This window comes from Legionella quinlivanii, assembly GCF_900461555.1.
GTDB lineage: Bacteria > Pseudomonadota > Gammaproteobacteria > Legionellales > Legionellaceae > Legionella_C > Legionella_C quinlivanii.
Genome location: NZ_UGOX01000001.1, coordinates 3100389 through 3331074, shown reverse-complemented (window position 1 = coordinate 3331074; position 230686 = coordinate 3100389). Strand labels below are relative to the sequence as shown.

Here is a 230686-nt window from a genome sequence, read left to right as displayed (position 1 = left end):
GATATCGAAAATACTGAGCTCTGATAATTCATTGATCATATCCTGGATGGCTTTAAGATGATTAACCTCTTCTTCGGGACTAATCTCTTCTTCCTGCCCTGCCAGCTCCAGATAGGCGTCGCGTAATTCGTCTGACAGTTCGGCATGCACGTCGTAAAAGGCATTCAAAATAGGCAACCAGAAACTCAGGGTGTGCGAGCCGGTTCTGATCGTACGAGCAAGATGCGACATCAGCTGATCAAGAATTTTAATCGCCGATTTACTGCCGCTTTCCAGTGCAGACTGGAGTTGAGCGACACAAATATCCAATGCATAAATGCAGGCTGAATAATAGGAGCGTGTCTCCTCCAGTTTCTCTTCAGACATATGATCGAGCAGATCAACCAGCTGAGAAGCCAAATGAGGTTCCTGCAGAAAAGAATTCACATAATGGGGTTCTGGATCGGCATTATTTTCAATTAACGCCGCCATCTGCTCAATCCATTGTTTTAGTTTCGTAAAGTCTTCAGTCATGGGGTGTCAGGTACCTGTCTTGGCGCTCCATGTTCGTCAATAGCTACAAAAACAAATATACCTTCGGTTACTTTATATTTTCCAGATACAGCGGCGCCAGGCTCCGCCCAAACCTCAACAGCGATGGTCATTGAGGTTTTACCTGTTTTGATTAACTCAACATGACAGCTGACTACATCACCCACATGAACGGGCTTTAGAAAAGTCATTGAGTTAATCGCCACGGTAACTGCGCGGCCATGAGATATCTTCTTTGCCAATACTCCGGCCGCCAGGTCCATTTGCGAAACAATCCAGCCGCCAAAAATATCGCCGTTGGCGTTAGTTGAGGCAGGCATGGCTAATGTTTGAATGGTAATTTCGCCGCGCGGAGTATCAGTCATATCAGGAACCACGTTTCAATTTGGATAGGGCATCGGCCATTGCCGTATTAAACACGCCTTTCTTAACCTGCTTTTCAGGTTGTTTCTTATCCTGGGCTGGCTTGGAGCTTTTTAATACTTTTTTGGACACCGAGTTTTTGCCTGAATCGCTGGGCTTACCGGGTTTTCGCGCTGGAATGTTTGACTTTTCCTCATCAAGAATCATGCTTAAGCCAATTCGTCGTCTTTCTTTATCGACTTCGACCACCTTCACTTTGACAATATCGCCGGCTTTTACAATGGTGTGCGGATCACTGATAAAGCGATTAGTCATTGCTGAAATATGAACTAAACCATCCTGATGAACACCGACGTCGACAAAGGCGCCAAAGTTGGTCACATTGCTGACGACGCCTTCGAGAATCATACCTGTTTCCAGCTGGCTAATATCTTCCACACCCTCTTTGAAAGAGGCGGTTTTGAACTCGGGACGTGGATCGCGTCCAGGTTTTTCCAGCTCTCGAAGCACATCACGAATGGTGGGTAAACCAAATTGCTCATCGGCAAACTCGGCGGCATTTACGCTGTTCAGCAGCTTATGGTTTCCAATGATTTGTCGGATTTCAATATTATGTTTGGCCAGTATTTTCTCAACCAGAGGATAGGCTTCCGGATGTACTGAAGAAGCGTCAAGTGGATTTGCGCCATTCATAATGCGCAGAAAACCGGCAGCCTGTTGGAAGGTTTTCTCTCCCATGCGCGGAACCTTTTTCAGTTCTTCACGGCTGCTAAATACACCATTTTCATCGCGATACTGCACCAGATTTTTCGCTAAGGTTTCATTTAAGCCCGAAACACGAGTCAGCAGAGAAACCGAGGCCGTATTGACATCAACACCAACGCTATTCACACAGTCTTCCACCACAGCGTCCAGACTACGCGCCAGACGCGTCTGATTTACATCATGCTGATATTGTCCTACACCAATTGACTTCGGCTCAATTTTAACCAGCTCTGCCAGAGGATCCTGAAGACGTCTGGCAATCGAAACAGCGCCGCGTAATGTCACGTCCAAATCAGGAAACTCATTGGCAGCCAATTCAGAAGCAGAATAGACAGAGGCACCTGCTTCATTCACGACGATTTTAGTCAATTTCAGGTCAGGGTACATTTTCATCAGATCAGCAACCAGGCGCTCGGTATCTCTGGAGCCAGTTCCGTTGCCGATACTGAGTAGATTGACATTATGGCGGGCTGCCAGTTTGGCCAGCTCAGCGATGGACTGATGCCATTCATTATGTGGTGCAAAAGGAAAAATCGTAGTGTAGTCCAGCAGTTTTCCGGTGATATCGACTACTACCACCTTCACGCCAGTGCGGATGCCGGGATCAAGGCCTATGGTAACTTTTTGTCCGGCTGGGGCACCGAGCAATAAGCCGCGTAAATTTCTGGCGAACACCTGGATAGCTTCTTCATCCGCTGCTTCTCGTAAACGGGCCAGCAATTCGAGCTCAAGCTTGGTGAATAATTTAATTTTCCAGGTCATGCGGACTGTTTCCTGAAGCCAGGCATCGGCCGCACGTTTTTGATCAACAATACCGAAATAGCGGGCAACATGCTCTTCACCGTAATTCTCATTTTCATTGAGCTGAAGCGATAATTGTAAGACGCTTTCGCGGCGCCCGCGGAATAATGCCAAGGCACGGTGAGAAGGAATTTTTCTTAGTGGTTCTTCATAGGCAAAATAATCCGAGAATTTGCTGGCATTATTTTTCTTGTCGCTGCTGGCGGCACTGCCTGTTGATTTTAAAACAGCATGCTGCCATAAATACTCGCGCAGCTCGTTAATCAGTTCGGCATTTTCGGCAAATTGCTCCATGAGGATCTGTCGTGCACCTTCCAGTGCTGCTTTTTCATCTTCAATGCCTGCTTCAACATTAATGAATTTGAGCGCTTCCTGCTCGGGAGATAAGTTAGGATCTGCCAACAGCGATGTGGCCAGCGGTTCAAGTCCTGCTTCACGGGCAATCTGTGCTTTGGTGCGGCGTTTGGGGCGGTACGGCAGATATAAATCCTCAAGCCTTGTTTTGGTGTCAGCGGCAAGAATGCTGGCTTCAAGCTCTGGTGTTAATTTTTCCTGCTCTTTAATCGACTGAAGAATGACATTACGGCGTTCATCCATTTCACGCAGATAATAGAGGCGCGATTCCAGGTGCCGCAATTGGTTGTCATCAAGTCCGCCCGTTACTTCTTTACGATAGCGGGAAATAAAAGGAACAGTGGCGCCCTCATCCAATAAGCGAATGCTGGTTTCTACCTGAGAAACATTCACTTTCAATTCCTGTGCAATGATGGTTGCAGCCGACAGCATTTTTTGTGACATTCACATCCCCGTAATACAAAACTGTTAAATCGCCAGCATTATATACTTATCAGTATTTAATTTGCGATATTTTCAGCGGTGATTATATACAATAAGCAGGTATTTGGGAGTACTCATTGATTTATCTTTTTACATAGCCCGATCGTAAACGCTCAGGCCAGATGAATTCAATCAATAAATATTTATGATCAATACCGCTTTTCAATTATTAATTATAGGCTCACTCGACCGTTACTGACTTGGCCAAATTGCGCGGCTGATCCACATCCGTGCCTTTTGCTACGGCTACATAGTAGGCAAGTAACTGCAAGGGAATGGTATAAACAATCGGTGCTATCCATGATCCGCAGGCGGGAACAGGAATGAGTCTGGCTCCATTAGGCTGCCATTTGTGAGAGTCGTCCGCAAAAACAATCAGCTGGCCGCCACGTGCACTGACTTCGTGAAGATTGGACTTCAATTTATCAAGTAATTCATCATTGGGAGCGACGGCAATGACTGGCATATTTTTGTCAACCAGCGCCAGAGGACCATGTTTAAGCTCACCGGCGGGATAGGCCTCCGCATGAATGTAGGAGATCTCTTTCAATTTGAGTGCGCCTTCCAGAGCGACGGGATATTGCGTTCCTCTTCCCAGAAACAGGGTGTGGGATTTTGAAACGAATAATGCCGATAAGCTCTCAATTTCATTACTCATTTGCAAAGCGCGCTCACAGCATGTGGGCAATTCCTGTAACTGCTGCAATACTGTATTCGTTCTCTCGTCTTTACATAATGCAGCGGCCAGCATTAAAAAGGAGGCCAATTGCGTAGTAAATGCCTTGGTGGATGCCACGCCAATCTCTAAACCGGCGCGGGTCAGGAAAACACAATCAGACTCTCTGACCAGAGTGCTGGTGGCAATATTGCAAATGGACAATGTGGCCAGATAGTTTGAGTTTTTTGCCTTGTAAAGAGCGGCCAGCGTATCGGCTGTTTCACCGGACTGAGAAACAGTGATAAATAGGGTGTTTTTTTCAACAACCACATCGCGGTATCGATATTCGCTGGCAATTTCTACCTGAGTGGGAATGCCTGTTAGAGACTCCAGCCAATAGCGGGCGACTAATCCGGCATGGTAGCTGGTGCCGCAGGCGACAATGTGAATTTGCCTGACTTGCGGAAAAATGTGATTCGCACGGTCCCCAAAACTGGCTTTGAGTATATCGATGCTTTGAATACGGCCCTCCAGCGTATCGGTCAAAACCTTGGTTTGTTCGTAAATTTCTTTCAGCATAAAATGGCGATAGGGACCTTTGCAGGCAGACTGGCCATCATCTTCAAGCGGATGATGGGGGCGTTTAACGGGCTTTAGCTGTCCATTGAACAGCTCTATCTGTCCTTTATGCAGCCGGGCGCTATCGCCTTCCTCCAGATAAATCACCGATTGCGCGAACGAGCGCAAGGCCAGCGGATCTGAGGCAATGAACATCTCATCGATTCCTATGCCAATCACAAGCGGGCTTCCCTTGCGTAGTGCGATGAGCTCATGAGGACGTTGCTGATGGATCACTCCAATTGCAAAAGCGCCATGCATGGCAGAGCCTGCTTCCTGAACAGCACGCAAAAGGTTTTCATGCTGCTGATAATAGTGATGAACTAAATGAGCGGCGACTTCTGTATCGGTCTCTGAGGTAAATTGATAGCCTTTAGTCTTTAGATCTTCGCGGAGTGCCTCATGGTTTTCAATGATACCGTTGTGGACTATGGCGATTTCATTATGTGATAAATGAGGGTGCGCATTAAGTTCGCAGGGTTTTCCGTGAGTTGCCCAGCGAGTGTGTGCAATTCCTGTCGTACCGGCAATGGCGGTTTCCTGCATGGCGTCTGCCAATGCCTGAACCTTGCCTTGCATGCGAACGCGTTTCAGACGGCTATGCGAATCGATAACTGCAATACCTGCTGAATCATATCCACGATATTCCAGACGGCGCAAACCCTCCAGCAAAATACGACTCACATCTCGTTGGGAGATTGCTCCGATGATTCCACACATAATAATGGCTCCTTCATATTTTAATTATTGCCTATATAACAAGACCTGGCTTTTTATTCATTGTAAAGAACCTGAAATTATGCCACAAAAACTCCCACAATCTAGAGATTTGTGGGGGTCTGGCATTGAGTTCGGTAACCATGCTCTTTCATTGCCTCGCAAATTTCATAGGCGAGATAGCGGTGAACACGGGTTGTAGGATGCAATTCGTCCCAGAATAAATAGGCGTCCGGATTATCGCAGACATGATAATTTTTATCACCTGCCGCAAAATTACTGTCGCGATAGTGAAGAACCTGCAAATACTCAAGAACGTAGTTTCCTGCGAATGGTGAACCGGCAAGCGTATGGAACATTGGCAGTTTAATATCAATGCAGGCATCCATGGTATTGTTTAAGCCAAACTGTTCCGGATTGTTTAAGGCTTTTTCAAAATAAGACTGAACGGGGATGAAGAGAAAGTCCGCCTGAGGCATGATCAGCCGCCATTCTTCAACTCGAAGAGCCAGGCGTTCATTATGCTGCTGAATAGCGTTATTAAGAACAGGGCGGTCATAGGTACGGTTGAATTTGGGAATATGACCAATTTCAGGCAAGCCAATGACCACGATATGGGTGGCTCCTGCGCTGACCAGTTTTTTTACCCCGGAACCCAGGCCGTCCAGCACATTGTCAATATAGCTGTTCATCACCGCCGGATTATAATTATCTTCGAATTTTAAAACGTTTACATAGTCATTAGCGCCGCTGAACACAAAATAAATGGTCTGGCTGTCCAGGCGTTCATGGACCAGCAGATAGGATTGAATTGTCAATCCAAGACTTGGGGGAATTAATTTTCCGACCACCAATGTTTTAAGCGTATTGATTGGATGACGGATTAAATTCCACACGGTAAGCTGATAATCATAGCTCACCGCCCAACTGCCGCCAAATGCCTGATCATCGAAAACGCGCAAATCCTCGCGATCAACATTAAGCATCGGCGCCAGGTATTCACTCCAGATACGGCCATTGGAGAAATGATGCTGCCAGTAGGGATCACCCGGCAATACAGGGACCTGTCTGACTTTACCGATTAAATTGGCTAATAAAGGGGCCAAATCCTCATCAAAAAAATGAGTGACCAACTCGATACCAGAATCCAGCACCATCTGCGGCACATAGTAATCATTGGCAAATTCAGTCATTTTGTTTATTACAAACACTTTGAGTGGTTTAACCAGAAAGGCGGGATGCTCATCTTGCCGCAATGCTTTGAGCAGGTGGGTTGTGTTGCCTGTGTCAGACAAACTGTCGCCAAAAATTACCATTGCTTTAACTGCTGGTGCAGCAGAAAGGCCAAAAGGCAGCCACAGCATAATAACGAACAAAAACCGGCACATCCTGGTGCAGTTTGGCATAGCTCTCTCCTTAGAGTCGGTAAAACCTGCTCTTGCTTAAAGAACAGGGGTGTAGCATGGGCTGCTGATCACGTCCATAAGTTAAGCATTAAACTTTCATGCCCGCGCAGTTGTTGCGTGAATAAAGATAGGTACGCAAAAAACTGTCTTTGCGGGCGTTAGCGAAGCAATCCAGCTCTTACTTTGTTCAAATTCCGATCTGCATTGCTCCACTTCGTTCGCAAAGACGACAGGTTAATTGCCTGGTTCTATTCACGCAACAACGCCCCCGCGCGGGAATGACAGTAGCACCAGCCCTCATCCATTTAGATTAGAACTCTCAATGATTTATTGTCAAATATATCCTGTCTTTAAAAGAAATTGGGGGTAAATTTCGCGTGCAGAATTGCATCTTGGTCCAAACCAAATCATCAACGCTTCTTCATCAGCCTCGCGCGCTCACGCTGCCAGTCACGTTCTTTGATACTATCCCGCTTGTCATGTGTTTTTTTACCTTTTGCCAAAGCCAGCTTCATTTTGACGCGATTTTTTTTCCAATACAGAGACAAGGGGATTAACGTATATCCCTGGCGCTCGACGCTGCCGATGAGTTGATTAAGCTCCTGGCGGTTTAATAGTAATTTACGGGTGCGAGTGGGATCTGGCTGTAAATGAGCGGCGGCAGTGGGCAAGGGTTGAATCTGGGCGCCCAGTAAAAAGGCTTCGCCATATTTTACAATCACATGCGCATCAGACAAATTAATTTTTCCTGCCCGCAGGCTTTTGACTTCCCATCCCTGCAGAACGATTCCCGCCTCGTATTCATTTTCAATGAAATAATCAAAGCGTGCTTTTTTATTAAGCGCAATGCTTGAGTTTTTAGAGTTGTCGTTTGACATAATGAATTCTTCGGATTACCAAATGTTGGAATTATACTCTGAGTACGTGATTTATAGTATGCAGATTAATAAAAAGAGAGGTTATTTCTTGCGAATTGTACTAGGATATTAACTTTAAATCAGGGAATTACTATGAAAACAGGTGAACTGGTTAAGGATTTTCAATTTGTTGCCACAAATGATCTTGAGCAGAAACTTAGTGATTATCGCGGCAAATGGCTTGTGCTTTATTTTTATCCAAAAGACGCGACGCCAGGCTGCACTCTGGAGAGCCAGAATTTTCGCGACGCCCATTCCAAATTTAAACATCTGAATGCTGAAATTCTGGGAATTTCCCGCGACAGCTTAAGCTCGCATGATAAATTCAAATGCAAGCAGGAATTGCCGTTTGAACTAATCAGCGATCAGGATGAGGCCATTTGTAATTTATTTGATGTCATTAAAATGAAAATGATGTACGGCAAACAGGTCAGAGGGATTGAGCGCAGTACATTCCTGATTGATCCTGAAGGGGTTTTACGCAAGGAATGGCGCAAGGTGAGCGTGGACAATCACGTGAAGGAAGTTCTGGATGAGTTGAAAGCACTTCAGGCATGATCTATGCAGGGAGTGAGTTGTGTTGATGACTACTATGATAAGGCGGTCTTATGGATACTAAAAAGTTATTTGTACTCGACACCAATATCCTGATGCATGATCCCACTGCTATTTATCGTTTTGACGAACACGATATTTACTTACCTATGGTTGTTCTCGAAGAGCTCGACAGTCACAAAACCGGTTTGTCGGAAGTGGCGCGGAACGTGCGTCAGGTAAACCGTATGCTGGTAGAGTTAATGGCGCATGCCACTCATCAGGAGGTGGTGGCCGGTTTGCCGTTAAATGGCGTTCTCAATAATCATGATCATAAAGGCAGCGGCCGTCTGTTTTTTCAAACCCATGAATTTGAAGGGGTGAGGCCGATTTCCCTCCCCGGACACAAAGCGGATAACACTATTCTTGCGACGGCATTGGGCCTGCAGAAGCAGTTTGCCCCACGCCAGGTGATAATTATTTCAAAAGATATCAACCTGCGTATAAAAGCCGGAATTCTCGGGATTTTAGCGGAAGATTATTACAATGATCTGGTAGTTGATGATGTTAATCTTTTACATAGCGGTCTCCATATTCTGGAAAATGACTTTTGGGATGCACATGGCAAAGATATGAATGCCTGGCAGGAAGGGGGACGATCATATTATAAAATCAGCGGTCCGCTGATTAAGCACTGGTATTATAATGACTGCATCAGTACCCGCGATAATCAATTCCAGGGTATTGTTAAGCAACTAACCCCTGAGCATGCGGTGGTTCAGGTTGCCAGAGACTATACGCAGGCCAAACATGGGGTCTGGGGAATTAATGCGCGTAATCGCGAGCAGAATTTCGCTTTAAATCTCTTGCTGGATCAGGATATTGATTTCGTCACTCTGCAAGGTTCTGCAGGTACCGGTAAGACGCTGCTGACTATCGCTGCCGGCCTGACGCAGGTATTGGATCAGAATCGTTATAATGAAATTCTGATGACTCGCATCACCATTCCAGTGGGTGAGGATATTGGATTTTTACCCGGCACTGAAGAAGAAAAAATGACCCCCTGGATGGGGGCGCTAATGGATAATCTTGAGGTGCTTCACAGTTCGCAGGAAGGGGGAAGTTTCGGGCGGGGCGCCACCCAGGATTTACTGCAGAATAAAATCAAAATCCGCTCCCTGAACTTCATGCGCGGCCGCACCTTCCTAAACCGCTATATCATTATCGATGAAGCGCAGAATCTGACCGCTAAACAGATTAAAACCCTGGTAACTCGCGCAGGTCCGGGAAGCAAGATCATTTGCCTTGGAGATATCAAGCAGATTGATACGCCTTATTTAACAGAAAGAACTTCAGGACTGACCTTTGCGGTGGATCGATTTAAGCATTGGCAACACAGTGCGCATATGACTTTAACGCGTGGAGAGCGATCAAGGCTTGCACATTATGCTGCAGACCATTTATAGTACGCGTTTTACAAAGGATAAACAATGCACACTCAAGCCATTACATTTGACGACGTCTTATTGGTGCCTGCTTACAATCACCATGAATCACGGCGTGTCGTTGATATCAGCATGCAAGACAGACTGGGTAAGCTTAAGCTGCAATTGCCGGTGATTAGCTCCAACATGGACACGATCACAGAAAGCAAGATGGCCAATTTCATGCACAGCAAAGGCGGCATGGGCGCTTTGCATCGCTTTTTAAGTATCGAGGAGAATATCAGCGAGTTCAAGCGATGTCTTGGACCCGTGTTCGTTTCGGTGGGGTGTTCTGATGCAGAATTGCAACGAGCTGAGGCGCTGCGTGATGCGGGTGCTGATTATTTCTGCGTGGATGTGGCGCACGGTCATGCCAAATATGTAGGCAAGATGCTTAAGGAGCTTCGCAGAATTGTCGGTGATCGCTGTATTATGGCAGGAAATGTGGCTACTTATGCCGGCGCTGATTATCTGGCTTCTTGCGGTGCTGATATCATTAAAGCCGGAGTGGGCGGCGGCTCGGTATGCAGCACGCGGATTAAAACCGGCTTCGGTATTCCGATGTTAACCTGTATTCAGGATTGTGCACGCACCGATCGTTCCATTGTCGCGGACGGCGGGATTAGAACCTCCGGAGATATCGTAAAAGCGCTCGCCTTTGGCGCTGATTTTGTAATGATCGGCGGTATGCTGGCGGGTTCTGAGCCCACCCCCGGAGAAGTCATTACCAAAGAAGATGGACGCAAGGTTAAGCGCTATCGCGGCATGGCTTCGCGTGAAGCTCAGGAAGATTTCCACGGACAAATGAATGAATGGAAGACAGCGGAAGGCGTGGCGACTGAAGTGCAATATCGTGATACACAGGATGCCACCATTGCTGACATTATCGGCGGTTTACGTTCCGGTTTAACCTATGCAGGTGCTGATAGCATCAGCGAATTACAACGCAAACTCGACTACGTTGTGGTTACTCAGGCTGGTCGTCTGGAAAGTTTGCCGCATAAGCTGATGGAGGGTTAAACATCAGGCTAGGCTCTACATTCCCGACCTAATGGATTCCCCGCATAAAGCTGGGAACGTAGGAGCCACGTCCCGATCTAAGCTCCTATATCCCAGCCCAGCCTCTACTCCCTAACCAAGGCTTTCGGCCCAATCCAAGCTCTCCGTCCCCCGACTTGTTCGGGGGATCCAGAAGTCACTGCCTTTAAGTTAGGCAAATATTGTAGATTAACTGGATCCCCCGCATAAAGCGGGGAATGTAGGGATAGGGGGTTTGACTTATTACCACCTGCGTGGAAACGAAATCGATGTGAAATTGTCAGGCGCCTGTCTACTCAGGATGGGCCATTCCATCTGCTTTTTAACTCACCCTGATTTAAGGCTTGCTCCTGTTTTTTATCAAGAACGGCAGTAATGCCAAGCAGCTGCTCCTCTCCTCCTTTTACAGCCGCCAGCTTTTCGGTTTTGGAATAGCCGAAAAAGTACCCGTGATAATGCTTGTATTCTGCTTGTCCTTTTCGCTGTTGCTTGTACTCATCCAGCTGCTGCAATTTACTGAGCAGACGATACTGGGAAGAGTCTTTTGGAATATTGCTTTGCTGCGCCTGTTCGTATAATTGTTTGAGAATGACGCTGTACTGCTCATAATCGTTCTGATGATATTGGGTTAAATACTTCTTCAATAAATCCGGGTCGTCTGCAAAGGTGTCTACCGTATAGTGTGTTACCTTGATTGCCCTGAAATCATTGGATTCCAGTTGATGGCCCAGCAAATTTTTTTTGATTAGAACAGACGTTTGGTTGTCGCCTGTAAAATCAGGTGCCTGCGTTTCCCGGTACAGTTCACCGAGGACTTGTCTGCACTGAGTGGCATCGCCCTGCCGTATTTTCGGCAGGTAGCTTTCCAGTGTTTTGGCATCATTAAAATCACTAAGTGTGTAATGGTCCTTACCCAGTCGATGCAATACGGCTGGTATATTTTCAAGTGAATGAGTAGCTGCCAGCAGTCTCATATTTTTCAGGAGTTTTGCCTGAGCTTCCTCACTTCTGGGCGTTTCTACAAAGCGGTTTAGCAATTCCGGGTTTTTATCAAAGGATAAAAGTTTTACGCTGATAAAGCGATCCTCAATGGCTGCCAATAATCTGTCTGCTTCGCGCGCATTCAATTGTTCAAATTTAAAAAACTGCCTAAGCTCAGGTTCGAGTTGCTGAAAATCGGTATTGATGAGGTATTCAGCAAGGGCTTTTGAGCCTAGAAGCGCATCCACAGGATCCAGTTGCTCAGACATGAAGGTTTTTAAGCCCTCTCGTAATAAGGGGAGCTCGGTATGACGGGCGCTAATAGTATCCAGGACATCTGGAGTGAGCAGAAGGCTTTTGAGCAAGATGGGAAAGAGTTTTTTCCGGGTTTCTATCTTTGTTGGTTCTGATTGTAGGTCCTTTTCATCCCTTTCCAATATGGGGAGCAAAGCGGCTAACAAATCACTGGGTATTGTATTCATTGAACCGTGTATACTACCTATTGTAGCTCCATACATTTTGGCCTTTAAGCGTTGCAGGCTTAAATCAAAATCAATATGTGCCGTTTCGTTGTTGTCATTAACGCCAAAATTAGCAGGATTCAAATCGCCTTCATTGAGCACAGACAGGGCCCACACCATTCCGGGATCGTTCATGATGTTGTCCTCGAACTCTTTCGGGCTGGCCGTTCTGTATCCCGCTGGATTGTGTTGCGATGCGACAGCCTCGACAGAGTCTGATTTTACTACGCGTGTTTTGGCCGCCCGTGAGAGACCGAGAATAAAACGGAATAAGTCACTGGCAATGGCCTCCAGTTCATAGGCATGCTGGTTCGGAAGTGTATTTTCCGGAGATCGGACATTATTTGGATGTTTGTAATACCATTGGGAACCTGGTTTTGCAGTTTTTTCTGCTTTAACCGTGGTCTTATTAAGCGCATTCCTCTTAAGAGTAAATTTTTGTGGATCGATATGTTTTCTTGGCATAGATACACCGCGATTGCCTTGGATGTATATATTATATCATATTTGTTCTTAAAATGATCTATCTGTACTTACGGTTTTATGATTGAATGCCCGAGCTATACTAAAAAGAATCGCGTTGCCTGGTGAGCTTCAATGAACTGTTACAAGCACATGAAAATGTATACCTCCTATCTCAAGGGTTGTTATCAGCACATTTTTGACAAAACAGTAATCTGCAATTGGGGCTATTTGTATTTTGATTTACAGGGACGCTATTTACAGATTATCTCCGACAATACCTTAATTGATGTATTTTTGGAGAATGAATTATACGCTGCACAAATTATCGATAATCTTTCCAATGATTACGGGAATTATTATTCCTGCGATGTCTTGCAGGACTCGCTCCTGCCTAATGCGATCAAAGAAGTGCTGGTGGATAATAAGTATCGATATTTTTTTGATATTGCTAATAAGCAGCCTGACTATACCGAGATATACACCTTTGCTGCACATTGCGATCCCTTGCAGGGCGGTAATTTTGCCCTGAATAACCTGGATATGTTAAAGCTAATCAGCCAGGATTTGGGCAAGCGTTGCCGAAAATTATTAACTAATGAGAACACCTTGATTTTGCCGGCCGATTTTATTGTGCAGATGAATGAAGTGTTCGAGCTGCATAAAAGAGCTCATACAAACTATTTACAGGATGCTATTTTAGAGCTTAAACAATCAGATAAACGATTCCAGTCGATGGTAAATGATGAGGCTTTTGATTTTAATATATTACCGTTTAATTTTATCGCCAATAAGGAATTAACCCATAAAGAAAGAGAGCTAATTTATCTTTATTATTTTGGTTTCAATTTCCAGAGAATGGCCGATATTCTCGACATTTCAAAACGCACGGTCGACAAGCATTTTGAAAACATCAAAAGAAAGCTTCATTGCGAAAGCACAGGTCATATTATTCCCCATTTGCTGAGAACCAATATGGCTATCAATGATTTTATACAAAAAGGGCATCCTTGATAGATTTTGTAATATGATGCTGTACCGGCTAATAAAATACATTTTGGTTAAAATATCGACAAATACGGTTGGGTTATGCGATAATAGGCCGATTCGATTGTCGTCAAAAATTTGGAGTCTTTTATGCCTTGGCTAATGCCTGAAGATATGAACCCGGAAGAGCAAACTTGTGTCCAGTTAATCACCGCTGCTATTACTAATTATAAAATTGGTGAAAATTTGGTAATCCCTTTGTTTGCAGAACACGAGTCAAAGGAAAACATGGACTCCTTGGAAAGAGGAAAACGGATAACAAAGGTAATGAGAAGGATTATTGCTCATGATCAACTTAATCAACTTACAATCCCCAGGATTCATTGTGAGGTAGATGGGGAAAATGGAACTTTTTCAATGGAGGGACAGACTGTAATTGCTTTGCTGCTGAGAGATGCTTTATTGGAGAGGCAGAAATTAATCGTTACTGCTGATAACTTCCTTTTGCATTTAGCGACAGCACTTAATCAATATCGCCAGCAAGGGCTGCTGGGCGATTTGGAAGTCAGCGCTATTTCTGATGAGCAAACGGCAGAACTGATCTCTATGTTTTCAGAAAACAAAGAGAAAAAATCCAGAATTGCTGAGGGTTTGGTCAGTATTGGCTACACGAATGCTTTGATCTTCACTAAGTTGCTAAATTTGACGATGACGTTGATGCGTCACGAAGAGGATATGCGATTCTATGATTCATTAGTTATTGTGCCTTCCCGTTATAAATTAAAAATCAGGGAGGAGCATATTCCGGTGCTCGAAAAAATTTTGGAAGATAATGATATTGAGTTTGTAAGGGCTGCAAATACTGCCGAATCCTCCCGGGTAGAGATACATATTCTATCGCCGCTTGCTCAGATTAAACAGCTGATTGCTGATTTGTCAGAGAATATTAAAGACAAAAAGAACGGCCGAAAGCAATGGTTTAACAGCGGTTCTGATGCCAAGGCAGCAGCCTTAAATCGAATCAATGAGTGGTTAGAAAGTAAAGATCAATTAAATAACGCTGAAATTAACGTCATTTTGTCCCTGGTTAAATCCGTCTGCGAAACAAAAAGAAATGCGGTGGGTTTCTATTCACCTCATAGCCTCAATGAGTTCAATCAGTATATAAGCGCGCGCGGCTGGAAAATGCCGGAGACCAGCTTCAATGCGAAAGAATTGGCAGCGATAACCAGTTCTGAAAAAGTCGGTGAGTTTGTACAAAGTCATACCGCTCGCGGTGTAGACTTGGGTTTTGATTAAAATTTTTCTGCTTTATCCTTCGTTCCCTACGTACCGCGCTTTAATGCGCGGCATCCAGGCGATGCGTCTGATTGGCAAAAGCATTTTAAAACTCACTACCATTGTTATGGATACCCCGCATAAAGCGGGGTACGTAGGCTCTTAGGGGTACGTAGGCTCTTAGGGGTAACGTAGGCTCTTATACGATGGTTAAATTTGTGACCCGGAAGGGGCATAGCTTGTATTAGGAATAGAATTGCCGGTGTGAGGGCTAGTACGCACATCTGCCTCTTTGTGCGCAAAAAGAGACAATGTCGGGAGAATGGCATTGGGCATCTGTTGGTTCTGCGCGCTTATTTCCTTTGCTGATTCTGCTGCGGCAATGACTTTTGTCAGCTCTTCTGAAGCGACATAGGAATCACGATTCAAAGCCGAGCCATTATATGAATAAACTGCAGCGAATTTCTTATTACCAATAACAGTGTCAATTACTTTAACCATAGAATCAACACTGTCCGCTACTGTAAGACGGGCATTTGAACCGCCCATATCTGTTTTCACCCAACCAGGATAAATTGCGAAGGCGCCTGGTGCTTGCGCCAGTTGTTCCGGCTCTTTACAGGCATCGGTCCACTTTTTAACCATCGCTTTGCAACGGCTATAAATCATACTCTGACCTCCAGCTTTTGACATAGCATGCGCATCAATGCCTACAGTTTTTGAACCAAGGCCATGAGGCGTGGTTAAATAGACGATGCAGGCATTTTTATTTTGCATTTTATTCTCTAAGCCCAGGATCAGCCGCAATGGTCCGTCCTCGTGCACCTTTCTGGAAAGTTCCAATTCTGGCCAGAATGTGGCTGGATCCAGCGGTTTTGGCTCTAACTTAAGTACATCATTATTTCCGGTTGTCCCGGCATTTAATATCAATAAATCTATTTTTTCTTCAGATTCATGAAGCTTTTTGGTGAACGCGTCAATTTGAGTTGTATCAGTTAAATCCAGTGGCAACATAATCAGCTTATCGCCATAACGTTCCTGTTGTTCTTTTAAATTAAGCAGGTTACTAGTCGCTCGGTATGTGGCAATTACTTTGCAGTCCAAAGCTAAAAACTTTTCTACGAAACCTAAACCAATGCCGCGGGTTGCACCTGCAACAACCACTGTTTCCGGTTTATTTTTCATTTTAACCCCCTATATTATTGTTATTTGTCATTAAATGGTTTAACCAGTTTTTTATTTCATCAGGTACTTTGTCATCATTTAAAAGCTGTTCATATACCCTTTGCTTATGCTCAAAATTATTCCCGCAGCGCTCATCGATTAATTCATTCCAGCGCGATAAAAATTCGTTGTCAGGAATTTCTCCAAAGGTTTTAATCAGTTCATAAAAAGTGGCCTGCCAGTAAGCGCTAATACTTTTTTGCATCCAGTTCACAATTTCAGAAGTCAGACCTCTTTCTTTAAGTCCTAATCCATTGGCAAATCCTTTTTCAAACTGTTTAGTTCGCAAATGAGCATATTTCTTTCCATATAACTGGTTGATATTCTTCATGCATTCTTCGCCCAAATGAATACCAATCTCGGAAGAAGGATCACAATGTAAATTTCTGCCCACTTCATGGATTAAATAAGATAGTTTTTTTTCAAAAAGAGCGCGTTGCTTTGATTCATCCGTTTCTTTTTTAAAAGCCGCATATTCTCTTAATTCTTCAGGGGTAAAAATATCTTTAACCCATGAATGCTCGAGTTTGACTGTCATCTGATATACCTCAATAAGCTCAATCAGCGTTTTCCAGGGGATTGCTTGGCTCTTATTCATCGCTGAGGTAATATTCCTCAAGGCTTTAGCACCTTCCAGCAACGCATGCGCCTTTTTTTCCAATACCTGTGCCTGGGTAGCAAAGTGTTGCAGGGCATCACCCTCATCCTCGACTAATTCTTTAATATGTGACAGCTCAAATCCGAAAAATTTCAAGGCAATGATTTGCTGAAGTTTTAATAAATCTTTTTCTGTATAAACACGATACCCATTAGCAAGACGTAACGACGGTTTTAACAGATCAATGCGATCATAATGATGCAATGTTTGCACAGAAACCCCCGTCAATTGACTTAAATTTTTAACCAGCCATTCAGCCATTGTTCTTATCTCCTGCCTGTTGATGAACAAGATAAAGCCTATAGTTACTATAGGGTCAAGCTTTTTCATTGAGAAAGAGATTTAATAGAAAGGTAGATTTTTTCTTAAATAAAGGATATGAATTTAAAACTTTCGCGGTGCATTGAAAACCGCCTATCTATCCACTCTAATCGTAATAGTTCATTAACGACTGATCAAAAGGAGCAATCATTTTTTCCTTTACGCCAACTCTGTAAGGGTGAGTTCACTATGAAGGAATTCATTGCAATAAGCGCTGTAGACATCATTTCTGCATCTAGCTAATAGATTTACATAACAATTTTCCTAAAGAAAACTTAACACTGTAATTCAGGGTTAATCTTTTGCCTTCGATGTGTTAAAATATAGGTCATTTTGTATTATAAAGGGCATGATATGCATCTAAGCGATATCATTATATCTGAATATGAACGACTAGACAGGGAGCGCCAATTAGAGATAAATCAAATAGATGAAGCCTATGTCAAAGCCAATCCAGATTTTGAGGATTTGCCTGACTATAGCGCTGTTAATGAAAAATATCGCCGTGAGTATCTTAAGCTTGTAAAGCGTATCGATACACCAGAAACGCTTGTCGCCATTGCTGAGAAGTCTTCTGCCGCTATGACTAACCTCCTGGAGTCAGATGGCCTACAAGAATTAAGGGATGTAGTTGAACTTTTAAAGTGTAAACAACTAGTAAAGCTATGTCAGGTTGACAAAAGCGCTTTATTGATGAAGCATATTTTTAGCCTGGTAATAGACGATGAACGCCAGGAATTATTTAAAATATCTCATTTATTACCGCTTGCGGCGATTAATCCAACCATAGTAGCCTTTCTCTTTCAATATAGTTTTTCAAAAGAAAAACTTCACACGCAGTTAGCAGCATCTTTTGCCACTATTACCCAGCTTCTTGATTTAATTGACTGTGGTATTTTAGCTAATAATCAGGAATTGATAGGACAAGTAGATTACTTTATCAGACAAAACCACAAACAATTTATTAGATTAATTTCGAGCTTTGAAGATATTATAGCCGTTGCAACTAAAAATTCACGTATCGCCATTTCTTTAGCAGAGACCGAAGGAGAGGTCGTAAGCGCTTATATTCGCTCACGAGAACACATTGAAGAAATTATTAAGGCCATCACTAAAAACAATTTAAGTAATCCTGTTATGCTCATCCGTATAAACCACTTTTTTCGAAATTTATCTCTGCATTTACAAAATCAAGCAACTCTAGTGCTAAGTGCATTAAAAGGTGAACCAAAAGAAAGTTTAGTAGAGGGACATTTTTTTTCTTATGGCTGGAAGAAAAATCAAAGCCAACATGTTTCATTAGAACAAAAGATTCACATGCTTTTTGAGCAAAACTGTAGACTTAACCACTCACCTTATTTAGGTATTTATATTGAGTTCACACCGGGAACACAGATAGCAGTAATTAATCAATGCGCCGATTTAATAAAAAGCGCTGGCATAGCAGTCGAAGTAACTCAGGAATCTAAAATGGCTGCTTTAATGCTTCCTGGCAAGCTTGCAATACGAGGAGAAACTATAGAGACGTTTGATGCCAAAATAACGGCGTTATTAGAGCGCTTCACGAACCAGAACAATATTAGCGCCCCCTGAATTTATTAAAGATATTTGTAAATGTCTTAGGCTCTCTTTAAAGCAGAAACAAGAAAGGCAATTCTGACACAATATTGTCACGGGTAGTAGGTTTTTGGGAAAAATCAAGCTAAGGACTTGATTTTATATGGTGGGCCGTATAGGGATCGAACCTATGACACAGAGGTTAAGAGCCTCCTGCTCTACCAGCTGAGCTAACGGCCCCACAATTACAAAGCATACCTTTTTAAACAAAAAATTCAAGCGCTTTTTAGTGAAAGGGCAGTCTTCCAGATCTTAACTTTTGCTCCCTTCTCCCGCAAACGGAAGAAAAGAGCATTAGTAATTAAAATGAAACAGCTCTGAGTGGAAGTGGAGCTGGAACTCTTATTTATAAAGTTGCTCAAAAGGCTTACAATACATCATGGTGTTCGATTAATTTTGCGAGTCGGTGAAGGCGCAGACATGTTAAATATGAATCTTTTTTTTAAGACTTTTTTGAGTGAAGACTACTATGTTCGCTCCAAAGGGTATCGAAACAATCGTAAAAATGTCTGGCTTATGCTGGAAGACTCACTTGAAAAAGAGCCTGAGGGCTTGCAATTGTTCACTTTAATGAACCATTGTGATGAGGCAATTTTAGATCTGCTGACTCACTATCCCGAATGGCTGAGCTTTTTTAAACCCTGGCAGTTAGAGTATTTATATCAGGGTTTGCAACGCTTTATCCTGAAAGCGAAAGAGTCTGACGACTATTCAAAAAAAATCCCGGGCGCGATAATAACGCTCATTCAATATAATGAAACCAGTTGTTTACTCATTTTTGACAAATATTTTCATTGGCTGCATCGATTGGAAATTAAAGCGCTTGAATCGATTCATTCTTTCATGGACAAAAACAATTTTTCAGACCAGTCGAAAAGAAAGGTTCAGCGTTATTTACAAGATCGAAAGGATATTCAGCAGGCGATAAGCGAGCTGCTGGATGGGAATCCGCAATCTCTGCCGCTTTTGAAAAAAAAATGGCAGGTGAGTTATTTATATCGCTCCCTGGAACAGGTAGCCAATAGCGAGGATCCTGACTGCGACTCAAAAATGAGTAAAGCAATTAATGGACTGGTACGCTATGATCGATCAGTGATGCTCACTATTCTGACTAAATATCCGCTGTGGCTTAATTTTTTAAACACAAATGCTCTCAGTGATGTACATCAATATCTGCTTGAGAATGATTTTCCAAAAGAAAGCGGCCGACAGTTTTCCCGCTATTTACTGAATAGGTGGAAAATGCATGAGCTGGTTCAAAAGCCTGAGCAAGTGGATGTGAAAGAATTTGAGGAACCAGAAACACTACCGGGTATAAGCCCATGCTAGAAAACATAGAAGTAATGCTGCAAGGTCTTAAATCCAGACTGCCTGAGCTAGCCTGGAATCTGAGCAAGCCGGGCGTCCAGATATCCTGGCAAAGCCTGCCGCCGGGCATTTTTCACTATCAGTTTGAGCCAAAAGCCGAGAATTTTATTGACGAAATTAAAAGGGATATTGAGCGGCTGGCCATACAAGTCAATTCACAGGCTGCCAATTATCTTGCAGAGCGTATCCATCAGAAAATTAATATTCTGGTCAGATTATGTCAGTGTAAGGCGTCTATTAAGAAGACAGAAGACACGGCCAGCTTTATGCTGCAGGCTCTGAGCACTCGCCAGCAATGGCTGGCGTCTCTTGAAGAGCAGATTCAATCATTCACGGAACAGCGAGATGCGCTGGCGGCAAGATTATCTGCGCTTGACGACAGAAAAGAGCAGCAACTGGTGCTGATGGCCGAATTGGGTGCAGCAGAAAAACGTTTAACCGAGGCGCAGGAAACCTACGCCAAGGCAATTAATCAGCATTTTTAATGTGAGGCGATTGCCTCAATCTGCATGGTTTCAGTATCGTCTATTTCCTGATGTGCTTGAAGCACATTGGGAAGGCAGGTTTTCAGTATGCAGGCCGCCCTTAGCTGCTGCTGGAAGCGACAATAGATATTGCATTTTTGAGCGTCATAGTTCTGATCAATTTTCTCTTTAATGATTACTCTTGCTTGATCATTGCTAAACACTAGTTGCATTAAGGTTCTAAAAGCTCCTTCATAGGCAGCCAATGTTCTCGGATACGTTTGGAGATTTTTAAATAAATCATCAATGAAGCGCGATAATTCATTTTGGTTCGCTGGTGTAGCAATGTCGGCTATTTTCTTTTGATGAGTTTGCTCCATAAGAGTATTCATAAAATTATGCAGATCATAGATCCTGTAATATTTCTCATTAATGGACCCTTGATGCTCAGGAGAGTTTCTTTTCACAAAGTCATCAGCGACCTGGTTTTTAATTTGAGCGACCAAATTATCGCTGGCTTGTGCCAGAAATCGGCTGAGGATTTCTTTTATAAAGGATAAGGGTTCGATTTGCACGCATTTTACAATCTGATTAAATGCTTTAAGGCGTTGTTCATCACTCATGCATTCAAGAAAAGCCAGGAGTGGAAAAAGCTGATCGTTAAGATCTAAAGTGGGTTGATTTTTTCTAAAATCTCCCAGGTACATGGGTAAAATTTCCTCTATATCCTCGACTTTAAGATGGGCTGTAGACACGAAATAGTAATTCGTAATCAACCCTGATGGATTCTCAGCCCTCACTCGCATAGCCTGTAAGAACTCTAACACTTTTCTAGTGGGGTAGAAATCTGCGAAACCTGGAATAAAAGAGTCCTGATCAATAGAAGCGACCGTGTTTTTGAATTCTTCAGGAAGTGTATTGGATAAAATAGCCATTAGCCATCCAGCACGCATTTTATAGCGAGGACTGATGGCCGAATTGCTTAGGGAATTGTTTAAAATCTCATAGAATTTACTGCAATTTGCATTGGTTAATCTTGAAGGATTTTGAATCCAGAGAAACAGTAATTTTTCCTGCAATGAACGAGCAATGGTATTGTTACGTGTAAATAAAGAATAAATGGCTTGTTCCTGGGGCGATTCGCTTTGTAATAATGTTGTATAAAGGCTCGTTGAATCTACATTGTCAAATGGATTTGAAGAAGGGAATTTAATAAGCCGAATGGCTTTTTTTACGAGAAACATTAACTAACCTTGTTATTTAAAAAGGATTCATTTTAGCCTATTTATTTTTAGTTGTAAAAAAACTAGAATTTATGATATGAAATCAGGCAAGTAGTTTTGCAATTTCTTCCGCTGAAAGCGCCTGATTAAAATAAAAACCCTGGCCTTCATCACAGCCCAAGTCTTTAAGAAATTGTAATTGCTCCAGGTTTTGTATTCCCTCTGCCAAAACCCGCATTTTTAAGCCGTGACTCATGGCAATAATCGCTTCCACAATGGAGTTATTGTTAGGATCGAAAGGACATTTTTCAATAAAGGATTGGTCAATTTTAATCTTTGCAACAGGGAAATCGCGCAAATAGCTTAGGCTGGAATAACCGGTTCCAAAATCGTCAATGCAAAGTTGAACCCCCCGGTTTTTAAGCACATTCAACAAATTAATATGTTGCTGTTGTTTGTCCATAATCACGCTTTCTGTTAATTCAATTTCAATATAATGGGGTGGAAGCGCGCTTTCTTCGAGGCAGCGATCGATGCAGGCGGCAAAGTCATCTCTTAATAATTGAATTCCGGAAACGTTAATGGCCATGCGAATGGGGTTTAATCCCTGATCTTGCCAGATTTTATTCTGGGTGCAGGCCGTTTTAAAAATCCATTCACCAAGCGGTATAATAATACCGGAGTCTTCTGCTATGGTGATAAATTCATGTGGTAAAATAATCCCTTTTGTGGGATGTTGCCAGCGCAGTAAGGCTTCAACTCCAACAATCCGGCCGCTGCTCAACTGAACAATCGGCTGATAAAGAAGGAAAAATTCTTTTTTAACAAGGGCAGTGCGCAATTCCATCTGTAATTGAAGACTTTGGCGGGCTTGATTGCGAATGGATTCGTCATATAACTGGTAGTTATTTCTGCCCATATTTTTGGCCTGATACATGGCCATTTCTGCATTGGTCAGTAAAGTGACAACCTCGGTGCCGTCCTTGGGATATATGCTTACACCAAGGCTCGCCGTGACGACAATTTCATGAGGATGAATATAAACCGATTTAGTCATTACCGACAGAATTCGTTTACAGAGCATGGCAGCATGTCGATAGTTTTTGATTGCATATAAAACAACGAATTTATCGCCGCCAAAACGTGCCAGGGTATCGCTTTCCCGAGTAGCTAGCTTAAGACGCTGGGTAATCTGCTGCAGCAGCTCATCGCCAATTTCATGGCCAAGATTGTCATTGATTAGTTTAAAATTATCGATATCCAAAAAAATAAGCAACAGTTTATTATGATTTCGTTTGGCAAAATGAATGCCATGAATAATACGATCATAGAGCAGTTTGCGATTGGGAAGGCCGGTCAGCTGATCATGATTAGCCTGAAAAGCAAGCTGCAATTCCATTTGCTTGCGCTGGCTGATGTCGCGAAAACTCCATACACGCCCTGCAATTGTATTCCCCAGCCGGTGCGGCTTTGAGTTCCATTCAAGAATATGGCCATTGCGCAAAGCAAATTCGTCAGCATATTCCCTTTCCGGATCAATGCTCAGTTTTTCTAATATCTTTCGAAACGCTTCCGGATTTTTAAGCTCGTGCAAAAGCGTTGGAAAAAACTCCTGAATGCTGATTCGGGGTTGGCTGGTGAAGGCTGCTTGCCACAGGTCGAGAAACCTCTGATTGTAGTAATCGAGTTTTCCTGCGCGATTTACTACGATGATGCCGTCAGCAGTGGACTCCAGTGTGGAGCGGGTCAGGGCAAGGGTCTGCTCCAGCTCGCTGGTTCTCAGAGCTACTTTTTTTTCAAGTAACTGATTGATGCTGTCAAGATTGATATTTTTATAAGCCAGAGAAAGTGCATTACTCAAATATTGATTGGCATAGAGACTACTCGCTAAAGCAACCAAAGCGTATATGATGGCGCAATAGGCAATCAGAACATGAATTTCACTTTGCATAAAAAGCCATATTATTAAAGGAAGAGCCGTGGGCAATAGAAACAAAGCGTAAATACTAATCACCGGAGAAAGAAATGGAACGGCTCCGGCAAGCAGACCGAAAATAAGGATAATGGCAAATGCCTGGTGCAGGATACTGTCTGCAGGTAAAAGCAGCACGCTGGCCAGACCCCAGCCTGTTCCTGACAGAAAACAAAACAAAGCAAATTGCAGTAACCATATCGGATAGGAAAATGCGCTCGGTTTAAATCGAAAGGCGAGGTATGAGGTTAACCATAACAGGGTTACGATAATCATATAAACCAGCCAGATTTTCAGGCTGAACAGATGCTGGCCGTAGGATGAGATGCCGGAGGCAAACACAATATACGCGAAGGTTTCAGCTAAAATAGCAACAGGGAGCTGCTTGTATAAAAGATGGATTTTATCTCTCAATATAGATTGGCTGACTCCCTGTTGATTACTTAAGTTAAACTCTTTCAGATGGGAGAGATCATTAATCATGGGAGTCATTTCCCCAAGTCAGAGGATAATGATGAGCCTGTTTTCTGTGATGCATTAATAATCCATGAGGTTTCAACATTTCCATATCCTTCCAGGGGAGTCCTAAAGCGAAACTGGTGACTCTTCTATTAAATTTAGGGTGTATTCACGCATAGATCAATCTTTTCTCTTGTTTCGCGGATACTGTTTATGATTTAGCTTTCCAGGTTGCTAACATTAAACCTGAAGCCGTAATCAACACGTTGCGCAGCTATCAGTTGTGAAACGAAACTTAGTGATAAAAAACAGACGCTTGTATTACCTGAAACAGGCAATTCAACTATACTTTTAACATTGACAATCAGGGAACGTAATCTATGAATAGGGAAATTGCGATAATCGGTCTGGGATATGTGGGCCTAAGTCTCGCGACGGCTTTAAGTAAAACATACAAGGTCTATGGTTATGATATTTCCGAAAGCCGAATTCAGGAACTAAAAAAAGGTTTTGACAAAAACAATCTGGTCAATGAGGCAGAGTTGCAAGACAGTCCAGTTTTTTTTACCAGCAATACGCATGAGATTCGTACCGCTAATTTCTTTATTGTTACCGTTCCTACCCCTGCCTTTTTTTATGAGCTGCCTAATCTCGAACCGGTGATTAATGCGACGAAAGCGGTAGGCAATATTTTGAAGAAAGGCGATATTGTTGTTTATGAATCGACTGTTTATCCCGGCACTACCGAAGAGGTATGTCAGCCGCTACTGGAGGAAATGAGCGGTTTACGTTGCCAAACTGATTTCAATATAGGTTACTCACCTGAACGGATTAGCCCTCATGATCCGCATTATAATTTAAAAAACATTATTAAGGTGATCTCTGCGCAGAATCAGGAAACCTTAAAACAGATAGAGGATGTTTATAAAAACTGCTGTGATACCTTATATCCTGTTTCCAGCATCAAAACCGGCGAAGCGGTGAAGATTCTGGAAAATACCCAGCGCGATATTAATATCGCCTGCATGAATGAATTTGCACAAATCATGCACGGACTTGATTTAAATGTTCATGAAATTTTACAGGCCGCTAAAACCAAATGGAGTTTTGTGCCTTTCAAACCTGGATTTGTCGGCGGCCATTGTATTGCCGTTGATCCCTTATATCTGGCATTCAAGGCAAAGCGGATAGGCGTTCCGCACGACTTAATTTTAACGGCGCGAAAAGTGAATGACGGGATGCCTTATTTTGTTATCAGCCAATTAGTACAGGCTTTGATCAAGTATGATATTCCGGTGAAACATTGCCCGGTGGGTGTTTTTGGGATTACCTATAAAGAAAATGCGGCGGATATCAGAAGCAGCCTGGCATTAAAATTTATCAAGGAATTAAAACTGGCAGGTTTCCAGTGTCAGGTGCACGATCCTTTTGCCGACAGGGACTACGTTGAGAAAAAATATGATATCCATCTGGTGGATTATGACGAAGTGAATACCCTCTCTGCAGCGATTGTGGTCGTAGGGCATGACTACTATCGGCAGAAAGGTTTGCAGTCCTTAGTGACGAAATGTCAGCGCCCGGCGGTTATTATGGATATTCCCAATTTGTTTGCTGAGGAAAAACTGGATGAACCCGGGGTGTTTTACTGGGGGCTTTAATTCGCTACACTGGTTGTGTAATCCAAATGCAGGGGATTGCTGCAATCAAGTGTATTCCTGCTGTTGTTAATAACAAGGACTAGTATGGCTATTCTAATTACTGGCGGCGCTGGATTCATCGGTTCAAATCTGGCTGAGTTATATTTGAATTTAAATGAGGAAGTGATTGTAGTAGATGATTTGAGTACTGGTAAACTACGCAATATAGAACCTTTTCTTTCCAATAAAAACTTCAAATTTCATCATTCCAATCTGCTGGAGATACCTCTGGATCCTATCGTGCAGAAGTGCGAAGTTATTTTTCATCTCGCTGCTATTGTGGGTATGTTTAATGTTCTGCAAAGACCGATTGCGACCCTTGAGGTCAATATGCAGTCCACAGAGCGCTTACTGATGGCGGTTTCACGTCTGCAGGAAAAACCGAGCGTACTATTAGCCTCAAGCTCTGAGGTTTATGGTTCAAAACCTACTGCTATGAAAGAAACAGATCCTTTACATGTTGAAGCCAGTGGAAAAGCCCATGCCAGCTATCCTGTTTCCAAGCTCTGTAATGAGGTGGCAGGAATGGCTTATTATCATGAAATGCAGGTGCCAGTCACTGTTATGAGGATTTTTAATACCGTAGGTCGTCGGCAATCATCCCGCTATGGAATGGTGTTGCCGCGTTTTATCAAGCAGGCGACGCATTGTGAGCCAATCACAGTGTTTGGAGATGGCAGTCAGACACGCTCTTTCTGCGATGTCAGAGATACCTGTCAGATTATGCGCGAATTAAGCCTTAGCAATAAAGCGGTGGGGGAAGTGGTCAATGTCGGCAGCGATCACAGTATCAGCATTATTGAACTTGCCAACCTGGTGAAGCATCTGGCCGAATCAAATTCTGAAATCCAGTTTCAAAGCCTGGAAGAAACCTACGGCGACGGTTACATCAATATCCAGAATCGCAAGCCTGAATTAAGCAAACTACGTTCTTTAATTAGCTATCGGCATCATTGGTCATTGGAAAAGACAATCACTGAAATGCTTGAACATGTGGTTTGCTGAAATTGAGCATGAATTTTGGCTGCGGGGAGTTAAAAGAAAATTTCCTCTCCCAAGCTGGAACAGTGCCATTAAGTTAAGGAAGCTATGTAAGCCGGGCCCCTGGGCAAATGGCACTTAAGATATTTACCTACGTCCCTCGTAAGAGCCTACGTACCCCGCTTTATGCGGGGTATCCATAACAATGGCAGTGAGTTTTAAAATGCTTTTGCCAATCAGACGCATTACTTGGATACCCCGCATAAAGCGGGGTACGTAGGCTCTAATAGGATGGTTAAATTTTGCGACCATCTCTCAGGGACAAACCGAGGCACGTAGGAGTAGGAGTGTTGATTTTAAACCCCTCTCTCTAACTCTCTCCCCTGAGGGGAGAGAGGATTTTTTTAGCGTACTTCCTTAATTTATCGCCTGTCAAAGCGGTTTTCCCAGAAGGCGGTTAACAAAATACCTTAAGGTTCCCCTTGCACAACAGGCGGCACGAAATTCCCTGAACCAGAGCATCTCCGCAAGAATCAACCAGATACTGCGAAATACATCTTTCATGCGATGGTATTTATTAAACGTAATCAGGTTCAGAAAAATCATCGCCACGGTAATATAGGCAAGATATCCCCAGGCCATCACCAGAAACCAGAAAATCACCTGATAGTCGATATCCCCAATAAAATAGGCAATGATAAAGGTGCAATAAGAGCAGAACTCGACAACTGGCCCTAAAATTTCAAAAAGCACAAAGGCTGGAAAGCTTATTAAACCTACAATTCCATAGCGAGGGTTGCCGAACATTGTGATAAATTTCATGGCACTTCGCCACATGCCGCGCTGCCATTTATCACGCTGATTCCAGAAGCTTTTGGCTGTTGAGGGAACTTCTGTCCAGCAAAAGGCATTGGGTGAATGATTCAGAGAATGAGGGAATCTGTTTTTGATCATATAACGATGCAGTTTGAGCGTAATCTCCGCATCATAGGAAAAGTTTTGCGAATCATAGCCGCCGACCTCGCGAAGGCTTTGTGTTTCAAATAACGTAAATGCGCCGGGATAGCACATGGCTCCGCCTAGCACATTGAGTCCGGCTCTTCCATAAAGAAAGGAGCGCAAGTATTCCAAACCCTGCACGGCAGGCACGAAGCGTTTGGGTAAATCGGTGGTTAGTAAACGTCCATTCTGGACTTTATTTTCATTCAGTACATACACAGACCCGCTAACGACAATACAATGGCCTTTTGATAAAAAACTGAACATCATGCGAGTCAAAGCCTCTGGCTCGAGAACTGTATCGGCGTCCACTGTGAGCATAATGGGGGTTTGACAGGCATTTAAGCCGACATTGACGGAGTCCGCCGCGCAATGATAGGGCGAATGCTCTTTATCAATGACCATCAGATTAGGAAAGCGAGCTGATTGAAAGCAGTGCCTGACTTTGCAAGTAGGTATGGTCTGCTTAATTACCGCAGGAATTTCATACAACTGGAATTCATCAATCAATATTTCCATCGTTTTATCGGTTGAACCATCATTCACTACAATAAAACGAACATTTTTATAATTGCTGTTTAAGCCGCTGTAAAGCATGGAAAGAATGCGATGCTGCTCATTAAAAGCGGGGGTGACAATGGTAATCGGTATCTGAGTCAGTTGATCAATAAACAGGCTGATATCACCCAGTGTCACTTCGCGAAACTTCTTGATAACCTCAGGAAAGGAAAGTATCAGCAGCAAGGAATACCAAAGCCCAAGGAACGTAAAATAGACCAGGATACAAATCGAGATAAAAAATAATACACCTGTCATTTTCTATTTCCCGAAAGAAGTATTCGTTGAGCGGTCTCGTAAGCGAATTTATCATTCTCTGGCGATTGTGCTTTCAATATGTCTATGCCGGCTTCTCCCTGTGCATATAACGAGGTGGCGGAATTCACGCGCACCCACCACTGCGGATCGGTTAATAAGATACTTAATATATCCATACTTCTGGGATTGTGAATCCTGGCCAGAGATTTTGCAACTGCTGCACGTACCTCCCATTGAGGAACAAAGGCTAAATCATAAAGAATCTGATTTTTCCGCTCATCCTGTACTTCTGTCAGATATTCAATGATGCCAATACGTAAATCGACCAGATCAAACAGTAAATCGTCAATGGCACAATCGAGAAGTCTGGTGTAAGGGATTTGTTTCAAGAGTCGATAGCAGAATAACTTGGTATAAGGCTCCATTTCAATCTGCAGCCTGGTAATGATAATGTCTGCCACATCATAATTGGACACTTCCGATATTTGGGCGAAGAAGGATTGCTGCAGATGACGGCCTTTGGCAAAACTGGTAATCAATTGATTAATAACTATTGGATTCTGATATCGGATACCGGTGCTTGCCGCATTAATTGATACTAATAACGTATTGTCACGAACTAATTGGCTAAGCCTGTCTTCATCACTCTTTTCAAAGCCATAACTGAGGCAAATCGCCGCATAATAACGTTTAAGCCAGTTACGGGAATTGTATAGATTTCGGGCTGCAGGTTGTAATAAGTTATGGGAGAGATAGATGGTGAACCGCTGAAAAGCAGCCTCATGCCGATGATGAGTTTCCATCGTCTTTAGTACCATGAGAACCACATCAATGGCTTTGATGTATTCGCGTAATTTTTTAGCAGGTAATTCCTGCTCTTCACTAAGACAAGCGCTCAGGCGTTGGGCAATTTCATCGGCCAGTTTTTTGGTTTTGCCTGCGCGGTAGTGAAAATAGCCACGGGTAAAATACATGGCTAAAACAAAAATAAATATGAGTGCAAACTGAAAAAGAACCAGAAGCTTGATGATTCCTAAAAATTGAGCCATAAAAAGCCTAAAAACGGTATCGTAAACCCAGGCTGCCGTCGTATAAACGGCGGACCAGGTCAGATGGGTATTGCCAACGCTGATACCCTGCGCTTAAATCTACTACAAGATGATGATTAAAAATTGGAAAAGTATAATTCACATTAATAAAACTGTTTTTGATAACCAGGAAATTAACAGTTAATAAATCCGCCAAATCGGGGCTATGGCCGCTACCCCCGCCCAAACCGATATAGTGGTCGTCAGTAGAAAAATATTTTCGCACCCTTCCTGTATATAAATAGGACTTGCTGTTTGAATCCCGCGGAACGAAATAAAAGGGGCGAAAGCTAAGCCACAAACTGCCGGGATATAGATTAAATGAGCCGGTATAAGTGCTCAGATAGGTGCTGGCTATTTGCGCGTATTTGGCTCCTGCAGATAATTCAAAGAATTTGGGTATATTGACATAACCTTCTGCAGCACCGGTAAAATCAGGGAACAAGGCCGGTTGATCGGACCAGGCAGCCATCAGATCGGCATAAATATTTCGGTTGAATCGGGGGGAGATGTCTATTTCATATTGGTTTGCATTGAGACTCTGTCGTGAAGCATAGTTAATTCTCCCTCCCAGTCGGCCCCAGTCCGTATCCCGGCTATAGTAAAGAGTCGACCAATCCCATATCGAGTGAAGATCATCGACATAGGCGTTATCGGAAGCGATGCCAATTTCATTCACACCATAAGTATATCTTGGACTGATGCTGCTAATCTCATTCAACATTCCCTTTGCGCCTTGATCGTCGGGGGAGAGTATCAGAACTTTCTGATAAATTCCTGCGGCGACCGCGTATTCGCGCAGGATAGTGTTAATTTCGCCCTTTTTCAGCAATAGATCAATATTCTTAGGCTGGGTACGCAGGCCTTTATTGATAAGAAGTAAAGCCTGCATATCATTATGTTGGTTAAGGTAAAGATCAGCGAGTGCAATGCGGTATCTGGCATTTTCCGGGTGGATTTCCAGCAATTGAATCAGGTAGATCTTTGCCTTTTCATATTTTTTCTGGTTAATCAGCTGGTTTACTTTGACTAACTCCGGATCGATGGGGTCGACAGTTGCCGGTCCAGGGGAAACTGGCTTTTTATTTTTGCTCACAGTTAAAGAGGCCAGATTTTTTGCGAGCTCTTTCAGATCGTGATTACCAGGATTGAGCTTTAAACCCGCTTGCAGCAACTCCCTGGCATCCTCATATTTCTTATTGATGAGCTGAATGCGAATAAGAGCTGCCCGCGCATCCACATAGGCAGGTGTTCTTTCCAGTACCATTTTTAAATAGGTGGAGGCTTGGGCAAATTGCTGCTGTTGATAATAGATAAGTCCTAATACCAGAGTCACATCACCATCATCAGGGTTTTTACTTAAGTAACTCATTGCTTTGGCTTTAGCCAGTTCCAGTTTTCCCTCTAGCCTGAGTTGTTGCAGCTCGGCCAGCAGTTTTTTTGAATCATCGATTTTGGCAGCGCTGGGGGCGGGTATTTTTAGTGCTATTCTGGAGGCAGGGGCAGGTATACTCGCTACTTTTTGCGGTGGGGGAACAGGCGTTTCTGCTTTCACCAGCTGATTCTGTAGTTTCAATAATTCAGCTTGTCCGGGCTGAAGTTTAAGCCCTTCTATCAATAGCCTATTCGCTTCAGCAAAGAGACTCTGCCGCAACTTAAGCCGGATTAAGGCGACTCGGGCATCGGTATAAGTTGGAGTATTGGACAAGACTTGTCGAAGATAGAATTCTGCCTCAGCAAGATTATTCTGCTGCATTTCAATCAATCCAAGCAGCAGCTGTACATCGCCATCCTTGGGAAATTGATGGAGGTAATTTTTAGCCGCCTCTTTGGCGTGCTCAAGCCTGCCTTGCTGACGAAGGGTCTGAATCGTTCTTAAAATATCAGCTTCTGCCGGGCTTTCCTTATTTTGAGTGGATGCGCCGGCTGGCAATGACGGGATGACTGATTCTGCTCCTTGAGCAATAACAGGCAAGCTGAAAAAAATAAGGATCATCCATTTCAAATTATATTTCATCAGCTTATTTCAATTTAATGAGTTTGGGTTGGCGTTATAATCACCATAGGTTGACATAGAAAAAGCCGGCAATCAAGCTTGCACACAGGCGTAATCGCCTCATGTTCTGGCAAAATTATCAATTAAGCGAATGTCGCCAATCAGGACCGCGGCATAACGGCGGTTCTGATAATCAAGCAAATACTCAACCTGTATACCCTTGGCTTCCAGCTCTGTAATAATCTCGGCGCAGGATTTATTCTGATGAAAAATTTGCGCAAACTGGTTGGCTAACTGTTTTTGTTCTGCGGTCAGTCGGTTGTTTCTCGAGCTATAGGCCAGTCCGCTTTCTTCCCTGATTGTGGGGCAGCCAATGACTTCGATGTCCATAAAAAAGGCGGAAACCATTCCCTTAATTAATTGATATTGCTGATAGTCCTTCTCTCCAAAATAGGCGCGGTCCGGTTTAATCAGATTAAATAATTTCATTACGATGGTCAGCACGCCATTAAAGTGCCCGGGACGATATTGCCCCTCCATCAATTTGCAAAACTCGTTTTCCTGAATCTGGTAGGTGTACCCATCATGATAAATAGCCTCCTTTTCTGGCAGCAGGCAAAAATCCACGCCGGCATTTTCCATTAACTGTAAATCGGCTTCGAGGCTGCGGGGATAATGATTAAAATCATCCTGACGGTTAAATTGAGTTGGATTGACAAAGAGACTGGTCGCAGTGAGTGCATTCTCTCGCTTGCTTCTTTCAAAAAGCGACAAATGACCGATGTGCAGATTACCCATCGTGGGCGCAAAACCAATATTTGCTTTTTCCGGCAATGAACGGCGAACGTTAATCCAGTCTTCAAGTCGATTAAAAATTTGCATAATTATGTAGCCTTCACTATTGAAAAGATAAACTGCCATTAAGCCTTAACCACTACTCCCTACGTCCCTCGGCTTGTCCGAGGGAACCAGGAATCTCATGCCAGGATTGGATCTCTGGGATCCCTCGGACAAGCCGAGGGACGTGGGTAAATATTTTAAGTAAGGGCCCAACCTGGAATAATTCAAAATTTCCGTAGCTTAAGGGCAGCGTCCGCTCTCCCAGCCTGGGAGAGACTTATTTTCTGTACTTAAAAAGCATGCTCCTCGGCAGGAAATTGTGAATGCCTGACTTCATCAATATAGTCATTAATCGCCTGTCGAAAATAAGCTTTACCTTCACAATATTGTTTCAGGAAATGCGGTTTGAAATCATTTAAGCCCAGCATATCATGCCAAACCAATACCTGCCCGTCTGTTCCCACACCAGCTCCTATACCAATTGTCGGGATAGAAAGATGGTTGGTAATGTGTTGCGCTACATTCTGAGGAACGCATTCCAGAACCAGAGCGCAGCAGCCGGCAGATTCCAGATCTTTGGCCTGATTAAGTAACTGCTCTGCCTGCTCTCGGGTTTTACCCTGTACCTTATACCCGCCCAGCTGATGAACCGATTGGGGAGTAAGCCCAATATGACCCACAACAGGTACGCCAGCGGCAACCAAATGGGCTATGGTTTTGCAGGTGTCCAAATCCCCGCCCTCAATTTTTACGGCCTGCGCCCCAGCCTGGAGCAACCGCCGTACATTGGCAACGGTTTCCTGCTGTGAGCCTTTATGCGCCAGAAAAGGCAAATCGCTTACCAGGAATTGTTTTTGTATACCACGAGCTACTGCGCGGGTATGAAATTCCATCATTTCAATGGTTGCCATTACCGTTGTCTCATAGCCGTGAACAGCCATGGCCACTGAATCACCCACCAGAACACAGTCCAGTTCAGTTTCTGCAATAATACAGGCGGATGGGTAGTCGTAGCAGGTCAGAAAGGATATTTTTTCACCTAATGCTTTTTTACGCTTGAAATCGGTGATTTTCATGATGCTCTCCCTGTCTGAGTAATAACAGGGAATAATTCAGGTACCTGTCTCATGGATCAAGTCCTCCATTTCATATGAGTGTTGTCAAAGTCACTGCCCATCGGGTCAGTGCTGGGGGAGCTTTATGAATAACTCCTTACTTAGATCATAAAGCACGCGCATCAAATTGCAAGATGAGTTATATACCCAAGTCGCCCAAAACGTAGCATTTTGAAGTTGCTTGGGTATAATTTACCACTAAACTTAAACTGGCTGGACCCCGTAATGATACCTGTCGATAAATTGAATATACCCGGCGAACATTCTTTCAGTTTTGAAGGCGATGCAGGTGTTCTGGAAGCGGTGCTTAACGTTCCCGCGCAATCAACGGCCTCTGCGATTGCCTTCCTCGGACATCCTCACTCTCTGCAAGGCGGCTCGATGAATAATAAAGTGGTGACCACTATGGCACGTGCTTTCAGAGAGCGGGGTATTCCCAGTATCCGCTTCAATTTTCGCGGTGTGGGAGAATCAAAGGGACAATATGACGAAGGCATTGGGGAAAGCGATGATATGCTGAAGCTGATTCAACTGTATCGGGAAGCTGTACCCAATGCTGAAGTGATTCTGGCGGGGTTTTCCTTCGGATCTTATGTCGCTTACCGGACAGCAGCGCATTGCCCGCATCGTTTATTAATCAGCATTGCGCCGCCGGTGCATCACTACGATTATTCATTGTTCAAGCCTCATGACTGGACTATCTATCAGGGCGATGAGGACGATGTGGTGCCATTGCCCCTCGTTTTGGATTTTGCCGCCAAAGAGCCGCAGATTGAATTAATACGGTTTGCGGATACCGGGCATTTTTTTCATGGGAAACTGCTGGAACTAAAGGCTGCCTTAAAGCAGCTGTTAATTGCAAGAGAAATAGGTTATGAACCTTCTTGAACAGTATGACCTGGCTATTCAGACTGGTGATATTGAAAATGATCCGCTGCAGCGGGACGTGTTACTCCTGCTTGAGAAATTAAGTACCGAGTTAGGCGCCCCCAAAAAATTTTCACTCTTTTCGCGCTGGAAAGCACCGCTTACCGGTTTGTATATGTATGGGTCAGTAGGAGTGGGTAAAACCTTTTTAATGGATATGTTTTACGAAAATCTATCTATTAAAGAAAAACTCCGTTTTCATTTTCATCATTTTATGCAGCAGGTCGATAAACGCCTGCGCGCTCTGCAAGGCATAAAAAATCCTTTGCAGCGGATCGCCAGCGATATTGCCCGCTCCACAAGAGTATTATGCTTCGATGAATTTATGGTGGACGATATCGCTTATGCGATGATCCTCGGCGAGTTATTGCAGGCTCTGTTTGAGCAGGGAATTATCCTGGTGGCGACCTCCAATAGCCCGCCGGACAAACTTTATTGGAAGGGCGTGCACAGAGCCCGCTTTTTACCGGCCATCGCGGCAATTAAAACCCATTGCCAGATTATTGAGCTCAGAGAACGCCGTGATTATCGCTTGGGCCGGCAAAAGCATGTAGAAACCTATCTCTACCCATTAACACCGGCCACTCAGTCATTAATGGAGAAGCAATTCGTTGAACTGGATCCGAATTTTCAAGGGGCGGGTGCTCTGCAAATTCAGAATCGTGATATTCCCTACCTCATGAAAGCAAAGGTGCAAATCTGGTTTGACTTCAGAGTGATCTGCAATTTACCGCGAAGCCAGCTGGATTATCTGGAAATTGCCGAACAGTTCGACACGGTTTTTGTGAGTTCAATACCCAGGTTCAGTGAACGGGATACTATTTATGCCATTTTATTCATCCATTTCATTGATGTGATGTATGACCGCGGTATCCGCCTCATCCTATCGGCTGAAGTGCCTCTAAGCGAACTTTACCGCAGCGGTGAAATGGCACAGCCCTTCAAGCGCACCTTGAGCCGGCTCGAAGAAATGCAGTCGGAAGATTATTTGCAGCGGCGAAAGGGGCGGTCAAGCCGACACTTATCCAGTTTGGGTTAAATAAGAAATTTCCTGGTTTATAATAAAAATTCAAATGAGAATGATTATCGATATCATTTATGTTAGAATTAATTTTATTGCTGTCAATTTGTTAACTTAGATGCGAATAGATGATTTGAAAAAAGGGGATTGTGTGCGTTTGCTTGATTTCGGCATCACTGAGCCCTCCTATCGGCGCAGGCTGCTTTCTTTAGGTATCACGCGCGGTGCGGAATTAAAAATTATTCGTGTGGCTCCTCTGGGTTGTCCTGTACAAGTTGAGGTTCGTGGCACATCGATTAGTTTGCGTCGGGAAGAAGCGCGTTATCTGCTTCTGGAGAAGGCATAATGCATATTTTATTGGTGGGTAATCCCAACTGCGGTAAAACAACGCTGTTCAATGGCTTAACGGGTGAAAATCAGCGCATTGGTAACTGGCCTGGCGTTACGGTTGAAAAGAAAACCGGCTCGTTTAAAGTGCGGGATGAGTCAATTGCCATCACCGATTTGCCGGGAATTTACAGCCTGTCAGCCACAGCGGGAGAAGCCAGCCAGGATGAGCAAATTGCATCGCGGGCGGTTATGGAATTGCCTGCTGATTTAATTGTGAATGTGATTGATGCCAGCCATCTTGAGCGTCATTTATATTTGACCAGCCAATTACTGGAGTTGGGCAAGCCGCTTGTAGTCGCTCTGAATATGACCGATATTGCAGAACAACAAGGGGTAAGCATCCAGATAGACCAGTTGTCAAAACGTCTGGGTTGTCCAGTCGTTCCCTTGCAATCCCATAAGAAAGTCGGCTTCAGGGCGCTCGAAGCGCAAATTATGGATCACAAAGAATCCTGTAAGCCGTTAACCTTGTCTCTGCCTGCGGACGCAGCAAAGGAATTACAAGATTTCACCCGGCATCTTATTGATGATAAGCAGCTGATGCCGCATCTGGCTCATTATCACGCATTAAGAAGTCTTGAGGGAGGAGTCTGTTTTGGCCCTCTGGCTGATTATGACATCAGCCTGGCGGATGCACGCTATCAGCTTATTCATGAAATTGTGAATAGCGTTCAGCAGAAAAAAAGTGATGCCAGCGAGCATTTCACCGCCCGGCTGGATCGCTTTGTATTAAACCGGTTCCTGGGGTTTCCCGTATTTCTGGCCGTCATGTATCTGATGTTTTTATTTGCTATCAATGTCGGCGGGGCATTTCAGGACTTTTTCGACATTACTACTGATACTATTTTTGTTCAGGGAAGTGCCTGGCTATTGGCGCAAATGCATACGCCACAATGGTTAATAGCCCTGATTGCTAACGGCATTGGGGTGGGAATTAATACCACACTGACCTTTATTCCGGTGATTGCCTCGATGTTCTTTTTTCTCTCGCTGCTGGAGGCTTCCGGCTATATGGCAAGAGCGGCATTTGTGGTCGATAAACTGATGCGTCTTTTGGGCTTGCCGGGTAAATCTTTTGTACCGATGATTGTTGGATTCGGCTGCAACGTGCCTGCTATTATGGCGGCAAGAACTCTCGACTCCGAGCGGGATCGCTTATTAACCGTATTAATGAGCCCTTTTATGTCCTGCAGCGCCCGTCTGGCCATTTATGCGGTGTTTGTCGCCGCGTTTTTTCCCAGCGGGGGACAAAATGTTGTTTTTGCCTTATATCTTATCGGTATTTTGATGGCGGTATTAACCGGGTTACTATTGCGTAAAACGACTTTGCAGGGACAGGCATCGCCTTTGGTTCTGGAGCTGCCTGTCTATCATAGGCCTTCATTACGCCGTCTGCTCAGAGAGACCGGTTTTCGCTTGAAACATTTTATTGTGCGCGCCGGGCGGGTCATTATACCTGTCTGCATTTTATTGGGCGGTTTAAATGCCCTGACAGTCAGTGGCGGTATTAGCAGTAATGAAGCCGATACGCATTCCGTTTTATCCTTGCTGGGTCAATGGCTGACGCCGCTGTTTACACCTATGGGGCTAACCCAGGAAAACTGGCCGGCTACAGTGGGGCTCTTGACAGGCATGCTGGCAAAAGAAGTGGTGGTCGGTTCTTTAAACTCTCTTTATGCACAGCTGGGTCACGTAGGACAATCGGCGCTTGACGGCTTTGATTTCCTGGGCTCACTGCAAGCGGCCTTTTGGTCAATTCCTGAAAATCTGGCTAATCTCGGTCAGGCCTTGATTAATCCTATTCTGGCCAGCGCGCCTGACAACGAGCTTTCTCATTCAATGTATGGCATGATGGCCGAGCGTTTTGATGGTAAAGCCGGTGCATTTGCCTATTTATTGTTTATCCTTTTATATATACCCTGTGTTTCCACAATGGCAGCTATTCGCCAGGAAGCCAATCGCCAGTTGATGTGGTTTTCAGTGGTTTGGTCTTTTGTAGTGGCTTACACAGCAGCGGTTATATTTTATCAATTGGCGCGCTTCGGTCAGCATCCGTATCAGACAATTAGCTGGATTACAGGTTTGGCGCTGTTCATGACTGGATTTATCAGTTACCTTCGCTGGCAGGGGGTTAGGAAGAATAAACATGCTTATGCAAATTCTTGAGTATTTTAAAAAAGAAAAAGTAGCCAGTAATCAGCAATTGGCAAGATTATTAGGCGTCGATATTGGCGCACTGCAGCCGATGCTTGATCTTTGGTTGCGAAAAGGTGTGATTGCCTGCTGTCAGGAAAAGTCGGCCTGTCAGAGCAGTTGTTTCAAGTGTAAAGCCACTCCACCCGTTTACTATCAGTACGTCGCTCCAAACTAATAGCTCCAATGGCCGTTGTTTGTTAACTGCTGCCCGGATTTACAAATTTTTTTCTATTTATCAGGGATACACCTATCCTTAAATTGAGCTAAGATAGTCTATAGATAGTGAACCGGTGTAAATTATGGCTGAAGCAAATAATTCTGATGGCTTTTTGATTGGGGATGATATTCGCCAGGAAATTAAAAATGCCCAGGATATGGACCCTATCGCATTGGTAGAGCAGGTCTATCAACTCTGGTGGCATTGGGCTAATTTTGAGTTGTATATTATTAGTCCAATTATTGATCCTGTAATACCTCCACTAGTTATCGAGCCTGAATTACTGCCTAACTCTCAAGAGCGTGAATTCGTCTACAATATTCATGACTTCGGCCATAAAATGACCACGTCAAAGGCAGAGGATATGTACGAGGCGGGCATGTCGATGTGCAAACTGTATTACACCATTGAAAAAATGATCTTTCTGCTAATCGAACGATTAAAGTCGGGCGGTATTGATCAGGAAACAGAAGTGCAAATTGCTTTTGGCGGTCACGAGCTGGGTCAACGAAAGGCGTTCGAGTCTGTGATTAATCTGAGTTACAACGTGGTTGTAACCAACTTCGACCCCGGTGCCTGGGGCGAGCGCTATTTGCAAAATGTCAAAGTATTGGCCTCCAAGGGCTATGGTTACCCTGAGGGCACTCCTCGTGACGTTTATCGAAAACACCCCCAGGCTGGCACTCCAGGTATGAAGAGATAAATTTTTAACGCCAAATGTCTACGTACCGCGCTTTATGCGCGGTATCCAGGCAATGCGTCTGATTGTCAAAAGCATTTTAAAACTCACTACCATGCTTTATGGATACCCCGCATAAAGCGGGGTACGTAGACTCTTACGGGGTACGTAGGCTCTTATAGGATGGTTAAATTTTGTGGCCATCTCTCAGGGACAAGCCGAGGCACGTAGGAGCCAGGAGGGGACTGTAACTCAAAGTTTAATCAGCCGCCATTGCTTTTCACCTTTCTTAATCAGGCGTAATTTCCAGCTTCGCATGCCAATAGTCTGCCCCCCGGAGCGCAGAGAAATGGCGTAATAAAAAAACAAAAGCAGCGATAAGGCGAGTTGTAGATAGTGATTGCCTGGCATAATCGCCTGGCCATGATTCAGAAATACAGCAATGCCTGTCAGGATAAAACAGAGGGCGGTCAGAATCAGGCAGTCATAAAGGCAGGCGGCAAGGCATCGGATCCACATGTATAATGACATTAAATGAAATTACCTGTTTTAGCAGGAGAATCCCTACCAAAGCAAGCAGTTTCCTGTGAAAATTATCGTTCTTTCACAAAGAGTGGAATTGCTTCAAAAAAACAGAGTGGTATACTTTGCGAGGTTTTGGCTTGAGTTTTGATAATTCAGCGTTGATTATTGTCTCTAATTTTAAGGATGGCTAATAAGTGAAACAAAAACGACCGATAAATCTTGATTTGGGGTCTTTAAAATATCCACCGATGGCAATCGCATCGATTTTACACCGTATTTCCGGAATACTATTATTTGTGCTGATGCCAGTCGCATTCTATTTTATAGATTTATCCCTCCAGAGCGAAGAGTCTTTTCACAAAGTGGGAGAGATGATGGCCCATCCATTTTCAAAACTGGTGTTCTGGGGCCTGGGCGCGGCATTAATTTATCATTTTCTTGCAGGCATACGGCATATGCTGATGGATCTGGGTTATGGAGAGCACTTGGAATCCGGGCGGCGCGGGGCGATTTTAGTCATTAGTGCGTCGGTCATCTTTTCACTTCTTCTGGGGATATGTATATGGTAACAAATGTCACCAGTTTGACCGGAAATGGTCTACGGGATTGGTTAATCCAAAGAGTCAGTGCAGTTTATTTTGCTGCCTATATGGTTTTTATTCTGGCATTTTTGCTCATCCATTCGCCGTTTAGCTATACCGAATGGCATACCTGGGCTCAAAGCAGCTGGTTTAAAGTGGCCAGTTTACTGGCACTGGTTGCATTCTCTCTGCATGCCTGGATAGGAATATGGACTGTTACTACTGATTACATAAAATGTACGGTTCTGCGACTCACTGTCCAACTATTGGTTGCAGGTTGGTTATCCGCCCAGTTTATCTGGGGCTTCATGATTTTCTGGGGACTATAAATGGCCTTAGCTCGTAACAAATTTGATGCGGTAATTATTGGCGCAGGCGGAGCAGGTATGCGCGCCGCCCTTCAGCTCGCCAATTCAGGATTGAAAGTGGCTTTATTATCAAAGGTCTTTCCAACCCGATCTCATACAGTATCGGCGCAGGGGGGAATTACCGCGGCACTCGGCAATGCGGATGAAGACGATTGGCGCTGGCATATGTATGATACCGTCAAGGGAGCGGACTATATCGGCGATCAGGACTGCATCGAATATTTGTGCAAGACCGGGCCTGAAGCAGTGTATGAATTAGAGCATATGGGGCTGCCATTTTCCCGTATGGACAATGGGCGTATTTATCAGCGCCAGTTTGGCGGTCAATCAAAAAACTTCGGCGGAGAACAGGCCGCTCGGACCTGCGCTGCCGCTGACCGGACAGGCCATGCGCTTTTACACACGCTGTATCAGCAAAACCTGCGTGCCAAAACACATGTATTCAGCGAATGGTATGCCCTGGATCTGGTAAAAGATGCGCAGGGCAGGATAGCCGGTGTCACCGCAATCTGCATTGAGACGGGTGAAGTTGTATTTTATCAGACCCGTATCTGTATTCTGGCAACCGGCGGTGCAGGCCGTATCTATCAATCAACCACAAATGCCTATATCAATACTGGCGATGGGTTTGGAATGGCGCTGCGCGCTGGAATCCCCCTGCAGGATATGGAAATGTGGCAATTTCATCCAACCGGTATTGCTGGCGCAGGAACATTGGTTACTGAAGGTTGCCGCGGTGAAGGCGGTTATCTGATCAATAAAGATGGCGAGCGCTTCATGGAGCGCTATGCGCCACGCGTCAAGGATCTTGCTTCCCGTGATGTGGTCGCCCGGGCGATGGCACTTGAAATTCGTGCCGGCAAGGGCTTTGATCCACAGGGTGTAGATTACGTAAAATTAAAGCTTGATCACCTTGGCGCCGATTTAATTAAAGCCCGCCTGCCAGGCATTCGCGAGCTGTCAATCAAGTTTGCAGGTGTAGATCCGATTGTAGAGCCAATTCCTGTTGTACCCACTTGCCATTACAGCATGGGAGGAATTCCAACCAACATTCATGGTCAGGTTCTGACACATCGCAACGGTATGGATCAAATCGTGGAAGGCTTGTACGCTGTGGGTGAATGTGCCTGTGTCTCCGTGCATGGCGCAAATCGTCTTGGCGGTAATTCACTGCTTGACCTGGTTGTTTTTGGCCGGGCTGCCGGATTGCATGTGGAAGAATTATGGCAATCGAATCAATTGCCGGATATGCCTTATGTAACTGATGATGATGTCGCCATGTCGCTGGCTCGCTATCAGCGCTGGCAAGATGCGAAAGAGGGCGATTCACCAGCGGTATTGCGCGCAGAAATGCAGCGGGTGATGCAGGAAGATTTTGGTGTGTTCAGAACCGGCCAGGTGATGGCTGAAGGGCTGCATCGTCTCGATGCACTGAAAGCACGTCTGGAAAATGCCTGTATCAAAGACAAGAGCAAAGTATTTAATACAGAACTGATTTCAGCTCTTGAGCTGGACAATTTGATGGCTACGGCCTATGCGACAGCGCAATCAGCACTCGCACGAACAGAAAGCCGCGGAGCGCATAGCCGTGAAGATTTTCCAAAGCGTGATGATGCGAACTGGATTAAACATACGCTATATTTTGGTGAAGAGAACCTCATTGATTATCGGCCGGTTAATGTGAAGCCGAAATATGTAGAGCCGTTTCAACCCAAAGAACGTGTTTATTAAGAGGATATATTATGTCGGCAAGCAGAACATTGAGCCTGCATCTCTATCGTTACAATCCTGAGGTTGATAGCAAGCCTTATATGCAGGAATTTAAAATGGAGATCCCCGCCAAGAGTGATCCCATGCTGTTAACTTTACTGGAAAGGCTTAAAGCGGAGCAAGACGAAACAATTACATATCGTCGTTCCTGCCGTGAAGGCGTTTGCGGATCAGACGGGATGAATATTAACGGCACGAATGGATTAGCCTGTATCACTTCTTTGTCACAATTAAAAACGGATAAAATTGTGGTCCGACCTCTGCCTGGTTTCCCGGTTATCCGTGACCTGGTTGTTGATATGTCGCAATTTTATCAGCAATATGAGCGTATCGAGCCTTATCTGCAAAATGATGAGGTGGCGCCAGCGCGTGAACGGCTGCAGACCCCGGAAGAGCGCTCCAAGCTGGATGGTTTGTATGAGTGCATTTTATGCGCTTGCTGCACCAGTTCCTGCCCGTCATTCTGGTGGAATCCAGATAAGTTTGTAGGCCCAGCCGGATTACTACAGGCGCGGCGTTTTCTGGCAGACAGTAGAGATACAGCTACTATTAAACGGTTGGATAAATTACAGGATCCATTTAGCGTTTTTCGTTGTCGTTCGATTATGAATTGCGCCAATGTGTGTCCGAAGGGACTCAATCCGACGCAAGCGATTTCTGATATTCGCAAGCAAATGTTAACAGAGGAAACTTGATAAGATTCTGATAGCCCTGCTTAATCAGAACAGGCGGCGCATGCAGCGAACGCTCGGATTGAGCAGAGCATTTCCCTTTGGAGAGTGAAAAATGAGTGCTAGTGATTTGCAAAATGAATGGGCTTTAGGCTATCTTTCAGGCGGCAGTATGGCCTATGTGGATGGGCTTTATGAAGATTATCTTCAGGATCCTGATTCCGTTCCTGCCGATTGGCGGGCTGTTTTTAATAAGATGGCTGCTGAAAACAGAGGCAATGGTCAGGATGTGGCGCACCGTGAAGTTCGAGATTACTTTTTGCAAAACGCTAGCCGAAAGAAAACAGCGGTTGTCAGCTCTGAAGACAGCAAGCAATATCAGATAGCTCATCTTGTCAATGCGTATCGTGCCTATGGACACCATGCAGCCCGGCTTGATCCGCTTGATATGGCTGAGCGTATCTCTGTACCGAGCCTTGAACTAGGTTATCATCATCTTACCGAGAGCGATCTGGACCGCAATTTTTATGTGGGTAATAATTTCAATGGCTCTGAAATGCCTCTGAAAGATCTCTACAAGGCATTACGTGATACCTACAGCGGCAGCATCGGTATTGAGTACATGCATATTTCGGATAATGAAGAAACTGAGTGGCTTCAGAAAAAAATGGAGTCCAGCCGCGGCCGTCCTCAATTCAATAATGAACAAAAGAAAAAAATCCTCAACGATTTAATTGCCGCAGATGGTCTGGAACGTTATCTGGGTACACGCTATGTCGGACAAAAGCGATTTTCGCTTGAAGGCGGGGATTCATTAATCCCGATGATGAAAGAAATCATCCACCAGGCTGGTGAGTTTAAAACTAATGAAGTTATCATTGGTATGGCACATCGCGGCCGTCTGAACGTGCTGGTGAATGTGCTTGGAAAAGCCCCTGATGCCTTATTTCAGGAGTTTGAAGGAAAGGTTAAATCAGAGCTGACTGGCGATGTAAAATATCACATGGGCTTTTCTTCTGATATCCGTACGGAAAGCGGCGCAATTGTTCATTTGGCTCTTGCATTTAATCCCTCGCATCTTGAAATCATTGGGCCAGTGGTAGAAGGTTCGGTTCGTGCCCGCTTAAGACGCCGAAATGATTTGGAGAAAAAAGACAAAGTGGTTCCTGTAGTCATACATGGCGACGCAGCCTTTGCCGGCCAGGGTGTCGTAATGGAAACCTTCAACTTCTCCCAGGCTCGCGGTTATTCGACTGGCGGTACAGTCCATATCGTCATTAATAACCAGATTGGGTTTACAACCAGCAATCCTCTTGATGCCCGTTCCACGCTTTATTGTACGGATGTGGCTAAAATGGTTCAGGCGCCGATCATTCATGTGAATGGCGACGATCCGGAAGCCGTGGTTTTTGCGACCCAGATAGCCTTTGATTTTCGTATGAAGTTTAAACGCGACGTGGTGATTGATTTGGTTTGTTATCGCCGTCATGGACATAATGAAGCTGATGAGCCGTCGGTTACGCAGCCGACGATGTATCAAAAAATAAAAAGCATGCGTCCTTTGAGAGAAATTTACGCCGACCAACTCATAAATGAGCAAATTATTTCCAGGGAGCAAGTCGACGAAGCCATGGAAAATTACCGTAATCGTCTCGATCAGGGCCTGCCGGTTGTTGAACTGGTGCACGGTGATTACGAAGGAAACATATCGATTGACTGGTCCCCTTATGTGAATGCCAAGTGGACTGATAAAGCCGATACAACAATAAGTCCTGCCGATATTAAAATGCTTTCCGATAAAATACAGCAATTACCGGAAGGGTTTGAATTGCACCCGGTAGTCAGCAAACTGATGGCTGAACGTCAGAAGATGACTGATAATGAAATCCCCATGAACTGGGGTTATGCGGAAACAATGGCCTACGCCAGTCTGCTTAATGATGGCTATAAAGTGCGTCTGTCCGGTCAGGATTGCGGTCGTGGTACTTTTGCTCATCGCCATGCGGTTTTGCATGATGTGAAAACAGGGAACTCCTATGTTCCTCTGGAAACCCTGTCGACCGATGCTGAACGAAACTTTGTAGTAATCGATTCGGTGCTGTCAGAGGAAGCCGTCCTTGCATTTGAGTATGGTTATGCCTCTTCCGAGCCAACCTCACTGGTATTGTGGGAAGCTCAGTTTGGTGATTTCGCCAATGGTGCACAGGTTGTAATTGATCAGTTCATCAGTTCTGGTGAGCAGAAATGGGGACGCTTGTGCGGTCTGGTGATGCTGTTACCGCATGGTTACGAAGGCCAGGGACCGGAGCATTCATCTGCCCGCCTTGAACGGTATATGCAGCTATGCGCTCAGCATAATATACAGGTCTGCACACCCACCACACCGGCACAAATGTTCCATTTGCTGCGCCGGCAAATGATTCGAAACTTCCGTAAGCCCTTAATCGTAATGACGCCCAAAAGTTTATTACGTCATAAGCTTGCAGTATCGCCGCTTTCTGATCTCTCGGAAGGAAAGTTCCACACGGTAATCCCCGAAGTGGATACAATGGATCCGGCCAAAGTTACAAAAATAGTATTATGTTGCGGAAAAGTTTATTATGATCTGTTGCAAAAACGCCGTGACGAGAAAATTGAGAGTGTTGCAATCATTCGAGTTGAACAACTCTATCCTTTCCCTAAAAAAGCGCTAGGAAACGAGCTTGCCAAATTCTCGAATGCAAAAGCAATTGTCTGGTGTCAGGAAGAACCTCAAAATCAAGGGGTCTGGTTCTCTTCTCAGCATAACATCATAGACTGTCTGAGCCCGGAGCAGACACTGACTTACGCCGGCAGAAGTTTTGCAGCTTCTCCAGCGGTAGGCAGCCCCTTGCTTCATGCCAAGCAACAACAAGAACTGGTACAAGCGGCATTAAGTATTTAAAAATGATAGGTCCAGCGGATAGCCGCTGGAGAAAATAACAATTAGTTAAGAAGGACACACCATGTCTATTGAAGTGAAAGTACCGACGCTGCCAGAATCGGTTGCTGATGCCACCATTGCAGCCTGGCATAAAAAAGCAGGCGACAGGGTCAGCCGCGATGAAAATCTTGTAGATTTGGAGACTGATAAGGTTGTTCTTGAAGTTCCGGCTCCAATAGATGGCATACTAACAGAAATCCTTTTTAAAGAAGGGGAGACGGTTACAGCCAGTCAAATCCTGGCTAAAATTGAGGCCGGGGAAGCCGCAGCACCAGCCCCTGCTGCACCAGCCAAAGCAGAGCCCGCAGAAAAGGCCGAGCCCCAGGAAGAAAAAGCCACAGGTCCCGCAGTAAGACGCATGTTGTCTGAGCATGACTTGCAGGCGCAGCAAGTCACCGGCAGCGGTAAAGACGGCCGTCTGACCAAGGAAGATGTGGTTTCATTTATTGAGTCCAATCGAGCCAAGTCAGCTCAACCTGCAAGCGCTGCTGCAAGTCAGCAACCAGCTGCTGCAATGGGAGCAAGAGAAGAACGCCGTGTGCCCATGACTCGCCTGCGCGCTAAAATTGCTGAACGTCTGGTTCAGGCACAGCATAATGCGGCCATGTTAACGACCTTCAACGAAGTTAACTTGAAAGGCGTCATGGATCTTCGCAACCAATACAAAGATCAGTTTGAGAAAAAACACGGTGTTAAATTGGGATTTATGTCCTTTTTTACCAAGGCAGTTGTAGAAGCATTAAAATTGTTCCCGGCGGTTAATGCCTCTATTGACGGTCAGGACATTGTTTATCATGGTTTCTATGATATTGGTATCGCGGTTTCCACCGATCGAGGATTAGTTGTTCCAGTAGTGCGCGATGCTGATCAGATGAGCATGGCCGAGATTGAAAAGGCAATTAATGATTCTGCTGGCAGAGCCAGACAGGGCAAGCTCAGCATGGAAGAAATGCAGGGCGGAACCTTCACCATCACAAACGGTGGTGTTTTTGGTTCACTGCTGGCTACACCCATTATTAACCCGCCACAAACTGCTATTTTGGGTATGCACAAGATTGAAGAGCGACCCATTGCCGAAAAGGGCCAGGTGGTTATTCGTCCAATGATGTATGTGGCTTTGTCCTATGATCATCGTTTAATTGATGGCAAGGAGTCGGTACAATTTTTGGTGACCGTCAAAGAGTTACTTGAAGATCCTGCACGCTTGCTGCTGAACGTATAGAGTCTACTCACAATCCATTAACCAGGCTGACCTGCGGTATGCAGGTCTGTTTTTTTATAAGGTGTTGCAATGAATTTACATGAATATCAGGCAAAGGAGCTATTTAACAGCTACGGTTTACCGGTTCCTCGGGGTCATGTCGTCTATACAGTCGATGAAGCGGTTCAGGCTCTGGATATGTTATCCACTCCGAAAGCAGTAGTGAAAGCGCAGGTTCATGCCGGCGGACGTGGTAAGGCTGGCGGTGTCAAGCTGGTTTCCAGCCGTGATGAATTGGCCAATGCGGCGAAAGCCTTGCTTGGCACGCGTTTGGTAACTTACCAGACTGATGCCAAAGGGCAGCCGGTTAATGCCCTGCTAATTGAAGAAACCTGTGATATTGGACGCGAACTCTACTTAGGCGCAGTAATTGATCGCTCCACACAGCGGGTAGTCTTCATGGCTTCTACAGAAGGCGGCGTGGAAATTGAAAAAGTAGCACATGAAACGCCTGAGAAAATTTTCAAGGTCATCATGGATCCTCTGGTCGGTATTATGCCTTATCAGGGCCGTGAAATCGGTTTTAAACTGGGACTGGATGATAATCAGATTAAGCAATTTACCCAATTAATGATTGGACTTGGGAAAATGTTTGTTGAGTGCGATTTAAGCTTGCTGGAAATCAATCCGCTGGTTGTGACCAAGTCAGGTAATTTATTATGTCTGGATGGAAAAATTAATCTTGATGGTAATGCCCTGTATCGCCAGCCAAGACTTAAGGCAATGCGCGACACTTCACAGGAAGATGAAAGAGAAAATCATGCGACCAACTGGGAGCTTAATTATATTCCGCTAGATGGTTCAATTGGCTGTATGGTTAACGGGGCGGGTCTTGCGATGGCTACCATGGACGTTATCAAACTGCACGGCGGTGAGCCCGCAAACTTCCTTGATGTCGGCGGTGGCGCCACTAAGGAAAGAGTGAGCGAAGCATTTAAAATTATTCTTTCTGATGAACAGGTCAAAGGGATTCTGGTCAACATTTTCGGCGGTATTGTACGCTGTGATTTGATTGCTGAGGGGATTATTGCCGCAGTAAAAGAAGTGGATGTTAAAGTGCCCGTTGTTGTGCGCCTTGAAGGTAATAATGCGCAGTTAGGTGCAGAAATCCTGAACAAAAGTGATCTGAATGTGATTGCAGCGGACAGTTTAACCGACGCCGCTAAAAAAATCGTAGCCGCAGTGGCATGATTTACGAAATCTGTAACCTTGATAAGCCTGGCGCATCAGGGTTTCAGTTCATATGAATTCAGAAGAAAAATTATTAGAACCAGTTTGAGGTTAGCATGAGCGTATTAGTTAATAAAGAAACCAAAGTAATTTGCCAGGGTTTCACTGGCAAGCAAGGAACCTTTCACTCGGAGCAGGCAATTGCCTATGGAACTAGAATGGTGGGTGGAGTAACCCCTGGAAAAGGCGGCCAGAGCCATTTGGGTTTACCAGTATTTAATACCGTCAGGGAAGCCATGGAGGCCACACAGGCCGATGCGAGTGTGATCTATGTTCCGGCTCCATTCTGCAAAGATTCCATTCTCGAAGCTGCCGATGCGGGCGTTAAATTGATCGTCTGTATCACCGAAGGAGTTCCTGTGCTGGATATGTTGGACGTGAAAGTGTATCTGCAAAACAATACCCAATCCCGCTTAATCGGACCAAACTGTCCAGGAATTATTACCCCTGGCCAATGTAAAATCGGTATTATGCCTGGTTCAATTCATTTACCGGGAAGAGTCGGCATCGTTTCCCGCTCTGGTACACTGACTTATGAAGCAGTAAAACAAACAACAGACAAGGGATTCGGTCAGAGCACCTGTATTGGCATTGGCGGCGATCCAATTCCTGGAACCAGCTTTATCGATGCCTTGAATCTGTTCGAGCATGATGAGCAAACCGAAGCAATTATTATGGTCGGTGAAATTGGTGGTTCTGCAGAAGAGGAAGCAGCAGAGTTTATTAAATCCAATGTCAGCAAACCGGTTGTTTCCTATATTGCCGGGGTTACTGCACCTGCTGGAAAGCGTATGGGACATGCCGGCGCTATCATTTCTGGTGGAAAAGGAACTGCTGCTGAAAAATTTGCAGCACTGGAAGCTGCAGGAGTAAAAACCGTTCGCTCACCTGCTGAACTCGGGGATGCGATTGCGGAAGTGACTGGCTGGTAATTGGAAGTTAAGCTGTCTCGATGTCGGCGGATGGATAGGAGATATGTCGTCTTTGCGAACGAAGTGAAGCAATCCAGAAGTGCGTCTTGAACACACAGTTAGGAGCATTGGATTGCTTCGCTGACGCTCGCAAAGACGATTTTTAGTACACTTGACCACAGCATCCAGGAATGCTTGTAAAAGGTCTGCCGCGGTTCGTAGCGGTTTAGAGCTCGAACCGTCCTGGAAACAAGAATAAGGGAATGAAAATGCTCAACTGGATGATTTATGGGGCGAATGGATACAGCGGGAAGCTGATAGCAAGAGAAGCCAAATCAAGAGGTTTAAATCCCATTGTTGCAGGGCGAGACCCACAATCAATCACAGAGCTTGCAGAAGAATTGGGGCTTCAGAGCCGGGTTTTTGATTTAAGCGATCAACACAATCTCTGTACACAATTGGCTGATGTAAAATTGGTTTTAAATTGCGCGGGTCCCTTTTCCTCCACAAGTCAGGCAATGATCAAGGCCTGTATTCAATCCAAAGTCCACTATTTAGACATTACCGGTGAAATTTCCGTCTTTGAATATGCGCAAAGACAGGATAGTTTAGCAAAAGAATCGAATATCATACTTTGCCCAGGCGTTGGTTTTGATGTGATACCAACAGACTGTCTCGCCGCACAATTAAAGCAACAGCTTGCCGATGCTGATTATTTAGCCCTTGGGTTTGACTCAAAATCGGACCTGTCTCCGGGAACCGCAAAAACTGCGGTTGAAGGATTGGCATTAGGGGGCAGGGCGCGGGTGAATGGATTAATACAAGCCGTTCCTCTAGCCTGGAAATCGCGCATGATTGATTTTGGCCGAGGAGAGAAACTGGCAACTACGATTCCCTGGGGGGATGTGAGTACTGCTTTTCATACCACCAAAATACCCAATATCGAAGTCTATATCCCAATGAGTCCAAAGCGGGTGTCGATGCTAAAGAGGCTCAATTATATACGATGGTTGTTAGGCTTTCAGTGGGTTCAGAATTTTCTAAAATCCAGGGCTGCTGTGCAAAAGGGACCTGATAAAGAGCAACTGCAAAAGCAACTCACTTATATATGGGGTGAGGTAAGGAATGCCAGGGGTGAGATTAAAACGATTAGATTTGTAACGGCAAACGGATACGCCCTAACCGTCACCGGCAGCCTGGCTATTGTTGAGCACTTACTGGAAACTAAGATAAACTCAGGCTATAAAACACCATCGCAAATAATGGGAGCAGACTTTATCACTAAATTGCCTGGCTATAGCGAAAGGATAAATGATGAAGCAGCCTGAACGTATTGATGGCAATGGTAAGCTGAACTTTGTTTTGATTCACAACGCCGGTGGGAGTCATCATTTTTTTAGCCATCAGATAGAGTTACTGAAGCAATTTGGTAATATTGTTTGCCTTGATCTGCCTGGCCATAATGGCGGTGAGGGGATTGCCAGTTATAAAATGGCTGATTTATCCTCTTCGATAAATAAAACCTGCAGAGAATTATCGCTCGATAATATCTGCTTGATTGGCCTTAATAATGGGGCAGATATAGTGATTGATACCGTGCTTAATCATGAGCTACCCATTAAACACATTATACTTATCGACCCGCCAATTTTTATGGATGATAAATTTATCACAGAAATTGAGGAATTTATCAGCGCATTGGATACGACAAATTATGGAGAATTTGTTGATGAGCTGGTCAATGCTTTGTTTATTGATACCAATCAGTTGACTAAGAAAATAGCGGCAGATGCCTTTAATCAGGTTGAAAGAAAAGCACTGCAGGAAATGTTTAAAGGCTTAATTGAATGGGATACCCAATCTGAAGGGAAACTAGGCAGTATTTCTTGTCCCGTATTATGTATTATCACCGATGAGCATCACTGCAGTTATCAAAAATTACGGCAGGAAGCGCCTCAATTTGAGATTGGTAAAGTGATAGGATCCAAATGCTGGGCAACCCTTGAAGTGCCAGAGCAGGTTAATGCAATGATTGCGAGATTTCTACAACTTCACAAAGGGTAAAAGCCGATATAGCATTTATCCTTCCCCTGATAAAATCCCAAGCCGCTCCTTCAATCCTTAAGCTTCCGTTAAGTTTTGGATCGTATACTTTAAAGGAATGGAGAAAGGGAGTTATCATGCAAGTGATAATTGTTGAAGATCATGCCTTTAACGCATATTGCTTAACGCGCTTACTGCAGGAAGTTAATCCGCAGGTTAGCATAACCGTCTGTGCAAGCAGTTCTGATCTTAATCATTATTTGTCTCAATCAACACCCGATTTGATTATTCTGGACGGTGATTTAGGGGCAGGCGATGGCCTGGCTTGCAATGGTCCTGCCGTGGCTGATAGTCTGCTGCAGGCAAATAAAGCCGTGCCTTTGGTTGTCTGGACTAATTCACCTGCGATGCGCGCTGCGTTTTCAGGGGTATTTGCCCAGTATCGATTAAAACTGTCAGAAGTGAACTGCTGGCCTAAGATGGTTTCAACAGAGCGTATTAGTCACACCCTGAAAACCTATTCTGCCAACTGCCAATCCAGGACAGACATGTCTCTGCCTCTGAGGCGCAAGGTCTCAAGACTTGATTTGCCTCGCGCCCAGTAAGCGAGCGTGGCAGCTTAAAACCTCATGCCAGACTTTGGTAAGAGACAGTTTATCAATGGCATTTCACTGAGAGCTATCTGGTCTTTTCCAGCTATGATCTGCTGCAATCGAGTAATTTGCTCTTGTGCCAAATAGTCCGGGTCATTACCATCTTTAGCGCTTGCCTGCATTGCCTCTACGCATTTGTTTAAAGCTTGAATCACATGATTCTCTTTATTTGCAGAAAGAGTTTCTTGAAGAGGAAACAGGCGAATCAGAAAATTCTCCTTGGGTGTTGCCTCGATGTTTTTGGAAAGATAATGGGCAGTATGGTAACGAACCTGATTAAGCGGATCGCTATTACAGGGGACATCCAACAAGTTTGCAAACTTCAATTTGTCATAAAATTTCTTTACTAATGATCTGGCTGCATCCATATTTTGTTCAAAACTGCCCTTACGACGATTAACATCGCTATTATCTGCTTCTGACATAGCCTGATATTTTGTCAGCAGGTTATTCAGGATTTCCAGATGCACTTTATCATTACCTGTGCTAGTCAAATGCTTAAGCTCGTGTATTAAATCAACCGCCAATTCCAGTTTAGTTTCTGATAGTTTGTGATTAGGCATTAAAAAGAATTTATTCGATAGACTGACATTCGCCGCCTGATGCTTGTCTCTATACTGTTTTATATGATTTAGGAGTAAGTCCCGGGTTATTTTAAAAAATAGGGTTGTTGAATTGTAAATCTGCTCAAAATCAGCCGCCGCAGCAGGTAGATCTAATGAATGTTTATATCCTCTTTTCGTTAATGTCTGGGCTAATTGCAGGAAATGTTGTCGATCTCTGATGTGCTCCGCGCCGTCTCCCTCTTTAATCCAGATTAACAAATAATCTGCACTATTCATCAGCGGCTGATTATTCTCTGCTAGCCAGCGCTCAAACGAGTCAGCAATTTTTCTGTTTGCAAAATCTTCTTCGGAAATCGGCACATCTATAGCCGTTGAATAACCCAATGCGGCGACTTCCTGTGCCAGGGCTAAAAAATCGCTGTGTCTTTTTACTAATTTGGGATGTTCATGGCTATCCATCCATTTGAACAATAAATCGATATGCGACTTGTTGGAGTGACGGTTACCATCCATCCAGGCATCGAATTCCTTCGCAAAGGCTGCTATTGTCGAATGGGGCAATTTGTTTTTAGTAGAAAATAGACTCATTGGGCAACTCAAAAGGCAGGTAATTGCAAAAATTATACACCTGCGCTTTTAACTTGTCATTACAGGCGGCTAATGCGCCTCGCCCCAATTTTTCCCCACACCAGCGGAAACTTTTAAAGGAACAGATAAGGAGACCACATTTTCCATCAGGGTACAGATAGTTTCCCTGGCGGATTCGACGCATTCCTGCTTGACCTCAAAGACCAGCTCGTCATGGACCTGCATGATCATCTGGAAGTCAGTATTGGAGGTCTCATTTTGCCATTGAATAATAGCCAGCATTGCTTTTTTAATAATATCCGCCGCAGTTCCCTGCATCGGAGCATTAATGGCGATACGTTCCGCTGCCCGCTGGCGGGTCAGATTTCTGGAGTTAATTTCCTGAAGATGAAGCCGGCGGCCAAAAAGAGTTTCAACATAGCCCTGCTGGTGCGCCAGACGACGGGTTCTTTCCATGTATTCGAGAACACCGGGATACCGTTTGAAATAGCAATCCATATAATATTGCGCATCCTGCCGATCAATGCCTAATTGTTTGGCGAGACCGAATGACGACATGCCATAAATCAAGCCAAAATTGACCGCCTTGGTACGGCGGCGCTGTTCCGGGGTCACTTCATCCAGCGGCACCTGGAAAATTTCACTGGCAGTGGCATTATGAATATCCCAATTATTGGCAAAGGCGGTTAACAGGCTATCATCCTGAGATAAATGCGCCATGATTCTCAATTCAATTTGCGAATAATCGGCAGCGAGGATCACATGTTCAGGCGGCGCAATGAAGGCAGTTCGGATAAGCCGGCCTTCTTCATTACGGATAGGAATATTCTGTAAATTAGGATCACTTGACGATAGGCGGCCGGTTGCAGCCACGGCCTGATTATAAGAAGTATGCACGCGTCCGCTGTCTGGATTAATCCATTTAGGCAGGGCATCGATATAAGTGGATACCAGTTTACTTAAACCGCGGTATTCAAGAATAATGGCTGGCAGGCGATAATCGAAAGCCAATTCCTGTAAAACGGCTTCTGCTGTTGAGGGTTGCCCAGTGGGTGTTTTACTGATGGCAGGCAGTTTCAACTGATCAAATAATATTTCCTGCAATTGCTTGGGCGAGTTAAGATTAAAAGGGCTTCCTGCAATGGCAATAGCCTCGGTCTCCAATTCAAGAATACGTGCTTTTAAACGTAAGCCATGTTCAGCCAAGGCATGGGTGTCAATTAAAACGCCTTTTCTCTCGATATCTGCCAGCACGCTGAGCAAGGGGATTTCAATTTCGCTGAAAACGCTTCTAAGCGGCTGATCCATCATTCCGTAAAGGATTTCATGGAGTTTCAAATTCAAGCTGGCATTTTCCGCGGCATAATAAGCTGCTTTTTCAATTGGAATTAAATCAAAACTCAATTGCCGGGCGCCTTTTCCAGCAATCGCTTCAAGACCAAGCGGCTTGTGGCCAAGAAATTTAAGAGACAGCGAATCCAGATCATGAGTTCCGGCTGAGCTGTTTAATATATAGGATTCAAGCATGATATCAAAGGCAATGCCTTGCAGTGTAATACCATAGTGCTTAAAAATCGTATAATCCTCTTTCAGATTATGTCCAAGTTTGGCAATCAGCGGATTTTCCAAAATGGGTTTCAAACCTGCAAGAACGTTTTGCAGCGATAATTGTGTACTGCTTTCCTGGTGAGCAATCGGTATATAAACCGCATCCGATGCCTCGATAGCAATGGAAATACCCGTAATTTCTGCATTAATGAATTGATTGGTTTTTGTTTCAGTATTAATACAAAATCGTTTGCAATTAGCCAGTTGGCCTAATAATGCCTTGAGTTTTTCTTCAGAGGTAATAATCTCAAAATTCGGTTTGGCGCTTTCTTCACCACTCTCCTTTGCATTGGCTTCGCTTTGTTGCAGGAGCTCCTTGAGCCAGCCTTTGAATTCCATTTCCCGTACTAACTCGATAAGGCGGCTGTCATTTGCTTTGACGATGCGCAAATCGCTTAACAGCACCGGTAATTCAACATCGGTTTTGATAGTGACCAGGCGCTTGGACAAAGGCAGATGAGCGAGGCTCTCTCTTAAATTATCGCCAATTTTGCCGCTTATGCTGTCAGCCTGAGCGATAAGGTTATCCAGAGTCTTAAATTGCTCAAGCCATTTTACCGCCGTCTTGGGTCCGCATTTATTCACCCCTGGAACATTATCAATGCTATCGCCAATCAGGGTAAGGTAATCAATGATTTGCTCAGGAGTCACTCCAAATTTGGCCTTAACTCCCTCGATATCCAGGATCTGTCCAGTCATCGTGTTAACCAGGGTTACATTGGCATTGACTAATTGCGCCATGTCTTTATCGCTGGTCGAAACAATAACGGAAATATTCTGCTCGGTGGCCAATCGTGCCAGAGTGCCAATCACATCATCCGCTTCAACCCCCTCAATTGTCAGCATCGGGATGCCCATCGCTTCAAGAAGGCTGCACAGCGGATCAAACTGGCAATACAGATCATTGGGCATCGGGGCCCGGTGTGCCTTATATTCCGGATACCACTCATCGCGAAATGTTTTGCCTTTGGCGTCAAAAACTACAGCAAATTGCGAACTGGGGTAGTCTTTTAACAAACGCTTAATCATATTAGCCACACCGTAAACCGCACCGGTAGGCATGCCTTTGGAATTTGTCAAAGGCGGAAGGGCATGGAACGCGCGAAAAAAATAGGAAGATCCATCGACAAGAATTAAAGGATCATTCATCGTTGTTCTCATATTGGTTAAGCCGCTCATCTAATGCGTTTACTTTTTCACTAAGCGCCCTAAGATTTTTACGCATGATCGGTATTCGAGTCACCGACAGTTCCTGCTCGATAGCTTTATCCTTGGGACGGGCAGGATTGCCAAGATAAATATTGCCCTGCTTTAAATGTTTTCGTGGTGGTACGCCTGCTCTGGCGGCAAGGATTACCCCATCGTCAATGCGCACGTGATCGCTAACGCCGACGTTAGCCGCAAAAATTACATTATTTCCACTGGTAGTGCTGCCGGCAATGCCAGTAAAGGCACAAAGGATATTGTTTTTTCCAAGTTTAACTGAATGGGCAACCTGAACCAGATTATCAATTTTGCTTCCTTTGCCCACGACAGTCGAGCCAAGTGTTGCTCTGTCAACCACCGAGTTAGCGCCAATTTCCACATCGTCTTCAATGATTGCATTGCCGACATGCGGAATCTTAAGGTGCTCACCATCTGTAAAAGTATAGCCGAAACCATCAGACCCAATCACTGTTGAGGCATGGATGCTTACTCGATTCCCCACTATGGAGTGATCGTAAATAGTGACTTGTGGATGAATCACGGTATCAGTGCCTATTTTTACCGATTGCCCCACATGAACATGGCTTTTAAGGATAGAGCGATCGCCAATCACTGATCCGGCGCCTACTACCACAAACGGCCCAATCACCACATCTTTCCCGATAATCGCTGTTTTATCAATGACAGCGCTTGAGTGAATACTGGCTTGCAATCTGGGCGCAGGATAAAACAGATGGATTAGTTCAATAAAGGCTTTTAACGGATTATCGACCTGCAGCAATGTTTTGGATGCACTGCTGGTCTGGCGGTTAACTAAAACGGCAGCAGCTTCCGATTGCTCGGCAAGATAGAGGTTGTCTTTTCCTTCAGCAAAAACCAGAGCGCCAGGGATGATATTATCAATAGGTGATAACTGAGATATTGGAATAGTCATATCACCCAAAACAGTACCATTCAGCTTTTGAGCTAACTCTGACAACGTAACATTCATTGATTATTCTACCAATCACGCAAAATGTTTGGAATTATAACGCTATTGCAGAGTTTTGTCGTGGTTTAGATTCCAAGTTCTGCAGCCTTCTCATTTTTTGGCTGTAGAACTGGCTAGTCTGCACAAATTTTAATTAATTGAACAGGAGATATGGAGCAAGCAGAACTATTAAGATTGCATTATCGAAACATATTTGCTAATTGAAACAGAGCGGGTTTATTTTGACCCTGCATCTTAACACACATGTTACACAGGGAGATTTTTTATGAAGAACACAGTGTCCTTATTTGCCGGGTTGACTTTAATGGCAGGTATGCTATCAGCACATGCAGAAACTGCGATTATTAAAACCTCTCAGGGAACCATTACCTGCGAATTATTTTCAGAACAGGCACCCAACACAGTCGCTAATTTTGTAGGTTTGGCAACCGGTACAAAAGAATTTAAAGATCCAAAAACCGGTGAAATGGTCAAACGTCCTTTTTATGATGGCTTAACCTTCCATCGCGTGATTGCCGGTTTTATGATCCAGGGTGGCGATCCCCTTGGCAACGGCACCGGTGGACCTGGCTATCAGTTTGATAATGAAAACACCAATGCCAGTTTTGACAAGCCAGGTGTGCTGGCAATGGCTAATGCCGGCCCAAACACCAATGGCAGCCAATTTTTTATTACCGTTGCACCCACTCCTGCTCTGCAAGGCAGTTACAATGTGTTCGGCCAGGTCACTGCAGGACAAGACGTCGCTGACAAGATTAGTCAGACGGCCACCGACTCACAGGATAAACCGGTAACCCCTGTGGTAATTGAAAGTATTACTATTCAAAAATAGCCAGGCAGAAGGGGGTTTATAATCAACCCTCATCCTGACCCTCTCCCAACTTGGGAGAGGGATTTTCTCTTAAAAGGAGTCTTCCTTAATAAGTCCTCTCTCCCCTTGGGAGAGAGTTAGAGAGAGGGGTTTATCTACTGAACAGGCCGGAAATTCAAAGATCTTGCTTAAATTATCTTATAAGCTCTATATCTTGGAAAAAAAAATGTTTAGGATCTTAGGTTTAGCTTCTTTTCTGTCTTCCAGGAATTATTATGAGATGTGCTGTGACTCAATGGGTCAGTTTATTTTTATTTTTACACGGGAGCTGTGCGATTAGTCAGGAAAACCCATTCTCGATGTTGTATTCGTTTGACTATTACCTGGGCAGCGCCCCGCAAAATGCCTTAATCATTAGCAAGGATCAAACCTTGTATGGCCATACAGATTCCTTTATCTATCAATTCAAACTGAAGTCTGCCAAGGATGAACTGGGGATATTGCAGGAAGCAGGTAAACAGCGCGACGGGGCGCGTTTGAACTTCACCGGAGAATTAACGCTGGATAAGGAACAGCAATTTCTTTATGGAGTACGCAATGGCTTTCTGCAGGGCGATGTTTTTAAAATGAGCATTGATGGGCGTTTCTTTCAAGTACTCCATGAGGCCGACATCGAAACACGCTATGCAGATGGTTATGATTTGAAAGGCGGGTTAGTCTTAAGCCCTGATGAGCACTTTCTTTACGGTGCCGCCGAATCTGGGGGGCTTGGAAATGAACCGCGCTCTACTTCCGGTGTTATTTATCGAATTAGTCTGGATAATTCCTTGCAGCCTGCTTATGAAGTCATTCATGCCTTCAAAGGTCAGGAAGATGAAAACGGTTCGGCACCGGCTGCAAGCATGGCACTGAGCCGGGATGGTCATGACTTATATGGGATTACCAGCTTGGGCGGCAGTAAAAAATGCGGCAGCCTGTTTAAGATAGAGAATGCGGATTCAAGTGAACCCCATTTTAAGCATTTACATTCATTTGATTGCAACAATGAAGCAGACTCCCGAAATGGCGGCATTCCTGAAAAAATTATCTTAAATGAAAAAACGCAGGCTATTTATGGGATTGCTTATAAGACCAGCCACTGGAATAACTCCGGAATCATTTTCAAGATTGATTTATCCGATGAATCCTGTTCGTCTACTGTATTGCATGAGTTTAGCGTTCATGACGGCATCCATCCGCAAGCTCTAGTTCTTAGCCCAAATGGTAAAACACTTTTTGGCGCGACCAATTATTTTGGTTCGACAAAGTCCAATTATGGAACCATCTTCAAATTAGACCTGGAAGAGCCCAAATCAGGGTTTGAAGTACTGCATGTTTTTACAGGGGCAAATGGACAACCAATGAATCCCGGTTCAGGATTATGCCTGGCCGCCGACACGCTTTATGGAGTGACCGAATTTGGCGGCAAACATGGCTCTGGTGGATTGTTTGAGATTAGCCTCTAAGCTATAGAGGCTAAGGGATCAATAGACTCTTCTTAACAAGAGAGCGGCATTGGCTCCACCAAACGCAAAATGGTTCGAGAGAGCGATATCAATGCGTTTGGAACGTGCCTGGTTTGCCACATAATCCAAATCACAGGCTGGGTCTGGATTGTGAAGATTTATAGTTGGCAAAAGAATGTCCTGCTGCAGGCTTAAGGTGGTTGCTATAATTTCCATTGCTCCGGCTGCACCGATGGCGTGTCCCGTCATCGCCTTTTGGGCAGTGATAGGGATTTCATAGGCGCGTTCCCCAAAAACTGCTTTGATGGTTTCGGTTTCAGTCAGGTCATTTAACTGGGTTCCTGTGCCATGTGCATTGATATATTGCACATCACCTACTGATAATCTGGCATCGGCAAGTGCTGTTTCAATCGCCCTGGTTTGCCCTTTCGTATGCGGGGCAGTTACATGGTAGGCATCACAACTGGCGCCAAAACCAATAATTTCCGCATAGATGGTGGCGCCTCGTGCTTTGGCGTGTTGCAATTCTTCTAGAACCAGAATGCCGGCGCCATCGGCCATCACCATGCCATCCCGTTCTTTATCAAAAGGCCGGCAGGATAATTGAGGTTGTTCATTTTGGGTTGACATGACTCGCAGCTTGCACCAGGCTGCCATAATCGATTCCCATAACAGCGATTCGGTTCCGCCGCACAAAGCAAGCGCAAGCCTGCCATGCGCAATATGCTGATAAGCAGTGCCAATGGCTTCCGCCGAGGACACACAGGCATTGGAAATAGTGGAATTTGGGCCGCCAAGACCAAAGGCGATTGCCACAAAATTGGCAATGGAATTGGGCATGCCGCGAATAACGCTTAATGCAGGTATCTTTCTCCAGCTTTGCTTATAAAAGGATTCATAAGCGCTTTCCAATTCTGGCGTACCGCCTACACTGGTGCCTATAAATGTACCGGCAAGAGATAATTCCTCAGGCGTAAGTCCTGCGCGCTCAATAGCATGGTGCGCGCAATATAGTGCATACTGCGCTGCGCGTGGGTAACGTTTGCTTTTGTCAAACTCGGGCAGATGATCCAGTGACAAATCAGTCACTTCTCCCCCAATCTGGGTGGGATAGGGGCTGGGATCGTAATGCTGAATCCGCCGAATCCCGCAGCGGCCTGCCACTGCAGCTTCCCAAAAAGCGTCTAAACCACAACCTATAGAGGAGACAAGATCCATCCCCGTAATAACAACACGTTTTTTCATGCCACACCCTTAGGCGCTATCCATAAGCGTAAAAGGCAATACTAAAGTGGCCGTTGAAAATCTGTCAAGCTGAATTCTTGAAATCAGCAGGAATCGTCGCTGAAATGACTTCTTTCCAGTAAAGTCTGTATTTTTTCTATATTGATGACCCAATAATCATAAACGCTGGCGATTTTAAAATCATGCCGCAGATAGAGATTTAATGCGTTTTGATTAGTGGTTTCAACGTCAAGCGTTAATTTATATACTTCCTGCATCAACGCCTTGTTAATGCAATAAGCCAAAAGGGTGCTTCCGAAGCCCTGTCCCTGGAATTCAGGTAAAATGGCGATATCTGAAAAAGTGGCCTTATCATTTTGCCAGTGAATATGTGCTTTGCCGATTGGCTGCTCGCCCTTTATTGCCAGATAGATGCTGTAATCCGGATCATTCATTATCTGGATGAAGCGCTCAATATTACTGGGAACATCCATTTTAAAAGCAGAGTTATCAATTTCGCACAATAATCCGGCGTCATCAAAAACCGCTTTCCTAAAAGAAAGCGCGGAATGATTGACAAGGATGGGCTCATAACTTTGCCTTTGCATGTGATAATCGCTCTGCTGATAGTTAAATCCCAGAGGGCCAAGCCAGGACTCATTGAATTTATGGCCCATTGAAAAAATAAGACGCTTCATTTTTTTTGACTGGAGAAGCGGCAAGATATTAAAAAGCAGTTTGCTGGCCAGGCCCTGGCGGCGAGAACCGGGTTCTACCAGTATACTCACTTCGCAAGCGTCCTCATAAAAGAAGTAGACGCTTAAAAAAGCAACCAGCCTGTTATCAACATAATATAGAATATTATTGGCTGTTTCTCGTTTCTGTCTCAGAATATGCGGGTAGAAACTTGGCAGTCCGCCATCAATGGCCTTGCATCTGTTTTTGAGGTCAGTCAATGCATCCATTTGCATTTCGGTTAACTGATAGGTTCTGAGAAGCATACGGTACTCCGTGTTCAGATTCTAATTAGTAAATTATAAACATTGCCGCTGAAAAGTGTGTATCTAAAGCGACAATTTTCCTGGTAATTGTTTAAAGCATCATTCAGTTTTTGAACAGGGGATATCATTCATCGGAGGCATGACCAGCAGGATGAATAACACTCGCAAGCTGTCGAGGATGCTGTTAGCAGGGAGTTTGCTTCGTCCCTTTGCTCTGTCAATGAAGGCGATAGGATACTCCATGATTCTGGCCTGTGTTTTATGCAGTGACCAGAATAATTCCAGCTTATAGGCAAAATCATTGGAAATAAATTGTTCGGGCAAAGCCCTGTTTAATACCTGCGAATGGCAGGCTCTAAAGCCGCTGGTAAAATCTTTGTATTGGCTGGTTAATATGGTCTGGCATAACCAGTTCCCCGCTTTGGATAACAGTCGCCTATACCAGCCCCAGTTTGAAGGAATACTTCCACCCGCAATATAGCGGCTTCCTACAACCACATCATAATTAGCTAACTGCTCTACCATTGGCAGCAAATAATGAGGTTGGTGCGACAAATCGGCATCAAATTCAATAATTATGTCGGCCTTTAGGTCGCTCAGGGCATAACGCATCGCTTGCATATAGGCTGAACCTAGTCCTGTTTTGCAAGGTTCTGTTTTCAAATAAAGGCGGGGATACATGCTTTGCAGGCGCAGCACGATTTCCCGGGTCTGGTCTATCGACCCACTGTCAAAAACCAGGACATAAAAAACCAGCGCAGAGCTGGAGACTGACTGGAATACCTGATGGAGTGTTTTTTCAATGGTTGCTGATTCATTAAACGTTGGAATGATGATTACCGCCGATCGAATGCTCATAGTTATTGTGTAGCTTTAAATGGTTTCTGCAAAACAGTATTTATACTATATTAACTGCGCCTTTCTCCATACCTGACCATCAAAATGCTTAATGGCCTGCTTTTTCTCGAATATGCTGTTCAAGTGCTGATTATCGGCGGTCTAAGCACGCTTTTTTTTGATTTTATCCATGTAGCCTTTCATTTATGCCTGAAATCTACTAATAGCCGATTGAGGCGTATAGGCCGATGGCATCTCAGGCATCATCAGTTTTTGAATACCCGGCTTAAAATCAACGCCGATTTATGGTCTGACAATTTAATCTATCATGCAATCCCCGAGTTTCTCATTCAGATAATAGGTTGCTTATTTTGTCTCTTCTTTTTTTCAGCAGGGGCTGTTTTGAGCACAATTGTGATTGAAACATGGTTTTTCCTTATATCCGTTTACAGGAAAGGAGTGGACAGGAATCATTCGCCCGCAAAGCCTATGCCTGCCTGTCCAGGCGGTTTGCTGGTTACACCGGAGTATCATGCTTTGCATCATATTTTTCCTGATCGCTACTTCGGTTCAATATGCCGGCTAATTGATTATTTTCTGGGAACTGGTTGTCAGATCGCCAGAAAAAAAATTATGTTAACCGGGGCAGGCGGTGCTTTGGGGGGGGCTTTTAAACTGCAGCTTGAAAAAGAGGGAGCTTTCGTGAGCACGCCGTGTTTTGGAGTCGACTATCACTATGATGATTATGAAAAAATGATTCCGCTGTTAAAGCATACTGATATTCTGGTGCTTTGTCATGGGTCCAAATATCAGTTTGCCCAGCAAGCAAACTGTGATTCATTTATTGCAATAATTGAACTGTATAAACAGGTAAAAGCGAAGGCTCTTTATCCGGCGGAAGTATGGGCGGTTGGTTCAGAGATTGAAATACAGCCTTGCTTCGGAAGAGAAAAGATAAAAGACTATGCGCAGTCTAAGCGAAATTTCGCCAAAGCAGCACGCGTCTATTTCCATGAGCGGGATATTCTGTATCGGCATATGATCTATTCCCGCTTTACTTCGTCTATGGGAAGAGGTTTCATGAGCGCTGATTTTGCCGCCTGGGCCAGCCTCTTTTTAATTAAGCGAGGATTCAAATATATTCCGGTGACGTATACTGGTTTAGCATTTCTGAATTATTTTCGTTTTTTATTAAAGCCATCCTGTTTTATTCTGAACAGGAAAAAGAATTAATGTCATTCTCTTCATTATTGAATATTGCTTTGATATATTGCTGTTTCGCGGAGGATAGGGAGATCATTAATGGCTGTAAAAAATAGTTTTCATTGCTTGTTAAGCGCTTGCCTGATGAGCTCCTTTCATGCGGCAACCGCCGGCAATATGGGTACTTCAGTACCTCCATCTTTCTACCATCCCCGGATAATAGTTCAGGCTGGCGGTTTCTGGCCTTCATTCGGGCGCGCCCAGGATATTAACATTGTCGATTTGGCAGGAGATCATTTTTCGGTAAGCGATCATTCACGTTTTAAAGGGCTTGCTGGTCTTGGTATCTACTTCAATGCGCTTGAGCGCGAACAGTTCAATGTTTCTTTGGGTGTGAATACTGTTTCCTTCGCACGGACCTCAGTAAGCGGGATTGTCACTCAGGAGCAATTATTTACAAATCTTGCCTATCGTTATTCAGTCAGCAATTGGCCTGTCTATCTGGCCGCCAAAGCGGATGTTACAGGTTTTAGCGACAACTATGCACTAACACTTGATGCCGGAATAGGGCCCAATTTCAGCAAAACCAGCCGTTTTGACGAAAGCTCCATTGATGGCGGTATCACCTTGCCTGACTATGCTTTTTCCGGACGAACCAGCACGGTGTTGAGCGCTATGGCGGGAGTCGGTATCAAGTGGAATAATGTGTTCGGTCAACTGCCCCTGGAGTGCGGTTATCGGTATTTTTATCTGGGGCAGGGACGATTTAACCGGTTAAGCGATCAATTATTGAATACCTTAAATACGGGTCATGGCCATGCCAATGCGATCGTTTGTGCAGTGACCATTTAATCTCATCAGGACTATGAAATGAAGAAAGTATTGACGCTGATTGGCTTTTTAATAGCAGGTTTGTATAGCCAGAGCTGCCTGGCTATTCCCGGATTATTTTTTAATATAGCGGCCAGCGGCGAGGCAGCCACTGTCAATATTACCCTTTGTCTTAATGGCGTCGCTCCGCTGTCATGTCAGAATTACAATGTTTCGGCATTGAGTCTGAGTATTGCCACAACTATTCCTAATCATCTCTATCCCTCTGCCGGTATTAAAATTAATACACCCGGTTTTAGCCTTGCCAATCTGGGCATTGAGTGTCGCCTCATAGCGAATGGCTATTGTATTTTTTCCGTCAGCAACCTGAATCCGGTTAAAATTACCCTGAAAAATAATAACACACCGCCTCCACCACCACCTCCTCCTCCACCGCAAGCGTTTACTGTGGGTGGGAGTGTCAATGGTTTGGCTAGCGGCAGCTCGCTGGTATTGCAGAACAATGGCAGCGATTCATTGCTGATTAATGCCAATGGTTTATTTACCTTCTCAACGGTCCTGCCGCCGGGAACTAACTATGCGGTCACAGTGCGGGCGCAGCCTTCGACACAAATTTGTACGGTCAGTAACGGCACAGGTACGATTGGCAACACGGCTGTCACTAATGTCGTGGTAAGCTGCAGCAGTTTTGTAAAAACCTTCAGAGCCGTTGGACGACGGCTGGTGGGCGGCATAGCTGCACCAGTTGCTTACAGTTCCTCCGATAATGGAAATACATGGACAGGCGGAGGGCTGATTCCGGTGAATGATTCAATTTTGCTGCTCACTTCTCTGGAGGATGTCGCCTGTGATCTGTCTGGCCAGACTTGTGTCGCCGTAGGTCAAATAGGTAATTCGATGAATACTGGCAGCACTTCGATGGGTTACTATGTTTCCTCATCCACTGCCGGTATATGGCAACCCTCTGCATTTAATACCGCACCCCCGGGCACCGATTACATTCTTTCAAGCCCGGCCTGCGATGGTCAGATTATTGATTGTCTTACTGTAGGCAAATACGCCCCCCAGATTAACCCATTGACAACAGCGCCTTTGAGTTTAAGCTCGGGCAATGGGGGAGCAGACTGGAATCAAACCGCGACTCAGGCGGCTCCAAGCAATAATCTGGATGGCTTAAATGGGGTGTCCTGCGATGCGGCGACTGGTCTGCACTGCATTGCAGTGGGCAGCTCTCAGGCGGTGACTCCCAGCAATACAGTAAGTCCTGTAAGTTATGTTACTCTGGATGGTGGTGCAACATGGAGTAGCGCTAATATCTTCTCCTCGAATGGCCAGCTTAACAGTATTGCCTGTGATGCGGGTGCTTTACGTTGCATTGCTGCAGGGTTTCGTATTGTGCCTTCCGGAATGGGAGCTGATAATTTTCCAATGGCATTCCTGACCGTTGACGGTGGAAACTCCTGGAGCAGTCTGACTCTTCCTTTAACAGCAGGCATTATATTGAATGGGATATCCTGTGATGTAACAGGCCAATTGTGCAGTGTCGTCGGCACACAGACAATCTCCGTATCATCCTCTGTTCCCGTGGGATATACCACCACGAATGGCGGTATAAGCTGGACAGCCTCCAGCTTTTTTGGAGGAACTGTCGTTTCATTAGCGGTATTGAATGATGTAGCCTGTTATGCCGATGGAATCCATTGCGTTGCGCTCGGAACCAATGGCAACAATACGGCTTTGGCTTATCATACAGTGGATGGAGGAATTAGCTGGATTGCAGCGGCCACTCCTCCTCAAATCCCGGCTGGTAATACTGGAGTCAATATTTTGGGCGCGGCTTAATGGCAGTGACGGGACCACAGGGTTCTGCGGAATAAACCCGCAAAACCCTGGATGCGCACCAGGCTGGGCTAAAGGCTATTCTGTGCAGGAAAGTAGTTGATGAGTTGTTCACCGGATTTGATTGCAGAACCATTGAGGTCGTTTGAGAAGCATGTGGATAGTGCCTTGCTACAAGAATCAGGACTGACAGGATTTAGCGTTCTGTATTTTTTTATTGTCCTGCTTTACTTCCTGCCCTTTTCCTATCATCCCAATATGCGCTCCCCCAATGAATTATGCCGGCTCTGGCAAACGATTGCGATTGTGGATAATCACAAGCTAAGTGTTAATGAAGTCCTTGAAACGCACGGGATGCTTGGCGATTTGTCTTTTTATAAGGGACTTTATTATCCGAGTAAGGCGCCATTCTTATCACTGGCAGCGGTTCCTGTTTACGGGGCTCTCAAAGTCATTAGCCCCGGCGATGATGAAGTGACACTGGTATACTGGGCCCGAGTTTTTGTAACACTTTTACCTACCTTAGGATTGATACTGCTGCTGAGACGTTTTCTATTGCATTATGTATCGGCTGCTATCGCAGACGGAGTAGTCACTACGTATGCCTTGGGTTCTCTCGCATTTAGTTATTCCCTGTTGTTTATGAGCCATCAATTGGCTGCGACGTTTCTTTTTCTGGCGTTCTACAGCGTCTGGTATCATTTGCGCTCGGGCTCAATGAAGGCTTTACTGTGGGGTGGCGGCGCTTGCGGTGCGGCGCTGATGACCGAATATACAAGCGTGTTGGGTATTTTGGGAATCGCTGCTTTTTTAACATTCGCCCGCCACAAGGCAACTGATTTCTGCTGGAGGGACGTATTAAAAAGGCTTGGCTTTATAGCGATTGGCTCCTTACCATTCCTGGCGGGCCTAATGAGCTATCACGCGATATGTTTTGCCGGCCCGCTTGACTCTGGATATCAGCATCTTATTGATATCGCATCTCGAGAATTTCACAGGGGCGGTTTTTTGGGAATCAAATTGCCCGACTTGACCGCCTTTGCAGGATCATTTTTTTCGCCTCTTTGTGGATTGTTCACTCTATCGCCTTTTCTTTTGCTGGCAATTCCGGGAATCCAGGTTTTAAGACGGCAAGTGAATGGTACAAAAGAGCAGGCTTTATTAGGATTTACTGTCCTGTTATTAGGTTTGTATACCTATTTCACCTCCTCTTTTTCTTATGAATCCTGGCAAATGGCTACAGGGCCGCGTCATCTAACGCCACTGGTTGTATTTCTAGTATTGCCGGTTGCGCTCTGTTTAGAGCATTTACGGCAGGAAAGCTCTCTATCATTCACAATAGCCATTGCGTTATGCGCTCTGTCGATTCTGAATGTCGGAATGCTAAGTTTTGTCAATTACATCCCTTTAGTTGGAGATAACGCTTTATTTGGCTTGGTTATTCCCTTGTTTACCAGCGGCTATCTGCCGCCCAATGTGCTTGACTGGACCGGAATTTTACCCAATCCCTTATCTGGTGTTTTATTGTTTTTCTTACTGGCTCTCGCCGCCTGCCTGGTTGTTCGCCGCTTTTTGAGCGGATCTGCGATTAATTTTAAAAAGGCAATAATGAGCATTAGCTTGCTTGGATTACTATATTTTTCAGGACTCTGGCTATTCCAGTTTAATAAGGAGGAAAACCAAAAAATGGTATATTATATCAGCACCTTGTGGGCTAAATAGTTAGCAGAACCTAAGCATTATCAGGAAGAATGAATGTCGTTACCAATTCGGATGTTGTTTGTTTTTGTTTGCGGGCTGTATCTCTTTGCATTTCCTTATTTACCCAAATGGGCTCCGCCTAATGAGATTTCCCGTCTCGCCGAAACCATTGCCATTGTGGATCATCATCAGTTGAGCATCAACGAAGTGATTAAGCAATATGGAACGATAGGGGATTTGTCTTTTCATAATGGCCATTATTATTCAACCAAGGCGCCTTTGTTAGGACTCGCTGCGGTTCCTGTCTATGAAGTGTTGAAAAAAACCTGTTTTGCAGAGCAGGAGATGGATTTCTCGGTGCTCGTTTATTGGGCTCGTTTGTTTGTTACTATTTTGCCAACCCTTGGTATCCTGATTTTACTTAACCGCTTTCTTAGAGCATATGTGTCTGCGTCTGTGGCCAGCGCGGTGGTGGCGACTTATGCCTTGGGAACACTGGCCTTTAGTTACTCCTTACAATTCATGAGCCATCAAACGGCAGCTAATCTGCTTTTCCTGGCTTTTTACGTGTTATGGCGTCATTTGCGCAATGACTGGTCACTTAAAGGGGTTCTGATTGCAGGGATGGCTGGCGGGGCGGCGCTGATGGCGGAGTATCCTGCCGGCTTTGGTCTGGTGGCGATTTTGTTTTATGCAGCGCTCAGTTGTCTGACGAGTATGGATACAGTAAAGGAAGGTTTCTATAAATTGTTTCACATCGCAGTGCGGGTAAGTTTTGGGGCTGCTCCATTCTTGGCGATGTTAATGACTTATCACTGGTTGTGCTTTGGCAGTCCATTCGAGAGCGGCTATAGCCACATTGTCGAGCCGGCTTATCGCTCGGTGCATGGCAGCGGTGTGGGCGGCGTTTTCCTCCCGAATGGCGAGGCTCTCCTGAATTCTTTCTTTTCGCCTCTGCGCGGATTATTTGTTTTGGCACCGTTTCTTCTTCTGGCATTCCCGGGTCTTTATCTTCAATGGAAAAAAATCAAGTTAGTATCTGCTAATGACCGTGCTGTTTTTTGGTTCACCATCATTACATTCCTTAGCTATAGCTACTTTACGGCGTCTTTTTCTTACGAGGGCTGGGGATGGTCTACGGGACCGCGTCATATCACCCCGCTGGTGATCTTTATGCTATTGCCGATTGCCCAGTTGCTGCAATATGTAAGAGACAGACAAAGATGGTTCTCTCTGGGGGTTGCCAGCGGCTTGTGCGTCATCTCCATGTTCGTTACTGGTTTACTGAGTTTTATTGATTATATTCCTGATTTTATCAATAACGCTCTGTTTGATCTGGTATTTCCAATGTTCAGGGAAGGGTATTTTCCTCTGTCGGTATTCTCATTTTTTCATTGGCTGCCCCAGAGCATTTCAGGCGTTGTTTTGATGGCTGCATTATTAATCGCCATGATGTTGGTTTTATTTCTTTTAGTCCGTCCTGAAAAAAAGGCGGAAAACCATCATCCTGTTCTTTTTTCCGGGGCTGTGGCCAGCCTTGTTTGCTTTGTCTATCTTGGAGTATTATGGCAAACACAAGGGGATGAGGCGCAATCACAAATTGCGCTGACCATCATAAAGTCACTCTGGGTTGATTTGGCATAGAGTCAACGGCTGTTAGTACTATGATTTTTCATAACAAAATTTCTGTGATTGCCCCCATGTACAATGAAGAAGCAATCATTGAGAGTTTCCTTAAAAAAACGCTGGCCGTGCTGCAATGCCATTTTACAGATTATGAAGTCATTCTGGTGGACGATGGGTCTACTGATCGCAGTTTGGCCTGCTGCACCCCCTTTATCAAAAGCAATAAAAATATACGTCTTCTGGCTTTTTCGCGTAATTATGGGCATGAAATTGCTTCTACAGCCGGCCTGGATCATGCCAGTGGCGATTATGTAATTTTAATGGATACGGATCTCCAGCATCCACCTGAGCTGATACCGGAGATGATGGCGAAAGCAGCTGAAGGTTACGATGTCGTCTGTGCCCGGCGCGTCAATCGGGCGCATGAGCCTCGGTTAAAGCGTTTTCTGGCGAAAATATTTTATCGGCTCACCAGCAAAATGACCGGTTTTGATATGCAGGAGGACACCGGAAATTTTCGCCTGCTAAGCCGTAAAGTGGTCGACTCGCTAAAAAAAATGAAGGAAAGTAATCGCCACTTACTCATGCTGTTTGCCTATGTCGGATTTAAAACAGCAACGATTCCTTTCCACTGTCCACCGCGACAGGGAGGAAGCAGTAAATACAACTTAAAGAAATTAATCAATTTGTCCTTAGACTCTATTATTTCCTTCTCTGCTCGCCCCTTGCGTGCCATGTCGGTTTTATCTTTTCTGATTAGTCTGGCCATGATGAGTTATGCCGGATTCACATTAATAGGCAAATTATTCAACCCTTCCGGCAGCGAAGGGCTTGTTTCTATTCTTTTCTTTATATCGATTTTGTTTTCCGTATTATTCCTGTTTCTGGCAATAATTTCCGAATACATCAGCCGCATTTTGGTGGAAACTAAAAATCGGCCGCTTTATTACATCAAACAGGAAATAACCCAGGAGACCATCGAGCATGGGTTTTAGGGAAATACTCTTATGTGCAGATGATTATGGACAAAATGCGGCTATTTCCGAAGGGATTAGACAATTAGCTGCAGGCGGAAGAATCAACGTCATTAGTTGTCTGGTGAATTCCCGGCACTGGCGGGATTCTGCGGTTTCTTTAACGCAGAACTGCAATGAAATGTATCTGGGTCTGCATTTGAATCTTAGCTTTGGTTACGCCTTAAGTCAGGCATGGCGCCGTCGATATGGCCTTGATTTTAAGGGCTTGGGCTGGCTTCTTATCCAGAGCTATACGAGAACGCTTGATATTAACAGCGTGCAGGCTGAAATCAATGCCCAGTTAGATTGCTTTATTGAAACCGTAGGAAGGTTGCCCGATTTTATTGATGGTCATCAGCACTGTCAGCAATTGCCGCAAGTGAGGGATCCCCTGTTTGCAGTCTATAGCAAAAGAAAACTATCCAGTTATTGCCGTCACAGCAATGTGAACTGGCAGAATGCGTTCACTAGCCCACGGTTTATTAAACAGCAATTGATTGCTTTATTAGGCGGACGGTATTTTTACAGGCAATTACAAATTCAAAACATTGCGACTCATACCAGTTTTTCGGGCAGTTATAACTTTTCCAAAGCCGCACATTACCGACATTATTTCCAACAGTTTTTACGTCAAAGCGCTTGTCAGGGCCTAATTATGTGTCATCCGGGAATGGTTTCTACTGATCCAGAAGATCCTTTGCATCTATCACGTATTCATGAATTCAATTATTTGATGAGTAATGAGTTTCTAAACGATTTGCAGGCAGCGCAGTGCAGCCTGAAAAGAAGACAAGCCCCTCGCTAAAAGTGCTCGGGAAAGGAGGAGCTCTGCCTTAGTTTGTCAACCGAGGATTAGACCTTCATTACGCGTCTCTTCAATCCTCAGCTGTTCAGAAAATATCACTGAATATTTTTTTGCCAACTTCTCCATGTCATTCGCGGTCGTCAACGCATTCCTTGCCGCGTCTGGTATTAAACACTTATTGGTTTCAATGTTTTTTCGCCACAAAGGAATTTCCTGCAAAAGGAAATCAGCAAAGTCCTTTGCGTCATCCAGATTGCACACTTCTTTTTCAAAAGAACGGGTTGAACACAATCGGGGAAAGCATCGATCGCCATATTCCTGGAAGCGAACTGCCTCTTCCTTTGAGAGTGCCCTTGAGAGTGTAAAGACCATATTGTCAGCCTGCAGGCAGCAATAGGCCACCACAAACGTTTTGATTTCATCGGAAAGTACACTGTCTTTCTCTAGCTGATGACTTACTGAAAAGTCATAAAATGCCTTGATATGAGAATTAAACTGTTCAAAATGATCACCATAATCCAGTTCTGCGTTAAGTCCACTGTCTAATGCTTCCAAAGTCAGCCTGATTAATTCCGGATACTGCTGGCTGTTCAGCGTTTTATTGATTAAGTTACTTGAGATATTAAGACTAAAAGTGTATTTGTCAGTTGCATTTGCGGACTCTTTGACAATTTTCTTTTTTGCCAGCTCGACCCTGTCATTAGCGCGTGATAATTTGTTAACTAAAGAAGTACAATTCTCTCTTGTGCAAGGTACATTATTGACGAGGAAAAATTCCACATCATGTTCATATTGCTTATCGATGAACCGGCTTTTCCAAAAAGAATACATCTCTGACCTCCTGTCAATTGCAGTGTTTTATAGTATTACGATGTCATTCCTTGATCATGATTCTGTATGATGTGGTATTAGTCCATAACTCGTCAAGTTACGAAACCCCATGAATGAACCAGCGTGTCGAAACAGTGAAGGGCCAATTTCCGCGAAGGTGAAAAAAAGGTGCCTCGTTCACTCTGCGAATACCTGGCAGTTAAATAATCCTGTTAACAGAATTTTGACAATCTGTTTCCTGTATAAGAAAATCCATTCAAATTGATACAACGTCATCTCAAGTTTGACTATCTATTGCGAAAGGACAACTAATGAAAGCGAAAATGGAACACTCTGTGCTAACGGAATTTAAAAAAGCAGTTTCTGAAGGCGATTTAAAACAATGCCAGAATCTATTGGCAAATTATGCCAGTTATGAAAAAGAATTAATTACTGCTCTCAAGTCCTCGGAAATATTAAAATTAAAAGAATTAACGCGTTATGATAGTCAATTTGATGGCGTGACCTCGGTGCCTTATCCACCAGAAACTGCGAAAGATTACTTCAAAGAAACGGAGGAGTATTACTATGTTGTCGATGAAAAATACGCCGAACGTTTTAGAAAAATCCCTCCGAAAGCGTCTTTTGTTGAGTGCTTTAATTTAATTAATAGTTTACGAGTTAAATATGGCTTTCCTTCTTATGAAAAAAAATCTGAAGACAGGATAATCCCTGAAGCATGGCCTTGTCCTCAGAAAATGGATTTGGATATGGTTAACTATTCTTATGCCTGTATCCTTAAAGGAACCCGCGGTTCAGTACCCGCCAGGACATTGCCCGCCAGCCTCGTTGCGCATGACATCGAAAAACAATTCCTTAATTCCAGAACTCATTGGCCTGTACAAAGGTCCGAACAAGAAACCCGTGCTCTTGCTTTTTTTAATGAATTTGTCCTTAAAATGCTATCACCCGATCGCAAAATAGAGGAAAAAAAGGATGATTTATCTCCTGATCAAACTGGCAATCAGCTCAATTAGTAGGGTAAATGAACAAGTTTTTAAACTGCTTGCTCTGTACATTTGGAGTGCTATGGGTTTAAATGCATGCCATTTGGATAGTTAATTTTTCATCTATGTTTTTTGATGACACGTATTTGAATTACAAGGCAAGAGTGAGTTACTCTTTGTTTCGCATTGAAGATTTTAATGAAACAGCTGCTTTCATCAAGGCTAATCGAATTTTAATAACTGGCAGAGACTTGGCCGATTATGTGTTAGAACCAGAGAATTACAAATATGCGATCATCGCCAGAATAAAAAATAGCATTGTGGGCATTGCCTTATTTACAGATTTTGAATCGGAAGTATTCATAAATTGCCTGTTTGTAAATCCTGTACATCGATTTAAGGGGATTGGCTCAAATTTATTGAAAGAATTAAAAGCGTTTATGGGGCAAAGAGCAGTTACTTATTTAGATACAAGTAATAACTACATGCCCTGGATGGATGCTTTGGATGTTTCTAATAAAGCAGCAATGATAAATCAATTGGGCTCATTTTATAAACCAGGGAGGTGATAGCCAGAGTAATTTTAAGATCCTTACAAAAAGACAATTCCCCTAGCCTCCTGGTACACAGCGTGTTGATAAAGCCTGCTCCTGCTCCTGCTTCTGCTTATGCTCCTGCTGATGCCTGGCGACCTCTTCGCGGCATGCCCTGATTTTATCCTCTTTCCTGTAATCGCCGAATCCTTTCAGATCTGCAGCGGTCTGGCCCAGATGGTTCTCGATGCTGCTATCAACTCTAGAGTCTTGCAGCAGGCGTTTAACACATTCGAGATGGCCGCGTTCCACTGCATCATGAAGAGCGGTGTATCCCATATTGTCCTGTTGATTGGGATTCAGTTTCTTCTCTTTAAGAAAGAGTTCAAGAACATTCAGATCATTGATAGAGGTCGCCCAAAACAAATGCGGCTCCGTAGAGGAAGTGGTTTTATTCATATCAATTCCTGACGTGTTCAACAGGAGTTGCACAAGTTCAAATCTTTTAGCGTAATCCTGGCCTTCTGTTCCAGCCAGGTTGTGTATAGCTTCCATCAGGGGGCTTGTACAAAAAAGATTGCTCGAGTGAAATACGTTTATCTTATCAAAAGTAAGCAAAGCGCCGCGGATAGCAGGCAAGTCATTCTTTCGAATTGCAATAATCAGATAGTCGATATCTTCTTTAGCACTCTCTTTATACTGGCTTTGAAATTGCTTGAAATATGCACAATCGGTGTTGCTTTGTGTGCTCCCAGCCTTAATTTTCTGTCGTAAAGGCTCATCCTCTTTCACCATTTTAGTCAGTGAATCGCCGCGATAGGGTTTACAGAACAGGGTGCCTGGATAGTTCATTAACAATTCGGCTGTGTCTTTACGGGCTTTTTTAAGCGCCAGATACAAGGGAGTTATGCCATTAACATCTCTTGCAGCAGGATGTGCGCCACCATAATAGATTAGAGAACGCAGGTTTTCGTTATGGCCCCCATTTGCAGCCGCATGAACAGCCGAGCGGCCACTGTGGGTGTGTTTTTTTACAGCCTCAGGATGATACTCCATTATCGCTTCCAGAATCTTCGGATCTTTTGTAGCGGCATAATATGCCGTGTGTTTACTGGCCTTTGCCCCTTGGTTGAGCAAGGCAAGAACCAGATCCAGCCGATTCTTTCTTACTGCATTGTCCAGGGCATTGTCAGGCTTTACTCCATCCACACTTGCTCCAGCACTTACCAGAAGATTAATCATCTTCACAGATTTCACCAGGCAAAGAGGTTCATCGTCAAACCAGTTTTTTAAATTCACGGCTTTCGGGAATAGCCCAAGCAAAGAGGAGGCAAGGGATATATTGTCATTCAGTACAGCAATATGTAACAGATGATAGCCCTGAAACGTTTGTTCCTCAGAAGACCATGATTTTATTTCATCCAAATCATCTGCAGTGATCTGATTTTTAAGAAAGCGATCCAGAATTTGTCGGCGCCGGTTTGAACCAGGGTCAAGAATAATAGAAAGGGCCTGCAGTTGTTCGTCGAATTTTTGGGTCGATTCGCCATTGATAATCAATAGCCATCGTTTAATCATGAATTCAGTTTGCAGGATATCCTGACTGCTTGCAGAAGTAAAATGCTCTTTTATCAGTGTGCCTATCAGTTCCAGCTTATTCTCAACCAATAGTTTTTGATTGATTAAACGCATTAAAATATGCGGCAGGGCTGCATTTTTAGCATGACATGAAAGATATTCTTTAAGAAAAAACTGTTCAAAAAACTCGATACTGTCTTCATAAATACGATTGGCAATCTCCGGGGGTAAAAACAGGCGATATTTGGTTTTCAGAGCAATTAATTGGCTGTAGAGTCCACAATTACCAACCGTTTGAAAATCTTCACCATGACCTTGATTGAACTCCAAACCGAGGATTTCATGTAAATTCTGTTGAATATAAGTTTTATTTTCTTTTCTGTTATTCTGCTGATAAAGCCTTCTGAATACCGTGTCCGTTAATTGATCAGGCCTGGTTATTTTGTATGCTTCTGTGGTGGCATCAGTACTGCAGCCTCCTGCGTTATTGCGGTACAGGTCATCTTGCTTAATGATAAGGTTTATTGCATGCCCCGACCACCCCGTGACTATTTCGACCCCTCCACTCTGGATATCTGATAAAATCGAGTCTGTAAAATTGTCTGCTTTTGGCGAATAGCCTAAAAAGGGGGTAGCGGCAAAGAAATAACGCATCGCTTTGACGGTCATGTTTCTTACCTGCCGAATTGCTTCTAACTGCTCATGATGTGCTCCACTGCTCTCACAATGCGACACATAGGCATTCATTAAATGTACCATGAAGGGAGTCGTCTCATGGCTGAAGGAACCAGTTAGTTTTTTAAGTTTATTATTCGCGGGTATAGAACCATTCAGTGAAAATAAATGACCAAACATGGTTGTATCGGTTTCAAATGTGTCTGCTCGTTTACTACGAAGGAATTGCTCTTCCCAGGCCAGAGCGGTCGAGTCAAAACAATCAATTGGTATGCCGAGCAGTTCAAATATCTGTAATCCTCGTTGCCTTTCTATTGAGCCTTCTTTTGTCAGTCTCTCTATATAGCGAAAAATTTGATTAAAATCGAAATCTGCTCTTATTTTTTTAAGATAATTTGCGATATCCTGCTTGCGGATGTCTGAGGAAACAATCGTTGTCATTACGAGTAAATATTCAATGTCAATATCAATTTTAGCGCGCAGGAGTCCATCAAATAAAATATCCATTTCATCAGTCGATATCCGAAAATTCTGGAAGTCATTAATGCAGTCTATGATTAGTTTTTTAATAAATTCACTACTGTCTGGTAGACCCTTGCATAGCTCAAGCAAAACGGGAAATTCTGCTCTGACGACATTATTACGCTTTCTGAGAAGCCTTCCTAATATTGATTCACCATTATGATATTCTGCATGCAGTGCAGAAGGCTGCAGCTTAAGAATTTCGATTATGAATTCTGTACGTCTGACTTTAAGTTTAATCAAATCAAATACTGTCTTGCCCTCAGAATTTTTATGCGCAAGATCAATCCCTTTTTGAATCAATTGCCTTGCAGCATCCTGGGGATTATTATGGTAACGGACCACCAGTTGCAGATAATTATTCCCCTCACTATCCAGGGTTTTTATATTAAATGCCGGTAGGTTAATGCAGAGCTCTAACAAAGTATTCAACTCAGATTGAACGCTGTAATTCCGGCTTTTAATTAGCTCCGCTAATATTGTTTTACCGTTTCTATAGCTTTCGAGTAAGGAGGAGGGATGAAGTTTAAGGATTTCAAGCAACAATAGAGTATTAGCATACTCTGAGCGCCCGGCTTTGTTTTCAATAATCAGATCAAATACTGAGTTTCCCTCGTTATTTCTATGTGTGACATTAATTCCGCTCTGAACCAGTAATTTTGCAATGGCATCAGCCTTCATATTGCAGTGAAGAATGGTGAGCTGGAGATAATTATTTCCTTCATTATCCAGCATGTTGATATTAAATGTGGGGTGCTTAATAAATTGGTTTATCAGATCGACATTCTTGTAGGAGTCATCCGATAAAATGCAGGCGAGGGCTGTTTTTCCCTCTGGATTTTGAACATTAATATCAGTTTTTGTGTTAGTTACTATAGCTTCCAACTGCTGCACATTAGATAATTTCAGTTCACAAATCAGATGGAGCAATACAGAGTTATGCTTAGAGGTTCTTTGGTTAGGATCAAACTTTGGATGTCTTAATAAAACCTTATATAAATCGCGTACTGAGTAAGAGCTTGAATTACAAACAAGCTCAAAAAGACTATAGCCGTCACTGCCCACTTTTTGCTGAATATCAAGGCATTCAGATTCAAGCAAATGTTTCAAGGTATCATCAGAAAAAGTCGAGCCAATTTCCAAATAACAAGTTAGAAAAGATCGCCCTTTCTGATCAACAATATTTGGATTTCCACCTGCTGAAATCAGTTGCTCAAGAAATTGGTAAAAATTATATTCTTTTACATGTCTTGAGAGCAGCAATAGATGAAAAATAGAATCGCCTTCCTCTGTACGTTCATTAACAGAGAAATTTTCCTGAGAAAGAACAGTTAAAATTTCAAAAGGGTTTTGTACTTTATTGAGAATCTCCAGGAGCTTTTCTGATTTCATGTTGCTTTCCATTCAGCTTCAATTTTCGACTGAATGATACCAGAGCAATATTAAGCTAATGTTAAGTCAATATCTCGCATGTCATTGGTGGACTCAAGCAATTAATAGTTCTTATAAACGAGGCTTGATTTCTGCTTCTTCCAATGCGCTAAATTTCAAACCGAATTCTATATTTACCAGGCCCGTTTGGCCGCAAGAGGGCATATATCGTTTCATCTCAATCGCAGGATAATAAGGACGCTTTTTATTCCAGGGGTCGATAACGATTACTGTAGCTGGAAGGCTTGCACAATAGGATATTAATTCTTCTGCGGTTTTGGGAAATAAGCCGGCATGCTCAAGATTCATTAACAGGAGGGTATGTCCGCCGCGATCATTTTTAATGTCAATACGATAAAGGCTATGCACTGGCGAAACGACATGACTACTGGCTGCTTCCCGCGCCAGACTATACAGGAAAACAAAAGCGCAGTTTGCCTGTTCAGAACAATTCCCAAAGACAGGGCTTCGGCTATGAGCATGGTAATACCACATGCTCATGTTATAGCCAGTTCCCTTTCTAAATGCCGTTTGCTCAAACTCAGGATATTCTATTTGTTCGCGTCGTTCTTTCAAGCGGTTAAATACTTGCCTTAACTGCGTATCATTCATTTTTGTACGAAAGTCCTCAAGGATACGCATGCCAGCAGGAGACAAGGGCTTGTTTGCAGCCCTCATTTTGCGGTTTACATAGTCACATGCTTCTTTAGCGATGCAGAGATTATTTGTTAACTGTTCAATTTCCTGCAAACGTTGTTCCAGGCCTTCACGGTGAAACTCAGGACTGGCAAGTTGATTCTGAAAAATAGATATCTGTGCTAATAGTGAGGGTTCATCAAGTTTTAGACAGTTAATGCGCTCGAGAAGAACCCCAAGGCGTTGTAGACAAATTTCTCGCATGTTTTTTCAATACAAAATGACAATGAATGATACATCATTGCATACTAAAGATCACATAGTAATCTCTTAGTGGTGTGATGGTTAATCCAATTAATAACTTGTTGCATCCAGAAATGATTTATATAATTGCCCGCCATAAAGTCTAAGCGTGTTTTCAGGATCGATGAGTTAAGGAAAGTTATGGTTGTTATCTTTCTCCACGGCTGGAGTGTTACCCATACCAATACCTATGGAGAGCTCCCTCAATGGCTTGAACGTCAGAGTAAAGACGGAAAACTGGGCCTTCAGGTTGGGAATATTTATCTGGGACAGTATATTAGTTTTGATGATACGGTGACCGTTGACGATATTGCGCGTGCATTTGATCAGGCAGTGCGTGATGAAGTGGCTGAGAAGCTCTGCAATGGAGGGCGCTTTGCCTGTATCACCCACTCAACAGGCGGTCCTGTGCTTCGTAAATGGATGGACTTATACTATAAAAATAATCTTTCCAAATGCCCGCTAAGTCATCTTATCATGCTGGCGCCCGCGAACCATGGCTCTGCACTGGCGCAATTGGGTAAATCGCGTCTGGGCCGTATAAAAAGCTTTTTTGAGGGAATTGAACCGGGACGGCATATACTGGATTGGCTTGAACTTGGAAGCGAGATGAGCTGGCAGCTTAATGAAAGCTGGCTTGATTATGATTGCACTGCAAACGGCATCTACTCCTTTGTGCTCACTGGACAAACAATTGACCGCCAGCTCTATGATGCAGTTAATTCTTATACAGGAGAAGCCGGATCGGATGGCATTATTCGCGTCGCTGCGGCAAACATGAATTATAGTCTGTTAAAAGTTCATCAGGAGGGAAATAATGGTGAGAATCTTGTCGTCGCCAAAATGAGACGCACACAGCCAATGGCAATGGGAATACTCCCAGGATGTTCGCATTCCGGTAAAAAAATGGGCATCATTCGCAGTATTACGATGGCCAATGCGGCCACGCATCCTACCGCTGTTTGGGTTTTACGATGCCTTCAGGTGAAAAGTCGTGAATCCTATAATGCCTTGGCAAAAGAGCTTGATAAATTAACTAAAGAAACTCAGGAAAGTGAACATAGGGAAGTAGTAAGTACGCCCCTTTATAAGCGTGAGTATATCACCAATCGCCATTCTATGATTATATTTCGATTGATTGACGACCGCGGCAATCATCTTGACGATTATGATCTTTATCTGACTGCCGGCCCCCAGTATTGCGAAAATGCACTTCCTGTGGGCTTTTTCGCGGACCGCCAGCGAAACCAGTATACCCGTGGAAAATTAACCTATTTTCTTGATTACGATATCATGGATGCCGGTATTAATACGCCAAAAATGCAAGGTAAGCTCGGCTTTCGGATCAAGGCTCATCCGGAGGCCAGTAATCAGGCGCTTGCCTATTACAGGCTGCTGGATTTTCATTCCTCGCTTGCCGACATTCACAGAATTCTTCACCCCAATGAAACGGTAATGGTTGAAATCATGCTGCAACGACGGGTTGATAGAATTGTCTCTCGAATTACCAATAACCTTAACCCCGCTAAAATTAGCAGAAAACCAACTGGGAATAAGGCAGACTGAAGATATTTATTTATTCTAAACTCTGCTATACTACAAATGTAGCAAAACATTACGATTGTAGGTGATTTATGGGAATTCCGATAAGAATTGATGAAAGCATTTATTATGAGGCAAAGAAAGTTGCGGCTGCGGAATTTCGTTCAATTCCGAATCAAATAGAATATTGGGCCAAGTTAGGAAAATGTGCATTGGACAATCCTGATTTACCCATTGAGTTTATAAAAGATATTTTGCTTTCTAAACTGCAGGATAAGTCTTTAGCTGAACCTTTCCAATTCGAGGGTGACGGTGAGTGATATTGAAATAAGGCAAATGCCTGCGTTTAAGAGGGTCTATAAAAAATTGCCCGACTCGCATCAATGTATCGTTAATGAGGCTGTGCGTAAAATTGTCAATAACCCTAAGATTGGAGAAGAGAAAAAAGGAGATTTAGCTGGCGTATATGTTTACAAATTTAAAATCAGTCATCAACAGTTTCTTTTAGCCTATGAATGGGATCCAGCATCAAGGATTTTATTAGCACTGGGCATCCATGAAAATTTCTATCGCGATCTCAAGGGAAAGCAATTATAAATTAAAGAACTCCAGATAAAGCAATAATAAAGCGGCTGCCGACATCAGTAAAAACGCCACAATGCCAATCAGATTGGATAACCAGCCATTGGTAAATTTCCCCATTATTTTCTTGTTGTTAGCGATATGCAGAATAATCAGTATGAGTACCGGAGCCGTTAAACCATAAAGAATGGCGGTCATTAATAAAGCCTTGATGGGGTTAAAGCCTGTAAAATTGATAAGCAATGCGATGATTAGCGAAACGATTATAATCAGATAGAATTCTTTTGCCGAGGAAAAGGAGCTATCCAGTCCGTTTTTGAGATCGAAAAGGGTCGTCAGCATATAAGACAAACAACCGCTTAATACCGGAATCGCTAAAAGCCCCGTTCCAATAATGCCGAGCGCAAAAAGAAAATAGGATAACTCACCCGCCAGGGGTTCCAGCGCCTTGGCTGCCTGCTCTACGGTCTGTATGTCATTAATACCTGCTTTGTAGAGCACAGTACCGGTGGTTAGAATTATAAAATACATCACCAGATTGGAGCTTAACATCCCAAAGCTGACATCCCCGGTCATAGCCGTTAGCGATGAACGTGTTATCAATGAAGACTGTTTTTTACTGCTCTCCTCCGCTTCCATCGTGGCTTGCCAAAAAAATAAATAAGGTGAAATAGTAGTTCCTAATATAGCCACCAGTATGCCCAGATATTGCTTGTTAAACTGGATATGAGGAATCAGGGTATGCTTTATTACCTGCCAGGCATTGGGATTGACCAGAAAAGGAATTATTAAATAAAGGAAAAGCGATAGGCACAAGTATTTTAAAACTGCGACAATCTTTTGATAGGAACAAAAAACCATTCCTATGGCCAGAAGAATAGTAAACAATATTGAAAAAATGGCAGCGGGGACTTGAGGTATAACCAGATGGCTGACTGCCCCCATACCCGCGATATCAGCACTTATATTTAAAATAATTGCCGGCACAGTGAGCAGAGCAATAAAATATAAAAGCGGCCGAGGATACTGTTCTTTAATGTTACTTGCCAAGCCTTTGCAGGTGACTTTACCAATGCGGGCGCACATTTCCTGAATGACGGTCATCAGGGGGAAGGTAAATAAGGCCGTCCATAAAGTGCTTAAACCAAACTGGGCTCCCGCCTGAGAATAGGTCGCGATGCCGGAGGGGTCATCGTCGCTGGCGCCAGTAATCAGGCCAGGCCCGAGCTTTTTAAAAAAATTACGTATTTTGGAACTGGTTTTGTGTGTTGTCATACATCTCCATTGCATAGATCTCTGCGCGCTTAATTCGTTAAGCTATGATAAAAATTAACGCTTGCCCCAAAGCTCTTCCAGCCGGCTATCCCGGCCGCAGCGGTAGCGATAGTAGCGGTATCGCAGCGGATTTTTCTGAGAATAATTCTGGTGATAATCCTCTGCGGCATAGAAGGTTGTTGAAGGCAGTATCTCAGTGTAAATTTTTGGGAATTTTTTTTCCAACTCCTTTTTACTTTGCAGGGCTATTCGCTTTTGATTGTCATTCAGGTAAAAAATAGCCGCTCGGTATTGACGGCCGCGTTCACAGAATTGCGCGTCTTTTGTTGTTGGATCAATATGGCGCCAGAAATAATCCAGCAGCTGCCTATAGCTTATCTGATCAGGATTATAAATGATACGCACTGCCTCAGTATAATTAGTTCGTCCTGCGGCGACATCGTCATAGGTCGGCTCTGGTGTGGTGCCGCCATCAAAACCAGTGACAGTGGCAAGGACTCCTTTCTGTTGATAAAAATCCGCCTCCATAAACCAAAAACAGCCGCCCGCAAAAATTGCTTCAGCCGGTTTTGCAAAAACAGACATACTGCTACCTATCAAGAAAACAAAGCAAATTAATTTGTTCATTGTATTCCCTTGAGCCAGCACTGATGTGTAGATACTATTTATTCCAAGGACCGAAATGCTATTTATAAGGCCAGGCAGAAAAATAATGCTATTAAAAACATCACTATTACAAAGCGTAGGGCAATACCGGTAAAATATCCAGCAATAATGAACAAGGAAAATTATGACAACTGCTATCATGTGGTTTCGTGCTGATTTACGCTGTGAAGACAATCCTGCCTTCGCTGCTGCCTGTGAAAATGCGCGCTTGATTCCACTATATATCCGGGATGAAAAAACGTCTGTCGTTTTGGGTAGCGCGCAAAACTGGTGGCTGCATCATAGCTTGCTGGCACATCAGAAAGAGCTGGAAAAAAGGAATTTGAAATTATGTCTCAAAACCGGCGCCTCATTAGCTATTTTATTACAATTGATTGAGGAACATCAGGTGGAGGCAGTATACTGGAGTCGTTGCTATGAGCCCGCCACTATTGAGCGCGATCGGAAAATAAAAGCCATTCTGAAAGACAGGGGCATTAAGGTTCATTCCTGTAATGGCAGTTTATTAGCTGAGCCCTGGACTTTGCAAACTGCGCAAGGAGGGTATTTCAAGGTATTCACCGCGTATTGGAAGCATGCTCAAAAGCAGCTTGATTTACCCGCTAGCATTCCCATTACTCAATTCCCATCTTGTCCAGAAGTCGATTCTGAAACTCTTGATGATTGGAATTTACTTCCTGAAAAACCCAATTGGGCTGCCGGCTTTTCCAATTATTGGCAACCTGGCGAGACGGGCGCGCGGGCGCGTTTAGACGCCTTTCTTGATGAGGGGCTTTCAACGTACAAAGAGCAAAGAGATTGCCCGGCGCGCCTTGGAACCTCGCGCTTGTCACCACACTTACATTTTGGCGAGATTAGCCCGACCATGATTTACAGACAAGTGCTGCAGATGCAGGAATATCAGACGTTCGCCTCTGCTTCAGTAAATCAGTTTTTAGCCGAGATTGGCTGGCGGGAATTTTCCTATTACCTGCTTTATCATTTCCCAAACCTCCCGGCACAAAACTTTCAGCCGGCATTTGATGAATTTCCCTGGCAGGATGATCTCTCTTTATTGCACGCCTGGCAGAAAGGGCAGACTGGATATCCTTTAGTGGATGCCGGCATGCGAGAGCTCTGGCACACCGGCTACATGCATAACCGCGTGCGAATGGTCGTGGCTTCCTTTCTGGTCAAGGATTTGCTGATTGACTGGCGAAAGGGTGCTGACTGGTTTCAGGATACTTTGTTAGATGCTGATTTAGCCAGCAATTCAGCAAGCTGGCAATGGGTGGCCGGCAGCGGGGCGGATGCCGCTCCTTATTTCCGTATTTTTAATCCAATATTGCAGAGTGAAAAATTTGATCCCCAAGGTGAATATATCAAAACCTGGGTGCCGGAATTGAAGAAGCTGCCTGCGGCATTAATCCACAAACCCTGGCAGGCAACAAAGGAGAAAGGATTTCGTATTGGGGAGGATTATCCCTTGCCGATTGTGGATCACAGCGAAGCACGAACTCTGAGTCTGCATTTTTATGACTTGATTAGAAAGAAAAAATAAACCTGTTCGCCTTTGCGAGCGTCAGCGAAGCAATCCAGATCGAAACTAAACAAAGTCAGGTCGTGGATTGCTTCGCTGACGCTCGCAAAGACGGTTGTATGCACCTTTATTCCGCTTATTCATGCATTTAAGCGCCCTGACAATGGGACAAACTGTTGTTTGCCTCTTTATTAAAGGTGGTTGATGCAAAATCCTTTTTTAAATCAACGACAAAGGTCTGAGCGCTAGTTTCCGTATTTTTTCGATCAGTCGAGAAGAAAAAGTTTCTATGTTGCGCCATAATGTCTGATGCCGTTAAGTTTTTAAATTGGTTTCCGGCGATCGGTAGCGAGTGTTCCCAATTTTCGATAAGGTCTCCCACTATGGCTTCGGTATTTCCATTGAAAGCTTTTATTAATTCACTACGCAAATTTTGGAACGCTTTTATCTTCAATTCCGGGTTTCTTAAGAAAATACTGGACTGCTCAAGTGCATCTATCTGCGCGGAAATCCTTGTTAGAAGCACGATTGCCGCCAATGCATCATCGTATTCTTCCGCGGATTGATCCGGGTATAAATCCCGATTGTTTATTTTATTTGTTACAAGTAAGGCGGCAATGGCCAAATCAGGTGATTGCTGCTCCCTGTATTCCTTAATGGATTCAATCACTGCGGTTAAATCATCGGCAATAAAAATGTCGCTAACCCAGTCAGGTTTATATTTTAAAAATAAGTCCAGCATTAATGCTTTGGTGTGCTTATAGTTCATTCGGTTAGCGAGACGGTCAGCAAATCCCTTGGCAAATGTACTTCTTTCCAGTAGTCCGTTAGGCATGGGAACTGAACCATCTTTGGCAGTTAATTCTTCAAAATCTTTTCTTGCCGCCTGAAACGCCCCCCCTGGAATATTTTTATCTGGCTGGTATTCCAATAAGTTGTCAAGGAAAGGATTCTCTTCTCGCAGCTGGTTGATAAAATCGTCAAATCCATTATCAGTATAAAGATATTCTTTTTCACCAGCCTCCCGGGCTTTAACCAGCAGCTGATCAAATCGATGAGCATTTTCCCTTGTCATTTGATTCCAGACCAGATCACAGGGTGTAATAATGCCATGTACTGTAAACCCTTTCGCTTCCAGTTTTTTTATTAATTCAATTCGCTCCTCGGTTTCCAAGACACGAAACCTCATATCCGAGAATAAATAAATGTCTTTAATACCGTTTCGACTCAAAGCGTTCAGCAGGTTTTCGTTTAAATCATTTGCATTAAACAGCAGTGTTTTATCGATATCGAGAAGTGCGACAGGTCTGTTCATGATAGTCCGTTATGAGGTTTGTCCTTGTATATAACTATATAGCAGAATTATTAAGACACTCTTAATACCTTCTACTCCTACGTCACACCTCCTATCCCTACGTCCCCCGCTTTATGCGGGGGACCCAGAGATCTTAGTGAACTACCTACGGATAACCATAAAGCATCTCAGTGAGCAGTTCTACCTAACTCAGGAGAAAAAACACCATAAAAGTGAGACTTAAAACGATTAGAAAAGGTTTCACAGCTTGTCGGGAAAGCAGTTTTAACAGGGTATATAAAATAATCCCCGCGCCAATTCCGTCTGCAATTGACGAAGTCAGAGGAATCATAATAATGGTGAGCATGCAGGGAGCAATTTCCGTCATATCGGTCAGTTTCAGATCCACCATATGCTTCATCATGCAGCAGGCTACATAAAGTAAAGCCGGCCCTACCGCATAGACAGGGATCATCTTTGCCAGCGGAAAGAAAAAAAGCATTAGTAAAAAACCGACGGCAATGACGGCAGCTGTCCATCCGGTGCGCCCGCCTGCCTCAATCCCCGCGGCAGATTCGATAAACGGAGAGGTGCTGGCTGAGCCTAATAATCCAGCCAGCATCGAACCTGCAGCATCGGCTGACAAACTATTGGCAATGCGTTGCTGATGATCCCTCTGATCTTTAAACAGGGATTGATTTAAAAGACCAATTAAGGTGCCTGTTGCATCAAACAGAGCAATTAAGAAAAACGTAAAGGTTGCCTTTAATGTGGTTGTCGAGCTGAAAGAAGAAAAATCAAGCTTCATAAAAGTAGGTGCTAAAGAAGGAGGAAGCGCAAAAAGTCCTTGCCAGGGCACCATCCCAGTCAGCAATGAAATGAGGCTAATCGAGAGAATACTCAAAATGATAGCGCCAGAAATTTTGAAATAGTCAAAGATTAAGATAAGAATAAAGCCGAGAAAGAACAGTCCGGCTTCTGGTCTTGCCAGATTCCCCATTTGTAACAAAGTATGCGCATTACTGATAATAATCTGATTGGATTGCAATGCAATAAGCGCTATTAGAAAACTAATTCCAATAAGAATAGCCAGTTGCAGATTATCCGGAATGGAATCCACCAGTATTTTTCTTAATGGGGTGAGACTTAGTAACAGAAACAAAAGCCCGGATACGAAAACCATGGCCAGCGCCTGTTGCCAGGGGATCCCCATGCCCAGAACGACACTGTAGGAAAAATAAATATTCAGTGCCATACCGGGTGCGACCCCGATAGGCGCGTTGGCTAGCAGACCGGTTAGCAAGGTGGTAATTGCGGTGACTAAACAGGTGGCTGTAAACACTGCGCCCTGATCCATTCCCGCATCATGTAAAACAACGGGGTTTACAAATACGATATACACCATTGTTAAAAAGCTGGTAATCCCCGCGAGGACTTCGGTGGAAAATCGGACCCGATTGTTTTGGGCGGTTTGAATAGTATTCATGATGCTGGAATCAAGGGAGGGCATTGAAAGCACAATGCTATCCAATCCATAAAAATTTGCAATGAGTAATTTAGAAATGAATATTTAAAACGCCGAAAATAATTTCTATCGCGATTAGGAAAATGATAATTATCTCCAGACTGTGCGAATGACGGTTTTCGAGATAGCCATTAAACATATCAAAGATTTCGTTTATTGTATCGAGACGATGATTTAAGGCATTCACCCGGCGTGGGATGTGTAAATATCGCTCCAGCATCGTGTAATACTCCTCAAGTGTCGGGTGTTGCCAGAAATATTTAGGGTGATAAAGAAAATTACTGATTAAATTCATTTCACTTTTTGCGCCTAAAATTTCACCTATGACCTGGCGGATCTGATTACGGCTGATTGGCATTTGCCCTTTATGCGACAGGCTTTGAATCAGAGGGTTGTACTTTTCAATGAGTGCATCTATTTTAGTTTCAAAATATTGCAGCTTAACTGATTGTGAAAAGCCGTAGGACAAGCTTAATTTCAAGTCGTCACTGTCGTCATCGATGCTGATGCAGTCAACATCAAAATAATCATGCGGTTCGATGGCGATTTTGTCGCTGATCCGATAGCTGAACTCGTCACGGACCAAAAACGAGACAGGTTTATCGGCGTATAATTTGAACAATTCAATATAATTGTCAATCTGATGCCGTTTAATCCCCCAGGAAACTACGGTTCCATTTTTAAATATGAAAATCACATACTGTTCACCTGTGAAGGGCGTCAGTTTGAGCACATCACGTGATTTAACCGCCGAGTAGCCTTTCACGCTTGCTTTAAAATAATGATCAAGACGTGTTAAATCAATACTATTGGCTACACAATAACTAAGGCATTCCATCGATGAAACCTGTTTTAAAACCCGTTGCTAACGGCATCAGTCAACTAATAATTGAATTATATACGATTTGCTTTTTTTATGCAGTCTCAGTTTCTTTCCTGACTGGATAAGGTTTCTTTCTATCGGTTGCCCCACTTAACCACTGAGGACAAATTTCAAGAATTTGCGCAATTTTATCCAACTGCTCACTGGAAGGAAGCAGATGACCGAAAATCATCGCATTGGCTAAATGGCGGGTAACGCCAAACACTTTTGAAACTGCTTTTATTTTTTCAGCGAGTTCTTCGGGAAACCCTAAAACCGATAACTCCGAATTAAAACGCTGTGAAAATACCTTACTATTCATTTTTCACTCCATGAAATTTCTAATTACTCAGGGCTATTTCTATTAGTTAATAGGTCCCCATATACAAACATGTCCTGCCAATCCCTGTTACAGAACATAAGGTAGTCTAAATCCATTGTTCGCTTCCATTAAGGAAGATGAGCTTTGGAGATTCTATCCGGGAATATCCAGCTTTGGAATTAATACCACCCATTCTGTTATAACTCATTTTGTCGAAGTCGAAAAGTATTTTCTTTTGTTTTTAAAAACAGTGAGTTAAGCGGTAATTGTTTTAAGACTAATCTCAATACAGAGTGGTACCAAGGCCTAATGGCGCTTACTTAAGATATTTGCCTTCGTCCCTCGGTTTGTCCCTGCGAGATGGTCACAAAATTTAACCATTCTCCTATAAAAGCCACATACCCGTAAGAGTCTACGTACTCCGTAAGAGTCTACGTACTCCGTAAGAGTCTACGTACTCCGTAAGAGTCTACGTACTCCGTAAGAGTCTACGTACTCCGTAAGAGTCTACGTACTCCGTAAGAGTCTACGTACTCCGTAAGAGTCTACGTACTCCGTAAAAGTCTACGTACTCCGTAAGAGTCTACGTACTCCGTAAAAGTCTACGTACCCCGTAAAAGTCTACCTACCCCGCTTTATGCGGGGTATCCATAAAAATGATAGTGAGTTTTAAATGCTTTTGCCAATTAGACGCATTGCCTAGCTCCCTCGGACAAGCCGAGGGACCTGGGAGTAAGGGTTAAAGCCTTAAGTGAGTGCCATTAGGCATCAAGACCAATAAGGAACTGGTATTATGGCTGCCCCATTATTCATTGTCCTGATGATATTTGAAATAATTCAAATCAAGTTCGCGGGCCGCCCGCACATCATCCAAACGTTTGACCGGTAAATTGTGAGGCGCTCCTTTCAGTAATTCCGGATTTTTCTGAGCTTCGTCGCGTATAGCATGCATGGCAGCTGCCAGACTGTCCAAATCTTCCTTGGATTCTGTTTCGGTGGGCTCAATCAATAAACATTCAGGAATTAATAAGGGAAAATAGGTTGTCGGTGCATGAAAACCATAGTCGAGCAGACGTTTTGCCAAATCCATTGCCGTGACGCCGAAGTTTTTCTTTTCCTGACTTAGCGTCAGAATAAACTCATGGCTTGCCCGACGTTCTGGATAAGCGGCTGTAAACCCTGCTTTACTTAACACGCTCAACAGGTAGTTGGCATTAAGACTCGCAAACTCTGAAACACGTAAAAGACCTTCTTTACCCAGAACACAAATATAGAAATAAGCTCGCAGAAGAATGCCGGCATTGCCCATGAAACAGGACAGGCGGCCAATGCTCTGAGGATAGTCTTCCCGGGTTGCCCAGCGATACATACCATCGGATTTTACAACCACTGGAATAGGCATATAGGGCAGAAGCCTTTTGTTCACTGCAATGGGACCAGAGCCCGGGCCGCCGCCGCCATGGGGTGTGGCAAAAGTTTTATGCAGGTTTAAGTGCATGACGTCAAATCCCATATCGCCCGGTCTGACACGACCCAGAATGGCATTTAAATTCGCGCCATCATAATAGAGTAACCCCCCTGCCTGATGAACAATGGCTGCGATTTCCTTAATTTGCTTCATGAACAGGCCGAGTGTGGAGGGATTGGTCAGCATAATGCCGGCTGTTTTTGGACCTACTTTGCTGCGAAGCTCCTCCAAATCGATGTCTCCATCCTTAGCCGTGCTAATCTCGATGACTTTAAACCCGCACATGACTGCTGAGGCTGGATTAGTGCCGTGTGCCGCATCCGGAATAAGCATTTCGGTTCGCGCACTGTCTCCTCTGGACTGATGATAGGCTTTAATCATGGCAACACCGGCAAATTCGCCTTGTGAACCGGCCATTGGGGTCAGCGAAACACCTGCCATACCAGTAATTTCTGCCAGGTAGGATTGCAGCTCATACATTGTTTGGAGATAGCCCTGGCTATGCTCTGCACCAGATAAAGGGTGTCTGTTAAGAAAGCCATTGATTGACGCCGCCTTGTGAACTCCTCTTGGATTATATTTCATTGTGCAGGAGCCAAGGGGATATACATTGGTGTCAATCGAAAAATTCTTTTGTGAGAGACGGGTATAGTGACGAATGACTTGTAGCTCAGAGCATGCCGGCAAGCGGGCGGGTTTCTGGCGCAAAAACTTTTCCGGTATTCCTGTACTTTTCGTGCAGGATGAGGGGATCTGAGCTGCTGCACGACGTTTGGCTTGTGAGCGTTCAAAAATCAACATAATTTGCCCTCCGTATCCTGGATTAAATTTTTTAGTGCAGCGCAGTGTTTCACTGGTGTAAATTCGATGTAGTTATAATCTGCAATTTCCGCCATGTAATAAGGATCCTTTTCCATTACTGACTCGAGAAACTTACGGTCAGTTGTCGCGGCAATAATGATCCCGCCAGTACGTGGTTTCATAGGTCCTGAAGCCACCAGAAGGCCCTGTTTATAGTAATAATCGAGAAATTCCCGATGCGCCTGAAGGTATTTATCCACCTCGCTCAGCGGGGTCTTATAGGTTAATTGAATGATGATCATTACTTCCTCACTTAGCCATAATGCATTTCATCGTATTAATGAAGTGATCAATTTCTTCTGCCGAGCGCATTTCGGTTGCACAGACCAGCAGGCTGTTTTTCAGGGTCGGATAATGCGATTCAACCGCATAGCCTCCAGCTATCCCTGCCTGATGCAGCCGTTTAAGAACTTCTTCCACCGGATTATCCAGTTGCAGCAGACACTCATGAAAAACAGGTGCTTTGAAAGCAATGCGGACTCCCGCTATTGCGCTTAAACCCTGAACGAGATTTTGCGTATTGGCATGGCAATGAGCCGCTACCTGCTCAAGCCCATCAGCGCCCAGTAAACTTAGATGGATGGTTGCGGCGGTTACCAGCAGGCCCTGATTGGTACAAATATTGGACGTCGCTTTTGCCCGGCGAATATGCTGCTCTCTGGCTTGCAAAGTCAGCGTAAACCCGGTTTTACCTTCTTTATCGAGCGTTCGCCCGATAATGCGGCCTGGCATTTGACGAACATGCTCCATCCGCGTGCTGAAAAAACCAAAATACGGACCTCCGGAAGCCATGGGACAGCCTAAAGGCTGGCCCTCGCCGCAAGCGATATCCACACCGCTTTCTCCCCATTGTCCTGGTGGTTTGAGTATGCCCAGAGAAATGGGATTTACACAGGCAATGCTAATAACCTGATTAGCTTTTGCCCAGTTTGTCATGGCATCCACTTCTTCGAGGCAGCCAAAAAAGTTAGGCTGGGATACCACCAGTGCCGTGATATCCTGGCCGCTATATTGTTCAAGAACGGAAAGGGCGGTAATACCCTGTTCCATATCCACAGGGAGCGTGATCACTTCAATATGCTGATTACAAACAATGGTTTCCAGTGTCTGTCGATAAAATGGATGAACGCTTCCCGCGATCAATACGCGGCTGGTTTGTTTGTGCTTTTTAATGCGCACGGCCATAAGCACGGCTTCGGCCAAGGCGGTAGCCCCATCGTACATGGAGGCATTGGCGACTTCCATGCCGGTGAGTTCGGCAATCATTGTCTGAAATTCATAGAGCAGCTGCAGGGTGCCCTGACTGGCTTCCGCCTGGTAAGGCGTATACGCTGTTAAAAACTCACCACGTGAGGCAACATCCCATACTGCGGCTGGAATATGATGCTCATAGCTGCCCGCCCCGATGAAACAAATGCCATTATCATTCAAATTGGCAATATGCTGCGCTTTTTTAAGCATCGCCATTTCACTGATGCCCGATGGCATATTTTTAAGTTCGTTATACAGCAACTCCTTGGGAATTTCGTCGAATAACTGCTGCGTCTGGCTTACGCCAATCTCGGCAAGCATAGCTTGTATATCATCTTCTGTATGGGGAATGTAAGGCATAATTAATGGTCCTCAGCAATCTCTTGCTCATATTCGGCTTGATTCAGGAGCCCGTTTAATTCATCTGGATTACTGGCCTTAATCCGCACCAGCCAACCAGCCCCAAAAGGATCGGCATTCACAATCGCGGGATTTTCGCTGACTTGATGGTTGACAGCTACAACAACACCACTGATCGGAGCATAAAAATCAGAAGCGGCTTTCACTGATTCAACCACACCGATCTCATCTCCTGCTGAGACTTCATCTCCCTCTTCAGGCAACTCAACAAAAACCATATCGCCCAATAGCTGCTGTGCGTGATCAGTAATACCCACAACGCATTCATCTTCTTCTAATTGTAGCCATTCATGTGTGGGAGTAAATTTCATAACCATCATGATATCCTTTTATTAATGTTGAAAGACTTCAGTTAAACTTTTCTGACTTAAACAATGCGTATTAAAGAGGCGCTCCATTTTTAACAAATCGGGGCTTAACCACTTTTGCATTTAACAACTTACCCCTGATCTCTACCTGCACCTCGTCACCTGTACCTGCAGGTACTCTGGCCAGAGCGACTGATTTTTCAAGTGTGGGGGAATAGGTTCCGCTGGTGATGATACCGTCATTTTCACCTTGTACAGCAACCCGTTGTCCGCTGCGCATGATGCCTTTGTCCTCGAGAATCAGGCCGACCAGTTTTCGTTTAACACCATGTTGTTTTTGAGATATTAAGGCCCCCATGCCAATAAAATCGCGATCCTCGGGTTGCCATTTAACTGTCCAGCCCAGTCCTGATTCAAGAGGTGTCGTGGTCTCATCCATATCTTGACCATAGAGCAACATGCCGGCTTCAAGTCTTAAAGTATCCCGGGCTGCAAGGCCGCAAGGTTTAACCCCTGCCTGTATTAATGATGTCCATAATGCCTTGGCGTTTTCAGGAGGAAGAATGATCTCCAGGCCTTCTTCGCCGGTATAACCGGTGCGGGCAAAAAAGTATTCATTGACATCGACACATTCAAAATAAGTCAGTGTGGAAATAGCATCTGCTTGTGCCGGTGTGAGAACAGACAGGGTTTTGGCCAGTGCTTGTGGACCTTGCACTGCCAGCATGGATAATTCAGTTCTTTCCTGTAATCCAATGGAAAAGCCTGCGCTTTTTTCGCGTATCCAGGCCAGATCCCTGTCGCGGGTAGCGGAATTGAGAACGATACGGTAATTATCTGAAGCGCGCTGATAAACAATCAAATCATCGATGATACCGCCATGCTCGTTGCACATACAGCTATATAAGGCTCGACCGGTATGAGCTAACTGATCCACATCATTGGTCAGCAATTTGCGCAGAAACTGACGGCCTCCTGCTCCCAGAATATCGACAACCGTCATATGCGAAACATCAAAAATCCCCGCGGCCTTACGCACGATATGGTGTTCTTCCAACTGTGAACCATAATGCAAAGGCATATCCCAGTCATGAAAGTTGACCATTTTTGCACCCAGTTCCAGATGCAAGGAGTGCAGGGGTGTTTTAGCTACCATTTCTAATCCTTTAATTCGCAGGTGTGGGTCTGATTATACTCGGTTAAGTCATGAGGACAAGTCTAATTAACTCTTTCTATCTGCTGCTTGTTTGTACACAAGGGGCTGTCTTATTAAGAATATAGCACTGATACTTGCTGCGGTTTCAATCACATGCCAACATTAAAGGAAGAAATAAAAAGGAGCGTTAAGAATGGTTCAGGATTTGCCTCCTCACTCCTGGGGAAGCCGGCTGAAAGACACGTTAGTAGGGCTAATTTGCGGATTGCTGTGTATTGGATTAGCCAGCTACCTGATTTTCTGGAACGAGAGAACAGGTTATCGTTACGACTACTCGCTCGATGAGACGCAATCGCTGGTTACTTCAATCCCTAATCGTCCTGTGAACAATGACAACAATCAAAACGTCGTCTATGTTCAAGGGGATGCGACAACCAATCGAACACTTAGTGATTTGCAATTGAACATTACAGTCGATGGTCTGGCTTTAAAACGTCAGGTATTTATTTATCAATGGCAGGAAGAAATTGATACAGATCATGAACAACCCCGCTATCGATATTTTACCGGTTGGGCTGAAAAATTAATTCTTAGCAGCAGTTTTCAGGAGGCGAATTCACATCCTAACCCGACTACCTTGCCAATTGAGTCTTTGTATCAGTATGCTGAAGATGCTGCCTTGGGAGATTTTGTGCTGCCGAGCACCGTTATCGACGCCATACCCGATGTATCCAATGTCGATTTAACCAAAGTGGATCTGCTCGCACTGCAGCAAAAAGTCAATAAGCCCGCACATCTGATTAATAATGAGATCTATCTGGGAGCTGATCCTAAAGAACCGCAGGTAGGGGATATGCGGATAAAAGTGACCGCAGTTTTCCCACAGAAAATAAGCGTAGTCGCACAGCAGAATGGCAATACCTTGCAGGCTTATCAGACTGCGGCCGGCGATTCAATTCTGTTGGTTGCTTCAGGTGATGTGTCTGAAGAACGTATGTTTGATGAAGCACGGGAAAGAAGCCCCGGGGTCGTTTGGTTTTTGCGCTTTTTCTGTTTATTGCTTTGTGTGACCGGTGTTTCTCTGCTATTAAAAATCATGATGGTTTTTGCTGATAAAGCAAGTTTTGCCAGAAAAATAATTCACCCTGGCGCTACCTTAGTCTCGGCTATTGCTGGTGGAAGTTTATGGAGCTTTATCACTGCTATCGCTATTGCCCCATTACAAATAGAGATAACCCTCGTACTATTGGCCATTACAGTGGCTGGTGTTTATCTGTTAACCCGCATTCATCCCAAAGGATAGTAATGTGAGCAATGCGGCGAATGAGGAGTTGATACGGTGACCTGGCAGGGTATTATTGCGTTTATCTGGATGCTCATCTTGTTATTCATGCTGGGTTATTTTTGGCGGTATCGCTCTAAATTTAAAACATCGCAGGCTTGGCCCGTAGCAAAAGGACAGATTACCGAGCTGATTTGGGTTAAAAAAGATCATTTTCTTTGGGCTGATATTCAATACAGCTATGTCGTTAATGGGGTGAGTTATGCAAATAACAGTCTCTTTATAGAACAGCGATTTCGCTCTCCGAAATCCGCTTATGCGCGACAGGTTGCCTATCAGGCGGCATTGGCTTATGAAAAAGGAGAGGACATTAGGGTTTTTTATAATCCATCGAACCCTCAGGAAGCTGCTTTGGATACCCGAGTGCCCTTAAAGCTGACGATTATCCTCGTTTTACTGGGGGCGTTCCTGCTCTTTCATGTCTCAAGCTTTATATTTGGCAATATTTGGTGGCAAGGTTGAACCGTTCCGTTCATCTTGAAGCTCTGCTGTCATTCCCGCGCAGGCATTGTTGCGTGGATGAAAATAGGTGTGCAAAAGTTCGTCTTTGCGAGCATCAGCGAAGCAATCCACCCATAACCCTGTTCAAAGCTTGATCTGGATTGCTTCACTCTGTTCGCAAAGACAAGAGTATGGTTGGATGGTTCTTTTCACGCACAACCCCTGTGCGGGGACGACACAGTTAAATCCGGGTGGAATGACTAATCGTCAGATCTCAATGGATTAGCAAACCGGCGGACTTACTTATTTTCCCGGCTCATGGTGTTCAGTTTTACTCTGACATTCACAGGGCGGTTCAATAGTCTTCGAGGTCAGGCTGGTGATCGCAAGCCCTCTCACTCCTTGCCCTGACGGAGCCTGTTCAAAGGTAATGGTCACACTTAAATTCTGTTTCTGCTGGTATTGTGGGTTTTTATAAAGCACCAGAACAGGCATGGTGGCCTGCCAGTGGCCATTTCCTGAAGAACTGACGGTCGGTGGAAGTGTTGCCACTGCGCTAACATAATAGGCATTGGTTTTTACCGCATCGGGCAGCTTCGATTCATTAAGCGCGGTGCTGTAGGCTATCCATCCATTGGAACTGAAATATTTGGCAATCTGTTTTTGACGGTCAATAAAGTTCTGATAATTGAAAGTATAGGTTGCAATAATTGCCTCGTTCGCCCAGACTGCCTGCTCTGTGAAATCTTCATCTGCTGCAAGACAGGAGGCAGAACAGAATAATGAAACTGAAAGGAAACAGACTTTAGCTCTCATGATAATCCCTTAAATTAGTACCGCTTGGCCGCTATAACCGGGAAACCAATAGTTTAACGCAATGTCTGCTGGCATCAAGTATTTTCATTTCCCCTTAAATGGCATAAAAAAACCCGGCCTTAGGCCGGGCTAAATAGCATCATGTCACTGCCTGTATCAGGAGTTACCAGGATGCACGCTCCATCCAAGAGGGAAGATGAAGCGAAGCAATTACATTGCTTATTTGGTTAGACGTAACAAATTTGAAAAAGTTCATTTCTTTTTTTAAAATTCAGATTTTTTTCCGGTATCGAACAATCAGTATTTATGATACTCTAGGCCCTTACGCTTGTTTGCAGCGTTCGCTGTGCAAAAAGTGTAAAGAACCTGGTGTTGAATTTAACCTGATTCATTCAATAAAATTAAATCTTTATTCAGATTTGAATGTATAGCCTGAAAAAACTCAAGCTTGTACAAAATTGCATTTTCAATGCGGACAGGATAAAAAAATCCTGACTCGTCATTCTTATGATGGCTTGACCATCAAATGGATTTGCCTGTGCGGAACATAGGTTGAAGTGGAGTTCGCTAAGACCATGAACGAGATCCGTATAAGATAAAACTGATGAGAGGGGTGGCTTGGTGCGCAATAACCGATTCTACTTTGCCAACCGCGAAAATGTTGGTCGCTTTGTTAATCGCTGGGATTTATTGTTATTAATCCTGACCTTTTCGCTGTTATTTTTCTTAGGCTGGGCAGGCCAGCAAATGGCGGTCCCCTATCAATTAGGTGATCCCTTACCGATTTCCCTCGCTCCTTCTCATTTGCCTTTTTATGCGCTGCGTACCGTATTGCGTATGTTTATCGCACTTGCCTTATCCATCCTGTTTACTTTTGTGGTGGGTGCTGCCGCTGCAAAAAACAGAAGGGCGGAGCAAGTGATTGTGCCGGCGATTGATATTCTGCAATCTGTTCCGGTATTGAGCTTTCTTTCTATCACAGTAACCGGATTTATCCATTTATTTCCCAATAGTTTACTGGGTCCTGAATGTGCGTCGATTTTTGTAATTTTTACCGCTCAGGTCTGGAATATCACTTTTGGATTTTATCAATCATTGAAAACAGTGCCCCATGATTTGAAGGAAGCGGCGGCCATGTTTCAATTATCGTCCTGGCAAAGATTCTGGAAAGTCGAAGTGCCATTTTCCATGTCTGGCCTGCTCTGGAATATGATGATATCGATGTCGGCCAGCTGGTTTTTTGTGGTGCTATCGGAGGCTATTTCGGTCGCGCATCAGGATATTCTTCTCCCTGGGGTCGGGTCATATATTGCCTTGGCCATTGAACAGCAGAATTTAGCCGCAGTGGGCTATGCGATATTAACGATGGTGATTGTGATCTTTCTCTACGATCAAATTTTATTCCGACCCTTAATTGCCTGGTCTGAAAAATTTAAAGTGGAACAATCGCCGGATGAAGAGGAATATCAATCCTGGCTGATTGATTTGATTCGCAGCAGCCAGCTAATCAAACGGATGGCGAAGCCGCTTTCTGCTGTAAAAGAGCGTTTTGTCAATGCGCGCAGGTTAAAGACCCGCGGGCCATCAGTGATAAGAGAAATTGATTCGCGGCGACAAAAAAAACTGGACTGGTTATGGAATGGGTCGGTGCTGCTGATTATTGTTGCCTGCAGCTGGATGCTGCTTGAATTTATTCTGACCAAACTGCGGCTGCATGATATTACGCATGCCTTTCTGTTGGGAGCGGCCACCGGAGCGCGGGTGATTATTCTTATTCTGCTAAGCTCTGTGATTTGGATTCCAGTCGGTGTCTGGGTCGGTCTAAGGCCTCGTATTGCACAAAAAATTCAGCCAATTATTCAGTTTGCAGCTGCCTTTCCCGCCAATTTATTTTATCCCTTATTTGTGATAGCCATTGTCCGCTTTCAGCTGAATGTAGAAGTCTGGGTCACTCCGCTCATGATTTTAGGTACCCAGTGGTATATTCTGTTTAATGTGATTGCGGGTGCTTCAACCATACCTCGGGATTTATATCTGGCCGCCGACAATTTCGGTTTGAAGGGCTGGATTTGGTGGAAGCGTCTGGCCTTGCCAGGTATTTTCCCTTTCTATATCACCGGTGCGATTACCGCAGCCGGCGGCGCATGGAACGCCAGTATTGTGGCTGAGTGGGTCAGCTGGGGCAGCACTACCTTAAAGGCGACGGGTCTGGGTGAATATATTCATGCCAGTACAATTGCCGGGGATTTTCCTCGGATTGCCCTGGGAACTTCAATGATGTGCCTTTATGTGCTGGCCTTTAATCATTTGATATGGCGTCCTCTGTATCGGCTTGCAGAGAATCGTTTTAATTTTAACTGAGACTGTTTAATGTCAAAAACTATAATTAGTCTGGAAAATTGTCGTAAATCGTTTAAAAAAGCGTCAGACCAGGACTTACTGGTTCTGGAGGATGTCAATTTTGAATTGCATGAAGGTGAAATTGTCGCCTTGCTGGGAAAATCAGGCTCTGGTAAATCAACCCTGTTGCGGATTATCGCGGGTCTGGTTCCACCCAGTGCGGGCAAGGTCAGTTACCGTGGCCAGCCCGTCACCAAACCTGTGGCCGGCATTGCGATGGTATTCCAGTCTTTCGCCTTGATGCCCTGGTTAACCGTTCTCGAAAATGTGGAACTCGGGTTGGAAGCGCAGGGTGTTGGCCGGGAGGAACGTCGCCGCCGCGCCATTGAAGCGATTGACATTATCGGGCTGGACGGATTTGAGTCGGCTTTCCCGAAAGAATTGTCAGGGGGGATGCGGCAGCGGGTGGGCTTCGCACGCGCACTGGTGATCAACCCTGACGTACTGCTGATGGATGAGCCTTTTTCTGCTCTGGACGTGCTCACCGCGGAAAATCTGAAGTCTGACTTGCTGGAGTTATGGCAGGAAAAGAAAACCAATACCAATGGGATTTTACTGGTCACTCATAATATTGAAGAGGCGGCCATGCTTGCTGATCGCATCATTATTTTTGGCAGCGATCCTGGTTATATTCGTGCTGAATTACAGGTAGAGCTGCAGCAGCCTCGTGATCCGGAAACGCCTGAGTTTGGCGCGCTGGTGGATAAAATCTATCGTCTGATGACTTCAGGGCCGAAAGAGCGAGCCAAGCGGGCGCAGCGTGAACGCCAGATTGGCCTGGGTTATCGTTTGCCTGATGTGGAGCCCTCTGAACTTTCAGGTCTGATTGATACCCTGCAAACCTATGAAGAGCGAATTGATCTACCTGAGCTGGCCGATGAGCTCATGATGAATATTGATGATTTGTTCCCCTTGCTGGAAACATTGGAAATCCTTGGCTTTGCCAAAGTGTCCGATGGCGATATCCAATTGACTGAGCTTGGCAAACAGTACTCGGAAGCAGATTTACAGGAAAGGAAAAAGATATTTGCCCGCCGTCTCCTGGATAAAGTGCCTCTGGCGCGTTACATCCGGCGTATTCTTGACGAAAAATTCGGACATCGGGTTTCTGAAGAGCGGTTCCTCAGCAAATTGGAAGATTATCTGAGTGAGAAAGAAGCGGAGCGCGTCTTAAAAACAATGATTGACTGGGGACGCTATGCCGAGATTTTTGCCTATGATTTCAATACCGGTATTTTGAGTCTGGAGAATCCTGGTATTTCTGATCAAATGGCTGAGGAATAGTGCTATGTCATTTCCGCGCAGGCGGAAATCCATCGATGATTTGACACGGCGTAAGATCCTGCGTACCCCGCTTTATGCGGGGTATCCATAAAAATGGTAGTGAGTTTAAAATGCGTTTGCCAACCAGACGCATTGCCTGGATTCCCCGCATGAAGCGGGGAACGTAGGTGCTGTGAGTTTGGTCAGATCATTACTACCTGCTAAGCCATGCTCTTAGTCACCAGCTCCTTCAAATCATTCGACAATTTATGCCTGGCAAGCTCATGCAGCTGATTTTGCATCATCGATTGCCGTGGCAGATTGTATTGCTGCCAGCGGGTAAATGGCGTAGCCAGTCGGGCTGCGATTTGCGGATTAATTTGATCCATTTGCAGCAGCATTTCAGTAAGAAATTCATAGCCGCGACCATCCATAGCATGGAAATTCCTCGGATTCGCCTGACAGAAGCTGCCGATTAAAGCTCTTACCTTGTTTGGATTTTTGATAGAAAACGCTGGATGTTTCAGTAACTTGCGTACATGCTGCAAGGTATCTCTGTCTTCGCAACTGGCCTGGATAGCAAACCATTTATCAAGGACCAGCTCATTGTTCGCCCATTGCTCATAAAAGCGTGAAATGGCCTGCTGTTTTGCTTCATGATTATGCGAGTTAACCAATAAGGCGAAACTTGAAATCTGATCGCTCATTGTTCTGGCGCCGGCATATTGTTGCTGGCAAAGCGTGAGGCTGGTTTCTTCTTCTGCTTTCATCATAAACCAGAGCACGGTATTACGGAGCCTGCGGCGGCTGTAAGAGCTCGCATTCATCGTATGATTTTCTTTTTGCCATAAGCTTAAGTATTCAGATACCAGTGATTCAAACAGGGCTTTACCTAGCTGACTGCGATAGGCATCGCGCGCGGCTTCCAGTAAATCAACGTCAACGTCATGAAAATTAGTGATAATTTCCTCAAACCCAGGGGGGGTAAGCAGCTCCGCTTTAAGCGCTCGGTCAAGCGATTTATCGTGCAGGACATGCTGACAGGCATTGACCAAATCGTTGGGTATTTGCCATTGAGAGGGGTCCTGTTTCAAAAACTGGCCAATACAATCTGTAGTAAGACATTGTGCCGCATCCCATTTGGCTACGCCGTCGGTTTCAAAACGAAGTAACGACAAGAGTTCACGGCGATTGATTTCGCGTTTTAATTTCACTGGTGCTGAGAAATCCCGCAATAAAGAGACAACAGGTTTCTCTGGAAGATTGGGAATACGGAAAGTTTGTTCCTCTTCTTTTAATTCCAAAACGTCCTGTTCAATCTCCAGTTCCTTTCCATGTGTATCAAACAGGGCAATGCGAATGGGAATATGAAAGGCTTGCTTTTGCTCACATTCAGGGGTTGGCGGGCAGTGCTGTTTCATATGCAGGCTAAGCTCACCATCCTTATAAGCGCTTTTAATTTCGATCTCGGGTGTTCCCGCCTGACTGTACCACAGTTTGAATTGGGTCAAATCAACCCCATTGGCATCTTCCATTGCGGCGACAAAATCATCAATGGTTACCGCCTGACCGTCATGGCGTTCAAAATACAAATCCATACCGCGGCGAAATCCTTCTTTGCCGAGAATAGTGTGCTGCATCCGGATGACTTCTGCCCCTTTATTGTAAATAGTCGCGGTGTAGAAATTATTAATTTCCTGATAGGAGTTGGGGCGGACAGGATGCGCCATGCTGCCGGCATCCTCCGGAAACTGAGTGGTTCGCAGCATCTTCACATCAAGGATGCGGTTAACGTCTCTTGAGTTCATATCACGGGAAAATTCCTGATCGCGAAAAACAGTTAGTCCTTCTTTTAAACTCAATTGAAACCAGTCGCGGCAGGTGACGCGATTACCAGTCCAGTTATGGAAATACTCATGGCCGACAACCCCTTCCACATCGGCAAAATCCTGATCGGTCGCAGTTTCCGGGCGGGCAAGAATGTATTTGGAATTAAAAATATTTAATCCTTTATTTTCCATAGCCCCCATGTTGAAATCACTGACGGCCACAATCATAAAAATCGATAAGTCATATTCCCGTCCATAGACTTCTTCATCCCAGGTCATGGCATTTTTCAGGGAGTTCATCGCGTGCTGGCATTTGTCTTCATTTCCTGGCTCAACATAAATGCGGCAATCCACTTTATTACCGGAGCGCGTAATAAATTCATCCTGGATATGCACCAGACGTCCGGCAACCAGTGCAAAGAGGTATGACGGTTTCTTAAAAGGATCCTGCCATACCGCCCAGTGACGCCCGCCAGGCAATTCGCCAGAGTCAACGAGATTTCCATTGGATAGCAAAACCGGATATTTTTCCTTGTCCGCTTTTATGCGTGTGGTGAAGACGGTTAACACATCAGGTCTGTCAGGAAAAAAGGTAATGCGGCGAAAACCTTCAGCTTCACATTGGGTACAGAAGAGATGATTGGAGCGATATAGACCGGATAACTGAGTGTTATCCTGGGGGCGAATGCGGGTTACTATCGTAAGCTCAAACTCATCAGGACAATCCGGTAAAACAAGATCATTGTCTTTGCGATAATAAGCCCCCTCATTCAAGGGAATATTATTGAGTTTTATACTGACTAACTCGAGTTCATCGCCGTTTAAATGCAGTGCTCCGAGCCCCTGACGCTTCAGCCGCATGTGATTTTCAACCATTGCATGATCATCGTACAAATCAAAATCAAGATCGATTTTCTCGATAGAAAATACGGGAGGCTGATAGTTTTTACGGTAAATGGTTGTGCTGGACATAAACTTTTCTCCCTTTAAGAAATAATTTTCATTTCAATAACAAGTCAGTAAGGTCAGTCGCTTGATTCTTTGGGAATTTTTTATCGAAAGTACCTAGTCGGCAAGCCTTATTTGATCCTATACTAAATTTAGGAAGATAGTGTCTCGCTTTTACCAGCGAAATGCAAAATTAGAATGAGAAAGACTCGCGGATTTCCCGGTAGGGATCTGTAAAAGGGGATAAGTGATGAATACGCACGATTTTTTAGCTGGTTACACCAAACGCTATGTGGATAACAAAGAAGAGGAATTCACACTCGACGAATATCTTGAGATATGCCGTCAGGATCCCTCTGCCTATGCGAACCCGGCAGAGCGTCTGTTAATGGCTATCGGGGAACCCGAAGTGATTGACACCCGACATGATCCGGTACTGTCACGCATATTCTCTAACAAAATTATCCACCAGTATCCTGTGTTCAAAGAATTTTTTGGCATGGAAGACTCGATTGAGCTTATCGTTGGATTTTTAAAGCATGCCGCTCAAGGCCTGGAAGAAACCAAACAGGTACTCTATCTTTTGGGTCCTGTGGGAGGCGGGAAATCCTCGCTGGCTGAAAAACTGAAAGATTTAATGCAGAAGGTGCCAATATACGCTATCAAAGGTTCTCCAGTTTATGAGTCACCGCTTTCCTTATTTGATCCTCAGGAAGATGCGGAACTGCTCTATGAGAAATTTGGCATCCCGGCCCGTTATCTGCGCTATGTGATGTCTCCCTGGGCTGTCAAGCGTCTCCATGAGTTCAATGGCGACATCAGTAAATTCAAGGTTATTAAAGTCAAGCCATCGCGTCTAAAGCAGATTGCCATCGCCAAAACCGAGCCGGGTGATGAAAATAATCAGGATATTTCTTCTCTGGTCGGTAAGGTTGATATTCGCAAGCTGGAGGAGTTTTCTCAGGATGATCCGGACGCTTACAGTTTCTCTGGCGGTCTGTGCCGGGCTCACCGTGGTTTGCTCGAGTTTGTGGAAATGTTCAAAGCACCCATTAAAGTGCTGCACCCCTTGCTGACTGCGACTCAGGAAGGTAACTATAATGCGACCGAAGGCCTTTCCGCGATTCCTTTTGAAGGCATAATTCTCGCTCACTCCAATGAGTCAGAGTGGCAGACTTTCCGTAACAACAAAAACAATGAAGCCTTCATCGACCGGATTAACATTGTCAAAGTCCCTTATTGCTTAAGGGTCTCTGAGGAAAAACGCATTTACCAGAAACTGCTTGATCATAGCTCTTTAACCGATGCACCTTGCGCACCAGGAACTCTGGATATGCTGGCCCAATTTTCCGTCCTGACTCGCCTGAAGGAACCGCAAAACTCCAGCATTTACTCCAAGATGCGCGTTTATAACGGCGAAAGTCTTAAAGATACCGATCCTAAAGCCAAGTCCTATCAGGAATATCGGGATTTTGCCGGTGTTGATGAGGGTATGAGTGGAATTTCAACCCGGTTTGCATTCAAAATTCTGTCTAAAGTATTTAATTTTGATCACAGCGAAGTGGCTGCCAACCCGGTTCACCTCTTGTACATTCTGGAGAGACAAATTGAGCAGGAGCAATTTCCCCAGGAGCAACATGAGAAGTATCTAACGTTTATCAAAGAGCATTTAACCCCGAAATATGTTGAGTTTATTGGCAAGGAAATTCAAACAGCCTATCTTGAATCCTATTCAGAATACGGACAAAACATCTTCGATCGTTATATTACCTATGCTGATTTCTGGATCCAGGATCAGGATTATCGTGATCCGGATACGGGTGAAATCTTTGATCGCAGTTCTTTGAATATGGAACTGGAAAAAATTGAAAAGCCAGCAGGCATTTCCAATCCCAAGGATTTCCGTAATGAAGTCGTTAATTTCGTATTAAGGGCCAGAGCGAATAATCATGGAAAAAATCCAATCTGGAACAGCTATGAGAAACTGAAAACAGTAATCGAAAAGAAAATGTTTACCAATACGGAAGATTTACTGCCGGTTATTTCCTTCAATGCCAAGGCATCGGAAGATGACAAGAAGAAGCATGAGGAGTTTATCGCGCGTATGGTTGATAAAGGATACACCCGAAAACAGGTTCGCTTGTTATGCGAATGGTATTTAAGAGTGAGGAAATCGCAATAGCGCGTGCATTTACCAGCACGCATGGCGCTAACTTTATAGAAAATCCCCTCTCCCAAGGTGGGAGAGGGCCAGGGTGAGGGTTGTTTTTAAATCCCTCTCTCTAACTCTCTCCCTGAAGGAGAGAGGATTTTTGCTTAGCTAATGCTTGGAAACTGGTATTTTGAATAGGATGAGCGTATGTCGCAATTAATTGATCGACGACAGAATGCCGGCAAAAAGAGCACAGTCAATCGCCAGCGCTTTCTGAGACGTTATAAAAACCAAATAAAACGTGCCGTTTCTGATGCTGTAGGAAAACGCAGTATCACCGAGATTGATCAGGGCGAGATGATAAGCATCCCGGCAAAAGATATTTCTGAGCCGCAATTTCACCGTGGCAGAGGCGGGCGAGTGGAACGAGTTTTGCCTGGCAATGATCAGTTTATTGCCGGTGATCGAATTCGAAGACCCGATGGCGGCGGCAGCGGCGGCAGCGGTAGTCAGGCCAGTGACAGCGGTGAAGGCGAAGATGAGTTTGTATTTCAGTTATCTCGTGAAGAGTTCCTGGATCTCTATTTTGAAGATCTGGAGCTTCCTGATTTAATCAAAAAAGAACTGGCGCAGTTAACGACCTATAAAACGATTCGAGCAGGTGTGACCAGCAGCGGTATTCCCACCAATATCAATGTTGTCCGTTCAATGCGGCAAGCTACCGGCCGGCGTATGGCCTTGGGCGGCTCTTATAAAAAACGTTTGCGGCAGGCGGAAGAAGAGATGGAGCGCCTGCAGGCAAATCCTGATGCCGAAAAGTTTCAGATATTAGAATTGCAGCATGAAATTGAATTTCTAAAGAAAAAACTCAAAGCGGTTCCATTTATCGACACCATCGATTTGCGCTATAACAATCGGGTAAAGGTTCCAGCCCCTTCAACGCAGGCGGTTATGTTTTGTGTAATGGATGTTTCCGGATCAATGGATGAAGCAAAAAAAGATATAGCCAAACGATTCTTCATTCTACTGTATCTGTTTCTGACCAAGAATTATGAAAAAATTGAACTGGTGTTTATACGTCACCATACTTCCGCCAAGGAAGTTAATGAAGAGGAGTTCTTTTACTCGCGAGAGACAGGAGGCACAGTAGTCTCCAGTGCACTGGAGTTACTCAGTACTATTATTGAGGCGCGCTATCCGGTATCTGCCTGGAATATTTATGTGGCCCAGGCCTCTGACGGCGATAACTGGAACGCCGATTCACCATACTGTCAGGAATTGTTGCAGGAAAAAATTATGCCTTTACTGCAATATTTCGCCTATATTGAAATTATGCCCCGACACCATCAGAGCCTCTGGGAGGTTTATCAGAAAGTGCATGAGCTATATCCTAATTTCGCTATGGAAAATATCGATAATGTCGCTGATATTTATCCAGTATTTCGTGAATTGTTTAAAAGGAAGACCGCATGAAAAAAGAGCCGCTGTCAAAAGGGGCCGAGTGGACCTTCGACTTAATCCAGAGCTATGATCGCGAAATAGGCCGGCTGGCCAAAGATTTCAAACTGGAAACCTATCCCAATCAGATTGAGGTCATTACCGCCGAGCAAATGATGGATGCCTATGCTTCGGTGGGCATGCCGATTGGTTATCACCACTGGTCGTTTGGAAAACATTTTGTCGGTGTTGAAAAAAGTTACAAGCGAGGTCAAATGGGATTGGCCTATGAGTTAGTTATCAATTCCAACCCCTGTATTGCCTATCTGATGGAAGAAAATACAATGGCGATGCAGGCCCTGGTTATCGCCCATGCCTGCTATGGCCACAATTCTTTTTTTAAAAGCAATTACCTTTTCAAGATGTGGACTTCGGCCGACGCGATTATCGATTATCTGGTATTCGCCCGTAATTATATCAGTGAATGTGAAGAGCGTTATGGAATTGATGAAGTCGAATCGATTCTTGATGCCTGTCATTCATTAATGAATTATGGTGTTGACCGTTACAAGCATCCCGCTATCCTGTCGGTACAGGAAGAAAAAATTCGCCAGCAGAATCGCGAAATGTACTTGCAATCACAGGTCAATGAATTATGGCGAACCATCCCGCAAAGCAAGCGGGTGGACAGTAATGGTCAAAAGAAACGCTTTCCCGAAGATCCACAGGAAAATATTCTGTATTTTATTGAGAAAAATGCGCCCCTTTTGAAATCCTGGCAGCGGGAAATTGTGCGGATAGTACGCAAAATCGCTCAATATTTTTACCCGCAGGGACAAACCAAGGTAATGAATGAAGGTTGGGCCTGTTTTTGGCATTACACCCTGATTAATGCGCTCTATGATGAAAATCTGGTGACTGATGAATTTATGCTGGAAATTTTGCAAAGCCATACCAATGTGATTATGCAGCCCTCCTTTAACAGTCCCTATTTTAGCGGTATTAACCCCTATACTCTGGGTTATAACATGATGCAGGATATCAAACGGATTTGTGAGAATCCTACTGCGGAAGACAAGCAATGGTTTCCATATCTCGCTAATACGGATTGGCTAAGCAGTCTCGATACCGCCATGCGTAACTACAAGGATGAAAGTTTTATTGCCCAATACCTTTCACCGCAGTTAATACGGGATCTCAAACTGTTCCATATCGTGGACGATGACCGCCAGCCCGATTTGATGGTTGGAGCAATCCATGATGAGCAGGGTTATCAGTTAATCCGGGAGGCTCTATCTCGCCAGTATAATCTCGGTTTTCAGGAGCCTGATATTCAGGTCTACTCCGTGGATGTCGAAGGGAACAGAAGCCTGACATTGCGCTATATCCAGCAAAACCGCTCGCCCTTGGGGGATAACACCCAGGAAGTATTGAAGCATCTGTATACTCTTTGGAAGTTTCCAGTTCTTTTGCAAACGGTAGATGCCCAGGGTGAGGTCATTGCAGAATATCATTGTCCGCCTGTAAACAAGGGAAATAAACCTCCTCACTGATAGGGCTGAATAGCACTTTTGGTTCAAAAAATAACTGGCAATGCGTTATTTAGCGATAGGTATTGTCAGTAGAGGGTGTGGCATTTTGAGAGACAAAAAAATATGCCTGTACATTATTCGAGTCTTGTGTTTAAATGTTGTGCTTAGGCGAGCTTTAACCTGCAGATTATCTCGTTGTATGTTGTTTCATCTGTACGCAAATAAAACAGGAAACTATTATGCAATTCATTTTATATTTAGGTTTAATGCTGCTTACAGTGGCTTATATTTATCGAAGAATAACTCACTCCCTCCTAACCTTCCCTCATCCTGTCTCTTACTTAAAATTAACGGCCACACTTTTTAATGAAAAATTACAGTCCATGGAAAAACGTGAATTAAGTAAAGAAAAAATACAGGAAACCTTTATGCAATTCGTGGTTGATTTGGGCAAAAAATCATTACAGCCCAACCATAAAGGCATCAGTCTGTTTCTCTTACCCAATCTCTCACGGGTGTATGTCATCACAAAACCTGCTCTGATTCATCAGATTTATAATAATAGAGCCTTGCAGGGCAAATATGGCCAAACTCCTTTGTTTAACCGTCTTGATTACATTTTGGGTCCGAATAATCTGATGTCTTCAAAAAACGGTACGCCTGGTCATGATAATTTGCGCGGAGCAATCTTACGACGGAATGAAGACTTGCTTCATCGAAAAAATCAGGAAAATCGCTATGAGCTTGAGGCTTTGATTGAAGAGTTTTTTGAATTGCAAAGTGCTGATGTGAATCCAAATAAAAAAACACTTGGCCAGGTCATGGACGCGCTGTCAAGGCGTGTGCTGCTGTACAATTATTTTAGTAAAAAAAGTATTGATGTGTTTGAAACACTTTATCACCCCAGTTTAACTCAGGAACTGATGGGATGCTTGTTTGACATTGAGCCCGTCTCCGATACTGAGAAAATGCAGCTATGGAGCCTGCGGGAAAAGATTTTTAATTTTGGTTGTCTACTTCTGCAGCAGGGAGAACTTAAGGAGGAACTCTGCGCAACGGATAGCTGGCTAAATCGTTTAATGACCGCCCATGTTCTCGATAAGAAAGCGTTGGAGGAGGAGCTGCTAAGTCGAGGGATTGATCCGAAACGTCCTTTAACTGAGAGGGATTGCTCAAACTTAATCGAATTCGCAAAATGCCAGGGGGATACATGTGCTTTATCTTCCGCGGTCATTGATGCGCTTAATGAAAGTCTGTTTATCCCGCTGCTGGGTTTTGATGCAACTGCGACCCTGCTAATCACAACGCTTAGAATTATGCTGCAGGATCCAAGGATTTTAAAAATGGTTCGCCATGAATTAGCCGCCGCTGATTTTGACCATTCCAAACTTTCCACATGGGGAGGTGAAGAAAAACTGTCTTATACCGAGGCCGTCATATTGGAGGCGTTGCGTATACTCCCTCCTGCCCCAGCGATCCCTGAAGTGGTGCAAGAGCCTCTTGAGCTTAAGCAGTATGGTCAGTCAATCACCCTTCCACAAGGTGCTCTTTTGCTAATGCCCCTTGAAGCAATCCATCAGGATAGCAGTAATTTTCCCGATATTTATTTGTCCGAAGAAGCTGAAGCCTTGCTTGGAAAAAAAGTAGTGACCGCCAAAGATATCTTTCCTGAGCGCTGGCTGCCAGTAGACCATCAGGGAAATCATTACAACGCTCACTTGTTCACCGACACGCCACAATCCATACACCCTGCTCAGAAGGAAAAAGAAGGCAGCTTTCTCTCGTTTAAAACAGGCCGGCGACGTTGCCCCGGTCTTCGGCTTGCCCTTGGCGAAGCGCTTTCGGTGGTCAAGATGCTGACCAAATTTGATTTTGAAATTAAAGGTGAAGATGCGCTGAATTTTCCCTTTGTCTATAAAACCCCTTTACAAAGGCAGGGAGGAAAGGGACATTTGACGGTAAGGAAACAGCAGGAATACAAAAAAACTGGTGAGAATGCTCTTGTTCAGAAGCCCTTGCCGAAAATAGTGCGTTTTAATAATTTTACTGATAGAAACATTAATGTTCCAGAGGACGATTTATCACAGCAGTTTTGTAAAGCTTAGAATCTCGCTCCACCCACCACTCCTGCTAAGGAGTGATGGATGTAGCGAAGTGGAAAGGTTTAACAATCCCACTGAGTTTAATCACTTGCCAGTTCAATAGCAAAAGCCAAGCCTAATTTGGCAAAGTTAACCATATGTTCAGGAGTCAGACGATCCATTGTATCACCAGAGGTGTGAATTTTCTGATTATGGTGCTCAAAATCAGTTTCGCAAGGGAATGCTGCGGGAACCCCGGCCGCTGTCCATGAAGCATGATCGCTGCAGCCATATCCACATTCTGATTCAGCCACAGGAACACCAATATACGTCTTGATTAACTCAGACAGATAATCCGTTAACATATCATTGGTGTAATCGCGGAAAACCCACATGGTAGGATCATTTCGATCATTACGGAAACCGGTCATATCAAATTGAACTGCGGCAAGCACAGGAATATGTTCCTGCTCAAAATGCTCGACTACATACTGAGAGCCGACCAGACCGCGCTCTTCCGCAGCATACCAGATGATATAGATCGGACGGTTAAACTCCTGATGCGAGTTCAACAACACCCGGGCAATTTCCATGACGCTTGACGATCCGCTGCCGTCATCGCCGGCTCCGGGCATACGGCCATCAAGAGTATCCATATGCGCACCAATCACTATTCCGGGTGAACGGCTGTCTTTATTTATTACCGTAACCAGAGAAGGCTGCTTATACCAAACGCCCGTTTTGACAAAATAGGCATCCACATCGGTGCGCCCGGCGTCTTTTGCCATTTGCAGAAATTCTGACTTAAGCCATTTGGCAGCCTGCACTCCGGTGTTTTTGGTCGCGGAACGATTCTCATAATCAGTCAGGTGCTTGAGAGTTTTTAAAATATTCTCGGATTTAACCTGCTCAAGCGCTTCAATGACCGCTGAACGATGCTTGATTTTAAACTCGCTTTTTAAGAGAGTGTTCTGCTTCAAGGCAGGTTTTGTCAGCAGTTGATGAGCAGCCTCTGCTTTTGGGTTGCCGGACTTGTCTGCCAGCTGTCCGCTCACATTGACAAATCGACCACAACTCAATTGGTCAGCCAGTAAGCTGATACTTTGAAGTTCGTCAGAAGGCAGATTGATAATCTTAAACTCGTTGTTCTCCGCAAGGATTTCAAATTGCGAAGGCATTTTTGCTGCAAGACATTGCGGCACTTGTATTTGTTCCATGTGAGCCTGGCCTTGCGCTGCCAGAGGATTGGTCATCAGCATTAACCCAGTGGAAAGAAAAGTCATCCATTGATTCAAACGCATCATTACTCCTTAATTGATAAATGGCTTAATTCGTCATAAAGCATGTCTTAACTGAAGGTACAACAACAGGCTGTTTGAGAAATGCTTTACGATGTCTACAGATAGTACATGATGACTTCAAGATTGTAATCCAAAATTTTTCCTAAGGATTCATCTAGGCGGCCAAACTCGCTTGCATGCTAGATTAATCAACAGCTTGCCTTATAAATTCAATCCATCAAAGTCGCTTATAAAGAACAATATGTGTCATAATTGCCCGTTTCCTTATTGATAATCATTTTCATTTGTTATAAAGTTGCAAATTCTTTTGGATGGTAAACACGGGCTAAAAATGAAATCAAAAAAAATACCCTATTATCTGCTTCTCCTTCTGTTGACTGTTGGAGCCAGCCTTATTCTCGGCTTCCTGAGTTTTGGCGGAATGTTTGTTCTCTGGCCCGTGCTTCCTCTGGCTTTCGGCGCCTTCTTTCTCTCTGTTGCTTATGAATACGAAATATACATGCAGAATATCACCGGCGCGCTTGGTAAGCTGGGTTTTAAACGTGATTATCTGGAACGCCATCTGGCCAGGGAATTTTTACTTAATAACTTTCCTAAAGAAGGAGCGGAGCTTGAGGGCGGGCCGGAATTTTTCAGAGATTATAAAAAAATGCTGCAGCGTCTTCATGCCTTGGGCGAGGATCCTTTAGACGAAGCAGGTCGTCTCAAAAAGAAAAAGATTGAGAAAAAGCTCAGTGATATGGAAAAATGGTTTGCTGAGCAACTCTTTGCCAAGAATGATGAGGAAGAGGACCTCACTCCCTATCAGCAGGAGCTTCGCCAATGGTTGAAGACCAGAGGTCAGGATGAAGTGCAGGAGTTGTTTACACGACGTCGTCTGTATTACCGTCTTGCTGGCGCATTCAGTATTCTTGCCGGTCTTTTCATGGGAGCGGGCACCACGTATCTTCTGGTAGGTGAGTTTGCGGCTATCCCTTTGTTGGCGGCGATCCCTTTCTCCATGCTGCCGGCCTTTATTATCCCCATGGCTGTCATTGCCGGTGCTGCTTACGGTTTCCTCACCTATAATGCCATCACCGATATGATCAATAATGATACCTTGCGCCAATGGTATATCAAAATCCGTGACAATTTAGTCAAGGAAGTCAATTTGCGCAGTCTGTTTCTGGCAGTGACTTCCGTGCTCCTGGTCGGTCTAGCCATTGCTTTAACGATTTGTACAGCGGGTACCTGGTGGACAGTGGTTAAAAACTCGCGTCCTTTGTTTGCATGGATGGGTAAAATCCCCGTATTCGTAATGGGAATCATAAATCCCATTATCACTGGTCTTTCTGCAGTGTTTTTTAATCTGGAAAATACCAGCAATACCTTTGAAATTATCGACGGCGCTCTGAAAAGTAAGAAATCCTGGTTTAGAGAATTTATAAACGATGTCAAGCAAGGCTGGGCTGAACTGCGTCAGAAAGAAAACTGGCTACAGATCATCAATCCCTTTCGTCTGGTCATTAATATTTTATTGGCCCCTCTTCGCCTGATTTTATTTTTGGGGCATTTGATTAGCATTGGCGTCACTTCAGATCGCGTGCCCGGGATTCCGGAAACCGTGTCTGCAGGTTTGGGTACAATAAGTGAATTGGGTGAGGACTGGCATTATTTCTTCCCCGGCAGCCATGAGCATAAGCATGATGATTTCAAATTAAAACACGCTTTAAAAGATCGTCTGAGTGCAAAAGGAGGACATAGCCATGATAATGACGATGCGCCTACCGTCATATTGAAATTTTTACTTTCTCCTGTATTTCTGCTGGCAACGCTTTATGCCTGGGGGGCAAGCCAGTTTAATAATCCGAATGATCAGACGAATCCCCGCGAGGTGTTAACTTTCAAACAGGCCTGGTATCAGCAAACAGGGCGAAAAGCTGAGCAATCTGAAAAACCCCTTCAAGAGCCTATTGAGGCGATTTCCGAAGAATGGGAAATTGAGCATACGCTCTATAAAGTGGATAACTTCCAGAAAAAACATTTCAGCTCCGCCTTTAATTCCAAAATAGTTAAGGAAAAAACAGAAGGTCTTGATGCCTTTCAAAAGGAACTGCGTCAACTGGCTAAACAAAGAAAGGAATTCAGCGAAGAGTGTGCTCCAAAGTTGAATTTGAAGGGCAAAATCGAAGAAGAAGCCGAAAAGTCTCTCTACAATAAGCATCGCTTCTTTGAGAAAGGTGACGCCACGACCAAAACATTCCTGCAGGAGTTGCCGCAGTCGGTTTGCGCCGCCTGATCTCCTGCTTGCTTCCATCCTGCGAGAATGGTAGAAGGTAGTTTTAGAATTTAGAATCGAGGCAATTATGTCAATTAAATCAGATCAATGGATTACCAGAATGGCACTGGAACACGGGATGATTTCCCCGTTCCAGTCGGAGCAGGTACGCGATACCGGCAATGGCCGAATCATTTCCTTTGGTGTTTCCAGCTATGGCTATGACGTGCGTTGTGCGGACGAGTTTAAAATTTTTACAAACATTAACTCAGCAATCGTTGATCCCAAATCATTTGACGCCAACAGTTTTGTTGATGTCAAATCCGATGTTTGTATTATCCCCCCCAATTCCTTTGCTTTAGCCAGGACTGTGGAGTATTTCCGTATTCCACGCAATGTTCTAACGATCTGCCTTGGTAAATCGACTTATGCCCGCTGTGGCATTATCGTGAACGTCACTCCGCTTGAGCCGGAATGGGAAGGGCATGTCACTCTGGAGTTTTCCAATACGACCCCTCTACCCGCCAAAATTTATGCCAATGAAGGGGTGGCGCAAATGATATTCCTTGAGTCTGATGAGGTCTGTTCCGTTTCCTATCGCGATCGTCACGGCAAGTATCAGGGGCAAACAGGGGTTACTTTGCCGCGAACCTGACATTGTCCTGGTAAGCGAAGCCTATCCAGGTTCACGAGCGGTTAATGCCCAATAGCCGTTCCCTGGCGTGCTTTCCTTACCGAGGCTACGGCTGCATTAATCCTTATTCGTCGTCTTCCTCACCTTGCAACGGGATGGTTTCCCTGGAGCTGTCTACCCGTTCACGTAACTCTTTTCCTGGCTTAAAGTGGGGACTATATTTAGCCTCAGTGATAACTTTTTCACCTGTTTTAGGATTGTGGGCATTTCTGGGTGGACGATAATGCAATGAAAAACTGCCAAAGCCACGAATTTCAATCCGTTGACCGCTAATAAGTGCTTCACTCATTAATTCCAGAATACGATTGATACCATCACTGACTTGCTTTTCGGGCAAGTGAGTCATTTTTGCAGCTAGGTTTGCTATGAGTTGCGATTTAATCATACCTACCTCGGTTGGCCGCGTTTCAGAAGGCTCTTGCCCAAAAGGCTTCAGCTAAGAGCTTAAAGTACTACTCTATTAATCAGTATAGACTCGCAAAAAAATTATTCAATCTTATCAATTAACTGTAACAAGATTTTATGAGTCTGCAAATAGTAAATAGGCTGATCTTTTTATTACTGTCTTTGCTGGATAAAAACATCGACTTCTCCCCAGTTCATTTGCACTCTGGCAGTGCGTATCAGAGTAAACAAAGAGGATTGCAGTGCTTTGCTGGTGCTGAGCACCAGGCTGCCGGCGGCAATGCCTTCCAGTACATGACTTAAGTGCTGCCAGCGCTCGCCAAAAAAGGCGGTGGCATTAATATAGACTATGTTTGCATCGGAAAAGTCAGCAGAAAAGATATCATTATTTTCAAAATCAATATGATGATAATTCTCTTCATAAGCGGGCAATGCTTTTAGTTTTTCCCGCTGCCGTAAGGCGCTGCAATGGAGACTTTCAAACAGCTCTATTCCCGCGCTTTTTTTAACTGGAAACACCATGGCACAGGCAAGTACTGTTTTGCCGGTTCCGCTGCCTAAATCATAGAAAATAGTGGCCGGCCCTGGCTTGCATAAAGACAGCAAAGCAATAAATGATTGAAATTCAATTTCTCCATACACATATTCCGGCGAATCATTGTGAGCACGGGCCTCTTTGGAAAGATGAAATCCGCTGACCGATTGATACAATTGATTGAATACCTTTTCATGTTCATCAAGGTTAAGGCCATCGCGCCATTGCTTCAGCCGCCATCCTTTGCGCCATTTTTTAATATGCATCATCAACAAAGGAATGGCCGCTATACCAAGAAGAGTCCACATTTCAGCTCTTATTCATTGAGGCAGTATTCAGAATCTTGTTTTTTTCCTGATGGGACAGGTTAGGCCAGGCCTTTAACAAGACTTTACCCGCCTCACGCTCATTTCGGGCATGCTGATGCATTTCCCAAGGCAATTCATTACTGATATAAAGCCCAATAAACAAGCTGGTAATAAAGGTGACAATCAAGGCCAGACTCACTGAACGCCATTGAAATGAGCGTAAAAGGCCTGTGCTTTTCTGAATGGCGCGAGTCGCTACTTTTTCAACCTGTATGCAGCTCTCATTGGCAATCCGTTTGAAATAGTGTGCATCATAATCCGCCAATTGCTGATCAATCTTTGCGATAGCCTGCTGGGTATGCTGTTCAATTAAATGAAGTTGTTTGTGAAAACTTTTATTAAACTCCCGCAGCTGACTGGCAATTTCAACGAGCATTTGCTGACTGGCTTTTTCCAGCATGGCAAGATGTTTTTCTCCCTGTACTAAAGTTTGCTCAGCACTGAGCCTTAAACGCGCCAGCCCGGCCTGGGTGAGGACTTCATGCAAGGATTCCAGCTCCTGATGCAGATTTTGTAATTTCTGCTCAATTTTTTGATGCTGATTCTGCGCCTGTTCTTCAATGTCTTGCCGCCAGGCAATCATTTTAGTCTCTGCCAGTTCAAAATAAGCAATAAATTCACCAGTATGCCGTAATAGCTCTTTCAGTTTAGCTATTTCCTGGTCTCGCATTAGTTCCATAGACCCTCCTGGTTGTCAGAACTGGCACGCCTGTTAATATTAGGGTTCCGCTGCTATTTTTCATTGTAAAAGGTTATTCATGTTAAAAAATTTTGCTCTCTTTAGCATTTTATTTATTGTGCTCGGAACGCTATTCATCTTTTTTTATCAAAGAAAACTAATCTATTTTCCAGCAAAACTGATGCCAAGTCCTGCGAGTTTCCACGCTCAGGATATGCAGGTCGTGTCATTGCGGACAAGCGATGGACTGACATTGCAATCCTGGTACAAACCGGCTAAATCCGGGCAAGCTACGGTTCTTTTCCTGCATGGTAATGGAGGCCATATTGGGATGCGCATGCCGATGGCAAGGCAATGGATCAATCACGGCTTTGGGGTCTTTCTTTTAGAGTACCGAGGGTATTCGGGTAATCCCGGGTTTCCTTCAGAGGAGGGTTTTTATCAGGACGCCGAAGCGGCAATAGCCTTTTTAAGGCAGCAGGGTGTGACCGATGAACATCTGGTGATTTACGGTGAATCGCTCGGCACCGGGGTGGCTACCTATTTGTCAGCAACCCATGGCGCATGTGCTTTAATTTTGCAAAGCCCATTTACCTCGTTAAGTGCTATTGCCAGATACCATTATCCGCTGATATTGATTTCCCCCTGGGATAAATATGATTCCCTGTCGCGTATTCAGGACATCAAGAGCCCGTTGCTGATTCTTCATGGAGATCAGGACAGTATAGTGCCCTATACTCAGGGTGTTGAACTCTTTGAGGCCGCTAATCAACCCAAAAAGTTTATCCGGATTCAAGACCGAGGACATAATGATCTATGGGGCAGGGAGTTTTATCAGGAGGTCATTCAATTTATTCAGCGAAGCTGCAGCTAATAGACCGGTGTGTTGCACAAGAACTGTCTTTGCGAGCGTCAGCGAAGCAATTCCTGACTTTGTTCAAGCTCCGATCTGGATTGCTTCACTCCGTTCGCAACGACAAGAGGTTTTTCTGTACAAATTAATATTTCCTTAATCTATATTGATTAGAATGGAATCATACAGGTAAGAGGAGAGGTGTCATGGCCATAGCGACATCGACATTTTTTAGACAGGCCCCAAGTATCACTCCACTTGTCCGGCCTGTCATCCAATCCGCTGACAAGCAGCAGGCGGGATATATTTATGTTGGTGAAGAGAACGATTGTTTTTTTCGTTCTGCAGCGGCCGCAATTATCAGCAAAGCTTTGGACAATCCGGCAAAGCATGAGGGACTGATTCAGCAGATCCTTGAATACCATAAAACCCTTTTTCCGAAGCCCCAGCAGCTTGAACGTGCTGATTCTTATGTGAAACGTTTAAGACAGCTAATGGTACAACAGCCCATTACTCAATTTGTGAGAGATTTGGGATTTACCCTTCGCCAGATCACTGTCGATGAGTTGGTTTCTGACCCGGTTGCTTATCAGGATGCGTTTTCTGATCAGCTTTCATCGGTGGCAAAAATGAGGCAGTCAGACACCAGGATCAATGATCATGTGGTGAGAGATGCTTTGGCAAAACGTTTGAGTTTATCCATAAAGATACTTGAAGTGGAGCCAGGTAAAGAATTTCATGCTACTCATCATTCTTCACCCCCAGAAGGCGTGACGCCTGCTGCCAAACTTAAACTGCAAGTCGAGGACAAGATTTATCGCCCGCATGTAGCCAACAGTGCTGTCTTTGAAAAATATAATGCAGCGATGGCCTTGCCAGAGTTGCCTGAAGTAAACCGAGCCAGTGATCCCGGCATGGAAGAACTGAAGGCCCAGATCAAAGAAAGCAGACAATTGTTGCGCCAGGATTACTTACGTCGTGTTAAAAATCTGGAAGTCAAGTATAAAGCAAAGGATTTTGATAAGACGGGACTTAGAGAAACATTACTAGAGGAATGGAAACATAGCTTTAATTATCATTTGCGTGTTCCCTATGCGGGTATTGAACATGGCATTCAGAAGTTTTTCCGCAGGAATATCGGGCTTGCCAACAAGCATGAAGCAACCAATATTAAGCCACAGAGAGATTACCAGGACCATACAGCTCTGGATTTCATCCATACGATTGCCCAGGGATTATCCCTTGGAATCTTTAATGAAGACAGAGTGTTTGCTAATCTAAAGAAGTACTCTTCAGAAAATAAGAAGCAAGAGCCCTCCGCAGGAATGAGAATGCGTTAATAATGTCTAAAAGAGAAATCCCCTCTCCCAAGCTGGGAGAGGGCTAGGGTGAGGGTTGATTTTAAACCCCTCTCTCTAACTATCTCCCCTGAGGGGCGAGAGGATCCCTATGGATTCAAATATCCCTGCTGCCTCATCCAATCGTCACTCGCAAATTTGCTCATGTAATTGCGGATCGAATCAGGGAGGATGACCAGGCATTTGTCACCCTGTTTTAAGGATCTTGCTGCTTGCAGTGCTGCCCAGGCGGCGCCTCCGCTGGAGCCTCCTACCAATAAGCCCTCTTCGCGAATCAGACGTCTTGCAGTGTTAAAAGAGTCTGCATCATTGATTTTGACATAACGGTCGATGAGCTGGTTATTCAGAACATCGGGAAAGAAATCATAGCCGATGCCTTCAACGTCATAGGGTTTAATTTCATCTCCTCCGCCCAGAATAGAGCCAATCGGGTCAACGCCGACTATCTGGATTTCAGGATTATATTCTTTAAGACGTCTGGCAATACCGCTAATCGTACCGCCTGTACCAACACCTGCCACGACCATCGTCAGGCTTTTGCCAAAATCCTCAATGATTTCTTCGGCTGTGCCATGGTAATGAGCGTTAGGGTTATTGGGATTGGCGTATTGATCGAGAATATGCGAGTTGGGTATTTCTTTCTGCAGCCGGATGGCCAGCGAAATATGGCTTTCAGGCGCGTTCCAGGCGGCTTCAGTCGGGGTTCTGTAAATTACAGCGCCCAAGCGCTCCAGAGCCACTTGTTTTTCCTGGCTCATTTTATCGGGCATGGTAATAATCACTTTATATCCCAGCACCGCACCTGCCAGGGCAATGCCAATCCCTGTATTCCCTGAGGTGGGTTCTATCAATGTGTCACCTGGTTTGATGCGGCCTTCCTCCTCTGCTTTTTTTACCATTTCATAGCCAATACGGTCCTTAACGGAACCTCCTGGATTGAAAAATTCGCATTTGGCATACAGCTCACAATCGAGTTCTTTTCCCAGTTTATTTAAACGTACAACGGGAGTATGTCCTATCGTTTCCAGAATATTTGAATAAATCATGAATAGCTCAAGATTAAAGAAGGAGGGTGCTCTACTTTAACAAGGAATTTTATCAGGAACAATTGATAAAATGATTATCCCAATCTCTAAATTCAAGCGTATTGATTTTACAAGTTAAAACACAAGAGCTAGAATTTCAACTTGTATGGAATTAACTAACCGCAAGGAAGAATAACCATGAAAAGAAAAATCGCTTGGGTTATATTGGCCGCCCCTTTGGTATTAACTGGCTGTGAGCAAATGGACTCCTTATTTGGAGGATCGGATCACAATGAGCCTTACTATCATGGTAAACGCTCTTCTTCTGTCAGCACAGAAAAGAAAAATACCAGCTCTCACCAATCGAACTCATCCAACACCAGTTCCTATAGCAGCAGCTCCTCCTCGTCCTCTTCATCTTCTGGACAGTCAGGGAATGCTGCACAAAGCGTCACTTCAGTGAATGATAGCCCTGCTGACATCAGTAATGCGGCAACCACTCCCAAACCTGCTCCAAGCGGCGCTGTACCAAATACCAGTCCAATGGTAGGTCAATAATCTGTTAACAAGGAAAATGCCATGACGACTGTTGCTGATGTGTTTATTGATACCCTGGAGGAAGCCGGCGTTAAACGTATTTATGGTATAGTAGGCGATTCCCTGAATGGTTTGACGAATGCTTTGCAAAAAAGAAAAACCATTTCCTGGGTTCATACAAGGCATGAAGAGGTCGCTGCTTTTGCAGCGGGGGCCGAGGCTCAGCTAACCGGCGAATTAAGCGTTTGTGCCGGAAGCTGCGGTCCTGGCAACGTTCATCTTATCAATGGCCTGTATGACTGTCAGCGCAGTAACGCGCCGGTATTGGCAATCGCGGCGCATATTCCCTCACCTGAAATTGGAGGGGATTATTTTCAGGAAACGCATCCTGCGATCCTGTTCAAAGAATGCAGTGTGTATTGCGAAATCATTTCTTCTCTGGAGCAGATGCCGCGCATTTTGAAAATTGCCATGCAAACAGCAATTGCTAAACGCGGGGTTGCGGTGATTGTCATTTCCGGGGATTTTGCTATGCAGGAAATTCGTGCCAGGCACTCGCCAGCCTGGATTCCAGCACCAAAACCCGTGGTTTTACCGGATAATGCCCTGCTTAAGCAATTGGCCAAAGAATTAAATGATGCCCAGCGGGTCACCATTTTTTGCGGGATTGGAGCAGCAGGCGCCCATCAGCCATTGATGGCTTTATGCGACAAGTTAAAAGCCCCGGTGGTCCATACGCTGCGCGGTAAAACCTTCATTGAGTATGATAATCCCTATGATGTCGGCATGACCGGTTTAATAGGATTTTCCTCTGGCTATTATGCAATGGAGTCCTGCGATGTCCTGTTGTTGTTGGGTACCAGTTTTCCTTACCGACAGTTCTATCCTGAAAATGCCAGAATTATTCAGATTGATATAGAAGGCGGTCAGTTAGGAAAACGAGCCGACATTGATTTAGGCGTGGTGGGGGATGTGAATGCCACACTGCAAGCATTGCTGCCATTAATAAAGCCTAAAACGGATAGCAGCCATCTTGACAAGGCGGTGGAGCATTATCGGCATGCTCGCAGAGAGTTGGATGACCTGGCGAGTGCTAAACCAGGTAAGAAACTGATTCATCCCCAGTATCTGGCAAAACTTATCAATGAAGAAAGCAGCGATGATGCGATCTTCACCTGTGATGTGGGAACTCCAACGGTTTGGGCTGCCCGTTATCTCATGATGAATGGCAAGCGGCGTCTGCTGGGCTCATTCAATCATGGCTCGATGGCGAATGCCTTGGCCCAGGCTATTGGCGCGCAGGCCTGTTATCCTAATCGTCAGGTCGTTGCCCTGTGCGGCGATGGCGGCTTTAGCATGCTGATGGGCGACATTCTGACGCTTGTTCAGCAGCAATTACCGGTTAAAATGGTTATCTTTAATAATGGTACCTTGGGCTTTGTGGAAATGGAGATGCATGTCGGTGGAATGCTCGAGTATGGCACCGAACTGGATAATCCCAATTTTGCACAAATGGTTGATGGGGTGGGAATTCTTGGTCTGCGTGTTGAAGACCCCGCTGATTTGCGTGATGCATTGGCTGCTGCATTCAAGCATCAGGGGCCGGCACTGGTGGATGTGCGGGTTAACCGCAATGAACTGGTTATGCCGCCTTCAATCAATATTGCCCAGGTTAAAGGATTTAGCCTCTATATGATGAAGGCCATTATTAATGGTCAGGGTACGGAAATTTTAAATCTGGTAAAGAATAATTTGTGGCGGTAGGATTTTATGGATTCATTAAAGCAACAGTCTGCGAAAGCAGCCCTGGATTTCATCGACGATGATATGATTGTCGGTGTGGGAACTGGCTCAACGGTTAATTTGTTTATTGAGCAGCTTGCTGTCATTAAACATCGTATTGATGCCTGTGTGGCCAGCTCTCTGGGCACACAGCAACGTCTTCGGGCATTGGGAATTCCAGTAGTCGATCTCAATGTGGCGGGAGAGGTGGCTATCTATATTGATGGCGCTGATGAGGTCACGGCCGCTCACCAGATGATTAAAGGGGGCGGGGGTGCTTTAACCCGAGAAAAAATTCTGGCGGCCGCATCCAGACAATTTATTTGTATTGTAGATGAGTCCAAGCTGGTGAACCGGCTGGGGGCATTTCCTGTAGCGGTGGAAGTGATTCCAATGGCCCGAAGCATGGTTGCACGCGAGCTGGTGAAATTAGGCGGCGATCCGGAGTACCGGGAGGGTTTTGTCACTGATAACGGAAATATTATTCTGGATGTTTATAACTTTGAAATTGAAGATGCGATGGCACTGGAACAAGCCATCAAATTGTTACCCGGGGTGGTGGAAAATGGTCTTTTCGCAAGGCAGCTGGCTGACAAGGTCATTGTAGCTGGAAAGCAGGGGATTCGAGTGGTGTAATGAATGAGTCTTGGTATCAATTGGAAGAGGGAAAGCTGATTCTTTCTCTTTATATTCAACCCGGGGCTAAAAAAAGTGAAATCTGCGGTCTGCATGGCCAAAGTCTAAAAATTAAACTCGCCGCCCCACCTGTTGAGGGCAAGGCGAATAAAGCTCTAATAAAGTTTTTGGCCCAGTCCCTGAACGTTCCGCTCGCGGCGATTTCAATTCGTCATGGGGAAAAATCCAGGATGAAGACAGTGATAATTCAGGGGGGCAGGAAAGAACTGGTATCCGCTTTGGTTCCTCATCTCCATTCAAGCTGAAGTCGTTGCACCTAACCTGTCATTCCCTCGCAGGCCTGCGCGGAAAGGCCTTGTTAGGTAATATAGACCCGGCAACCAAGTTGTCGTCTTTGCGAACGAAGTGAAGCAATCCAGGCCAACCTTGAGTTGGATTGCTTCGCTGATGCTCGCAAAGATAGTCTTTTGCATACCCTGTTTTCATTTTACGCAACAATACCTGCGCGAAATGACAGATCTGCACCGAGTGGAGCTTTAATGATTTCATCTTTTACACCATTCCCCGGAATCAACAATTTAAAAAATTCTCATCTATAGAATCAACCTGAAAATCTGCTACACTGAAAACTTCCTCTATTGATAATGGATTATCATGAGACTATTTAATTTTCTGTGTTGTTTATTAATTTCTTCAAGCTGTATTGCAGAAACCAAAGAGGTGGCAATTACCATTGATGATTTGCCGCTGGTCGGTTCCAGTATGAATACCCCGGGCAATCAGCAGCGATCTACCGAGCGGTTCCATCGAATTGTTCAGGCATTGGTGGATAATAAGGTACCTGCAACCGGATTTATTATCGCAGGTGCTATCGCCAAGGGGCAATGGGAGTTTCTGGAAGAGTTTCGCAATGCCGGTTTTATGTTAGGAAATCACACCTATTCGCATTACAACTTAAATAGCATGAACGCGGACAAGTATATTGCCGATCTGGACAAGGCGGACAAAAAGCTTGAGCCGATTATGACCGAGCCCAAATATTTCCGCTATCCTTACCTGGCAATGGGAAATAAGAACTCAAAGCCAAAAGTATTAGCCTATCTTCAGGAACATCATTACACCATTGCCCCAGTCACCATCGATAGCAAAGACTTTCAGTTTAATGAGCAGCTTTATAGAGTGCCTTATCGTATGCGGGAAAGCTATGTGAATAAACTAAAGCCGCGCTATCTTGCCTATATTTGGAAACAAACCCTGAGAGCAGAAAAGCAGGCAGAGGGTAAACCGGTTAAACAAATTCTGTTGATACATGCCAATCTGCTTAACAGTTATGCCTTGCCCGATATCATTAAGATGTATCGGGATAATGGGTATCAGTTTATCAGTTTGACAGACGCACTTAAAAACCCGGCGAACCAGTTAAATTATGGCACAGAAGAGAAAGATAACAGCGATGATGAATTGGAAAAAGAGCTTATGCCCTTTTCTTTGGATTGATTCAAAGAAACAGATTCGGATTGTGGCATCAATCCGAATCTGTTTCTTGAGAATTGTGTGGCTGCTTTTTCTGTTCCAGCAAGGCATCAAATAGTTTCTGCTTTTCAGGCGATAAGGATGCGCGTCTTAGTTGCATCATCTCGGCGTAAGTTCCCTGCACGCAATCAGGCGTCAGACGATCAATAATTAAAATACCATTTAAATGATCAATTTCATGCTGGAGCACTCTGGCATAAAAGCCCTCAGCCATTTGCTGATGCTGTTTGCCCTGTTCGTCAAAATAAGTGACCAGAATTTTATTAAAACGAGGAACCTTACCTGCCTTGCTGTTTACTGAATAACAGGCTTCAAAATCAGCGGTTTTCTCATTACCCACTGCCTGATAGTCAGGATTAATCATAATATGCATGGGATAAGTGACGACATTGTCACGCAAAAGAGCAGCACTTTCAGGAATATACAGAGCGATAATCTGTCGCGCCTGATTAACCTGCGGTGCCGCTAAACCAACCCCCCCAAGGCTGTAAAGCTTCGATTTCATCGCAGCTATCAGATTAATATCCTCATCAGATAAGGGAAAACTAACCGCTTTGGCGCGAGTGCCCAGTACGGGCTTATAAGCCTCGTCCTCAACGTGAACAATGGTTAAGGCCTGGGTGGAATGGCTGGTCATAAGGGCTCCAAAGAAAAAGATGGCTTGAATCAATAAGGACATGACTGGGTTTTGTTCCGTTTTAGACTCATTATCATAGCATTGTTTTTTCTTTGTATGCATACCAAAGTTCCTGTCTTTGGCATGCATTTAAAAGCTGCGCAGCGGATATTTATGTCAGCGGGTTGGTGAGCGGCGGTGCGATTACTGCATCATCAACAGCAGGGATTGGCTGCTGCTTTTTGTTGAATAAGCCATGAGGATTCTGACCATAACCATTGGGATTGTCCATTTTGGAAAATGGAGTATGGGTCGCGGAATGCAGTTGATCATACTTTCTCAGATGTCCCGGTTTATAAAGATGCAGGGCTTCAAGCAGGTCGAAAAAGCATCGTTTCACCCAAGCCAGGCTAAACATATCCAAATGCTGTCTGGCTGTAATGATGGTTTTAAAGACAGGACTTTCTACGTCTGATTTTAAATTCTCCAAGCGTTCGGAGATAGATTTTGATGTGTCATCGGCAATGGTCTCCAGCTTTTTGATTTCAATCTGCTTGGCAGTCAGGGTTTTCTGACTTTCATATAAAGATTTCTGTTTTTGCAATGCGTCACTGGCATGATCAAAATACAGTTTAAATGCATTAATTGCAGCTTTTACCTTGTCCAGTTGCTGATATTCAGCAAAATGTTCGGTTTGAAATTGACGGGCTTTATTCATTAACTCTTTACGGATTTTTCTTTTAATATCCTGTTCATTCAGAGCCCGCTCAACAAAATCATTTTTGAACGACATCAGGTACTCTTTCAGCTTCGCTTTATATTCCTGATCAACCATATGCAGGCCAACTTGCCTGTTAATGATCAGTTCCACCCGCTTATCAAAGGTATTTTCCGTATATTGTCGTCTGAAATTGTTGTTCTCCTGAACCTGGGCAGTTTGGAGCTGCTCAAGATAGGCTATTTTTTCTTCTGCAGACTTGATTGCTAATTCTGCTGTGGAGAGATTTCCAAGGTAATAACTGTAGGTGCTGCGCACTCTGTCCCTGATATTCGCGAGTTTTACTGCGGTTTTAAGTTCAGAGTTATGAATTAACTGATCAATCAATTTGTTTTCAGCACTGATTTCTTTAGGTAAGGGCAACTGCTTATGATGTTCTTCCAGTAAAGGATAAGCCTCTGCATAGGCCTGCAAGACACTTGTTTTTGCTTTCTCAATTCCTTTATTAATTTTATCCAGTGCCGGATTTTCTTCAGGCTCATCTTTCGCGTCTTTATTCTGGGATTGGATGAAGTTCAACTGATTGATCAGATTCAGGTAATGATCCATAGCGCCCATCAGCGTAGTGAGCGGTTTCATCTTGCTTTTGATTGGCTCTATCTGGTTTTCAGCTTCATCCAGTCTTATGTACGCCGCGTCTTTTCGTTGAACAATGGGCGAAAAATTGTGGACCAGACGCATGTGTTTTTCTGACACAAGATCTAATGGCTCAAGCATCCCCTTGTAGAGCTCATCGAGAATCACTTTCATTGGGCCTGTCAGCGTGCCCGGGGCCAGGTTGAGCTTGTCTTCCCATTTATCTGTTTCCAGAAGAATTTTGGCGAAGATGACCGTATTGATTTCTTCCAGATGGTCGATAGTAAAATTATTTGTAGTCTGAGTAAATTCGGCAAGTCTGACACGCAGCTCCTGGAAGAGTCGGTACATAACCGGTGTTTCCAGCAGTAGCCTGAAATAGGAGTCGGAGTTGGCAATAATTCGCTCAATATGGATAACGACTTTCTTAGTGTTGGTTTGTATGGCTAAAAGCTGGTCCTCTGAAAGATTCGGTTGACCTTCCAGTGCCGATTTAATTTGCGCAGGTACCATGAAAAACGCCTGCAGTGTGTACCAGATCGCGTTGTAACGTACTTCTCCAGGAACTTCCTCTGGGTCGACTTTACTGGCATCTGACAGGTAAGGTTCGCTTTGCTCCATCACCACGCGTTTCATGTCCTCTGCTTTGGCGAGTAATTCATTGGCCAGTATGGAAAGATGAGGATCTGTCGCCAAGGCCTTGCACAACTCTAAAAGTTCGGAGACATGTCCGTAAGCCTGTAAAAGATAGAAAACATACAATAACTTTGTGCTGCTGTTATCCAGTTTTTGCAATTGCTTAATAATTTGTTCGACATGATATAATGCATTAAACAATTGTTTGATATGACGGACCTGATGGCTTTGCGCCAGTACTTTGTGTGGGTCCTCCAACTCAGGAAAGGGCAGTTTATTACGCTCCTGAGTACCGAGATGCAATTCTGTTTTTACAGAAGTATTTAAAAATTGCGTCATATTCATTAGCGATTCGCGGAAATCACCAATTTTTTGCGCATAGTAGTCATGCTTAAACACATAGCTCGACCGGCTGCCATAATTCAGATTAGGCAGCACTTTAGCGGGCGCATGGCCACGGCTGGCGATAACCGCCATGATTTTTGAAGAAAGAGTTCTTAACTCGTCATGGAGAAAAGGACTGGCTAAAGCGTCTGCTAAATCGGAACGTACCTCAGTCTTAACGTCTTTACTGAGTTTTAGTTCAGCAATCGGAGCGCCCGCCGGATAGCTGATTTTGGCATCCAGACGTTCCTCAAGCTTTGCATTGCCCAATTGCTGGTATTGCAGCAATTTGCGATCGCAGATTTTATCCATACTTGCGAGCACTTCTTTGAACCAGTCTGCGTTTTTTGAAAAGTCGTTTGTCCTTACCTTTATGCGGAACTCATGCTCTGATTCAGGATTCAGATTCTCAATAATTGCCGCATCCAGTTTTTTCATATTTTCCACACTGGATTTTGCTGCTGTGGCTGCTAGGAAATAAGGGCGGAATTGATAATAATAGCGGCGAGCCTTAAGTTTTTCTTCTGCGGACATATCGCAGACAAACTCTGTTTTTGCCCCTTGCAGGATATTGGTGAACTGTTCGAAATACAGCTCGGCTTTCTGCAAATCATCTTTTCTAAGTGCGTAATAAGCGTGCAAGGCCTCTGCTTGCTCGAAGGATAAATTGTCCAGTTTGCCAATCTGGGTACCATAATCCATCGCCTGGATATCTGCCTCGCGGCTTTCCTGAGGTGATAAATGAATCGCCTTCGCTTCATTAAACAGGACCAAATCCTGTTCAATACTGGCAGGATGCAGGAAGATTTCAGCTTTAGCAACGAGCTCTTCCTCCAGGGCCCGGTTTTGATCCATCATATGCTGCTGCGAGGCATTGTCTCGGGCGATGCCTTTACCAATGATCTCTTTGTTACTCCGTACATTGGCAATCCAATCCATATTCTGATAATTATGAACATAGCGATCGTAAAGGGCTTTGATACCATACAAGGCAGCGCGGCCTTCGCCATTAAGTCCATTAACGATCGCGTCTTCCAGTTCGGGGGCTGCTTCGAGTACATAGCTTCGGAAGTATACGAAATGCTTTTTTAATGTCAGTTTGGTCGATGCGGGCAGGTCAATCAAGCGCTTACCTTGCAAATCTTCATCTTCAATAATCTGATAAAAGGCTTCGAATGCGGCTTGTGCACGCTCTATCTTGTTCAAGTTTTGCTGAGCTATTTGCTGACGCTCTCTAGGACCTTGAGTTCGCTTATCAAAGGCAGCTGCGGACCCCTCAAGTAGTTCAGGGCTGTCAGCAACCACTGGGAAGAACTTCTCGGTTTCTTTAACAAGCCCGAGGTACAGGGATTGTAAACTTTCTTCCAGTCGATTGCCTAATTTGCCATGAACCAATTGGGCTTTAAGCTCAATCTGATCGGCAATACCCAGCAACTGAGGAATAATCTGCTCTTTTATTACCAACAGTTTATGACGAATAAACTGAGGGTTTGAAGCCTCATTTTGCAATAACTCTCGAAGAGTATAAAAAGCCTGGCGAGTTAACTTATAAGCCAGTTGAGATGCCGCATCTTTAAGTTCTCTGGGAACTGGGTAGCTATCCCATTCCTGTTTAGCTTTTTGAAGAATTGAAAAAGCCTGTTCAAATTGTATGAGTGTGGATGGGGTCACTGCCAGGGTTTTGATGTTTTCAAAATCCAGGAAAGGAATATACTCGGAAACCGGGCTGCTTAAATCAGGTAAATCATTTTCGCTGAGAATATCGCTAATCGATTCGCCCGCAGCGGTAACAACCGAATAAGCAAGACCTTTATCAGTGACTTCGTAATAGATAGCCTGGCTTCCTGCATGACCATAATTTAAAGGCTCAGCTGGAATAGCGGCCAAAGCATTGGGTAGCGTTTGGTCAAGTGGTTTAAGCGTTAACTCGGGAGCAGAAAGACCGGCGCCTAAGTCAAGGTTTGCCGCTAAAGCGTCTGCCAGTTTATTAAAGCCTAGATTACGGTAAGTCAGTTGCTGTTGCAGACAAAGGGTCTCAATTTTTCGCAAAGTCTGCTGAAATGCGGTGCTTGAGTCTTTGAAAAAGTCTTTACTAATGCTGTTTGGAGCAGGTTTGTGATTCAATAAGCCCGCATTTAAATTATCTACAATATCCTGGTCCAGACGTTCAAACAGTTGTCTTGGTAAGGCCTCTGCCATAAACACCATAAAATAGGGCTGGAATTGGTTATAGTATTGTCTGGCGAGTTGTTTATCTGCTTCAGACAGCTCATGCAGAGAAGCGGCTGGAGAGGCCTCCAGAAGCTGGATAAAATTTTCAAAGGCCGTAGCCGCCCGTTCTACACGGGTGTGTTCGCTTAAATAATAGGCATAGAGTTGCTGAGCCTGGGTTGACTTAAGCCGGCGAGGGGCCGTAATTTGTCGACAGTATTCCTCTTTTTTAGGTTTGTAAGCCTGGTATTTGTCTTCCGGAATTCCCAATACTTCCAAGTCATTAAAGAGAATAAGATCATTGTTAACTTTTGCTGCAGGATTTAATAAAGTTGTTGTTTGTTTCTCAATGCTCTCAATGAGGTTCAAACCTGCATTGTAATGCTCTGTCTGCCTGTTGGACGCGTCTTGCAATGCCTTGGCAAGGTTTTCTTTATTGGCTAATACATGAACAACCCAATCATTGGTCTGATTGCCATACACATGATAATCCCAGTGCTTCATCACGCCATAAAAAACAGAGCGGCCTTGTGAGTTAAGTCCATTGACAATGCTGGCTTCCAGAGCGGGATTCATCGCTAAAAGAAACGGGCGGAAATAAGCAAATTGTTTTTTCAATAACTCTTTGGTTTCGGCAGACAAATCGATAATTCGTTTGTCTTTAAATTCTTCATCCTCCAGGATTGAGTAAAACTCTTCAAGTGCATCCTGTGCCTGGCCAATCATGTTAGAGTTATAATGACAGGCCTCGATTCGCTGGTAAACAGGCGCAATACGGGCTTTCACTGCTGAGGCAGAAACCACATGCAATGGAGGGTTATTGTCCAGAGCGGGATATCGACCGCTAACAACCGGCATGATTTCATTATGGAAGGCATTCAGATTATCAAGCAGTGGTTTTGTGAAGGTTTGCAGTTCTGCTTTTGCATGAATCTCCAGTTCATCGGTCAAGCTCAATAACTGAGGAATGAGTTCTTCTTGCAGCTGCTGCAATTTTTCTTTAACAGATAAATAGTTTTTATGATAGTCGGCGGCAAGACTTGCTTCGAGTAGCTGTATGTACTGATTACAGATTTTGGCCAATAACTGATTGCATGCCGCTTTTTGCTCTGCGCTGAGCGGGTAAGATTTCAGCTGCTCATCCAGATTAAATAAATGGGTAATCTGCTGTTCAAATCGTCCTTTAACCAGAGGGCCTAATGGAAGTGCGGACAAGGTTTTAAGCTTCAGTCGCTCAAGAATTGCCTTTACTGGCTCAGGCATAGTCAAATTATGGGTGTAACCATGGCGCTGGTTATCAAAATACAGTTTAAGTGCTTCCGTTAAACTGTTTGCCTTAATCGTTTTAACAAGAGAATATTGCGCTTCATCGACTACTTCTTTATTTCGTTTTGCATGAGTCAGTCCGGCATATGACTGCGCCCGTTTTCTGCAAACGGATGCCGCTTGGGCAAAACAGACATTCATATCCGATTCATGTTGCTGCAAAAACTCAAAACCTGAGTCGGGAATGGTCAGTTCATCAGAATTCAGCCAGTCAATATTTTCCTTGTCTATAAATTGAATTCTTGGCTCAGAGAGTGCGACGCAGAAATAAGGTTGAAAAATGTTGTACCAGTTTCTCAGTTCAGCTTTGGCTTTTACTAAAGCGGATTTCTCTTCCTCATTACTGCTTGGCAGGATACTATAGCGGGCCAGTGAAAGCATAAAGTTTTTATAGGCGGCATTCGCACTCAGCAACCTGTCCTCTATACCAGCGTAGTATGTCATCAGCAAAAGGCACTGTTTTGCGTTCAGGTTCTCTGGCTTGGATATGACCGTGCCCCACTTATCATCGGTGTTTATCCCATACGCAGGGGCGGCTTCTTTGCTAATATCCAGCGCTTTCTGTTCATCGAAAGTCAATACCTGACGGCTTGGGTCAAAGGGGTAGAGTCTCAAATCAGCTTTGGTATAAATGGACTCGATCAGAGCGATATTGGAGTTGAGATGAAAATTCTGTGTATTTAATTCTCGCTCAATTAAATGGCCAATGTTGCCTGCATGGTTGAGCAGATTGGCAATCCAGTCGACGCCCTCATATTTTTTCCACCAGCCATCGTAATACTCTTTAATTGTATGGAATGTGCTTTTGTCGCCCCCATTCAGTCCATAGACAATCGCGTTAGCCAAATTGACATCGTATTGCTCGACGGAATGCCTGAAGCGCATAAAATAGCTGGTCAGAAGCTCTCTCACGGGCAAAGGCAGATCCATTATGCGCACGCCCCGATATTGAGGAGACTGAATGATCCCGTAAAATTTCCGAAACGCGTCCTTCGCATCCTGAGCGGCATACAATTTTTGCCGGCTATGATCTATTCGTTCTCTTGTTCCCTGAATTCGTAATTCAAGAAGCTTGCTATCTTCTACAGTAGATAGTTCCGGCGCCTGTTCTGAAAATTTAACGAGCTTGCCGGTGTGCTCTATAATAGTGCTGTAAAGTGCCTTGATTTGCGTGTTTATGGGATCAGATAAAGAGCCTGGTTGTAACAGGAACTGATCCTCTATTTTATCGGCAAGCGCAAAAAGCTGCGGGAGCAGATCATATTTGAGCTTGGATAACTGGGCACAGACTGCTCGCTGAGTGGCCTCATTCATATTCATCGATTGAGCCAGAATACTGGATGTCAAGGTCACGACATTACGCAGGATTTTAATATAATGAATCACTTGCAAGGGTAGAAAGAGTCGATTATCCTGCAGCAGAGTAATTGAATTAAGCATTGCCAGGGCGCTGGCCTGTAACGATTCAATCGCTTTTTTATCAAGGCTCTGCATCTCTTGTAAGGTTTCAATGGCCTTGGGATCCAGAGGAACGCCTTTCTCGATAAGCGCTTGCATCAGTCCTTCAGAATGCAATTTAATCTGTTTGGTAAATTCCTGAAGATATTCAGGTAATTTAGCAGATAAATGGGTCAAAAAGTTGTAGTCGGTTTTGCCGCCCTTGGGTTGCAGTTGATCAACCGCTACTCCGGCAACATAACCGGCAGTATAGGCATGATTTCGGGCAAATTGGCTGGCCTGTTCAAGCAGTTTTACCCCTCTTTCAGGCGAGTCGGCATAGTTTTGGATACCCGAAAGCAGTTGTTCTCCCACTGCGAATTCCCGGGAAAACATTTCTACCAAATCAGAGTCTAGGTGAGTTGCCAGATAGCAGGCCGTATAAGCATGATCAATGGTACTATTGAGCAGTTTTTGAATGTCTAATTGTCGTTGCTCCTGTGCATCAACCGTCTGTTGCCTCTCTTTGGCTATTGAAACAATGCCATCTTTTAGCAGTTGCAAGTTTTCAACTTCATTTTCTTCGAGAGCGAAACACAGGCGATTAATTTCTTCCTCACTGAAAATCTTGCTTAATTCTTCGAGGGAAATTTTATCGACAATTAATCGTTGATTACGGGTGTTGGTAACATAGTAAACCAGTGGTAATTGGCCTGCTTTGAGTAAATTGCTGCCCAGTTTCTTCTTGAAAAGCTCAAGCCTGGAGAAGTCTCCTGCCCGCAATGCACTCAGAAATTGGGGAGTTTCTTCTTCGCCCAGCATGGTTTTCAATTCATCAGCGCTAAAGCTGCCATCAAACTGCTGTTTAGTTACCGGATGAATAAAGGAGTAACGAAGGGTTTTATTTTCTTCCTCGCCTTCTTCTTTCAGGTAAACCGTATTGGCGCTTAGATTAGCTTCCTGAGGAAATGCTGCAATAGAGAAGCTGTCTAAAGGGTTTCGCAAATAAATTTTGCCGGTGACCGGTTTTTTATTCACGTCTACGATGTCAAGGTGATATACCCCTCTGATATTCAAACTTTCCAAATCGAGAAAAGCCTGTTCACCGTGGTATAGGGCATTAATCAAATCTTTTATCTGTACCACTTCCCGGGGTTCACTGCTGTAATTTAAAACAGTATGCCCTGCCTGGTGTGTGGCTTGCATAATCAGCGGTAAGTTCGCTTGCAGATTTTCTATGGTCAGAGGATCACTTAGAGTGATTCCCAGGTTTAGTGGATCGAGTCTTGCGCTAACTTTCTGTGCCGGAGGGGCAATTACAGTATACTCAATCTGGCCATCCTGGATGGAGAAATAAATTTTTCCAGGTTCTATTACCATTTGATTGATATCGGTATCCTGCTCAAGCAAAATCGGTAAATACGATTTGGGAAAAGGAACGCCCACTGTGTACATGTTCGCTAAATAATGGGTGTTTAAACTCTCATTAAATCGAATGGAAACTTTAGGATTATCACCGGCAGGGAAGTCATAGCCTTCCGCCAACGTCTTGCAGATGAGCTCTCGCTGGGCTCGAAGAAACGCCGCCACTTGCTTTTCTTTAAAAGACTCGAGGGTTTTGAGCTGTTTGTCAGTAAACTCTAAAACAGGATTAGAGAATATATCTAAAATGGCTTTTAGCTTATCGAGCACGGCTTCATCTCTATGCAGTATTTATACCCTACATAATATATGTTGAACATTAAGTAAACCTTAAAATGCTTTTTTATTTATAAAGTTCAATATAAAAGCTCAATAGAATTTTAAAGAAAGTAGTTTATAATTCTTAAACTGTTTCAAAGTGAATAATTAAATGAATCCTGACAAGTTGGCCGAAATTCGCCGTGAATACGGCAATTTGACATTAGACGAGCATGTGGAAACAGATCCTTTCGAGCTTTTCCAGCGCTGGTTTGAAGAAGTTTTACAGATAGAAATCAGTGATCCGACTGCGATGGTGTTATCCACTACGGATGAACGCGGATTACCTGATTCAAGAGTGGTCCTGCTAAAAGGGCTGGAACAGGATTCTTTCTTATTTTATACCAACTATGACAGCGCGAAAGCGATGCAATTAAATCGTACCCCTTATGCAGCTCTGAATTTCTACTGGCCGCAGCTAGTGCGCCAGGTCCGTATCCGCGGGCGGGTTAAAAGAAACTCTCCTGAACAGTCTGATGATTATTTTAACAGCCGTCCTCTTGCCAGCCGGATAAGCGCCGTGGTTTCACCACAAAGCGCGGAAATCAATGAACGCATGCAGCTTGAAAAAGCGTTCAATGATTTGCTGGTAAAGCATAGTCAGGAGCCCATTATCCGTCCTCGCAATTGGGGGGGGTATCTGGTACTCCCTGATGAGTTTGAGTTCTGGCAGGGGAGAGATAATCGATTACATGATCGCTTACATTTCAGACATCAGGAAGGCAACTGGATTTGCCGGCGCTTAGCACCTTGAAACGATTTTCTGGAACCGTTGTATATTAAACTGCCCTCCCCGCGCGCCTTCGCGGGGAATGACAAAACTTCCCAGGGATTTCTCTCAATCTGACCGCCTATGCGTCAATACGGCAAAAATGGTTAATGAAATATATATTGTCAAGATTTTGTAAATTGTGTCTTCCCTCAGGCACACCCAATTGCCCAGGCGTACAATGGAACCATAACTTAAGATTAATTGCTTCACAAACTGGTGCGATAAATGCTTAAGGATTAATGAGTACATTTTAGTATGCAAAGGGGTATAGAAATGAAAGATAAAACAACGCTTACACCTTATTTACGATTACGTTTTAATATTGACCATCCAAGTCTTGAAGAGTGTTATGTTTTTGGTTACGAATGTGCCGCTGCGGAGCTTTCCGAAGAGGAAAACCCCTTTGCTGCCGGAACTGAAGAGCATGACCAATGGAGCGAAGGCTGGTGGGCAGGATTTTACGGGGAAGAACCTTTATTTTCACTGTCTGATCAGCTTGAAGAAGAGCAACAGCAAGCACCTCAGGCCGCTGCAAATGATCAATGGTATCACCATCCTTTTCAGTCAGCGTTTCTGTCAACGTTTTTAAAAATTACCGGGGCCCTGGCAGCGACTGCTGTAGTTGGCTATCAGGTTTTGGATTTGGTGGCTTAATGATTACAAAGAAATAAACCGCCTCTTGTCGACTAAAACAAGAGGCTGTGATGTTATTTAAACAATTTCAGAACCATGCTTCGCATTCTCTCAAGCTCCGATGGATTAAATTCCTTATAAATTGAACTGCCAATGTTCAGACATACCGTAACTTGTTCGCCCACTCCCTTAAGCAGATCAACACCTGACAGACGAAGAATTTGAATTTCATCTTTAATATCCTGGGCCCAAGGGTGGAAATAACTCATATTTGAAAATACCGGCAGAAAATAATGCCCGTTTTCAACCATATAAAGCACTTCCGGATTATCCGCTGCTGATTTTTTATCAATTGGAATGATAAAATTGGCTTTAATAAATTCAAGATAGGCCTTATTGGCTTCCTGACTGCTTCCAGACAAAGCCAGAGCTTGCTTCACCGCCGTTTCTAATGCGTTCATGATGACATTATTCTCATATTGAATTGCGCAGAGTATACCAATTTTTTTGCCGTCGGCGGCAAAAGATGGAATTTATATTTTGCTGAATTGAGGGAAATACGGCAGCGCTTTGAATTGGTCATTCCTCCTAAGCCTACGTACCCCTCTTTATGCGGGGTATCCATAAAAATGGTAGTGGGTTTCAAAATGCTTTTGCCAATCAGACGCATTGCCTGGATACCGCGCATAAAGCGCGGTACGTAGCCTTTATTGAATAACTGAGTAACACCTCGACAAATCAAGACGTTTTCTGAAGCTCGCTGGCTCGCTCCTCCAGAATGGCGACTGCCGGCAAAGTTTTTCCTTCCAGACATTCAAGAAATGCTCCGCCACCTGTAGAAATGTAGGAAATTTGCTGATTTAAATCGTAAAGATCGATAGCTGCCAGCGTATCGCCGCCGCCTGCAACCGAAAAAGCGTCGCTATCTGCGACAGCAATAGCCAGTGCCCGCGTTCCATAGGAAAATTGAGGAAACTCAAAGACGCCTACTGGTCCATTCCATATAATGGTTTGAGCTTTATCAATAATGTCCACATAGGCACGAACGGTGTCCGGTCCAATATCCATAATCATATCATCACTGGCAATGTGATGAAGTGATTTATTGAACGCAGGGCAGTTTTCAGTAAAGCTTTTTCCAACTACTACATCAGTAGGTAAGGGCATTTTGCACCCCTTTTCTTTTGCCAGCTGCAGAATTTCCCGCGCCTCATCCAAAAGCTCATCTTCACAGAGGGATACCCCAATTTCATGGCCCTGAGCTTTTAAAAAGGTATTGGCTATTCCGCCCCCTGGAATCAAATAATCTACCATCGTCACCATTTGCTTGAGCAGACTAAGCTTGGTAGATACTTTCGCTCCACCTACAACGGCCACGATCGGATGTTTCGGTGCTTTCAAAACCTGCTGCAAAGCCTCTAACTCACTCACTAATAAAGGACCTGCAGCGGCAAGAGGGGCAAATGCGGCTACACCGACTGTTGATGCCTGAGCGCGATGTGCAGTGCCAAAGGCGTCCATAATGAAAATGTCGCATAATGAAGCCAGTTTCTGCGATAAAAGCCGATCATTCTTTTTCTCGCCCACATTGAATCGAACATTTTCGCAAATCACTAATTCGCCGGGCCTGGTATCAATTCCATCGAGATAATCGCTGACAAAACGGACTGGATAATCAAGATACCCGGCAAAATAATCGGCTACCGGTTCAAGAGAAAACCGCTTCTCGAAACGCCCTTCTTCCGGGCGGCCCAGATGGGAAAGCACAATAACGGCAGCGCCTGCGTCCAAAGCCTGTTTGATAGTTGGCAGAGAGGCTTGCAAACGTTGGTCGCTGGTAATCATGCCATCCTTGATCGGGACGTTCAAATCCTCACGAATAAGAACCCGTTTATTCCTGAGATTCAGGTCGCTCATTTTTAAAACATTCATGTTTTTAATCTCTTAACGATTCATCATGCACTTGGCAGTATCAAGCATGCGGTTTGAAAACCCCCATTCATTATCATACCAGGCCACCACCTTAACCAGATTACCCATGACTTTGGTCTGTGTCACGTCAAATATTGCAGACGCTGGATGGTGATTGAAGTCGCAGGAGACCAGAGGCTCTTCGTTGATGTGGAGAATATCGTTTTTTGCCTGACGCATAATGTCGTTAACTTCGCTGACCGATGTTTCCCGGGCAGCAATAAACGTCAGATCGACTACGGAAACATTCAAAGTCGGAACTCGCATTGCAAAGCCGTCCAGTTTACCGGCCAGTTCAGGTAATACCAGACCTACCGCAGAGGCCGCCCCTGTTTTGGTGGGAATGATGGATTGAGTTGCCGAACGGGCGCGTCTTAAATCAGAATGGCTGCCATCCAGTAACAATTGATCTTTGGTATAGGCATGCACAGTGTTAACCAGACCCTGGGTAATGCCAATGCGCTGATGCAGGGGATTGACGACTGGTGCAAGGCAGTTCGTAGTGCAGGAGGCATTAGAGACAATGATATCGGTGGCACGCAGGCTGTGGTGATTGACTCCATAGACAATGGTGGCATCCGCATCTTTACCTGGCGCTGAAATCAGCACTTTCTTGGCGCCAGATGCAATATGCTGCATGGCTTTTTCCCGGGATGTGAATGCCCCGGTACATTCCAGCACCACATCGACATCCAAATCGCCCCAGGGTAAAAGAGCAGGATCCCGTTGTGCCAACACTTTAATCGGTTGGCCATCAACGACCAGTTTATCCCCATCGATAGCAACAGCGCTGGCAAAACGGCCATGGGTGGAATCATATCGGGTCAGATGAGCGGTGGTTTCAATGCCTGAGAGGTCATTGATTGCTACTATTTGCAACTCATCCTGACGGCCGTTTTCAAAAAAAGCACGCAGAATGCAGCGTCCAATCCGGCCATAGCCATTAATTGCGACTCGTATAGTCATAAAACTTCTCCGAAATATACTGACTCAATCAAAGAGCCATTATTACAATCTATTGATTACTTTAATAATATGTTCTACGGTTAGTCCCAGATACTCATAGGCTTTCGCCGCTGGAGCTGAAACTCCAAAACGCTCAAGACCTATCACTTCGCCGTCAAGTCCGACAAACCGATACCAGTAACCACTGGCCGCAGCCTCAATCGCAATGCGCTTGCGTACATGTCTGGGCAAGACCTGTTCCTGATACGCTTCATCTTGCTGCAAGAAACGCTCGCAGCATGGCATGGAGACCACACGAATTCGTTTACCGTTTGCGCGCGCCTGGTTTGCCGCGTCCAGAGCGAGCTGAACTTCCGAGCCGGTAGCCAGCAGAATAATTTCCGGCTCTTCACAGTCGCTCAGAATATAAGCGCCTTTGCTAATTAAGGCAGAAGCATCGGGCGCGTGAGAAAGCGCCGGCAAATTCTGGCGCGATAACAGGAGAGCGGATGGGCCGAACTGATGTTGTAAGGCTTCTGCCCAGGCGACGGCCGTTTCCACCAGATCAGCAGGGCGCCAAACCTGCATGCCAGGTGTTAGACGAAGCATCGCGGCATGCTCTACAGGCTGATGGGTGGGGCCGTCTTCGCCAAGACCAATCGAGTCATGTGTTAACACAAAAATAACACGCTGGTTCATCAATGCACTTAAACGAATTGCATTTCGAGCATAATCGGTAAACACCAGAAAGGTGCCGCCATAGGGAATAAAGCCGCCATGTAAAGCGATGCCGTTCATTACCGCAGCCATCGCAAATTCACGTACACCATAATATAAATAATTTCCTGAAAAATCCTCTGCAGAAATGGCCTTGCTGCCGGACCAGTCAGTATTATTTGAGCCGGTTAAATCGGCTGAGCCGCCCAACATTTCAGGTAATTCTTTGGCAAAATGCTCAATGCAATACTGGGAACTTTTACGAGAAGCCATTGTTTTGTTTTCGGCAATGCACTGCTGAATAAAATGCTGTGCATCAGCTGGCCAGTTGTCAGGCAAGTCGCCATTAATACGTCTTAAAAACTCCTGATAGTCTTCCTTATATTGTTTCTGATAGTCATTACAGGACAAAAGCCATTGTTTTTCATCATGCTGACCCTGCTCAACATGATTCCATTCTGCATAAATCTGATTGGGAATTTCAAATGCCGGGTGAGGCCAGTTCAGTGTTTTACGAACCTGCTCAATTCCAGCCGCACCAAGAGGGGCGCCATGCGACTTTTCACTGCCTGCCACGTGAGACGCAAAGCCGATTGTGGTTTTGCAGATAATCAGACTGGGTTTGGTCGTTTCCGCTCGGGCTTGTTTAATGGCTGTTTCAATCTCAATGGGATTATGGCCGTCAATGGGGCCGATGACTTGCCAGTGATAGGCTTTGAAGCGCATAGCCGTGTCATCGCGAAACCAGTTGTCGACCTTTCCATCAATAGAGATGCCATTGTCATCGTAAAATACAATCAGTTTGCCTAATTCCAGAGTGCCGGCAAGAGAAGAGGCTTCATGGGATATCCCTTCCATTAGACAGCCGTCGCCAACAAAAGCATAGGTAAAATGGTTAACCAGCTCAATATTAGGGCGATTAAACTGGCGGGCCATCAATTTTTCAGCAATGGCCATTCCCACCGCATTGGCTAAGCCCTGGCCTAAAGGGCCGGTCGTTGTTTCCACACCAGGGGTTTCACCAAACTCGGGATGGCCAGGGGTTTTCGAGTGTAACTGACGAAAATTTTTAAGCTCTTCAATCGGCAGATTATAGCCGCTTAAATGCAGCAAGGAATATAAGAGCATGGAGCCATGTCCATTGGACAAGACAAAACGGTCGCGATCATACCAATGAGGATTCTTGGGATTATGTTTCAGAAATTTCTGCCATAGCACAGTGGCGATATCAGCCATCCCCAGCGGCATTCCAGGATGTCCGGACTGAGCTTGTTCTACCGCATCAATACTTAAAATTCTTACCGCATTGGCCAAATCACTTGATGAATGCATGTGTTACTTCCCCTATTATCAGGTTGCCTATTGTCGCTCAGAAGCTTTTAATCAGCAAGGTTGCCGAGATTGTTTTATTAGTATTGTATAAAACTTGTTCATTACCAGGCTTTTTCTATATTTATTTTACTTTTTGTTTAAAATTTGAGATCATGCATGTCTCGAATTTAACTCTAAAAGGGCATTATGTACGTTGTAATGCGACGATTGCCTCAAGTTGTACAACTGGAACCGTCAATTACACTGGAAGGCACAAAAATTTGGCAAACCGCGGACTTTTCTAGCAGGCCGCAGGCGTTCTATGAGTCCCTTGTCGAAGACCATCTGGCATTGACACTCGAATACAGCATACTCTGTACGCATCTTGCGCACGAATTTATGTTGCATCCAGACTCGCCCGAATTTACAAAACAACTTGAGGCAGCGCTCTTATTTGCCGAACTATTGGAATATCTGTTTCGCAATTACATCAATGTGCCACGCGAGGTGCTTCGTTTAAGAAAAGAGCAGGCTGTTTACCGCTATTACCTTGAAAGACGCGGCTATTATTTCGAGCCTCAGCCTGCCGAGCTGGAATTAAAGGCGGATACCTTCACCCAGAAAATGCGCAATGACACGGCATGGGTTAATCCTTTTCGATTGATTTTTATTCGCAGCAAGCGCTTGCTCAATGCTCTGGTGCCAGTTCTTAGCCAGATCGATCAATATGCGAAAGCAATGGCTACGGTTGATAAAGTGCTCAATCCGGCATTGGCTTATCTGGGCTGGATATTTTTTGCTCCTCGTCTGTTCTCCAATTTATTCCTTCTTTTTAAACATTCTGTACCTGCGTTCATGACTGAGCAGGAGAAAAATCTCGGCTTCTGGTTTCGTTTTCTAGCGCAATTAAAACGGCGCTATTTCGAGATTGGAAATGATGTGATCTGGTTTACGGCCGGGGTATTGAATTGCTTTGTTTTTGTAGGGCCATTGGCACCCATTGGCGTTTATTTCAGTCTGGCCTGCTTTATTTATGACATCATCTGGGCAGGTATCAGAGCCGGTATTGAAATTCATCGATTTAACCAGTTAAAAGCCAAATACGCTGAAATGGCTGAGGAGATTAAGGATGATGATTCAAGATACGAAGAATACCAGGCATTGCTTCGCCATCAGAAAATTCTGGACTTTCGTATTGAAATAGAAACCAAGCGCGTACTCACTACGATTGCAACGACTGCCGGCGTTTGTCTTGGCTTCATCCTGATGCTGCCATTTTTCATGGCCAACCCCATTATCCCCCTCGTTGGCGCAATGATTTTCTTAAGCGCGACTGTGGCGGGCTTTTTGGCTACCCGTTATTTTGAAGAGTTAAGACCTCAGGATCAGCTGCAATTACCACAAAAGGAAAAGCCAGGTATTACGTCTTCGCCGCTCCTGTTTTTTAGCTCGGTTAATAAGACTGAGCGAGAAGAAAATTATGATGACGCATTTCTTGCTCAGCCCGCTTTCTAGGTTCCCATAGCCTGGGCATTGGAGCATTCTTTCGGAAAGTGCTATGCTCTTCTTTTTATTCCTAGAGATCTGTAATGTCGAAAGTTAAACTACCGTCTTTCAAATCGATTGATCCAGAACATTTTGCAAACGAACTGGGCGATATGCTGCAGAATAATCTGGAGCGCATTAATACTTTATTGCAACAGGAAACCACTTTTACCTGGGAAAATCTGATTGAGCCGCTTGATGAAATGGAGGATGAACTGGAGCGTTTCTGGTCACCGCTATCCCATCTGCATGCCGTGGTAAACTCACCCGAATTACGGGCCTGCTACAAAGATTGTCTACCCCAACTGTCAGCTTACCAGTCAGCGATTGGCCAAAATCAGGCCTTGTATGAGGCTGTTCGTTCCCTGGATGTTACCCGCATGGATGATGTACAGAAAAAATTGCATGAAGATATGCTGCAGGGTTTTGAATTATCCGGTGTAGCCTTGTCTCCTGAGGATAAACAGGAGTTTGAAAACATCCAGGCAAGACTTTCGGAATTATCCAATCAATTTGAGAACAATGTGCTCGATGCCGGACAGGCATTTACAATGCATGTCACCGATGAGGCCAAACTAAAAGGCCTGCCGGAGCATGCCATTCTGACTGCCAGAGAGTTGGCCGAGGAAAAACAATTGCCGGGATGGGTGCTTAATCTTGAGTTTCCCTGCTATCTGGCGGTAATAACCTATGCCGACGATAGAGAATTACGCGAAACCTTTTATCATGCTTTTGTAACCCGCGCGTCAGATCAGGGGCCAACAGCGGGTAAATTTGACAACTCAGCCATTATGCAGGAAATCCTGGCATTGCGACATCGTGAGGCGCAGTTATTAGGATTTAAAAATTATGCAGAATTGTCGATTGCCACCAAAATGGTGGACTCAACCACTCAGGTCACTGATTTTCTGCTTGATTTGAGCGAGCGTGCTCTTGATCAGGCCAGGGCAGAGTTCCAGAATCTGCAAAAATACGCAAGAGAAGAATGGAAAATTGATCCCGTCTCTCCCTGGGATATCCCGTATCTATCCGAAAAACTGAGTCACCGCGATTACAATTTTTCACAGGAGGAATTGCGTCCATTCTTCCCGCAAAATCAGGTGATGAATGGGCTGTTTAACATAATCGAACGCTTGTATGGCATTCGCCTGCAGGAGGTCAAAAACGCTGAAACCTGGCATCCTGACGTCATTTGCTATGAGTTACTGGATGAAAAAAATGACTCACGCGGGTTTATGTATGTGGATCTCTATGCCAGACAAAATAAACGCGGAGGTGCCTGGATGGACTCACTGCAAACAAGAAGACGCCTGCCCAACGGCGAGATTCAGTTACCCATCGCCACTCTGACCTGCAATTTTGCCAAACCCGCCGGAGATAACCCAGGCACTTTATCCCATGACGAAGTGTCTACCTTATTTCATGAATGCGGTCATTGCCTGCACCATCTTCTGACTCAGGTCGATTATATAAGTGCATCCGGCATTCACGGCGTCGAATGGGATGCCGTTGAATTACCCAGCCAGATTTTTGAGAACTGGTGCTGGGAAAAAGAAGCGCTGGATGAATTAAGCTGCCATGTTGAGACCGGAGAAAAGCTCTCTGATCAATGGTATGAAAAAATGCTGGCTGCAAAAAACTTCCAATCCGCAATGGGGATGATGCGGCAGCTGGAGTTCTCATTATTTGATTTCAGAATCCATCAGCATTTTGCGAATGAAGCCGATTTTATTTCCCGAATGCTGAAAGAAGTCCGAAGCATTACCGCAGTAACTCCATCAACCCCATACAATCGTTTTCCGCATAGCTTCACCCATATTTTTGCAGGCGGATATGCAGCGGGTTATTACAGCTACAAATGGGCAGAAGTGCTTTCCAGCGATGCCTACTCCCGTTTTGAAGAAGAGGGCATCTTCAACCCGCAAACCGGGCGCGACTTCCTGCGAAGTATCCTGGAAGTAGGGGGATCCAAAAAAGCCGCCGACGCCTTTATTTCCTTCCGCGGACGACCTGCCACAGTAGACGCCTTACTGCGTCACAACGGCATCAAAAGCTAAGAAAAAGTAAGGCATAGTCATCTACAATCTCAGAAAACACAGCCGGCTAGCATCTACGTCCCTCGGTTTATCTGAGGGATCCAGAAAATTCATAGAGAAACACTCAACCCTGCGGACAGCCGCAGGACGTAGGAGTGATGATGTGTAGATAGCTATGCCTTGAGCAGGAAGCTTTTCATCAACAAAACAGACATTTTTACCACCACAGGATCAAAATTCTCAGACTTATGTTATAATAAAAGTTGGGGGGCGACCTGGCTTCGACGCGGGTTGCGAAACCGGAGGTGCATGCCGAGAAGGAGATCTCTCGTAAATAAGACTCAGTAAATATAAATGCAAACGATGAAAACTTTGCTGGTGAAGCTATCGCTGCGTAAGCTTTGATAGTGTAAACCAACCGTGTGCTGCCAAAAAACCAGCACCCCGTTCGACCGAGCCCGCTTATCGGTATCGAATCAACGGTCATAAGAGATAAGCTAGCAATCCCGCCCGTCTCGAGCGTGCTTGCGAAATTCAGAGAATCGCTGTGTCTAATCCTGCCTGTCGGAGGAGCCACAGCTAAAACCAATCGACAAGGCTAAGCATGTAGAACTAAAGGCAGAGGATTTGCGGACGCGGGTTCGATTCCCGCCGCCTCCACCATAACCCATTGATTTAAATCACTTTTTTTAATTGAACTTCTTGAGCGGCGCCATTTTGGTACCAAACTATCGATTAAATAGAAAGAAATAAAGACGCTTTTTGATCCAGAAATTTCTTAGTCTTTTTCCAGTGTGGACAAACTTGGTTAAGTAATAGATAAAACTTGGTACTGTGATTATGTTCTGCAATGTGACATAGCTCATGAAGGATTACGTAATCAATACATGCTGTGGGTGCTTTAATCAAATGAGTGTTAAGCGTTATCTTCCCTTTAACTGAACAATTACCCCATCGAGTTCGCATAGCTCTTAAATGAATAGACGGTCGTTCTTTTATCCAAGGCACTATAGGTAAAAGCAGCTCCAGTCGCTGATTGAAAAAGTCAAAAGCTCTTTGTCTATACCAAGCTCCTAGCAATTGCTTTCTATGTTTAATCGATTTGGATTCAATAAGTTGAAGTTGTCCTCGTAATAATTTAACTTGAGGCTTAATTTCAGGCATATCTATTACTTTGAGTACATATTTTTTTCCTAGATAGTAATGACTTTCGCCGCTTAAATATTGTCGAGGAGTAATATAATCTTGCTGAGATCTGAATACACTTAATTTGTTATACACCCATTTCGCGCGTTTATTTACAGCCACAATAATTTCATCATGAGTTGCTGATGGAGGTGCGAAAACAATAACCTGACAATCAGGTTTGACTTTAATTGTGATGCGATGGCTTTCTTGTCTTTTGGCTCGAAGCTCAAAAGGAATTTTATCTATCCCGAATGTAATATAGGATGTGTCTGTAGACATCGATTATCCTTAATCATATTGAAATTAAACCCACCCGAACAATTTGAATAATTTGTTCAATAATGTTTTTTGCGTAATCCATTCCAAAACCCAACTCTTTACACCCTTTGAAAATAATAGGTAATAATTTTTTTCGAATGTCTGCTTCTGTATTTTGTTGATTCAAAGAATGTTCCGCAATCGAAATATTAATTAATTCGCCTACAGTAAAAGCAAGTTCAACCCATTTTTTTTGTTCTTGTTCTGTAAGAGAGGCAAAAGAAACAGGAAGTTGAAGTTTGAATACTCCATAATAAGCTTGCGCATGGTGATTATCAGAAAAATCTGCTGGAATTTCTTTTAGCTTTCTATTCAACACATCATGTTCAAATTCTTGAAATAGTAAATATTGTTTTAATGGGTGTTCAAACAGTTCGTCTGCCTCTTTTATGGCTATTTTTAAAAGCTCTGAAAATGTTTCTTGCGCATAGGGATCATCTCTTAAATCCTGTTCTATCATTTTAGCGATGCGTGTTTTTATGATATCTGTTTCGTTTCTTGTTTTTTCTTCATTCCATTCTTCGGGTCGCTCTTGACGCCCCATTTTGCCAACTTCATATACACCTACTGGCTCTTTAATTTGCACACCAACAACATGTTTATCCATGAGTTTTTTTACAAGATCGGCATATTTATCATATATAATGATTTCACCTGCATCGAGTTTTGCAATTTGGCGCAGGCTGGTGAATTGTTTTAATGTCTCTTTATAGTGTGTACGTTGGGCATCAGTAATACTTTTGTCATCAAAAAAGCTATCAGACTGTAAGGCAACTTTGAGACAGTTCGCAAATTCACTCAGTGCATCATAGAAATCCTCTCTAACTTTCAGATTTGTATCGATAAGGTCTCCATCAACTTCTTGTATTTTGGGGATAAGTACTTGCCTTAGTTGTTCAAAATCTCCTTTGTTTTTAACTTCTTTGAAAATTTTCCATAATGCATCATAGAGCAGTGGAAGACGTTTATATTCACTAGACATTTGGTGATATAAACCATCCAGATCGGTAATGTCATAACCTTGTTGAGTTCTGGATGCCAAATCCTGATACTTGGCAATGGTGGTATCAAGCTCTTTAAGAATCCCCCTATAATCAATCAACAATCCAAATTTTTTCTTTTCATGCAATCGGTTAACTCGAGCAATGGCCTGAATTAAATTATGCTCTTTGAGCTGTTTATCAATATAAAGTACTGTATTTCGCGGCTCATCAAAACCTGTAAGCAGCTTATCAACAACAATAATTATTTTTAAATCTTCATCATTGGCAAAACGCTCTATAACCTGTCGTGTGTATTCTCGTTCCTCTTGATTGCCAACATTGTCTTTCCACCATTTTGTTACTTCTGGAATTTTAGATTCATCAACTTCTGTATTTCCTTCTCTGGTATCAGGAGGTGACATCACGACGGCAGATTCAAATAATCCAACTTCATCTAAATATTTTTTGTAACGAATAGCGGACAGTTTGCTGTCACAAGCAATTTGTCCTTTTAAGCCCTCATCAATATTTTTTACAAAATGATGCGCTATATCTAGAGCAACAAGCTCAATTCGATTTTCAGAGCGGTAGATTTCGCCTTTTTTGGCATATTTCTTCTTTAAATCTGCGCGTTGTTCATCAGAAAGTTCCTCAGTTATTCGTTCAAACCATGAATCAATTGCACGGTCATTTACCATGAGTTCAGGGCGTCTTTCTTCATATAAAAGCGGTGTCACCATTTTATCTTCTACAGCACGCTGCATAGTATAAGCATGGATGATCGATCCAAATTTATTCGTTGTTTTATCTTCTTTAAGCAAGGGCGTACCTGTAAAGGCAATGAAGGCAGCATTAGGCAAAGCCTGTTTCATGCGAATATAATTTTCTCCGCCCTGTGAGCGGTGGCCTTCATCCACTAAAACGACAATATCACGACTTACATTCTTGCATTGTGGCAGCTTAGCTGCGGTATTAAATTTTTGAATCAGAGAAAAAATAACACGTTCAGTGCCTTTGCTAATTTGCTCTGCCAGCCGTCTGCCGGACGTGGCTTTTGCATTTGAAAATTCTGTTTTTCCAGAAAACTCACCACCAGAATGAAAGGTATTGGATAGTTGTCTTTCCAGATCTACTCGATCAGTGACGACAACGATACGACATTGTTTCAAACTGTCATGCAATATGAGTGCACGTGATAAAAAGACCATCGTTAGTGATTTCCCAGAGCCGGTCGTATGCCATATTACGCCACCTTCTCTACCACCATCAGGGTTAGGTGTGTTAATTCGTTCAATTAGCCGCTGGATACCAAAGAACTGTTGATATCGTGCAACGATTTTCCCTGCTTTCTTGTCAAACAACATGAAATAACGAGTCATATCGAGTAATCGTTCGGGTGATAATAAACTGATAAGCAGTTTATCTTGTCCTGTTACCGCTAATTGTCCTTGCGAAATGAGTTTTTCAAACCAAACTCTATCTGTTGCTCGCCGATGGTTAAAAAAACCGTCTACTTGTTGCGTGGTAAGTGCTAAATTTTTAATTTGATTGAAGTGATTCTCGTTTATATCTTCGTCTCGCCACGTAGCCCAAAATTTTGCATCTGTGCCTTGTGTTCCATATAAGCCATCAACGCCATTAATGGATAATAACAGTTGGCTATAGGCGAATAACTGAGGGATTTCGCTTAAACGCTGGTTACGTAGATGTTGTGATATTCCTTCTTCAATAGTTGGGCCTTTCTTTCCATCAGGACGTTTCGCTTCGATGACTGCGAGTGGTAAGCCATTAACGAAGCAAACAATATCTGGACATCGGGTTTGCACACCACCAGCACCCAAAACCGAATATTCCTCTGTAAATAAAAAACTATTATTTTGGATATCATGCCAATCAATCAGTGGAATAGTCGGATTTATTTTCTTACCACCAACAAATTCAGTGACAGTAATGCCATATAAAATGTGGTTATATATCCGCTCATTTGCTTTGGTTAAACCCTCATTTAATGCGGGTGTGCTAATTTCTGCGACTATCCCATCAATCGATTTATCAGAAAGCGGATACTCTTTTCCTGCATATATAAAACGGCGTTTTCGTAATACATCATATAACGCTGCTTTTAAGACTACTTCACTGGGTTTATTCTCACGTAAAGCTAATGCTTGCTCTGGAGATAGAAAAGTCCAACCTAAATTGTTGAGAACAACCAGCGCAGGTATTTTTGCGCTGTATTCTTCTTGAAAACGAGGTAATTGGGTCATAGTTGCCCCTTATTTTTTAACCGCTGCTTTCCTTTTTCTGTGATAGCGTAAGCTTGATTTGGATGATTTCGTACCTCTGGATAGGTATACGTTATCAATCCTTCTTCACACATAGGTACAAGTTGCTTCGTTTTTAAAGCACTCGCGTTTCTATTAAGAATAGTCGCCATTTGATCGGCTGAATACGAGTGATGTAGGCATAGCTTCAAAATGATGGGCTTTATCTGACGAGACTTTGGAGTCAATCGATCAATTTCCTCTCGCAAAGCATCAGGTAAGTGACTACTATTTGCATCGAGGTCACTACTATTTGCCATGAGGTTGCTATCATTTCTATTGAGCTCATCACTATTTTGATGCTCAGAAGGATGATAGCTCATTAACAAATGGGTCGGTTTATAATAAGTATTACGTCCACTTCCACCTTTTTCAATCAAATGGTATTGTTGCCAGAGGCGGCCAAGTACCTTACTTGCTGCCAGTGTATCCAGGTCTGTAATCGCTCGCAGAGCACCATTGTCGATCGCTCCTACCTCCCTAATTAAGACCAATGCTTTGGCTTCATCAGAGCTTAAATTCAAATCTCTAAACTGCTTTAACCAAAGCAACTGCTCTTCATTCATCAGTTGATGGAGTAAAAAGGTTGCTTTGAAGTAGTTACTTTGTCTATTCGATAACAATATAGGCTTAGTTAAACCCGCATCGTTTAGTAAACGCTGCATCGTGCGAAACCCGGTTCCTTTCGTTTCTGCAAAATCCAAGTCATATAAAACATGAGAAAGGATAGGGTTCCTTAGCTCAGAACCCGTATCATCATATTCGTCCAAAGACTTCAAAGAATAACCCGCATTGCGGATCTCAAGCCGATTGCTATAGCGAATAACCATTGTTGGCTGGTGTATATGGTAATCTCGATGCATCACTGCGTTCACAATCGCCTCGCGAATCACTTTTTGAGGTAAGAACGGCTGATCAGAACGTTGTAGCTGTCCTTCTTCTAAACGAAAATAGCGGGGCATGTCATCTAAAATCACATTTTCAAGTTTAGGGATAAGAGCTAATAATGGTTCTCGCAGATCAAGAGAGTACTGAAAACGTTGTTCTGGATCTTCTACCCATTCAGTGCCTGCAACGCGAACATAATCTACACGCACAGCGGGTAGTAATCCGCGCAAAGAAAGTGTTTTGCCAAATAAAAGTAACCCGGCAATATTGGGGGTATACTCGCCACCATGTTTTTTAACTACATGCAGCGCACGGAGTAGCCCTAGATCATCAGCTTGTAACTCTTCGGCATTAGGACGAACCTTTGCACGTAGTTTGCGGTACAGGGCGATAGCATTTTCATCCAAATCATCGAGAGTAGTATCCGGTAAAATAATTTGTTCATAGCTGATGCCAGCCTTTGCCATTAAAATAGGCTCTAGCTCTTTTTCAGTGCATTCATAATCACCATTTGCCCCACGTCGCCAAACGCCCGTTTTACGCTTGTTATGTTTATCAGGTTTTCCAATAAAACGGCATGGTTTTGCATTAGGTTCAAGTTCATGTACAAAAACACCAATGACTGATTTACCATCAAATTTTTCGTGTTTACATTCAATGCGGATGGGGTGTTCAAACTGTGTGCGACAATTGTTTTGCAGCTCGCCTAATAACTTGTCGATATTATCAACGCCACTAACCCAATGTGTATTATGTTCATCGTTTGGTTCATCAACACCAAGAAGCAGCCAGCCTCCACCTAAACCGGGTTCGTTCGCAAAAGCACAAATAGTTTGCATGATTGAGTTACCAATATCACTTCCACGTTTGGCTTCGATGCGTTGATGCTCATCGAGTTCGATGAGTTCGTTTAAAATTAGCTCAATTGTCCATGTCATGATATAAATCTCTTTTGGATAGCAAAGAAAGCAGTCTTTTGATTGAAAATCATCATGCTCCCCACACATTAGCGGATAAAGAGTCATAAAATGCTACTTTCAAGGGATATTTTTTATCTCTTAAAGCTGCTAATTTATTGGCCTGTTGAATAATGTATTTGTTCCCTTGATTGGATGGGTCTCCGTATAACCCTATGTACAATTTAGGGAATTTACCTTTACCTATTTTCTTTAAAATGTGATTATCATTTTCGGCAAGGGAATGACCATAAATAAAAACACAAGGTTCTTTTTGGTTACAGTTTGCGACCAGACTTTTATAGCTATGGTAAAGATACGCATGATGCTCTATTTTAGCCATTTTTTCTTGGCTGGTACCTTCTGTAACAAACAATGGAAATTCATTTTTTTCAAGTGCTTCACGGATTTGCTCGATAAGCCGAACACCGCTTCTAAGCCAGGTATATTTTCTTAGCTCATATCCCGCATCAAATAAATGAAGTGCACCATGCAGATAGTGAACACGTTGTTGCCCAGAGTTAGAGTGACCTTGCCATATGACATATGAAATATCAAATTCATCTTCAGCATTTCCAAAACCATCATTTTTGCCTATTTTGGTTGATGCTTCCTCAGTAAAATCGTTGGAATGCATTAGAGCCCAATAAAGGAGCAAGTCATAATTAAGTGTATAGACTTGTCCAGAGGTTCCTTCTCCAAGGAAATAATTAATAAATTTCTTGCAGTGTAGATACTTCGTTTCAGAAATGTCAGATGGAATCTTCGGGTGATTTTCTGAAATAGTCTGGATTAGTACTTCTTTTAAGCATTCAACATGTGTTTTCATTTTTTGGACAAAAACTTGATAATTAGGTACATAAATAGGTAACAAATTGATGCCGTTACTGAGCGCTTTGATAATCAATTCAAAGTCTTGTGTATTAAAAGATTCAAATACTTGTTTTAGTTCTGGCGCATTAGATAAATTTGCTTTGTTATATAAAGAGTAATAGTGAAAAATATCGGGAAAGCAGCCTATACTAAATCCATTTCCAAGAATTAAATGTCGTTTAGAATAATTTTGAGAGTCGATAATGGCATCTTCAAAAGAAATCAATTTAGGCATTATTGGTCTCCGCTAACGTAACTCTTCGTCTTCCAGTTAAAAGTTGCTGCATTAATGCTTTTTTTTCTTGTTTAAACCACTCCAGTTGTTGTTTTATCTTTTCAATTTCATGATCGGCTGTAGAAAGTACCATCGCAATTTTTTGTTGTTCTTCAATACTTGGAACAAATACATTGAATTGTTGTAATAAGCCAAGCTTGATATATGGCATTGCTCCATGTTGCTTTTCTCGTTCAATATCACATATTAACCAATACAGAATGAACTGGTGCAAATAGGATACACATATGATTTTGTTAAAATTATTTAATATATAAGTTCTTTGGTAAGCCTCAAATTTTCCATTGTAATAATGTGTCTTCCCTATCATGCCGTTGCCAGCAATTAATATCGCTTCGCAGTCATATGAGTATCCGTCGCATTTAGTTGGCGCACTGGCGCATGTAAAAAATGGATAATTACCATCAGGATTGCCTTCATTGACATCTTTTTTTCCCGTTATAATAGAGCAAAGGTCTTTTAAATGTATAGCAATCCATGCTGCTCTAAATTTCTGCCCATATTTATCCAACAGTCGTTCTTTTCCTGAAAGCAACTGTTGCATTAGTGCATTTTTCTGTTGCTCGCTGTTGGCTAATAATTTTTCGGTGGTGGTGATAGCTTTGTCCCATGTTGATAGGATTTGGGCTATTTTCTTTTGTTCATTAAGTGGTGGCAATAGTAAAGGAACTTTTTCAACTATTGATTTATTTATTTTTACCATTGTATTACTACTACCCGCAGCACAATTTTTAAAATACCCACGCACGGGAGCTGATTTTAATTGAATCTCTATAAATTTAAGATCAGCTTTTTTCTCATCAATACGAAAGCGCATCATTAAATCAGGGTATGAACAATTTGATAGCTCACCTTTAAATCTCATTGATCGACCAACTTTGTCTGGTGTATTAGAGCGACTGATTAAAAAATCGTCTTTACATAATAAATTTCGTAATACCTGCAAAGTTGGATAAACTGGTTTTATTTCTTTAAAGTTACAACTACTATCGCCTAATACTCCTAACCCTAGTACCCAATACCCAGTTTCAACATCAGCTGCATTGGGAGAATAACCATTCTTAATTTGTCCATGAAGAATTTCTATTAAGTGGCACTTCCGCCATCCTTCAGGCATCATAACCAAGCTCCTTCAAATAAGCATCCATTTGAAGCTCAAGCTCAGCCAGTTCTTTTTTAAGTTGCAAACGATCGGCTCTAACTGCCATCAAGTCAATCTCGTCCTCCTCTTCAAAGGTATCAACATAACGAGGAATATTCAGGTTGTAATCGTTTTCTTTTATTTCATCTGGCTCCGCAAGGTAGGCGTACTTATCAATAGATTGACGTTTTTTGTAGGTTTCAATAATTTTATCTATATTGGATTGAGACAATTGGTTTTGATTCTTACCTGCTTTAAATTCTTTAGATGCATCAATAAAAAGCACTTTATTATCTGATTTTTGCTTTTTGAAAATAAGAATTGCAGCAGGTATTCCTGTACCATAAAAAAGTTTTTCAGGTAAACCAATCACGGTATCAAGTAAATTTTCTTCAATCAATTGTTGTCTGATTTTCACTTCGCTTGAACCTCTGAATAGAACACCATGAGGCACAACGACACCCATGCGGCCTGTTTTAGGTTTAAGTGTCTCAATCATATGTAAAATGAATGCATAATCGCCTTTGGTCTTGGGTGGTATACCCCGGCGAAAGCGGCCAAAATGATCGTTCACAGCTTCTTCATGACCCCATTTATCCAGAGAGAAGGGTGGATTCGCTGTGACAATGTCAAACAACATCAAATGCCCTTTACTATCCAATAATTTTGGATTTCTAATGGTATCGCCCCATTCAATTTTGTGATTATCCTCACCATGCAAGAACATATTCATCTTAGCAAGCGACCATGTAGAGCCTATAGCTTCTTGTCCAAAGAGCGCATAATTTTTTTGATGGTGGTTTTCTCGGATAAGTCGACCACATTTCATCAACAAAGAGCCAGAACCACAAGCGGGATCGCAAATACTGTCACCGGGTTGAGGATTAAGTAACGTTGCTATCAAACTGGATACTTCGGGAGGGGTATAAAATTCTCCTGCTTTTTGTCCACCACTTGCAGCAAAGTGCTTGATAAGATATTCGTAAGCATTGCCAATAATATCAAGTCCAGCGACACGAGAAGGTCTTAGGTTCAAGTCGGGTTTGGCAAAATCTTCCAACAAATGTCTTAATATAGTGTTTTTCTGTTTTTCTTCACCCAGCTTATCAGTATTAAAACTGATATCTTGGAAAACACTTTTAGCGTTATCGCGTAGTTTGGTACCATTTGCTTCTTCTATAGCATGTAAGCACAGATCAATTCGTTCACCGTTGCCGGGTTCATGACGTCGTTCCCAAAGGTTTTTAAACGTTGCTTGAAATTGATCTCTAACCGAGCCATCTTCATTTTTCAGCGTAATTTCAGGGATCACAAAACGTTCATTTTTCATCATTTCATGAATTAATTCCGGCTCATCGCCATATTGCTTTTGATATTCATCAAAATGATCTTGCCATACATCTGATATATATTTGAGGAAGAGCATAGTGAGAATAAAATCTTTATAGGTATCGGCACTAATCGTTCCCCGAAAAGTATCACACGCTGCCATCAGCGCTTTATTTATAGTGTCTTGATTAACAGGATCGGCATTGATGGGTATAGTGTTTAACGCATGGCTATTTAGCATGATGGAACTTCCTCTTCATTCAATTGGGTTTGGCTGATTTCATTAAGCAGTGTTTGCATAAGTAACTCACCATTAGCGATCATTTTGTCTGCTAAATGTTTTTCTTTGCTAATGGTTTTAGCTAATTCTATGATGGTTTTTTGTTGCTTCAATGTAGGTAAAATAATTGGTGTTGCTTCTAATACCTGTCTACGAATACTTGGCGTTGTACTACCCTCAGCATTACTGAGAAAATAGCGTTGTGCGATAGTTTGATTTAAAAACCAAGCTATATATTCTGGTAGTACATCAGGAACATTTAAACGAATTACAAAGAATTGAGGTGCTGCAATGGCAAGACGCTCTCTTAGCTCAGCATCTATTAATGCGGCGTAATTTCGCTGGCCACGTGCTGCGAATAAAATATCTCCAGACCGAAGTGATACCTGAGATTGGCGGCTAGGTAATATAGTCTCTATTACTGTGCTCCAGTTTACATTATATGTTTCATTAATGTCTTTCATTTGCACACAATAAACGCCTGAGTTTTTAAGTTCAGGAATTTTTCCGCGAAATGAGTAGCCTGCGCTAATTGTTGATATGTTTATCAGATCCAAAATATTAGCATCCTTTGTAATGATGCTTAAATTATTAAGTACAAATCCAATTATGTCAAATTTATTTTGCATCATAATCAAGGATGTTTTAATATTTGATAATAGAGTTCGGGACTTATTTTTAAAGTTGCACAGAAGTACCAAGGATAATTCCGGTTAAAAGTGCCATCGATGTTAAAAAATTATACAAGGAATAATATGGAATTTACTATAGATGATTGTGAACAACATATAATAAGTAAATTACGAGAGGGAATACAAAAAAATACAATTGATTCAACGAAACTAAGTGAAGCACCATACGATATCAAATTAATTCGATGTGTTGAGTCGTTCATGTATGATCATAAAATTCCAGATCCTGAAAGTCACATAGAAAGAAATGATAGTCATTCGGTTCATCAAAAAAATCGCCAAAATAAAATTACCCTACAAAATTTATTTTCAGATGCTCTTTTTCAACTAGTTAGAAGAGGGATATTAAAGCCAGGAGAAAGATTTGGCGGCAATTTCTATATTACAAATGTAAGTTCACTAAGCGAAGGATTTACAGTTACTGAATATGGCAAGGAATGGTTGATTTTAAATCAAAATGATAATCTTCTACCGGCCTCACATGGACGATTAGAAGAAGTCTATAGTAAATTTCAATCTCTTTTTGGAGTTGAGTATTTCAGAAGAGCAAAGGAAGCCGTAAGTTGCTATTTTTCTGCGAATTACTTGGCATGTTGTGTAATGAGTGGTGCAGCGACTGAGTCTATCCTCCTAACGGCTGCATTTATTAAAACAAACAAAGACGAAGCATTAAAAATTTATAAAACTGGTAGCGGGAGACGTCGAATCGAAAATTTGGTTTTTGGTCAGACAAACCAGTATATAAAAGAAAGGTATGGGAGGTATACCGATATAATTAGCTATTGGCGAGATGAGTCTGGGCATGGTGCTGAATCTGAGATAGATGTACATGAAGCGTATATTGCTCTACTTTCATTACTTCGTTATGCTGAATTTATGCGGGATCATTGGAGTGAAATTACGGCTTGAAAAAGCTGGTTGTTTATAACCACTAAATTTGGCAGGTGGAGTAATCAGAATTTTGGGCAACGTGATTTACCTTCACAATTTAGAGGCACCAAAACGGCACCATCTGAAGACAATTTCAGACTATGAAAGACAACATGGTGCATTTTGGAGAAAGTGCGATAACTCATAATTGGCGTAGTTTTTCATGGTCTTTAATGGTATTTCATGAAAAACTAAAAAACATGGTAGCGGGTTCGATTCCCGCCGCCTCCACCATCTAACTTCTTGATTTGTCCGATACCCTTTTTTTGATGAATCATTAGGAATCCATTTTCCATACGTCTTCATCACCATTTCAGTATCAACGTGGCCCATCTGACTTGCAGCCCACATGATATTTTCCCCGCCAGATAACATCATTGATGCATAGGTATGCCTTGTTTGATATGGATTTCTGTAACGAATCCCTGCTCTTTTAATTGTATGTACCCATGCAGTTCGTCGAATTTGATGATCTGTTTCCCATGGTTGATTAGTCCGTGGATTATGAAAAACACGTTTACCCAGCCCAAATGTATATTTCATTTGTGCGTTAAGCGCTTCAATAGCAGGAGGGAGCAACATTACCTGACGTTTACCCGCAATTGTTTTTGTTCCCTTGATCTGTTTCTTAACCACAGCTCTTACGACATTTATTATCCCATGAGCTAAATCAATATCCTCCCATTCAAGAGCTATGAGCTCGGATGTTCTTAGTCCTGTAAAAAAAGCAAACTGAAAGAGATTTCTGATCTGTTCGGGATGCGTTGCTTCTAAAATAGCTTTGACTTCGTTTTTATCAAATGGGTCTACTTTGAAATTGCTTTTGCTGGTTTGTTTGCTTAACAACTTAGAAATAACAATTTTATCCAGAGGATTACTCTTGATGTATTCATCATTCAGTGCCTGCTCAATGATCGCGCGTAGAGGAATGAGAAGATTGCTGACGGTTTTTGAGGTTACTTGCAAACAACGTATCCATTCTCGAATAAAAGCTGGTTTTAAATCTTGTAATGCCACTTCACCAAAATAAGGAATAAGGTGTGCCTCACAGACCTTCTTGTATCCAATATAAATGAATAACAAAAGAGAATATAATGAAAGTAACTTACTTTGATAACCGACCAGAAATTATCCAAATATGTGCTGACTATTGGGAATTGATAATAATGGGGAGTTTTTGCACAATACTAGTTTGATCGGCAAGAAATATGGACTCTCTGCTAATAAAGTTACTTAAATAGCAAAAGAGTATAGTCGTGCATTTTCAGACTCTATTAGCTAATCCAATTTTTGTTCAGCAAACACTTTCATAGCAGCAACCAGATACTCTACTAAATCCGGGTGAAATTGCGTATAAAATGTATGAAAATCAGGATGATTTAAGTACATTTTTCCAAGCGCCAGATAAGTCTCTTTGGTAGGCGTCCAAAAATTATTAACCCATTCGTAATGCTGCTGGATAAGCTTTTGAACATGATCAGAGTCTACTTTCTGGCCTTGCTTAAGTGCTTCCACAATAGACTTGTGAAATGTTTCGCCAGCTCCTTTAAATTGTTCCCAGTCAGGTTTTTTCCAATGAGAAACACGCTGCCAGCTATCATCGATCTGTTTTTGTGAAATAATTCCTGTATTCAGCATATATTCTTCATGCTCCTGTTGTTTGACTGGATCAAATCCCTCGTACATTTCGCTCTCACGCATGATTATTTTCCCTCTTAAATGTGAAATGGTTTTATCAATAGTCTTGATTAGAGTTATCGTTCGTTTGAGACCCAATTCCAACATGGATTTATGAGCTTTTAATGATTCGATTTTATTGAAATCATCGCTGCTTAAAATCTGTCGAATTTCATTTAGAGGGAATCCTAGCTCACGAAAAAATAGAATCTGCTGAAGCATGAGTAATTGCTCCTCCTGGTAATAGCGATATTGATTCTCGCCATAGTAAGCAGGTGCCAGCAAACCAATTTCGTCATAAAATCGCAGCGTGCGTGTACTAATACCTGAAAGTTTCGCTAACTGATTTATCGTGTATGCCATCATTGCACTCCTCTAACTGACAAGGCACATGGTAAAGGTTTACGCGACGGCAAGGTCAAGTATTTTATGCATTGGTTAACATCTTATAGTTAAAACATTTTTTTACTGTAATCGTAATTTGCTTTTCATGAGCAATTGATGTTCAATGCTTTTCCATGTAATTATGGATAGTACATTTAAATGGAGCGATAATAATGGATAATAAGAAACAGGAAATCATTAAAGTGTCATTTTTGCTCATTACAGGCAATTGCCCGGTTTGAACGCTTGAGAAATATTGTTTAGACACTAACTTCTCATAATGTGTTCTGCACATTGTAGAGAAGACAAAAACTGCACAATCCCAGCATAGGAAATATATTCTTGTTCCAAACGGAGATGAGTTCCATAACGCTGTGTTTGCAAGGCCTCATATAATAACTGCTCCTTTGCAGTTAAGTAATTGAGAGGGCTTTGATTCTGTTTTGGTTCTATTGTCCAATGCATTCTATGACTAAGCAAGGTAGTTTCATCCATAAGGAATGATTTTGTCTGAGGAAGAATTTTCCTGCACTGATTTAAAATAGCAAAGCCATGCGTATCAATGTCCCCCCAATACCAGACCTCTTTATCCGAAAGCCAGGAGGCTTGTTCCAGAAAATCAAAACCATAGCCTCTGCCAAAAATCACCAGAGACTTGGGAATCTTGGGAAAAACCAGAGCATTAATATCATTTTCGACTATAAAAACAGTCTTCACGGGTAAAGCAAGTTGAGAAAAAGCCTGTGTAGTGATACTTAAATCCGATAAGCCCTGGATATGGCAGGATTCGTCCAGAATACGAAAACGAACCAGGTTAGGTTTTTCATTAAAGCCATATCGTGCTGCAAAATTCGCTCTCGCACTCCATTGCGGCTGAATTGCGTCCACTGGCAAGAGCAGATCAAACCAATCGCTCAAAATGGATTGATGCTGCTCCATAAATTTGGAATCTATTTCAGGCAGACTAAGCTGTCTCATGTAAATACCGGGTTTTGGATTTTGTAACATCCATTGCATGACCCGTAATAATCTTGGCATTACCTCATGATAAATGAGTATCTGATGGGGTTTTTTTATAATCCATGCGCGCAATGCAGGGATCTCGGTTAATATCTGTCTCGCCACACGCAGAAATAATTCTCCTTTACGGTGCTTTCCCAACCAGGTTAAAACATCCTGCACAGAAGCGATAGAGAGTGTTTTTGGCAGCTCATTACGGCCCAAAGATCTGTGATTTACAACCTGCCAGTCGAGATGAAATCCGGGAATCGATGACAAACTCCGAATTTCAGAAACCCAAATCTGAGCTTCAGTAAAGCGTTGTCCTAAATCAGCCGAAGAAGGGGCTTTCAAAGAAAAACGAAGCGGAAAAAAATCAGAAGGCTCTAAAAGCTCTGTTAACAAACGACCGGAATCCCAAAGCGCCTCAAGTTTCTTTTGGATTAAAAGTTTACTAGCCCATCGCCTATCAGGTTGCAAGATAAGCCTCTTTTTCTTTTCTATATTCGTCTATCGTTAAATGCCTTAACAAAGACTCGCCTCCTTCCTTACTATGGACAAATCCTACCGAAGCAACATAAGGCTCTATGATATGAATCTTTTGTAAAGGTGTTACCACCAATAACTGTAATCCCATTGCTTTAAACAAATCCAAACCGAAACGTGCCGATTCATCGGAACCTCGCCCAAAAGCCTCATCGATAACAACAAAACGAAAACTCTGCTGAGATGCTCTATCTGCCTGTAAACCAAATTGATAGGCGAGGCTGGCAGCCAAAATGGTGTATGCCAATTTTTCCTTTTGACCCCCTGACTTACCTCCCGAGTCGGTGTAATGTTCGTGTTCACTATGATCTTCCAGCCATCGCTCAGACGCTGCAAACGCAAACCATTGGCGCACATCGGTAACTTTACGAGTCCAGCGTTTATCAAGTTCTGTTGTGCCTTCTCGTCCCCGAAACCGCTCGATAATGGCTTTTACCTGTAAAAACTTATGCTCGGCATACTGAGCAGCCTCATGACTGCTTAAGCTCCCTTCAGTGCACTGACGTAAATCCATACGGAATTGGCGCAGTTCCATATCACGGGTATCTTGAATTTCTAAAGCAATATAGCGTCCAGGGTTATACTCTATTTCTTCAAGAGACCGATTGATTTGTGCAATGCGTTCTTTAATATCTTGTACTTCCCGGTTAAGTTGTGACTGGAAATTGGCAATTTCTCTTATTGTATTTTCGTTCAATAAAGCCTTAAAACGTTCTTCAAAGCGAGGTAAATCATCGGCTTGCAAGTTAGATAACATGAGTTTAATTCATTTCCTGCCTCCAGCCGTGCATCAACCTCTTGTGTTTCAGCAGGGTAGTCACGACGATATCCTTCCATCGCTTTAATAATTCGCTCTTCCAGCGTTTTTATTTTACTATCCTGGCTATCAATTTTCTTTTGAATCCAGAAACGTAAGTCCTGTTGTTTGTTATCACAGGCCTCTATAGTGAGCTGGTGACTTCCCAAAGCCTCCGCTCTATAGCGCTCCAATGCAGTAATTAAAGCCGATATCTCACCACAGTCCTCAGGTAAACACTCTTGCTCGCAGGTGGATAACTGCTGTTGTGCCCACTCCATTTTAGCTTCGCTTTTCGAGGTTTTATCTTTTTGCTGGTCTAATTGCTGCTCCAACGATTTGATATGCTCTGTAGTTTTTTCCAAAGCCGCATTGAGCTCTTTTAGCACATCAGAAGCCTGCTCCAGACATTCTTTTTCCTTTTCCAGAGTTGCAATAATTCGAGTTAATTTTTGCCAGCAAAGCGCTTCAAATTCTTTAAATGCTTCCAGACGCAGAATGTTTATTTTTTCCTGGTCTAATTCTTTCCTTGCACTTTGCGTTTGGCTAATTTGAATGGACAATTCATGTAAGGATTGTTCTTTCTCTTGCTTTTGAAGTAGCAAGGTATTGAGTTTTTTCTGATTATTCCAGCCCAAAATGTAGCGGCTTTTATCATTAATGGGATACCGGTCATCCTTTTCATGCCGCTGACCATAAAATTTTATTTGCCCTGCTGGTGTCACTGCCTGTTGTGATTTGCGAAAATCATCAAGATCTTCACAGCATAGGAAATCAAAGCGCTTGCTTAATTCCAGTTCCAGCCAGGTATAAAACTCTGTATCGGGTTTAATTTGTATTTTTTCAACTAAGGAGCCTGGTTGAATCGTCTTTCTCTGCCTTGCATCAATCGCAGCTGGTACACGATAATAAACTAGACGACCTTTCAAATGAGTGCCCTCAACCCAGGCACTTACCGTTTGATAATGCCTGTCTGGGACTAGCAGCGATAGGCCAAACTGATGCAGTAAACGTTCGGCCACGCCTTCCCAGCGTGATTCACTATCCTGAATTTGCAATAACTCGCCAACAAACGGCATATCCTCCTCTGGGAGATTTAAAGCCTGACATAGTTGAGTTCTGAGCACAACTTGTTTAGCACTGATATTGCTTTGTCGTTGCTGTAACGATTGAATTTCTTCTTCAAGTATCTTATGTTGCTGCTGCTCTGTTTTGAAGCGTACCGTGCACTCGGTGATTTCATTTTGCATAACGCTTTCGCGAATTTGGCCATTTTGCAAGCGCTGTTTTAATGCTGCCTGGTTTTGGATGAATTGCTCAAAACTGTCTGGAAACGGTAACTCAAGATCTCTCGCCAGGAGTTCATAGTCTTTCGCTGTTTGTTTGCGTTTATTCTGCTCACGTATATGCCCTTCTATTTCAAGACGCAAACGCTCAGCACGGTCACCCCCATTCACCAGAAGTTCTCGTGTGAGATGATCTCTTTCTGCCAAGGCATTGGCCCGGTTGTCATTTAAAACAGCAATCCGGTTTGTTCCTTTTTGGATATCGTCTTGCAAATTTTCGATACGCTGCCTCAACAACCCCGATTTAAGATAGGCAAAATAATATCGTAACCCCTCACGGCATACACGCCAATGTTCCTTTTGATTGATAAGCTGGGTATGTAAATCCAGATCCTTAGCCAGAGGACTAAGCTTTTGAATTTGGGCTTTGGCTTTAACCACCGCATCATGCGCTCGGTTTAAATCATCAAAATGCTGAATTAAAGATTCAATACGTGAGGCAACATCGAAAGCCTCCAGCATGTGATCGCGAACAAATTCCGTTAAGTTTCCTACCGATTTCATCGATACCGTTTGGTGAAAGAGTTCCAGCGCCTGATCATGCTGAATCCCAAAGCGACGTTTGAACGCCGCGGCATAAGGAGGGAAGCTATCAAAAAGCAGTTCAGACGACGAAAGAAGGCGTAAGCGCTTTTTAAGTTGATTAATATTCTGACCAAAATGGGTAAAATGAGATGAAATACTCAATACCTCATCCGCTACCACAAAAAAACGTGCTGGTTGTCCTCCGTTATCTTTAATCCAGAAAACTTGAGCAAGCGTTACGGATTGCTGTGTCGCTTGATTATAAAAAACCCCTAGAATAACTGAGTAATGACTATTATTTCTTAATGCCACAGGTCTGGCGGACTGACCAGCCTCACTACGTTCCGATTTATAATAGCCTAGTACATAAGAAAGCAGGCTGCGCTCTTTTGCTTCAGCTCCTGCAGCCTTGTTATATGCAATACGATGCGCGGGAACTAACAAGGTAGTAATAGCATCGACTAATGTAGATTTTCCTGCACCAATATCTCCTGTCAGCAAACCATTCTTGCCTTCCAGAGCTAAACGCCATATCCGCTGATGAAAAGTACCCCAATTAAATACCTCAATTTGCTGTAAACGAAATCCACTCATGATTAATTCCCCTGCGCTGCGCCAGCATGCAGTGCATAGGCTTGCAATTTTTGCTCAAAATCATGCAGCCATTGGGCATCGACGAAGGCTTTAATAATACGCTTAACTTCGATTTTTGAACTGTCATTGTGTAAACGGCGCACAAAGCCAAGCTCAACAATTTTATTAATATAAGTATCTATCTGATCCATAATTCTGGCTTCATTACTTCCAGACGGTAAGAATAGACGAAGCTGCTCAACAACATCTTCTTTATTCAAAATAAGGCGTGAATCACCACTGCTGGCATCATGCTCCACTAATTTGCGTCTAAAAAGAGCCAACAACAAGCTGACGGGATAGGACAGCTGACGTTTAGGCACCAGTGATGGCAAAGGCTCCTCGCCGTCTTCAACAAGTTTAGGTTTAAGCCAGGCAACACCCTCATCCTCCAAAAAGACCAAATCCAAACCTATGATTCGAACATAATCTCGCACTTTCGTCTGCAGTTTAAGCAAATGCTGCCATAAGGAGGGTTCTTCCTCTAAATATAAAACACCTTTAAACAGTTTAATTAAAACAAGAGACAGGGTATTGGATTCTTCGTTCATGTCAGGTCCGGGTAAAAATAATTCTTGGAAGAGAGGCCTGGCGCACGATACCTTGCTCGTCAAACCATGAAATCACTTCTTTAACCTCTTCATCAAATACTGCATGTTTATCATTGGCTGCAATAGATAAATAGGTGATAAGTTCGGCCAAACCATGCTCTAAAGGATACATTTGTATTACATGAGCCAAACTTATCTGTGGAGAAAGCCCCCGGGCACGCTTGATTTGTGCCATTAACTCCTCTTTATCGACAACCATCTGGTTGTATAAAGTCTCAGGTACAATATTGTCGAGTTCATCTGTATACATATGGGTTTGCAACTTGATCTTGGTCGGCGGGGTAAACAAAGGCCTGCCCATAGGTACATGCAAGGCTGGAGAAGCCTCATCCAGGTTCATAAAATCCTCTTTGGGAGGGTGTGACTTAACTTGCAAAGCATGAAGGTTAATCCGATCCAGAATCTGGATAATTCTTTTATTCTCAAGATAGGCCTGATCATCTAAAAAGCGTCTCAATTGCTGCGATAATTTAGCAACGGTTCTTTGCGTATATTCCCCAGCTTCAAGCCAATCAAAATGTATCCGCTGTAAACGCGTATCCCTGGTAAACTCAGCCAGAGATTCCAATTGCGTCACCTGTTGTAACAAGGCGCTTAATTCGTCCTGGCTTGCTGGAGACATTAAAAAGTCCCAAAAGGCCCTGAAACTGCGGCCTTGAGCGGAATCAGAAATCGCATCCCGCTCACCAAAAATCTGTTGCAATAATTGGCCCTTACTCCCATCCCAGGATGCAATCTGCTCGCGGACATCTCGATCAAGCACTCTAAAATTATGTTCTACCGTTCTAAAATCACTCAACAACTCCCGAGCGGTCGACTGCACTTGAAAGAATCGATCTTTTAAGGCAGCATCATCCATTACTGCAAGATCACCCAAACGAAGCGATTGAATTTCCTTGTCGATATCGCGTTTTTTTTTCTCCAGCTCAGCAATACGCACTTCTACATCGGTTTCTACGCCATGAGCAATTTGCCTCAGCAGTTCAAAAACGATTAGAAGCCTGGACTCGGTGCCTACAAAGTTTTTTTCTGCTAAATTTTCAAGCCAAACCAATGCTTTCTCAGTCGCTGGCGTCAAATCATAATGAGGCTCATCAGATCCTTGAGGATAAAACTTCCATAACCAGCCCTTATTATTTTGCGACCAGTCATCCAAATAAGAGATTGCTGATTTTGAAAAAAGCGCAGATCCATCTTCATTTTTCAGTTGAAACAAAACATCATCTAAAATAGAAACCAATTGAGATTGAGCTAAAATGCGTTCATTAGTTTGAATAAAAGCTTTGTGTAAAAAACTGGCTATCAATGGCGCATGATCGGCCTGCAATAATCGCCATGCAGGATTATTTTTCTTAAGCTGATTCAGATAATAATAATCGAGACTCATTGGCCAACAGCAAAAGATAAAATGTTCAATATTCTATCATGCATATCCAGAATAACAATATGAACTGTATCTTTTGCGGGAGCTTTCTTTCTGATAACTTCATGCCCAGGAATTCATTTGTCAGTAGCCCCTCACGTGGCCAAGCCAATAGGACACATCAGTAATCACCGAGACGAGATTTTAGTATCAAAAACATAGCAGCCTATTCTGATTAACTCATATTTTCTTGCTGCAAAAAAATAAAAAAACTGAGATAAATATGATTTAAAAATTGAATTGAAGATCAATATTTTGGCTCAGTTCTTGTGTTTCGGATATGTTTGATGTGTTATGTCTTTTTCGCCAGAAGGACTGGATAGTTCTTGCAGCCTTGTTTTCAGTTTCTAATTGTTCTTTTCTTTTTTTCACGATCAATTCGATTTTTAAGTCTTGATATTCTTTAGCTTTACTTAAGAACTCCAGAGACACTGAGGGATCATATAATCGATTATTTAAAATATCCAATGGAGTAGTTCGAGCATTATCGAAAACATTATCGTGTGCGCCGTTTTTCAATAACTCTAAAGCAAAATCAAATTTTCCTTGGTTTAAAGCCTGATGTAGCAAAGTCCAGCCAGTTAAAGGACATTTCTCATCTATATCTGTTAAATAAGGCAGCGATAATTTAAAATCAGCAAGTTGATCATTGCCCATAGTTAAACTCAGAGAAGAATAAATATCCGCTCCATCATTAACTAAAGGATATTTTGCTTGTAGCAGGAGGTCAAAACATGCATGGTTGACCATTGCGATACAATGAACATCAAATTCATAAAGTCCATCACTGTTAGCACAATATGTTGGATCAAAGGGTTTGTAGGATCCCTGAATATAGAGATCATTTGTAGTGCTAACAAAATTAGGAATAGTCACTGGAAAACACTCATCAGGAGAAATCCCAATTTGTTTTGACATGTGAATAAAAAAATTAGTTAGCATAAAACAGTTAACTTTGAGTTTTCTTTGTTCCCGTAATTTGTGAATTTCTTGTTGAGAGGCAAGGCCTTCATATATCCAATTCATTTCCTTAATATACTGTGAGATCACATCAAATAATAAATCGATATCTGGATCATCTGTTGTAGCGTTTTTCTTATATCGAAACAAAATGGCTTTTTCAATTATCATTATTACTTGCCTAAAAATATTCCACTATTGAATTTGATTAATGATTAGGAAAAAACAGCATTATAGATAAGCTCAATTAGATAAACAACATGAAAAAATAATAGCCATACTGCCAATCCATTTATAATCTACTCAGACAATTGTAAGGGAAGGATACGCAACAACGGTTTCGTATGCTTAAATAGATATTTTCATCCTCGCCTATTTATTGAGTAAGAGAGACATGTATAAATTCCTTGATTTTTTTAGAGACAGACAAAATCGAATTGTGATATTTCAGTTCCCTAATTGGCCGTTAATTCTGTGGTTTGTATTCGCAATACTGGATTTTTTATGGAGCAGCAATCAACCAGGAGTGCATCATATTTTTAACATGCTCCGATTTGGTTTTATCTTTACATGGGCATGGTTGGAAATAACCAGTGGAGTGAATTACTTTCGTCGCACACTGGGTTTAGTGGTTTTAATTATCGTAGTGGCGATGTTTGAAGTTGATCATAGATTTTTATCTTAAAGAGGCTACGCTAACTGATTCACTGAGATAATCAATGCCTCCCTCCATCGGATTTTTTTTGACACCAAAATCCGATAATTCTTTTTCCACTGTGGGCTTATTTTCATAAGCGCTGTGATAAAGGAAGGCCTGGCAAAATACTTCTTGAGGAGTTAAACCGTAACGACTCGGTGAATTGGTCAACGCCTCGAGCACTGGGTGGCCGCAGTTAGCTGACATTCGGTTATATTTTGCATATTTATATTTCCAGCTTGATTGCAGCTGTGTCAGATGCTGAATCTCTAGCTCAATACTTCGTTCAGCATTTAAAAAGGCAAAAAAACGCAGACCGTCTACATTTAAAGTGTTGGATAGCATCCAGGCATAGGTTACCAAAGAGGGGCGAAAGAGGGCCCTGGCCTGAAAAGCCTGCTGCTTGTAGATGATGTTTAAATGTTCATCTTTCGCATCGCCCTGGAGTAGCAAGGTACTGCGATCAAAAATCATGCAATCTGAGTTTTATCAATTATCCGAATATGCTTATCCACCACACACAAAGCAGTAGCGATATGGGTTTGTGGGGAAAAAGGATTAACTTCTCCAGAAGGAGAGGCAATTGTGGGATCTAAAATGATAACGCGTAAAGTGTGTCCATGCATTTTTATCGGAATGGCTTGAATCAATTGTTGCACATTTTCAAAAACAGAGTTCTTATTGTTGCTGGTTGCAATTAATACATTGCCAGAAATACTGGTGGATCGAACCGAGTGGTAATGCCGAGCCAGGTTTAAATTTGTTTTAAACCCAGGAGATAATGATCTATGAAAAAAACGCCACATAAAAATGCCTTGGTTATTTAAATTCAATTAAGAGAGATGTCATTTTTATCGCTTCTCGCAGCTATAAAACAAGTAGAAAAGAGATCAATAACTCACCTTCACCCCGTTTTTGATATCGCGGTTCTTTTGTTATAATGGTTAATTTCTGTTATACCAAATTAGTGCATGTTTACTCCACCCCCACTTCCCGATCTAAAAAAACTTATATTTGATTGCTCATCTGAAAAAGTTAATCGCGAAACAGCCAGGAATGTACTGGATAGTGTTTTACCTCAGGTTCGCAGGTATCAGGCTTTTTGTGCGGATCCAAGTAAAGAATACAGTGATAGTGAATTTGACCTTGATTTAAAAAAACTACAATTAACGGTATTGGATGATTTCTATTTAAACAAGCAAACGGACTGGTTAACTATTCTTCAACAATACGGATATAGCCCTCTTACGCAACAGCAGATAGATCATTATCTAAAACCCTGCAAAATCAGTTTTTTTTCAGTTGTACAGGATCTTATAGAGGGCCCTTTCAAATTCAGCAAATTAAGAGAAAAACAGCATGCAGAGATATTCATGAAGCAGGCGCAAAGAGGTGAGCATATTGTTTTTCCACAAGATATGCCTTCAGTTGTACGGCGAGTATTGCTAAGACTCACAGAGCAGCTAGCGATCATAAATCACAAGGTATATCATTGGACGACCTTGTCGAATCTGCAGAGCATAATCCGGAATAAGCTGCTTTTGGGTAATCACATCATTCAAGAGAAGGGGATTTCGTTTGAAAAAAATGCATTGAATACTGGTGATGTGGTAAATGGCGATGGCAGCGTCATTTGTTTATGCCCCGCACTTGTGGATGATGTAGCCCTGATAAGAAACAAGAGAATCAGACGGGATTTACTCCGATTAACTATTAATCTTCAAAAAGTACTATGCCCAGGAAAATATAATCAATTTTTTAAGCTCTTTGACTTTTTTGCCCCTCCTTTCTCAAGGCGTCTGAAGATTAATTCCGATTTGACGATAGATGTACGTAAAAAGGAGCGCGACAATCCTAAACTAGAAGTAACTGTTTCCTTATCAGGCAATCCTTTTACAATTACAATCGATAAAAGCGATGCGATTATATATGGGGATCTCTATTCAATTAATCGCTTTTGTTTAAGTAAAGTTTTTGAACTTTTCAATTCCCGAAATGATTTGATGGCTTATCTGACATTTTTAAATGAAAATGACATAGCAAAGATTTTTTTGTTGACTGGTCAGGCCATGACACTTTTTTCCGAATATAACTTCAACCACTCTCTGAATCTAAGCTGTTTTTTGATTGAAGAAATTTACCAGGCTGAAAGTAATTGCTTGTGGAGGATCCATCAGGAATGTCCAGAGCAGTACGAGTCTCAATTGCACTCTATATTACAAGAAGGAATGGGAGGCCAGAGCGATCAATTATCGACGCCATTAATAGAGCTGCTTAATTCGAGAGAGCTTTCTGTGAACGGATACAAATATCACCTGGGTTTAAAAGTGTCGGAGTATGATTACAGTCACTTACCTGCAGAATGGTTTGGGAAACACGAGTATATAGAGACTCGCTATGACACTAATTGTATAGAAGTACTTGCTTCTCCCCAGAGCGCTGCCTTTAAATATTTCTAAAATCTCAGTATGCTTCGTTTTTGGACGCTAAGGTTTAGCTAGATATCGTAAGTTAATCAACTTCCAGGAATGATTTTAAATATGCTAGAATGGCTTTCAAATTACCAATAAGAGCGAATTATGTTTAAATTTTATGATATCAAGACTCCTCTGGATCCTAAAGCATTATCAGAGGCTATAGCTGCCAGAGATGAGTTGCAAAAGCAAAACAAGCTATTAACAGAAAAGAATATCTCTATTCTATGTGGAATAATAGATGACCATAAGACGGAACTTGAGGATTGCAAAACCAAATTAGATGGCCTGAAAGAAGAGCTTATTCAACTTAAAGATCTTGGTTCAAATAAAGAAGTAGAGCGCTGTGAAGCGCAGATTAACTACTACTGTGTTCAAATGGAAATTCTGAAAATGAAGATTGAAAAATATGAACAGAGACTTCAAAAATTTGAACAAGAAAATACCCCTGAGTCTGAGTTACCCTCTCCAATGCTAAAATAACACTCCCATGTTCTATACTGCATTTTGATGGAGTATGGGACGCCTGATAGTATTCAAGATCTTTCGATTTCTGATAAGAGTATGATTTAATCGAACACGCTGAGTATTTTTAAGGAAAAAAATGACAAATTATCTACTCAAAGAAAAATTAAAAATTAAGCAAGGTTATGAGATTTATTGTCAGGTTACTGGTGACGAAGCAGATGATGCGCCCTATGTTTTGCTGATTCCCGGCGGGCCAGGGTTTACTCATGTTGCTATGGAGGAATTGGCAGAAAGCCTGACGAAAGCCAGTAAAGAGGCTGGCCATACTCCTTGTCATTATATATTATTTGATCCCTTGCACTGCGGCCAGAGTGATAGGGCTAAAGAGTTTGAAACTGAATTCACCGTTGAAAATTATGCTGAAATTGCGGCGCAGGTCGTTGAGGCCGTGCAGGAAAAATTAAATCTTTCGCGCATGGATTTACGCTTAATGGGACGTTCATTCGGAAGTATGACTGCCATGTCAATGCCTCCCTGTCGGCCTCAATGGATAAATAATCCGGATTCAGCTATTCAATTAAATCAGCTTATTTCTATTGTAGGCCCGATTAGCCACGAAGCGATTAATCAAAGCGCCGCGTATGTGGAAAAAAATTATTATAATCGTGCGGATTTTGAAGAGTTAAAACAATCCGTCAATGCGCTAATGACTGGAACAATTAAAAACGCACTGGACTATCAACAACATATTGCCTGTGGTCTAGCCCCTTTATATGCAGATGAGTATGAAACCATGAAGGAAAGTTGGGTTGGCCAAATGATGATGAGCCATCCTGATTTGGCTCGAGGTATTTTATGGGGTTTAAGTTGGGTTTCCTCCTCTTATGCGGGAATGTATGACGCACTCACGGGCTGTTCTTTAGAGGTACTGAATTACTTTTTTAGTCATCATTTTAATCAGTTCAATTTGTTAGATAAAATTGCAGCGAATAAAGAGCTGTATCAATCGTTGCCGATTTATTGTATTTCCGGCTCGAGAGATTATGTCGCTGAGCCTCGGATTAATGCCGATTTATTATATGAGCAATTGCCTGAATCATTAAGCAAAATTGATTTCAACAGCAAGCATAGTATTAGCGCTGACCATCCCGATGTATATCCTGAGTTGCTTGAATTATTATTACAGGGCAAGTTATCTGAGGATTATCTGGCATGTCATAACCAGGGTGACAAAAAAGCGATTGATAGCTATAAACTGGCTCATTCTTTTACGCAACAGGCAAGGACTATTCAGCAGCTTCATCCAGAGCTAAAAAAAACTGCGCGCTCTCGATTTCATTTTTTTGGTTTCCAGGAACCCTTGGTTGATGTGACGGACATTTTAAGCGCTGAGCCTGAGTCGGACGAAAAAGCGGTTTATCCACGCTGATTAATAAGAGAAAAAGGGCCAGGTTCTGCTATTTCTTACTTCTTCTGTGCAGACCGCTTGGAGTATGGGTTTTTCTTCTGCTGTCAGAGACGCCTCCAGATAATTTTTCCAGATGCTTATCTGCCAGCTTTTTGGATTCTTTGGAATGGTGTTTTTTGGACATGGATCTCTCCAAATGAAGGGATTACCTTATTAGCATAGAGCATGTTTAATAGTTGAGCAATCGGGGTGTTTTTCCTTGTTTCGGTAAAAAAACAGCCGCTTTGACAGCAATAGACATTTTTTGTACAATCGGGCATCGATTGGTCACTTGGATAAATTCCAGTTCAAATGAGGAAAAAAAATGTTTTTAAGAAGTGCACTTTTAATTTCCAGTTTAACTTTGTCAGTTGCTGGCACCGTGTATGCCGCCGCCATTGAAAAGGCCCCCAAGCAAACTCCTGTTCAGCTTGGATATGCATTGAGTGGAATACAATATAAAGCGGTATGTCAGATCCGGGCAGAATCTGAAAATATTCTGGTGGCTCGTGATGATGGATATGCTAAATATTCATATCTTTTAACTCAAATCAATGATAGCAAATCAAACACTGGACTTGTCAAAGAAGGCGATAACACCCTTGTGATTCGTTTTAGATTAAACCCGGCATTTGATAGCAATGTGACTTCCTATTTAACCAAGTTTAGAGATGGGGAACTTAGTATAGAAAATTGCGTTCTGGATATTGATTTATAAAGCCCCTAATTTTGCAGGAAGTTTTAATCAAATTAAACAAAAGGACGCCATATTTACAAATTTCCCAATGCTCGAATAAGCCAGCTTGATTATAGTAAGCAAAGTAAAGGAAATGTTGGGCGACGCGCCCAACCTACGCTTACGACGTATCATCGATCTTCATAACCTTTGATTTCCAAAGATGAAAATGCCATCATTTGCCTTTTTTCTAAAAGGATTAGCAATGTCACTAAGGCACTGGGTAAAAAGGATGTTGAGTGTGGCTTTCTGTATTTTTAGTTTCCATGGCAATGCCAGTGTTCTGGAAACGGAAAAAGGCCAGCTTGTGGATCATGCATATTTGGGAATGTTTCCTCAGAGTGCGGCCCGTTTAGTGCTGCAGAAAACAGTGCCTCTTGATACGCTGGAGGCTAATTACGATTTGAATCTTTACTCAATCCATTATAAAACCCTCGATCCCGATGGCAGGGTAACTATCGCCTCCGGTCTGGTTGCTATGCCGATTGTTGCGGATAAAGCGGTGAGTGTAGTCAGTTATCAGCATGGTACGCGGTTTAATCGTGATGATGTTCCTTCGCGGAGCATGGAAAAGAGTTACATGATTTTAGCGGCTTTCGGTAGTCACGGCGGCTACATGACCGTAATGCCGGATTATCTTGGACTGGGGGATAATGAGCTGCCGCTTCATCCCTATGTACAGCCTGAAACGCTGGCTGGCAGCAGTGTAGATATGTTGTTAGCTGCGAAGCAATTAGCGGCGCAACTGAATTATTCTCTCAATGAAAAGCTCTATCTGACCGGTTACTCTGAAGGCGGATTTTCAACGCTGGTGATGTTTAAGCTCTTGGCAAAAGAGTATAGCAATCTGCCCATCAGCGCGGTTGCCTTGGGCTCTGCTCCCTATGACTGGGAAGAAACAATACGCTTTATTCTTTTGCGGCCAGGTCCGCGAGCCAGTGCGTATATGGCTTATTTCTTTTATTCCTTACATTACTACAAACATTACTGGACCAGTTTGGACGAAATTTTTATCCCTCCTTACAACACTCTCGTTCCTGAATTATTTGATGGTAAACACAGTAATGAAGAAATTCTGGATACCCTGCCAAAAGATCCGGTAAAGCTTCTTCAGCCCGCGTTTTTTGATGCAATTCTTAACCAACGTGACACCAACTCCGAAAAGCTTAAACAACTGTTCAATCATTATGATTTCACGCCCACCGCACCTTTGCTGCTCGTGGGTACAAAAGGGGATAAGGATGTTCCGTATCATGGGGCGGAAATTGCCTATGATGTTTTTCGCAAGTTAAGTGATTTTGTGTACATTAAATCGGTCAGTGAGTCCCAGGATCATGTCGATGCAGCACCTTTTGTATTAAAAGAACAATTGGAGTTTTTCAAGCAGTATTAATAGAAAATCAGCTCAGGCTTGCTCCGAATGGAGCACCTGACTGTGCGTTAACTGTCTATAATTAGAAAACGCCATACTAAATTGCGAAAAAGGAATAAGCAATTAACATTAGATATTAAAATGAATCTTGTCCAAACCGCACTCGCATTTTTTGAAGGGATAGGGCTTGCCTTTTCTCCCTGTATTTTACCGATCTTACCCTTCATGTTTGCCGCCTCTCTTACAGGGGGAAAATTGCGTCCCCTGCAGATTGTTTCAGGTTTCATTTTAAGCTTCAGTTTCTTCTCTCTGCTTTCAAGGCAATTACTGTTTGCAACAGGCGTTCATCTGGATCAAATCCAGTGGTTTGCTTATTTACTGCTGCTTATACTGGGATTTATCATGCTTGTACCCCTCCTGGAGGAACAATTTGCCCGCTACACCAATCGATTAGCCAATCAAGCGCAGCAGCTTAGCAAAGCACGGTTTTTAGAACAGCCTGGCGGAGCCTTTGTTATGGGTAGTTTGCTGGGATTAATATGGACGCCCTGTGCGGGTCCTATTTTAGCGATCGCCCTGGTTCAGATTATCCAGGCACAAACAAACTGGCAAGCTGTTTTGACTGTTGTGGCATTTAGTGTTGGTACGGCAATACCTTTACTAGTGGTCGGCTATTTTGGGCGATATTTTAGTCATAATCTTAAGGCAATTAATCGTCATACTCTTCTAATCAAGCGCAGCATGGGAGTACTGGTTATCAGCTTCGCTTTACTGGGTTTATCAGGAGTTAATATCGGTCAGTGGACTTCTGTCAAAGAAGAAAGCAATCCAGGACAGGTGACGAAAAATGAATTAATAAATGCTTTGCCAGTGTCGTATCCCGCACCACAGATAGTGGGGGTAAGTCATTGGATAAATTCGCCCGCAGTGACTCTGGAATCGCTGAAAGGAAAGGTGGTTTTAGTGGATTTCTGGACCTATTCCTGTATCAATTGCATACGGACCTTGCCCTATATAGAAAACTGGTATCAAAAATATAACAAAGAGGGGTTGGTTGTTATCGGTATTCATGCGCCGGAGTTTGGGTTTGAACAGCAGCTTAGAAACGTGATAGAGGCGGTCAGGAAATTTGGATTAACGTATCCTGTCGCATTAGATAATCAATTATTAACCTGGCAGAATTTCAATAATCATTATTGGCCTGCTCATTACCTGATTAATCAGCAAGGAGAAGTGGTATATATTAACTTTGGTGAAGGGGAATATGATGTCATTGAAAATAATATTCGTTATCTGTTGGGTCTTAATAAAAAAGAAGCATCAGAATTTAACGTACCTATCGCTGTAAATCAAACACCAGAAACCTATCTGGGTTCTGCCAGAGCCGATCGGGAAAGCCGCTCAGGAGCACTCCCCCTGCATTATTGGCAGTTAATCGGCCATTGGCAAATGACTCCACAATACATTGAAAATGACGATGGAGGCAGCCAGCTAACCTTACACTATCAGGCGAAAAAAGTATTCCTTGTCGTTGAGAATTCTTCAAAGCAAACAGGAAAGATTGAAGTCATTAATAATCAGCACCAGAAATCGGAAATTTTTATCTCCGAAGCCAGGCTTTATCAGCTTCTCAATCATCAGAAAGCACAGGAGGGCATTGTGACGATTAAGGCGCTTACTCCTCATCTGCGCTTTTACGCCTTCACGTTTGAAAGCTAAGCAAAAATCTTATTGTATTTTTTACGAATTTTCGTGTTAAAGTACAGCGCCTTTAAGTTTTTACTCAGTACAGGGATGATCAAAATGCTGTCTGCACTAAAGAAATTACCAGCGTTTTTTCTGTTTTATTCCGCTTCAAGCCACGCTGCTTATAATTTTAATCATCTGGTAGGGGTTGATTATCAACCTAATCATTATGCCGGTAATGTCGCTCAGAATAATCATGATGTATTTATTGTCGGCAACGATGGAACGGGTGCTCCTATTAGCAATGTCTATGCTGAACTGCTGCAATTGCGGGAAGCCGGATTCTATACGGTCCGTTCCTATCAGACCACAGTCTATTCCTGGGCAGAAATCATCAAGCAGGCGAATGCCCTGGGGATGAAAGTTATTTATGAAGCGGTGATTCCGCAGCAGCCTGCCGATTCACCGGTGAATGGATGTCCAATTCCTTCAGCAGGTCAGGGATACATTCCCTGTGCGCAGGCAACCCTGAATGCGGTGATTGCGCGGGTTGGACAGGCGGTTTTTAATGATACAGTGATTTTAGTATTCGCAGGCCATGAAAATTATTGTGAGGCAGGCAATGTTATTCCGCCTTGTAACAATCCAGTGACATCTAATGTCACTTATCTGACGTCTGCGGTAGCGGCGCTGCAGTCTACTCTGGGCGCAGCAGGCCTTAGCACTCCGGTCAGCTCAGCTTTAATTAGCGGTAATCTGGTTACTCCCAGTGTGCAAATTACGAATGACATGATTACCCTGGTCAACAGCTATTCGCCAACGGCTCCACTGGCTTTTGATCCCTATCCTTTCCAATGGGGAGTTCCTCCGGCAACTGCTGTCTGGACGCCGCCCCTGAGCTCTCAGAATCAAGCACAGAACTCATTGGCATGGGATTATCTTCGGGTAGTAGGCTCGGCTAATCCTCCCGCTTTGCCGGCAGCTGCACAGCAGCCCTTTTACACGCCGGGAAGAGTACTGATGTCTGCTGAAACAGGCTGGGCAACAGCCGGTTCTACTGGTGAATACGCCTGTAACTCTCCTGGACCATGTCTTCCCAGTGTGGCCAATGCAGTCACGTATTATCAGGCTCTCTATCAGGCGAGTGCTGCGAATTTTGTTGCCTTTTCCGGTTATCCCATTGCTGTCCTTGCATTTGAAGCCTACGACGAGCCAAATAAAGGCAGTACTTCAGCTGAGGGGCATTACGGGCTTTTTGATTCAAACTGTTTCCAGAAAGCGGCAGGTTTAGTACCCGTCAACAGCATGGTAGCGAACAAGGGCTGTCAGGGTTTTTCCAGCGGCAGCCTGTTAACTATCGTAGGCTTTGCCCATCCCTATACGTTGGTCATCAGAGGAACCAATCCTTCCACCGGAGCGGTTTCAACCATTACTGCAAGCAGTAACGGACAACCAGGGCCTTCAGATGCGACCTGGCCTCAATATCTGGTATTTCCTGGCGCGACAATTACCATTAGAGGAACTCCGTCCTGTACCAGTACGGTGCAATCGATTGTAAATGGACATATTACTTTCTCTGGAAGCTGTAATTGTCCCAATGATAACTTGAATAACTGTTATTACTAAGGCGGCGATTGATATGAAGTACAATGGTGTTAGCCTGTTGGCATTAACTCTTTTTATGCCGGCAGCGATTGCAGGCAGTATGGGTGAGGTTGCAACGCCGCATGTCGGGGGATTGTTCATCGGCATTGGCGGAGCTTATGAGGCATTGCGAGTCAAATCCAGTGACTCTTCCCAATTGAACGTGATTAGCGGCTTTCCGCCCTTGGGAATCTATTCAGGGGCAAGAAATAGCTACTCTGAGTCAGAGGATCGATTGATTCCTATGGCGCAAGTGGGTTATTTCAAAGCATTCGCTGACAGCGGTTGGTTGTGGGGGCTTGAGTTGACATATCACAATTCAAGGTTAAATGTGACTCACAACGCGGCATCGATTCATTTTTTTAATCCTGTCGAAGCGGTGAGCAATGAGCTACAGGTGGAAGGCTTTAAAACCAGAATGAATAATCAATGGATGCTGCCAGTATTTATCGGTCATTCCTTTAAAAATAGCTTTCTATATGTGGGCGCAGGTCCTTCCTTGCAAAAGGTTGAGCATAGTGTATACAGAAGCTCGGATACGCAGTCAGGTTATTATATTGGTAATCTGAATGGATTTTCTGATGAGAAATGGCTGTGGGGCGGCGCTGTTCAGGCAGGCGTTGCGTATTTCCTCAACCCTTCCTGGTTTTTAATGCTTAATTACACCTACTCAAAAACAGAGACCTATAAGCAAAACCATGTGATATCGTTTTCTCCTGAAATAAACGAGGGTTTCAATGGCGGGCTTTTATCGTTTAATACAAACCAGCGTCTGAGTACCCAAGCGGTGAGCCTTTCGATTAACAGGGTATTTGCTTAACCCCTATAAGGCGCTGACTTAAGGTTTTAATCCCGATCCCTACGTTTTAAGAAGCTGTCTTTGCGAGCGCCAGCGAAGCAATCCAACACTTCACTTTATTCGCAAAGACGACAAGAATAATACAGCTTATTGCATTTTACATGGAGCTCGTAGGGGCCGTACTTGAGTCGTCAGGTAAAATGGCTGGCAAGGTTTTGAATATCGATTGAGCTTTGCGCCGGCCTTCTGAACGAGGTTCTATATGGCCATTGTCTTTAAGTTTTAAACCAAAAAAATCATCGACTAATTTACCCAGTATCTCAAGGCTATGATTCTCAGTTCCGGCTTGCTCGGCGGGATTTGTCAAATGGCCCTGAGTCTGAGCATCCGTTTCCAGTTGAAGACCTGTGAAGATCTGCTGATATACCATTTTTCTATAATTTTCATCGCGAGTAACCGGATCAAACACTTCTATTTGCACATTTCGCTCCCCTTGAATGGGTTCTTTATCGGAACTTGGCGAGGAAATTGACTGGATGGCATTATAAAGAATACTCAGATAAATTTTCAGAGATGAATTATCAGTGTTCATCTTTTCCCAAAAAATAACAGGATTAATAAAACGCAATAAAATGAATGCCAGGAAAATGCGCTGGCTGTTTGCCAGATCAGAATCCTTCTGGCGAAGATCAAAATAAGCCAGTTTTAAAAATTCCTGAATTACTGATGGGAATCGAGCAGGAGAAAGTATGTTTTCCATTACTATTTTAAATTGCTGCTGCAGGGACTCGATTGCCTCTGGAGATGCCTGAAAATCTGCTCTTCCGACGGAATAGGTCTTTTCATTGATATTTAAGTTTCTGAAAAACGAGGTCAAAGTCGAAGTCTGTTCCAGAATAAATTGTCTAAATCCTGCGTGCTCTTCTTTGCCTAATCGCAGCTGAAGCAATTGGGCAAGTAAGTTATTCCCGCGACACCATGTCATTAAGTCTTCATATCGCAATAAGTGTTTATATACAGTCAACATTTCATCATCTGACAGTTGATCCGCCAGAATTTCTGAAATTGGGCGAGTTTGTCCCTCAGCATGCTGAAATATTTCAAAGGCCTGTGTAAATACTTTATCTTTTCTGCGCGCTAAATTTAAAATAAACTCGGCCGTTTTTTTCTTATCGATGGAAAATAAGCCCTCAAAAAAGTCTTCGATGGTGGTGAATCCCTTCCTGGAAAGCATTTCAATAATATTTTTCTCCGGGTTTACCCCTGTTCTATGCGACAAAGGAGGCGACTTGGGGCATGAGTTATAAAGCGTGAACGGCGTTGTAAACTGTCCTCTTGGAGAGCTTGGTTCGCTCGTTTGGCTATGGTTTATGCCAGTGGCTTCTCCCAGTCTGGTATTCACATACTTCTGGATTAGCTCCGTACCTTCTTTTGTAGATTTTCCCTTGAGCACTTTTTCCAGGTTTTTATCAGTGAAAAAAGTTCCGAAATCGAGAATTTCCGGTGAAATTTGAAAAATCTGATAAAGCAGGGCGAATAAAATACGCTTAGTGCGCACCGTTTGACTTTTGAAAAGCTCATTATGTTTCTCAGAATTTTGCATGAGCAGCAACACGTTTTTTATTTCTGATTTGTCGATAAGGCTTGTTATCTCTTCTGGAGAACAGCACTGTTTAGCAAATTCAATCATAGCCATTAAAATGTGATACTCATGTAACGGCGTAAGGCGCATACAGACAACCTCTTAATAATCATTCATTCAAAGGGGGTAATATTAAGCTAAAATAAGCAAAATTTAAACAAATATATTATTTTTGATTCTAATATAAATTGAATGGGATGTAATATACTTGAATAAAAACAGTAAAATTAATGCTTTCCATAGAAAATGGACTGAAAGATGGGGCTTAAGACATGAAAACCTATAGAATGTATATCAATGGGGAGTTTACCGAGGCAAAAAATGGAGCGACCCGCGATATTATTGATCCCGGTAATGGTGATTTAATTGCCAAAGTGCCGGAAAGCAGTAAAGAAGATGCCCTGCTCGCCATTGTGGCTGCGCGCGAAGCCTTTGATCAGGGCGAATGGCGAAAAGTATCTGCTCTTGATCGCGGTAAACTCTTATTTAAGCTAGCTGATTTAATTCGGGATAATGCCGCCAGACTGGCTGAGCTTGAAACCCAAAACTGCGGAAAACCACTGGCGGAAGCGGAGTACGATGTAGCTGATGCGGCTAACTGTTTTGAGTTCTATGCCGGGCTCACTACCAAAATTCATGGCGAAACCATGTCGGTTCCCGCCAATTCATTCAGTTATGTAGTGCGCGAACCAATTGGCGTATGCGGGCAAATTATCCCCTGGAATTTCCCCCTGTTAATGGCTGCATGGAAACTGGCGCCTGCTTTAGCGGCGGGGAACACCGTGATACTGAAACCCTCGGAATTAACTCCTATAACCGCGCTGGAATTATTTGAACTAATTGATCAATGTGGATTTCCCCCCGGCGTTGTCAATCTGATAACAGGACCCGGAGCGGGGGTAGGCGAGGAGCTAAGCAGCAATCCCTTGGTCGATAAAATCGCGTTTACTGGTGGAACCGCTACCGGCAAAAAAATTATGCAGGCGGCAACCGGAAACCTTAAGAAAATCTCTCTCGAGCTGGGAGGAAAAAATCCCAATATTGTGTTTGCTGACTGTGATCTGGAAATGGCAATTGATGGTGCTCTTTTTGCTGCTTTTGCCAATCAGGGAGAAGTATGTTCCGCCGGTTCCCGTTTGATAGTAGAGCGCTCTATTCACAAGGCATTGCTTGAAGGAATGCTGAAAAAAATTCCAAACATTAAACTCGGACATGGTCTAAGTGCTGGTGTTAAAATGGGCCCGCTGGTATCCAGCGCACACCGGCAGAAAGTTGAAAACTATATTCAGATTGGTATAGAGGAAGGTGCAAAACTTCTCTGTGGCGGGAAAAGACCGCAAGCTGAGGAGTTTGCAAAAGGGAATTTTCTCGAGCCTACCATTTTTGATGAAGTAAACCCCAGTATGCGTATCGCAAAAGAGGAGATTTTTGGCCCGGTTCTCGTGGTGATTCCCTTTGATACAGAGGAAGAAGCCATTCAGATTGCTAACGATACAAACTATGGTTTGGCTGCTGCTGTCTGGACCAATAATCTGACGCGGGCGCATCGAGTCACATCGCAATTGCGGGCAGGAATTTTATGGGTTAATCATTACCACCCGACCTATAATGAAATGCCCTGGGGTGGTTATAAGCAAAGTGGCTCAGGGCGCGAGCTGGGTTTGTATGGCATTGAAAGTTATCTCGAAGTGAAGCAGGTCAACATCAATCTCGATGAAACCCCCATTGGATGGTATGAATGAACGAAATCAGAATTAAAACGTCAATCCCGGGTCCAAGATCGCTGCAATTAATGGAAGAGCGCCGTGAGCATGTCGCACGTGGACCCTTTCACGCAACGCCTGTTTTTGTGGAAAGGGCAAAGGGTTCTTTTGTGGAAGATGTTGATGGCAATGTGTTTCTGGACTTCTCTTCTGGAATTGGAGTGGTCAACACGGGCCATTGCCCTGATTCTCTGGTGAAGGCCGTTAAACAGCAGTCAGAAAAATTCATGCATACCAGTTTCAATATTCTTCCTTATGAGGGGTATATCAGAGTCTGTGAGAAGCTGAATCACCATGTGCCAGGGGAGTTTAAAAAAAAGTCATTACTTTTGAATTCAGGCGCGGAAGCCGTTGAAAATGCCGTCAAAATTGCCCGTGCTTATAGTGGAAAGCAAGCCATCATTTGTTTTGATCATGCCTATCATGGGCGTACTTATATGGCAATGGCGCTGACCGCAAAAAATAAACCGTACAAGCATGGATTTGGCCCCTTTCTCTCAGAGGTTCATCGGGCTCCCTTTCCCTATGAATATCGCTGGTGTGGGCAGCATTGCTCGGAAGAAGCCTTTGAAGATTTTGTTGAATTGGTCAATTTTCGTGTAGGCCTGGAGAATGTGGCTGCGGTGATTCTTGAGCCTGTTCTTGGCGAGGGAGGCTTTCTGCAGTTTCCCGCATCCTACCTCAGTAAACTTCGCGAATTCTGCACAGCAAACCAGATCATTTTAATTGCGGATGAAATTCAGTCAGGATTTGGACGAACCGGCAAGCTGTTCGCTATGGACACCTTGGGCGTAATGGCTGATCTCACGGTCACCGCCAAGGGCTTAGGCGGCGGAACGGTTATCGCCGCAGTAACCGGACGCTCTGAAATGATGGACGCCGCTATGGAGGGCGGCTTAGGGGGAACCTTTGGAGGAAACCCCTTGAGCTGCGCTGCGGCGCTTGAGGTGTTCAAGTTATTTGAAGAGGGCAATATTTTAGCTAATGTCGCAGCTCTCGCTGCGGTACTTGAGCAAAGACTCGGAGAGTTCAAAGAAAAATACCCTATTGTCGGCGATGTTCGCGGTCTGGGAGTTATGCGAGCCATTGAACTGGTGAAGGACAAGGCGGGTAAGTTGCCTGACAAGGAAGCGACGGCTCTTTTAGCACGTTTTTGCCTGGAACGTGGATTGGTGGTGCTTGGCTGCGGAACCTATGGGAATGTAATTCGTCTGTTGATGCCATTGACTACTCAAGTGAGCGATTTGGAAATTGGACTTTCGATTATTGAGGAAGGGCTGGAAGAACAAAGTAATTCCAAGTGATGCTCATATTTCAATTCCAGAGCGGCATGGTTGCCTCAATAGAAAACCTCTCGTCTTTGCGAACGGAGTGAAGCAATCCAAATCGAATCTTGAACAAAGTAAGGATCTGGATTGTTTCGCTGACGCTCGCAAAGACACTTTGAACAGCTATATCATTTATGCAACAACGCAATCCAGAGTCGCCGTCCGCACTCTGGATTAGCTCTCGTCTCATGAATGACTCTACAATTTTAAGCCACTTGACTCAATGGCAGGGGCTGCCGTACTCGTACTAGCTTGAGCAGGTATTTGTTCATGGAAGAACATACCGGGGTAGCTTACTGACGTCATACCTCTCTGCCGGCGGGTCGCTGGGAAGTTTGTATTGTGATTGATACCGCTGTAGCTTGTCGAAACAATGCCCCTTTGTCTACGGGTTGCCGGCAGGTTCGTGCTGAGAGTGGGCTTATTCTGGCTTGCTGAAAGTTCTGCAAGCGTTTGAGAGCAAGTCTCCATCAGGTCTTCCATTTCGTCATCGGAGCACTCGGGAGTTGTTGAAATATCCCGATATTCCAGCTCGGGTTCTTTATCTTTACGGCGTCGTTTTGCTGCGCTGAAAAAGTCTGGAGATTCTTCATCTTCATCGGTAGCGTTACAAACCGTGCTCATCACGGTAGAGCGTTCTTCGTCTGATGGAGCCAGATCTTCCGCTTTTTCGCAAAGGGAGGAGAGCACTTCTGCCGATTCAACAGCGGCCTCATGCTTCTCATTAGCTTTTTTTGCTCGTCTTCTCTTGTACCATGTTGTTTTGCTGATAGTTTTGATTCTTTCATCCTCGTGCTCAGGGTTCTCGGGATCGTAGACAATAGTACTATCTCGAGCCAGTACCGTGATTTTTTCTCCCTGAGGATCGTTCTTCATGATGGTCTCTTCGGGAATGGGATAGTGCTCGGTCTCAGAATCATAGCCATAAAATACTCTGGTTCTTTTCAGAACATTATGGGTGTAGAAAACCAAAGAAACTCGATCAGTTGATATATCCGCTTTTTTAGCGTCCTGGGTCGCGCCATAGACACAGTGTAGATAATCGGTATCAGCAATCAAGGCATCGCGGTCGTTCAGATTAAAACGAAGAATTTGGCCGGTTACCAGGTCTTTCCATTCTAAAAAACAGGTCCCTGCACCCATTGCTGCGTTTGGCTTTAGGGACACACCCAGAATCACACTGTAGTTTGCAGGATCGGTGTCTCGATGCAAGTCCTGCTTTGTTCCCCGATTGTATTGCACTGTGGTATAGATATTATCAGGAGTCAGCATTAATCCCGCCTTTTTGAAAGGAATCATTGCCTTTGCAGTCTGCCTGAAGGTTGCGGGTAATAACATTTTAAACTGCAGATTCAACTTGTCGCTGAGTTGACTTAATTTTTCGAGTATAGGCCTGCTGTCAAATTGATGGCGAGCCAGATGATTTGCCTGCCCCGCGTAGTGGCGCAGGTATCCGAAACTGGCGCTGCCTATTGCTTTACCGGGATTTTGTTTTCTGATTTTCTTATTGAAATCAGAGCCGCCCGCAAATACAGTGGTAGGTAATTCCTTTAACGAATCGGAAATTGAATCTTGTTCTCGTTGATTGATCGCATCTTTTAATAACACAGCCAGAACTTTATTAGTCTGGGCATCCAGTACAATCGTTGACTGCTCACTAATATTCTTCGCATTTAGTATAACCCGTTCCCTTTCCGCATCAATTTTGATAATTTTGGGGTTAAATTTCTCAGGCACCACATTCACTTTCTGAATTGCAAAACCTGCTTCTTCATATTCGGTGATTTTGTCTTCAGTCAGATAATCCCCAATTGTATTGCGTCTGTCCATCAGTAATTTTTCAGCGACAGTTGAGTAATCGATCTCTACCTTAATAAAAGATAATTCTTCAAAGGTTTTCCAAAGGATTTTATTAAATTGATTTTTGAGTATTGTGGTTTGCGCATCATCCTGAACACCTTTCAAACGGCAGATTTTCCAAAAAACGAAGGATAAAAAATCCCTCTCACTTCCACTAGGGCTATCATTGAGAAAGGACAGTAAATGATGTTGATTGGCAATAATAACTGCGCGTGAGATATTGGCAATATCCTCATCCCCAAGAGGGTTTTTGACTAGTAATTGTCGGGCTATGTTGTTACAGAAATCAAAAAGTTTCTGGTTACGCGGGAAAGGATTAGGCGTTATTTTATCCACAGCAATAGGCAGAGCCTTGGAAACTGATTCAGGTTTTAATGAAGCAATCGTTTTTTCGCAGGCAATACTTTCTGGCGACTTTGTATTCGAACAGTATTGTTTGCGAGTATAAAGGGCTTGCAATTCTTGCCAGGGTTTCCTGAGACTATCCATTACAGCAATCTTTTTATGGGAGCGGTGAAGTGGTTTTTGATTTTTACCAGGCATGATTTCCTCATAAACTGAAAGACAAACCCGGGGCCATTCTTAAGTCCCGGGCTTAGAATTGGGCTTATTATACATCTTGTAACCAAAAAAGCTAATATTTGCATTGGGTGTATAAATTTAATCAATCCTGGGGCGTATTAAACACTGTCTTTATTTCCGCCTTCCAGGCCTGCTACACTCATCATCCAATTTCATATCAGAAGACTATTATGAAACCAATTCAACCTTCTTACCGTAAGCTGTGGCGGTCACGACGAGATAGAAAAATAGCAGGTGTTTGTGGAGGGCTGGCTGTTTATTTCGCAGTCGATCCATTCTGGGTCCGCTTTGCCTTTGTGTTATTCTTTCTTTTAGGCGGGGCCGCGTTTCTTTTATATCTCATCATGTGGTTTCTTATTCCGCTGGAACCTCGCGACTGGCATTAGTCATTTGTACATAAAAAGGCTGCATCAGTAATTTAAACTTGAATTTGTGCTGGCTTTTGAGCACTATGTAGAATTGTTGAAAAATGACCGGTTCTCAGTATAATGTAAACTCAAGTCTGCTGATTTTTTAATCATAGTGATGAGTTTTAGTGATTGAAATCGCGTGATAGATTCTAATGGACTAACTTAGCAACCACAGTGAATATATGAATAAAATCGCCCTCTCTCAAAGTGAAAAAATAGGTTATAAAAAGCAATTGGCATTTGCCTGGCTGGTATGGGGATTAGCTGCCGCTTTTTACTTCTCAGATTACATGGCCCGTGTTGCTCCTGGAGTGATGCATCGCAGCCTGCAAATTGATTTTGGCATCAACGAAGCCGGATTTGGAATTCTGACCGCCTCTTTTTACATTCCCTATATCATCATGCAGATTCCAGTGGGATTGACGGTTGATCGCCTGAGCATCCGCGGCATATTAACTGTAATGTCCTTAATTACCGCCTTGGGTTGTTGCGTTTTTGGTTTGGCTGATGGACTGCTGGTGGCCTCTTTAGGGCGTATGCTGATTGGTTTTAGTGCTGCTTTCGCCTTTGTGAGTTCTTTAAGACTGGCCACTTCCTGGTTTCCGCCTGCGATGCTCGGTCTATTATCCGGTTTAACGCAGGCTCTGGGAATGCTGGGGGCTGCTGCGGGTGAGGCGCCAGTGTCCTTCCTGGTCGCTAATGTAGGCTGGCGTCATAGTATGCTGATCATTGCCTTTCTGTTCATTGCTCTCGCTGGATTACTCTATCAATTTGTGCAGGATCAACCGGGAATTCCCCGCCGGGAAATTAAAAAGCAGGCCTCCCAGCTCAGTATTTTTCAAAGTTTGATGATAGTGCTCAAGCACCGTCAAACCTGGCTGAATGCGCTTTATGCCGGATTTTTGTTCGGTCCTACTGCCGTGATTGGTGAAGCAATTGGTCCGGCTTATTTGCAATATGGAAGAGGCTTATCCGCGCATGCAGCCGCTTTTGCCACTGGATTAATCTTCATTGGCTGGGGGATTAGCGGACCTCTTTCCGGCTGGATTTCAGATCGCATAGGACGTCGGAAACCCTTGATGATTGCCTCAGCAATTTTTGGTGTGATTCTGAGTTCGCTATTTGTTTTTATCCCTGATATGAACACTTCCACAGCCTATTTTCTGTTTTTCGCTTTTGGAGTAACTAACACCGGAGTAGCCATTGCTTATGCGGTTTCCACTGAAATTCAGAATGGTAAAGTGCTGGGTACTGCGATAGCGTTCACCAATATGGCGTCAATTTTTGTTGGAGCCTGCATGCAGCCATTGGTTGGATGGCTGGTTGATAAAGCCGCTGGTGCACGGGCCTATAATCTCGAAAATCTATTATTAACAGATTTTCAGGCAGGATTAAAAATATTACCGCTTTGCTCCCTTGTTGCTCTTATACTGGCTTTCCTGGTTAAAGAAACTTACTGCCATCCAGTTCGTGAAGCGCACTAGTCTGATACAAGCCTGCACACTTGAGTATGCAGGCGTCACATAGCAGGCAGTCTTATTAATCAATCTCTCCCTGCAAGCTTTTTAAATTTTCACAGACTGTTCAAATTAAAGGGTTTTTATCGTATTTCTTTTGCTAGTTAGGCAATCTCGTGTTTTAATTATCCCTAGCTTTTATTCAGTTTTGTAACTGATGAGTTGGACTAACACACGGAGATAATAATGAAAAAACTTTTAGGAGTGGTGGTGATACTGGCCGCTCTAATCCTTGGTGGGTATTATGGTATGGGTGTAATGACCGAACGTACCATAAAAAAAGACGCTGCGATTGTTAACAAATCCGCTAATGTATTTATTGATATTCCCGAGTATCATCGAGGACTATTTAAGTCAGACGCCAAATTAAACTGGAAATTTCATGCTCCTGAGCGTGTAGAAACAGGCGATGACGGACAGACAGTTACAATTCCCGCCCAGGATTTCCAGGGACAAATGCCCCTGACTGTGTATCATGGCCCGATTATTTTCCACAAAGGAGTTCGTTTTGGTTTGGGGTATGCGCAAACTGCAATCCCATTGCCTGATGAAGCCCAGGCCCAGTTCAAGCAATTCTTTACAGCTGATTCCACAGCCCCGGAGCTTAAATTAAGCCTGTTTGTAAATTATTTAAATAATAGCCGGGTAAAAATGGAAGTGCCGGCCTTTAAAATGGTGGCTCAGCAAGGCGGCGGAGAGTTTGAATGGCTGGGTATGAACAGTGCAATGACCATCACTTCAAACGTTGACAAGGTTAAAGGGGATATCACAATTGATGGAATGCGCTTTGCTAAAAAAGACGCTAAAGTAACCGGAACAGTAGGTGAAATCAGTTCAGAATACAATCTGTACAAAGCGGATAACGGTTTATACTTCGGTGACGCCAGCATTTCATTTCCTTCAGTATCTGTAAAAGCCGATACAGCCAATCTATTCCAGCTTGATGGCCTGGACATGTATTCCAGCAGCGATATTGATGGTGATTTATTCAATTCACATTTCAAAGTCTCTCTGAACAAAATGCTGATCGAAGATCAGAGCTATGGTCCTGGTAATTTTGAAGTGGCGTTAAGAAATCTGGATGCCAATGTACTAGCCAAACTTAACCAGCAAGTTCAGCAGGCACAGCAGGGAACTGAACAGGAAAAGCAACAGGCTATCATGGCGATGCTGCCTGATCTACCCAAGTTATTTTCCCGTGGTGCAGAGTTTGAAATTTCTGAACTGAGTTTCGCTATGCCGGAAGGAACGGTTGAAGGTAACCTACTGGTAAGCTTGCCCAAGGGCGAAATGGGTAACCCCTTTGAGGTGATGCAAAAGGTCCAGGGGAATGGCAAATTGAAAATACCCGCTCCCATCCTTAAGAAGCTGATGACTCAAACTAACAAGCAACGTTTGGGATCTCAAGCTGCCCAACAGGAAATTGTTCAGCAGATACAAAATGCTCAGGCACAGAGCGGAACCGCTACTACTGCGGCAACAACCCCTGACGTAACCCAGCAGGCTGCCTCTCTGACGGATCAACAAATTGCCTCTATGCTGCAATCCGGACTGTTAGTACAGCAAGGCAATGACTATGTTATTGAGTTGAGTCTCAATCAGGGACAATTTGTGGTGAATACCAAGCCATTTAACCCTGCTATGCTGAAGTTTTGATCTTTTTAAAGAGTGATCCCTGTGCGGATCACTCTTTTCATAATTAAATCAATAACTTGATCCAAAATTATGCTAAAAAACTGCTTTTTCATACGTTTAAAGCGCAAATTACTAAACCTATACTTGTCAGGAATTGCCCAATTGGGTAAGATGCTGTTTTTCTAAGGAGGAGTTAATAATAATGACAACAATCAGTAGTGAAGCCGGCGATACAACTTCGTCACTGGCAGCATGTGTGACTCAATCTGTACAGAAATATTTCTCCGAGCTGAAGGGCACTGATCCTGTTGATCTATATCAATTTGTTCTGGAAGAAATTGAAACACCATTGTTCAAAGCAGTTATGGAACATTGTAAATATAATCAATCACGTGCTGCTGTAATGCTCGGAATCAGCCGAGGTACTTTAAGAACCAAGCTGCGCCGTTATTTCGATGACAAATATGTAGGTACACGGGACTAATCAGTAGAATCCCATCCGCCTCCATTCAACCGGATCCGGATGTTATTCCACGATTATGCAGGTGCTTCATCAAGACTACAGATTTAAAAACGAAGGTAGTCTTGATGAAGCACAAGTATCTCCCTCTCATTCTTTACTGATTAAGCTTCCAGCCCCTTATATTGTTCAGTATCAGCCGTTTTCGCATGATTCTTAAAATCGGTGTTCGCTTTAATCATCTGATTAAACAACTGGTAAAAATCCTTGGTCAAACTATGTCTTCCTTTATATGCCGTCCATTTATTATTATTTTCAAGGCTGGCCATATATCCAATAAAGCAGATTTCATTGAGTAGATTAATATAGTCGACACTGCCTTTCTGCAGATGCTTTTGATAAATGGAAATCATTTTCGCCATATTTCTGGGAATAGTCTTTTGGATCGTTTCCCCTCCTTCAGGAGGTACGATATTAATCACCGTGCCGCCCCATAATTTTAAGGGCCAGCTGTTTGAAAGTATTTTTTCTATCAGGCTGCGAACCACTACCCTTGCAGTATATCTGTCGACTTGTTCCATCTTTTGTATAATTCGTTCTCTTTTCGAAAAGGAACCTTCTGGGGGAGAAACAGACTTTTCAATTTCATTATTAACTGCTTCTAATTTGGCTGTTAAGCGAGCTTTCTGCAAGGGCTTTTGCCATACATAAAGATTACCTAAATGGGTAATCATTTGTTCCACAAGTTCTCCTCTTTGCTGAGGATTAATGGTCCACTCCTGAATAGGTCTGCATTTAAATAGCTGTAGATTGGAATCTGACTCATGACACTGTGCATAGTCTGGCGGCGTCCATTGACTTAGATCCAGAGGAGAAAAATCAACTATGGCCTGCTGTAGAACACGATGGTTAGGAACGCAGAGTCCTTCAATCTCTTTCAGAGAAGCGCCTCCTGCCAAAAGCACTTGTTTGCAAAAATGAAAACAATTATGTAAAGGACCACCCCAGAGCCAGGTTGTTTGGCATAGCTGAACTAATTTGTTCATAGCGGCATCCGGATTAGGAACGTGAACCTTTTGAATAGCAACCACTCTTTTTTGCCACTTATCCAGATAGAAATCGCGAAAATGCGCATCGCTGATGTAAATTGGGTAATTGTAAAGCCCATTAATATGAACGTAACCCTTATCCTCACCTAAATGCAGTAATGTATGTCCTAATCCTGGCCCTGCTCCAAAGCCTGTCGAAACATAGACAATTGAAAAGCTGACCGCTTGTAGCAAGCGGTGAAGAGGAGGGCGAACGTTTCTCGCATTGAATGGACTTTCAAGATCGTTAGGATCGGGGTGTAATTCCTCGAAAGGCCATAAATAGCGCCTCTCCTGAAAAAAACGACGATTTTTACAGATTTGCGCCAGATTCAGGATCACATGCTGCTCTTCATAGCTAAAGGCCTCATTTGATTTTAAGCACTCAACCATGTAGTTGCCAAAGGAAATAAGATTATCTGCCAGTTCTTTATTTTCCAATACCGTATATTTTTCCAATGTTTCAAAAAATTCAGCGAAGACCGGATTTTTGCTGGTAAAAGGATGAAGCTGAAGAAGCATGTATTTAACTAAATCCAAATCGCTGTAAATTCCAAGATTACGGTTAATTTGTATTTCTAACTGTTGCTTAAGCTTTTGTGGATCATTGTCGCTTTTATCAATACTAAAGTTGGCAGGGAGAGGTAGCTTACGAATTTGAGAAATGGAAGTAGAGGGGTTAATGTAAAGATACAGGCAGAGCATGGAGCGAGTATCATATAGAGTGGCAAGCCGCGTTTGTGTAATAGGCAGTACACCAATTTCAGCATCTTTGATAAGTTGATTTAGCTTTTTTAATTCCAACTGATAATCAATCATGTCAATCCAGAAACGCTCTGATTTCCACAGACTCTGAGTGTTCAAGAATTATCTGTTAATTTAAAATTAAAGTGAATAATTATTTTATTAGTTGTTTAAGTGATGTGAATATATGAGATGATGAGTGCATCTGCCTCGATAAGTTTTTTCATCATGACAGATGCTGATAAGCAATCCAACTGAAGGCTTAATCTGCAAACATGGAGCTGACAGACTCTTCCACATTGACACGCTTGATTGCCTGGGCAAGCATATCGGCCAAACTGACTATGCGGATTTTTGGACATTGTTTGGCTTTTTCGGATAGCGGGATAGTGTCAGTAACTACAACTTCATCGAGGGATGAATTGACAATATTATCCACTGCGGGACCGGAAAGCACAGCATGAGTGATATAGGCTCTTACACTGATTGCACCATTACGTTTGAGCTGAAGGGCTGCAGAACAAAGAGTTCCTGCGGTATCTACAATGTCATCAATAATGAGACAGTTCTTTCCATTCGGTTCACCGATAATGTGCATCACTTCCGATTTGTTAGGACCACTTCGTCGTTTATCAATGATTGATAGCTCCGCATCATTGAGCCGCTTGGCCATCGCTCTGGCACGAACTACACCACCCACATCGGGAGAAACAACCATCAATTTACTTAGATTCTGCTGTTTGATATCGTCGAGAAGTATGGGGGTAGAATAGACGTTATCCACTGGCATGTAGAAAAAACCCTGGATTTGATCAGCGTGCAGGTCAACCGTCAATACACGGCAGATACCTACGGAAGCCATCATATCCGCAACCACTTTGGCCGTGATGGGAACTCTGGCGGAACGGACGCGTCTATCCTGCCTGGCATAGCCAAAATAGGGAACTACTGCGGTGATACGCCCAGCGGATGAGCGCCGTAAGGCATCCGCCATTGTTAGCAACTCCATCAGATTATCATTTGCTGGAGCGCAGGTTGATTGTATGACAAAAATATCCTTGCCGCGGACATTTTCGAGAATTTCAACCATAGTTTCACCATCGCTGAAAGTTCCGACTGTGGCCTGGCCAATAGGTATTTGCAGGTGTGTAGCAATATTGAGAGCTAATTCTGGATTAGCATTGCCGGTAAAGAGCATCATAGTCGACATGTGTAACAAGCCTTCGATTAGTTAAATCAGTTAACTTAAACACATAGCAGAAGACAGCCAGAAAGATATAATTATTATTTTAGCGATCCGGTGAACGCATCCTTCCCGGTTATCTTCTGCCGTCTGTTTACTTGAATCAACAAGAAAATGGCTGGGGTGCTAGGATTCGAACCTAGGTATGCAGGGATCAAAACCCTGTGCCTTACCACTTGGCGACACCCCAATAAACTTTAAGATCCTTCATTGAGACATTGAGCGCTTCGCTACAATGTGCTGCGTATTTTGCAGATAAAACGCATCGATGTCAATGATACCTTAAAAAATTTTCTTGTTGTCAGAAAACTATAGAAGACCGAGGAAGAAAAAGCGAATAGTCTTTAACCCACTCCGGCCTACGTGCACGGCTAGTCCGGGGCATCCACACTCCCGTCGTTTGAGTAAGCTGGATCACCCGAACAAGTCGGGTGACGTAGGTAAATAGCGTATGACGTAGGTAAATAGCCTAGGACGTAGGTAAATAGCGTATTAAGTCAAGATCTTCACTTACACGTAATGCAGAATTCTGCAGTGAGGGCTAGACTCTCCAGCGTTTAATCACAAACTTGATAAAGACCCCATTTCCCTGAAGTTTTATCTGGCTGGGCAAATAGGCATTGCCAGATTTGGTATAGCCCAGATATTGAATGGTATAGCCTCCTTGCCGCAGCAGCGTTAAATAACCGGAAGGATCCTTGACGGCTGTTTGTACTTTACCGGGTGCAGGAACGCCGCGTACCCAATAATAAAGGCTGGTCACGGGTAAGCGGACACCCGTTTGCTGTAGTAAAAGCTGCTCAGCATTACTGGATGTAGCTGATTTCGGTCCGTCGCGGAAGCTGACCTGCCCACCCTGTTTCTGAATGAGCACTGTTCCGCTGCCCAGCGGGCCAAAAAGCCTGATTTGATAATTACTTATCCCGCGTTGAACCCAGTTAACTGAAGCACTCCATGCCTTGTTTTTGCTTCGGGCAGCCATAGCCCCGGAAATTTCCCATGAAGAGATTCCATTCGCTGCTGTTTTTGTAACGCTGGTGTCCGTTTTTCCTGCCTTGGTATTTTGCTCTGATATTGCTGCTTTTGTGTTCTGGGCTTTTTGTCCAGTGGCGTTGAGTGTTGTTTCGGATGCTGAAGGCGCAAGAGGCGTGCTCGTGGGCGGAGGTTCAGCTGCGGCTAACTGGTCGGGTGATATTTCTGTAGCTGGCGGTTTTGGCGCGCAAGCAGTAAGACAAACGAGTGATAGTAATCCCAGATACTTAAATGCATTCATTGCATGTTCCTTAGAAGAATTGGCTGTGTCCAATGACCAGGAAGATATGGATAGTCTTTTCGAATACAATACGCTAGACTGAAACAACTTGCAATCAAGACAATCATTATGAAACAACGAGCAGTTTATCCCGGTACTTTTGACCCTGTAACCTGTGGCCATGTCGATATCATCAGTAGAGCAGCGACTATTTTTCCGGAATTAATCGTTGCTGTGGCTGGTAATGAAGCTAAAAAACCGTATTTTCCGCTGGATGTCCGAATTGAGCTATTGAGAGAGTCCCTGAAAGACATTCCCGGTGTTTCTGTGGTAGGTTTCAACAACTTATTGATTGATTTCGTACAGGAACAGAAAGCAGGCATTATTTTGCGCGGCCTTCGTGCAGTCAATGATTTTGAATACGAGTTCCAGTTAGCCGGCATGAACAGAAAGCTGTGCAGGGACATTGAAACCCTTTTCTTGACTCCATCAGAAAATCTCTTATTTATTTCATCCACTTTAGTAAGAGAAATCGCTAATTTAGAAGGCGAGATTTCTCAATTCGTGCCCCCTTGCGTTGTAAAGGCCTTTGCTGAGAGGAAGAGTGCCTGACGATGAAGAAACTGATTGCTTCTTTACTTGTGTTGGCATGTGGTTTTTCCCATGCTAAAACGGTTCAGGAGAAACCGGGTGGCTATGCTATCGCCTCTGCTCATCCGCTGGCCACTAATGCCGGCCTTGCGGTCCTGGCAAAGGGGGGTAATGCGTTTGACGCAGTTATCGCTGTAAGTGCTGCACTGGCTGTAGTTGCTCCCTATCACAGCGGTCTGGGAGGCGGTGGTTTCTGGCTCTTGCACCGGGCAGAAGATAAAAAAAATACATTAATCGATGGGCGCGAAGTCGCTCCATTGGCTGCACATAAGACCATGTTCTGGGATAAAAATGGCAAGGTAATTCCTGAGTTATCACTTAATGGAGGACTGGCAGCGGCTATTCCCGGGGAACCGGCGGCATTGGCCTACATTGCTTCGCATTATGGGAAACTGCCCTTGTCGGAAAGCCTTGCGCCGGCAATCCAACTAGCCGAAAACGGTTTTCCTGTTGACCAACAGTTTTACAATTTTTCAACGATGAGTGATCGCCTGGAGCAAATGCGAAAATACCCGGCCACTGCAAAGGTCTATTTACATGATGGCCGACCCTATTCAGTAGGCGAATGCCTGAAACAGCCGGAGTTAGCGAAAACGCTTCGCTTGTTAGCCAGTAAAGGTCATGCTGGGTTCTATCAGGGCGAAGTGGCAGAAAAACTGGTTGCAGGAGCGAAGGCCGCAGGGGGAATCTGGACCCTTAAGGATTTGAGCAATTATCAGGTTAAAGAACGTGAGCCCTTGCAAGGGGCTTATCATAATATGCTTATTATCACAGCACCGCCTCCTTCCGCGGGTGGAATAGAATTATTGACAATGCTTAATATTTTAAGTGCCTTCCCTCTGGAGTCGCTGGACCGTGCACAATGGATTCATTATCTCGTTGAGGCGATGCGCCTGTCATTCTGGCAGGGTAACCAAATGCTTGCCGATCCTGATTTTGTTAAAATACCGATAGATCGTCTCATTTCGGCCGCAGAAGCTAAAAAGCTGCGCCAGTTTATTTCTCCTGATAAAGCAACGCCCAGCAGCATCCTCGCCGAAAGCCGGTTTTTTCATGGTGGGAAAAATACAACGCATATTGCCATATTGGACAAGGAGGGCAATCGGGTATCAGCGACCTTAACTGTCAATTTTATCTTTGGTTCGAGTGTGGTTGCTGAAGGAACGGGCGTCTTATTGAATGATGAGATGGATGATTTTTCATCCAAGCCCGGGCAGAAAAATGTGTATGGTCTGGTCGGCAGTGAACTGAATGTGATTGAGCCTGGGAAGAGGCCTTTATCCAGTATGACGCCCAGTTTTCTGGAAATGCCAGGGCGTTTGGCGATTGTCGGAACCCCAGGCGGGAGCCGTATTCCGACAATGGTTCTCTTGGCTACTCTCGCGTTCTATGATTATGGCGGGGCAATCAGCATGGTTTCGGCAATGCGTTTCCATCATCAGTATTTGCCAGACTGGCTGCAGTTTGAACCGGATGCCTTTTCCTTGCAAATTCAGGAGAAATTAAAGAAGATGGGTTATCAACTGATGCCCCTGGCTCAACCCTATGGCGATATGCAGGCAATCACCTGGGACAGGGAAAGAAATATCATTTCTGCGGCCTCTGATCCCAGAAGAATAGGCCTGGCTTCGGTTATTTCTCAGATTCCGACAGGTTATGGTTTAACTCATTAGCTGGCTCATGTATGGAGTTGCTGCTCTCGCCGACTAATTGTTCCATTACTTTGTGCACACGCTCTACCAGCTCATCTCTGGTTTCCATCGTATATTGTGAAGCATCAATGGCTTCGCCAATATGAATTTCAGCCGTCTGGTTTATATTGAATTGCATGGTATGGGCGGGAAGAATATTGTATGCGCCTCGAATCCCGATGGGGATAATCATTGCCTGTGATTGAATGGCGGTAATAAATGCCCCTTTTTTGAAAGCAGCCAGACGGCCATTTTTGGAACGTGTTCCCTCTGGCGCAATCCAAATGACAATTCCGCTTTCCATTAATTGCCGGGCCTCAGCCAGATCTTTTATTGCCTGATGGCGATTATGCCGATCAATAAACGGAAATTCCGCTGCGGCCATTCCTTTACCCATAATAGGGATTCTGGATAGTTCTCTTTTGGCCAGCATCCGAATCGAATGATTGGGGAAGGCTTTGAAGCCTAAAGGGATATCATAAAGACTGGTATGATTACACATAAGAATAGTAGGCTTGCCTGCCACGGGCGCCACATTACCTGGATTGATGATTTTGCATTGAACACCAATCAGTTTAAGCAGTTTATCAGACCAGTGACGAATCACCTGATCGACCCAGGGACGAGTAATATTTCCCCGCCAACTCTTAAAAATAGCTCTGGAGCAGGCATTCGCGGTATAACCCACAGAAACCAGGGAAATCCATAGTGTACGCAGCTTGCTGATCTTCATAAAAGCTCAAAAGGAAAAAAGTTATCCTGATAATACTTCAAGTTATTTGAATTGCCCATAGAGAAAGTATAAAACAATCAGCCTCTAAGCTTCCTTTTTAAGGGGTTGACATGAAGGGCAATAAGCCGAACTTCTACCGGCGAGTCGAATACTATGAAGTGGTTGGGAGCAGCTCACACAGGGCAGTTTCTCTCGCCCATAGACTTGTAAATCAAAGGCGAAATAGCCGGGTTTGCCATGAGGTGAAATAAAGTCTTTAAGGGTGGTTCCTCCTGCGGCCAGTGCCTGCGTTAAAACCTTCCTGATGGCAGCCACCAATCGCTCATAATCCTTTTCGTCCAGAGCTTTCGCAGCATTGGCAGGATGAATTCCAGCCATAAACAGACTCTCACTGGCATAAATGTTACCAACGCCGACCACAATATCATTATTCATAATAAAGGATTTGATCGCCTGTTTACGATTGCGGCTTTGCTGATACAGATAATTTGGGCTAAATGACTCTGACAAAGGTTCTGGGCCAAGGCGGGCCAGTAATGGATGTGATTCCGGTTCAGTTTCAGAATAAAGGCATAGTCCAAAGCGGCGGGTGTCGTTATAGCGCAGGATTTGTCCGTCATCCAGTTCAATGTCGATATGATCATGCTTTCCAGGCGCTAATCCGTTCTGCACTATACGAAAATGGCCGGACATACCCAGATGAATAAGAATGTATCCCTGATTAGATAAATGCAGCAGTAAATACTTACCGCGCCGGGAAACCGTATCAATCCGCTGACCAATACAGCTCTCGGCAAATTGCGGATTGACTGGCACACGCAATTGCTGGCAGCGGACAATGCAATTCCGTATCAGTTTATTCCTGACACAGGAAAGAAGTCCTTGTCGTGTGGTTTCTACTTCGGGTAATTCAGGCATCAATCATGATCTTTGTGTTCAATAATCCGCCCCGATGTCTTCGCTACATTTTTGGAGGGGAAAATAAGTCGTTTAATCATTGCAAAAATCCATAAAGTTCCACCAATCAGGATTCCCCAAACCAGGACATAGGAGAACATGATGAACAGACCAACTAACAGGGAAATGGCTATTCCGAGTAACAGGAAAGGGATTAGAGTCTGAAATAACTGTTGAATTTTATCATTCATTGATAGAGCCCATGCGAATTCGGATTATAAGAGTGTTTTAATTCGGAACATTTACAAATTATCAATTAAATTATCGTTCACATTCTGTAAGGATGCAATGCGCATTTGTGCAAATTATGTTATGATCTTAAGAACTACCCATAAAAATGGATAATTATTTCAATTTCCTTATTATAGATTATCCCGTTTCTATTTATTACTGTAAGTATTACAGGAGAGCTTCATGGTTCATGGCCTTTTAAATCTTTCATTCTGGGGGTATGTTGTTGCTACTCTCATCTTAACTCAGATAACAATCGCAGGTGTTACGTTATACTTGCACCGCTACCAAACGCATCGTGCTTTAACCCTTCATCCTGTCGTCAGCCATATTTTTCGCTTCTGGTTATGGCTCACAACCGGAATGGTTACGGCCCAATGGGTAGCCATTCATCGTAAGCATCATGCATCCACCGATGTCGAAGGGGATCCTCATAGTCCCAAGGTATTAGGACTGAAGAAAGTGCTCTGGGAAGGCGCCGAGCTGTACAAAGAAGCTTCTCAAGATAAGGAAATGGTTGCCAAATACTCCCATGGAACGCCTAATGACTGGGTTGAAAGAAATATCTACAGCCGTTTTTCGTCCAAAGGCATTTTATTAATGTTTCTGATTGACTTGCTGCTATTTGGAGTTCCTGGAATTACGATCTGGGCAATTCAAATGGTATGGATTCCCTTTCATGCAGCAGGAGTAATCAATGGCGTGGGGCATCACTTTGGTTATCGCAATTTTGAATGCCATGATGCCGCGACCAATATTTTCCCATGGGGTTTTTGGATCGGCGGTGAGGAATTGCACAATAATCATCACACCTTCGCTTCTTCTGCCAAATTTTCCGTGAAATGGTGGGAGTTTGATATTGGCTGGTTGTACATTCGATGTCTTTCCGCTCTGGGCTTGGCCAAGGTTAAAAAACTGCCGCCCAAACTCGGTAAAGATGCTGCTAAACTGCATGTTGACCTTGATACGGTTAAAGCAGTTATCAGCAATCGTTTTCAGGTCATGTCGCATTATTACAAACATGTGGTTCGTCCTATTCTGAAGACAGAAAAGAAAACAGTAGTTGCCAGCGACAAATCACAGAAGAAAATGTTTCAGCGAGCTGGCCGTTTACTCCGCCTCCAGGACAGTTTGCTGTCTCCAAAAGCCAAGTCCAGGCTGCATGCGCTGCTAGCCAGCCGCGAGAAGCTGAGATTGGTCTATACTTATCGCCAGTCATTGCAAAATATTTGGCTTAAAACCGCCTCTTCCCAGAAAGAGCTGGTTGAAGCTTTGCAGCAATGGTGCAAGCAGGCAGAGGAGTCTGGTTTGGAAGTTTTACAGCAGTTTGCTCAACAGATTAAAGCGTATGTGCCCAAGCCTGTTCGAGTATGAGGTCAGAATTCAAGCAAGAACAATAATCAGGATGGCAGGATGCGGTCCTGATTGATGGATCATCAAATAAAGGAATTAAAGAGTTTAGGCAAGTCTGTGCATAACAGTCTTGCTTATTTTCATTGACATTAAACGGATTTTCCTTTGAAGTAAAAGGTGTTCGTTTAAAAACAGAAGGGAGTTTCATTTATGGACAAAATGATAGCCTTGGTTACTGGAGGTACCGGTGGGATTGGCTCCGCCATTTGCCAACGTCTGGCAGCTAATTACCACGTGATTGCCTGCTACTATAAAGGTGGAAAACACGAAGAAGCAAAACGCTGGCAGCAGGAACAAAAAGAAGCAGGTCATGATATTGATATTGTTTATGGTGATATCGCCAATTATGCCGACTGCGAAAAATTAGTTGCTCTGGTTACCGAGCGCTATGGTCATATTGATGTACTGGTTAATAATGCCGGTATTACAGTCGATACCAGTTTTAAAAAAATGACTCCGCAACAATGGCAGCAGGTAATTGACGCCAATCTCACTAGCGTCTTTAATATGACGCGTAATGTGCTCCCGGGTATGCTGGAAAAAAATTATGGGCGCATCATCAGCATTTCCTCAATCAATGGGCGAAAAGGGCAGTTTGGCCAGTGCAACTACGCTGCCAGTAAGGCTGCATTATTTGGATTCACCAAGAGCCTGGCGATGGAAGTGGCCAATAAAGGGATTACTGTCAATACTATCGCACCAGGATATATCGAAACCCCAATGCTTGCTGCGATGAAAGAAGAGGTTTTGAAAAGTATTGTTGCAAATATTCCGGTCGGACGTCTGGGAACTCCTGAAGAGGTCGCTGAAGCAGTTGCTTTCCTGGCTGCAAAAACATCTGGATTTATTACTGGCTCCAATCTGGATATCAATGGCGGACAGTACATGTCATAACAATGAATGGCAGCTGTTTTGCCATTCACTATAATGGGTTTTTCTAGCAATGACTGCTTTTAATCCATTGAGTATTTTTAGCTTTGTCAGCTATCAAGAGTGAGGAAGTATGGATAAAAAGAATATGGCATTGATTACAGGGGGTACTGGTGACATTGGTACAGCCGTTGCTAAAGCACTCAATGCCAAATATAAAACAGTTGTTGCTTTGGATATTATGGCTGCCGATGAAGGGCCATTATGGCAGGCCGCTTTAAATGAAGAAGGCTTTGAAAGCATTGTTTTCCGCCGGATGAATGTTTGTGATTTTGATGAGTGCCAGCATGTCATCAATGCACTTGTAGCTGAGTTTGGTCCTGTAAGTGCATTAATTAATAATGCCGGAATTACTCGGGATGCCGTATTTCATAAAATGACCAAGCAGCAATGGGACGAAGTGTTAAGGGTCAATCTGGATGGAATGTTTAACGTGACGCGCCAGGTCGTTGATTCCATGCGTGAACAAGCCTATGGGCGCATTGTTAATATTTCATCGGTAAACGCGCAGAAGGGACAGTTTTCTCAAGCCAACTATGCTGCCTCAAAGGCAGGGGTTTACGGATTTACAAAAAGTCTGGCCCAGGAGATGATGCTGAAAAATGTGACGGTTAACAGTATTTCTCCAGGCTATGTGAATACTCGCTTAATGAAAGGAATACGTCCTGATATCCTGCAATCAATTATTGAACTCATCCCTGCCAAGCGTTTAGCGGAGCCAGAAGAAGTTGCCTGGGTTGTGGAGTTTTTACTGGATGATAGAAGCCGTTACCTCACAGGAGCTAACCTGAGTGTTAATGGCGGTTTGCATATGTATTAACCTCATCCATTTTGCAAGAGAGACTTTATGAGCCGGCTGATAAAAAAATACAAGAATCGTCGTCTGTACGATATGGAAAAAAGTAAATACATTACTGTCGAAGAATTGCAGCAGTATGTGATTGAGGGCATTGATTTTCGCGTAGAGGACTCAACAAGCAATCAGGACATCACCAACAGTACTCTCCTGCAGATTTTCATGGAGATGGAAAGCGGAACAACACAATTTCTTTCCCCTGAGGTTCTAAGACAGTTAATAATACTGGCGAGACATCCGATGCATCAGTTGTTTGCTAATATGCTGGAGCAGTTCTTCACCAATATGCAGGCGTCACTGAAATCAAATCCCTATCTGAATAATGCCCAGCAAACGAATCTTGTATGGCAACAGCAAATGCAGCAGTTCGTTTCTCAATGGCAGAAAATATTCAAGACCAGTTAAATGGTGCACTGCAAAAAAATATTACTCCAATCTCTTGACATCGTTATAAGATGGATCTAATCTATTATTGTGCAATGCAACATATTGGGAGACTGTTATGAATCAAGAATATTTTGAAAAATGGACTGAAATGGCTAAAAAGGTTCAGGCTCCTTGGCAAGAAATTGTAGAGTTAAATGTCAAAACTTTGCAAAACTTGAACTATATCAAGCCTGAAGAATTAGCTAACTTAAAAAAACCTGAAGAGTTGTTTGAAAAACAAGTCAGATTACTGATTGAGAATGGCCACAAAACGCTTGATCACATGCAACGTTCGTTTGAAATTGTGGAAAAAGCGATGCTGTCAATGGTTCAGGAAGCCCGCGAAAAGGGTGGGGTACATTAATCTCTTAGGGTCGATCGCAGTCAGCCATAAGGATTTCTCCTCTCCCTTAAGTTAAGCTCAGTTGTATATTAACTGTCGTCCCCGCGAAGGCGGGGACCCATCTCCGATTTAGCTATAATGCCGACTGAGGAATGGATTCCCGCCTTCGCGGAAAAGACAAAATAATGGGGGGCCGCGTAGCGGAGGGGGCTTCTCCAGCAAATCACTCCATCTTTTTAAAAACTTCAGATCCGTCAATAATCTTCTTCACTGTATCCAGGCCCAGTTTTCTTAACAAGCGGATATTATTTACAGGAATTGATTCAGTATCACCATAACCGTCTATCGCTTTCTCCAGGCTTTCTTCACGTAAAATATGGAGCATGGGATAAGGCGAGCGATTGGTAAAATTAGTAACATCATCGCTTGAGGTGTCTGAAAAATAATAATCTGGATGAAAGCTTGCCAACTGAAAAATACCTTCGAGTTCTTCTTGCTGAATTAATAACTCTCCACGCTCAAGTAATTCCAGATAATGAAAAAAGTCCTCAAATTGCTGCGGGAAAATTAGAAAACTGGTTTCAATCATCTGCTTAGTTTCCAGCAGATGAAGTTCATCGAGTAAACACTGCAGGGCTTCGGCCATATTATCCACTTCAACAATCTGAAATCTGACGGTTTGTTTTTTCATTTCGCGTTTTGCAAAAGGACAAAGATTAAGAGGGATAATAAAGGTTTCTATCCAGCGTTTGGTATTTTCTACAATCAGGTCAGGGGATGAAGACATACTATTTCGGATTAAAACTTATTGTTCATTCATTCTGCATAATATAATAAATAGATAGCATTGATAAAGGAATGAATCATGAATCAGGACAAATTGCTGCCATCGATTCTATACGGCACTGCCTGGAAGGAAGAGCAGACCGAAGTGCTGTGTTACCAGGCTTTGAAAGCTGGTTTTACTGGTATTGATACAGCTAATCAGCGCAGACACTATTATGAAGAAGGGGTTGGTCTCGGAATTAGTCAGTTTTTGATTGAGTCTGGACAAAGTCGTGAAAGTCTGTTTTTACAGAGCAAATACACCTATGCAGAGGGACAGGATCACCGAAAACCTTATGATGAAAGTGACTCCTATGCGAATCAGGTCCGGCAATCGCTGGAAAGCTCCCTTTCACATTTAAAGACTGATTATCTGGACTCTTATATTCTGCATGGCCCTTATTCCGGGCAGGGCTTAACTGAGCAGGATTGGGAGGTCTGGACTACAATGGAGGAACTGGCTCGCGAAGGAAAAGTCCGCATGCTGGGGATTTCCAATGTCAATTTTGCTCAATTTAAGGCACTCTACCAGCGAGCTGCAATAAAGCCTCGCTTTGTTCAGAATCGCTGTTTTGCTGTGAAATTGTGGGACAGGGAGATTAGACAGTTCTGTGATGAAAAATCCTGCGTCTATCAGGGATTCTCTTTGCTGACTGCCAATTATCAGTATCTTGCAAATCCTAAGCTTCATCTCTTATGTAAAAAGTACAATACAACACTGGCTCAGATGATTTTTCGGTTTGCCCTGGATATAGGCATTCTTGCGCTTACTGGTACAACCAGTCTGCAACATATGAAAGAGGACCTGGATATCGGCAATTTTTTACTGATGCCTTCCGAGATAGCGCAAATTGAAGAAATAGCTTTTTGAGCAGTGAGCATAGCTCAACTGAAAGACCCCTCTCTCTAACTCTCTCCCAGAGGGAGAGAGGACTTTAGAAAAAATCCCCTCTCCCTTTGGGAGAGGGTCAGGGAGAGGGTTGATTTAACCTCTCTTTGCTTTCTTAAGGACTATATTCCAGCGGCGATTTTCAATTGATCTGCCCGTGACGCTTTATAAGCCAACACAGCCACTAAAACAACACCCAGCAAGGCACAAAGCGGGATAATACTCAGTGAGCTTTGAAACGTTGCCAGGTTATACACGGTTTTCCCCGCTTGGGTAATGGACTCTTTTTCCATCAACTGACCTATTACAGTATGGAAAAAAGATCCCCCCAGCATATTAATGCAATTTAAAAATGCAACACTAACACCCAGTAACTCCGGCTTCACCAGGTCTGCTCCGGCTGAAAAAATAATCACCTGATAACAGCAAAGAACGCCAATCACAAAAAGTAAAAGTTTTAATTCAAAATGGGTCAAAGAGGTTGAATTAAGGAGCCAGAACAAAGCAGCGGCCATGCCTACTCCGCAGAAAGCGATGATTGAAAAATTTCCTGCTTTACGTGCAAGCATGGCCAGCAATGGGCCGCCGACCAGCATTCCAATGAAAATAAAAGACATGAGCTGGGCGGCCTGGCTTTTATCAAAATGATAGGCGCTCATCAAATAAGAAACGCCCCACACATCGGCAAATCCCTCGAGTGCCCCAACCATCATGAAGTTCGCAAATGCCAGAAACCAGATAAAAGGCGATTTAAGTAAGGATTTGAATTGACGACGATTGAAACTGCCCGATGTATTAGTGATGCCTGCTGAAGTCTTTGAGCGAAGCAGTAAAAAGATGCCGCAGCCTAAAACGATTGCGAATAATGACAAGCCTAAAGCCACCGATTGCCAGCCCTGGGATTCAATCAGCTGGTTCACTGGTTTACCGCCATAGATGGCCCCTGTTAATCCTAATGTAAATGAGAAACTTATCATTCTGGAATATTGAGAGGCAGGGAACCATTCTGAAATGATCTTGGAAACACCCAGAAAACCCACCGCTGAGCCAGCTCCAATCAGGAAGCGGCTTAAGCAAGCCAGATACCAGTTAGAGGTAAAACTAAAGAGCAGCGTTGCGAAACCACATAGTATGGCGAGTCCGGAAATCACATAGCGGGCACTCCATTTCTCAAGCATCATCGCCACAGGAATTTGCATGCCGGCATAGCCATAATAATAGAGGGCCGCAAGAACGCCAAATTCACTGGCATCTATGGAAAAACGGGTCATGATGGGTTGCATCATCAAGCCCGGCCATAGGCGAAGGATGAATTGATAAGTAAAAAATGCTAAAGGAAAAAGCCACATTAAAAAAGGCCGTAATTTAAAAAAGCTCATCTTCTCGCTCACTTTCGGAGGTTTTCAGGAATTAGATAAAATTTTAAGGTGTAGGTAGATAGTCGGCTTTTCAGCCGATAATAATGAAAGAAATGATGTATGTGGAGAAGTTTCCAAATAGCATTTGTTCTGCGCTAATAGTTTATTAGTCTTTCGATTATATCGGGTTTTTTTTGGCTAGGGAAGCCCTTAAATGAACAAACTGGCCGGACGGTTCAATGCAAGGGCTTTAACAGGCTTAATTCGTCAACATGTTTTTCAAAGCCGTTAAGTGTGATTTAGCAACTGCTTTCGCTCGCTCTTCATTTTTTTCACCCGATTTGCCAAACCACTCAATGCTGTCGACAGGTAATTCCTCAAGAAAGCGGCTGGGCTGGCAATCCTGTACTTCGCCGCCACGCCGTCTTTGTTTGGCAAGACTAAGACAAAGCTCGCGCTGCGCTCTGGTAATTCCAACATAAGCCAAACGACGCTCTTCCTCAATCTGATCTTCGTCAATACTCACCCGGTGAGGCAATAAATCTTCCTCCATGCCTACCAAATAAACAAAGGGAAATTCAAGACCTTTTGATGCATGCAAAGTCATCAGCTGAACAGCTTCCTTGTCTTGTTCATCACCCTGTTCGAGAATATCGATAAGGATTAATTTATTAATGATATCTACCAGATTTTTTTCGGGATCTTTATTTAATAAACGGTCTATCCAATCCAGCAACTCCCAGATATTTTCCATTCGCTTCTGCGCCTTCGCAGGAGTATCGCATTGTTCATAGATGTAAGCTTCATATCCGGATTCCTCAACCATCTCACGGAGCGTTTCCGCTACCGCCTGACTTTCGAGCCGTTTGTTAATTCCCAGCATCCATTGCTTAAACTGTTGCAAAGCCTGACGCGGTTTTTCAGCCAACAGTTCAGACAAAGCCAAATGGTCTGAACAATAAAAAAGGCTTTCGCCACGGTTTTGGGCATAATTCCCAAGGGCGTCCAGGCTTGATTCCCCAATTCCTCGTTTGGGAGTATTGATGACACGAAGAAACGCAGCATCATCCTGAGGATTACAGAGTAATTTCAAATAGGCAAAAATGTCCTTCACTTCGCTTCGTGCGAACCAGGATTGGCCGCCGCTTATACGATAGGCAATGCCATGATGGCGGAGTAATTTTTCAAAAACACGTGACTGATGGTTTCCGCGGTACAATATGGCGTAATCGCCATATTGTTTACCATGACGTAATTTATGGCTTATCAAATCAGCAATAACCTGTTCAGCCTCATCTTGCTCATCCTTACAGCAAAGCACGCGCAGCATTTCCCCATAACCCAGTTCGCTCCACAGGGTTTTGTCGAATAAGTGAGAATTATTGGCAATAAGAGTATTGGCGACATGCAGAATTCTGCCCGTAGAACGATAATTTTGTTCCAGTTTAATGATTTTAAGCTGCGGATAGTCACGTTGTAACTGAGCCAGATTTTCAGGCCGCGCACCTCGCCATGCATAGATAGATTGATCATCATCGCCCACGACCGTAAATTGTGCGCGAATGCCAGTGAGCAGTTTGACCAACAGATATTGGCTGAGATTGGAGTCCTGGTATTCATCAATCAGTAAATGACGAACCCGATTTTGCCAGTAATCTTTTACTTCCTCATGTTCAAGCAAAAGATTAACAGCCAATAATATCAAATCATCAAAATCGACAGCGTTATAGGCTCGTAATGAAATTTGATAGCGTTCGTAAATGGGAAGTGCCTCAAGAAAAATGGGGGTGTCCGGCGTTTTACTGCTCAGGTGCTCGGGCTTTAACAACTCATTTTTCCAGCGCGAAATCTGCTGTTGTATTTGTGCCAGATAATCTCGGTCATTGCTTTTACCCGGTGGCAGAAAATTACGAAATAATTGCAGACAATCCTCGCTGTCGAGAATAGAGAAGCCCGATTTTAAACCGCAAAGCTTTACATGCTTTTTAATCATGGTCAGACCCAGGGTGTGAAAGGTGGCGACCTTAAGACCCCGACGATGGTGGGCAGATAAAACCGAGTTCACCCGGGAGCGCATCTCGTTGGCTGCTTTGTTCGTAAATGTTACTGCGAAGACGGAGCGGGCCTGATAACCGCATTCTTCAATTAAATAGGCAATCTTCTGCGTAATAACCCGGGTCTTGCCGCTACCTGCGCCAGCCAATACAAGTAATGGCCCGTCTATATAGCGCACGGCAGCCATTTGCTGAGGATTTAACATACCACAATCCAAAATCAAAAGAGGAATTATCGCCTGACAAGCCTGAGCAAACAATCATAAATGTGTTAGAATTAACAACATTTAATGCCTGAGCGGAAAAAAAGCGTTTTTTTTCGCGAAATATGAATAATTAATGAGTGAGAAAAAAATTGGATAGTTTGCAGAGTTTTATATTTGAGCATGCCAGTATTCGGGGGCAAATTGCTCATCTCCATGAAACCTATCGGACCATAATGAACCAACATGCTTATCCGGAAATGGTTAAATATTTGTTGGGTGAGGCATTAGTATCCTGTTTACTGTTATCAGGCAGTATTAAATTTGAGGGTGATTTAAGCCTGCAGTTTCAGGGTGACAAACGTCTGCCCCTGTTATTGGTCCAGTGCGATCATCAACTCAATTTAAGAGGATTTGCCAAGTTTCAGGAGAATCTTGAAATAGCGGATTATGCCGAAGCTTTTTTGAAAGGCCAAATGGTGCTCACTATCAATCAGTATCATAACACTCAGGCTTATCAAAGCGTGGTTCCCATTCTTGCTACTTCCATGAGTGAAAATCTGACCCATTATTTTGCCCAGTCAGAGCAGGTTGCCACTCGGGTGTGGCTGGCAGTGAATGAAGAACGGGCGGCTGGCATGCTTTTACAGCTGATGCCAGGTCAGGATAGCCTGCAACGCGAGCAGTTCTGGGAATATGCTGTTCATCTAGGGCAGACAGTCAGTGAGAATGAGCTTTTAACCCTGGATAACCAGACATTGCTTTACAGGCTTTATCATGAGACAGAGTTGCGCTTATTTGATGAGAAAGCGACTCAATTTAAATGCCGTTGCAGTCAGGAAAAAATGAAACAGGTAATAGTCGTTCTTGGCGAAGAAGAGGCCAATAAACTCTTAGCCGAGCAGGGCCAGATTAATATCAGCTGCGATTTCTGCAACAGCCATTTTTCATTTGACTCTATTGATATCGCTTTATTGTTTCGGAAGAAATAAGTATACCAGAATCTTTTTTGCGCGCCGTGATTGCTCCCGGCGCATACCGGTTCCGCTTAGTCTTCCACTTTTACCTCTATGCGTTTTTCTTTAGGCGTGGTTCGCTTGGGAATAATTACTTCAAGCACGCCCTGTTTGCATTTAGCGCTGATGTTCGATTCATCAGCAGATTGGGGCAAGCTAAAACGGCGATAAAACTGTCCTTGCGAACGCTCTATTCTCGAATAACCTTCTTTTCCCTCTGTTTTTTCAAAATACCGCTCTCCTTGAATCGTCAATAGATTATTTTCAAGGGAAATATGAATATCTTCGGATTTGACGCCAGGAATATCCGCGACGACCAGGAAGCGATCTTTTTCTTCTTTGATATCCACTGCTGGAGCCCAAGTGCCGGTATCCACAAAGGAAGCATCGGTCTGTCCCTTGAAGAAATGCTCTAGCAGATTATTGATATCTTTGCTGATGGGAAAATAATCACGTTTCAAACCATTCATAACTTTCTCCTTACCGTAATTAATCTGTGTAATAAATAGGTAGGGATGAATCTGTTTTTTTCAAGTTGACATGATTGCTAAAATTTGCCGATTTATTGCAGCTTGATTACGAGAGTATTTGTCAAGGCGCGTTTTGTAATTGATTGGGATCAATCGACAGTTGTTGTTCTGAATTAAGGGGCTTGGTTTTGTATGCCTGGCAATTATTAATTTCCAGGGTTTCATTGGCAGTGACCGCGCAAATAATACGGAACCCTTTGGGATTATAAAGATAAAGCGTCATGTGATGAGGATCTTTACCCTCCAGATTGACGATGTAGTTCTCAGGATTCGGCATCTTCTCTAATTGCCCGCTTATACATTGAGCTAATGTAATGCCATCTTCTTTATTGCTTTGCTTGGCATAACATTGTTTGATGGTTGTCGTGACTCTATCAATAAAATCATCTGCGGCATAGGTAACCGAAAAGGGGAAAAGAAAGGCAGTCAGTAAAATTAACAAGCATCCATTCATAATGTATCTACTAGTAAAGGTTTATTAAATTATACAATATCCAGCGGGAAATGATAATTTTCAGTTTGATTTAAAAGTATTTTGAATGGATATGCGCATAGCCCCCAACTTAATGGGTTGCCGCAAATACGGCATTCTTGTCTATCAGGGTTGAATTCAGTAATTGCTTAATGACTGCCCAATCAAAATGCAGCGTTTCTGCCGATAGAGGCGTTTTTACACTATTTTCAATGATTAAATCCGCTCTTTTTTTAAAAGGTTTAACATATTGTTCGTACATGGGCTTCACATAGCGCGTATACTGAGCAATGACTTGCTCTGTTGTGAGTCCTCTTTCCTTAGTATCGCGTTCAATCCGTCTGATTAAGCACACATCGGCCTTCGTTTTAACGAATATTTTTATGTTGAATAAATCCGCAATATAATCAGGGTAAAAAATTAGAATGCCTTCAACAATAATGACGGATTTAGGGGTTATCCTCCTGGTTTCTTTTTTACGCGTGGAGGTTGAAAAATCATATAAGGGAATATCGACAGTTTGTTCCCGTTTTAGTTGTTGTAAGTGCTGAGCCAATAATTCAAACTCAATACTGTCAGGATGATCAAAATTCACTTCCAGGAATTGTTCCAGGGGGATATTGCCCAAGCCTTTATAGTAGTTATCAGAAGAAATAATAGTGCAATGCTCAAAACCCAAATATCTCTGAAGTTCTGTGGCAACTGTGGTTTTTCCGGACCCGGATGCGCCCGCTATACCGATGAGAATGCTATCCACTATTCACTCCCCAACTGATTAATTTATGAAGAGTTAAAGCCTGGCATAAAAGAGAATGCCTGTTGTCTTATCCAAGTATAAGCAAGATTAAAGAAAAATGCTGAATAAAGCGGGGGATTTAACTGCTAACACGCACGGTGATGTCCCTGGCGTCCGAATAACCGTGATCATCAATTACCCGAACCACAAATTTTCCGGGCCGGGCTGCCCATAAAAAGGGTTGATCATTGGCGGTTTTTCCCAGGTAGTTATCATTGATAAACCAATACAAACTGCGCACATCCGCATCGGTAACAGCTGAAAGAGGAATAAGGCTTGGCTGATCTGAAGTGGCTTTGACAATATAATTCAGCTCAGATTGCGGAGAGGTTATCTGCAAAGCCAGTGATTTTCCCGCTGACAGATTACAGTCGGCTTCATAAGCGGGTGGAATACGTCGCTGTATGCCCGCTTGTTTGAAAATCCGGGCAAGATCGGATGGCCAGAATTCGTAAATTTCAAAGCGGGTGTTTTCATCGAAATGGCAGGTGCGAAGGCCTGTCAATCGATTGATTGCTACTTCGCGATAGATATTATCAGTTTTAATGGGAGACTTTCCGGGAATAAACCAGCTCATTTCAGTATCTTTGCAGTGGCGGGTGGGCAATAAACCGGAGGCTTTACAAACGGGAATACGTGTTAAATTCATTCGCTCCGGATGTTTGTCAATTGGCTTTAGCGGCCCATTTTCATGCTGGATAGCTTCCGCCAGCTCGAAGAATAAGGGCGCTGCGATATTCTTCCCGACAAAAGCAGGGTTCCCCTTGTTATTGAAATTGCCTATCCATACGATCAACACATAAGGTCCGAAATTCCCAACCGTCCAGGCATCACGATAACCAGATGAGGTTCCGGTTTTCCAGGCGATGGGCAGGCTGCGTGATTTAAACAGCAGATCGCTATAAGGTGTGTCTTTCAGCATTTCGAGTATAAGAAAACTCGCTTCCCGGCTTAATAAACGTTTGCCGCTGACTGAAGGGTCCTCCTTAAGCATGCGCAAAGGTCGCCATAATCCGTCATTTGCAAGCATGGCATAGAGCGTGGCCAACTCCTTCATCGTGACCTCTGCCCCGCCCAGGGTTAAAGCAAGACCGTAGTAGGATTCTGATTTCAGTTGGCTTACTTGCGCCTGTTCAAGAAGACCAAATAATCCAGGCTTTGCCAGTTGGCTGGCCAAATAAATTGCCGGAATATTACGGCTTAAAATGAGTGCTTCCTTTGCCCGGATAGGCCCCATGAAATCATTATCAAAATTCTCTGGATTATAGGCACCGAAACTATGCGGAACGTCTTTTAGTACGGTGTAGGGATGAATTAAACCCTGATCCAAAGCCAGCGCGTAAATAAAAGGTTTGAGTGTCGAACCCGGTGAGCGTTTGATATCCATTCCGTTAATCTGCCCGCCTATTTGGGTGTCATAGAAATTGGCCGATCCCATTGCTGTCCTAACACTCATGTCGCGCGTATCAATCAGTAAAACCGCCGCATTAAATGCGCCCACTCCTCGTTTACGCAGCAAATAACGCCGGGTAATGCGCTCGGTCAGGGATTGTAATTTCAGATTCAGAGTCGTATGGATTTGCTGCTGGTTCCTGTGAGTTCTTAACAGGCTATTCACAAAATGAGGGGCGGCAAAGGGGAGATCACGAATTGTTTTCATCGCCAGTGGAAGTGTCATTGCATTCTGATAGCGTCGATCCTGGGGGTGAATTTGCAGCCAGCGGGCAAAGAGTTTATTGCGAATCTCTTTGAGTTGCTGGTTATGTGGCGTGCGTTTGCCAGGATTTTGCGGAATAACACTTAAAGTCAGCGCTTGCGGCAAGCTTAATTGCATTGCTGTCTGGTTAAAATAGATCTGACTGGCTGCTCCAACCCCTTCGATATTGCCGCCATAGGGAGCCAGGTTTAAATAAGCTTCTAATATTTGCTGTTTGCTATAATGCCTTTCCAATTGAATGGCGCGAATTATTTGCTGAAGCTTTCCTGACCACTTTTTTGAATTAATATTAAAACGGATTCGCGCCAATTGCATGGTAATCGTTGATGCGCCCTGACGCCGGGACTGCACAACATAGGTTTCCCAGACAGCTTTGAGCATTGAAACCGGATTAAGACCTGGATGTTTATAGAAGTACTGATCTTCCTGCAGGAGAGTCGCTTCAATCAATTGGGGAGAAATTTTTGAAAGGGGCACATAAAGACGATATTTTTCATCACGGCTTAAGCTAAGACGCAGGAGATGTTCATTGCTGTCCCAGACTGCTGTGGAGAAAGGTATCCCCTGTAGTAAAGGCGGTTTGGGTAAGCAATAATAGCCTAGCGAAACGGCGGCACAAATGACCAGAAAAATTATGCTTAAACGATATTTCATAATTAGAAAAGTAGTGATAAACTAAACCCGCGAAGCGCATAGATGCAATGTAGAGCAAATTTAAATCAATTCGAATGAAATAGCCAGTAAATACTTCCATTGAGACTGATTTTTTGATTTTGGCTTCTATGCGAAAAATAAACAGACTTTTTTCCAGACTCAGCTGGAGTGAGTTTTAGAAAAAAGACTGATAGTTCAACCCCCCCATTTCCTGGTCACATCCCATGAACAAAAAATCTATTTTGAAACCATTCCTAGCTATCGCTGCATTTTTTTCCCTGTTATTCGGCCGTGTCCATTGGAGCAGCCCCCCTTGGATAAAAGGTGTCAGGCAGCAGGCAATTTCCAGACCAGGACTTTTCTGGGGAAGCACTCTCGCTGTTCTTCTATTGATAGCCAGCAGCATTTACGGCTATATCTGGTATAAAAATTTACCTCAGCCAGAATTGGTCACTGCGGTGATTACCTCGCCGGATATCACGCCTCTGGAAGAGGATTTAGTCCCTAATGATTTGATCATTAATTTTGGTATTCAGAGAGATGAACTGATCTCCCAATCGGTGGCACCGCTAAAACTTATTGGCAAAGAAGTGACCGAGGGCATTGAATTGGTTCCGAACATGCCGGGTGAATGGGCATGGGATAATGATAGCCGTTTGATATTTACCCCTGAAAAAGATTGGCCTGCAGGGCAAACTTATGAAGTTCGTTTCAATAAAGAGGTTTTCGCCGCCAATGTCCAAATGGAAAAGCTGCGCTATCAGTTTTCCACCAAGCCTTTCGAGGCAAAAATTGCTGAACTTGCTTTTTATCAGGATCCTCTCGATGCAAAAAACAGGCAGATTGTCGCCACTGTCAATTTCAATTTTCCAGTGGACAGCAACAGTTTTGAAGAAAAAGCGTCTCTCATTTTGCAAAAAATCAAAAACAGTCAATTGGATCTTGATGCTAAACATTTCAAATTTACAGTGAGCTATGACAAGTTCAAACGAATTGCCTACCTCCGTTCGGAATCCTTGTCATTGCCCAAAGTGTCTCGCTATGTGGATTTGATTATCCCCAAGGGTGTTGAAGCAGAAAGCGGCTCTGGTAAAACCGGAGAAACTATCAGCAAGAATCTGTTGATCCCTGATGCCAGCAATTATTTTAAGGTAAGTTCCGCAGACGCATCCATTATTCGTAATGAAAGAGACCGACCCGAGCAAATTTTAAACGTAGTAACCAGCCTGGGGGTGACTGAGGCCGCTATCAATAAGGCGCTTCATGTGTATTTATTACCAAAAAACTACCCGGCCACTGCCTCCGAGCCTGAAAAGTCTGACTATGACTGGCAAAACCCCGGTGAAGTGAATGCGGCTATTCTTGCATTATCCAAACCTCTATCCATGCAAGCTTTACCAGCGGACAGAAATTATTCGAACCTGCACAGCTATCGCTTTAGCAGCAATACACCACAATATCTCTACTTAAAACTCGATAAAGGTCTGAAGGGTTTTGGCGATTTTGATTTATCGACGGACTATACAGCCATTATTAAAGTGCCTGAGCTTCCGAAAGAGATTAGTTTTCTCCATAAAGGTGCTTTACTGGCCTTAGCGGGAGAGAAAATGCTTTCGGTCGCGGTCCGGGGTGTGCCAGCGGTTAAATTTGAAATTGCCAGAGTCCTGCCTGACAATGTGAATCAGCTGGTCACTCAGACTCAGGGCGATTTTAATAATCCCTATTTCATTAATCAAAGTTTTAACCAGCAAAATATCAGTGAAATCTTTTCAGAGATACAGCAGTTTGATACTTCGGATCTGACTAAGCAAAATTATACCGCACTGGATCTTGGAAAGTACTTGTCCGCGCAAACCAATACGGGCGGACCCCAGGGCCTGTTTCTATTGCAGGCTACCGGTTGGGATGTACAGCAGAAACAGCCCCTGGATGTTAAAACCAGCCGTTTAGTATTAATGACTGATCTTGGATTATTGGCAAAAGATAATAATGACGGCAGTCATGAGGTATTTGTTCAATCGATTGCTCAAGGGGCTCCAGTTGCCAATGCGAGCGTTTCCATTCTTGGGAAAAATGGTCTGCCTCTGCTGACCCGTATGACCAATGAACAGGGGCAGGCGAGTTTTCCAGTGTTAAGTGATTATGTGGATGAACGCGAACCTACGGTTTATCTGGCTAGTCTGGGCAGTGATGTGTCGTTTATCCCTTATAATAATGCCAGCCGCCAGCTCAATTTTTCGCGATTTGATGTGGGTGGTCTCTATGTTAACAATCAGGATCTGCACAGCTTAAGTGCTTATCTGTTTTCAGACCGCGGAATTTATCGCCCCGGTGATGAAGCCCATTTTGGCATGATTATCAAACAGGCTTATGCTTTTTCACAACCAGCTGGCCTGCCTTTGGAAGTACTTATTACCGATCCGCGCGGCACTACGGTTTTAGATAAAAAACTAATGCTTGATAACACCGGCTATCTGACAGTGGATTTTCCGACTACGGCAACGTCTCCAACCGGGCAATATCAGGTGAATTTATATGTTATTAAGGACAATAATCCACAAAGTTTGTTAGGCAGTACCAGCATTCGAGTGGCTGAGTTTCAACCAGATCGCATGCGAATCACCTCTTCTTTCTCGCAGAAACCAACGGAAGGATGGGTTTCTCCGGATAATTTAACGGCTCAGGTTAGCCTGTGGAATCTCTATGGTGCGCCGGCAGCGGATCGCAAAATCAGTGCGCGAATACTGCTATCGCCTCAGCGCGTACAATTCGCTAAATACCCGGAATATATCTTTATTGATCCCTTGCTTGATCCGTCGAAGCCGGCAAAGGTGTATACCGAGGATTTGCCTGAAACCCGAACTAATGATAAAGGGGAAGCCGAGCTGGCTCTTAATCTGAATCGCTTTGATAAAGCCACCTACCAGCTGACCTTTTTTGCGGAAGGATTCGAGGCGGAGGGCGGCCGTAGTGTAAGTGCTCAAAGTTCGGTGCTGGTAAGCCCGCTGAGTTATTTCATTGGTTATAAACCGGATGGGGATCTCTCTTACATTAAACAAAATGATAAACGCAGTGTTAATTTTATTGCGGTGGACCCGCAGTTAAAGCAGCTGGCTATTGATGAGCTGAAACTCCAGTGGATTTCCTTGCGACCGGTAGTCACACTGGTAAAAAATCCCAATGGCAGCTATCAGTACCAGTCTATTATTCAGTCAACAGTACTTGATACCAAGCCGTTTAAAGTGGACGAACAAGGCAGTGCTTACGATTTACCCACCCAGCAAATCGGTGATTTCGCAATAAAGGTGCTCGACAAGGACAATACTGAATTAAGCCAATTAAAATACAGTGTAGTGGGTAACAGCCAAATCCCCTTGGCTAAAAACGCTGAATTGTCGGTCAAGTTGAATAAAGAAGAATATAACGTCGGGGAGGATATTGAGCTGCAAATTACCGCTCCCTACACTGGTTCGGGCTTGATTACTATTGAACGGGATAAGGTTTATGCCAGCCAATGGTTTAAAACAGACAGCACCAGCTCGCTTCAGAAAATTCGGATTCCGGCAGATTTCCAAGGCAATGGCTATGTCAATGTGGCTTTTGTGCGCAATTGGGATTCTCCTGAAATATTTATCAGTCCTTTAAGCTACAGCGTGATGCCCTTTAGCGTAAATCATGATAACCGGGCAATTCATATTGCATTGAAAGCGGAGGAAGAAGCAAAGCCGGGGATGCCTTTAAACATTGAATATCAAAGCGATAAACCCGGAAAGATCATTGTCTTTGCTGTTGATGAAGGTATTTTGCAGGTTAGCCGTTACGTGACGCCTGATCCTCTGGCTTTCTTCTTTCAGAAATACGCATTGCAGGTACTCACCCAGCAGACTGTCGATCAGATTTTGCCCAAATATATTCGCGAACGCGAGTTGTCTGCTGTGGGGGGCGACGATGGGGAAGAACTATTGGCCAGCCATTTAAATCCCTTCAAACGTAAAACGGATTTACCAGTGGTTTTCTGGTCTGGTCTTTTGCCAACTGATACCACTGCTCGGCAGGTCACTTACGAAGTTCCAGATTATTTTAATGGCAGCTTGCGCATTATGGCTGTAGCCGTCGGCGACAATGATCTGGGCTCTGCTGAAAAGCAGATTAAAGTAAAGGGTAATTTTATCATTAACCCGAATGTTCCTAACTTTGTAGCCCCGGGTGATGAGTTTGATGTGACGGCCAGTGTTGCCAATAATGTGAAAAATTCGGGAGCAGCTGCGAAAGTCAATGTACAAATGTCGGCTTCTTCTGCCCTGGAGATCATAGGCAATGACAAGGAAACGGTTGAGATTGATGAAGGAAAGGAGAAAACGCTGCGATTCCATATTAAGGCTAAAGCCGAACTCGGAAATGCGGATTTAAGCTTTACCGCCAGTCTCGGTGATAAATTGAGTAAGATGAATGCAAGTTTAAGTGTTCGTCCTGCAAGTAGTTATATGACGACAGTAAAAAGCGGACGGGAGACATCAAAATCAATGAGTCTGCCGCTCGACCGAGCGCTTTATCCAGAGTATCGCCAGGTACAGGCTGCTGTATCGAGCAGTCCACTCATTTTAGTTGCAGGTTTGCAGCGCTATCTGGAAAATTATCCCTATGGCTGTACTGAACAAATTACCAGTAAGGCCTGGCCTCTTCTGGCGATGGGTAATCAGCCGCAATTTGATAATGACAGCCAACAGGCTAAACAGCGGATTGTTGAGACTATTCAAACCTTGGGCCAACGTCAGATGACCAATGGCGGATTCAGCTATTGGCCTGGGCTCGGTGACAATAGCAATAATGATTTTGCCTCAGTGTATGCCATGCATTTTCTAACCGAGGCCCGCGAGCAGGGATATAATGTTTCTAACGATATTATTTACTATGGTATCAATTACTTAAAAGAGTTGGCTGAGCGAAAATATACTGATCTCTATCAGGGGCGCATACAGGCCTATGCTATTTATGTATTAACCCGAAATGAGATTATCACTACCCATTATCTGACCAATCTTCAGCTGAGTCTGGAGCAGGACAAAAATAATAATTGGCAGCAGGATATTACCGGTGCCTATCTCGCCTCGACCTATCAATTACTGAAAAACTTCAGCGAGGCTGAGCGCTTAATCAAACAATTTAAAGTGAATAACCAGTCAAACGATAGGGGTGCTTTCTATGACAGCAGTATTGCCGACGCTCAGTATCTGTATCTGGTTGCCCGTCATTTCCCGCAGTTATTGTCATCAGTCGGGGATCGCTTAATAATGCCTTTGGTTGATTCAATTAATGCGAATGAAATAAATACGGTGCTTTCGGGCTATGCCAGTCTGGCTTTAAATGCCTATGCTCAGAGCTTGCCTCCGGCACAAACCCAGGGATTATCCATCATGGCGTCCGTCGCCGGGCAGCAAACTCCCTTGGAGGCCATGGATAAGGCGTATCAAAAGGTTGACATCAATGATCAGACAACAGCAATTACTATCAACAATCCCAACAAAATAAGTTACTTCTATCAACTGATCCAGGCAGGTTTTGATAAAAACAAGGTTGATAAACCGCTGACTCAGGGAATGGAGATATTGAGAGAATATCGTGATGATGAGGGCAATACGATAAGCTCTGTCGCCTTAGGTTCGGAAGTTGAAGTTCATATTCAGTTACGGACACTCGATAATCGTTACATTAATAATATCGCCATTGTTGACTTGTTGCCGGGCGGATTTGAAGTGGTTCGTGACTCAATAAAAACAGATAATATGGATTATGCTGATATTCGTGAAGATCGAGTTATCTTTTTTGGCAGCCTCGGGACCGAGGTTAAAGAAATTAGCTATCGGATTAAGGCAGTCAATATTGGACAGTTTACAGTACCGCCTGTTTTGGCTGAGGCCATGTATGATCCAGCCCTGAAAGCACAGGGGATCAGTTCAGTATTTTCAGTTAATCAGTAAAGTTGTTAAACTGCGTAAGCCTTTCATTTCCAGTGAAAGGCTCACTGTCATTAGTAAAGGAATTTTGTCAATCCCGCGAAGGCGGGATTCCATTCCTCAGTTGGCATTATAGCGAGCTCAGAGATGGATCTCCGCCTTCGCGGAGATGACAAGTTGAAGGCTATTCCAGGCTGTACCATTACCAGAAGGGAGAAGATGGTAAATCTGGTCAAATTAAGTGCTAAAACACGCCGTTACATTCAGCAAATGAACGAAATAAACCAGGGGGTGAATTATTTCCCCCAGGAATTTGCTGAAGAAAAACTACCATTATCCCTGCTTCTTCCCTGGTTAAAAAGCAATCCTGTGGCAGATAAAAAGCAGCAGCTTATTCTTGAGCAAGTGCAGGCTGCGCTATTGAAGGATATTTACCAGATCCTGCATACTGAAGTCAGGGAGAAGGAAAAAAAAAGTAAATGGGCAAAGTTTAAATTTATTTTACTTTTCGTTAGCGGAACCCTTTATTTTATTTGCGAAGGCTTTGACGGAATCAGTAATGTCCTGGGTTTATTTTCAATCCCTACGGCAGCCGTATTCGTGGCCAGCCTGCTTTTCTCCGCCATATCCATTTTATTATTTTATGGGCTCGATTTAAGCGCTCTGGCGAAAGAGTTCGGGATCAAAATGCGACAGGTTCCTCAGCTGACGAATGTGTATGCAAAACAAGTGAAGCTAATTCATGCGATTCAGGCAAAACTTGCAGAAATCTATGATGAAACCGAAAATCTTGGCGTATTACAGGACTATCTGACGCTTTCACAAGTGCTGCAATTAAAATACGTGGAATTGGATGAAGCAAGAGCTATTCTACAAGCCAGGCGGTCGAGCACTGCCAGCAAAGCACTAAAACTACTGGCTGTTAGTCTACAGGCTATTACAGTGTTCAGTGGTGCATTCTGTGCCGGCCAAACAGTTTCCATGTTTATTGCAGGCTGGGTACTTGCCTCAGTCAGCCCCACTTTCTGGCCTGTTCTGCTGACAAGTATCCTTGTGGGAGCATGCGCGTTAGTTTGCTATTGGTATTCAACCAAACCCGAGATAGAAGAGCTGGTGGGAAGGCAACTGGGACTCGATGAAGAGGTGATTAATTTGCTCTGTGATGAGGAGGCTGTAAGCCAACAAAAAGCACAGCTTGAAAAGCTGGAGGGCCGACTGATGAAAAAGTTACTGACTCTGGAAAAAAGAACAGAGCCCTTACTCAACAGCGAAGCCCGGATGCCAATACGCATCAATAGTATTGCGCGTACGCTTTCAAATAGCAGTTTTTTCAGCAACCAGGAACCACAGGCATCTTTCATACTCAAGCTTGAGGCTCCCGTAAGCCAGGAACTTCAATGCCCATAATATTTCTATAACAGGGAAGGCGTAGATACAACCTGCTTTATACCCATTCCAATGGTTGCCAGATTCAAAGGAAGATAAACCAATAAGGAATTACCCAAATGATAGTTGGGATTAATAGACACATAATAGTTATGCAAATGATTCCTGTCATCGAAATGAGGGTCAATGCCATTGGTTAAAGCCACATGGTTTTTAATGACCATTGAATGTTCTGAATGAGGAACCCAGTGGTTGTCATTAATGAGACAATCCGCCCTTTCCAACACATAGTCGGGGGTGCGTGTATCTGGTTTGGGATAAATATTGTGATTGAAGCTATTTAAAAATTGATATCGGGATGGGGTGTTTGTATGTGCAAAATAAATAAACTCCTCTTCCGGATGGGCCAATTTATCTTTCATTGCATGAGCGAGGCCAAATTTGGCTGCTACGAATCCTGGATTGACACGTTGATTGTAGTAAGTGCCTCCCCAGTAAGCAATAACCGCCTTACTTTTAGGGTAAATCACCTGCCGGCATACGCGTGTAAATCCGGTTAAGTGATTAAATTGATCGTAATAAAGAGCAAGAGCCCCAGGCTTCTCAACGCCTAAGACCTCATTCCTGAATTGCTCCGGGCTTGAAAGCTGATAATGGCGGGCCGTAAAATTTTCAAGCAATTTAATAAGCCCTGCCAGCTTATCTTTTTCACTGGGAAGCAAAATAATATCTGTTCTGGATATTATAGATTCAATCATTATTTTTCTCTGAAATCAGTTGCTTATAGACTTATAAGAAGAATTGCTAAAAGTCAACTAAAGAATGTTTACACCGAGAAAACTATTTCAAATTCCCAGGGTTTCTTTTACGAAAGGAATGGTGATTTTTCGTTGTGCTGCAAGTGAGGCGATATCCAGCTGGTCAAGGATATTCAGCAAATCATGTAAATTTCTTGTACATCGTTTGATTAAAAACAAGGCTACGCTGTCTTTAAGCTGGAATCCTTTTTTCTCAGCGCCCTGTTGCAGAATCTTTATTTTCAAATCATCATTCAACTCTTCCAAATGATAGGCTACTCCCCAGGCCAGACGGGAGCGCAGATCGGGCAGGCTTATAGCTGAAGCTGCGGGAGACGCTTGACTTGAAATGAGAAGACAGCACTCATTGTCGCGAATTTTATTAAATAAATGGAATATAGCTTCTTCCCAGATACTGTTATTGGCAATTTCATTAATATCATCAATTGCAATGAACTGCTGCTGCTCCATTCCCTCAAGACAGCCTGGCCCCCAGGCTTTTAAGAGGCTTAATGGAAGATAGGCAGCGCTTAGATTCCGGCTGCTGGCCATTTGGCAGCAGGCTTGCAGGAGATGGGATTTCCCACTTCCGGGTTCTCCCCAGATAAACAGGTAGGGTTCAGTTTTATTTGTAAAAAGAGTTTGAATTTGAAGTTCCAGCAAGCGATTAGTACCCCAGAAAAACTCCGAGAGCTTGGCATCATAGTTTTGTTGAATTTCAAATACTAACTGACGGCTCATTGACTGGTTTGGCTAATTGAAAGGGCTTTCCGTCCCCAGGTCCACACATAATCAATATATGTTGCCGCTGTAGTAACGGCGGTAAGAAGAATCAAACTGAAAAGGACATAGGGTGAAAATTCAAAAAAGGCCAGTTGAAAAAGACAAAGAGTGACCAGCAGCAATTGCAGGCCGGTATTGAATTTGCTAAGCCGTGTGGGTTCAAAATTAATCGGCTTGCTTATAAGCAGATACCAGGCCAATACACCGAAGGAAATAGTCAAATCTCTTAAAAAAACCAGAATAACCAGCCACCAGGGCAGACTTTCCAATAAAGCCAGTGAGATAAAACTGGAGGCAACCAGTAATTTATCGGCCAGTGGATCAATAAATGAACCTAATGGCGTTGACCAGTTATAATGACGCGCAAGCCAGCCGTCCAGCCCATCAGTAAGACCGGCTAGCATAAAAATATAAAAAGCCTCCACGAATTCACCGACGTATAGATGCCATAAAAAAGGCAGAATTAACACCAGGCGACCGATGGTTAGCACGTTGGGTATATGTCTCAGAATCGGATGTGACACGCTATTTCAAAATGCTCCTGTATAATTTGGGAGACCAGGCTCTCTGACAAGTGTATACAATACCATAGCTGCTGTCACCTGCTGAGACAGTTTAGTCAAGCAGGGGATTTGGAATACTGTAATAAATACATTCATTCACTGGAGCTGGTAATAAGTTTAAACTCAGGCGTTTCTTTATAAGCCAGTTGACAGAGAACAAATGGGTATGAACCCTGAGCTTTAGTCCGGGAAAGGCCTCGGTGGTTCTGGGCAGGATTTCGAGCAGCTTCTTTTTGATAATTTTCCAGAAAACTGCTGGATTAAACTGATAATCATGGGATAAGGCTTCGATAAATACCTGCAAGTGATTCAAAAAAATGGTGCTGATAAACTGCTGTATCAGCTTTGAATCCTCCAGGGTCTCCGTTATTGTTTGACGCTGGACTCTTTTAAAAATAATTCCTTTGGGGATATGGTTATCAAGAATGAGCAGGAAGTCTGCAGAAGCAAATAGCAGGCTTGTTCCGTGCTCCACCAACAGGCTGATGAAAGTTGACAGGAATCGCTCACTATACTGTTCAAAAAAGTCGATGGGCGAGAGCGAGCTGCTAGCCACTATTTCGCTGATTAACTTTAAACCGCTTCCCGGGCAGCGATTAAATAAAGCATGAAAGGGCACGGCCATTTGATATTTTTTTAAGAATTCCAGGGGGGATTGAAATAGCGTTGGCTTGAGCAAGTGAAGATCCTTCCGAAATAATCCTTCTTCAGACAGGCAGTCCGTAACCACTATCCCTTCCTCAAATCGATTCACCTGTGCAAGCACTGCCTGTAAAGCCTTATCATTTAAATAAGGGAAGGATAAGCGGTCTGACAAAGGCAACTGCAACTCGGCGTTGCCTCGATTCACAGGGGCCATGCAGGAGAGAGATATTATGGGTTTTGCCTGCTGATGATGGGGAATAAGTAATAAATCATTCTGATCGATTAAATGGCTAAACCTGGATTGAATCAGATTTCGCCATTGCCATGGATGGACAGGAACAGGCAGGTAATCTGACGCGTTCCGCTGCATCATGAATAATTTATCTTGCCAGCGATTATATTCCTCAGGGAAGCCGGTTTGTATTTCTCTTTGATAAGTGAGAGAAGCCTGTTTCTCCATTGTAATGATTTGGCTGTGATGTAAAGCACACCAGTGCAGACTTATCCGGGAATTGAATTGCGGCGCATACTGTAACACCTCACGGCGTTTAAATGCATCTGGAATAAAGTGCTCAGGTTCTAAAAAGTCATAGGGCGCGGCCCATTGTCCAAGAAATAGCAATAAGTCATGCGCATTACCGGTTTTCGAAAGCCAGGACCAGAAACTGGAGGCGCTTCCCATTTCACAACTTAGCTCCTTATGCCAGCGTTGTTCATAAAGAAGCATCATTGCCTTGTTAGCGATAAAATGATCCACCTCAGCAAGCAGTTTGGGCCACTGGAAGAAATAGCTCTGAGGGTTTTTCTGAATCTGATTTTCTTTAAGCTGTACTACAAAATCATGCGCCTCATGACTCAGAATGTCTGCAGCCAGATTCTCTGACGCAGCCATTTGACGCAGTTGCTGAAGGCATACACCTTGCGCTCTTGAAATGGCTGTTTCTATCTGCTGGTGCGAGCAGGCAATCCCCATTTCAAATAGAAGAAAGCGTAATTGATGCGTTAAGCCGTGATAATCACCATAAGCAAGGGCCATAACTGTCTCTGAAAATTAACTATTAGAATAAATATAAATGATAATCATTCTCATTTGCAAGCTAATCATAAGTAAACGTGAGCGTTTTTCTGAAACATTAATTCTGTGGCATGGTCTTTAGTTAAAATTGAGCTGAGCATGCAGCCTCGCCAGAGGCTGTTGACTATTTCGAAGGGAAAGGGGCGGGATGGTTTTAGTCTTCTCTTGGCCGGTAAATTACTGCAATATTTCCAATCAGTTGAATCAGTTCAGCATTGAGAGTTTCGCAAATTTCCGTGAACATCGGCTGACGATCTTCTTTTTCCACGCCATAGATTTTGACTTTGATTAACTCATGCGCCTGCAAGGCCACATTGGTTTCATCGATAACTGCCTGAGTTAGGCCTTTTGCCCCGATTTGAATAACCGGCTTTAAATGATGTGCCCTTGCTTTTAAAGATTGCCTAAATGCGGTGTCCATTGGGATCCTGATTAAAAAAACTTCAGATTATTGCACGTTTCACTGGGAAAAAATAGGAATTTTGAGTATCATGAAGCATTCTATGTTTAAAAAATAAGTTTATGCCTCGTTCCAAAAGTAGTAAGCGTTGGTTACAAGAGCATTTTGACGATTTCTATGTCAAAAAAGCGCAAGCAGAAGGTTATCGTAGCCGTGCTGTATATAAATTGAAAGAAGTTGACGAGCGAGAGCATTTATTGCGGTCTGGGATGACCGTGGTCGATCTTGGAGCTGCCCCCGGCGGCTGGACGCAATATATTAGTCAGAAATTAAACGGAAAAGGCAACATTATTGCGCTGGACATATTGCCAATGGACCACTTGGCCGATGTTACCTTTATTCAGGGCGATTTTCGGGAAGATGAGGTTCTGCAGCAATTACTCGCTTTAATCCCGGAGCGCAGTGTGGACTTGCTTTTATCCGATATGGCCCCAAATATGAGTGGAAGCTATGCAATTGATATTCCCAAGGCCATGTATCTGGCTGAACTGGCATTCGATTTTGCTGATAAAATGCTCAAGCCAAAGGGCGCTATGCTTATGAAAGTGTTTCATGGAGAAGGCTTTGATGAACTGGTAAAGCAAATAAGACAAAAATTTGGAAAAGTAGCAATCCGAAAACCAGCGGCTTCGCGATCACGATCTCGTGAGACCTATTTGCTGGCTAAGGACTATAATTTATAGTAAGTTAATCGTTCTGACGTCGTAGAATAGTTCTTTACACATCAGGCAGGACGACAGAGGTTTTGCCGCTGCCTTAACCGGAACTAAAGATACGCCCTTAATAGAGGTAAATGCTTTGAACGACATGGTAAAAAATTTATTTCTGTGGCTTGTTATTGCCATTGTGCTGGTCTCTGTATTCAGTAATTTTGGTCCTCGACATGCTGCGGCTGAGAAAATCTCTTACAGTCAATTTCTAACAGAAATTGACCAGGGCGCAGTCAATGCGGTTACGATTGAAGATAACAAGATTATTAAAGGGGTTACCAAAAATAACCGCCGCTTCGTTACGTATATGCCCATGACGGATAATGCTTTACTGGGTCAGTTACTGAAAAATAAAGTAGATGTTAGCGGCCAGGAGAAACAACAGGAAAGCTTCCTGCTGCACATTTTCATTAACTGGTTCCCCATGCTGCTTTTGATAGGTGTGTGGATCTTTTTCATGCGTCAGATGCAAGGAGGCGGAGGCCGTGGGGCCATGTCTTTTGGCCGTTCCCGCGCACGCCTGCTCGGTGAAGATCAGGTTAAGGTGACTTTTGCTGATGTCGCCGGTGTCGACGAAGCCAAGGAAGAAGTTAAAGAACTGGTTGATTTTCTTCGTGATCCAAGTAAATTCCAGAATCTCGGTGGACGTATTCCCCGCGGAGTGCTGCTGGTGGGGCCTCCTGGAACTGGTAAAACCCTGCTGGCGAAAGCCGTGGCGGGCGAAGCAAAAGTTCCATTTTTCACTATCTCGGGTTCTGATTTTGTTGAAATGTTTGTCGGAGTAGGGGCTTCTCGGGTTAGAGATATGTTTGAGCAAGCCAAAAAGCATGCCCCCTGTATTATTTTTATTGATGAAATTGATGCCGTTGGACGGCATCGCGGCGCCGGTCTTGGCGGCGGTCATGATGAGCGCGAACAGACATTAAACCAGCTATTGGTTGAGATGGACGGCTTTGAAGGCAATGAAGGGGTGATTATTGTTTCTGCGACCAATAGACCGGATGTTCTGGATCCTGCACTGCTAAGGCCGGGTCGCTTTGATCGCCAGGTTGTGGTTCCTTTGCCCGATATTCGTGGGCGCGAGCAAATTTTGAAAGTTCATCTGCAAAAAGTGCCGATTGAAAAAACGGTAGATATTTTACCTATCGCTCGGGGAACCCCAGGTTTTTCTGGCGCTGATCTGGCAAATCTGGTTAATGAAGCTGCTTTGTTCGCAGCACGCTCCAATAAACGCAAAGTAGGCATACTGGAGCTCGATAAAGCCAAAGACAAAATTATGATGGGTGCTGAACGCCGTTCAATGGTAATGGATGAGAACGAGAAGAAGCTCACCGCTTATCATGAAGCAGGACATGCCATTGTTGGTCTGTTGGTTCCGGAGCATGATCCTGTTTATAAGGTGACCATTATCCCACGCGGAAGAGCATTGGGAGTAACGATGTTTCTTCCAGAACAAGATCGCTATAGCCATAGCAAGCGACGGCTTGAAAGCCAGTTATCCAGTTTATTCGGTGGACGAATCGCAGAAGAGTTGATTTTTGGCGCTGACAGTGTAACAACTGGTGCTTCAAACGATATTATGCGCGCGACTGAAATCAGCCGCAAGATGGTTACCAGCTGGGGGCTTTCTGCTTTAGGTCCGCTTACGTTTGGGGAAGAGGAAGGCGAAGTGTTCCTCGGGCGCAGCATGTCGCAGCGTAAGGAGATGTCTGATAGCACCGCTCATCAGATCGATGAGGAAGTTCGCCAGATTATTGACAGAAACTATCAACGGGCTAAAGAAATTCTCACCGCTAATCTGGACAAATTGCATTTGATGGCGGACGCTTTAATTAAGTTTGAAACAATTGATTCCAATCAGATAGCAGAAATTATGGCAGGTCGTGAGCCGTCTCCTCCTGAGGATTGGACTGGTCAAAAACCGGATCCCAATGCGTCGCCCTCTCTGGATCAAAAAATCAATGGCAAGCAGGTTGATCATCCAGCTGAAGGACATTAGCGTAACACAGCTTCCAATGGTAGTAGCTATTGGAAGCCTACTTGGTTTATTCTCCAGGCATTCAAATATTCAGGACTAAATTGAACAATCAGCAATTCAAATTCTGGTGTGAAAATCATCCCGCCTCAGTCGATCCTGTTTTTCAGGCACTGGTGATGGGTATTGTGAATGTGACACCCGATTCCTTTTCAGACGGCGGCCAATACAGTGATTTGCCTAAAGCGCTTTCGCATGCACTTCAGCTAATAGATGACGGGGCAGATATTATTGATATTGGTGGTGAATCTGTAAGACCCGGTGCGACAGCTATAAGCGAACAGGAGGAGTTGAGCCGCGTCATACCGCTTATCGAAGCACTTCGCAACGAGAGCGATATCTGTATTTCTATTGATACTACAAAACCCGCGGTTATGAAAGAGGCCATACGTGCAGGCGCGGGCTTGATTAATGACATTAATGCCCTGCAGAATGAAGGAGCTCTCGGGCTTGTGGCTTCAACAGACATTCCGGTTTGTCTGATGCATATGCAAGGCACACCGATGACTATGCAAGTCAATCCACATTACAACCAGGATGTAGTCGATGAAATTAATGAATTTCTGGCAAAACGCATATTAGCCTGCGTCTCGGCAGGCATAAAACCAGAACGAATGATTGTCGATCCGGGCTTCGGTTTTGGTAAAAAAGTGGAACATAATTTACAGCTAACCAAACAATTAAGCCGTTTTCGAATACACCAGCGACCTATACTTTTAGGTGTATCCCGAAAAACTACTATTGGCAAAGTTTTAAATAAGAATGTCGATGAACGGCTAATTGGAAGCCTGGTTTTATCTGCAGTCGCTATGGAACAGGGTTTAGGCATTATCAGAACACACGATGTAGCAGAAACAAAACAGGTAATAACTATGATGCAGGCTATCCATAAATCCTGTGGCGATACTAACAAATTGAGGACTTAAAGATGGATCAACGAAAATATTTTGGAACGGATGGTATCCGTGGGCAGGTTGGTTTATCAAATGTAAATCCAGAGTTTCTTTTAAAGCTTGGTTGGGCAGTAGGGCGTGTTTTGGCTAATGGCCATCGAAAGCATGTATTGATTGGTAAAGACACCCGAATCTCAGGTTATATGCTGGAATCCGCACTGGAGGCTGGATTGGCTGCCGCTGGAGTGGATATTAGCCTGGTGGGGCCTATGCCCACTCCTGCTGTTGCCTATTTGACTCAGACTTTACGTGCGAATGCCGGGATTGTCATCAGTGCTTCACATAATTTGTTTGAAGATAACGGCATTAAATTTTTCGCAGCTGATGGAAGCAAATTACCAGATGCGATGGAATTGGCGATAGAAAGAGAATTGGAGAAGCCGCTTACCACAGTGAGCTCTGTAAAACTTGGTAAAGCAAAACGAATTAGTGATGCGCCTGGACGCTATATTGAGTTTTGTAAATCGACGATTCCTTCATTAACCAGACTGTCTGGCTTGAAAATAGTCGTCGATTGCGCAAACGGAGCGACATATCACGTAGCACCGAATGTTTTCACTGAGCTTGGTGCGCAGGTGACTGCAATCGCTGATAATCCTGATGGATTTAATATTAATCAGAACTGTGGTTCCACCTCTCCCGAAATGTTACGCCAATGGGTTCTGAAAACAGGGGCTGATATAGGTATCGCTCTGGATGGAGATGGCGATCGCCTCATCCTCATTGACTCAAAAGGAAATATCATCAATGGTGATCAGGTATTATATATTATTACCAAAGACAGGTTTCAGCGGGGCATTCTTCATGGTGGCGTAGTCGGAACTTTAATGAGTAACTACGGATTAGAAAAAGCTATCTCCAATCTGAACATCCCATTTTTAAGGACCAAAGTCGGGGATCGTTATGTTTTGGAAACATTAAAAGAAAAAGATTGGCGAATTGGTGGAGAATCTTCCGGTCACATCGTTTGCCTGGATAAAACGACGACCGGTGACGGTATAATTGCTGCTTTGCAAGTTCTTGCCTGTATGGTTAAGCAGGGCAAATCTCTCTCAGAACTTACCGAGGGAATAACTCTGCTACCGCAGACCTTAATTAATATCAAAACAGAACACGCAACGGAATTGCTTGAAGATCAGAGAGTCCAGGCATCTGTGCGAGCCTTGTCTGATAAGTTAGGCAATGACGGCCGCGTTTTATTGCGCCCCTCCGGTACTGAACCATTACTGCGGGTGATGGTAGAGGGATTGGATCAGGACGAGGTTTTGGTACAGGCAGAACAACTCCGAGATAATATCGTCACTATCGAACAGGGTCTGCGCTGAACTTGTCTCCTGCGTACCGCGGCTTGATACAACTACGTCCCTCGGCTTGTCCGAGGGATCCAGGAATCTCATAGGGAACACTGGACCCTGCGGGGAAGCCGCAGTAGCCAGGAATAGTTATTAAGGGCATTACTGCCTTGCCATAGTGTTAGCCAACTCAAAATCCTCCTGTAATGAATGTACTGTAGAGGTGGCTTTATAAAACACACTTTGATAAAAAGACGATTTATTTTCCGCGAAACAATTCCATACAGCAGTACTTACTTTTGCAGCCCATTGCGAAAGGATCCAGAATCCGCGGTGCTCATATAGACTCTGGTAGCGTGGGTCAGATAGATAATTCCTGAGCAGCTGCACACTAATGTTAGCATTTTGAGCGGGCTGTTTTTGCAGTTGGTGCGCCAGATCAGCACAGAGTTTGGCTTCACGAGAATATTTTCTATTTAATAAACTATCCAGTTGTGATTGCAAAATGGGATGAAACTTCCCTTTTTCCTGCAAGTTGGGTTCGACTGGAGGTTTAAAACTAAGTAGAACGGACCACTGTTCACTGGGATTTTCACATAAGGACTTATATTTATAAAGTAACCTGTAAGGAGCGGATGGAGACGGTTCGTTCATCTCAAAAAGGATGTCTTTCAGTAACTGATACATTTGCCGCTTGGTCGCTTCATTGACATGCTGTTGCTGCAAACACATGAACAGCTTAACATACCAACTATTCAAATCAGCAGGCAGTTGCTGAAGTTTGACGATAATTTTGCTGTTCCAGTATTGCAATTTACCCAAGTGCAAATCCATTGTACTCGCACGTCGCATACGAGCATTCGTCAAAGCCGCCTCAAGAGTTTCCTCTGATTTTGTACTGAGTTCATGAGGCTTTATCGTAGTTTGTAACAATTTTAGCTCAAGCGATAAGCTGGCAATTTGTGTATCCAATTTTTGAGGATCGATTGGATGTTGAGCTAGCGTTAACAGTTCATTTTCAAGCCGCGCTAATTTATCTAAAGTATTGGTTTGAACTGTCCTGACATCCTCTGTCTGTTGGCTTATCTGCCTGTGAAAACTGTACTCCGAAAGTAGATTCTGACATTTACTTAGTAACTGTGCTAATCGAATGAGTTCATTCTGTCGTCCTGCCGATTCCTCTTTCAAGACGGCCAATTCGCGTGCCGGTGGAACAAAATCTTCAGGAAGGCCACTAAATACCTGGCTAGCTTCCAGGCTGTTGAGTTCTTTTTTTGCTTCGATAAACTGGGGAAGTAAAGCAACAATTTGCGAATGTCTATTGCAGGCTTGTTCTAATCCGGGAAGAATTTTGTCTAACTCAATTAATAGTGACACGCTTGAAACAGGTTCTCTGGCAATGAAGCCGGGAATAAAACCTCGGATTGCATTAATGATTATATTGATTGCATCAGATGAGATGTGATTCTTGGGGTGATCGGCCCACTCGCGCGAATTATCTGATAAAAGCTTTTTGGTATCTTCCAGTATTTCACTCAAATGCGCCAATTGGTAAGCTGCATTGTCTTTATCATGAAGAAGTTCAAGGTACTCAAGCTCGCTCTGTTCGCGAGTCAGCTCCTCATTATGATCCTCAGGATTAGTAAAATAAAAAGCCAACGCGCTGGGCCAATAGGAATTAAGGTAAGAAATCCTGCTTTGTCTACCCTTAAGCAAATCTTCTATATTTGAGGTTGCAGAATAAAGATCATCAAGTTCCTGGGTATTAACAAGCTTGCTTTCATTGATCTGTCTGTCGCAGTCAGTAACGGTATCTTCCAAAGACAGAATCTTCTTTTGCAACTCCTGGATCTCAGCAACAAGGTCATTTTTTGAAACTGTATCAATAAGTTGTGTTTTGCTCGATGATAACTGCTGAAGAATATCATGCAAGCGTTTGGATTCGCTTAAAGAGTTAGCGGCAAAAAGCGATGCATGTTTAATCGTGGTGGAAGCTGTGAAAATAACATTAAGGGCATTAAGCTTTTGGATTGCATCATCTCTAAGGTGGAGTTTCTCGCCGACAATAACCTGATGATTTTGATGTAAAAGGCGCTGATATTCGTCACGTGTGGAAATAAAAAACTGGCGGATAATCGGTTCGCCGCCCTCGTTTGCCTGGAGCAGAGCAGTCGAAGAAGAGCCTTCACAGGCTTTCAGCAGCTCAGGGAAGTGGGAATCAATTCTCTTTCGAACATCTGCTTCTTCTTTTCTAAGAGAGTTTAACCTGGATTCCAATGATAATTTTTGGTGATATAATTCTTTAACTTGCTGTGCCAGTAGCTGACCATTTAACTCTCTCGTCTTAAGCTCGTTGACTTTGAGATAGATTTTGTAAATGTTTGTGATTATTTGCCATTGGACTTCTATCTCAGAAGAATCAATTGCCAATGGTTTTGAAAATAAATCCTGGCAGGAGTGCAGC

General features: G+C 43.6%; 182 protein-coding genes, 2 tRNA genes and 1 other RNA gene (2 of these 185 only partly in view). 94 read left to right on the top strand and 91 right to left on the bottom strand.

Features of this window, described 5'->3' with window-relative positions; translation table 11 throughout:
• The 6 genes from DYH61_RS14220 to smpB all read right to left on the bottom strand — a co-directional run.
• Positions 1-513 carry the start of a hypothetical protein gene (locus DYH61_RS14220; protein ID WP_058507062.1) on the bottom strand. It extends 1125 nt beyond the left edge of the window, so only the first 513 of its 1638 coding nucleotides appear in the window; its start codon is at positions 511-513; the stop codon falls past the left edge of the window.
• On the bottom strand, positions 510-896 hold the full coding sequence (gene yciA, locus DYH61_RS14215; RefSeq protein ID WP_058507063.1) for an acyl-CoA thioester hydrolase YciA: 387 nt from the start codon (positions 894-896) through the stop codon (positions 510-512). The genes DYH61_RS14220 and yciA overlap by 4 nt, the downstream gene beginning before the upstream one ends.
• A 1-nt stretch (position 897) precedes the next feature.
• Entirely contained in the window at positions 898-3258 is a 2361-nt protein-coding gene (locus DYH61_RS14210) for a Tex family protein (RefSeq protein ID WP_058507064.1), read from the bottom strand.
• Between the two features lie 220 nt (positions 3259-3478).
• A complete protein-coding gene (glmS, locus tag DYH61_RS14205; protein ID WP_058507065.1) occupies positions 3479-5293 on the bottom strand; it encodes a glutamine--fructose-6-phosphate transaminase (isomerizing) in 1815 nt (604 codons plus the stop codon).
• Positions 5294-5394: 101 nt separating this feature from the next.
• A complete protein-coding gene (plaC, locus tag DYH61_RS14200; protein WP_058507066.1) occupies positions 5395-6696 on the bottom strand; it encodes a lysophospholipase/glycerophospholipid:cholesterol acyltransferase PlaC in 1302 nt (433 codons plus the stop codon).
• Between the two features lie 410 nt (positions 6697-7106).
• The gene (smpB, locus tag DYH61_RS14195) at positions 7107-7574 is read right to left on the bottom strand and encodes an SsrA-binding protein SmpB (protein WP_058507067.1); all 468 of its coding nucleotides are present in this window, start codon (positions 7572-7574) and stop codon (positions 7107-7109) included.
• A 132-nt stretch (positions 7575-7706) separates the two neighbouring features.
• Between smpB and DYH61_RS14190 the strand changes: the two genes are divergently transcribed.
• Genes DYH61_RS14190 through DYH61_RS14180 form a run of 3 tightly spaced genes read left to right on the top strand, consistent with a single transcriptional unit; the run spans position 7707 to position 10651 of the window.
• On the top strand, positions 7707-8171 hold the full coding sequence (locus DYH61_RS14190; RefSeq protein ID WP_058507068.1) for a peroxiredoxin: 465 nt from the start codon (positions 7707-7709) through the stop codon (positions 8169-8171).
• A gap of 50 nt (positions 8172-8221) precedes the next feature.
• Positions 8222-9613: a PhoH family protein gene (locus DYH61_RS14185; protein ID WP_058507069.1), complete on the top strand. Its 1392-nt coding sequence runs from the start codon at positions 8222-8224 to the stop codon at positions 9611-9613.
• Between the two features lie 24 nt (positions 9614-9637).
• Positions 9638-10651 carry a guanosine monophosphate reductase gene (locus DYH61_RS14180; protein ID WP_058507070.1) on the top strand — a complete coding sequence of 338 codons (1014 nt, stop codon included), beginning with the start codon at positions 9638-9640 and terminating at the stop codon, positions 10649-10651.
• 314 nt (positions 10652-10965) lie between these two features.
• Here DYH61_RS14180 and DYH61_RS14175 read toward each other — a convergent pair whose 3' ends face one another.
• On the bottom strand, positions 10966-12636 hold the full coding sequence (locus tag DYH61_RS14175) for a hypothetical protein (protein WP_058507071.1): 1671 nt from the start codon (positions 12634-12636) through the stop codon (positions 10966-10968).
• Positions 12637-12768: 132 nt separating this feature from the next.
• Here DYH61_RS14175 and DYH61_RS14170 point away from each other — a divergent pair, with 132 nt between their 5' ends.
• Together DYH61_RS14170 and DYH61_RS14165 are read left to right on the top strand one after the other, a co-directional pair.
• The gene (locus DYH61_RS14170; RefSeq protein ID WP_058507072.1) at positions 12769-13647 is read left to right on the top strand and encodes a helix-turn-helix transcriptional regulator; all 879 of its coding nucleotides are present in this window, start codon (positions 12769-12771) and stop codon (positions 13645-13647) included.
• A gap of 123 nt (positions 13648-13770) precedes the next feature.
• On the top strand, positions 13771-14919 hold the full coding sequence (locus tag DYH61_RS14165) for a hypothetical protein (protein ID WP_058507073.1): 1149 nt from the start codon (positions 13771-13773) through the stop codon (positions 14917-14919).
• A gap of 189 nt (positions 14920-15108) precedes the next feature.
• Here the strand turns inward: DYH61_RS14165 and DYH61_RS14160 are convergent, their stop codons facing one another.
• Positions 15109-16083 carry an SDR family NAD(P)-dependent oxidoreductase gene (locus DYH61_RS14160; RefSeq protein WP_058507074.1) on the bottom strand — a complete coding sequence of 325 codons (975 nt, stop codon included), beginning with the start codon at positions 16081-16083 and terminating at the stop codon, positions 15109-15111.
• A 1-nt stretch (position 16084) separates the two neighbouring features.
• Complete coding sequence (locus DYH61_RS14155) at positions 16085-17041, bottom strand: MerR family transcriptional regulator (protein WP_058507075.1); 957 nt, start codon at positions 17039-17041, stop codon at positions 16085-16087.
• A 414-nt stretch (positions 17042-17455) separates the two neighbouring features.
• On the opposite strand from DYH61_RS14155, the gene DYH61_RS14150 reads away from it, so the two are divergent.
• A complete protein-coding gene (locus DYH61_RS14150; protein WP_058507076.1) occupies positions 17456-18694 on the top strand; it encodes a hypothetical protein in 1239 nt (412 codons plus the stop codon).
• Positions 18695-18822: 128 nt separating this feature from the next.
• Here the strand turns inward: DYH61_RS14150 and DYH61_RS14145 are convergent.
• Positions 18823-18898, bottom strand: a tRNA-Lys gene (locus tag DYH61_RS14145).
• 240 nt (positions 18899-19138) lie between these two features.
• Between DYH61_RS14145 and DYH61_RS14140 the strand changes: the two genes are divergently transcribed.
• Together DYH61_RS14140 and priC are read left to right on the top strand one after the other, a co-directional pair.
• Entirely contained in the window at positions 19139-20047 is a 909-nt protein-coding gene (locus DYH61_RS14140) for a hypothetical protein (protein WP_058507077.1), read from the top strand.
• Positions 20041-20571: a primosomal replication protein PriC gene (gene priC, locus DYH61_RS14135; protein ID WP_058507078.1), complete on the top strand. Its 531-nt coding sequence runs from the start codon at positions 20041-20043 to the stop codon at positions 20569-20571. The genes DYH61_RS14140 and priC overlap by 7 nt, the downstream gene beginning before the upstream one ends.
• Here priC and DYH61_RS14130 read toward each other — a convergent pair.
• Positions 20568-21794, bottom strand: coding sequence for a hypothetical protein (locus DYH61_RS14130; RefSeq protein ID WP_058507079.1), 1227 nt, complete (start codon positions 21792-21794; stop codon positions 20568-20570). The two genes, priC and DYH61_RS14130, sit on opposite strands and share 4 nt — an antisense overlap.
• A gap of 82 nt (positions 21795-21876) precedes the next feature.
• Complete coding sequence (locus tag DYH61_RS14125) at positions 21877-24228, bottom strand: EAL domain-containing protein (RefSeq protein ID WP_058507080.1); 2352 nt, start codon at positions 24226-24228, stop codon at positions 21877-21879.
• Positions 24229-24584: 356 nt separating this feature from the next.
• Between DYH61_RS14125 and DYH61_RS14120 the strand changes: the two genes are divergently transcribed.
• Together DYH61_RS14120 and DYH61_RS14115 are read left to right on the top strand one after the other, a co-directional pair.
• Entirely contained in the window at positions 24585-25862 is a 1278-nt protein-coding gene (locus tag DYH61_RS14120; protein WP_058507081.1) for a nucleotide sugar dehydrogenase, read from the top strand.
• A gap of 84 nt (positions 25863-25946) precedes the next feature.
• Positions 25947-26906 (top strand): NAD-dependent epimerase/dehydratase family protein, encoded by a 960-nt coding sequence (locus DYH61_RS14115; RefSeq protein WP_065236123.1) that lies wholly within the window; start codon positions 25947-25949, stop codon positions 26904-26906.
• 408 nt (positions 26907-27314) lie between these two features.
• Here the strand turns inward: DYH61_RS14115 and DYH61_RS14110 are convergent, their stop codons facing one another.
• The 5 genes from DYH61_RS14110 to panB form a co-directional block, all read right to left on the bottom strand.
• Positions 27315-28697, bottom strand: coding sequence for a glycosyltransferase family 2 protein (locus tag DYH61_RS14110; protein WP_058507082.1), 1383 nt, complete (start codon positions 28695-28697; stop codon positions 27315-27317).
• Entirely contained in the window at positions 28694-29746 is a 1053-nt protein-coding gene (locus DYH61_RS14105) for a HEAT repeat domain-containing protein (protein WP_058507083.1), read from the bottom strand. The genes DYH61_RS14110 and DYH61_RS14105 overlap by 4 nt, the downstream gene beginning before the upstream one ends.
• Before the next feature lie 7 nt (positions 29747-29753).
• A complete protein-coding gene (locus DYH61_RS14100) occupies positions 29754-31802 on the bottom strand; it encodes a YaiO family outer membrane beta-barrel protein (protein WP_058507084.1) in 2049 nt (682 codons plus the stop codon).
• Between the two features lie 99 nt (positions 31803-31901).
• Entirely contained in the window at positions 31902-32663 is a 762-nt protein-coding gene (gene panC / locus DYH61_RS14095; protein ID WP_058507313.1) for a pantoate--beta-alanine ligase, read from the bottom strand.
• Between the two features lie 248 nt (positions 32664-32911).
• Entirely contained in the window at positions 32912-33697 is a 786-nt protein-coding gene (gene panB, locus DYH61_RS14090) for a 3-methyl-2-oxobutanoate hydroxymethyltransferase (RefSeq protein WP_058507085.1), read from the bottom strand.
• 264 nt (positions 33698-33961) lie between these two features.
• Between panB and DYH61_RS14085 the strand changes: the two genes are divergently transcribed.
• From DYH61_RS14085 to DYH61_RS14060, 6 genes are all read left to right on the top strand, one after another.
• Entirely contained in the window at positions 33962-34624 is a 663-nt protein-coding gene (locus DYH61_RS14085) for an alpha/beta hydrolase (protein WP_058507086.1), read from the top strand.
• Positions 34611-35702 carry a cell division protein ZapE gene (zapE, locus tag DYH61_RS14080; RefSeq protein WP_058507087.1) on the top strand — a complete coding sequence of 364 codons (1092 nt, stop codon included), beginning with the start codon at positions 34611-34613 and terminating at the stop codon, positions 35700-35702. Before DYH61_RS14085 ends, zapE begins: the two co-directional genes overlap by 14 nt.
• Positions 35703-35802: 100 nt before the next feature.
• Entirely contained in the window at positions 35803-36030 is a 228-nt protein-coding gene (locus tag DYH61_RS14075) for a FeoA family protein (protein WP_058507088.1), read from the top strand.
• Complete coding sequence (gene feoB, locus DYH61_RS14070; RefSeq protein ID WP_058507089.1) at positions 36027-38240, top strand: Fe(2+) transporter permease subunit FeoB; 2214 nt, start codon at positions 36027-36029, stop codon at positions 38238-38240. The genes DYH61_RS14075 and feoB overlap by 4 nt, the downstream gene beginning before the upstream one ends.
• Positions 38221-38445, top strand: a complete 225-nt coding sequence (locus DYH61_RS14065) for a FeoC-like transcriptional regulator (protein ID WP_058507090.1) — start codon at positions 38221-38223, stop codon at positions 38443-38445. The genes feoB and DYH61_RS14065 overlap by 20 nt, the downstream gene beginning before the upstream one ends.
• Positions 38446-38569: 124 nt before the next feature.
• Entirely contained in the window at positions 38570-39190 is a 621-nt protein-coding gene (locus DYH61_RS14060; RefSeq protein ID WP_058507091.1) for a hypothetical protein, read from the top strand.
• A gap of 228 nt (positions 39191-39418) precedes the next feature.
• Here DYH61_RS14060 and DYH61_RS14055 read toward each other — a convergent pair whose 3' ends face one another.
• Positions 39419-39697, bottom strand: coding sequence for an RDD family protein (locus DYH61_RS14055; protein ID WP_083499181.1), 279 nt, complete (start codon positions 39695-39697; stop codon positions 39419-39421).
• A 188-nt stretch (positions 39698-39885) separates the two neighbouring features.
• Between DYH61_RS14055 and sdhC the strand changes: the two genes are divergently transcribed.
• From sdhC to DYH61_RS14000, 11 genes are all read left to right on the top strand, one after another.
• Positions 39886-40260 carry a succinate dehydrogenase, cytochrome b556 subunit gene (sdhC, locus tag DYH61_RS14050; protein ID WP_058507093.1) on the top strand — a complete coding sequence of 125 codons (375 nt, stop codon included), beginning with the start codon at positions 39886-39888 and terminating at the stop codon, positions 40258-40260.
• Entirely contained in the window at positions 40254-40601 is a 348-nt protein-coding gene (sdhD, locus tag DYH61_RS14045; RefSeq protein ID WP_058507094.1) for a succinate dehydrogenase, hydrophobic membrane anchor protein, read from the top strand. The genes sdhC and sdhD overlap by 7 nt, the downstream gene beginning before the upstream one ends.
• Complete coding sequence (gene sdhA / locus DYH61_RS14040) at positions 40602-42371, top strand: succinate dehydrogenase flavoprotein subunit (RefSeq protein ID WP_058507095.1); 1770 nt, start codon at positions 40602-40604, stop codon at positions 42369-42371.
• An 11-nt stretch (positions 42372-42382) separates the two neighbouring features.
• Positions 42383-43105, top strand: a complete 723-nt coding sequence (locus tag DYH61_RS14035; RefSeq protein WP_058507096.1) for a succinate dehydrogenase iron-sulfur subunit — start codon at positions 42383-42385, stop codon at positions 43103-43105.
• 91 nt (positions 43106-43196) lie between these two features.
• Positions 43197-46004, top strand: coding sequence for a 2-oxoglutarate dehydrogenase E1 component (locus tag DYH61_RS14030; protein ID WP_058507097.1), 2808 nt, complete (start codon positions 43197-43199; stop codon positions 46002-46004).
• 61 nt (positions 46005-46065) lie between these two features.
• On the top strand, positions 46066-47265 hold the full coding sequence (gene odhB, locus DYH61_RS14025; protein ID WP_058507098.1) for a 2-oxoglutarate dehydrogenase complex dihydrolipoyllysine-residue succinyltransferase: 1200 nt from the start codon (positions 46066-46068) through the stop codon (positions 47263-47265).
• Positions 47266-47334: 69 nt separating this feature from the next.
• Entirely contained in the window at positions 47335-48495 is a 1161-nt protein-coding gene (gene sucC / locus DYH61_RS14020; protein ID WP_058507099.1) for an ADP-forming succinate--CoA ligase subunit beta, read from the top strand.
• A gap of 95 nt (positions 48496-48590) precedes the next feature.
• The gene (sucD, locus tag DYH61_RS14015; protein WP_058507100.1) at positions 48591-49466 is read left to right on the top strand and encodes a succinate--CoA ligase subunit alpha; all 876 of its coding nucleotides are present in this window, start codon (positions 48591-48593) and stop codon (positions 49464-49466) included.
• A 248-nt stretch (positions 49467-49714) separates the two neighbouring features.
• Positions 49715-50773 (top strand): saccharopine dehydrogenase family protein, encoded by a 1059-nt coding sequence (locus tag DYH61_RS14010; protein WP_058507101.1) that lies wholly within the window; start codon positions 49715-49717, stop codon positions 50771-50773.
• Complete coding sequence (locus DYH61_RS14005; RefSeq protein WP_065236124.1) at positions 50757-51509, top strand: alpha/beta fold hydrolase; 753 nt, start codon at positions 50757-50759, stop codon at positions 51507-51509. The genes DYH61_RS14010 and DYH61_RS14005 overlap by 17 nt, the downstream gene beginning before the upstream one ends.
• A 116-nt stretch (positions 51510-51625) precedes the next feature.
• The gene (locus tag DYH61_RS14000) at positions 51626-52093 is read left to right on the top strand and encodes a response regulator (protein WP_058507103.1); all 468 of its coding nucleotides are present in this window, start codon (positions 51626-51628) and stop codon (positions 52091-52093) included.
• Between the two features lie 14 nt (positions 52094-52107).
• On the opposite strand, the gene DYH61_RS16020 is transcribed toward DYH61_RS14000, so the two are convergent.
• From DYH61_RS16020 to lpxD, 3 genes are all read right to left on the bottom strand, one after another.
• Positions 52108-53295, bottom strand: coding sequence for a hypothetical protein (locus DYH61_RS16020; protein ID WP_234999814.1), 1188 nt, complete (start codon positions 53293-53295; stop codon positions 52108-52110).
• Between the two features lie 69 nt (positions 53296-53364).
• Positions 53365-56052 (bottom strand): DNA polymerase I, encoded by a 2688-nt coding sequence (gene polA, locus DYH61_RS13990; RefSeq protein WP_083499182.1) that lies wholly within the window; start codon positions 56050-56052, stop codon positions 53365-53367.
• Positions 56045-57100 carry a UDP-3-O-(3-hydroxymyristoyl)glucosamine N-acyltransferase gene (gene lpxD, locus DYH61_RS13985; RefSeq protein ID WP_058507105.1) on the bottom strand — a complete coding sequence of 352 codons (1056 nt, stop codon included), beginning with the start codon at positions 57098-57100 and terminating at the stop codon, positions 56045-56047. The genes polA and lpxD overlap by 8 nt, the downstream gene beginning before the upstream one ends.
• Before the next feature lie 265 nt (positions 57101-57365).
• Between lpxD and DYH61_RS13980 the strand changes: the two genes are divergently transcribed.
• Entirely contained in the window at positions 57366-57932 is a 567-nt protein-coding gene (locus tag DYH61_RS13980; protein WP_058507106.1) for a peptidylprolyl isomerase, read from the top strand.
• Positions 57933-58186: 254 nt separating this feature from the next.
• Positions 58187-59416, top strand: a complete 1230-nt coding sequence (locus tag DYH61_RS13975; protein ID WP_058507107.1) for a choice-of-anchor tandem repeat GloVer-containing protein — start codon at positions 58187-58189, stop codon at positions 59414-59416.
• Positions 59417-59434: 18 nt separating this feature from the next.
• On the opposite strand, the gene DYH61_RS13970 is transcribed toward DYH61_RS13975, so the two are convergent.
• From DYH61_RS13970 to DYH61_RS13960, 3 genes are all read right to left on the bottom strand, one after another.
• Positions 59435-60661, bottom strand: coding sequence for a beta-ketoacyl-[acyl-carrier-protein] synthase family protein (locus DYH61_RS13970; protein ID WP_058507108.1), 1227 nt, complete (start codon positions 60659-60661; stop codon positions 59435-59437).
• A gap of 83 nt (positions 60662-60744) precedes the next feature.
• Complete coding sequence (locus tag DYH61_RS13965; RefSeq protein ID WP_058507109.1) at positions 60745-61641, bottom strand: GNAT family N-acetyltransferase; 897 nt, start codon at positions 61639-61641, stop codon at positions 60745-60747.
• Positions 61642-61740: 99 nt separating this feature from the next.
• Positions 61741-62499 (bottom strand): polyprenol monophosphomannose synthase, encoded by a 759-nt coding sequence (locus tag DYH61_RS13960; RefSeq protein ID WP_058507110.1) that lies wholly within the window; start codon positions 62497-62499, stop codon positions 61741-61743.
• An 84-nt stretch (positions 62500-62583) separates the two neighbouring features.
• Between DYH61_RS13960 and DYH61_RS13955 the strand changes: the two genes are divergently transcribed.
• The 7 genes from DYH61_RS13955 to DYH61_RS13925 all read left to right on the top strand — a co-directional run bounded on the left by DYH61_RS13955 (position 62584) and on the right by DYH61_RS13925 (position 71499).
• The gene (locus DYH61_RS13955) at positions 62584-63711 is read left to right on the top strand and encodes a hypothetical protein (protein ID WP_058507111.1); all 1128 of its coding nucleotides are present in this window, start codon (positions 62584-62586) and stop codon (positions 63709-63711) included.
• Positions 63712-63780: 69 nt separating this feature from the next.
• Positions 63781-64533 carry a hypothetical protein gene (locus DYH61_RS13950; RefSeq protein ID WP_058507112.1) on the top strand — a complete coding sequence of 251 codons (753 nt, stop codon included), beginning with the start codon at positions 63781-63783 and terminating at the stop codon, positions 64531-64533.
• An 18-nt stretch (positions 64534-64551) separates the two neighbouring features.
• The gene (locus tag DYH61_RS13945; protein WP_058507113.1) at positions 64552-66354 is read left to right on the top strand and encodes a WD40/YVTN/BNR-like repeat-containing protein; all 1803 of its coding nucleotides are present in this window, start codon (positions 64552-64554) and stop codon (positions 66352-66354) included.
• 99 nt (positions 66355-66453) lie between these two features.
• A complete protein-coding gene (locus DYH61_RS13940) occupies positions 66454-68073 on the top strand; it encodes a hypothetical protein (RefSeq protein ID WP_058507114.1) in 1620 nt (539 codons plus the stop codon).
• A 33-nt stretch (positions 68074-68106) separates the two neighbouring features.
• Positions 68107-69696 carry a hypothetical protein gene (locus tag DYH61_RS13935; RefSeq protein ID WP_058507115.1) on the top strand — a complete coding sequence of 530 codons (1590 nt, stop codon included), beginning with the start codon at positions 68107-68109 and terminating at the stop codon, positions 69694-69696.
• A gap of 20 nt (positions 69697-69716) precedes the next feature.
• Positions 69717-70673, top strand: coding sequence for a glycosyltransferase family 2 protein (locus DYH61_RS13930; RefSeq protein ID WP_058507116.1), 957 nt, complete (start codon positions 69717-69719; stop codon positions 70671-70673).
• Positions 70663-71499 (top strand): ChbG/HpnK family deacetylase, encoded by an 837-nt coding sequence (locus tag DYH61_RS13925; protein ID WP_058507117.1) that lies wholly within the window; start codon positions 70663-70665, stop codon positions 71497-71499. Before DYH61_RS13930 ends, DYH61_RS13925 begins: the two co-directional genes overlap by 11 nt.
• A gap of 36 nt (positions 71500-71535) precedes the next feature.
• Here DYH61_RS13925 and DYH61_RS13920 read toward each other — a convergent pair whose 3' ends face one another.
• Positions 71536-72330 (bottom strand): hypothetical protein, encoded by a 795-nt coding sequence (locus tag DYH61_RS13920; RefSeq protein ID WP_058507118.1) that lies wholly within the window; start codon positions 72328-72330, stop codon positions 71536-71538.
• Positions 72331-72641: 311 nt separating this feature from the next.
• Here DYH61_RS13920 and DYH61_RS13915 point away from each other — a divergent pair, with 311 nt between their 5' ends.
• Positions 72642-73346, top strand: a complete 705-nt coding sequence (locus DYH61_RS13915; protein WP_058507119.1) for a hypothetical protein — start codon at positions 72642-72644, stop codon at positions 73344-73346.
• 95 nt (positions 73347-73441) lie between these two features.
• Positions 73442-73885 (top strand): GNAT family N-acetyltransferase, encoded by a 444-nt coding sequence (locus tag DYH61_RS13910; protein WP_058507315.1) that lies wholly within the window; start codon positions 73442-73444, stop codon positions 73883-73885.
• 42 nt (positions 73886-73927) lie between these two features.
• On the opposite strand, the gene DYH61_RS13905 is transcribed toward DYH61_RS13910, so the two are convergent.
• Both DYH61_RS13905 and DYH61_RS13900 read right to left on the bottom strand, forming a co-directional pair.
• Entirely contained in the window at positions 73928-78016 is a 4089-nt protein-coding gene (locus DYH61_RS13905) for an ankyrin repeat domain-containing protein (RefSeq protein WP_058507120.1), read from the bottom strand.
• A gap of 111 nt (positions 78017-78127) precedes the next feature.
• Positions 78128-78955 (bottom strand): hypothetical protein, encoded by an 828-nt coding sequence (locus DYH61_RS13900; RefSeq protein ID WP_058507121.1) that lies wholly within the window; start codon positions 78953-78955, stop codon positions 78128-78130.
• Between the two features lie 180 nt (positions 78956-79135).
• Here DYH61_RS13900 and plaB point away from each other — a divergent pair, with 180 nt between their 5' ends.
• The 3 genes from plaB (at position 79136) to DYH61_RS13885 (ending at position 81133) form a co-directional block, all read left to right on the top strand.
• Positions 79136-80560 (top strand): phospholipase PlaB, encoded by a 1425-nt coding sequence (gene plaB / locus DYH61_RS13895; protein ID WP_058507122.1) that lies wholly within the window; start codon positions 79136-79138, stop codon positions 80558-80560.
• 68 nt (positions 80561-80628) lie between these two features.
• Positions 80629-80856 carry a TA system antitoxin ParD family protein gene (locus DYH61_RS13890; RefSeq protein WP_058507123.1) on the top strand — a complete coding sequence of 76 codons (228 nt, stop codon included), beginning with the start codon at positions 80629-80631 and terminating at the stop codon, positions 80854-80856.
• Entirely contained in the window at positions 80849-81133 is a 285-nt protein-coding gene (locus DYH61_RS13885) for a type II toxin-antitoxin system RelE/ParE family toxin (protein ID WP_200823622.1), read from the top strand. Before DYH61_RS13890 ends, DYH61_RS13885 begins: the two co-directional genes overlap by 8 nt.
• On the opposite strand, the gene DYH61_RS13880 is transcribed toward DYH61_RS13885, so the two are convergent.
• On the bottom strand, positions 81128-82393 hold the full coding sequence (locus tag DYH61_RS13880; protein ID WP_058507124.1) for an NRAMP family divalent metal transporter: 1266 nt from the start codon (positions 82391-82393) through the stop codon (positions 81128-81130). The genes DYH61_RS13885 and DYH61_RS13880 overlap by 6 nt on opposite strands.
• A 54-nt stretch (positions 82394-82447) precedes the next feature.
• Complete coding sequence (gene msrA / locus DYH61_RS13875; protein WP_058507125.1) at positions 82448-83020, bottom strand: peptide-methionine (S)-S-oxide reductase MsrA; 573 nt, start codon at positions 83018-83020, stop codon at positions 82448-82450.
• A gap of 163 nt (positions 83021-83183) precedes the next feature.
• Between msrA and DYH61_RS13870 the strand changes: the two genes are divergently transcribed.
• The gene (locus DYH61_RS13870) at positions 83184-84599 is read left to right on the top strand and encodes a cryptochrome/photolyase family protein (RefSeq protein ID WP_058507126.1); all 1416 of its coding nucleotides are present in this window, start codon (positions 83184-83186) and stop codon (positions 84597-84599) included.
• Between the two features lie 127 nt (positions 84600-84726).
• Here DYH61_RS13870 and DYH61_RS13865 read toward each other — a convergent pair whose 3' ends face one another.
• The 9 genes from DYH61_RS13865 to gcvT all read right to left on the bottom strand — a co-directional run bounded on the left by DYH61_RS13865 (position 84727) and on the right by gcvT (position 94045).
• A complete protein-coding gene (locus DYH61_RS13865; RefSeq protein WP_058507127.1) occupies positions 84727-85893 on the bottom strand; it encodes a hypothetical protein in 1167 nt (388 codons plus the stop codon).
• 184 nt (positions 85894-86077) lie between these two features.
• Positions 86078-87358 (bottom strand): NCS2 family permease, encoded by a 1281-nt coding sequence (locus tag DYH61_RS13860; protein WP_058507317.1) that lies wholly within the window; start codon positions 87356-87358, stop codon positions 86078-86080.
• 70 nt (positions 87359-87428) lie between these two features.
• Positions 87429-88235 (bottom strand): RMD1 family protein, encoded by an 807-nt coding sequence (locus DYH61_RS13855; RefSeq protein WP_058507128.1) that lies wholly within the window; start codon positions 88233-88235, stop codon positions 87429-87431.
• Positions 88236-88311: 76 nt separating this feature from the next.
• Positions 88312-88581, bottom strand: coding sequence for a hypothetical protein (locus DYH61_RS13850; RefSeq protein WP_058507129.1), 270 nt, complete (start codon positions 88579-88581; stop codon positions 88312-88314).
• Between the two features lie 805 nt (positions 88582-89386).
• The gene (gene gcvPB / locus DYH61_RS13845) at positions 89387-90850 is read right to left on the bottom strand and encodes an aminomethyl-transferring glycine dehydrogenase subunit GcvPB (RefSeq protein WP_058507130.1); all 1464 of its coding nucleotides are present in this window, start codon (positions 90848-90850) and stop codon (positions 89387-89389) included.
• Entirely contained in the window at positions 90844-91152 is a 309-nt protein-coding gene (locus tag DYH61_RS13840; RefSeq protein WP_058507131.1) for a YciI family protein, read from the bottom strand. Before DYH61_RS13840 ends, gcvPB begins: the two co-directional genes overlap by 7 nt.
• Positions 91153-91159: 7 nt before the next feature.
• A complete protein-coding gene (gcvPA, locus tag DYH61_RS13835; protein ID WP_058507132.1) occupies positions 91160-92521 on the bottom strand; it encodes an aminomethyl-transferring glycine dehydrogenase subunit GcvPA in 1362 nt (453 codons plus the stop codon).
• Between the two features lie 2 nt (positions 92522-92523).
• Complete coding sequence (gene gcvH, locus DYH61_RS13830) at positions 92524-92901, bottom strand: glycine cleavage system protein GcvH (protein ID WP_058507133.1); 378 nt, start codon at positions 92899-92901, stop codon at positions 92524-92526.
• Positions 92902-92962: 61 nt separating this feature from the next.
• On the bottom strand, positions 92963-94045 hold the full coding sequence (gene gcvT / locus DYH61_RS13825; protein ID WP_058507134.1) for a glycine cleavage system aminomethyltransferase GcvT: 1083 nt from the start codon (positions 94043-94045) through the stop codon (positions 92963-92965).
• A 193-nt stretch (positions 94046-94238) separates the two neighbouring features.
• Here gcvT and DYH61_RS13820 point away from each other — a divergent pair, with 193 nt between their 5' ends.
• The gene (locus DYH61_RS13820) at positions 94239-95348 is read left to right on the top strand and encodes a TMEM43 family protein (protein ID WP_058507135.1); all 1110 of its coding nucleotides are present in this window, start codon (positions 94239-94241) and stop codon (positions 95346-95348) included.
• Positions 95349-95384: 36 nt separating this feature from the next.
• Positions 95385-95849, top strand: a complete 465-nt coding sequence (locus tag DYH61_RS13815; protein ID WP_058507136.1) for a DUF3592 domain-containing protein — start codon at positions 95385-95387, stop codon at positions 95847-95849.
• Between the two features lie 282 nt (positions 95850-96131).
• Here the strand turns inward: DYH61_RS13815 and DYH61_RS13810 are convergent, their stop codons facing one another.
• On the bottom strand, positions 96132-96644 hold the full coding sequence (locus tag DYH61_RS13810) for a DotI/IcmL family type IV secretion protein (protein WP_058507137.1): 513 nt from the start codon (positions 96642-96644) through the stop codon (positions 96132-96134).
• Positions 96645-97265: 621 nt separating this feature from the next.
• Here DYH61_RS13810 and DYH61_RS13800 point away from each other — a divergent pair.
• Positions 97266-99005, top strand: a complete 1740-nt coding sequence (locus DYH61_RS13800) for an ABC transporter permease (protein ID WP_083499184.1) — start codon at positions 97266-97268, stop codon at positions 99003-99005.
• A 9-nt stretch (positions 99006-99014) separates the two neighbouring features.
• Positions 99015-100328 (top strand): ABC transporter ATP-binding protein, encoded by a 1314-nt coding sequence (locus DYH61_RS13795; RefSeq protein WP_058507140.1) that lies wholly within the window; start codon positions 99015-99017, stop codon positions 100326-100328.
• Positions 100329-100528: 200 nt separating this feature from the next.
• On the opposite strand, the gene pepN is transcribed toward DYH61_RS13795, so the two are convergent.
• The gene (gene pepN, locus DYH61_RS13790; protein WP_058507141.1) at positions 100529-103108 is read right to left on the bottom strand and encodes an aminopeptidase N; all 2580 of its coding nucleotides are present in this window, start codon (positions 103106-103108) and stop codon (positions 100529-100531) included.
• Between the two features lie 226 nt (positions 103109-103334).
• On the opposite strand from pepN, the gene DYH61_RS13785 reads away from it, so the two are divergent.
• The 4 genes from DYH61_RS13785 to DYH61_RS13770 all read left to right on the top strand — a co-directional run bounded on the left by DYH61_RS13785 (position 103335) and on the right by DYH61_RS13770 (position 110310).
• Complete coding sequence (locus tag DYH61_RS13785; protein WP_058507142.1) at positions 103335-105266, top strand: PrkA family serine protein kinase; 1932 nt, start codon at positions 103335-103337, stop codon at positions 105264-105266.
• Between the two features lie 177 nt (positions 105267-105443).
• Complete coding sequence (locus DYH61_RS13780) at positions 105444-106709, top strand: YeaH/YhbH family protein (RefSeq protein WP_058507143.1); 1266 nt, start codon at positions 105444-105446, stop codon at positions 106707-106709.
• A complete protein-coding gene (locus DYH61_RS13775; RefSeq protein ID WP_058507144.1) occupies positions 106706-108226 on the top strand; it encodes a SpoVR family protein in 1521 nt (506 codons plus the stop codon). Before DYH61_RS13780 ends, DYH61_RS13775 begins: the two co-directional genes overlap by 4 nt.
• A gap of 218 nt (positions 108227-108444) precedes the next feature.
• Positions 108445-110310: a cytochrome P450 gene (locus DYH61_RS13770; RefSeq protein ID WP_058507145.1), complete on the top strand. Its 1866-nt coding sequence runs from the start codon at positions 108445-108447 to the stop codon at positions 110308-110310.
• Positions 110311-110387: 77 nt separating this feature from the next.
• Here DYH61_RS13770 and lapA read toward each other — a convergent pair whose 3' ends face one another.
• A complete protein-coding gene (lapA, locus tag DYH61_RS13765) occupies positions 110388-111587 on the bottom strand; it encodes an aminopeptidase LapA (RefSeq protein WP_058507146.1) in 1200 nt (399 codons plus the stop codon).
• Between the two features lie 331 nt (positions 111588-111918).
• On the opposite strand from lapA, the gene DYH61_RS13760 reads away from it, so the two are divergent.
• Together DYH61_RS13760 and dcd are read left to right on the top strand one after the other, a co-directional pair.
• Positions 111919-113865, top strand: a complete 1947-nt coding sequence (locus DYH61_RS13760; protein WP_058507147.1) for a hypothetical protein — start codon at positions 111919-111921, stop codon at positions 113863-113865.
• 67 nt (positions 113866-113932) lie between these two features.
• Positions 113933-114499, top strand: coding sequence for a dCTP deaminase (dcd, locus tag DYH61_RS13755; RefSeq protein WP_058507148.1), 567 nt, complete (start codon positions 113933-113935; stop codon positions 114497-114499).
• Positions 114500-114602: 103 nt separating this feature from the next.
• Here the strand turns inward: dcd and DYH61_RS13750 are convergent, their stop codons facing one another.
• From DYH61_RS13750 to DYH61_RS13740, 3 genes are all read right to left on the bottom strand, one after another.
• The gene (locus tag DYH61_RS13750; RefSeq protein WP_058507149.1) at positions 114603-114923 is read right to left on the bottom strand and encodes an integration host factor subunit beta; all 321 of its coding nucleotides are present in this window, start codon (positions 114921-114923) and stop codon (positions 114603-114605) included.
• 173 nt (positions 114924-115096) lie between these two features.
• Complete coding sequence (locus DYH61_RS13745; RefSeq protein WP_058507150.1) at positions 115097-115786, bottom strand: class I SAM-dependent methyltransferase; 690 nt, start codon at positions 115784-115786, stop codon at positions 115097-115099.
• Between the two features lies 1 nt (position 115787).
• Positions 115788-116525, bottom strand: coding sequence for a hypothetical protein (locus tag DYH61_RS13740; protein WP_058507151.1), 738 nt, complete (start codon positions 116523-116525; stop codon positions 115788-115790).
• Positions 116526-116604: 79 nt separating this feature from the next.
• On the opposite strand from DYH61_RS13740, the gene DYH61_RS13735 reads away from it, so the two are divergent.
• Together DYH61_RS13735 and DYH61_RS13730 are read left to right on the top strand one after the other, a co-directional pair.
• The gene (locus DYH61_RS13735) at positions 116605-117399 is read left to right on the top strand and encodes an alpha/beta hydrolase (RefSeq protein ID WP_058507152.1); all 795 of its coding nucleotides are present in this window, start codon (positions 116605-116607) and stop codon (positions 117397-117399) included.
• A gap of 185 nt (positions 117400-117584) precedes the next feature.
• On the top strand, positions 117585-118718 hold the full coding sequence (locus DYH61_RS13730; RefSeq protein ID WP_115343313.1) for a hypothetical protein: 1134 nt from the start codon (positions 117585-117587) through the stop codon (positions 118716-118718).
• Positions 118719-118825: 107 nt separating this feature from the next.
• Here DYH61_RS13730 and DYH61_RS13725 read toward each other — a convergent pair whose 3' ends face one another.
• The gene (locus DYH61_RS13725) at positions 118826-119782 is read right to left on the bottom strand and encodes a pyridoxal-phosphate dependent enzyme (RefSeq protein ID WP_058507154.1); all 957 of its coding nucleotides are present in this window, start codon (positions 119780-119782) and stop codon (positions 118826-118828) included.
• A 177-nt stretch (positions 119783-119959) separates the two neighbouring features.
• Here DYH61_RS13725 and DYH61_RS13720 point away from each other — a divergent pair, with 177 nt between their 5' ends.
• The 5 genes from DYH61_RS13720 to DYH61_RS13695 all read left to right on the top strand — a co-directional run bounded on the left by DYH61_RS13720 (position 119960) and on the right by DYH61_RS13695 (position 124213).
• A complete protein-coding gene (locus tag DYH61_RS13720; protein ID WP_058507155.1) occupies positions 119960-120319 on the top strand; it encodes a hypothetical protein in 360 nt (119 codons plus the stop codon).
• A 21-nt stretch (positions 120320-120340) separates the two neighbouring features.
• Positions 120341-122062, top strand: coding sequence for a ubiquinone-dependent pyruvate dehydrogenase (poxB, locus tag DYH61_RS13715; protein ID WP_058507156.1), 1722 nt, complete (start codon positions 120341-120343; stop codon positions 122060-122062).
• Positions 122063-122068: 6 nt separating this feature from the next.
• Entirely contained in the window at positions 122069-122716 is a 648-nt protein-coding gene (gene rpiA, locus DYH61_RS13710; protein ID WP_058507157.1) for a ribose-5-phosphate isomerase RpiA, read from the top strand.
• Complete coding sequence (locus DYH61_RS13705; RefSeq protein WP_058507158.1) at positions 122716-123021, top strand: DUF167 domain-containing protein; 306 nt, start codon at positions 122716-122718, stop codon at positions 123019-123021. The genes rpiA and DYH61_RS13705 overlap by 1 nt, the downstream gene beginning before the upstream one ends.
• 349 nt (positions 123022-123370) lie before the next feature.
• Positions 123371-124213, top strand: a complete 843-nt coding sequence (locus DYH61_RS13695) for a polysaccharide deacetylase family protein (RefSeq protein ID WP_058507159.1) — start codon at positions 123371-123373, stop codon at positions 124211-124213.
• Between the two features lie 28 nt (positions 124214-124241).
• On the opposite strand, the gene DYH61_RS13690 is transcribed toward DYH61_RS13695, so the two are convergent.
• Entirely contained in the window at positions 124242-124886 is a 645-nt protein-coding gene (locus tag DYH61_RS13690) for a peptide deformylase (RefSeq protein WP_058507318.1), read from the bottom strand.
• Between the two features lie 151 nt (positions 124887-125037).
• On the bottom strand, positions 125038-133905 hold the full coding sequence (locus tag DYH61_RS13685; RefSeq protein ID WP_058507160.1) for a hypothetical protein: 8868 nt from the start codon (positions 133903-133905) through the stop codon (positions 125038-125040).
• A 160-nt stretch (positions 133906-134065) separates the two neighbouring features.
• Here DYH61_RS13685 and pdxH point away from each other — a divergent pair, with 160 nt between their 5' ends.
• Together pdxH and DYH61_RS13675 are read left to right on the top strand one after the other, a co-directional pair.
• Positions 134066-134707: a pyridoxamine 5'-phosphate oxidase gene (pdxH, locus tag DYH61_RS13680; RefSeq protein WP_058507161.1), complete on the top strand. Its 642-nt coding sequence runs from the start codon at positions 134066-134068 to the stop codon at positions 134705-134707.
• A 291-nt stretch (positions 134708-134998) separates the two neighbouring features.
• Positions 134999-135379 (top strand): hypothetical protein, encoded by a 381-nt coding sequence (locus tag DYH61_RS13675; RefSeq protein ID WP_058507162.1) that lies wholly within the window; start codon positions 134999-135001, stop codon positions 135377-135379.
• 53 nt (positions 135380-135432) lie between these two features.
• Here the strand turns inward: DYH61_RS13675 and DYH61_RS13670 are convergent, their stop codons facing one another.
• The 4 genes from DYH61_RS13670 to tkt form a co-directional block, all read right to left on the bottom strand.
• Positions 135433-135819 (bottom strand): SseB family protein, encoded by a 387-nt coding sequence (locus DYH61_RS13670; RefSeq protein ID WP_058507163.1) that lies wholly within the window; start codon positions 135817-135819, stop codon positions 135433-135435.
• Positions 135820-136096: 277 nt separating this feature from the next.
• Positions 136097-137290 carry a phosphoglycerate kinase gene (locus DYH61_RS13660; RefSeq protein ID WP_058507165.1) on the bottom strand — a complete coding sequence of 398 codons (1194 nt, stop codon included), beginning with the start codon at positions 137288-137290 and terminating at the stop codon, positions 136097-136099.
• A 12-nt stretch (positions 137291-137302) separates the two neighbouring features.
• On the bottom strand, positions 137303-138295 hold the full coding sequence (gene gap, locus DYH61_RS13655) for a type I glyceraldehyde-3-phosphate dehydrogenase (protein WP_058507166.1): 993 nt from the start codon (positions 138293-138295) through the stop codon (positions 137303-137305).
• Between the two features lie 42 nt (positions 138296-138337).
• On the bottom strand, positions 138338-140323 hold the full coding sequence (tkt, locus tag DYH61_RS13650; protein ID WP_058507167.1) for a transketolase: 1986 nt from the start codon (positions 140321-140323) through the stop codon (positions 138338-138340).
• Positions 140324-140521: 198 nt separating this feature from the next.
• Here tkt and DYH61_RS13645 point away from each other — a divergent pair, with 198 nt between their 5' ends.
• From DYH61_RS13645 to ssrA, 3 genes are all read left to right on the top strand, one after another.
• Complete coding sequence (locus DYH61_RS13645; protein WP_058507168.1) at positions 140522-141817, top strand: hypothetical protein; 1296 nt, start codon at positions 140522-140524, stop codon at positions 141815-141817.
• Between the two features lie 74 nt (positions 141818-141891).
• Positions 141892-143904, top strand: coding sequence for a M3 family metallopeptidase (locus tag DYH61_RS13640; protein ID WP_058507169.1), 2013 nt, complete (start codon positions 141892-141894; stop codon positions 143902-143904).
• A 245-nt stretch (positions 143905-144149) separates the two neighbouring features.
• Positions 144150-144546: a transfer-messenger RNA gene (ssrA, locus tag DYH61_RS13635) on the top strand.
• 72 nt (positions 144547-144618) lie between these two features.
• On the opposite strand, the gene DYH61_RS13630 is transcribed toward ssrA, so the two are convergent.
• Genes DYH61_RS13630 through DYH61_RS13600 form a run of 7 tightly spaced genes read right to left on the bottom strand, consistent with a single transcriptional unit; the run spans position 144619 to position 155087 of the window.
• Positions 144619-145350: a M48 family metallopeptidase gene (locus DYH61_RS13630; RefSeq protein ID WP_058507170.1), complete on the bottom strand. Its 732-nt coding sequence runs from the start codon at positions 145348-145350 to the stop codon at positions 144619-144621.
• Between the two features lie 13 nt (positions 145351-145363).
• Complete coding sequence (locus tag DYH61_RS13625; RefSeq protein ID WP_058507171.1) at positions 145364-148636, bottom strand: type I restriction endonuclease subunit R; 3273 nt, start codon at positions 148634-148636, stop codon at positions 145364-145366.
• The gene (locus DYH61_RS13620; RefSeq protein ID WP_234999812.1) at positions 148633-150606 is read right to left on the bottom strand and encodes an RNA-binding domain-containing protein; all 1974 of its coding nucleotides are present in this window, start codon (positions 150604-150606) and stop codon (positions 148633-148635) included. Before DYH61_RS13620 ends, DYH61_RS13625 begins: the two co-directional genes overlap by 4 nt.
• A complete protein-coding gene (locus tag DYH61_RS13615) occupies positions 150572-151645 on the bottom strand; it encodes a DUF4917 family protein (RefSeq protein ID WP_058507172.1) in 1074 nt (357 codons plus the stop codon). Before DYH61_RS13615 ends, DYH61_RS13620 begins: the two co-directional genes overlap by 35 nt.
• Complete coding sequence (locus DYH61_RS13610) at positions 151638-152825, bottom strand: restriction endonuclease subunit S (protein ID WP_058507173.1); 1188 nt, start codon at positions 152823-152825, stop codon at positions 151638-151640. The genes DYH61_RS13615 and DYH61_RS13610 overlap by 8 nt, the downstream gene beginning before the upstream one ends.
• Positions 152815-154416: a type I restriction-modification system subunit M gene (locus DYH61_RS13605; RefSeq protein ID WP_058507174.1), complete on the bottom strand. Its 1602-nt coding sequence runs from the start codon at positions 154414-154416 to the stop codon at positions 152815-152817. The genes DYH61_RS13610 and DYH61_RS13605 overlap by 11 nt, the downstream gene beginning before the upstream one ends.
• Positions 154410-155087 (bottom strand): restriction endonuclease subunit S, encoded by a 678-nt coding sequence (locus tag DYH61_RS13600; protein ID WP_083499185.1) that lies wholly within the window; start codon positions 155085-155087, stop codon positions 154410-154412. Before DYH61_RS13600 ends, DYH61_RS13605 begins: the two co-directional genes overlap by 7 nt.
• A gap of 123 nt (positions 155088-155210) precedes the next feature.
• Here DYH61_RS13600 and DYH61_RS13595 point away from each other — a divergent pair, with 123 nt between their 5' ends.
• Positions 155211-156056, top strand: a complete 846-nt coding sequence (locus DYH61_RS13595; RefSeq protein ID WP_058507176.1) for a hypothetical protein — start codon at positions 155211-155213, stop codon at positions 156054-156056.
• Between the two features lie 120 nt (positions 156057-156176).
• Here DYH61_RS13595 and DYH61_RS13590 read toward each other — a convergent pair whose 3' ends face one another.
• The 10 genes from DYH61_RS13590 to DYH61_RS13545 all read right to left on the bottom strand — a co-directional run bounded on the left by DYH61_RS13590 (position 156177) and on the right by DYH61_RS13545 (position 167480).
• Positions 156177-157160 carry a tyrosine-type recombinase/integrase gene (locus DYH61_RS13590; RefSeq protein WP_256595717.1) on the bottom strand — a complete coding sequence of 328 codons (984 nt, stop codon included), beginning with the start codon at positions 157158-157160 and terminating at the stop codon, positions 156177-156179.
• 195 nt (positions 157161-157355) lie between these two features.
• On the bottom strand, positions 157356-158120 hold the full coding sequence (locus DYH61_RS13585; protein WP_327312966.1) for a MerR family transcriptional regulator: 765 nt from the start codon (positions 158118-158120) through the stop codon (positions 157356-157358).
• 285 nt (positions 158121-158405) lie between these two features.
• Entirely contained in the window at positions 158406-159617 is a 1212-nt protein-coding gene (locus DYH61_RS13580; protein ID WP_058507179.1) for a Wadjet anti-phage system protein JetD domain-containing protein, read from the bottom strand.
• A complete protein-coding gene (locus DYH61_RS15800) occupies positions 159607-160440 on the bottom strand; it encodes an SbcC/MukB-like Walker B domain-containing protein (RefSeq protein WP_200823621.1) in 834 nt (277 codons plus the stop codon). Before DYH61_RS15800 ends, DYH61_RS13580 begins: the two co-directional genes overlap by 11 nt.
• The gene (locus DYH61_RS13575) at positions 160377-162944 is read right to left on the bottom strand and encodes an ATP-binding protein (protein WP_200823620.1); all 2568 of its coding nucleotides are present in this window, start codon (positions 162942-162944) and stop codon (positions 160377-160379) included. Before DYH61_RS13575 ends, DYH61_RS15800 begins: the two co-directional genes overlap by 64 nt.
• 2 nt (positions 162945-162946) lie before the next feature.
• On the bottom strand, positions 162947-163534 hold the full coding sequence (locus DYH61_RS13570; RefSeq protein ID WP_058507180.1) for a DUF4194 domain-containing protein: 588 nt from the start codon (positions 163532-163534) through the stop codon (positions 162947-162949).
• 1 nt (position 163535) lies between these two features.
• Positions 163536-164981, bottom strand: coding sequence for a DUF3375 domain-containing protein (locus DYH61_RS13565; protein ID WP_058507181.1), 1446 nt, complete (start codon positions 164979-164981; stop codon positions 163536-163538).
• A gap of 264 nt (positions 164982-165245) precedes the next feature.
• Positions 165246-166148, bottom strand: a complete 903-nt coding sequence (locus tag DYH61_RS13560) for an ankyrin repeat domain-containing protein (protein ID WP_058507182.1) — start codon at positions 166146-166148, stop codon at positions 165246-165248.
• 505 nt (positions 166149-166653) lie between these two features.
• Positions 166654-167148: a hypothetical protein gene (locus tag DYH61_RS13550; RefSeq protein ID WP_058507184.1), complete on the bottom strand. Its 495-nt coding sequence runs from the start codon at positions 167146-167148 to the stop codon at positions 166654-166656.
• Positions 167145-167480, bottom strand: a complete 336-nt coding sequence (locus DYH61_RS13545) for a hypothetical protein (protein WP_058507185.1) — start codon at positions 167478-167480, stop codon at positions 167145-167147. The genes DYH61_RS13550 and DYH61_RS13545 overlap by 4 nt, the downstream gene beginning before the upstream one ends.
• 165 nt (positions 167481-167645) lie before the next feature.
• On the opposite strand from DYH61_RS13545, the gene DYH61_RS13540 reads away from it, so the two are divergent.
• From DYH61_RS13540 to DYH61_RS13530, 3 genes are all read left to right on the top strand, one after another.
• The gene (locus DYH61_RS13540) at positions 167646-169133 is read left to right on the top strand and encodes a hypothetical protein (protein WP_058507186.1); all 1488 of its coding nucleotides are present in this window, start codon (positions 167646-167648) and stop codon (positions 169131-169133) included.
• A gap of 120 nt (positions 169134-169253) precedes the next feature.
• Positions 169254-169631, top strand: a complete 378-nt coding sequence (locus DYH61_RS13535) for a hypothetical protein (RefSeq protein ID WP_058507187.1) — start codon at positions 169254-169256, stop codon at positions 169629-169631.
• Positions 169632-169752: 121 nt separating this feature from the next.
• Positions 169753-171045, top strand: a complete 1293-nt coding sequence (locus DYH61_RS13530; protein WP_058507188.1) for an alpha/beta hydrolase — start codon at positions 169753-169755, stop codon at positions 171043-171045.
• A gap of 28 nt (positions 171046-171073) precedes the next feature.
• Here the strand turns inward: DYH61_RS13530 and DYH61_RS15925 are convergent, their stop codons facing one another.
• Entirely contained in the window at positions 171074-171208 is a 135-nt protein-coding gene (locus DYH61_RS15925; RefSeq protein WP_256595716.1) for a hypothetical protein, read from the bottom strand.
• A 180-nt stretch (positions 171209-171388) separates the two neighbouring features.
• On the opposite strand from DYH61_RS15925, the gene DYH61_RS13525 reads away from it, so the two are divergent.
• The 5 genes from DYH61_RS13525 (at position 171389) to DYH61_RS13505 (ending at position 177321) form a co-directional block, all read left to right on the top strand.
• On the top strand, positions 171389-171781 hold the full coding sequence (locus DYH61_RS13525; RefSeq protein ID WP_058507189.1) for a hypothetical protein: 393 nt from the start codon (positions 171389-171391) through the stop codon (positions 171779-171781).
• A 223-nt stretch (positions 171782-172004) separates the two neighbouring features.
• Positions 172005-173192: an alpha/beta hydrolase family protein gene (locus DYH61_RS13520; protein ID WP_058507190.1), complete on the top strand. Its 1188-nt coding sequence runs from the start codon at positions 172005-172007 to the stop codon at positions 173190-173192.
• Positions 173193-173312: 120 nt separating this feature from the next.
• Positions 173313-174890, top strand: a complete 1578-nt coding sequence (locus tag DYH61_RS13515) for a cytochrome c biogenesis protein CcdA (protein ID WP_058507191.1) — start codon at positions 173313-173315, stop codon at positions 174888-174890.
• Positions 174891-174974: 84 nt separating this feature from the next.
• A complete protein-coding gene (locus DYH61_RS13510) occupies positions 174975-176483 on the top strand; it encodes a glycosyl hydrolase family 17 protein (RefSeq protein WP_058507192.1) in 1509 nt (502 codons plus the stop codon).
• A gap of 13 nt (positions 176484-176496) precedes the next feature.
• Positions 176497-177321 (top strand): outer membrane protein, encoded by an 825-nt coding sequence (locus tag DYH61_RS13505; RefSeq protein ID WP_065236125.1) that lies wholly within the window; start codon positions 176497-176499, stop codon positions 177319-177321.
• Between the two features lie 136 nt (positions 177322-177457).
• On the opposite strand, the gene DYH61_RS13500 is transcribed toward DYH61_RS13505, so the two are convergent.
• Positions 177458-179032 carry a hypothetical protein gene (locus tag DYH61_RS13500; protein ID WP_103989281.1) on the bottom strand — a complete coding sequence of 525 codons (1575 nt, stop codon included), beginning with the start codon at positions 179030-179032 and terminating at the stop codon, positions 177458-177460.
• 182 nt (positions 179033-179214) lie between these two features.
• Here DYH61_RS13500 and DYH61_RS13495 point away from each other — a divergent pair, with 182 nt between their 5' ends.
• The gene (locus DYH61_RS13495; RefSeq protein ID WP_058507194.1) at positions 179215-180684 is read left to right on the top strand and encodes an aldehyde dehydrogenase family protein; all 1470 of its coding nucleotides are present in this window, start codon (positions 179215-179217) and stop codon (positions 180682-180684) included.
• Positions 180681-182009 carry an aspartate aminotransferase family protein gene (locus DYH61_RS13490; protein WP_058507195.1) on the top strand — a complete coding sequence of 443 codons (1329 nt, stop codon included), beginning with the start codon at positions 180681-180683 and terminating at the stop codon, positions 182007-182009. Before DYH61_RS13495 ends, DYH61_RS13490 begins: the two co-directional genes overlap by 4 nt.
• Before the next feature lie 222 nt (positions 182010-182231).
• On the opposite strand, the gene DYH61_RS13485 is transcribed toward DYH61_RS13490, so the two are convergent.
• Positions 182232-184436, bottom strand: a complete 2205-nt coding sequence (locus DYH61_RS13485) for a hypothetical protein (RefSeq protein ID WP_058507196.1) — start codon at positions 184434-184436, stop codon at positions 182232-182234.
• Positions 184437-184645: 209 nt separating this feature from the next.
• On the opposite strand from DYH61_RS13485, the gene DYH61_RS13480 reads away from it, so the two are divergent.
• The 4 genes from DYH61_RS13480 to DYH61_RS13465 all read left to right on the top strand — a co-directional run bounded on the left by DYH61_RS13480 (position 184646) and on the right by DYH61_RS13465 (position 188521).
• A complete protein-coding gene (locus DYH61_RS13480) occupies positions 184646-184861 on the top strand; it encodes a PspC domain-containing protein (RefSeq protein ID WP_058507321.1) in 216 nt (71 codons plus the stop codon).
• A 206-nt stretch (positions 184862-185067) separates the two neighbouring features.
• On the top strand, positions 185068-186369 hold the full coding sequence (locus DYH61_RS13475) for an MFS transporter (RefSeq protein WP_058507197.1): 1302 nt from the start codon (positions 185068-185070) through the stop codon (positions 186367-186369).
• A gap of 219 nt (positions 186370-186588) precedes the next feature.
• Positions 186589-188058, top strand: a complete 1470-nt coding sequence (locus tag DYH61_RS13470; RefSeq protein ID WP_058507198.1) for a YdgA family protein — start codon at positions 186589-186591, stop codon at positions 188056-188058.
• Between the two features lie 181 nt (positions 188059-188239).
• Positions 188240-188521: a helix-turn-helix domain-containing protein gene (locus DYH61_RS13465; protein ID WP_058507199.1), complete on the top strand. Its 282-nt coding sequence runs from the start codon at positions 188240-188242 to the stop codon at positions 188519-188521.
• A 140-nt stretch (positions 188522-188661) separates the two neighbouring features.
• On the opposite strand, the gene DYH61_RS13460 is transcribed toward DYH61_RS13465, so the two are convergent.
• From DYH61_RS13460 to lolB, 4 genes are all read right to left on the bottom strand, one after another.
• Positions 188662-190404 carry a hypothetical protein gene (locus DYH61_RS13460; RefSeq protein ID WP_058507200.1) on the bottom strand — a complete coding sequence of 581 codons (1743 nt, stop codon included), beginning with the start codon at positions 190402-190404 and terminating at the stop codon, positions 188662-188664.
• A gap of 187 nt (positions 190405-190591) precedes the next feature.
• The gene (locus DYH61_RS13455; protein ID WP_058507201.1) at positions 190592-191539 is read right to left on the bottom strand and encodes a ribose-phosphate pyrophosphokinase; all 948 of its coding nucleotides are present in this window, start codon (positions 191537-191539) and stop codon (positions 190592-190594) included.
• A 148-nt stretch (positions 191540-191687) separates the two neighbouring features.
• Positions 191688-191762 (bottom strand) — tRNA-Gln (locus tag DYH61_RS13450).
• A 351-nt stretch (positions 191763-192113) separates the two neighbouring features.
• A complete protein-coding gene (gene lolB, locus DYH61_RS13445; protein ID WP_083499187.1) occupies positions 192114-192845 on the bottom strand; it encodes a lipoprotein insertase outer membrane protein LolB in 732 nt (243 codons plus the stop codon).
• 108 nt (positions 192846-192953) lie between these two features.
• Between lolB and coaD the strand changes: the two genes are divergently transcribed.
• The gene (gene coaD, locus DYH61_RS13440; RefSeq protein ID WP_058507202.1) at positions 192954-193436 is read left to right on the top strand and encodes a pantetheine-phosphate adenylyltransferase; all 483 of its coding nucleotides are present in this window, start codon (positions 192954-192956) and stop codon (positions 193434-193436) included.
• Between the two features lie 2 nt (positions 193437-193438).
• The gene (gene ggt, locus DYH61_RS13435) at positions 193439-195148 is read left to right on the top strand and encodes a gamma-glutamyltransferase (RefSeq protein ID WP_058507203.1); all 1710 of its coding nucleotides are present in this window, start codon (positions 193439-193441) and stop codon (positions 195146-195148) included.
• Here the strand turns inward: ggt and DYH61_RS13430 are convergent.
• The 3 genes from DYH61_RS13430 to DYH61_RS13420 all read right to left on the bottom strand — a co-directional run bounded on the left by DYH61_RS13430 (position 195108) and on the right by DYH61_RS13420 (position 197047).
• Positions 195108-195899, bottom strand: coding sequence for a lysophospholipid acyltransferase family protein (locus DYH61_RS13430; RefSeq protein ID WP_058507204.1), 792 nt, complete (start codon positions 195897-195899; stop codon positions 195108-195110). The genes ggt and DYH61_RS13430 overlap by 41 nt on opposite strands.
• A gap of 84 nt (positions 195900-195983) precedes the next feature.
• Positions 195984-196817 carry a bifunctional DNA-formamidopyrimidine glycosylase/DNA-(apurinic or apyrimidinic site) lyase gene (gene mutM, locus DYH61_RS13425; RefSeq protein ID WP_058507205.1) on the bottom strand — a complete coding sequence of 278 codons (834 nt, stop codon included), beginning with the start codon at positions 196815-196817 and terminating at the stop codon, positions 195984-195986.
• Positions 196817-197047 (bottom strand): hypothetical protein, encoded by a 231-nt coding sequence (locus tag DYH61_RS13420; protein ID WP_058507206.1) that lies wholly within the window; start codon positions 197045-197047, stop codon positions 196817-196819. The genes mutM and DYH61_RS13420 overlap by 1 nt, the downstream gene beginning before the upstream one ends.
• A 223-nt stretch (positions 197048-197270) precedes the next feature.
• Here DYH61_RS13420 and DYH61_RS13415 point away from each other — a divergent pair, with 223 nt between their 5' ends.
• The 5 genes from DYH61_RS13415 (at position 197271) to DYH61_RS13395 (ending at position 201076) form a co-directional block, all read left to right on the top strand.
• On the top strand, positions 197271-198461 hold the full coding sequence (locus DYH61_RS13415) for a DesA family fatty acid desaturase (protein WP_058507207.1): 1191 nt from the start codon (positions 197271-197273) through the stop codon (positions 198459-198461).
• Between the two features lie 189 nt (positions 198462-198650).
• A complete protein-coding gene (gene phbB, locus DYH61_RS13410; RefSeq protein WP_058507208.1) occupies positions 198651-199394 on the top strand; it encodes an acetoacetyl-CoA reductase in 744 nt (247 codons plus the stop codon).
• Between the two features lie 109 nt (positions 199395-199503).
• Positions 199504-200250 carry an acetoacetyl-CoA reductase gene (gene phbB / locus DYH61_RS13405; protein ID WP_058507209.1) on the top strand — a complete coding sequence of 249 codons (747 nt, stop codon included), beginning with the start codon at positions 199504-199506 and terminating at the stop codon, positions 200248-200250.
• Positions 200251-200277: 27 nt separating this feature from the next.
• Entirely contained in the window at positions 200278-200691 is a 414-nt protein-coding gene (locus DYH61_RS13400) for a polyhydroxyalkanoate synthesis regulator DNA-binding domain-containing protein (RefSeq protein WP_058507210.1), read from the top strand.
• A gap of 97 nt (positions 200692-200788) precedes the next feature.
• On the top strand, positions 200789-201076 hold the full coding sequence (locus tag DYH61_RS13395; protein WP_058507211.1) for a phasin family protein: 288 nt from the start codon (positions 200789-200791) through the stop codon (positions 201074-201076).
• A gap of 202 nt (positions 201077-201278) precedes the next feature.
• On the opposite strand, the gene DYH61_RS13390 is transcribed toward DYH61_RS13395, so the two are convergent.
• Positions 201279-201842, bottom strand: a complete 564-nt coding sequence (locus DYH61_RS13390; RefSeq protein WP_058507212.1) for a DUF1415 domain-containing protein — start codon at positions 201840-201842, stop codon at positions 201279-201281.
• A gap of 78 nt (positions 201843-201920) precedes the next feature.
• On the opposite strand from DYH61_RS13390, the gene DYH61_RS13385 reads away from it, so the two are divergent.
• A complete protein-coding gene (locus tag DYH61_RS13385) occupies positions 201921-202751 on the top strand; it encodes an aldo/keto reductase family protein (protein ID WP_058507213.1) in 831 nt (276 codons plus the stop codon).
• 140 nt (positions 202752-202891) lie between these two features.
• Here DYH61_RS13385 and DYH61_RS13380 read toward each other — a convergent pair whose 3' ends face one another.
• The gene (locus DYH61_RS13380) at positions 202892-204148 is read right to left on the bottom strand and encodes an MFS transporter (RefSeq protein ID WP_058507214.1); all 1257 of its coding nucleotides are present in this window, start codon (positions 204146-204148) and stop codon (positions 202892-202894) included.
• Positions 204149-204386: 238 nt separating this feature from the next.
• The gene (locus DYH61_RS13375) at positions 204387-206387 is read right to left on the bottom strand and encodes a UvrD-helicase domain-containing protein (RefSeq protein ID WP_058507215.1); all 2001 of its coding nucleotides are present in this window, start codon (positions 206385-206387) and stop codon (positions 204387-204389) included.
• Between the two features lie 137 nt (positions 206388-206524).
• On the opposite strand from DYH61_RS13375, the gene hslO reads away from it, so the two are divergent.
• Entirely contained in the window at positions 206525-207376 is an 852-nt protein-coding gene (gene hslO / locus DYH61_RS13370) for an Hsp33 family molecular chaperone HslO (RefSeq protein ID WP_058507216.1), read from the top strand.
• 56 nt (positions 207377-207432) lie between these two features.
• Here the strand turns inward: hslO and DYH61_RS13365 are convergent, their stop codons facing one another.
• The 4 genes from DYH61_RS13365 to pbpC all read right to left on the bottom strand — a co-directional run bounded on the left by DYH61_RS13365 (position 207433) and on the right by pbpC (position 211569).
• Complete coding sequence (locus DYH61_RS13365) at positions 207433-207870, bottom strand: Hsp20/alpha crystallin family protein (RefSeq protein ID WP_058507217.1); 438 nt, start codon at positions 207868-207870, stop codon at positions 207433-207435.
• A 121-nt stretch (positions 207871-207991) separates the two neighbouring features.
• Positions 207992-208384 carry a hypothetical protein gene (locus tag DYH61_RS13360; RefSeq protein ID WP_058507218.1) on the bottom strand — a complete coding sequence of 131 codons (393 nt, stop codon included), beginning with the start codon at positions 208382-208384 and terminating at the stop codon, positions 207992-207994.
• A gap of 109 nt (positions 208385-208493) precedes the next feature.
• Entirely contained in the window at positions 208494-209159 is a 666-nt protein-coding gene (gene udk, locus DYH61_RS13355; RefSeq protein WP_058507219.1) for a uridine kinase, read from the bottom strand.
• Positions 209160-209277: 118 nt separating this feature from the next.
• Positions 209278-211569 (bottom strand): penicillin-binding protein 1C, encoded by a 2292-nt coding sequence (gene pbpC, locus DYH61_RS13350; protein ID WP_058507220.1) that lies wholly within the window; start codon positions 211567-211569, stop codon positions 209278-209280.
• A 224-nt stretch (positions 211570-211793) separates the two neighbouring features.
• Here pbpC and DYH61_RS13345 point away from each other — a divergent pair, with 224 nt between their 5' ends.
• On the top strand, positions 211794-217547 hold the full coding sequence (locus tag DYH61_RS13345; RefSeq protein ID WP_058507221.1) for an alpha-2-macroglobulin family protein: 5754 nt from the start codon (positions 211794-211796) through the stop codon (positions 217545-217547).
• Positions 217548-217670: 123 nt separating this feature from the next.
• Entirely contained in the window at positions 217671-218930 is a 1260-nt protein-coding gene (locus DYH61_RS13340; RefSeq protein WP_103989280.1) for a hypothetical protein, read from the top strand.
• A 5-nt stretch (positions 218931-218935) separates the two neighbouring features.
• Here DYH61_RS13340 and DYH61_RS13335 read toward each other — a convergent pair whose 3' ends face one another.
• The 5 genes from DYH61_RS13335 to yhbY form a co-directional block, all read right to left on the bottom strand.
• Positions 218936-219667, bottom strand: a complete 732-nt coding sequence (locus DYH61_RS13335; RefSeq protein ID WP_058507223.1) for a hypothetical protein — start codon at positions 219665-219667, stop codon at positions 218936-218938.
• 87 nt (positions 219668-219754) lie between these two features.
• Positions 219755-220447, bottom strand: a complete 693-nt coding sequence (hda, locus tag DYH61_RS13330) for a DnaA regulatory inactivator Hda (RefSeq protein ID WP_058507224.1) — start codon at positions 220445-220447, stop codon at positions 219755-219757.
• On the bottom strand, positions 220444-221013 hold the full coding sequence (locus DYH61_RS13325) for a CDP-alcohol phosphatidyltransferase family protein (RefSeq protein ID WP_234999811.1): 570 nt from the start codon (positions 221011-221013) through the stop codon (positions 220444-220446). The genes hda and DYH61_RS13325 overlap by 4 nt, the downstream gene beginning before the upstream one ends.
• Before the next feature lie 91 nt (positions 221014-221104).
• Positions 221105-222733 (bottom strand): IucA/IucC family protein, encoded by a 1629-nt coding sequence (locus DYH61_RS13320; RefSeq protein WP_058507225.1) that lies wholly within the window; start codon positions 222731-222733, stop codon positions 221105-221107.
• A gap of 193 nt (positions 222734-222926) precedes the next feature.
• The gene (gene yhbY / locus DYH61_RS13315; RefSeq protein ID WP_058507226.1) at positions 222927-223193 is read right to left on the bottom strand and encodes a ribosome assembly RNA-binding protein YhbY; all 267 of its coding nucleotides are present in this window, start codon (positions 223191-223193) and stop codon (positions 222927-222929) included.
• Positions 223194-223294: 101 nt separating this feature from the next.
• On the opposite strand from yhbY, the gene rlmE reads away from it, so the two are divergent.
• The 4 genes from rlmE (at position 223295) to glmM (ending at position 228255) form a co-directional block, all read left to right on the top strand.
• Positions 223295-223915 carry a 23S rRNA (uridine(2552)-2'-O)-methyltransferase RlmE gene (rlmE, locus tag DYH61_RS13310; protein ID WP_058507227.1) on the top strand — a complete coding sequence of 207 codons (621 nt, stop codon included), beginning with the start codon at positions 223295-223297 and terminating at the stop codon, positions 223913-223915.
• Between the two features lie 124 nt (positions 223916-224039).
• The gene (gene ftsH / locus DYH61_RS13305) at positions 224040-225941 is read left to right on the top strand and encodes an ATP-dependent zinc metalloprotease FtsH (RefSeq protein ID WP_058507228.1); all 1902 of its coding nucleotides are present in this window, start codon (positions 224040-224042) and stop codon (positions 225939-225941) included.
• Between the two features lie 80 nt (positions 225942-226021).
• On the top strand, positions 226022-226903 hold the full coding sequence (gene folP / locus DYH61_RS13300; RefSeq protein WP_058507324.1) for a dihydropteroate synthase: 882 nt from the start codon (positions 226022-226024) through the stop codon (positions 226901-226903).
• Between the two features lie 2 nt (positions 226904-226905).
• The gene (glmM, locus tag DYH61_RS13295) at positions 226906-228255 is read left to right on the top strand and encodes a phosphoglucosamine mutase (protein ID WP_058507229.1); all 1350 of its coding nucleotides are present in this window, start codon (positions 226906-226908) and stop codon (positions 228253-228255) included.
• Between the two features lie 129 nt (positions 228256-228384).
• Here the strand turns inward: glmM and DYH61_RS13290 are convergent, their stop codons facing one another.
• Positions 228385-230686: the 3' portion of a hypothetical protein gene (locus DYH61_RS13290; protein WP_058507230.1), read on the bottom strand. Its footprint extends 80 nt past the window's final position; the window shows 2302 of its 2382 coding nt (coding positions 81-2382); its start codon lies beyond the right edge, outside the window — the gene reads right to left on this strand; its stop codon occupies positions 228385-228387.

Bases quoted from the DNA above. Each gene is read 5' to 3' on its own strand.
- DYH61_RS13625 (WP_058507171.1), bottom strand. From the start codon at position 148,636: ATGACCCAATTACCTCGTTTTCAAGAAGAATACAGCGCAAAAATACCT.
- DYH61_RS13475 (WP_058507197.1), top strand. From the start codon at position 185,068: ATGAATAAAATCGCCCTCTCTCAAAGTGAAAAAATAGGTTATAAAAAG.
- glmS (WP_058507065.1), bottom strand. From the start codon at position 5,293: ATGTGTGGAATCATCGGAGCAATCTCCCAACGAGATGTGAGTCGTATT.
- lolB (WP_083499187.1), bottom strand. From the start codon at position 192,845: ATGAATGCATTTAAGTATCTGGGATTACTATCACTCGTTTGTCTTACT.
- DYH61_RS13395 (WP_058507211.1), top strand. From the start codon at position 200,789: ATGAATCAAGAATATTTTGAAAAATGGACTGAAATGGCTAAAAAGGTT.
- DYH61_RS13720 (WP_058507155.1), top strand. From the start codon at position 119,960: ATGAAAAGAAAAATCGCTTGGGTTATATTGGCCGCCCCTTTGGTATTA.
- DYH61_RS13870 (WP_058507126.1), top strand. From the start codon at position 83,184: ATGACAACTGCTATCATGTGGTTTCGTGCTGATTTACGCTGTGAAGAC.
- DYH61_RS13615 (WP_058507172.1), bottom strand. From the start codon at position 151,645: ATGCCTAAATTGATTTCTTTTGAAGATGCCATTATCGACTCTCAAAAT.
- DYH61_RS13795 (WP_058507140.1), top strand. From the start codon at position 99,015: ATGTCAAAAACTATAATTAGTCTGGAAAATTGTCGTAAATCGTTTAAA.
- DYH61_RS13485 (WP_058507196.1), bottom strand. From the start codon at position 184,436: ATGCCTGGTAAAAATCAAAAACCACTTCACCGCTCCCATAAAAAGATT.
- DYH61_RS13470 (WP_058507198.1), top strand. From the start codon at position 186,589: ATGAAAAAACTTTTAGGAGTGGTGGTGATACTGGCCGCTCTAATCCTT.
- DYH61_RS13530 (WP_058507188.1), top strand. From the start codon at position 169,753: ATGACAAATTATCTACTCAAAGAAAAATTAAAAATTAAGCAAGGTTAT.
- DYH61_RS13725 (WP_058507154.1), bottom strand. From the start codon at position 119,782: ATGATTTATTCAAATATTCTGGAAACGATAGGACATACTCCCGTTGTA.
- odhB (WP_058507098.1), top strand. From the start codon at position 46,066: ATGTCTATTGAAGTGAAAGTACCGACGCTGCCAGAATCGGTTGCTGAT.
- DYH61_RS14120 (WP_058507081.1), top strand. From the start codon at position 24,585: ATGAATAGGGAAATTGCGATAATCGGTCTGGGATATGTGGGCCTAAGT.
- rpiA (WP_058507157.1), top strand. From the start codon at position 122,069: ATGGATTCATTAAAGCAACAGTCTGCGAAAGCAGCCCTGGATTTCATC.
- DYH61_RS14085 (WP_058507086.1), top strand. From the start codon at position 33,962: ATGATACCTGTCGATAAATTGAATATACCCGGCGAACATTCTTTCAGT.
- DYH61_RS13455 (WP_058507201.1), bottom strand. From the start codon at position 191,539: ATGTCGACTATGATGCTCTTTACCGGCAATGCTAATCCAGAATTAGCT.
- DYH61_RS14010 (WP_058507101.1), top strand. From the start codon at position 49,715: ATGCTCAACTGGATGATTTATGGGGCGAATGGATACAGCGGGAAGCTG.
- DYH61_RS13970 (WP_058507108.1), bottom strand. From the start codon at position 60,661: ATGAAAAAACGTGTTGTTATTACGGGGATGGATCTTGTCTCCTCTATA.
- DYH61_RS13960 (WP_058507110.1), bottom strand. From the start codon at position 62,499: ATGAGCATTCGATCGGCGGTAATCATCATTCCAACGTTTAATGAATCA.
- DYH61_RS13510 (WP_058507192.1), top strand. From the start codon at position 174,975: ATGCTGTCTGCACTAAAGAAATTACCAGCGTTTTTTCTGTTTTATTCC.
- DYH61_RS13570 (WP_058507180.1), bottom strand. From the start codon at position 163,534: ATGAACGAAGAATCCAATACCCTGTCTCTTGTTTTAATTAAACTGTTT.
- DYH61_RS13505 (WP_065236125.1), top strand. From the start codon at position 176,497: ATGAAGTACAATGGTGTTAGCCTGTTGGCATTAACTCTTTTTATGCCG.
- DYH61_RS13880 (WP_058507124.1), bottom strand. From the start codon at position 82,393: ATGACAACACACAAAACCAGTTCCAAAATACGTAATTTTTTTAAAAAG.
- DYH61_RS13920 (WP_058507118.1), bottom strand. From the start codon at position 72,330: ATGTATTCTTTTTGGAAAAGCCGGTTCATCGATAAGCAATATGAACAT.
- DYH61_RS13600 (WP_083499185.1), bottom strand. From the start codon at position 155,087: ATGATGCAAAATAAATTTGACATAATTGGATTTGTACTTAATAATTTA.
- DYH61_RS13975 (WP_058507107.1), top strand. From the start codon at position 58,187: ATGAGATGTGCTGTGACTCAATGGGTCAGTTTATTTTTATTTTTACAC.
- DYH61_RS14055 (WP_083499181.1), bottom strand. From the start codon at position 39,697: ATGTCATTATACATGTGGATCCGATGCCTTGCCGCCTGCCTTTATGAC.
- pdxH (WP_058507161.1), top strand. From the start codon at position 134,066: ATGAATCCTGACAAGTTGGCCGAAATTCGCCGTGAATACGGCAATTTG.
- DYH61_RS13375 (WP_058507215.1), bottom strand. From the start codon at position 206,387: ATGTTAAATCCTCAGCAAATGGCTGCCGTGCGCTATATAGACGGGCCA.
- DYH61_RS13860 (WP_058507317.1), bottom strand. From the start codon at position 87,358: ATGAATACTATTCAAACCGCCCAAAACAATCGGGTCCGATTTTCCACC.
- DYH61_RS15925 (WP_256595716.1), bottom strand. From the start codon at position 171,208: ATGTCCAAAAAACACCATTCCAAAGAATCCAAAAAGCTGGCAGATAAG.
- tkt (WP_058507167.1), bottom strand. From the start codon at position 140,323: ATGCATTCATCAAGTGATTTGGCCAATGCGGTAAGAATTTTAAGTATT.
- DYH61_RS14180 (WP_058507070.1), top strand. From the start codon at position 9,638: ATGCACACTCAAGCCATTACATTTGACGACGTCTTATTGGTGCCTGCT.
- DYH61_RS14030 (WP_058507097.1), top strand. From the start codon at position 43,197: ATGAGTGCTAGTGATTTGCAAAATGAATGGGCTTTAGGCTATCTTTCA.
- gap (WP_058507166.1), bottom strand. From the start codon at position 138,295: ATGACTATACGAGTCGCAATTAATGGCTATGGCCGGATTGGACGCTGC.
- DYH61_RS14035 (WP_058507096.1), top strand. From the start codon at position 42,383: ATGTCGGCAAGCAGAACATTGAGCCTGCATCTCTATCGTTACAATCCT.
- DYH61_RS13740 (WP_058507151.1), bottom strand. From the start codon at position 116,525: ATGGAACTAATGCGAGACCAGGAAATAGCTAAACTGAAAGAGCTATTA.
- dcd (WP_058507148.1), top strand. From the start codon at position 113,933: ATGTCAATTAAATCAGATCAATGGATTACCAGAATGGCACTGGAACAC.
- DYH61_RS13495 (WP_058507194.1), top strand. From the start codon at position 179,215: ATGAAAACCTATAGAATGTATATCAATGGGGAGTTTACCGAGGCAAAA.
- DYH61_RS13585 (WP_327312966.1), bottom strand. From the start codon at position 158,120: ATGATGGCATACACGATAAATCAGTTAGCGAAACTTTCAGGTATTAGT.
- DYH61_RS13365 (WP_058507217.1), bottom strand. From the start codon at position 207,870: ATGAATGGTTTGAAACGTGATTATTTTCCCATCAGCAAAGATATCAAT.
- DYH61_RS13500 (WP_103989281.1), bottom strand. From the start codon at position 179,032: ATGCGCCTTACGCCGTTACATGAGTATCACATTTTAATGGCTATGATT.
- DYH61_RS13980 (WP_058507106.1), top strand. From the start codon at position 57,366: ATGAAGAACACAGTGTCCTTATTTGCCGGGTTGACTTTAATGGCAGGT.
- sucD (WP_058507100.1), top strand. From the start codon at position 48,591: ATGAGCGTATTAGTTAATAAAGAAACCAAAGTAATTTGCCAGGGTTTC.
- DYH61_RS13660 (WP_058507165.1), bottom strand. From the start codon at position 137,290: ATGAATGTTTTAAAAATGAGCGACCTGAATCTCAGGAATAAACGGGTT.
- DYH61_RS13490 (WP_058507195.1), top strand. From the start codon at position 180,681: ATGAACGAAATCAGAATTAAAACGTCAATCCCGGGTCCAAGATCGCTG.
- DYH61_RS13540 (WP_058507186.1), top strand. From the start codon at position 167,646: ATGTTTACTCCACCCCCACTTCCCGATCTAAAAAAACTTATATTTGAT.
- DYH61_RS14210 (WP_058507064.1), bottom strand. From the start codon at position 3,258: ATGTCACAAAAAATGCTGTCGGCTGCAACCATCATTGCACAGGAATTG.
- DYH61_RS14060 (WP_058507091.1), top strand. From the start codon at position 38,570: ATGGCTGAAGCAAATAATTCTGATGGCTTTTTGATTGGGGATGATATT.
- DYH61_RS13850 (WP_058507129.1), bottom strand. From the start codon at position 88,581: ATGAATAGTAAGGTATTTTCACAGCGTTTTAATTCGGAGTTATCGGTT.
- DYH61_RS13515 (WP_058507191.1), top strand. From the start codon at position 173,313: ATGAATCTTGTCCAAACCGCACTCGCATTTTTTGAAGGGATAGGGCTT.
- plaB (WP_058507122.1), top strand. From the start codon at position 79,136: ATGGTTGTTATCTTTCTCCACGGCTGGAGTGTTACCCATACCAATACC.
- DYH61_RS13695 (WP_058507159.1), top strand. From the start codon at position 123,371: ATGAGACTATTTAATTTTCTGTGTTGTTTATTAATTTCTTCAAGCTGT.
- DYH61_RS13730 (WP_115343313.1), top strand. From the start codon at position 117,585: ATGGCCATAGCGACATCGACATTTTTTAGACAGGCCCCAAGTATCACT.
- lapA (WP_058507146.1), bottom strand. From the start codon at position 111,587: ATGCGTTTGAATCAATGGATGACTTTTCTTTCCACTGGGTTAATGCTG.
- sdhA (WP_058507095.1), top strand. From the start codon at position 40,602: ATGGCCTTAGCTCGTAACAAATTTGATGCGGTAATTATTGGCGCAGGC.
- gcvH (WP_058507133.1), bottom strand. From the start codon at position 92,901: ATGATGGTTATGAAATTTACTCCCACACATGAATGGCTACAATTAGAA.
- DYH61_RS14170 (WP_058507072.1), top strand. From the start codon at position 12,769: ATGAACTGTTACAAGCACATGAAAATGTATACCTCCTATCTCAAGGGT.
- DYH61_RS13620 (WP_234999812.1), bottom strand. From the start codon at position 150,606: ATGACTCTTTATCCGCTAATGTGTGGGGAGCATGATGATTTTCAATCA.
- DYH61_RS13820 (WP_058507135.1), top strand. From the start codon at position 94,239: ATGGTTCAGGATTTGCCTCCTCACTCCTGGGGAAGCCGGCTGAAAGAC.
- DYH61_RS13905 (WP_058507120.1), bottom strand. From the start codon at position 78,016: ATGAAATCAGAAAAGCTCCTGGAGATTCTCAATAAAGTACAAAACCCT.
- DYH61_RS14150 (WP_058507076.1), top strand. From the start codon at position 17,456: ATGCATCTAAGCGATATCATTATATCTGAATATGAACGACTAGACAGG.
- DYH61_RS13950 (WP_058507112.1), top strand. From the start codon at position 63,781: ATGGCTGTAAAAAATAGTTTTCATTGCTTGTTAAGCGCTTGCCTGATG.
- DYH61_RS14190 (WP_058507068.1), top strand. From the start codon at position 7,707: ATGAAAACAGGTGAACTGGTTAAGGATTTTCAATTTGTTGCCACAAAT.
- DYH61_RS14160 (WP_058507074.1), bottom strand. From the start codon at position 16,083: ATGAAAAATAAACCGGAAACAGTGGTTGTTGCAGGTGCAACCCGCGGC.
- DYH61_RS13645 (WP_058507168.1), top strand. From the start codon at position 140,522: ATGCGACGATTGCCTCAAGTTGTACAACTGGAACCGTCAATTACACTG.
- DYH61_RS14000 (WP_058507103.1), top strand. From the start codon at position 51,626: ATGCAAGTGATAATTGTTGAAGATCATGCCTTTAACGCATATTGCTTA.
- lpxD (WP_058507105.1), bottom strand. From the start codon at position 57,100: ATGAATGTTACGTTGTCAGAGTTAGCTCAAAAGCTGAATGGTACTGTT.
- DYH61_RS13770 (WP_058507145.1), top strand. From the start codon at position 108,445: ATGCAATTCATTTTATATTTAGGTTTAATGCTGCTTACAGTGGCTTAT.
- pbpC (WP_058507220.1), bottom strand. From the start codon at position 211,569: ATGAAATATCGTTTAAGCATAATTTTTCTGGTCATTTGTGCCGCCGTT.
- DYH61_RS14140 (WP_058507077.1), top strand. From the start codon at position 19,139: ATGTTAAATATGAATCTTTTTTTTAAGACTTTTTTGAGTGAAGACTAC.
- DYH61_RS13415 (WP_058507207.1), top strand. From the start codon at position 197,271: ATGGTTCATGGCCTTTTAAATCTTTCATTCTGGGGGTATGTTGTTGCT.
- plaC (WP_058507066.1), bottom strand. From the start codon at position 6,696: ATGCCAAACTGCACCAGGATGTGCCGGTTTTTGTTCGTTATTATGCTG.
- DYH61_RS13855 (WP_058507128.1), bottom strand. From the start codon at position 88,235: ATGGAATGCCTTAGTTATTGTGTAGCCAATAGTATTGATTTAACACGT.
- DYH61_RS13610 (WP_058507173.1), bottom strand. From the start codon at position 152,825: ATGATGCCTGAAGGATGGCGGAAGTGCCACTTAATAGAAATTCTTCAT.
- DYH61_RS13785 (WP_058507142.1), top strand. From the start codon at position 103,335: ATGAATACGCACGATTTTTTAGCTGGTTACACCAAACGCTATGTGGAT.
- DYH61_RS14155 (WP_058507075.1), bottom strand. From the start codon at position 17,041: ATGGCTGAATGGCTGGTTAAAAATTTAAGTCAATTGACGGGGGTTTCT.
- DYH61_RS13735 (WP_058507152.1), top strand. From the start codon at position 116,605: ATGTTAAAAAATTTTGCTCTCTTTAGCATTTTATTTATTGTGCTCGGA.
- zapE (WP_058507087.1), top strand. From the start codon at position 34,611: ATGAACCTTCTTGAACAGTATGACCTGGCTATTCAGACTGGTGATATT.
- DYH61_RS13335 (WP_058507223.1), bottom strand. From the start codon at position 219,667: ATGATTGAATCTATAATATCCAGAACAGATATTATTTTGCTTCCCAGT.
- DYH61_RS13320 (WP_058507225.1), bottom strand. From the start codon at position 222,733: ATGGCCCTTGCTTATGGTGATTATCACGGCTTAACGCATCAATTACGC.
- priC (WP_058507078.1), top strand. From the start codon at position 20,041: ATGCTAGAAAACATAGAAGTAATGCTGCAAGGTCTTAAATCCAGACTG.
- DYH61_RS13630 (WP_058507170.1), bottom strand. From the start codon at position 145,350: ATGTCTACAGACACATCCTATATTACATTCGGGATAGATAAAATTCCT.
- ftsH (WP_058507228.1), top strand. From the start codon at position 224,040: ATGGTAAAAAATTTATTTCTGTGGCTTGTTATTGCCATTGTGCTGGTC.
- coaD (WP_058507202.1), top strand. From the start codon at position 192,954: ATGAAACAACGAGCAGTTTATCCCGGTACTTTTGACCCTGTAACCTGT.
- DYH61_RS13545 (WP_058507185.1), bottom strand. From the start codon at position 167,480: ATGTGGCGTTTTTTTCATAGATCATTATCTCCTGGGTTTAAAACAAAT.
- DYH61_RS13935 (WP_058507115.1), top strand. From the start codon at position 68,107: ATGTCGTTACCAATTCGGATGTTGTTTGTTTTTGTTTGCGGGCTGTAT.
- DYH61_RS13385 (WP_058507213.1), top strand. From the start codon at position 201,921: ATGAATCAGGACAAATTGCTGCCATCGATTCTATACGGCACTGCCTGG.
- DYH61_RS13640 (WP_058507169.1), top strand. From the start codon at position 141,892: ATGTCGAAAGTTAAACTACCGTCTTTCAAATCGATTGATCCAGAACAT.
- DYH61_RS14185 (WP_058507069.1), top strand. From the start codon at position 8,222: ATGGATACTAAAAAGTTATTTGTACTCGACACCAATATCCTGATGCAT.
- DYH61_RS13430 (WP_058507204.1), bottom strand. From the start codon at position 195,899: ATGAAGATCAGCAAGCTGCGTACACTATGGATTTCCCTGGTTTCTGTG.
- DYH61_RS13670 (WP_058507163.1), bottom strand. From the start codon at position 135,819: ATGAACGCATTAGAAACGGCGGTGAAGCAAGCTCTGGCTTTGTCTGGA.
- DYH61_RS14105 (WP_058507083.1), bottom strand. From the start codon at position 29,746: ATGGCTCAATTTTTAGGAATCATCAAGCTTCTGGTTCTTTTTCAGTTT.
- phbB (WP_058507209.1), top strand. From the start codon at position 199,504: ATGGATAAAAAGAATATGGCATTGATTACAGGGGGTACTGGTGACATT.
- DYH61_RS13910 (WP_058507315.1), top strand. From the start codon at position 73,442: ATGTTTTTTGATGACACGTATTTGAATTACAAGGCAAGAGTGAGTTAC.
- DYH61_RS13565 (WP_058507181.1), bottom strand. From the start codon at position 164,981: ATGAGTCTCGATTATTATTATCTGAATCAGCTTAAGAAAAATAATCCT.
- sdhD (WP_058507094.1), top strand. From the start codon at position 40,254: ATGGTAACAAATGTCACCAGTTTGACCGGAAATGGTCTACGGGATTGG.
- DYH61_RS15800 (WP_200823621.1), bottom strand. From the start codon at position 160,440: ATGTTATCTAACTTGCAAGCCGATGATTTACCTCGCTTTGAAGAACGT.
- DYH61_RS13780 (WP_058507143.1), top strand. From the start codon at position 105,444: ATGTCGCAATTAATTGATCGACGACAGAATGCCGGCAAAAAGAGCACA.
- DYH61_RS13400 (WP_058507210.1), top strand. From the start codon at position 200,278: ATGAGCCGGCTGATAAAAAAATACAAGAATCGTCGTCTGTACGATATG.
- smpB (WP_058507067.1), bottom strand. From the start codon at position 7,574: ATGTCAAACGACAACTCTAAAAACTCAAGCATTGCGCTTAATAAAAAA.
- DYH61_RS13380 (WP_058507214.1), bottom strand. From the start codon at position 204,148: ATGAGCTTTTTTAAATTACGGCCTTTTTTAATGTGGCTTTTTCCTTTA.
- msrA (WP_058507125.1), bottom strand. From the start codon at position 83,020: ATGAACAAATTAATTTGCTTTGTTTTCTTGATAGGTAGCAGTATGTCT.
- DYH61_RS14065 (WP_058507090.1), top strand. From the start codon at position 38,221: ATGCTTATGCAAATTCTTGAGTATTTTAAAAAAGAAAAAGTAGCCAGT.
- DYH61_RS14130 (WP_058507079.1), bottom strand. From the start codon at position 21,794: ATGTTTCTCGTAAAAAAAGCCATTCGGCTTATTAAATTCCCTTCTTCA.
- gcvT (WP_058507134.1), bottom strand. From the start codon at position 94,045: ATGGTAGCTAAAACACCCCTGCACTCCTTGCATCTGGAACTGGGTGCA.
- DYH61_RS16020 (WP_234999814.1), bottom strand. From the start codon at position 53,295: ATGAGTCTATTTTCTACTAAAAACAAATTGCCCCATTCGACAATAGCA.
- phbB (WP_058507208.1), top strand. From the start codon at position 198,651: ATGGACAAAATGATAGCCTTGGTTACTGGAGGTACCGGTGGGATTGGC.
- DYH61_RS13890 (WP_058507123.1), top strand. From the start codon at position 80,629: ATGGGAATTCCGATAAGAATTGATGAAAGCATTTATTATGAGGCAAAG.
- DYH61_RS13605 (WP_058507174.1), bottom strand. From the start codon at position 154,416: ATGCTAAATAGCCATGCGTTAAACACTATACCCATCAATGCCGATCCT.
- DYH61_RS14115 (WP_065236123.1), top strand. From the start codon at position 25,947: ATGGCTATTCTAATTACTGGCGGCGCTGGATTCATCGGTTCAAATCTG.
- DYH61_RS13675 (WP_058507162.1), top strand. From the start codon at position 134,999: ATGAAAGATAAAACAACGCTTACACCTTATTTACGATTACGTTTTAAT.
- DYH61_RS13760 (WP_058507147.1), top strand. From the start codon at position 111,919: ATGAAATCAAAAAAAATACCCTATTATCTGCTTCTCCTTCTGTTGACT.
- pepN (WP_058507141.1), bottom strand. From the start codon at position 103,108: ATGTCCAGCACAACCATTTACCGTAAAAACTATCAGCCTCCCGTATTT.
- DYH61_RS13915 (WP_058507119.1), top strand. From the start codon at position 72,642: ATGAAAGCGAAAATGGAACACTCTGTGCTAACGGAATTTAAAAAAGCA.
- rlmE (WP_058507227.1), top strand. From the start codon at position 223,295: ATGCCTCGTTCCAAAAGTAGTAAGCGTTGGTTACAAGAGCATTTTGAC.
- DYH61_RS13810 (WP_058507137.1), bottom strand. From the start codon at position 96,644: ATGAGAGCTAAAGTCTGTTTCCTTTCAGTTTCATTATTCTGTTCTGCC.
- DYH61_RS13690 (WP_058507318.1), bottom strand. From the start codon at position 124,886: ATGACCAGCCATTCCACCCAGGCCTTAACCATTGTTCACGTTGAGGAC.
- ggt (WP_058507203.1), top strand. From the start codon at position 193,439: ATGAAGAAACTGATTGCTTCTTTACTTGTGTTGGCATGTGGTTTTTCC.
- gcvPB (WP_058507130.1), bottom strand. From the start codon at position 90,850: ATGTTGATTTTTGAACGCTCACAAGCCAAACGTCGTGCAGCAGCTCAG.
- sucC (WP_058507099.1), top strand. From the start codon at position 47,335: ATGAATTTACATGAATATCAGGCAAAGGAGCTATTTAACAGCTACGGT.
- DYH61_RS13775 (WP_058507144.1), top strand. From the start codon at position 106,706: ATGAAAAAAGAGCCGCTGTCAAAAGGGGCCGAGTGGACCTTCGACTTA.
- DYH61_RS13535 (WP_058507187.1), top strand. From the start codon at position 169,254: ATGTTTAAATTTTATGATATCAAGACTCCTCTGGATCCTAAAGCATTA.
- DYH61_RS13745 (WP_058507150.1), bottom strand. From the start codon at position 115,786: ATGTGGACTCTTCTTGGTATAGCGGCCATTCCTTTGTTGATGATGCAT.
- DYH61_RS13925 (WP_058507117.1), top strand. From the start codon at position 70,663: ATGGGTTTTAGGGAAATACTCTTATGTGCAGATGATTATGGACAAAAT.
- DYH61_RS14125 (WP_058507080.1), bottom strand. From the start codon at position 24,228: ATGATTAATGATCTCTCCCATCTGAAAGAGTTTAACTTAAGTAATCAA.
- DYH61_RS13560 (WP_058507182.1), bottom strand. From the start codon at position 166,148: ATGATAATTGAAAAAGCCATTTTGTTTCGATATAAGAAAAACGCTACA.
- panB (WP_058507085.1), bottom strand. From the start codon at position 33,697: ATGAAAATCACCGATTTCAAGCGTAAAAAAGCATTAGGTGAAAAAATA.
- DYH61_RS13945 (WP_058507113.1), top strand. From the start codon at position 64,552: ATGAAGAAAGTATTGACGCTGATTGGCTTTTTAATAGCAGGTTTGTAT.
- DYH61_RS13940 (WP_058507114.1), top strand. From the start codon at position 66,454: ATGAGTTGTTCACCGGATTTGATTGCAGAACCATTGAGGTCGTTTGAG.
- panC (WP_058507313.1), bottom strand. From the start codon at position 32,663: ATGCAAATTTTTAATCGACTTGAAGACTGGATTAACGTTCGCCGTTCA.
- mutM (WP_058507205.1), bottom strand. From the start codon at position 196,817: ATGCCTGAATTACCCGAAGTAGAAACCACACGACAAGGACTTCTTTCC.
- DYH61_RS13840 (WP_058507131.1), bottom strand. From the start codon at position 91,152: ATGATCATCATTCAATTAACCTATAAGACCCCGCTGAGCGAGGTGGAT.
- polA (WP_083499182.1), bottom strand. From the start codon at position 56,052: ATGAATGATCCTTTAATTCTTGTCGATGGATCTTCCTATTTTTTTCGC.
- DYH61_RS13360 (WP_058507218.1), bottom strand. From the start codon at position 208,384: ATGAATGGATGCTTGTTAATTTTACTGACTGCCTTTCTTTTCCCCTTT.
- DYH61_RS13345 (WP_058507221.1), top strand. From the start codon at position 211,794: ATGAACAAAAAATCTATTTTGAAACCATTCCTAGCTATCGCTGCATTT.
- DYH61_RS13420 (WP_058507206.1), bottom strand. From the start codon at position 197,047: ATGAATGATAAAATTCAACAGTTATTTCAGACTCTAATCCCTTTCCTG.
- DYH61_RS13705 (WP_058507158.1), top strand. From the start codon at position 122,716: ATGAATGAGTCTTGGTATCAATTGGAAGAGGGAAAGCTGATTCTTTCT.
- DYH61_RS13525 (WP_058507189.1), top strand. From the start codon at position 171,389: ATGTTTTTAAGAAGTGCACTTTTAATTTCCAGTTTAACTTTGTCAGTT.
- yciA (WP_058507063.1), bottom strand. From the start codon at position 896: ATGACTGATACTCCGCGCGGCGAAATTACCATTCAAACATTAGCCATG.
- DYH61_RS14100 (WP_058507084.1), bottom strand. From the start codon at position 31,802: ATGAAATATAATTTGAAATGGATGATCCTTATTTTTTTCAGCTTGCCT.
- DYH61_RS13340 (WP_103989280.1), top strand. From the start codon at position 217,671: ATGGATCTCCGCCTTCGCGGAGATGACAAGTTGAAGGCTATTCCAGGC.
- DYH61_RS13965 (WP_058507109.1), bottom strand. From the start codon at position 61,641: ATGCTTCTCAGAACCTATCAGTTAACCGAAATGCAAATGGATGCATTG.
- glmM (WP_058507229.1), top strand. From the start codon at position 226,906: ATGGATCAACGAAAATATTTTGGAACGGATGGTATCCGTGGGCAGGTT.
- DYH61_RS13865 (WP_058507127.1), bottom strand. From the start codon at position 85,893: ATGAACAGACCTGTCGCACTTCTCGATATCGATAAAACACTGCTGTTT.
- DYH61_RS13750 (WP_058507149.1), bottom strand. From the start codon at position 114,923: ATGATTAAATCGCAACTCATAGCAAACCTAGCTGCAAAAATGACTCAC.
- DYH61_RS13575 (WP_200823620.1), bottom strand. From the start codon at position 162,944: ATGAGTGGATTTCGTTTACAGCAAATTGAGGTATTTAATTGGGGTACT.
- DYH61_RS13480 (WP_058507321.1), top strand. From the start codon at position 184,646: ATGAAACCAATTCAACCTTCTTACCGTAAGCTGTGGCGGTCACGACGA.
- DYH61_RS13520 (WP_058507190.1), top strand. From the start codon at position 172,005: ATGTCACTAAGGCACTGGGTAAAAAGGATGTTGAGTGTGGCTTTCTGT.
- DYH61_RS14075 (WP_058507088.1), top strand. From the start codon at position 35,803: ATGCGAATAGATGATTTGAAAAAAGGGGATTGTGTGCGTTTGCTTGAT.
- hda (WP_058507224.1), bottom strand. From the start codon at position 220,447: ATGAGCCGTCAGTTAGTATTTGAAATTCAACAAAACTATGATGCCAAG.
- DYH61_RS13550 (WP_058507184.1), bottom strand. From the start codon at position 167,148: ATGATTTTTGATCGCAGTACCTTGCTACTCCAGGGCGATGCGAAAGAT.
- DYH61_RS13595 (WP_058507176.1), top strand. From the start codon at position 155,211: ATGGAATTTACTATAGATGATTGTGAACAACATATAATAAGTAAATTA.
- DYH61_RS13955 (WP_058507111.1), top strand. From the start codon at position 62,584: ATGCTTAATGGCCTGCTTTTTCTCGAATATGCTGTTCAAGTGCTGATT.
- DYH61_RS14005 (WP_065236124.1), top strand. From the start codon at position 50,757: ATGATGAAGCAGCCTGAACGTATTGATGGCAATGGTAAGCTGAACTTT.
- DYH61_RS14175 (WP_058507071.1), bottom strand. From the start codon at position 12,636: ATGCCAAGAAAACATATCGATCCACAAAAATTTACTCTTAAGAGGAAT.
- gcvPA (WP_058507132.1), bottom strand. From the start codon at position 92,521: ATGCCTTACATTCCCCATACAGAAGATGATATACAAGCTATGCTTGCC.
- poxB (WP_058507156.1), top strand. From the start codon at position 120,341: ATGACGACTGTTGCTGATGTGTTTATTGATACCCTGGAGGAAGCCGGC.
- DYH61_RS13900 (WP_058507121.1), bottom strand. From the start codon at position 78,955: ATGCGAGAAATTTGTCTACAACGCCTTGGGGTTCTTCTCGAGCGCATT.
- DYH61_RS13930 (WP_058507116.1), top strand. From the start codon at position 69,717: ATGATTTTTCATAACAAAATTTCTGTGATTGCCCCCATGTACAATGAA.
- DYH61_RS14110 (WP_058507082.1), bottom strand. From the start codon at position 28,697: ATGACAGGTGTATTATTTTTTATCTCGATTTGTATCCTGGTCTATTTT.
- DYH61_RS13460 (WP_058507200.1), bottom strand. From the start codon at position 190,404: ATGATTGATTATCAGTTGGAATTAAAAAAGCTAAATCAACTTATCAAA.
- DYH61_RS13390 (WP_058507212.1), bottom strand. From the start codon at position 201,842: ATGTCTTCATCCCCTGACCTGATTGTAGAAAATACCAAACGCTGGATA.
- DYH61_RS13465 (WP_058507199.1), top strand. From the start codon at position 188,240: ATGACAACAATCAGTAGTGAAGCCGGCGATACAACTTCGTCACTGGCA.
- yhbY (WP_058507226.1), bottom strand. From the start codon at position 223,193: ATGGACACCGCATTTAGGCAATCTTTAAAAGCAAGGGCACATCATTTA.
- DYH61_RS14165 (WP_058507073.1), top strand. From the start codon at position 13,771: ATGCCTTGGCTAATGCCTGAAGATATGAACCCGGAAGAGCAAACTTGT.